Origin of the sequence: Oceanobacillus sp. FSL K6-0251 (genome assembly GCF_038004725.1) — a bacterium.
Lineage (GTDB): Bacteria > Bacillota > Bacilli > Bacillales > Amphibacillaceae > Oceanobacillus > Oceanobacillus oncorhynchi.
The window spans coordinates 2,328,643-2,559,328 of record NZ_JBBORS010000001.1 but is presented as its reverse complement, the minus strand read 5'-3'; the positions used below and the strand labels follow the sequence as shown (position 1 = coordinate 2,559,328).

At 39.2% G+C, this 230,686-nt stretch carries 230 protein-coding genes, 1 other RNA gene, 1 pseudogene and 1 riboswitch (2 of these 233 running past the window's edge); of the genes and pseudogenes, 153 read left to right on the top strand and 79 right to left on the bottom strand.

Translation table 11 applies throughout. The features are described 5' to 3' along the window. The 10 genes from alaS to mtnN form a co-directional block, all read left to right on the top strand. A protein-coding gene (gene alaS / locus MKY45_RS12905) for an alanine--tRNA ligase (RefSeq protein WP_341173000.1) crosses the window boundary here: on the top strand, nucleotides 1-1,742 show its 3' portion. The gene continues 901 nt to the left of window position 1, outside the view; 1,742 of the gene's 2,643 nt are visible here — the last part of the coding sequence; its start codon lies beyond the left edge, outside the window; the stop codon is at nucleotides 1,740-1,742. A 94-nt stretch (nucleotides 1,743-1,836) separates the two neighbouring features. Then, nucleotides 1,837-2,106: an IreB family regulatory phosphoprotein gene (locus MKY45_RS12900; RefSeq protein ID WP_042534321.1), complete on the top strand. Its 270-nt coding sequence runs from the start codon at nucleotides 1,837-1,839 to the stop codon at nucleotides 2,104-2,106. Continuing rightward, on the top strand, nucleotides 2,103-2,528 hold the full coding sequence (ruvX, locus tag MKY45_RS12895; RefSeq protein WP_042534319.1) for a Holliday junction resolvase RuvX: 426 nt from the start codon (nucleotides 2,103-2,105) through the stop codon (nucleotides 2,526-2,528). The genes MKY45_RS12900 and ruvX overlap by 4 nt, the downstream gene beginning before the upstream one ends. Then, complete coding sequence (locus tag MKY45_RS12890) at nucleotides 2,528-2,803, top strand: DUF1292 domain-containing protein (RefSeq protein ID WP_042534317.1); 276 nt, start codon at nucleotides 2,528-2,530, stop codon at nucleotides 2,801-2,803. Before ruvX ends, MKY45_RS12890 begins: the two co-directional genes overlap by 1 nt. A 230-nt stretch (nucleotides 2,804-3,033) precedes the next feature. Further along, complete coding sequence (mltG, locus tag MKY45_RS12885; protein WP_341172999.1) at nucleotides 3,034-4,152, top strand: endolytic transglycosylase MltG; 1,119 nt, start codon at nucleotides 3,034-3,036, stop codon at nucleotides 4,150-4,152. Between the two features lie 232 nt (nucleotides 4,153-4,384). Next, entirely contained in the window at nucleotides 4,385-5,023 is a 639-nt protein-coding gene (locus tag MKY45_RS12880) for an O-methyltransferase (RefSeq protein WP_341172998.1), read from the top strand. Nucleotides 5,024-5,044: 21 nt separating this feature from the next. Further along, nucleotides 5,045-5,683: a uridine kinase gene (udk, locus tag MKY45_RS12875; RefSeq protein ID WP_042534315.1), complete on the top strand. Its 639-nt coding sequence runs from the start codon at nucleotides 5,045-5,047 to the stop codon at nucleotides 5,681-5,683. A 206-nt stretch (nucleotides 5,684-5,889) separates the two neighbouring features. Further along, nucleotides 5,890-6,366: a transcription elongation factor GreA gene (greA, locus tag MKY45_RS12870; protein ID WP_193062258.1), complete on the top strand. Its 477-nt coding sequence runs from the start codon at nucleotides 5,890-5,892 to the stop codon at nucleotides 6,364-6,366. 450 nt (nucleotides 6,367-6,816) lie between these two features. Continuing rightward, nucleotides 6,817-7,533 carry a YrrS family protein gene (locus MKY45_RS12865; RefSeq protein WP_341172997.1) on the top strand — a complete coding sequence of 239 codons (717 nt, stop codon included), beginning with the start codon at nucleotides 6,817-6,819 and terminating at the stop codon, nucleotides 7,531-7,533. A gap of 30 nt (nucleotides 7,534-7,563) precedes the next feature. Continuing rightward, on the top strand, nucleotides 7,564-8,253 hold the full coding sequence (gene mtnN / locus MKY45_RS12860) for a 5'-methylthioadenosine/S-adenosylhomocysteine nucleosidase (RefSeq protein ID WP_341172996.1): 690 nt from the start codon (nucleotides 7,564-7,566) through the stop codon (nucleotides 8,251-8,253). A gap of 109 nt (nucleotides 8,254-8,362) precedes the next feature. Here mtnN and MKY45_RS12855 read toward each other — a convergent pair whose 3' ends face one another. After that, a complete protein-coding gene (locus MKY45_RS12855) occupies nucleotides 8,363-9,256 on the bottom strand; it encodes a LysR family transcriptional regulator (protein WP_042534308.1) in 894 nt (297 codons plus the stop codon). Between the two features lie 167 nt (nucleotides 9,257-9,423). On the opposite strand from MKY45_RS12855, the gene gltB reads away from it, so the two are divergent. From gltB to glnA, 7 genes are all read left to right on the top strand, one after another. Further along, nucleotides 9,424-13,998 (top strand): glutamate synthase large subunit, encoded by a 4,575-nt coding sequence (gene gltB, locus MKY45_RS12850; RefSeq protein ID WP_341172995.1) that lies wholly within the window; start codon nucleotides 9,424-9,426, stop codon nucleotides 13,996-13,998. Further along, nucleotides 13,991-15,487 carry a glutamate synthase subunit beta gene (locus MKY45_RS12845; protein ID WP_212928153.1) on the top strand — a complete coding sequence of 499 codons (1,497 nt, stop codon included), beginning with the start codon at nucleotides 13,991-13,993 and terminating at the stop codon, nucleotides 15,485-15,487. The genes gltB and MKY45_RS12845 overlap by 8 nt, the downstream gene beginning before the upstream one ends. A 191-nt stretch (nucleotides 15,488-15,678) precedes the next feature. Then, nucleotides 15,679-16,590, top strand: coding sequence for a stage V sporulation protein K (spoVK, locus tag MKY45_RS12840; protein ID WP_042534302.1), 912 nt, complete (start codon nucleotides 15,679-15,681; stop codon nucleotides 16,588-16,590). Between the two features lie 49 nt (nucleotides 16,591-16,639). Beyond that, a complete protein-coding gene (gene hflX, locus MKY45_RS12835; protein WP_212928154.1) occupies nucleotides 16,640-17,881 on the top strand; it encodes a GTPase HflX in 1,242 nt (413 codons plus the stop codon). A gap of 3 nt (nucleotides 17,882-17,884) precedes the next feature. Continuing rightward, on the top strand, nucleotides 17,885-19,126 hold the full coding sequence (locus MKY45_RS12830) for a methionine gamma-lyase family protein (protein WP_212928155.1): 1,242 nt from the start codon (nucleotides 17,885-17,887) through the stop codon (nucleotides 19,124-19,126). Nucleotides 19,127-19,242: 116 nt separating this feature from the next. Further along, entirely contained in the window at nucleotides 19,243-19,650 is a 408-nt protein-coding gene (locus MKY45_RS12825) for a MerR family transcriptional regulator (protein WP_042534297.1), read from the top strand. An 86-nt stretch (nucleotides 19,651-19,736) separates the two neighbouring features. Continuing rightward, nucleotides 19,737-21,074, top strand: coding sequence for a type I glutamate--ammonia ligase (glnA, locus tag MKY45_RS12820; RefSeq protein WP_042534295.1), 1,338 nt, complete (start codon nucleotides 19,737-19,739; stop codon nucleotides 21,072-21,074). Between the two features lie 227 nt (nucleotides 21,075-21,301). On the opposite strand, the gene MKY45_RS12815 is transcribed toward glnA, so the two are convergent. The 3 genes from MKY45_RS12815 to MKY45_RS12805 form a co-directional block, all read right to left on the bottom strand. Next, the gene (locus MKY45_RS12815) at nucleotides 21,302-21,796 is read right to left on the bottom strand and encodes a hypothetical protein (RefSeq protein WP_256704740.1); all 495 of its coding nucleotides are present in this window, start codon (nucleotides 21,794-21,796) and stop codon (nucleotides 21,302-21,304) included. Nucleotides 21,797-21,918: 122 nt separating this feature from the next. Continuing rightward, on the bottom strand, nucleotides 21,919-23,316 hold the full coding sequence (locus MKY45_RS12810) for an aspartate kinase (protein WP_256704739.1): 1,398 nt from the start codon (nucleotides 23,314-23,316) through the stop codon (nucleotides 21,919-21,921). 329 nt (nucleotides 23,317-23,645) lie between these two features. Further along, nucleotides 23,646-23,879, bottom strand: coding sequence for a DUF2627 family protein (locus tag MKY45_RS12805; RefSeq protein WP_042534289.1), 234 nt, complete (start codon nucleotides 23,877-23,879; stop codon nucleotides 23,646-23,648). Nucleotides 23,880-24,091: 212 nt separating this feature from the next. Here MKY45_RS12805 and MKY45_RS12800 point away from each other — a divergent pair, with 212 nt between their 5' ends. From MKY45_RS12800 to MKY45_RS12760, 9 genes are all read left to right on the top strand, one after another. Continuing rightward, on the top strand, nucleotides 24,092-26,134 hold the full coding sequence (locus tag MKY45_RS12800; RefSeq protein ID WP_341172994.1) for a sigma 54-interacting transcriptional regulator: 2,043 nt from the start codon (nucleotides 24,092-24,094) through the stop codon (nucleotides 26,132-26,134). A gap of 191 nt (nucleotides 26,135-26,325) precedes the next feature. Continuing rightward, the gene (locus MKY45_RS12795; RefSeq protein ID WP_332093717.1) at nucleotides 26,326-27,423 is read left to right on the top strand and encodes a Glu/Leu/Phe/Val family dehydrogenase; all 1,098 of its coding nucleotides are present in this window, start codon (nucleotides 26,326-26,328) and stop codon (nucleotides 27,421-27,423) included. Nucleotides 27,424-27,484: 61 nt separating this feature from the next. After that, complete coding sequence (gene buk, locus MKY45_RS12790) at nucleotides 27,485-28,579, top strand: butyrate kinase (RefSeq protein ID WP_256704736.1); 1,095 nt, start codon at nucleotides 27,485-27,487, stop codon at nucleotides 28,577-28,579. Beyond that, a complete protein-coding gene (lpdA, locus tag MKY45_RS12785) occupies nucleotides 28,580-30,001 on the top strand; it encodes a dihydrolipoyl dehydrogenase (protein WP_042534281.1) in 1,422 nt (473 codons plus the stop codon). A 58-nt stretch (nucleotides 30,002-30,059) separates the two neighbouring features. Continuing rightward, entirely contained in the window at nucleotides 30,060-31,064 is a 1,005-nt protein-coding gene (locus tag MKY45_RS12780) for a thiamine pyrophosphate-dependent dehydrogenase E1 component subunit alpha (RefSeq protein ID WP_256704734.1), read from the top strand. Nucleotides 31,065-31,066: 2 nt separating this feature from the next. Further along, nucleotides 31,067-32,050 (top strand): alpha-ketoacid dehydrogenase subunit beta, encoded by a 984-nt coding sequence (locus MKY45_RS12775; RefSeq protein WP_341172993.1) that lies wholly within the window; start codon nucleotides 31,067-31,069, stop codon nucleotides 32,048-32,050. A 14-nt stretch (nucleotides 32,051-32,064) separates the two neighbouring features. After that, nucleotides 32,065-33,336: a dihydrolipoamide acetyltransferase family protein gene (locus tag MKY45_RS12770; protein ID WP_042534275.1), complete on the top strand. Its 1,272-nt coding sequence runs from the start codon at nucleotides 32,065-32,067 to the stop codon at nucleotides 33,334-33,336. Between the two features lie 78 nt (nucleotides 33,337-33,414). After that, nucleotides 33,415-33,846: a BrxA/BrxB family bacilliredoxin gene (locus tag MKY45_RS12765; RefSeq protein ID WP_042534274.1), complete on the top strand. Its 432-nt coding sequence runs from the start codon at nucleotides 33,415-33,417 to the stop codon at nucleotides 33,844-33,846. Nucleotides 33,847-33,918: 72 nt separating this feature from the next. Continuing rightward, nucleotides 33,919-34,899, top strand: a complete 981-nt coding sequence (locus MKY45_RS12760; protein ID WP_256704733.1) for an aromatic acid exporter family protein — start codon at nucleotides 33,919-33,921, stop codon at nucleotides 34,897-34,899. 82 nt (nucleotides 34,900-34,981) lie between these two features. Here the strand turns inward: MKY45_RS12760 and MKY45_RS12755 are convergent, their stop codons facing one another. Beyond that, nucleotides 34,982-35,110 (bottom strand): DUF4044 domain-containing protein, encoded by a 129-nt coding sequence (locus MKY45_RS12755; protein ID WP_139089138.1) that lies wholly within the window; start codon nucleotides 35,108-35,110, stop codon nucleotides 34,982-34,984. Between the two features lie 199 nt (nucleotides 35,111-35,309). On the opposite strand from MKY45_RS12755, the gene MKY45_RS12750 reads away from it, so the two are divergent. Together MKY45_RS12750 and MKY45_RS12745 are read left to right on the top strand one after the other, a co-directional pair. Beyond that, nucleotides 35,310-36,431 carry a M20/M25/M40 family metallo-hydrolase gene (locus tag MKY45_RS12750; RefSeq protein WP_256704732.1) on the top strand — a complete coding sequence of 374 codons (1,122 nt, stop codon included), beginning with the start codon at nucleotides 35,310-35,312 and terminating at the stop codon, nucleotides 36,429-36,431. Between the two features lie 97 nt (nucleotides 36,432-36,528). After that, nucleotides 36,529-37,782: a DNA polymerase IV gene (locus tag MKY45_RS12745; protein ID WP_256706319.1), complete on the top strand. Its 1,254-nt coding sequence runs from the start codon at nucleotides 36,529-36,531 to the stop codon at nucleotides 37,780-37,782. A gap of 44 nt (nucleotides 37,783-37,826) precedes the next feature. Here the strand turns inward: MKY45_RS12745 and MKY45_RS12740 are convergent, their stop codons facing one another. The 3 genes from MKY45_RS12740 to MKY45_RS12730 all read right to left on the bottom strand — a co-directional run bounded on the left by MKY45_RS12740 (nucleotide 37,827) and on the right by MKY45_RS12730 (nucleotide 41,028). Then, entirely contained in the window at nucleotides 37,827-39,206 is a 1,380-nt protein-coding gene (locus tag MKY45_RS12740; protein WP_212928222.1) for an aldehyde dehydrogenase, read from the bottom strand. A 60-nt stretch (nucleotides 39,207-39,266) separates the two neighbouring features. Next, nucleotides 39,267-40,184, bottom strand: a complete 918-nt coding sequence (gene rnz, locus MKY45_RS12735; protein WP_193062205.1) for a ribonuclease Z — start codon at nucleotides 40,182-40,184, stop codon at nucleotides 39,267-39,269. 100 nt (nucleotides 40,185-40,284) lie between these two features. Then, a complete protein-coding gene (locus MKY45_RS12730; RefSeq protein ID WP_042534265.1) occupies nucleotides 40,285-41,028 on the bottom strand; it encodes a glycerophosphodiester phosphodiesterase in 744 nt (247 codons plus the stop codon). 186 nt (nucleotides 41,029-41,214) lie between these two features. Between MKY45_RS12730 and MKY45_RS12725 the strand changes: the two genes are divergently transcribed. Beyond that, nucleotides 41,215-42,021 (top strand): SDR family NAD(P)-dependent oxidoreductase, encoded by an 807-nt coding sequence (locus tag MKY45_RS12725; RefSeq protein WP_042534263.1) that lies wholly within the window; start codon nucleotides 41,215-41,217, stop codon nucleotides 42,019-42,021. A 122-nt stretch (nucleotides 42,022-42,143) separates the two neighbouring features. On the opposite strand, the gene MKY45_RS12720 is transcribed toward MKY45_RS12725, so the two are convergent. Continuing rightward, nucleotides 42,144-43,064 carry an aldo/keto reductase gene (locus tag MKY45_RS12720; RefSeq protein WP_042534261.1) on the bottom strand — a complete coding sequence of 307 codons (921 nt, stop codon included), beginning with the start codon at nucleotides 43,062-43,064 and terminating at the stop codon, nucleotides 42,144-42,146. Nucleotides 43,065-43,452: 388 nt separating this feature from the next. On the opposite strand from MKY45_RS12720, the gene MKY45_RS12715 reads away from it, so the two are divergent. From MKY45_RS12715 to fur, 3 genes are all read left to right on the top strand, one after another. Further along, on the top strand, nucleotides 43,453-43,995 hold the full coding sequence (locus MKY45_RS12715) for an NUDIX hydrolase (RefSeq protein WP_042534259.1): 543 nt from the start codon (nucleotides 43,453-43,455) through the stop codon (nucleotides 43,993-43,995). 125 nt (nucleotides 43,996-44,120) lie between these two features. Further along, entirely contained in the window at nucleotides 44,121-44,765 is a 645-nt protein-coding gene (gene spoIIM, locus MKY45_RS12710; RefSeq protein WP_042534257.1) for a stage II sporulation protein M, read from the top strand. 202 nt (nucleotides 44,766-44,967) lie between these two features. Continuing rightward, nucleotides 44,968-45,444, top strand: a complete 477-nt coding sequence (fur, locus tag MKY45_RS12705; protein ID WP_042534256.1) for a ferric iron uptake transcriptional regulator — start codon at nucleotides 44,968-44,970, stop codon at nucleotides 45,442-45,444. 138 nt (nucleotides 45,445-45,582) lie between these two features. Here fur and MKY45_RS12700 read toward each other — a convergent pair whose 3' ends face one another. Further along, nucleotides 45,583-46,443 carry a fructosamine kinase family protein gene (locus MKY45_RS12700; RefSeq protein ID WP_256704730.1) on the bottom strand — a complete coding sequence of 287 codons (861 nt, stop codon included), beginning with the start codon at nucleotides 46,441-46,443 and terminating at the stop codon, nucleotides 45,583-45,585. A 238-nt stretch (nucleotides 46,444-46,681) separates the two neighbouring features. On the opposite strand from MKY45_RS12700, the gene MKY45_RS12695 reads away from it, so the two are divergent. From MKY45_RS12695 to MKY45_RS12680, 4 genes are all read left to right on the top strand, one after another. Next, nucleotides 46,682-46,879, top strand: a complete 198-nt coding sequence (locus MKY45_RS12695; protein WP_042534254.1) for a DUF4227 family protein — start codon at nucleotides 46,682-46,684, stop codon at nucleotides 46,877-46,879. Nucleotides 46,880-46,881: 2 nt separating this feature from the next. Beyond that, the gene (gene xerD, locus MKY45_RS12690) at nucleotides 46,882-47,772 is read left to right on the top strand and encodes a site-specific tyrosine recombinase XerD (protein ID WP_256704729.1); all 891 of its coding nucleotides are present in this window, start codon (nucleotides 46,882-46,884) and stop codon (nucleotides 47,770-47,772) included. A gap of 136 nt (nucleotides 47,773-47,908) precedes the next feature. Further along, complete coding sequence (deoB, locus tag MKY45_RS12685) at nucleotides 47,909-49,087, top strand: phosphopentomutase (RefSeq protein ID WP_256704728.1); 1,179 nt, start codon at nucleotides 47,909-47,911, stop codon at nucleotides 49,085-49,087. A gap of 18 nt (nucleotides 49,088-49,105) precedes the next feature. Continuing rightward, complete coding sequence (locus MKY45_RS12680; protein WP_042534248.1) at nucleotides 49,106-50,398, top strand: pyrimidine-nucleoside phosphorylase; 1,293 nt, start codon at nucleotides 49,106-49,108, stop codon at nucleotides 50,396-50,398. A 67-nt stretch (nucleotides 50,399-50,465) separates the two neighbouring features. Here MKY45_RS12680 and MKY45_RS12675 read toward each other — a convergent pair whose 3' ends face one another. Further along, entirely contained in the window at nucleotides 50,466-51,188 is a 723-nt protein-coding gene (locus MKY45_RS12675; RefSeq protein ID WP_256704727.1) for a 3-ketoacyl-ACP reductase, read from the bottom strand. Between the two features lie 165 nt (nucleotides 51,189-51,353). Here MKY45_RS12675 and MKY45_RS12670 point away from each other — a divergent pair, with 165 nt between their 5' ends. From MKY45_RS12670 to MKY45_RS12625, 10 genes are all read left to right on the top strand, one after another. After that, complete coding sequence (locus MKY45_RS12670) at nucleotides 51,354-52,532, top strand: D-alanyl-D-alanine carboxypeptidase family protein (RefSeq protein WP_042534244.1); 1,179 nt, start codon at nucleotides 51,354-51,356, stop codon at nucleotides 52,530-52,532. Between the two features lie 194 nt (nucleotides 52,533-52,726). Continuing rightward, the gene (gene spoIIAA / locus MKY45_RS12665; protein ID WP_042534242.1) at nucleotides 52,727-53,080 is read left to right on the top strand and encodes an anti-sigma F factor antagonist; all 354 of its coding nucleotides are present in this window, start codon (nucleotides 52,727-52,729) and stop codon (nucleotides 53,078-53,080) included. Continuing rightward, a complete protein-coding gene (gene spoIIAB, locus MKY45_RS12660; RefSeq protein ID WP_042534241.1) occupies nucleotides 53,077-53,517 on the top strand; it encodes an anti-sigma F factor in 441 nt (146 codons plus the stop codon). Before spoIIAA ends, spoIIAB begins: the two co-directional genes overlap by 4 nt. 10 nt (nucleotides 53,518-53,527) lie before the next feature. Further along, a complete protein-coding gene (gene sigF / locus MKY45_RS12655) occupies nucleotides 53,528-54,280 on the top strand; it encodes an RNA polymerase sporulation sigma factor SigF (RefSeq protein ID WP_042534240.1) in 753 nt (250 codons plus the stop codon). A 236-nt stretch (nucleotides 54,281-54,516) separates the two neighbouring features. After that, nucleotides 54,517-55,134, top strand: a complete 618-nt coding sequence (locus MKY45_RS12650; RefSeq protein ID WP_042534238.1) for a stage V sporulation protein AA — start codon at nucleotides 54,517-54,519, stop codon at nucleotides 55,132-55,134. After that, nucleotides 55,112-55,540, top strand: a complete 429-nt coding sequence (locus MKY45_RS12645; RefSeq protein WP_042534236.1) for a stage V sporulation protein AB — start codon at nucleotides 55,112-55,114, stop codon at nucleotides 55,538-55,540. The genes MKY45_RS12650 and MKY45_RS12645 overlap by 23 nt, the downstream gene beginning before the upstream one ends. 121 nt (nucleotides 55,541-55,661) lie before the next feature. Further along, complete coding sequence (locus tag MKY45_RS12640) at nucleotides 55,662-57,134, top strand: spore germination protein (RefSeq protein ID WP_042534234.1); 1,473 nt, start codon at nucleotides 55,662-55,664, stop codon at nucleotides 57,132-57,134. Between the two features lie 219 nt (nucleotides 57,135-57,353). Beyond that, nucleotides 57,354-58,679 carry a diaminopimelate decarboxylase gene (gene lysA / locus MKY45_RS12635; RefSeq protein WP_042534232.1) on the top strand — a complete coding sequence of 442 codons (1,326 nt, stop codon included), beginning with the start codon at nucleotides 57,354-57,356 and terminating at the stop codon, nucleotides 58,677-58,679. 54 nt (nucleotides 58,680-58,733) lie between these two features. Then, nucleotides 58,734-59,165, top strand: a complete 432-nt coding sequence (locus MKY45_RS12630) for a peptidylprolyl isomerase (protein ID WP_042534229.1) — start codon at nucleotides 58,734-58,736, stop codon at nucleotides 59,163-59,165. A gap of 151 nt (nucleotides 59,166-59,316) precedes the next feature. After that, the gene (locus MKY45_RS12625; RefSeq protein WP_042534228.1) at nucleotides 59,317-59,685 is read left to right on the top strand and encodes a GNAT family N-acetyltransferase; all 369 of its coding nucleotides are present in this window, start codon (nucleotides 59,317-59,319) and stop codon (nucleotides 59,683-59,685) included. A 48-nt stretch (nucleotides 59,686-59,733) separates the two neighbouring features. On the opposite strand, the gene MKY45_RS12620 is transcribed toward MKY45_RS12625, so the two are convergent. Next, complete coding sequence (locus tag MKY45_RS12620; RefSeq protein ID WP_040981479.1) at nucleotides 59,734-59,826, bottom strand: YjcZ family sporulation protein; 93 nt, start codon at nucleotides 59,824-59,826, stop codon at nucleotides 59,734-59,736. A gap of 167 nt (nucleotides 59,827-59,993) precedes the next feature. Between MKY45_RS12620 and MKY45_RS12615 the strand changes: the two genes are divergently transcribed. The 58 genes from MKY45_RS12615 (at nucleotide 59,994) to MKY45_RS12330 (ending at nucleotide 113,762) form a co-directional block, all read left to right on the top strand. Continuing rightward, nucleotides 59,994-60,749 carry a segregation/condensation protein A gene (locus MKY45_RS12615; protein ID WP_226894687.1) on the top strand — a complete coding sequence of 252 codons (756 nt, stop codon included), beginning with the start codon at nucleotides 59,994-59,996 and terminating at the stop codon, nucleotides 60,747-60,749. After that, nucleotides 60,740-61,315, top strand: a complete 576-nt coding sequence (gene scpB, locus MKY45_RS12610; RefSeq protein ID WP_193062193.1) for an SMC-Scp complex subunit ScpB — start codon at nucleotides 60,740-60,742, stop codon at nucleotides 61,313-61,315. Before MKY45_RS12615 ends, scpB begins: the two co-directional genes overlap by 10 nt. A gap of 170 nt (nucleotides 61,316-61,485) precedes the next feature. After that, complete coding sequence (locus MKY45_RS12605) at nucleotides 61,486-62,511, top strand: D-alanyl-D-alanine carboxypeptidase family protein (protein WP_212928176.1); 1,026 nt, start codon at nucleotides 61,486-61,488, stop codon at nucleotides 62,509-62,511. Continuing rightward, nucleotides 62,504-63,094 (top strand): nucleoside recognition domain-containing protein, encoded by a 591-nt coding sequence (locus MKY45_RS12600; protein WP_042534221.1) that lies wholly within the window; start codon nucleotides 62,504-62,506, stop codon nucleotides 63,092-63,094. The genes MKY45_RS12605 and MKY45_RS12600 overlap by 8 nt, the downstream gene beginning before the upstream one ends. Continuing rightward, on the top strand, nucleotides 63,094-63,624 hold the full coding sequence (locus tag MKY45_RS12595; RefSeq protein ID WP_042534219.1) for a spore maturation protein: 531 nt from the start codon (nucleotides 63,094-63,096) through the stop codon (nucleotides 63,622-63,624). The genes MKY45_RS12600 and MKY45_RS12595 overlap by 1 nt, the downstream gene beginning before the upstream one ends. A 254-nt stretch (nucleotides 63,625-63,878) precedes the next feature. Continuing rightward, the gene (locus MKY45_RS12590) at nucleotides 63,879-64,613 is read left to right on the top strand and encodes a pseudouridine synthase (RefSeq protein WP_042534217.1); all 735 of its coding nucleotides are present in this window, start codon (nucleotides 63,879-63,881) and stop codon (nucleotides 64,611-64,613) included. Between the two features lie 66 nt (nucleotides 64,614-64,679). Then, nucleotides 64,680-65,258, top strand: coding sequence for a thiol-disulfide oxidoreductase ResA (resA, locus tag MKY45_RS12585; protein WP_042534215.1), 579 nt, complete (start codon nucleotides 64,680-64,682; stop codon nucleotides 65,256-65,258). A gap of 25 nt (nucleotides 65,259-65,283) precedes the next feature. Then, a complete protein-coding gene (resB, locus tag MKY45_RS12580; protein ID WP_341172992.1) occupies nucleotides 65,284-66,927 on the top strand; it encodes a cytochrome c biogenesis protein ResB in 1,644 nt (547 codons plus the stop codon). A 36-nt stretch (nucleotides 66,928-66,963) separates the two neighbouring features. After that, the gene (gene ccsB / locus MKY45_RS12575; protein ID WP_042534211.1) at nucleotides 66,964-68,154 is read left to right on the top strand and encodes a c-type cytochrome biogenesis protein CcsB; all 1,191 of its coding nucleotides are present in this window, start codon (nucleotides 66,964-66,966) and stop codon (nucleotides 68,152-68,154) included. Nucleotides 68,155-68,350: 196 nt separating this feature from the next. Then, nucleotides 68,351-69,067 (top strand): response regulator transcription factor, encoded by a 717-nt coding sequence (locus tag MKY45_RS12570; protein WP_042534207.1) that lies wholly within the window; start codon nucleotides 68,351-68,353, stop codon nucleotides 69,065-69,067. Beyond that, on the top strand, nucleotides 69,067-70,821 hold the full coding sequence (locus MKY45_RS12565; RefSeq protein ID WP_042534205.1) for an ATP-binding protein: 1,755 nt from the start codon (nucleotides 69,067-69,069) through the stop codon (nucleotides 70,819-70,821). Before MKY45_RS12570 ends, MKY45_RS12565 begins: the two co-directional genes overlap by 1 nt. A 205-nt stretch (nucleotides 70,822-71,026) precedes the next feature. After that, nucleotides 71,027-71,464 (top strand): DUF4430 domain-containing protein, encoded by a 438-nt coding sequence (locus MKY45_RS12560; RefSeq protein WP_042534203.1) that lies wholly within the window; start codon nucleotides 71,027-71,029, stop codon nucleotides 71,462-71,464. A gap of 3 nt (nucleotides 71,465-71,467) precedes the next feature. After that, nucleotides 71,468-71,977 (top strand): ECF transporter S component, encoded by a 510-nt coding sequence (locus MKY45_RS12555; RefSeq protein WP_256704723.1) that lies wholly within the window; start codon nucleotides 71,468-71,470, stop codon nucleotides 71,975-71,977. Between the two features lie 505 nt (nucleotides 71,978-72,482). Beyond that, the gene (locus tag MKY45_RS12550; protein WP_042534197.1) at nucleotides 72,483-73,217 is read left to right on the top strand and encodes a YkgJ family cysteine cluster protein; all 735 of its coding nucleotides are present in this window, start codon (nucleotides 72,483-72,485) and stop codon (nucleotides 73,215-73,217) included. Nucleotides 73,218-73,257: 40 nt separating this feature from the next. Beyond that, entirely contained in the window at nucleotides 73,258-74,295 is a 1,038-nt protein-coding gene (locus tag MKY45_RS12545) for a helix-turn-helix domain-containing protein (RefSeq protein ID WP_341172991.1), read from the top strand. 3 nt (nucleotides 74,296-74,298) lie between these two features. Further along, nucleotides 74,299-75,837: a RecQ family ATP-dependent DNA helicase gene (locus MKY45_RS12540; RefSeq protein WP_341172990.1), complete on the top strand. Its 1,539-nt coding sequence runs from the start codon at nucleotides 74,299-74,301 to the stop codon at nucleotides 75,835-75,837. Nucleotide 75,838: 1 nt separating this feature from the next. After that, a complete protein-coding gene (locus MKY45_RS12535; protein WP_341172989.1) occupies nucleotides 75,839-76,405 on the top strand; it encodes a CPBP family intramembrane glutamic endopeptidase in 567 nt (188 codons plus the stop codon). 10 nt (nucleotides 76,406-76,415) lie between these two features. After that, nucleotides 76,416-76,694, top strand: coding sequence for a hypothetical protein (locus MKY45_RS12530; RefSeq protein ID WP_042534193.1), 279 nt, complete (start codon nucleotides 76,416-76,418; stop codon nucleotides 76,692-76,694). Between the two features lie 268 nt (nucleotides 76,695-76,962). Further along, nucleotides 76,963-77,550 (top strand): genetic competence negative regulator, encoded by a 588-nt coding sequence (locus MKY45_RS12525; RefSeq protein WP_042534191.1) that lies wholly within the window; start codon nucleotides 76,963-76,965, stop codon nucleotides 77,548-77,550. A gap of 152 nt (nucleotides 77,551-77,702) precedes the next feature. Beyond that, nucleotides 77,703-78,986 (top strand): Glu/Leu/Phe/Val family dehydrogenase, encoded by a 1,284-nt coding sequence (locus MKY45_RS12520; protein ID WP_042534190.1) that lies wholly within the window; start codon nucleotides 77,703-77,705, stop codon nucleotides 78,984-78,986. Between the two features lie 210 nt (nucleotides 78,987-79,196). After that, complete coding sequence (locus MKY45_RS12515; protein ID WP_042534188.1) at nucleotides 79,197-80,171, top strand: YpdA family putative bacillithiol disulfide reductase; 975 nt, start codon at nucleotides 79,197-79,199, stop codon at nucleotides 80,169-80,171. A gap of 140 nt (nucleotides 80,172-80,311) precedes the next feature. After that, the gene (locus MKY45_RS12510) at nucleotides 80,312-81,277 is read left to right on the top strand and encodes an asparaginase (RefSeq protein WP_193062188.1); all 966 of its coding nucleotides are present in this window, start codon (nucleotides 80,312-80,314) and stop codon (nucleotides 81,275-81,277) included. Nucleotides 81,278-81,311: 34 nt separating this feature from the next. Further along, nucleotides 81,312-81,989: a glutamic-type intramembrane protease PrsW gene (prsW, locus tag MKY45_RS12505; RefSeq protein ID WP_042534185.1), complete on the top strand. Its 678-nt coding sequence runs from the start codon at nucleotides 81,312-81,314 to the stop codon at nucleotides 81,987-81,989. A 426-nt stretch (nucleotides 81,990-82,415) separates the two neighbouring features. Further along, nucleotides 82,416-83,174 (top strand): spore cortex-lytic enzyme, encoded by a 759-nt coding sequence (gene sleB, locus MKY45_RS12500; RefSeq protein WP_042536275.1) that lies wholly within the window; start codon nucleotides 82,416-82,418, stop codon nucleotides 83,172-83,174. Nucleotides 83,175-83,190: 16 nt separating this feature from the next. Continuing rightward, nucleotides 83,191-84,534: a germination protein YpeB gene (gene ypeB / locus MKY45_RS12495; protein ID WP_042534182.1), complete on the top strand. Its 1,344-nt coding sequence runs from the start codon at nucleotides 83,191-83,193 to the stop codon at nucleotides 84,532-84,534. A 256-nt stretch (nucleotides 84,535-84,790) separates the two neighbouring features. Continuing rightward, entirely contained in the window at nucleotides 84,791-85,477 is a 687-nt protein-coding gene (gene cmk, locus MKY45_RS12490) for a (d)CMP kinase (protein WP_042534179.1), read from the top strand. Between the two features lie 144 nt (nucleotides 85,478-85,621). Further along, nucleotides 85,622-86,101: a lysophospholipid acyltransferase family protein gene (locus MKY45_RS12485; protein ID WP_332093816.1), complete on the top strand. Its 480-nt coding sequence runs from the start codon at nucleotides 85,622-85,624 to the stop codon at nucleotides 86,099-86,101. 114 nt (nucleotides 86,102-86,215) lie between these two features. Beyond that, nucleotides 86,216-87,349, top strand: a complete 1,134-nt coding sequence (gene rpsA, locus MKY45_RS12480; protein ID WP_042534177.1) for a 30S ribosomal protein S1 — start codon at nucleotides 86,216-86,218, stop codon at nucleotides 87,347-87,349. A gap of 211 nt (nucleotides 87,350-87,560) precedes the next feature. Beyond that, complete coding sequence (locus MKY45_RS12475; protein WP_042534175.1) at nucleotides 87,561-88,457, top strand: YIEGIA family protein; 897 nt, start codon at nucleotides 87,561-87,563, stop codon at nucleotides 88,455-88,457. Then, nucleotides 88,458-88,643 carry a capping complex subunit for YIEGIA gene (locus MKY45_RS12470; protein WP_042534173.1) on the top strand — a complete coding sequence of 62 codons (186 nt, stop codon included), beginning with the start codon at nucleotides 88,458-88,460 and terminating at the stop codon, nucleotides 88,641-88,643. It abuts the gene before it with no gap. A 177-nt stretch (nucleotides 88,644-88,820) separates the two neighbouring features. Then, the gene (gene der / locus MKY45_RS12465; RefSeq protein WP_341172988.1) at nucleotides 88,821-90,131 is read left to right on the top strand and encodes a ribosome biogenesis GTPase Der; all 1,311 of its coding nucleotides are present in this window, start codon (nucleotides 88,821-88,823) and stop codon (nucleotides 90,129-90,131) included. Nucleotides 90,132-90,145: 14 nt separating this feature from the next. Beyond that, the gene (locus MKY45_RS12460) at nucleotides 90,146-91,186 is read left to right on the top strand and encodes an NAD(P)H-dependent glycerol-3-phosphate dehydrogenase (RefSeq protein WP_042534169.1); all 1,041 of its coding nucleotides are present in this window, start codon (nucleotides 90,146-90,148) and stop codon (nucleotides 91,184-91,186) included. 57 nt (nucleotides 91,187-91,243) lie between these two features. Continuing rightward, nucleotides 91,244-91,504 (top strand): stage VI sporulation protein F, encoded by a 261-nt coding sequence (locus MKY45_RS12455; RefSeq protein ID WP_042534167.1) that lies wholly within the window; start codon nucleotides 91,244-91,246, stop codon nucleotides 91,502-91,504. A gap of 516 nt (nucleotides 91,505-92,020) precedes the next feature. After that, entirely contained in the window at nucleotides 92,021-92,218 is a 198-nt protein-coding gene (locus tag MKY45_RS12450; protein WP_042534163.1) for a DUF2768 family protein, read from the top strand. A 13-nt stretch (nucleotides 92,219-92,231) separates the two neighbouring features. Next, nucleotides 92,232-92,954, top strand: a complete 723-nt coding sequence (locus MKY45_RS12445) for a hypothetical protein (protein ID WP_084612976.1) — start codon at nucleotides 92,232-92,234, stop codon at nucleotides 92,952-92,954. 755 nt (nucleotides 92,955-93,709) lie between these two features. Further along, nucleotides 93,710-95,188 carry a stage IV sporulation protein A gene (spoIVA, locus tag MKY45_RS12440; protein ID WP_042534158.1) on the top strand — a complete coding sequence of 493 codons (1,479 nt, stop codon included), beginning with the start codon at nucleotides 93,710-93,712 and terminating at the stop codon, nucleotides 95,186-95,188. A gap of 344 nt (nucleotides 95,189-95,532) precedes the next feature. Then, on the top strand, nucleotides 95,533-95,805 hold the full coding sequence (locus MKY45_RS12435; RefSeq protein WP_040981409.1) for an HU family DNA-binding protein: 273 nt from the start codon (nucleotides 95,533-95,535) through the stop codon (nucleotides 95,803-95,805). Nucleotides 95,806-95,980: 175 nt separating this feature from the next. Then, nucleotides 95,981-96,202, top strand: a complete 222-nt coding sequence (mtrB, locus tag MKY45_RS12430; RefSeq protein WP_040981406.1) for a trp RNA-binding attenuation protein MtrB — start codon at nucleotides 95,981-95,983, stop codon at nucleotides 96,200-96,202. A gap of 398 nt (nucleotides 96,203-96,600) precedes the next feature. Next, entirely contained in the window at nucleotides 96,601-97,368 is a 768-nt protein-coding gene (locus MKY45_RS12425) for a heptaprenyl diphosphate synthase component 1 (protein ID WP_042534156.1), read from the top strand. Between the two features lie 18 nt (nucleotides 97,369-97,386). Further along, nucleotides 97,387-98,094 carry a demethylmenaquinone methyltransferase gene (menG, locus tag MKY45_RS12420; protein ID WP_212928181.1) on the top strand — a complete coding sequence of 236 codons (708 nt, stop codon included), beginning with the start codon at nucleotides 97,387-97,389 and terminating at the stop codon, nucleotides 98,092-98,094. Nucleotides 98,095-98,133: 39 nt separating this feature from the next. Next, a complete protein-coding gene (gene hepT / locus MKY45_RS12415) occupies nucleotides 98,134-99,105 on the top strand; it encodes a heptaprenyl diphosphate synthase component II (protein WP_341172987.1) in 972 nt (323 codons plus the stop codon). A 96-nt stretch (nucleotides 99,106-99,201) separates the two neighbouring features. Then, entirely contained in the window at nucleotides 99,202-99,648 is a 447-nt protein-coding gene (gene ndk, locus MKY45_RS12410; RefSeq protein WP_042534150.1) for a nucleoside-diphosphate kinase, read from the top strand. 70 nt (nucleotides 99,649-99,718) lie between these two features. Then, nucleotides 99,719-100,492 carry a CheR family methyltransferase gene (locus MKY45_RS12405; RefSeq protein ID WP_042534148.1) on the top strand — a complete coding sequence of 258 codons (774 nt, stop codon included), beginning with the start codon at nucleotides 99,719-99,721 and terminating at the stop codon, nucleotides 100,490-100,492. Nucleotides 100,493-100,680: 188 nt separating this feature from the next. Next, a complete protein-coding gene (aroC, locus tag MKY45_RS12400) occupies nucleotides 100,681-101,850 on the top strand; it encodes a chorismate synthase (protein WP_042534146.1) in 1,170 nt (389 codons plus the stop codon). Beyond that, the gene (gene aroB / locus MKY45_RS12395; RefSeq protein WP_256704717.1) at nucleotides 101,851-102,927 is read left to right on the top strand and encodes a 3-dehydroquinate synthase; all 1,077 of its coding nucleotides are present in this window, start codon (nucleotides 101,851-101,853) and stop codon (nucleotides 102,925-102,927) included. Beyond that, nucleotides 102,924-103,298, top strand: a complete 375-nt coding sequence (aroH, locus tag MKY45_RS12390; RefSeq protein ID WP_042534142.1) for a chorismate mutase — start codon at nucleotides 102,924-102,926, stop codon at nucleotides 103,296-103,298. The genes aroB and aroH overlap by 4 nt, the downstream gene beginning before the upstream one ends. A gap of 3 nt (nucleotides 103,299-103,301) precedes the next feature. Further along, nucleotides 103,302-104,396: a histidinol-phosphate transaminase gene (hisC, locus tag MKY45_RS12385; RefSeq protein ID WP_042534140.1), complete on the top strand. Its 1,095-nt coding sequence runs from the start codon at nucleotides 103,302-103,304 to the stop codon at nucleotides 104,394-104,396. A gap of 13 nt (nucleotides 104,397-104,409) precedes the next feature. Further along, nucleotides 104,410-105,513: a prephenate dehydrogenase gene (locus MKY45_RS12380; protein ID WP_042534138.1), complete on the top strand. Its 1,104-nt coding sequence runs from the start codon at nucleotides 104,410-104,412 to the stop codon at nucleotides 105,511-105,513. 19 nt (nucleotides 105,514-105,532) lie between these two features. Continuing rightward, nucleotides 105,533-106,822: a 3-phosphoshikimate 1-carboxyvinyltransferase gene (aroA, locus tag MKY45_RS12375; protein WP_341172986.1), complete on the top strand. Its 1,290-nt coding sequence runs from the start codon at nucleotides 105,533-105,535 to the stop codon at nucleotides 106,820-106,822. 113 nt (nucleotides 106,823-106,935) lie between these two features. Continuing rightward, nucleotides 106,936-108,195, top strand: a complete 1,260-nt coding sequence (locus MKY45_RS12370; protein WP_042534134.1) for a tetratricopeptide repeat protein — start codon at nucleotides 106,936-106,938, stop codon at nucleotides 108,193-108,195. Nucleotides 108,196-108,237: 42 nt separating this feature from the next. Beyond that, nucleotides 108,238-108,786 (top strand): ReoY family proteolytic degradation factor, encoded by a 549-nt coding sequence (locus MKY45_RS12365; RefSeq protein WP_042534132.1) that lies wholly within the window; start codon nucleotides 108,238-108,240, stop codon nucleotides 108,784-108,786. A gap of 556 nt (nucleotides 108,787-109,342) precedes the next feature. After that, on the top strand, nucleotides 109,343-109,801 hold the full coding sequence (locus MKY45_RS12360; protein WP_042534130.1) for a DUF2487 family protein: 459 nt from the start codon (nucleotides 109,343-109,345) through the stop codon (nucleotides 109,799-109,801). A gap of 149 nt (nucleotides 109,802-109,950) precedes the next feature. Next, nucleotides 109,951-110,463, top strand: a complete 513-nt coding sequence (locus MKY45_RS12355) for a QcrA and Rieske domain-containing protein (protein WP_042534127.1) — start codon at nucleotides 109,951-109,953, stop codon at nucleotides 110,461-110,463. Nucleotides 110,464-110,469: 6 nt separating this feature from the next. Next, complete coding sequence (gene qcrB / locus MKY45_RS12350) at nucleotides 110,470-111,144, top strand: menaquinol-cytochrome c reductase cytochrome b subunit (protein ID WP_040981375.1); 675 nt, start codon at nucleotides 110,470-110,472, stop codon at nucleotides 111,142-111,144. Between the two features lie 15 nt (nucleotides 111,145-111,159). After that, nucleotides 111,160-111,939, top strand: a complete 780-nt coding sequence (locus MKY45_RS12345; RefSeq protein WP_042534122.1) for a menaquinol-cytochrome c reductase cytochrome b/c subunit — start codon at nucleotides 111,160-111,162, stop codon at nucleotides 111,937-111,939. An 88-nt stretch (nucleotides 111,940-112,027) separates the two neighbouring features. Continuing rightward, the gene (locus tag MKY45_RS12340; protein WP_042536273.1) at nucleotides 112,028-112,606 is read left to right on the top strand and encodes a DUF1405 domain-containing protein; all 579 of its coding nucleotides are present in this window, start codon (nucleotides 112,028-112,030) and stop codon (nucleotides 112,604-112,606) included. A gap of 171 nt (nucleotides 112,607-112,777) precedes the next feature. Beyond that, nucleotides 112,778-113,032, top strand: a complete 255-nt coding sequence (locus tag MKY45_RS12335; protein WP_042534119.1) for a sporulation protein YpjB — start codon at nucleotides 112,778-112,780, stop codon at nucleotides 113,030-113,032. A gap of 55 nt (nucleotides 113,033-113,087) precedes the next feature. Beyond that, complete coding sequence (locus MKY45_RS12330) at nucleotides 113,088-113,762, top strand: zinc metallopeptidase (protein WP_042534117.1); 675 nt, start codon at nucleotides 113,088-113,090, stop codon at nucleotides 113,760-113,762. A gap of 549 nt (nucleotides 113,763-114,311) precedes the next feature. Here MKY45_RS12330 and MKY45_RS12325 read toward each other — a convergent pair. Then, nucleotides 114,312-115,178, bottom strand: coding sequence for a YitT family protein (locus MKY45_RS12325; RefSeq protein ID WP_042534115.1), 867 nt, complete (start codon nucleotides 115,176-115,178; stop codon nucleotides 114,312-114,314). Between the two features lie 223 nt (nucleotides 115,179-115,401). On the opposite strand from MKY45_RS12325, the gene MKY45_RS12320 reads away from it, so the two are divergent. From MKY45_RS12320 to nth, 11 genes are all read left to right on the top strand, one after another. Next, nucleotides 115,402-115,755, top strand: coding sequence for a nucleotide pyrophosphohydrolase (locus MKY45_RS12320; protein WP_042534113.1), 354 nt, complete (start codon nucleotides 115,402-115,404; stop codon nucleotides 115,753-115,755). Beyond that, nucleotides 115,745-116,542 carry a 4-hydroxy-tetrahydrodipicolinate reductase gene (dapB, locus tag MKY45_RS12315; RefSeq protein WP_193062176.1) on the top strand — a complete coding sequence of 266 codons (798 nt, stop codon included), beginning with the start codon at nucleotides 115,745-115,747 and terminating at the stop codon, nucleotides 116,540-116,542. Before MKY45_RS12320 ends, dapB begins: the two co-directional genes overlap by 11 nt. A gap of 33 nt (nucleotides 116,543-116,575) precedes the next feature. After that, on the top strand, nucleotides 116,576-116,977 hold the full coding sequence (locus MKY45_RS12310; RefSeq protein ID WP_042534109.1) for a methylglyoxal synthase: 402 nt from the start codon (nucleotides 116,576-116,578) through the stop codon (nucleotides 116,975-116,977). A gap of 15 nt (nucleotides 116,978-116,992) precedes the next feature. After that, nucleotides 116,993-118,129, top strand: a complete 1,137-nt coding sequence (gene bshA, locus MKY45_RS12305; RefSeq protein WP_042534107.1) for an N-acetyl-alpha-D-glucosaminyl L-malate synthase BshA — start codon at nucleotides 116,993-116,995, stop codon at nucleotides 118,127-118,129. A 4-nt stretch (nucleotides 118,130-118,133) separates the two neighbouring features. After that, entirely contained in the window at nucleotides 118,134-119,321 is a 1,188-nt protein-coding gene (locus MKY45_RS12300) for a CCA tRNA nucleotidyltransferase (protein WP_042534106.1), read from the top strand. Further along, nucleotides 119,297-120,277, top strand: coding sequence for a biotin--[acetyl-CoA-carboxylase] ligase (locus tag MKY45_RS12295; RefSeq protein ID WP_193062175.1), 981 nt, complete (start codon nucleotides 119,297-119,299; stop codon nucleotides 120,275-120,277). Before MKY45_RS12300 ends, MKY45_RS12295 begins: the two co-directional genes overlap by 25 nt. A gap of 31 nt (nucleotides 120,278-120,308) precedes the next feature. Next, nucleotides 120,309-123,113 (top strand): ATP-dependent DNA helicase DinG, encoded by a 2,805-nt coding sequence (gene dinG, locus MKY45_RS12290; RefSeq protein WP_341172985.1) that lies wholly within the window; start codon nucleotides 120,309-120,311, stop codon nucleotides 123,111-123,113. Nucleotides 123,114-123,254: 141 nt separating this feature from the next. Then, nucleotides 123,255-123,770 (top strand): hypothetical protein, encoded by a 516-nt coding sequence (locus tag MKY45_RS12285; protein ID WP_042534101.1) that lies wholly within the window; start codon nucleotides 123,255-123,257, stop codon nucleotides 123,768-123,770. A gap of 98 nt (nucleotides 123,771-123,868) precedes the next feature. Beyond that, a complete protein-coding gene (gene asnS, locus MKY45_RS12280; RefSeq protein WP_042534100.1) occupies nucleotides 123,869-125,161 on the top strand; it encodes an asparagine--tRNA ligase in 1,293 nt (430 codons plus the stop codon). Between the two features lie 161 nt (nucleotides 125,162-125,322). Then, nucleotides 125,323-126,015: a DnaD domain-containing protein gene (locus MKY45_RS12275; protein ID WP_193062174.1), complete on the top strand. Its 693-nt coding sequence runs from the start codon at nucleotides 125,323-125,325 to the stop codon at nucleotides 126,013-126,015. A gap of 4 nt (nucleotides 126,016-126,019) precedes the next feature. Continuing rightward, nucleotides 126,020-126,673 (top strand): endonuclease III, encoded by a 654-nt coding sequence (gene nth / locus MKY45_RS12270; RefSeq protein WP_042534096.1) that lies wholly within the window; start codon nucleotides 126,020-126,022, stop codon nucleotides 126,671-126,673. A 62-nt stretch (nucleotides 126,674-126,735) separates the two neighbouring features. On the opposite strand, the gene MKY45_RS12265 is transcribed toward nth, so the two are convergent. Beyond that, entirely contained in the window at nucleotides 126,736-129,693 is a 2,958-nt protein-coding gene (locus MKY45_RS12265) for a transglycosylase domain-containing protein (protein WP_193062173.1), read from the bottom strand. Between the two features lie 17 nt (nucleotides 129,694-129,710). Beyond that, entirely contained in the window at nucleotides 129,711-130,289 is a 579-nt protein-coding gene (gene recU / locus MKY45_RS12260; protein ID WP_042534094.1) for a Holliday junction resolvase RecU, read from the bottom strand. A gap of 715 nt (nucleotides 130,290-131,004) precedes the next feature. On the opposite strand from recU, the gene MKY45_RS12255 reads away from it, so the two are divergent. The 6 genes from MKY45_RS12255 (at nucleotide 131,005) to MKY45_RS12230 (ending at nucleotide 134,349) form a co-directional block, all read left to right on the top strand. Then, entirely contained in the window at nucleotides 131,005-131,220 is a 216-nt protein-coding gene (locus MKY45_RS12255) for a hypothetical protein (RefSeq protein WP_042534092.1), read from the top strand. A 117-nt stretch (nucleotides 131,221-131,337) separates the two neighbouring features. Continuing rightward, on the top strand, nucleotides 131,338-131,700 hold the full coding sequence (locus MKY45_RS12250) for a DUF1798 family protein (protein WP_042534091.1): 363 nt from the start codon (nucleotides 131,338-131,340) through the stop codon (nucleotides 131,698-131,700). A gap of 34 nt (nucleotides 131,701-131,734) precedes the next feature. Continuing rightward, complete coding sequence (locus tag MKY45_RS12245; protein ID WP_042534089.1) at nucleotides 131,735-132,127, top strand: cytidine deaminase; 393 nt, start codon at nucleotides 131,735-131,737, stop codon at nucleotides 132,125-132,127. A 212-nt stretch (nucleotides 132,128-132,339) separates the two neighbouring features. Then, entirely contained in the window at nucleotides 132,340-132,654 is a 315-nt protein-coding gene (gene gpsB / locus MKY45_RS12240; protein WP_042534087.1) for a cell division regulator GpsB, read from the top strand. Nucleotides 132,655-132,711: 57 nt separating this feature from the next. Continuing rightward, an RNA gene (gene rnpB, locus MKY45_RS12235) (RNase P RNA component class B) lies at nucleotides 132,712-133,097 on the top strand. A gap of 121 nt (nucleotides 133,098-133,218) precedes the next feature. Continuing rightward, nucleotides 133,219-134,349 (top strand): THUMP domain-containing class I SAM-dependent RNA methyltransferase, encoded by a 1,131-nt coding sequence (locus MKY45_RS12230; protein WP_042534085.1) that lies wholly within the window; start codon nucleotides 133,219-133,221, stop codon nucleotides 134,347-134,349. Between the two features lie 72 nt (nucleotides 134,350-134,421). On the opposite strand, the gene MKY45_RS12225 is transcribed toward MKY45_RS12230, so the two are convergent. The 5 genes from MKY45_RS12225 to MKY45_RS12205 form a co-directional block, all read right to left on the bottom strand. Further along, the gene (locus MKY45_RS12225; RefSeq protein WP_175297064.1) at nucleotides 134,422-134,571 is read right to left on the bottom strand and encodes a hypothetical protein; all 150 of its coding nucleotides are present in this window, start codon (nucleotides 134,569-134,571) and stop codon (nucleotides 134,422-134,424) included. 18 nt (nucleotides 134,572-134,589) lie between these two features. After that, the gene (locus MKY45_RS12220; protein ID WP_413465434.1) at nucleotides 134,590-136,263 is read right to left on the bottom strand and encodes a b(o/a)3-type cytochrome-c oxidase subunit 1; all 1,674 of its coding nucleotides are present in this window, start codon (nucleotides 136,261-136,263) and stop codon (nucleotides 134,590-134,592) included. Next, nucleotides 136,244-136,777: a cytochrome B5 gene (locus MKY45_RS12215; protein ID WP_193062169.1), complete on the bottom strand. Its 534-nt coding sequence runs from the start codon at nucleotides 136,775-136,777 to the stop codon at nucleotides 136,244-136,246. The genes MKY45_RS12220 and MKY45_RS12215 overlap by 20 nt, the downstream gene beginning before the upstream one ends. Before the next feature lie 18 nt (nucleotides 136,778-136,795). Next, the gene (locus tag MKY45_RS12210; RefSeq protein ID WP_256704709.1) at nucleotides 136,796-136,906 is read right to left on the bottom strand and encodes a cytochrome c oxidase subunit 2A; all 111 of its coding nucleotides are present in this window, start codon (nucleotides 136,904-136,906) and stop codon (nucleotides 136,796-136,798) included. 487 nt (nucleotides 136,907-137,393) lie between these two features. Continuing rightward, the gene (locus tag MKY45_RS12205) at nucleotides 137,394-137,594 is read right to left on the bottom strand and encodes a cold-shock protein (protein WP_042534079.1); all 201 of its coding nucleotides are present in this window, start codon (nucleotides 137,592-137,594) and stop codon (nucleotides 137,394-137,396) included. Nucleotides 137,595-138,033: 439 nt separating this feature from the next. On the opposite strand from MKY45_RS12205, the gene MKY45_RS12200 reads away from it, so the two are divergent. The 12 genes from MKY45_RS12200 (at nucleotide 138,034) to cls (ending at nucleotide 146,845) form a co-directional block, all read left to right on the top strand. Continuing rightward, nucleotides 138,034-138,987, top strand: a complete 954-nt coding sequence (locus tag MKY45_RS12200) for a thymidylate synthase (protein ID WP_193062168.1) — start codon at nucleotides 138,034-138,036, stop codon at nucleotides 138,985-138,987. A 36-nt stretch (nucleotides 138,988-139,023) separates the two neighbouring features. Further along, the gene (locus MKY45_RS12195; RefSeq protein ID WP_193062167.1) at nucleotides 139,024-139,515 is read left to right on the top strand and encodes a dihydrofolate reductase; all 492 of its coding nucleotides are present in this window, start codon (nucleotides 139,024-139,026) and stop codon (nucleotides 139,513-139,515) included. A gap of 86 nt (nucleotides 139,516-139,601) precedes the next feature. Continuing rightward, on the top strand, nucleotides 139,602-139,805 hold the full coding sequence (gene tatA, locus MKY45_RS12190) for a twin-arginine translocase TatA/TatE family subunit (RefSeq protein ID WP_042534073.1): 204 nt from the start codon (nucleotides 139,602-139,604) through the stop codon (nucleotides 139,803-139,805). 35 nt (nucleotides 139,806-139,840) lie between these two features. Beyond that, nucleotides 139,841-140,011, top strand: a complete 171-nt coding sequence (gene tatA, locus MKY45_RS12185) for a twin-arginine translocase TatA/TatE family subunit (protein ID WP_040982187.1) — start codon at nucleotides 139,841-139,843, stop codon at nucleotides 140,009-140,011. Between the two features lie 71 nt (nucleotides 140,012-140,082). Next, nucleotides 140,083-140,838, top strand: a complete 756-nt coding sequence (gene tatC, locus MKY45_RS12180; RefSeq protein WP_042534071.1) for a twin-arginine translocase subunit TatC — start codon at nucleotides 140,083-140,085, stop codon at nucleotides 140,836-140,838. Nucleotides 140,839-140,850: 12 nt separating this feature from the next. Further along, nucleotides 140,851-141,075 carry a YozE family protein gene (locus MKY45_RS12175; RefSeq protein WP_289585151.1) on the top strand — a complete coding sequence of 75 codons (225 nt, stop codon included), beginning with the start codon at nucleotides 140,851-140,853 and terminating at the stop codon, nucleotides 141,073-141,075. Between the two features lie 274 nt (nucleotides 141,076-141,349). Beyond that, nucleotides 141,350-141,862, top strand: coding sequence for a VrrA/YqfQ family protein (gene vrrA / locus MKY45_RS12170; protein WP_052485075.1), 513 nt, complete (start codon nucleotides 141,350-141,352; stop codon nucleotides 141,860-141,862). 122 nt (nucleotides 141,863-141,984) lie between these two features. Further along, on the top strand, nucleotides 141,985-142,944 hold the full coding sequence (gene msrB / locus MKY45_RS12165; RefSeq protein WP_341172984.1) for a peptide-methionine (R)-S-oxide reductase MsrB: 960 nt from the start codon (nucleotides 141,985-141,987) through the stop codon (nucleotides 142,942-142,944). A 42-nt stretch (nucleotides 142,945-142,986) separates the two neighbouring features. Beyond that, complete coding sequence (locus MKY45_RS12160; RefSeq protein WP_042534067.1) at nucleotides 142,987-143,190, top strand: DUF6501 family protein; 204 nt, start codon at nucleotides 142,987-142,989, stop codon at nucleotides 143,188-143,190. Between the two features lie 140 nt (nucleotides 143,191-143,330). Continuing rightward, entirely contained in the window at nucleotides 143,331-143,570 is a 240-nt protein-coding gene (locus tag MKY45_RS12155; protein WP_017796848.1) for a 4Fe-4S dicluster domain-containing protein, read from the top strand. A gap of 137 nt (nucleotides 143,571-143,707) precedes the next feature. Further along, a complete protein-coding gene (locus MKY45_RS12150) occupies nucleotides 143,708-145,225 on the top strand; it encodes an FAD-dependent oxidoreductase (RefSeq protein WP_341172983.1) in 1,518 nt (505 codons plus the stop codon). 162 nt (nucleotides 145,226-145,387) lie between these two features. Further along, complete coding sequence (gene cls / locus MKY45_RS12145; protein ID WP_042536270.1) at nucleotides 145,388-146,845, top strand: cardiolipin synthase; 1,458 nt, start codon at nucleotides 145,388-145,390, stop codon at nucleotides 146,843-146,845. A 43-nt stretch (nucleotides 146,846-146,888) separates the two neighbouring features. Here cls and MKY45_RS12140 read toward each other — a convergent pair whose 3' ends face one another. Then, nucleotides 146,889-147,164 (bottom strand): acylphosphatase, encoded by a 276-nt coding sequence (locus tag MKY45_RS12140; protein ID WP_042534065.1) that lies wholly within the window; start codon nucleotides 147,162-147,164, stop codon nucleotides 146,889-146,891. Between the two features lie 148 nt (nucleotides 147,165-147,312). Between MKY45_RS12140 and MKY45_RS12135 the strand changes: the two genes are divergently transcribed. After that, nucleotides 147,313-147,801, top strand: a complete 489-nt coding sequence (locus tag MKY45_RS12135) for a GNAT family N-acetyltransferase (protein ID WP_042534064.1) — start codon at nucleotides 147,313-147,315, stop codon at nucleotides 147,799-147,801. Between the two features lie 173 nt (nucleotides 147,802-147,974). Here MKY45_RS12135 and MKY45_RS12130 read toward each other — a convergent pair whose 3' ends face one another. The 12 genes from MKY45_RS12130 to MKY45_RS12075 form a co-directional block, all read right to left on the bottom strand. Beyond that, on the bottom strand, nucleotides 147,975-148,352 hold the full coding sequence (locus MKY45_RS12130; protein WP_042534063.1) for a hypothetical protein: 378 nt from the start codon (nucleotides 148,350-148,352) through the stop codon (nucleotides 147,975-147,977). A gap of 4 nt (nucleotides 148,353-148,356) precedes the next feature. Then, on the bottom strand, nucleotides 148,357-149,160 hold the full coding sequence (locus MKY45_RS12125) for an LAGLIDADG family homing endonuclease (RefSeq protein WP_193062162.1): 804 nt from the start codon (nucleotides 149,158-149,160) through the stop codon (nucleotides 148,357-148,359). A 119-nt stretch (nucleotides 149,161-149,279) separates the two neighbouring features. Then, entirely contained in the window at nucleotides 149,280-150,365 is a 1,086-nt protein-coding gene (gene xerS, locus MKY45_RS12120; RefSeq protein WP_042534061.1) for a tyrosine recombinase XerS, read from the bottom strand. Nucleotides 150,366-151,384: 1,019 nt separating this feature from the next. Then, nucleotides 151,385-151,783 (bottom strand): hypothetical protein, encoded by a 399-nt coding sequence (locus tag MKY45_RS12115; RefSeq protein ID WP_341172982.1) that lies wholly within the window; start codon nucleotides 151,781-151,783, stop codon nucleotides 151,385-151,387. A gap of 101 nt (nucleotides 151,784-151,884) precedes the next feature. Further along, nucleotides 151,885-152,472 carry a TetR/AcrR family transcriptional regulator gene (locus tag MKY45_RS12110; RefSeq protein WP_341172981.1) on the bottom strand — a complete coding sequence of 196 codons (588 nt, stop codon included), beginning with the start codon at nucleotides 152,470-152,472 and terminating at the stop codon, nucleotides 151,885-151,887. A gap of 150 nt (nucleotides 152,473-152,622) precedes the next feature. Beyond that, nucleotides 152,623-154,257, bottom strand: coding sequence for a BCCT family transporter (locus tag MKY45_RS12105; RefSeq protein ID WP_341172980.1), 1,635 nt, complete (start codon nucleotides 154,255-154,257; stop codon nucleotides 152,623-152,625). A 385-nt stretch (nucleotides 154,258-154,642) separates the two neighbouring features. Continuing rightward, nucleotides 154,643-154,804 carry a hypothetical protein gene (locus tag MKY45_RS12100; protein WP_175297063.1) on the bottom strand — a complete coding sequence of 54 codons (162 nt, stop codon included), beginning with the start codon at nucleotides 154,802-154,804 and terminating at the stop codon, nucleotides 154,643-154,645. Between the two features lie 174 nt (nucleotides 154,805-154,978). Beyond that, the gene (locus MKY45_RS12095) at nucleotides 154,979-155,185 is read right to left on the bottom strand and encodes a hypothetical protein (protein WP_341172979.1); all 207 of its coding nucleotides are present in this window, start codon (nucleotides 155,183-155,185) and stop codon (nucleotides 154,979-154,981) included. Between the two features lie 277 nt (nucleotides 155,186-155,462). After that, nucleotides 155,463-155,756: a hypothetical protein gene (locus MKY45_RS12090; protein ID WP_212928192.1), complete on the bottom strand. Its 294-nt coding sequence runs from the start codon at nucleotides 155,754-155,756 to the stop codon at nucleotides 155,463-155,465. 33 nt (nucleotides 155,757-155,789) lie between these two features. After that, a complete protein-coding gene (locus MKY45_RS12085; protein ID WP_341172978.1) occupies nucleotides 155,790-157,490 on the bottom strand; it encodes an ABC transporter permease in 1,701 nt (566 codons plus the stop codon). After that, complete coding sequence (locus tag MKY45_RS12080) at nucleotides 157,442-158,125, bottom strand: ABC transporter ATP-binding protein (protein ID WP_289585148.1); 684 nt, start codon at nucleotides 158,123-158,125, stop codon at nucleotides 157,442-157,444. Before MKY45_RS12080 ends, MKY45_RS12085 begins: the two co-directional genes overlap by 49 nt. 123 nt (nucleotides 158,126-158,248) lie before the next feature. Then, a complete protein-coding gene (locus tag MKY45_RS12075; protein WP_289585147.1) occupies nucleotides 158,249-159,007 on the bottom strand; it encodes a sensor histidine kinase in 759 nt (252 codons plus the stop codon). A 91-nt stretch (nucleotides 159,008-159,098) separates the two neighbouring features. Between MKY45_RS12075 and MKY45_RS12070 the strand changes: the two genes are divergently transcribed. Further along, nucleotides 159,099-159,767 carry a DNA alkylation repair protein gene (locus MKY45_RS12070; protein ID WP_289585146.1) on the top strand — a complete coding sequence of 223 codons (669 nt, stop codon included), beginning with the start codon at nucleotides 159,099-159,101 and terminating at the stop codon, nucleotides 159,765-159,767. 252 nt (nucleotides 159,768-160,019) lie between these two features. Here MKY45_RS12070 and MKY45_RS12065 read toward each other — a convergent pair whose 3' ends face one another. After that, nucleotides 160,020-160,574 carry a cysteine hydrolase family protein gene (locus MKY45_RS12065; RefSeq protein WP_193062154.1) on the bottom strand — a complete coding sequence of 185 codons (555 nt, stop codon included), beginning with the start codon at nucleotides 160,572-160,574 and terminating at the stop codon, nucleotides 160,020-160,022. A gap of 162 nt (nucleotides 160,575-160,736) precedes the next feature. Between MKY45_RS12065 and MKY45_RS12060 the strand changes: the two genes are divergently transcribed. Beyond that, on the top strand, nucleotides 160,737-161,174 hold the full coding sequence (locus MKY45_RS12060) for an Lrp/AsnC family transcriptional regulator (protein WP_042534056.1): 438 nt from the start codon (nucleotides 160,737-160,739) through the stop codon (nucleotides 161,172-161,174). A 119-nt stretch (nucleotides 161,175-161,293) separates the two neighbouring features. Here the strand turns inward: MKY45_RS12060 and MKY45_RS12055 are convergent, their stop codons facing one another. The 19 genes and pseudogenes from MKY45_RS12055 to MKY45_RS11965 form a co-directional block, all read right to left on the bottom strand. Beyond that, entirely contained in the window at nucleotides 161,294-162,493 is a 1,200-nt protein-coding gene (locus MKY45_RS12055; protein WP_042534055.1) for an alpha/beta hydrolase, read from the bottom strand. Between the two features lie 772 nt (nucleotides 162,494-163,265). Next, nucleotides 163,266-163,547, bottom strand: a pseudogene (locus MKY45_RS12050) (PTS sugar transporter subunit IIA); the annotation flags it as partial. Nucleotides 163,548-163,904: 357 nt separating this feature from the next. Beyond that, complete coding sequence (locus MKY45_RS12045; protein WP_042534054.1) at nucleotides 163,905-165,260, bottom strand: hypothetical protein; 1,356 nt, start codon at nucleotides 165,258-165,260, stop codon at nucleotides 163,905-163,907. 90 nt (nucleotides 165,261-165,350) lie between these two features. After that, nucleotides 165,351-166,061: a GntR family transcriptional regulator gene (locus MKY45_RS12040; protein WP_256704701.1), complete on the bottom strand. Its 711-nt coding sequence runs from the start codon at nucleotides 166,059-166,061 to the stop codon at nucleotides 165,351-165,353. 73 nt (nucleotides 166,062-166,134) lie between these two features. Further along, nucleotides 166,135-166,875, bottom strand: coding sequence for an SIS domain-containing protein (locus MKY45_RS12035; RefSeq protein WP_042534052.1), 741 nt, complete (start codon nucleotides 166,873-166,875; stop codon nucleotides 166,135-166,137). Nucleotides 166,876-166,908: 33 nt separating this feature from the next. Further along, entirely contained in the window at nucleotides 166,909-168,210 is a 1,302-nt protein-coding gene (locus tag MKY45_RS12030) for a neutral/alkaline non-lysosomal ceramidase N-terminal domain-containing protein (protein ID WP_193062151.1), read from the bottom strand. A gap of 494 nt (nucleotides 168,211-168,704) precedes the next feature. Further along, nucleotides 168,705-169,472: an IS21-like element helper ATPase IstB gene (gene istB / locus MKY45_RS12025; RefSeq protein ID WP_341172977.1), complete on the bottom strand. Its 768-nt coding sequence runs from the start codon at nucleotides 169,470-169,472 to the stop codon at nucleotides 168,705-168,707. After that, on the bottom strand, nucleotides 169,469-171,010 hold the full coding sequence (gene istA / locus MKY45_RS12020) for an IS21 family transposase (protein ID WP_341172802.1): 1,542 nt from the start codon (nucleotides 171,008-171,010) through the stop codon (nucleotides 169,469-169,471). The genes istB and istA overlap by 4 nt, the downstream gene beginning before the upstream one ends. A gap of 891 nt (nucleotides 171,011-171,901) precedes the next feature. Further along, complete coding sequence (locus tag MKY45_RS12015; RefSeq protein ID WP_341172976.1) at nucleotides 171,902-172,933, bottom strand: NAD-dependent formate dehydrogenase; 1,032 nt, start codon at nucleotides 172,931-172,933, stop codon at nucleotides 171,902-171,904. Nucleotides 172,934-173,303: 370 nt separating this feature from the next. After that, nucleotides 173,304-173,666: a DUF2294 domain-containing protein gene (locus tag MKY45_RS12010; RefSeq protein ID WP_042534049.1), complete on the bottom strand. Its 363-nt coding sequence runs from the start codon at nucleotides 173,664-173,666 to the stop codon at nucleotides 173,304-173,306. A gap of 116 nt (nucleotides 173,667-173,782) precedes the next feature. Continuing rightward, nucleotides 173,783-176,398, bottom strand: coding sequence for a DEAD/DEAH box helicase family protein (locus MKY45_RS12005; protein ID WP_341172975.1), 2,616 nt, complete (start codon nucleotides 176,396-176,398; stop codon nucleotides 173,783-173,785). 393 nt (nucleotides 176,399-176,791) lie between these two features. Further along, a complete protein-coding gene (locus tag MKY45_RS12000) occupies nucleotides 176,792-177,274 on the bottom strand; it encodes a LysM peptidoglycan-binding domain-containing protein (protein ID WP_244882401.1) in 483 nt (160 codons plus the stop codon). 745 nt (nucleotides 177,275-178,019) lie between these two features. Beyond that, on the bottom strand, nucleotides 178,020-178,628 hold the full coding sequence (locus MKY45_RS11995) for a uridine kinase family protein (protein ID WP_289585142.1): 609 nt from the start codon (nucleotides 178,626-178,628) through the stop codon (nucleotides 178,020-178,022). Nucleotides 178,629-178,928: 300 nt separating this feature from the next. Continuing rightward, nucleotides 178,929-179,615: a thiaminase II gene (tenA, locus tag MKY45_RS11990; protein ID WP_193062147.1), complete on the bottom strand. Its 687-nt coding sequence runs from the start codon at nucleotides 179,613-179,615 to the stop codon at nucleotides 178,929-178,931. Nucleotides 179,616-179,706: 91 nt separating this feature from the next. After that, nucleotides 179,707-179,809: riboswitch (TPP riboswitch) on the bottom strand. A 150-nt stretch (nucleotides 179,810-179,959) separates the two neighbouring features. Then, complete coding sequence (locus MKY45_RS11985) at nucleotides 179,960-181,000, bottom strand: NAD(P)-dependent alcohol dehydrogenase (protein WP_289585140.1); 1,041 nt, start codon at nucleotides 180,998-181,000, stop codon at nucleotides 179,960-179,962. A gap of 319 nt (nucleotides 181,001-181,319) precedes the next feature. Further along, on the bottom strand, nucleotides 181,320-182,366 hold the full coding sequence (locus MKY45_RS11980) for an NAD(P)/FAD-dependent oxidoreductase (protein ID WP_212928200.1): 1,047 nt from the start codon (nucleotides 182,364-182,366) through the stop codon (nucleotides 181,320-181,322). Nucleotides 182,367-182,870: 504 nt separating this feature from the next. Continuing rightward, on the bottom strand, nucleotides 182,871-183,074 hold the full coding sequence (locus MKY45_RS11975) for a twin-arginine translocase TatA/TatE family subunit (RefSeq protein ID WP_042534043.1): 204 nt from the start codon (nucleotides 183,072-183,074) through the stop codon (nucleotides 182,871-182,873). Between the two features lie 27 nt (nucleotides 183,075-183,101). Continuing rightward, nucleotides 183,102-184,841, bottom strand: a complete 1,740-nt coding sequence (locus MKY45_RS11970; protein WP_341172974.1) for a GMC family oxidoreductase — start codon at nucleotides 184,839-184,841, stop codon at nucleotides 183,102-183,104. A gap of 21 nt (nucleotides 184,842-184,862) precedes the next feature. Beyond that, nucleotides 184,863-185,612 carry a gluconate 2-dehydrogenase subunit 3 family protein gene (locus MKY45_RS11965; protein WP_193062144.1) on the bottom strand — a complete coding sequence of 250 codons (750 nt, stop codon included), beginning with the start codon at nucleotides 185,610-185,612 and terminating at the stop codon, nucleotides 184,863-184,865. A 1,225-nt stretch (nucleotides 185,613-186,837) separates the two neighbouring features. Here MKY45_RS11965 and MKY45_RS11960 point away from each other — a divergent pair. Then, a complete protein-coding gene (locus MKY45_RS11960; RefSeq protein WP_193062143.1) occupies nucleotides 186,838-188,229 on the top strand; it encodes an aminotransferase-like domain-containing protein in 1,392 nt (463 codons plus the stop codon). A 108-nt stretch (nucleotides 188,230-188,337) separates the two neighbouring features. Here the strand turns inward: MKY45_RS11960 and MKY45_RS11955 are convergent, their stop codons facing one another. Then, nucleotides 188,338-189,645, bottom strand: a complete 1,308-nt coding sequence (locus MKY45_RS11955; protein WP_193062142.1) for an MFS transporter — start codon at nucleotides 189,643-189,645, stop codon at nucleotides 188,338-188,340. Between the two features lie 112 nt (nucleotides 189,646-189,757). Further along, nucleotides 189,758-189,895: a hypothetical protein gene (locus MKY45_RS11950; protein WP_341172973.1), complete on the bottom strand. Its 138-nt coding sequence runs from the start codon at nucleotides 189,893-189,895 to the stop codon at nucleotides 189,758-189,760. Between the two features lie 271 nt (nucleotides 189,896-190,166). Between MKY45_RS11950 and ahpC the strand changes: the two genes are divergently transcribed. Both ahpC and ahpF read left to right on the top strand, forming a co-directional pair. After that, nucleotides 190,167-190,730, top strand: coding sequence for an alkyl hydroperoxide reductase subunit C (gene ahpC / locus MKY45_RS11945; RefSeq protein ID WP_042534036.1), 564 nt, complete (start codon nucleotides 190,167-190,169; stop codon nucleotides 190,728-190,730). Between the two features lie 190 nt (nucleotides 190,731-190,920). Next, a complete protein-coding gene (ahpF, locus tag MKY45_RS11940; RefSeq protein WP_332093682.1) occupies nucleotides 190,921-192,450 on the top strand; it encodes an alkyl hydroperoxide reductase subunit F in 1,530 nt (509 codons plus the stop codon). Nucleotides 192,451-192,765: 315 nt separating this feature from the next. On the opposite strand, the gene MKY45_RS11935 is transcribed toward ahpF, so the two are convergent. From MKY45_RS11935 to MKY45_RS11925, 3 genes are all read right to left on the bottom strand, one after another. Beyond that, on the bottom strand, nucleotides 192,766-193,245 hold the full coding sequence (locus MKY45_RS11935) for a PaaI family thioesterase (RefSeq protein WP_193062139.1): 480 nt from the start codon (nucleotides 193,243-193,245) through the stop codon (nucleotides 192,766-192,768). 248 nt (nucleotides 193,246-193,493) lie between these two features. Continuing rightward, entirely contained in the window at nucleotides 193,494-194,783 is a 1,290-nt protein-coding gene (locus MKY45_RS11930) for a hypothetical protein (protein ID WP_341172972.1), read from the bottom strand. Nucleotides 194,784-194,942: 159 nt separating this feature from the next. Beyond that, on the bottom strand, nucleotides 194,943-196,100 hold the full coding sequence (locus MKY45_RS11925) for an MFS transporter (RefSeq protein WP_193062137.1): 1,158 nt from the start codon (nucleotides 196,098-196,100) through the stop codon (nucleotides 194,943-194,945). A gap of 493 nt (nucleotides 196,101-196,593) precedes the next feature. Here MKY45_RS11925 and MKY45_RS11920 point away from each other — a divergent pair, with 493 nt between their 5' ends. Next, the gene (locus MKY45_RS11920) at nucleotides 196,594-196,947 is read left to right on the top strand and encodes a winged helix-turn-helix transcriptional regulator (RefSeq protein ID WP_084612971.1); all 354 of its coding nucleotides are present in this window, start codon (nucleotides 196,594-196,596) and stop codon (nucleotides 196,945-196,947) included. A gap of 285 nt (nucleotides 196,948-197,232) precedes the next feature. Here MKY45_RS11920 and MKY45_RS11915 read toward each other — a convergent pair whose 3' ends face one another. Then, on the bottom strand, nucleotides 197,233-198,663 hold the full coding sequence (locus tag MKY45_RS11915) for an MFS transporter (RefSeq protein WP_341172971.1): 1,431 nt from the start codon (nucleotides 198,661-198,663) through the stop codon (nucleotides 197,233-197,235). A 155-nt stretch (nucleotides 198,664-198,818) separates the two neighbouring features. Here MKY45_RS11915 and MKY45_RS11910 point away from each other — a divergent pair, with 155 nt between their 5' ends. Together MKY45_RS11910 and MKY45_RS11905 are read left to right on the top strand one after the other, a co-directional pair. Continuing rightward, entirely contained in the window at nucleotides 198,819-199,685 is an 867-nt protein-coding gene (locus MKY45_RS11910; protein WP_332093679.1) for a LysR family transcriptional regulator, read from the top strand. 201 nt (nucleotides 199,686-199,886) lie between these two features. After that, the gene (locus MKY45_RS11905; protein ID WP_244882400.1) at nucleotides 199,887-200,216 is read left to right on the top strand and encodes a PH domain-containing protein; all 330 of its coding nucleotides are present in this window, start codon (nucleotides 199,887-199,889) and stop codon (nucleotides 200,214-200,216) included. A 55-nt stretch (nucleotides 200,217-200,271) separates the two neighbouring features. Here the strand turns inward: MKY45_RS11905 and MKY45_RS11900 are convergent, their stop codons facing one another. Further along, on the bottom strand, nucleotides 200,272-201,456 hold the full coding sequence (locus MKY45_RS11900; protein ID WP_341172970.1) for an MFS transporter: 1,185 nt from the start codon (nucleotides 201,454-201,456) through the stop codon (nucleotides 200,272-200,274). Nucleotides 201,457-201,555: 99 nt separating this feature from the next. On the opposite strand from MKY45_RS11900, the gene MKY45_RS11895 reads away from it, so the two are divergent. Next, on the top strand, nucleotides 201,556-202,425 hold the full coding sequence (locus tag MKY45_RS11895) for a LysR family transcriptional regulator (RefSeq protein ID WP_042534018.1): 870 nt from the start codon (nucleotides 201,556-201,558) through the stop codon (nucleotides 202,423-202,425). A 123-nt stretch (nucleotides 202,426-202,548) separates the two neighbouring features. Here the strand turns inward: MKY45_RS11895 and MKY45_RS11890 are convergent, their stop codons facing one another. Further along, nucleotides 202,549-202,965 (bottom strand): Lrp/AsnC family transcriptional regulator, encoded by a 417-nt coding sequence (locus MKY45_RS11890; protein ID WP_175297061.1) that lies wholly within the window; start codon nucleotides 202,963-202,965, stop codon nucleotides 202,549-202,551. A 116-nt stretch (nucleotides 202,966-203,081) separates the two neighbouring features. Here MKY45_RS11890 and MKY45_RS11885 point away from each other — a divergent pair, with 116 nt between their 5' ends. Next, nucleotides 203,082-204,134, top strand: a complete 1,053-nt coding sequence (locus MKY45_RS11885; RefSeq protein ID WP_052485070.1) for an alkene reductase — start codon at nucleotides 203,082-203,084, stop codon at nucleotides 204,132-204,134. Between the two features lie 159 nt (nucleotides 204,135-204,293). On the opposite strand, the gene MKY45_RS11880 is transcribed toward MKY45_RS11885, so the two are convergent. The 5 genes from MKY45_RS11880 to MKY45_RS11860 form a co-directional block, all read right to left on the bottom strand. Next, nucleotides 204,294-205,085 carry a uroporphyrinogen-III synthase gene (locus tag MKY45_RS11880; RefSeq protein ID WP_042534015.1) on the bottom strand — a complete coding sequence of 264 codons (792 nt, stop codon included), beginning with the start codon at nucleotides 205,083-205,085 and terminating at the stop codon, nucleotides 204,294-204,296. Between the two features lie 101 nt (nucleotides 205,086-205,186). Next, nucleotides 205,187-205,591 (bottom strand): hypothetical protein, encoded by a 405-nt coding sequence (locus MKY45_RS11875; protein ID WP_042534013.1) that lies wholly within the window; start codon nucleotides 205,589-205,591, stop codon nucleotides 205,187-205,189. Nucleotides 205,592-205,593: 2 nt separating this feature from the next. Next, complete coding sequence (locus tag MKY45_RS11870; RefSeq protein ID WP_379542574.1) at nucleotides 205,594-206,898, bottom strand: Y-family DNA polymerase; 1,305 nt, start codon at nucleotides 206,896-206,898, stop codon at nucleotides 205,594-205,596. Between the two features lie 268 nt (nucleotides 206,899-207,166). Then, entirely contained in the window at nucleotides 207,167-207,562 is a 396-nt protein-coding gene (locus MKY45_RS11865; protein ID WP_193062133.1) for a nucleoside deaminase, read from the bottom strand. 36 nt (nucleotides 207,563-207,598) lie between these two features. Continuing rightward, complete coding sequence (locus tag MKY45_RS11860) at nucleotides 207,599-208,189, bottom strand: ankyrin repeat domain-containing protein (protein WP_212928226.1); 591 nt, start codon at nucleotides 208,187-208,189, stop codon at nucleotides 207,599-207,601. A gap of 250 nt (nucleotides 208,190-208,439) precedes the next feature. Between MKY45_RS11860 and MKY45_RS11855 the strand changes: the two genes are divergently transcribed. Next, entirely contained in the window at nucleotides 208,440-209,315 is an 876-nt protein-coding gene (locus MKY45_RS11855; protein WP_193062132.1) for a LysR family transcriptional regulator, read from the top strand. Nucleotides 209,316-209,604: 289 nt separating this feature from the next. On the opposite strand, the gene MKY45_RS11850 is transcribed toward MKY45_RS11855, so the two are convergent. Then, entirely contained in the window at nucleotides 209,605-211,155 is a 1,551-nt protein-coding gene (locus MKY45_RS11850; RefSeq protein WP_289585128.1) for a multicopper oxidase family protein, read from the bottom strand. Nucleotides 211,156-211,625: 470 nt separating this feature from the next. Between MKY45_RS11850 and MKY45_RS11845 the strand changes: the two genes are divergently transcribed. Together MKY45_RS11845 and MKY45_RS11840 are read left to right on the top strand one after the other, a co-directional pair. Further along, the gene (locus MKY45_RS11845; protein WP_256706262.1) at nucleotides 211,626-212,402 is read left to right on the top strand and encodes a hypothetical protein; all 777 of its coding nucleotides are present in this window, start codon (nucleotides 211,626-211,628) and stop codon (nucleotides 212,400-212,402) included. After that, on the top strand, nucleotides 212,399-213,271 hold the full coding sequence (locus tag MKY45_RS11840; protein ID WP_341172969.1) for a DUF3307 domain-containing protein: 873 nt from the start codon (nucleotides 212,399-212,401) through the stop codon (nucleotides 213,269-213,271). The genes MKY45_RS11845 and MKY45_RS11840 overlap by 4 nt, the downstream gene beginning before the upstream one ends. Nucleotides 213,272-213,369: 98 nt before the next feature. On the opposite strand, the gene MKY45_RS11835 is transcribed toward MKY45_RS11840, so the two are convergent. Beyond that, nucleotides 213,370-214,308 carry an NADP-dependent oxidoreductase gene (locus MKY45_RS11835; protein WP_193062129.1) on the bottom strand — a complete coding sequence of 313 codons (939 nt, stop codon included), beginning with the start codon at nucleotides 214,306-214,308 and terminating at the stop codon, nucleotides 213,370-213,372. 270 nt (nucleotides 214,309-214,578) lie between these two features. On the opposite strand from MKY45_RS11835, the gene MKY45_RS11830 reads away from it, so the two are divergent. Beyond that, the gene (locus tag MKY45_RS11830; RefSeq protein WP_042534001.1) at nucleotides 214,579-214,959 is read left to right on the top strand and encodes a hypothetical protein; all 381 of its coding nucleotides are present in this window, start codon (nucleotides 214,579-214,581) and stop codon (nucleotides 214,957-214,959) included. Nucleotides 214,960-214,975: 16 nt separating this feature from the next. Then, nucleotides 214,976-215,590 (top strand): PadR family transcriptional regulator, encoded by a 615-nt coding sequence (locus MKY45_RS11825; protein WP_042533999.1) that lies wholly within the window; start codon nucleotides 214,976-214,978, stop codon nucleotides 215,588-215,590. A gap of 195 nt (nucleotides 215,591-215,785) precedes the next feature. On the opposite strand, the gene MKY45_RS11820 is transcribed toward MKY45_RS11825, so the two are convergent. From MKY45_RS11820 to MKY45_RS11795, 6 genes are all read right to left on the bottom strand, one after another. Further along, nucleotides 215,786-217,849: a catalase gene (locus MKY45_RS11820; RefSeq protein ID WP_341172968.1), complete on the bottom strand. Its 2,064-nt coding sequence runs from the start codon at nucleotides 217,847-217,849 to the stop codon at nucleotides 215,786-215,788. A 136-nt stretch (nucleotides 217,850-217,985) separates the two neighbouring features. Then, on the bottom strand, nucleotides 217,986-218,390 hold the full coding sequence (locus MKY45_RS11815) for a GNAT family N-acetyltransferase (protein WP_341173481.1): 405 nt from the start codon (nucleotides 218,388-218,390) through the stop codon (nucleotides 217,986-217,988). A 49-nt stretch (nucleotides 218,391-218,439) separates the two neighbouring features. Then, nucleotides 218,440-218,919: a metal-dependent hydrolase gene (locus tag MKY45_RS11810; RefSeq protein WP_042533996.1), complete on the bottom strand. Its 480-nt coding sequence runs from the start codon at nucleotides 218,917-218,919 to the stop codon at nucleotides 218,440-218,442. A 141-nt stretch (nucleotides 218,920-219,060) separates the two neighbouring features. Beyond that, nucleotides 219,061-219,414, bottom strand: coding sequence for an MmcQ/YjbR family DNA-binding protein (locus tag MKY45_RS11805; RefSeq protein ID WP_244882398.1), 354 nt, complete (start codon nucleotides 219,412-219,414; stop codon nucleotides 219,061-219,063). A 126-nt stretch (nucleotides 219,415-219,540) separates the two neighbouring features. Further along, nucleotides 219,541-220,125 (bottom strand): nitroreductase family protein, encoded by a 585-nt coding sequence (locus MKY45_RS11800; RefSeq protein ID WP_256706258.1) that lies wholly within the window; start codon nucleotides 220,123-220,125, stop codon nucleotides 219,541-219,543. Nucleotides 220,126-220,228: 103 nt separating this feature from the next. Continuing rightward, the gene (locus MKY45_RS11795) at nucleotides 220,229-221,554 is read right to left on the bottom strand and encodes an aminotransferase-like domain-containing protein (RefSeq protein WP_341172967.1); all 1,326 of its coding nucleotides are present in this window, start codon (nucleotides 221,552-221,554) and stop codon (nucleotides 220,229-220,231) included. Nucleotides 221,555-221,704: 150 nt separating this feature from the next. Between MKY45_RS11795 and MKY45_RS11790 the strand changes: the two genes are divergently transcribed. The 4 genes from MKY45_RS11790 to MKY45_RS11775 all read left to right on the top strand — a co-directional run bounded on the left by MKY45_RS11790 (nucleotide 221,705) and on the right by MKY45_RS11775 (nucleotide 224,487). After that, nucleotides 221,705-222,610 (top strand): DMT family transporter, encoded by a 906-nt coding sequence (locus MKY45_RS11790; RefSeq protein ID WP_341172966.1) that lies wholly within the window; start codon nucleotides 221,705-221,707, stop codon nucleotides 222,608-222,610. A gap of 18 nt (nucleotides 222,611-222,628) precedes the next feature. Then, nucleotides 222,629-222,844: a zinc-binding dehydrogenase gene (locus MKY45_RS11785; protein WP_341172965.1), complete on the top strand. Its 216-nt coding sequence runs from the start codon at nucleotides 222,629-222,631 to the stop codon at nucleotides 222,842-222,844. A 22-nt stretch (nucleotides 222,845-222,866) separates the two neighbouring features. Continuing rightward, complete coding sequence (locus MKY45_RS11780; RefSeq protein WP_341172964.1) at nucleotides 222,867-223,106, top strand: hypothetical protein; 240 nt, start codon at nucleotides 222,867-222,869, stop codon at nucleotides 223,104-223,106. 142 nt (nucleotides 223,107-223,248) lie between these two features. Then, a complete protein-coding gene (locus MKY45_RS11775) occupies nucleotides 223,249-224,487 on the top strand; it encodes an aminopeptidase (protein ID WP_341172963.1) in 1,239 nt (412 codons plus the stop codon). Between the two features lie 79 nt (nucleotides 224,488-224,566). Here MKY45_RS11775 and MKY45_RS11770 read toward each other — a convergent pair whose 3' ends face one another. From MKY45_RS11770 to MKY45_RS11750, 5 genes are all read right to left on the bottom strand, one after another. After that, on the bottom strand, nucleotides 224,567-225,688 hold the full coding sequence (locus MKY45_RS11770) for a DUF418 domain-containing protein (protein ID WP_042533987.1): 1,122 nt from the start codon (nucleotides 225,686-225,688) through the stop codon (nucleotides 224,567-224,569). 65 nt (nucleotides 225,689-225,753) lie between these two features. Then, nucleotides 225,754-227,442 carry a gamma-glutamyltransferase gene (locus tag MKY45_RS11765; RefSeq protein WP_256706254.1) on the bottom strand — a complete coding sequence of 563 codons (1,689 nt, stop codon included), beginning with the start codon at nucleotides 227,440-227,442 and terminating at the stop codon, nucleotides 225,754-225,756. Nucleotides 227,443-227,541: 99 nt separating this feature from the next. After that, nucleotides 227,542-228,567 carry a WD40/YVTN/BNR-like repeat-containing protein gene (locus tag MKY45_RS11760; protein ID WP_193062121.1) on the bottom strand — a complete coding sequence of 342 codons (1,026 nt, stop codon included), beginning with the start codon at nucleotides 228,565-228,567 and terminating at the stop codon, nucleotides 227,542-227,544. A gap of 633 nt (nucleotides 228,568-229,200) precedes the next feature. After that, entirely contained in the window at nucleotides 229,201-229,569 is a 369-nt protein-coding gene (locus MKY45_RS11755) for a hypothetical protein (protein ID WP_042533985.1), read from the bottom strand. A gap of 410 nt (nucleotides 229,570-229,979) precedes the next feature. After that, a protein-coding gene (locus MKY45_RS11750; protein WP_341035585.1) for an IS110 family transposase crosses the window boundary here: on the bottom strand, nucleotides 229,980-230,686 show its 3' portion. Its footprint extends 577 nt past the window's final position; 707 of the gene's 1,284 nt are visible here — the last part of the coding sequence; the start codon falls outside the window, past its right edge; it ends in the stop codon at nucleotides 229,980-229,982.

The window sequence follows — 230,686 nt, the reverse complement described above, 5'->3', positions numbered from 1 at the left end:
GTTATGTCCTGCGCCGGCTGCTTCGCCGTGCTATCCGTTTTGCGAAGGACCTTAATATCCATGAAGCCTTTATGTACCGTCTTGTTCCGGTAGTAGCTGAAATTATGAAAGATTTCTATCCGGAGGTTGTAAAGGAAACAGACTACATTCAAAAAATAATTAAAGTGGAGGAGGATCGCTTCCATGAAACGTTAAATGATGGATTAGAAATCTTAACCAAACTTATGGAAGCAGAAAAAGAAAAAGGAAGCACGATATTTCCTGGGGAAGAAGTATTCCGCTTATATGATACGTACGGTTTTCCAAAGGAATTAACAGAAGAATATGTAGAAAAACTTGGTTTTACTGTGAATCAAGAAGGCTTTGAAAATGAAATGAAGCTGCAGCGTGAAAGAGCAAGAAATGCACGGCAAAAAGTGGATTCCATGCAGGTTCAAGACACTGTTTTTTCAACGATAGATGTAGAAAGTGAATTTGTAGGATATTCTTTATTAGAAAAAGAAACGGTCATTCAAGCAATCATTCAGGGCAAAGAAACAACAGAATCTGCAGAAGCAGGACAAGAAGCATATATTCTGCTGAAGGAAACGCCATTTTATGCGGAAAGCGGTGGGCAGGTTGCTGATATTGGTTTCATTCAAACAGATCATGCCTATGCGGTCGTTACGGATGTGCAAAAGTCTCCAAATGGCCAGCATATCCACCGTGTAGAAGTAAAAGAGGGCGTATTACAGGTTGGGGAGCAAGCAGAAGCGGTTGTTGACCGTGCATTTCGGAATGATGTCATTAAAAACCATACGGCGACGCATTTACTTCATCAGGCATTAAAAGATGTACTGGGTTCTCATGTTAATCAGGCAGGTTCATTGAACGGGACCAATCGTCTCCGCTTTGATTTTTCTCATTTCAGCAGTGTAACGGATGAAGAACTGGATGAAATCGAAAAAATAGTAAATCAAAAAATATGGGAATCGATTCCGGTTGTGATTGAAACAAAAGGAATTGAAGAAGCAAAAGCGATGGGGGCAATGGCCTTATTCGGTGAAAAATATGGCGATGTTGTCCGGGTTGTTCAAATCAATGATTACAGTATTGAGTTGTGCGGCGGATGCCATGTGAGCAATACAGCTGAAATAGGCTTGTTTAAAATCGTATCAGAAAGCGGCATAGGTGCAGGTACAAGAAGGATTGAAGCTGTTACAAGCAAAGAAGCTTACAGCTATTTAAATAATAAAATCGAATTGTTGAAGCAGTCAGGTACATTATTAAAAGCTAAAGACGAGCAGATTCCGCAAAAAGTGACTGCTTTACAATCGGAATTAAAAGAAACACAAAAACAGATAGATTCACTGCAGGCTAAACTATCTAATCTCGAAGCATCTTCTATTTTAGATGAAATAAAAGAGGTAAATAATGTAAAAGTTCTGGCTAAACAAGTCGATGTAAAAGATATGAATCAGTTACGTTCGATGGTAGATGAATTAAAACAAAAAATAGAATCAGGTGTAATTCTTCTCGCAGCTGTCAATAATAATAAAGTACAGCTTATTGCAGGAGTGACAAAAGACCTGATGAAACAAAATCTCCATGCCGGAAACTTGGTGAAGCAGGCAGCTGCAATTTGCGGCGGCGGCGGTGGTGGTCGTCCGGATATGGCACAAGCTGGGGGAAAAGACCCATATAAAGTTACAGAAGCATTACAAAGTGCTTTAACTTATGTAACAGACGTGACAAATGCTTAATCCTTGGTTGTATGTTTTCTCGTTAATAAGTATAATGATAGAGATAAACATGTTAAAATAGAAGTAGAAGGTTAATGAAGGACGAGGTGTCATTATGAGTTCAATTGATAAAACAATGAAATTCAACTTTTCCGAAGAACCATTTGACCAGGATATTAAAAAGATTTTAATGACTGTTCATGAATCATTACAGGAAAAAGGATATAATCCGATCAATCAGATTGTCGGATACCTATTGTCAGGTGATCCTGCATACATTCCTAGATATAATGATGCGCGTAATTTGATACGTAAAGTTGAACGGGATGAAGTTATTGAAGAACTTGTAAAGTTTTATCTAGAACAGAATAAGGAGAATTCATGAAAGCGATAGGTTTAGACGTGGGTTCAAAAACAATAGGTGTTGCCGTAAGTGATGCCCTTGGCTGGACAGCGCAAGGGTTAACCACTATTTATTGGGATGAGAATGAATTTGAATCTGCAGATGAAGAACTAAAGGGTCTGATTGAGGAAAATGAAGCATCTCTGATTGTAATCGGACTCCCTAAAAATATGAACGGCACGATTGGTGAAAGAGGCGAGGCGTCCGAGCGCTATGCTGCGTATGTAAAGGAAAAGTATGAATTGCCTGTGGTATTATGGGACGAGCGTTTAACCACGATGGCAGCGGAACGTGTACTGCTGGAAGCGGACATGAGCCGCAAGAAAAGGAAAAAAGTAATTGATAAGATGGCAGCTACAATGATTTTGCAGGGTTATCTAGATTCAAAAGGAGGCATTATGTAATGACATTAGAAGAAAAAGAACGCATTATTATCCCCGACGAAAATGGGGACGAGCATTTGTTTGAAGTGCTATTCACCTTTGATGTGGATGAAACAGAACAATCTTATATTGCTGTCGTGCCTGCTGAACAAGCAGAGGATGAAGAGGTAGAGGTATACGCATTCCGTTACGAAGAACAGGAGAATGAAGATTTTACCCTGTACCCGATTGATTCCGATGAAGAGTGGAGCATGGTAGAGGAAATGTTAAACACATTAGCTGAAGAAGAAGAGTAAAGAGATAAAAGAAAGCTGACATTCACATTTTGTGACATCAGCTTTCTTTTCCCGTGTAATTGCTGCTTTCTATCCCTTTTCATACTTGCTGAAATATATATTTTTTTCAAAATTCCTGTTGAAAATGAATCTTTTTGTTTAAGATGTAGAAGGATGAAATAAAATAACAGGAATATTGGATAATTTTATATGAATTTAGTATAATGAAGCGGATGAAAGGGGGACACAGAGTGTCAAAAGATGACAAGCATAACGGATTCCAAAAGAATCTTATACAAAGAGCAAAAGATGCTTCTAAAGTAAGAAAGATTGTCGCAATTATTATTGTTTGTTTTACGCTCATCTTAATAATCGGCGGAATTTCAGGTTATTTATATATTCATTCTGCACTACAGCCTATTGATGAAGAAAATTCAACTCCTGTAGAAGTGGAAATCCCGATTGGGTCTTCCAGCTCAACGATAGCCGGGATACTTGAAGAAAACGGAATTATCAAGGATGCCCGTGTATTTCGTTTTTATACAAAATTTAATAATGTGAACGAATTTCAAGCTGGAAATTATACATTCAATACAGCCATGAGCATGGATGAAATTATTGAATCGCTGCAGCATGGAAGAATTATTGTCGATGCGGTCCATACTATTACAATCCCTGAAGGATTGACTGTAGACCAAATTGCTGAAATATATAGTGAGCAGCTTTCTTTTTCGGAGGAAGATTTCCTGGAGGTTGCCAATGATCCAGATTTTATTGACGAATTAATGGAGGAATATCCTTCCTTACTGACGGAGGATATTCTGGATGAAGATATTCGTACCCCTTTAGAAGGTTATATGTTTGCTTCCACTTATGAGTTTTATGAAGAAGAACCATCCATTGAATCGATAATAGATCGTATGGTAGAACAAACAAATTCTATCTTCCAGCAATATGAAGGAGAGATTGCAGATCGAGGTTTTACTCCACACGAAGCGATAACCTTTGCATCCGTAGTGGAAAAAGAAACTGCTCATGAAGAGGAGCGCGCACAAATTGCCGGCGTATTCCAGAATCGTTTGGATGAGGATATCCAGCTGCAGACAGATCCAACGGTATTGTATGCAAAAGGAGAACATCAAGCAGTGGTCACCTTTGATGATTTAGAAACCGAGTCACCTTACAATACCTATTTGGTGGATGGACTGCCGGTAGGCCCGATATCGAATTTTGCGGAAAACTCCTTGAAAGCAGTAATCTCACCGGAAGATTCCGATTATCTGTATTTCTTACATGATGAAGATGGTAATATTCATTTTGCTGAAACATTTGATGAACATGTAGAAAACCGGGAAGAGTATATCAATTAAAGTGTGTTCCAAAAGTGCTCACTCTTAAACGGACTAATGGAGAGCTTCTCCATTTTCCGTTTTCTTTTTTAGCCGTCAGGAAAGGGTCGTGTTTTTCTAAGGATTGGTTGCGATTGCTCAACCCGTCATGCCCTCACAGCGGTTGTTAATATTAAAAATAAAGCTGCATTGTCACCCATCGATTTTGGTGAAGAACCAATTATAATGGTTGAATGTAAAAGGAAATGATGAAATGGAAAAAGATATCGAGAGCTACTTGGAAAATCTGCTTCCTGCTTCTTCAGGAGCTGCAGACGTTCTTGAAAAATATGCCGAAATCAATCATGTGCCGATTATCAACCGGAGCAGCATGCATATGATTAATCTTATTTTAAAGATGAAGCAGCCGGAAAAGATTTTAGAAGTAGGCACAGCGATTGGTTATTCCGCATTGCGTATGCTGGAAGGAGCGTCAAAAGCAAATATCGTTACCATTGAAAAAGATGCCAATCGTTATCAGGAAGCAATCACAAATATCAAGGAACAGAAACGTGATAATCAAATCGAAGTTATTTTAGGAGACGCCGCAGAAGTCATGCAGGAATTAGCTGAAAAAAAATTACAGTATGATGTTATTTTTATTGATGCAGCAAAAGGGCAATATCAAGTTTATTTTGATTTAGCAGATAAAATGCTGATGCCCGGAGGTGTATTGATTACCGATAATGTATTATTTCGGGGCATGGTCTTCTCGAATGAAGAGGTGCCTAAAAAATATAAAACACTGGTACGGAAATTAAGATCGTACAATGAGATGCTAGTGAATCATCCGGATTATCATACATCGATTATACCGATGGATGATGGTGTCTCCATTAGCTATAAAAAGTAAGGTGTGTAAGGAGTTAGCAGCATGGAAAAAAATAAACCCGTTGTAATCGGTGTTGCCGGAGGAAGCGGCAGTGGAAAAACCTCCGTTACAAGAGCTATCTATGAGCGTTTTAAGGAAACGTCCATCCTGGTAATTGAGCAGGATGCATATTATAAGGATCAGTCGCATCTTCCTTTTGAGGAAAGATTAAAAACAAATTATGACCATCCCTTGGCATTTGATAACGATTTATTAGTAGAGCATCTTCAACAATTACTTGAATATAAATCAATTGAAAAGCCTATATATGATTATAAGGTGCATAACCGTTCAACAGAAACAATCCATGTTGAGCCCAAAGAAGTCATTATCGTTGAAGGAATTCTGATTTTAGAGGATGCTAACCTCGTTGATTTAATGGATATAAAAGTATTTGTCGATACCGATGCAGATTTGAGAATTATCCGCCGGCTATTAAGAGACATTAAAGATCGCGGGAGAACATTGGATTCAGTCATTGACCAGTACATTCAAGTGGTCCGGCCGGCACATATGCAATTTATTGAACCGTCAAAACGGTATGCAGATTTGATTATCCCAGAGGGCGGAGAAAATCATGTTGCAGTGGATATTATGGCATCTAAAATTGAAAATATCTTAGTAAAGAATTCAAATTTATAATTATTTTTCTTGATATTTTAGGTAATATCTGCCATAGTATTGATTAGTATATTTTGAAGAGTTAGCACATAAGCTATATAGCCAATTTTATTAATTAATTTATATATACTAGGAATAGGCAGCTGTGTTCTTTTGGATAAACCAGGTTTGAGAATAAGCTGCGATTATTACCAGATAGAAAAGAAATTAGAAGGAGTGTTTAGAAGATGGCTGCAGAAAAAAGCTTTTACATGACACAAGAGGGGAAAGACAAGTTAGAGGAAGAACTGCATTATTTAAAAACGGACCGTCGCCAAGAGGTCGTTGAAAGAATAAAAGTAGCTCGTGATTTCGGAGATTTGTCCGAGAACTCGGAGTACGATGCGGCAAAAGATGAGCAAGCGTTTGTGGAACAGCGTATTACCCAGGTAGAAAACATGATTCGCAATGCCGTCATTATTGAAAATGATAATGAAGATCCTAATGTAGTTGGACTTGGAAAATCAGTTACGTTTGTAGAATTGCCTGATGGGGATGAAGAAACGTATACTATCGTCGGCAGTGCAGAAGCTGATCCGTTCGAAGGGAAAATTTCCAATGATTCTCCAATGGCCAAAAGCCTGTTAGGACAAGAAATTGGACAGGAAGTTTCCGTAGCTACACCAGCTGGAGACATTGAAGTCCGTATAACCAATGTTGAATAAAAATTGGAAAGCGTTTGCGTAGGCTTTTATCTTGATGAAGCTACTGAGAAAAAGATATTATCTTTGACCAGTAGAAAAGTTATCCAAACGTATATTTTAGAAGTACGAAAACTTACAGTTAAACATAACTGTAAGTTTTCGTACTTCTATATATTTCTATGCTGTTTGAAAATATAAACCTGCTTGCTGCATTAATGCAGCGATGTTGTGAAACGGGAAACGCAATAGTTTTCTAATTAAAACGTTAAAAACCAAACAATCTGTACGAATAGTATTACATACCCGAAATTTTAAGGATTTAAATAAGGCGTCTATCTTCATCACATTCTCTTAATCCTTTAAGTTTAAACAAGAAATAAACAGCAATTTTGTGCTAAAATAGAATAGACAAAAATCGCTGGATTCGATAGGATAGTATAAAGTAAATAGTGTAGCGAGGGGGAATCTCTGGTGAGTCAGACAAGATCAAACAAATTTGAAAAAAGAAGAAAAAATACAAACGCAATTACCATTCTATCTATTGCTGCAGGAATCGTCTTAGTTATTTTTCTTGCGGTATGGGTGTTTGGCGGCGGAGATGATACAACGGAGGAAGGTACTGAATCGGATGCATCCGAAAATACGTCAGAGGAAGATAATGGGGAGGCCGGCGGAGAAGATGATAATGGCTTCTTAATAACCGATCCGGATTCTAATGAAGATGAAGAAAATAACAATGAATCTGACAATGAGGACGCAAATCGAGAAGAAGACAATGCAGATGAAGACGAGGATGCTGATGAAGATGCAGCCAATGAAGAAGATGAGAATGAGGAAGAAAATGAAGAAGATAATTCCTACGAAGACAGAGAGTCTGCAGAACCTTCCGGTGATGACGTTGCGGAGGCCTATACCGGTGACTGGGATCCGATCGGTACAGAACAGGAAGGCGACCATAATACAGATTTTAGTGATGGATCTGCAGACCGTGTTGAAATTAAGAGAGCAGTCTCTAAAGTTACTGGTTTAAGTGAAGATGGTATGATAGAGCACTGGGTTGGAAATAATGGACCTGACAAAGTAATTGCTACCGTTTCCGATTCAAGCAATTCAGAGAATTATCGTGTATTCCTAGACTGGGTTGACGGTGAAGGCTGGCAGCCGACTCAGGTAGAAGAATTGAATTAAATTGAGGCGGGACAATAATGGAGGATTAGAATGACTATCGGAATTATTGGAGCAATGGATGAAGAAATTGAATTACTGAAACAAAGCATGACTGATGTACGAGAAATTGAAATAGCAAAGACTCATTTTTATCAAGGTTACCTGGAAGGGAAAAAAGTTGTCCTCATGCTATCCGGTATCGGGAAAGTAAATGCAGCTATGTCTGCAACCATCTTACATGAACGGTTTCATCCGGATAAAATTATTAATACCGGGTCTGCTGGAGGTTTTGCTGAAAACCTGGAGGTTGGAGATGTTGTTATTTCCACCGAGGTATTGCATCATGATGTGGATGCGACAGCATTTAATTATGTCTATGGACAAGTTCCGGGGATGCCTGCAGTCTATACAGCCTCGCCGGATTTAATAGATTTGGCAGGTAAGGTAGTATTAGAATCAGGTATTCAGGCAGAAACAGGTATTATTGCAACTGGTGATTCGTTTATGCAGCGTGAGGATCAGACAGCTGTTGTCCGTGAACGTTTTCCTGAAATGCTTGCTTTAGAAATGGAAGCTGCTGCAATTGCGCAGGTGTGTTATCAATATCAAACGCCATTTGTCATTATTCGAGCATTATCAGATATTGCCGGAAAGAAATCATCGGTTTCATTCGATGTATTTTTAGAAAAAGCAGCAAAGAATGCAGCGGATGTGATTATAAAAATGGTTCGTGAATTATAAGTTGTTTAGTTAGAAAAACTCGTATTTGCTAATGAGCGAATACGAGTTTTTTAATGCATAGGTATTTCTTTGTGAAATATCATCCTTGAAGACCTGGACGGATATCATTTTACTCCCCAACATCAAAATAATCCTGAATAAAATTATAAAAAACTCGTTCAGATGGAGCCAGGTTGCGATTTTTTGGAATGATAATACCGACTGCCCGCTTGAGAGGCGGATTATCAATAGCTACCTTGGCGCTATAAGCGGTATTTAAATCATTAAAGGCACTTTCAGGAAGTAACGTAATCCCCATCCCGGCTGCAACTAATCCTTTAATGGCATCTAAGTCCTCTCCTTGGGATTGAATATTCGGTGTAAACCCAGAACGGATACAAGCATCAATAACCAACTGATGAAGCACATACCCCTCAGGAAACAATACAAAATTCTCCGCTTCTAACTCTGCGACAGAAATTTTTTCTTCGTTTGATTTGGCGTGAGAACTGGGAATAAGAGCATAAAAATTTTCCATAAATAGAACCTTGCCAATGATGTCCGGCTGATTATCGGGAACAGGGCCAAGGAATGCTAAATCAATTTCTCTATTCCGGACAGATTCAATTAGAAAATTATAAGACCCCTGTCTTAATTGAAAACGGATATTAGGATAGCTTTTCTTAAATGCGGATAAAACGGTCGGCAAGAGATTACTGGCTAAGCTTGTCGGAAAGCCGATTTTTATTGAACCGCCTTCCGGGTCTAAGTATTCATCGACCTGTTTCTTAGCATAATCCACTCCCCTTAAAGCGGATTTTATATGAGTTAAAAATATTTTTCCAATAGGTGTTAAATGTACATTTCTCCCAGCTCTTTCAAAAAGCTGAACCCCTAATTCACTTTCTAAATTTGAAATTTGCCGGCTGACTGCAGATTGTGCAACATGCAGTTCGAAGGCAGCCTCTGATACATGTTCTCTTTCTGCTACAGCAACAAAATATCTTAATTGGCGCAGTTCCATATTTCCACCTCATATCAAAATTAGATTATTCCTATGTTTATTATATATTGTTTCGATAAATAAAAAAACATAAAATATATTTTACCCACTTTTATTGCAGTGTGAGATGAAAAGAGCATCCCGCTGAATGAAACAGATATTAATGGATACGGAATGGAGGAACAAAGATGATATTTCAAGATTTGCCAAAAGCACAAGGTCTATATCACCCGGATTTTGAACATGATGCTTGCGGCATTGGCTTATATGCACATATTAAAGGGAAGCAGACGCATGACACAGTTACAAAAGGGCTGGATATGCTTTGTAAGCTGGAGCACCGCGGTGGACAGGGAAGTGATCCGATGACGGGCGACGGTTCTGGTTTAATGGTACAGATTCCCGATCAATATTTCAGAAGAGTCTGCCCGGAATTTCAACTGCCGTCTGCAGGAGAATATGCTGTTGGTATGATCTTTCTTTCTCAAGATAAACAAGAGCAAACAGCAGTCATAAACCAAGTAAATCAGCTGATTGCTGGGGAGAGACAGCAGTTGATTGGATGGAGAGATGTGCCTGTAGACGCTGCTTGTATCGGGAAAGGCGCAGTAGAAACGCTCCCGGAAGTTAAGCAGGTATTTATTCGGTCGACTATGGCGGCAGATGAAATGGCTTTTGAAAGAAAGCTGTATGTGATTCGTAAACAAGCAGAGCATTGGGCTGAGGAAAAGAATATTCGCTTCTATGTTCCGAGTCTTTCTGCCAGAACCATTGTATATAAGGGCTTGCTGACTCCGGAGCAGGTGAACGGATTTTATTTAGATTTACAGGAAACGGATTTTGTTTCGGCTTTTTCACTCGTTCATTCCCGATTCAGCACAAACACATTTCCATCCTGGGAACGGGCGCATCCGAACCGCTATTTAATCCATAATGGCGAAATTAATACATTACGGGGAAATGTCAATTGGATGCGGGCGAGAGAAAAACAATTTGTTTCTGATGCATTTGGCGATGATTTAGAAAAGCTGCTTCCCATTATCCGCAGTGACGGCAGTGATTCAGCAACATTAGATAATGCACTGGAATTTTTAACACTTGCAGGAAGAGAGCCTGCTCATGCGGCGATGATGCTGATACCTGAACCATGGGATAAGAATAGCCATATGAATCAGGAAAGACGTGCTTTTTATCAATATCACAGTCTGATGATGGAGCCTTGGGATGGGCCAACATCAATTACCTTTACGAATGGGAAGCAAATCGGAGCAATATTAGATCGAAATGGGCTGCGTCCGGCAAGGTATTATGTGACGAAGGATGATTACATTATCTATTCCTCTGAAGTAGGTGTCGTTGACGTAGAGGAAAGCAATGTTTTATTAAAGGAACGATTAAGTCCGGGAAAAATGCTATTAGTAGATATCGAGAAAGGAAGAATTATTTCCGATGAAGAGATAAAATCTGCTATTACAACAGAATACCCTTATCAAGATTGGGTAAAGGAGCAAACCGCCGTCTTAGCTCCAGAAGTTGATGAAAGTACAGAAATGGATCCGCAATTGTATCATAAACAGAAAGCATTCGGTTATACGATGGAGGATATTGAAAAGTATTTGATTCCGCTTGTGCAGGATGGAAAGGACCCGATCGGTGCAATGGGGAATGATGCTCCGTTAGCTGTTCTATCCGAACGTCCGCAAAGCCTGTTCAATTATTTTAAACAGCTCTTTGCTCAAGTGACAAATCCGCCGATTGATGCTTATCGGGAGCAGTTAGTGACATCCATGCTGACCTGGCTTGGAAGCGAGGGGGATATGCTTCACCCGGAAACTGAAAAGAAAAGACGAATCCGTCTGGATTCACCAATTTTATCGAATGTGCAGATGAAAAAAATTGAAAATAACGAAATAGACGGTTTAAAAGCGGAAGTCATTGAAGCATTATTTACAGATGATTTGGAAGCTGCGCTGAAACAAGTGTTTGAGCAGGCGAAAGCAGCAATCTATAAAGGGAAAAATATATTGGTGTTGCGGGATACAGAAATGAATCAAATGCAGAAAGCGATACCTGCACTGCTTGCAGTCAGCGGACTGCATCAATATTTAATTCGTGAAGGTATCCGTACAAAAGCAAGTATTCTTATCCAGTCAGGGGAAGCGCGTGAGGTGCATCATTTTGCATCCATGCTTGGTTATGGAGTCGATGCGATTTACCCATATCTCGTGTATCAAACCTACCACCAGGCATTTGAAACGGGTAAATTAGCATTAAATCCAAAAGAAGCACAGGCAAAATATATTGCCGTGGCGACAGAAGGCATTATCAAAGTAATGTCTAAAATCGGAATTTCAACTGTACAGAGCTATCGCGGTGCTCAGATTTTTGAGGCGGTCGGCATCAGCAAGCAGGTCATTGAAGATTATTTTACCGGAACGGCTTCGCAAATAGACGGAATTGATTTGGGTGTGATTCAGCTTGAAACAGAGAAACGTCATCAGGAAGGGTACCAGGAAGCATTTGATCAGCTTCTGGATTCAGGAAGTGAGTTTCAATGGCGAAAAACAGGTGAACATCACGCATTTAATCCGTCAACGATTTATAAGCTGCAATGGTCCTGCCGGCGCGGGGACTATAAGCTGTTCAAGCAATTTTCTAAAGAATCAAATGAAGCGCGTATCGGCTTTTTACGAAATCTATTTGACTTTAAAAAGACAAACTCGATTTCTATCGATGAGGTAGAATCTGTGGACACGATTGTAAAACGATTTAAAACAGGAGCGATGTCGTTCGGATCTATTAGTAAAGAGGCACATGAGACATTGGCGATTGCCATGAATCGCCTCGGCGGTAAAAGCAACAGCGGAGAAGGCGGCGAGGATACAGCACGCTTCACCCCGGATGCGAATGGGGATTTACGATCCAGCGCAATTAAGCAGGTAGCATCCGGCCGCTTTGGTGTTACGAGCAACTATTTAGTAAATGCGAAAGAACTGCAAATTAAAGTTGCGCAGGGAGCGAAGCCTGGAGAAGGCGGTCAGCTGCCGGCGGAAAAAGTATATCCATGGGTTGCTGATGTGCGCAGGTCTACACCTGGAGTCGATTTAATTTCTCCGCCTCCGCATCACGATATCTACTCCATTGAAGATTTGGCGCAGTTGATCCATGATTTAAAAAATGCGAATCGCAACGCAAGAGTGAGTGTTAAGCTTGTTGCTAAATCAGGTGTCGGAACGATTGCTGCCGGTGTGGCTAAAGGGAATGCGGACGTTATCTCTGTCGTCGGTTATGATGGAGGAACAGGGGCTTCGCCAAAAACAAGTATTAAGCATACAGGTCTGCCGTGGGAATTGGGTCTGGCGGAAGCGCATCAGACATTAATGCTAAACGGACTGAGAGACCGTGTTATTTTAGAAACGGACGGCAAGCTGTTAACTGGAAAAGACGTGGTAACTGCAGCTTTGCTGGGAGCGGAGGAGTATGGATTTGCTACAGCGCCGCTCGTTGTTGTCGGCTGCGTGATGATGCGTGTCTGTCACAAGGATACCTGCCCAGTCGGTGTCGCTACCCAAAATCCAGAACTTCGTAAAAAGTTTGCCGGAGACCCGGACCATGTTGTGAACTATATGCGGTTTATTGCGGAAGAGGTCAGGGAAATTATGGCAGAGCTTGGCTTCAGGACAATGGATGAGATGATCGGGCGTACAGAATATTTGGAAAGGTCAGCGCGTGCTGAAGCACATTGGAAAGCGAAGCATCTCGATTTATCAACACTTGTTTATCAGGTGGAAGGAACCAAAAGAAACACCACGCAGCAGGATTATAAATTAGATCAATCCTTAGACATAAAAGAAATCCTGCCTGCTGTTCAAGAATCATTAAAAACAGGCGAAGCAATGGAAGCAAGCTTCTCTATAAAAAATACAGATCGTGTGGCAGGCACGATTGTCGGCAGTGAAATAACGGCTAAATATGGAGAAGAAGGCCTGCCGGAGGATACCATCAATCTACATTTTACCGGTTCAGCCGGGCAAAGCTTTGGTGCTTTTATCCCTTCAGGTATGACAATGACAGTAAGTGGGGATGCCAATGACTATGTAGGCAAAGGGCTTTCAGGAGGGAAAGTGATTGTGCGTGCGCCAGAAGATACAACCATTGACGCCAGCCATAATGTTATCGCTGGAAATGTTTCCTTCTATGGTGCGACAAGCGGAGAAGCATATATTCATGGCTATGCAGGCGAGCGTTTTGCAGTCAGAAACAGCGGTGCAAAAATTGTTGTAGAAGGCGTCGGAGATCATGGCTGCGAGTATATGACAGGCGGCAGAGTTGTTATCCTTGGCAATGTCGGTAAAAACTTTGCAGCCGGAATGTCTGGCGGAATTGCTTATGTAAGACCGGATGATATTCCTGCGTTCCGCGCCTTAACAAATGCGGCGCTGATTCAATTTGAAGAAATAACAGATCTGGGGGAACAGGAAGAAGTAAAAGATTTGATTATCAACCATTTAGATTATACCAACAGTGAGAAAGCAGCATTTATCTTAAAGCACTGGAAGGAAGAAGTAAAGAAATTTGTCAAAGTAATCCCGACAGACTATAAATTAATGCTTCAGCAGATTCAATGGTTTAAAGAACAGGGCTTAGGTACAGAGGATGCGCGTTATGAAGCGTTTATGGCAAAGAAAAATAACGAAATGACCGTAAAGTTAGATGAGGAATCCTTGATGAAGGAAGAGAAAGGAGCCAGAGTAAATGGGTAAAGCAACTGGATTTATGGAAATAAAAAGAAAAAAAGCAACGGAGCGTGACCCGCTTGAAAGAATAAAAGATTGGAAAGAATACGCTGGCACCTTCTCTGATGATGCAGCAAGCCAGCAGGGTGCGCGCTGCATGGATTGCAGTATTCCGTTTTGTCATATCGGCATGGAAATCGAGGGGGCAACCTCAGGCTGCCCTGTCTATAATTTGATTCCGGAGTGGAATGACCTTGTTTATAAAGGCAGATGGAGAGAAGCGTTAGACAGGTTAATGAAAACTAATAATTTTCCTGAATTCACTGGGAGAGTTTGTCCTGCCCCATGTGAAGGCTCTTGTACCGTAGCGATTAATGACCCGGCTGTATCGATCAAGAATATTGAGCAGAAAATTATTGATAAAGGCTTTGAAGAAGGCTGGATTGAACCGCGAATTCCAGAAGTGCGTACTGGCAAAAAAATCGCTGTGATTGGTTCGGGGCCGGCTGGATTAGCGGCAGCAGATCAATTAAACCAGGCGGGGCATGAAGTAACTATTTACGAACGTGCAGACCGTGCCGGCGGATTATTGACCTATGGTATTCCAAACATGAAGCTGGATAAGGGAGTCGTTGAACGGCGTATTCAATTGCTACGGCAGGAAGGGATTCATTTTGTATTGAACACCGAGGTAGGAAAGGATATTTCAGCCGAGGATATGAAAGCAAGCTTTGATTCGGTGATTATTTGTACTGGTGCCCAGAAGCATCGTGATCTGCCTTTAGAAGGAAGAGATGGAAAAGGAATCCGTTTTGCGATGGATTACTTGACGCGTTCAACGAAAAAGCTGCTTGATGCAGATATCGAGTTGGAAGAGGAGTTAAATGCAGAAGGAAAAGATGTGATTGTTATCGGCGGCGGAGATACTGGCGCGGATTGCATCGCCACAGCCCTTCGTCAGGGCGCTAAAAGTATTGTCCAATTCGGAAAGCATCCGCAGCTGCCGGTGAAACGGGCTGACTCCAACCAATGGCCGGCTTATCCGCAGGTATTCAGTCTGGAATATGCGCATAAGGAAGCGAAAGAAAAATTCAGGAAGGATATTCGTGAATATTCTATCCAGACACAAAAATTTGTAACAGATGCGCAGGGGAATTTAAAAGAGCTGCATACGATTCAAATGGAGAAAAAACAGGATGAAAATGGTGTCTTCTTTTTTGAGGAAATACCGGGAACTGAAAAAGTGTGGCCGGCACAGCTTGTGTTAATTGCTATCGGTTTTGAAGGTGCTGAGGAAACAGCTGTCAAAGCATTTGAGGTGAAAACGATGCGAAACCGCGTGCTTGCAGCTTATGGAAAGTTTTTAACAACAGAAGAAAATGTATTTACAGCAGGAGATGCCCGCCGCGGTCAGAGCTTAATTGTCTGGGCAATTAATGAAGGGAGAGAAGCGGCTTACCAGGTTGATGAATATTTAATGGGAACCACTTCCTTGCCGACTGTTGCGAATATGTAATAGCAACGTGATAAATAAGCGAGTTGCCTGTCTAAGCATAGATGGGTAGCTCGCTTGTTGTATGAATATACTTTTTTTAATGAAGGTAAAAGCATTATGCTTTGATAAGCCTATGGCGAATCTTTATAGGCATCTGTCACCTCTTTTTAGGTATTTGCGTATATTGTTAGGGAATAAGGGGTGATGGAGAATTGGCACAGGCAGAAGGGTATAAAAATGGCCGTATTAATATTATATTAAGTGAGAATACACCGCAATCCAGCGCGAATCTCCGTGTAAAAAAACAAAAGCATTCGCCGCTTGAAATCGTCGATAAAGAATTTGCGTCGTTTGTCGGATTAAATGACTTAAAAACGTCCATTAAAGAGATTTATGCGAGTATTCTTATCAATGAAAAGAGAAAGGAAGAAGGGTTAAAAAGTTCGAAACAGGTTCTTCATATGCTGTTTAAGGGGAATCCGGGAACGGGAAAGACAACGGTAGCCCGAAAATTAGCAAAGCTTTATCATGATATGAATATCCTTTCGAAAGGACATTTTATAGAGGCAGAGCGTGCCGATTTAGTCGGAGAATATATCGGCCAGACAGCGCAGAAAACAAGAGCGGTTATCCAGAAGGCGATGGGCGGTATTCTGTTTATTGATGAAGCTTATTCTTTATCTCGGGGCGGAGAAAAAGATTTTGGTAAAGAGGCGATTGATCTGCTTGTAAAACATATGGAAGACGGACGGGAAGATATGGTGCTTATCCTTGCTGGTTATCCGCGCGAAATGGATCGTTTTCTTTCGATGAATCCCGGCCTCGAATCCCGATTTCCATTTATTTTAGATTTTGATGATTACTCTGTGGATGAATTATTAAATATAGGAAACCGTATGCTGAGCGAAAGACAGTATCAATTATCAAAACAGGCGGAATGGAAGTTTCGCAATCATTTGGCCAAAAAATTGCGGGAAGATAACTATAATTTTTCGAATGCGAGATATGTGCGGAATGTAATTGAAAAAGCAATCCGGCTGCAAGCGGTCCGGCTGCTTAACTCTGACAAAATGGTATCCAGAGATTTAATTGTTTTAACAGACCAGGATTTGTTGCTAGAATAGAAATAATGGGTATGATAGTATAAGAACTATTTTAAGAAAGAGGTAGGCTATGACAGTAGAAAATGTATTAGTAATTGCGGTTAACCAATCTGAAAGATCTGAACGTCAATTCGAGTCTTCTTTAGATGAGCTTGTTTCTCTATGTAAAACTGCAGGAGGGCAGGTTCAGGACGTTATCACACAAAATCGGGAACGTATCCATCCGGCTACCTATATCGGAGAAGGAAAGCTTCAGGAAGTAGCTCAAATCGTTCGCGCAGAGGGAATTGATTTGGTAGTAGCTAATAATGAGTTATCGGCTGGCCAGGTTCGCAATTTAGCCGATACACTGGATGTTCGTGTCCTTGATCGAAGTCAATTGATATTGGATATTTTTGCGATGCGCGCGCAAACGAAGGAAGGAAAGCTCCAGGTCGAGCTGGCTCAGTTGGAGTATTTGCTTCCCCGTTTGCATGGACAAGGTGCTAATTTATCCAGACTTGGCGGCGGAATCGGGACAAGAGGTCCGGGGGAAACAAAATTGGAGACAGACCGCCGGCATATCGAAAGAAGAATCTATGATATCAAACGCCGCTTACAGCTGGTTGTGAAGCAGCGTGACCAATATCGGAAGCGCAGACGGTCAAATGATGTTTTCCAAATAGCGATTGTCGGTTATACGAATGCAGGGAAATCGACGATATTTAACAGATTGACAAATAGTCATTCATTAGAAGAGGACCAACTATTTGCGACGCTGGATCCGCTCACACGCCGTATTCAATTCCCCAGCGGTTTGAAAAGCTTAATAACAGATACAGTCGGGTTTATCCAGGATCTCCCGACGGCCCTGATTGCTGCATTTAAATCAACACTGGAGGAAGTGACAGAAGCAGATTTTCTTCTGCATGTGGTCGATATCTCAGATCCTGATTTATTACAGCAGCAGGAAACCGTTCGCAAGCTTTTGCAGGAATTAGACGCCGGCCATATCCCGGTACTGACCGTGTATAATAAAAAGGATCAGCTGGAAGCCGATTTCTTTTTGGCAAACCAATTCCCTAATATTCAAATCAGTGCGTTAGAGGAAGAAGACTTACATGCATTATTAATCAAAATGGAAGAAGTATTAAAAGAAGAATGGGATTTATTTGACATTGTGTTAGATTCAAGTGAAGGAGATTTGTTGTACCAGCTTCAATCAGCAGCGTTAGTTGTCAAAAAAGAACTGCTGGAGGAAACGAACCAATTTCATGTGCAGGGCTATGTCAGAAAAAATCATCCATTTCACCGATTTGTAGAGGAGAAGTAAACGATGCAAGCAGAATCACTTATGATAGAAGCAGAAAAAGATTGTTTAGAAGGTCACCAGTATATACAAGAAATTGTAGAGAAAAATCAAAGACGTGTTCTGGAGGCCTTCCGAAATCATCGGATTAGTGACGCACACCTGCAAGGGACGACAGGCTATGGGTACGATGATTTAGGCCGGGAAGGCTTAGAAGCAGTATATGCGCAGGTTTTCGGCGGAGAGGATGCCGTTGTGCGTCCGCAGATTGTTTCGGGCACACATGCTATTACAACAGCTTTATTCGGTATGCTCCGCCCGCAGGATGAGCTTGTTTATATTACGGGGCATCCATATGATACGTTGGAAGAAGTAATCGGGAAGCCCGGCAAAGAAGAAGGATCGCTGGCTGATTTTCAAATCGGTTATCGTGAGGTTGCCTTAAAAGAAACAGGAGAAATTGACTTTGAAGCGATAAAAAGCAGCTGGACAAAGCAGACGAAAGTAATTGCTATCCAGCGTTCAAAAGGTTATGATGCCAGACCTTCCTTCACGATTAGTGAAATAAAAGAAATGGTGGATTTTGTGAAAGCCATTGATCCATCTGTTATCGTATTTGTTGATAATTGCTATGGGGAATTTACAGAAACAAAAGAACCGCTGCATGTCGGTGCCGACTTGATTGCCGGTTCACTCATTAAAAACCCTGGCGGCGGATTAGTCCGGGCAGGAGGATATATTGCAGGCCGTCAAGACCTGATCCATTTGTGTGCAAACCGTCTGACAGCTCCTGGTCTGGGCAAGGAAACAGGAGCTTCTCTTGGTATGCTTCAGGAAATGTATCAGGGTTTCTTCATGGCGCCGCATACTGTAGGGGAAGCCTTAAAGGGCGCCTTGTTCACAGCGCGTTTTCTGGAGCTGGCCGGGTTCCGCACAGCCCCGTCCTATCACGAAAAAAGAACAGACCTGATACAAACAGTTACTTTTCATACAGCGGAGGAAATGATTGCTTTTTGTCAGGCGATTCAAGAGAACTCTCCTATTAATTCTTATGTAACACCTTATCCGAGTGAAATGCCGGGATATGAAGATGAAGTGATTATGGCAGCAGGAACGTTTATACAAGGGGCGAGCATCGAGCTGTCTGCGGACGGGCCTATCCGTGCTCCATATACAGCTTATGTTCAGGGCGGTTTAACCTATACGCATGTGAAAATTGCCATTATCGAAGCGGTAAAAACATTGAAAAATCAAGGTTTTATTTCTTAGTGAAAGGGTAAAAACAAGTATGGAATAATTTATATGTTAAATAACCTAACATTTCATTGACATTAAAACTGACATCCATTATACTGAATATATCATATAAAGAAGGGGGTCATCTTTTGAATGATCAAGATCGTCGTTCAATGCCCTTATTCTCAATAGGAATAGTTATGAAATTAACCGAACTGACTGCGAGACAAATTCGTTACTATGAAGCAAATGATTTAATTGCTCCCGAGCGGACAAAAGGAAATCAGCGTCTATTTTCATTTAACGATGTAGACAGGCTGCTTCAAATCAAGGATCTCTTAGACAAAGGATTAAATATGGCCGGCATCAAGCTTCTGCTGGATGAAGAAAACAAAGAAACTCCGGAAGAAGCACCGAAGAAAGAGAAAAAAACGCCGGCTAATTTAACGGATAAAGAGCTTAGAGGAATCTTGAAAAATGAATTAAACGAAGCGGGAAGGTATGGAAAAGCCAGTATGAGGCAAGGAGAACTGGCACGCTTTTTTATAAAGCATTAACATCAGGTTAAAAGAGTTTTCGCTGCAAAGACAGTGTAGTGGAGGTTTTCTTTTCATACTTAAATGAATTTTTAGGAGGAGAACAAATGGCTAAGAAATTAACCAGAGAAGAAATTATTACACAGATTAAAGAGGAGAATGTACGTTTTATCCGTCTGCAGTTTACAGATATGCTCGGAACCATTAAAAACGTTGAAATCCCTTTAAGCCAGCTTGACAAAGCATTAGATAATAAAATGGCTTTTGACGGGTCCAGCATCGAAGGGTTTGTCCGTATTGAAGAATCAGATATGCTCTTGCATCCTGATTTGGATACATTCATTGTATTCCCTTGGACTTCTGAAAAAGGAAAAGTGGCGCGTTTTATCTGTGATATCTATAATCCGGATGGTACTCCTTTTGCAGGCTGCCCGCGTTATAACCTGAAACGCAACCTGAAAAAAATGGAGGAATTAGGATTTGATGCATTTAATATTGGTGCGGAGCCGGAGTTCTTCTTATTCAAATTGGATGAAAACAGAGAACCTACACTGGAATTGAATGACCATGGCGGTTATTTTGACTTAGCGCCGACAGACCTGGGTGAAAACTGCCGACGCGATATTGTATTAGAGCTGGAAGAAATGGGCTTTGAAATTGAAGCATCTCACCATGAGGTTGCCCCTGGACAGCATGAAATTGATTTTAAATATTCGGATGCAGTGAAGCATGCAGATGATATTCAAACCTTTAAGCTTGTAGTAAAAACCATTGCCAGAAAGCATAATTTACACGCTACATTTATGCCGAAACCATTATTTGGAGTGAATGGATCAGGAATGCATGTAAATATGTCCCTTTTCTCAGGAAAAGAAAATAAATTTTACGATACAAAAGGGGAGTTAGAACTAAGTCAGACAGCTTATCAGTTTATCGCCGGCATTATTGATCATGCGACAAACTTTACAGCGATAACAAATCCTACAGTCAACTCTTATAAGCGTCTTGTACCCGGATACGAAGCGCCTTGTTACGTGGCATGGTCTGCATCTAACCGCAGCCCGCTTGTCCGTATCCCGAGCTCACGCGGTTTAAGTACTCGTGTAGAAGTACGAAGTGTTGACCCGGCTGCTAACCCGTATATGGCATTATCCGTACTATTAGCTTCTGGCTTAGACGGCATTAAGAGAAAGTTAGACGTGCCAGAATCTGTCGACCGCAACATTTATGTTATGAATAAAGCAGAGCGCGAAGAGAATGGTGTGAAAGATTTACCGTCTACTTTAAAAGAAGCAATGGATTTGCTTGAGCAGGATGAAGTGCTTGTTGAATCTTTAGGAGAGCATTTATTTGAACACTTTATTGAAGCAAAAGATATTGAGTGGGATATGTTCCGTACAACTGTGCACCCATGGGAGCGCGAGCAGTATCTGACGAACTATTAATTCAGACGTAAAGAATTACTATCTCTTAAACATTAATAAATAACAGCTGTTTAGGTACTGTGCATAGACTTTTTGTTCTAGGGCAGTACCTTTTTTTGGGTGAAAGGGACAGATTTTGGATGCGTGGAATAATTCGAAAAAATATGATGGAATGGTTTTTTATTGCTCTTGTAAATAAAGAAACGCAAGCAGTTCGTGCTTCAACCTGCTTGCGTTTCTTTATTTGTTTACTTTTGATTCCTGCGATATAAGATAAATCCAGATCCGGTTAAAATAGGCGTAGCTATAGAGAGAGCAAAAATAAAACGATGTGCCGTCTGATCAGAGAAGTGAGAGGAAATGTAAATGGATTCTAAGCCGCCGCCCCGACATTGTATGCGGTCAAAATGAGAGTACTCGTTATCGTTGGTAAAAAGATGAGTTACCTCTGTATCTGAAAAAGCGGCTTCCGTATTTTTAGAATCCAAAGAAACCTCTTTACTATCTTTTTCTGTAGCACAGTGTACTTCATTTACGTCGGTTGTAACCGGGTAGGCCCAAATTTCTGTGGTTTTACGATTGTCTGCCGGCGAGAAGGATTCATTTATTTCTATTCCACTTGCTGATAATTCTCCTGGGAATGCTGCTTTTTGATATACCATCCAAATACCTAACGGACCGGCTATAATACAAAGCATGCAAGATATTGCAAGTAAGGAGGTGATTTTTTTAGCATTTTTCATAACTAAAACACCTTTCTGTCAGTAGATAGCTATTATACGTTTGCATAACGGGATTTGTTTCAAAAAAAAGCATCGCCTAGGAGCGGGGATTCCGTTCCTGGGCGATGCCTTATATTTGCTTATTATTGATGGCCTCTTGCGGCTGCAGAAGGGAAAGTTAAATTGGATTCATCCTCTGTGAAAAATTCTTTGTACAGTGACTGAATCGCTTTTTCCAAATCCACTGCGTGAACACCGAACATCATGGATACTTCCGAAGATCCCTGGTTAATCATATCAATATTGATACCAGCCTTAGCAAAAGATGCGGTAGCTTTAGCGGCAACACCGATTGTATTTACCAGCCCTTCCCCGACCACCATAACAACAGCCAGATCGCGATGAATACTTACGGTATCCACATGCAACTCATTGCGGATTCGGTCGATAACAATCTGTTCCTTTTCAGGTGTGAAAAGATGATCTCTAAAAATAACAGACATATCATCGATTCCAGAAGGTGCGTGCTCAAAGGAAATTCCTTCATCTTCAAAAATATTTAACAGCTTTCGGCCAAACCCGACTTCCCTGTTCATCAGGAATTTACTGACGTATAAGCTGCAGAAGCCGACGTCGCTTGCTATGCCTACTACACATTGATCTGTGGAATCTCTTTCTGCAACAACCATTGTGCCGGGAGCTTCCGGGTTGTTGGTGTTTTTGATACAGACCGGGATTTCTTCTTTAAAAGCCGGGATAAGCGCTTCGTCGTGAAATACAGAAAAGCCGGCATAAGATAATTCCCGCATTTCCTTATATGTTAGAACAGTAATATCTTTAGGATTTTCTACGAAGTTTGGATTTACCGCAAACACTGAATCAACGTCTGTGAAATTTTCGTACAAGCTTGCTTTGGTACCTGCAGCTAAGATAGCTCCAGTAATATCGGAACCGCCCCGGGAGAAGGTAACTAAATCATTATTTTCGGTATAACCAAAGAATCCGGGGACGACAGATACACCTTCGCGTTCTCTGAGTTTATAAATTCTAGAAAAGCTTTCCGGCAATAATTGAGCATTTCCAGGTTCATTACTGACAAAAATTCCAGCCTCTTTTGGATTGACATAGCTTGCATTTAAGCCTAAATGCTTTAAATAAGCACTTACGATTTTAGCAGAACTGTCTTCACCGATGGATTTTAAAGCATCAAGCTGTGCCATAGGTGATATATCAAACTGAAGATACTTTTCAATGGTTTGCTGAATATCTTCTAAAATAGACTGGTCAAGGCCCAAATCCTCTATTATTTCTTGAAATCTAACCATGATGTTTTGTAGCTGCAAATCATGATCTTGATTTTGCTGTTTTGCATAACAAAGCTCGATTAATAAGTCTGTCATTTTTACGTCATCTGAGAAGCGTTTCCCTGGTGCAGATACAACAATCACTTTTCGGGAGGAATCAGACTTAATGATATTCGCTACCTTTTTAATCTGTTTTGCATTTGCTACAGAACTTCCTCCAAATTTTGCTACTTTCATTTACATGATACCCCATTTCAAAATTCCCACTATAAACTAGCTATTTTAGTTACGAAGATTTTTAGTGCGTGGTATTTTTTATTTTTACTAATATAACATATTTTCTGTTAAATTAAAGAGGAAAATGAAAAAAAGAAAGAAAAATAACGAAAATACCATTTTTATTCTCTTTGCTGGACAAATGTTTACCATTTTAGGCCATTTAGAAGGAAAAACAAGTGTTTAGCAGGGATGAATCAAATTCCATTTTTAGTATTACTGCAAGCATGAACAGTGTAGCGGAAATGTAGTTTAAATGAAAAAATCCCGTTTCAATGAAACAGGATAGATCAGCTTGCTGATTCCTTTTCTTGACTGCGCTTCTTCCTGTCTCTGTAGACAATAAAACCGCCAAGGAATAACAAACCGCCGAGAAAAAGAATTAAACCAACAATAAATTGAATGCTTCCAAAAATAAAAAATGGATAAAATGTATCAAAAAGCGTATCCCGCATCAATTTAATACCAAAAGCTGCAATCACCCCTGGAATAAATAGGATGATTAAAGCGAGGTTTCTTTGCATAAAAACTCCTGCTCCTTTATAGATATACTTGTAATCATTCATCAATCTTCTGTCCGTTCAGATGCCTCTTTATTTTTAATCAAACAATTTCTTAAAACTTCATTATAAGTATATCAAAATACGTCGAAAAATAGAAATAGAATTCATTTGCTAAATTATGCATGGTATCGTATGATGAAACTGTGCAAATAAATTCAAGGTGGATGAAAAGTATGAAGCAAATTCTGATAGTCGGCGCTGGTAAAGGTGGTACAGCATTATTCCGCCTGTTTAAAGAAACAAAAAGCATGCAGATTTGTGCAATCGTTGACAAGGAAGCAGACGCTCCTGCTATGAAGCTTGCGGAAGAAATGGATGTTCATACAAGTACAGAGTGGAAAGATTGGATTCACCATGACATTGATATTGTAATTAACGTAACAGGCGAAGAGGAATTATTTGAAAAGATGATTGAGCTGTTTCCAAGAAAGACAATTATCATCCCTGGTTCTGTAGCCAATATTATTTATGAATTAATTCATGAGAAAACTGTTTTAACAGATGAGGTAAAAGTACAGGCGAGCCGTTTGGAATTAATTTTAAACCATATGAATGACGGCATGATTGTTGTCAATAAAATGGAACAGGTTCAGCTGTTGAATCGCCGGGCGGAACAAATTCTCGGCAAAAAAGAAAAAGACTACAAAGGGAAGCATATCAAAGATTTACTCAAAACAAGCCGTTTATCTCACGTGTTAAGGAGTCAAAGAAAAGAGTTAAACCAAAAGACAATTTTAGATAATGGCAAGAAAGTGATTGCTTCACGTATCCCCATTATTAATAAAACAGGAGATTTAGTGGGAGCCTTTGCTGTTTTTAAAGACATTACGGAAGTAGTGCAATTAGCAGAAGAAAATACCGATTTAAATGAAATCAAAACCATGCTGGAAGCCATTATTAAATCTTCGGATGAGGCAATCAGTGTGGTGGATGAGCATGGAAAAGGCTTAATTATTAATCCCGCCTATACGAGAATCACTGGTCTGACCGAAGAGGAAGTAATAGGGAAGCCGGCAACAGTAGATATATCTGAAGGGGACAGTGTGCACATGAAGGTCTTAAAAAACCGGCGTGCTGTTCGCGGTGTACATATGAAGGTCGGACCGTCAAAAAAAGATGTTATCGTTAACGGGGCGCCGGTGATTGTACAAGGAAAGATAAAAGGCAGTGTCGGCGTGCTCCATGACGTCAGTGAATTACAATCTGTGACAAGGGAGTTAAAGCGTGCCAGACAAATCATCCGTAATTTGGAAGCAAGGTATACATTCGATGATATTATTGGTAACTCATCCGAAATGAAGCTTGCTTTAGAACAGGCAAAAGTAGCTGCCAAAGCACCGGCTATTGTTCTTTTGAGAGGGGAAACCGGCACCGGCAAAGAATTATTCGCCCATGCAATACACCATGAAAGTGATCGGAAATTTAATAAATTTATTCGTGTGAACTGTGCTGCATTGTCAGAACCAATGCTGGAAAAAGAGCTGTTTGGTTCGGCAGAGGAGCAGGCAGAACAGTTGAAAAAAAAGGAAGGTCTGTTTGAACAGGCGAACAATGGAAGCATCTTTCTTGATGAAATTGGTGAATTATCTTTATCAATCCAGGAAAAATTAATCCATGTACTCAAGGAGAACAGAGTCACTCCAGTCGGCGCATCCAATTCGGTGCCTGTTGATGTTCGCGTGATTGCCGGAACGAATACAAATCTGGAGAAGGCTGTGATGAATGAGAAATTTCGTGAAGATCTTTATTATCTCATTAATAAACTTCCAATATCCATTCCATCGCTAAAGGAACGGGAGGAGGATATTCCTGAGTTGGTGGAGCATATCATCCATCAGCTGAACGAAGAATATGGAAAAAATGTGCAAAAGATATCGGATGAAGCGTTAAAAAAACTAATGGCATATCATTGGCCGGGGAATGTCAGGGAAATGGCTAATGTTATCAGTCATTCCATGATATTTATCGGCAACATGGAGGAGCAGATTGAAGTATCTCATTTGCCTAAATTGCAAACGAAAGAAATGACAGCAGGACCGGATATGGTACAGACAGATAAACCATTAAAATTACAGGAAGCGTTAGATCGTTTTGAAAAAAAATACTTGCAGGAAGTGTATCTACAATGTAATAAAAACAAGACAAAGACAGCAAAAGCGTTACAAATATCTGTCCGCAATTTGTATTATAAGCTTGAAAAATATCAGCTTGAATAAGGTGTCTGCAACATTTTGCAGGGAGGGCAGGTATATCATGCTGTGGAAAATTTACAGAGGGTTCTCCGTGGTAAATAGGGAATACTGACAAATGTATTACAATAGCATACCATTCAGGAGTTGGATTCATTTGTCATTTTAAATAAGTATGTATGATTAGTGAATCACGATGTATTACAGGAGGGGTTAAGATGGAAATCTTCAGTTACTTAGAAAAATACGATTATGAACAGGTACTTTTCTGTCAGGATAAACAATCAGGGCTAAAGGCTATTATTGCCATTCATGACACGACATTAGGACCAGCATTAGGCGGGACCAGAATGTGGACGTATCGTTCAGAAGCAGAAGCTATCGAAGACGCACTGCGTTTAGCTCGCGGAATGACATATAAAAATGCGGCAGCCGGCTTAGATCTCGGCGGCGGAAAAACAGTAATTATCGGAGATCCCAAAAAGGATAAGAATCCGGAAATGTTCCGTGCATTCGGTCGTTATATCCAAAGCTTGAATGGAAGATACATCACTGCTGAGGATGTAGGAACGAATGAATCAGATATGGATCAAATTGCGCTTGAAACAGAATATGTAACGGGATTGTCCTCCTACAGTGGAACTGCCGGCAATCCTTCCCCTGTTACTGCGTGGGGAATTTATCAGGGGATGAAAGCAACTGCAAAAGAAGCATTCGGATCAGAATCTTTAGAGGGCAAAGTTGTTGCAGTTCAAGGAGTCGGAAACGTGGCTTACAGTCTATGCGAATTATTGCATGAAGAGGGCGCAGAATTAGTTGTTACAGATATTAATAAGGAAGCTGTGAGGCGTGCGGAAAATGATTTTAATGCCAAAGCAGTCGATCCAGATGATATTTATGATGTGGAATGCGATATCTATGCTCCTTGCGCACTTGGAGCAACCATTAATGATCATACGATACCGAGGCTGAAAGCTAAAGTAATTGCAGGTTCGGCTAATAATCAGCTGCAGAGTCATGAACATGGAGATATTCTGCATCAAAAAGGAATTTTATATGCTCCTGATTATGTGATCAATGCAGGCGGGGTAATCAATGTTGCAGATGAACTGGTTGGTTACAATCGCGATCGCGCTTTACATAATGTACAGCGCATCTATAAAAATCTGGAGCAGGTCTTTGCCATTTCTAATCGTGATCAGGTACCGACTTATATTGCGGCTGATCGTCTGGCTGAGGAAAGAATTCAAGCAAAACAACAATCACGCAGTCAATTTCTTACAAATGAGCGAAATATTTTAGATCGCCGACAATAGAAATTTACTGTTGTACTTATCATTTACAGCTTTGGAAGAACGGCATATTGGAGGGTGTTTTGTGAATCAACGTGGTCGTATTTTAGTTATCTACCCCGACTTGTATTTCACCACGATCGGTGTATTTGAAGGAAATCATCTTTTATATCAGCAAAAAATTTCACATAACGAAGATGAACTGCATCGTTTTGAACAGCTGATGGAGCAAGTGCCGTACAGAAAGCAGGCTATATTTGAACAGCTTGATTTGGATGGAATGAATACATCACGTTTTATTAGTGTATGCGGGCGGGGAGGACTATTGCGTCCAATCAGCGGCGGAACGTATAAAGTGAATAACGCGATGCTATATGATTTAAAAACAAATGCTTACGGGGAACATGTATCCAATTTGGGAGCTGTTCTAGCCCATGAAATTGCTGAGAATTTAAATATACAAGCATATATTGTTGACCCGCCGGTAGTAGATGAACTGCAAACCATTGCAAAATATACAGGTATACCGGAAATAGAGAGAGCCAGTATCTTTCATTCGCTAAATCATCGTCATGCCGGCCGGATTGCGGCAAAACAAATTGGTTCAGCCTATCATTCGTTAAAGCTCATTTCCATTCATATTGCAAGAGGGATTACCATTGCATCCCATCATAGCGGCAAAATTATTGATGTAACGAATGGCGTAGACGGAGAGGGTCCGTTTACTATCGATCGATCCGGCAGTATACCGTTAAAAGGATTTCTGACTTATCTATCTGAACAATACACTACAGATGAAGATTTTTTGTGGAATCATGTCCAGCAGGATGGGGGAATCAAAGCATATCTGCATACAGAGGACCCTTCCATCATCCGTTCCCGGCTGACGAAAGGTGATCAGTATACGAAAGAAGTAATTGAGGCACAGGCATACCAGATTGCTAAAGAAATTGGAGCAATGAGCACGGTATTGCATGGAGAAGTAGATGGCATTGTTTTTACTGGAAAAATCAATGAAAATGATTTTGTTATTGATGCGGTTATTCCAAGAGTCAATTGGATTGCCGATGTGATGGTGTTTCCTGGTAAAAATGATTTAGAAGCGATGAATGAGGGCGTATTAGAGGTTTTAAACAATACCCAGAAAGAAAAGATATATGTTGCAGAGGAGGCAAATTAGATGGCAACTGAGTACGATTTAGTCATTTTAGGGGGCGGAACAGGAGGCTATGTTTCTGCTATTCGTGCCACTCAATTAGGCATGAAAGTGGCAATAGTAGAGAAATCTGAGCTGGGAGGGACCTGCTTACACAGAGGCTGCATACCCTCTAAAGCATTACTTCGCAGTGCAGAGGTTTTTCAGCAGACAAAAAAAGCAGATGCATTCGGAGTAGAGGTAAACGAACCAGTCTTAAACTTTTCAAAAGTCCAGCAGAGAAAAAATGAGATTATTGAACAGCTGCATAAAGGTGTCCAGGGTTTAATGAAAAAGGGAAAGATTGATGTCTATCAAGGGTTCGGCCGCATTCTTGGACCAAGTATCTTTTCTCCAATGCCTGGAACTATCTCTGTTGAATATGAAAATGGAAATGAAAATGATATGCTGCTTCCTAAAAATGTTTTAATTGCGACCGGATCGCAGCCGAATACATTACCTGGTCTGGACTTTGACGGTGAGTACCTCATCAGCTCAAATGAAGCTTTAGAAATGAAGGACCTGCCTAAATCAATGCTTATTGTAGGCGGCGGAGTTATTGGCATCGAATGGGCCTCCATGCTAAACGATTTTGGAGTTGATGTAACCGTCTTGGAATTTCAAAAGCAAATCTTGCCGACAGAGGATAAAGATATCGCAAAAGAGATGGAAAAACAGTTGAAAAAAAGAGGCGTCAATATTATAACCGGAGCCAATGTTCAGACGGATACAATAGAAAAAAATAACGGCATCGTGATAGAAGCAGTAATCGGTGATAAAAAAGAAAGATTTGAAGCTGACAGACTGCTTGTATCTGTCGGCAGAAAAGCGAATATCCAAAATATTGGTTTAGAGAATACGGAAATTCAAATTTCTAATCATACGATTGACACAAACGCGTTTTATCAAACAAAAGAATCACATATTTACGCTATTGGCGATGTTATTGGAGGCATGCAGCTGGCTCATGTGGCTTCCCATGAGGGAATTGCTGCTGTGGAGCATATGGCAGGGGAATATACCCAAGAGATAGACTACCAGACGGTATCAAGCTGTATCTATGCCAGTCCGGAAGCTGCAAGTGTCGGCTTGACGGAAACACAGGCCAAAGAAGAAGGATATGACCTTGTCATCGGCAAGTTCCCATTTAAAGCAGTAGGAAAGGCATTGGTTTATGGTGAATCAGATGGTTTTGTCAAAATAATCACAGATAAAAAGACACAGGATTTAATTGGGGTTCATATGATTGGTCCCCATGTGACAGATATGATAACAGAAGCTGGATTAGCAAAAGTGCTCGACGCAACAGCATGGGAAATCAGCCAGACTATTCACCCGCATCCGTCCTTATCAGAAATTATCGGTGAAGCAGCACTGGCAGTCGACGGGTTACAAATTCATGGTTAAACTATCTGGGCAGTCTGCATGATGTCATCATGTGAAATGGCTGAAGGAGGGAAAAATAATGACAGAAACATCTTGGGAAAATGTAAGTGATGAGATGGCTTTAGAAATGTTTGAAATGATGTTATTAGCAAGAAAAATTGACGAAAGAATGTGGTTGTTAAACCGCTCGGGGAAAATACCATTCGTCGTTTCCTGTCAGGGACAGGAAGCAGCACAGGTCGGAGCGGCCTTTGGTCTGGATCGAACGGTCGATTATACCGCTCCGTACTATCGGGATCTGGGTCTTGTATTAGGCTTTGGAATGACAGCAAAAGAATTAATGTTATCTGCCTTTGCCAAAGCTGAGGATCCAAATTCAGGCGGACGTCAAATGCCTGGTCATTTCGGACAGAAGAAAAATCGTATTTTAACCGGTTCTTCTCCAGTAACAACACAGGTTCCTCATGCAGTAGGCGTTGCATTAGCAGCGAAAATGGATAAAAAGGATATTGCGACCTTTGTGACATTAGGAGAGGGCTCTTCTAATCAGGGTGATTTTCATGAAGGATTAAACTTTGCCGGTGTTCATCAGCTGCCGGTGATCACCATGGTGGAAAATAATAAGTATGCTATTTCTGTTCCGTATGATAAGCAGGTAGCCAGCAAAACGGTTTCAGAGAGGGCATCATCTTATGGCATGCCGGGAGTTACTGTGGACGGGAATGATCCGATAGCTGTGTATCAAACTGTAAAAGAAGCGAGAGAACGAGCGGTAAAAGGAGAGGGGCCGACATTGATTGAAGCGGTAACCTATCGTTTTACTGCCCATTCCAGTGATGATGATGACAGTGCTTATCGTGAAATGGATGAAGTAAAAGAAGCTAAAAAGAAGGATTCCATTGTTACGTTTGCTGAAAAGCTAAAAGAAAAGAAAATAATGGATGAAGCCAAAGAAAAAGAAATTCATGATAAAGTCAATAAACTTGTTAATGAAGCAACAGAATATGCAGAAGAAGCCCCATATGCAGCTCCAGAGGATACGTTGAAGTATGTTTATGAGGAATTGGATAAGGGAGGGGAATAATCATGCCTGTGATGTCTTATATACAAGCAATTACAAAAGCTTTAAAGGAAGAAATGCAAAGAGATGAGAATGTCTTTATTCTTGGGGAAGATGTAGGAAAAAAGGGCGGCGTATTTAAAGCAACAGACGGGCTGTACGATATGTTTGGTGAAGAACGTGTATTAGATACCCCATTAGCGGAATCAGCAATTGCCGGTGTTGCTATCGGTGCAGCTATGTATGGGAAACGGCCGATTGCTGAGATGCAGTTTGCAGATTTTATTATGCCTGCGGTCAACCAGATTGTTTCCGAAGCAGCCAAAATACGCTATCGCTCCAATAATGATTGGGATTGTCCGATAACCATCCGTGCTCCATACGGCGGCGGGATACATGGTGCTTTATATCATTCCCAATCAGTAGAAGCATTGTTTTCGAATCAGCCGGGATTAAAAATTGTTATGCCGTCGAATCCATATGATGCGAAAGGATTATTAAAGGCATCAATCCGAGATAATGACCCTGTTCTATTTTTTGAACATAAACGTGCGTATCGTCTGTTAAAGGAAGAGGTTCCGGAAGAGGATTATGTTCTGCCAATCGGTAAAGCAGATGTAAAAAGAGAAGGGGATGATATTACTGTCATCACTTATGGACTTTGTGTTCACTTTGCATTGCAGGCTGCGGAAAGATTAGCAGCAGATGGCATTCATGCGCATATTCTTGATTTACGTACGGTATATCCGTTAGATCAAGAAGCTATAATTGAGGCAGCCAGTAAGACTGGAAAAGTTTTGCTTGTTACAGAGGATAATAAAGAAGGCAGTGTAATGAGTGAAGTGGCTGCAATTATTTCGGAAAACTGCTTATTTGACCTGGATTCACCTATTGAACGCCTGGCAGGTCCGGATGTTCCGGCAATGCCTTATGCACCGTCCATGGAAAAATACTTTATGTTAAATCCGGATAAAGTGGAAAAAGCAATGCGTGACCTTGCAGAATATTAATTGGAGGTAGAAATATGAGTGTGGAAAAAATGACAATGCCTCAGCTTGGTGAGAGTGTAACAGAGGGAACGATTAGTACCTGGCTGGTTTCCGTCGGGGATCAAGTGAATAAATACGACCCGATTGCTGAAGTGATGACGGATAAAGTAAACGCCGAAATCCCATCTTCTTATACAGGTAAAATAACAGAGCTTGCAGCAGAAGAAGGGGAAACGGTAGAAGTTGGTTCCCTAATCTGTTATATAGAGACAGAGCAAGCCGCTTCAGAGGATGCGGAAGCAGCTCCTGAAAAAGAAACAAATACAGTGGAAAAGGACACAGCTGAGCATGCTGAAAATACAGAAAGCTCTATGAAAAAAAGATATTCACCGGCAGTACTACGTTTATCTCAAGAGCACAGCATTGATTTGAACCAAATCGAAGGAACGGGCAGAGGAGGCAGAATTACCAGAAAAGATGTGGAAAAACACATTGGAAGCAGTGCTTCTGCGCAAGAAGAACCAGCCCCTTCACAAGAAAAGAAATCAGATACTGCTGCTGGAAAAGAAACACCTGCTGCGCAAAAAGAAAGTATCCAAAGCGCAGCAGGAGATATTGAAATCCCTGTAAAAGGTGTCCGGAAAGTAATTGCAGAGAATATGGTCCGGTCCACACAGGAAATCCCGCATGCATGGATGCAGGTGGAAGTAGATGTTACAGATTTAGTAAAATACCGGAACAGTGTAAAGGAATCATTTAAGCAGCAGGAAGGCTTTTCGTTAACTCCTTTTGCTTTCTTTGTAAAAGCTGTGGCTCAAGGTTTAAAAGAATTTCCTGAATTAAACAGCATGTGGGCCGGAGATAAAATTATTCAGAAAAAAGATATACATTTATCCATTGCTGTGGCGAAAGACAAAGAATTATTTGTTCCAGTTATTAAGCATGCAGATGAAAAAACGATTAAAGCCATTGCCCGTGATATTACTACCTTAGCATCCAAAGCACGTCAGGGTAAGCTGTCACCGGAGGATATGCAGGGCGGTACCTTTACTGTCAACAATACAGGCTCCTTTGGTTCGGTTTCGTCAATGGGAGTAATCAATTCGCCGCAAGCAGCGATTTTACAAGTCGAATCTATCGTAAAACGGCCTGTCATTATCAATGATATGTTTGCTGCCCGCGATATGGTGAATTTATCTCTTTCTTTAGACCATCGTATTTTAGACGGTCTTGTATGCGGAAGATTTTTATCTAGTGTGAAAGAAATCCTTGAAGGGATGAACGACTCAACTATAACCCTTTATTAAGCCAACACGAATAGATTGAATTTTTAACTGCTAGCTGATAAGCTATAATTATATTTTAAGTAAAAAGGGTGAAGTACAATGGATTTCGATTTATTTATGCAGGATGTTGTTAACGTTGCAAGAACAGATATAACAGAATCAGGTTATGAGGAAGCACGTACAGCAGAGGAAGTAGATGCCGCGCTAACTCGTGAAGGAACTACACTTGTCATGGTGAATTCAACATGCGGCTGTGCCGGCGGTGTAGCCCGTCCAGCAGCAGGGAATGCGATTCATTATGATAAGCGTCCAGATCACTTAGTCACGGTGTTTGCCGGACAGGATAAAGAAGCGACGGAGCAGGCAAGAACTTATTTTGAAGGATATCCGCCATCCTCTCCTTGTTTCGCATTGCTTAAGGACGGAAAAATCCTTGATATGGTAGAGCGGAATGAAATTGAAGGACATAGCGCCATGGAAGTATCTGCGAAGCTTCAAGGCCTGTTTGATCAATATTGCGAAGAAGTATAAGAGATATTAAAAGGCTGTCATCAGGCAGCCTTCTTTGTGTATTCTGAATATATATCAGGAGGTTTATAAAGGGTGAAAATTGGATATCGTACCCTAAAAACTGCTATCGGAACTCCCATTGCAATTTCGTTGGCACAATGGGTTGGTCTTTCAAATTTTATTTCCGCTGGAATATTAACGATTCTCTGTATCCAGCCGTCGAGAAAATCTTCTTTTTTAAGTGCGTGGCAGCGGTTTATTGCATGTACAGCAGCCGTTGTTTTTTCATGTGTTATTTTTGAATTAATAGGCTATCATACAATTTCTATATTTTTACTGCTTCTTTTATTTATTCCAGCAACGGTTAGATTAAAAGCAACTCCAGGAATTGCATCCAGTTCCGTTGTCATGCTGAATTTATATGGCTCTGGAGGTGTAACACTTTCTCTGGTCGGCGAGCAGTTCGTTCTAATTACCATTGGGCTGGGGGTAGGACTTCTGTTGAATATTTATATGCCAAGCTTGGATAATAAATTAAAGAAGCTGCAAGCACAGTTAGAAAAGAATTTCAGCCTTATTCTATATGAATATTCTTTGTATATCCGGGATGAAAACGACGCGTGGCAAGGAAAAGAAATAGCAGCTACAGAGGATATCCTGGCTGAAGCAAAACAGTTAGTTATCCGGGATAGAGATAACCATTTATTACGAAATGAGCATACCTATTATAATTATTTTAGGATGAGAGAAAGACAGTTTGAGCTGTTGAAGAAAATGCTTCCGCTTGTTACGCATCTTCCAAAGACAGATCATATTGCCCTTGAGATTGCAGATTTCTTTGAGCGATTATCTAAAGCTGTCCATCCAGGAAATACAGCAATTACTTTTTTAGAGCAGTTGAAAGAATTAAAGCGGGAATTTCACGCGGAGGAGTTACCGGAAACGAGAGAAGCGTTTGAAACAAGGGCGCACTTATTTCAATTATTACATGAAATAGAAGAGTACTTGATTATAAAAAATAAATTCAAAAAAAGTGACGTAACGCCTTGGAAGAAAAGGAAAAAAGAAGCTTAGCTTTTCCTTTTTACATAAGATTGGAACCATATCAAAAGGCTGTGCCAAAATGAAATAATCATTTTGGCACAGCCTTCTATTTTTAAACAAATGCAGCCAGTCCAGCTGTAATTGCTGAAATAAGCATTAGAGCGACCATGAAATAGATAATCATTTTCGTGCGGCGTTCACGTTTTGAACGCTTTTTTTGCACAGATTGCTTTGCTGCCATGAAATATCCCCCTTTAGAATCCGATATCATCTACCGCTATTTTAACGTGAAATGATTCATCCGACAAGCTAATCGTATGGTTTTTCTTAAAATGTTCTTCCGGATTTTAATTAACGGATGAGAGAAACTTAGATTCCAATTCATTCTACTGTAAAAAAAAGAGAAAATATAGTAGCCTAGAAGGTAGGAGGTTACGCAAATGAGTGTGAATGAAGAAAGATTAGTTAATGAATTTTTAGAACTTGTGCAGGTAGATTCTGAAACAGGTTTCGAAAGAGAGATAGCATCGGTTTTAACCAAAAAAATGGAAGCTCTAGGTGTGCAGGTGGAAGAAGATAATGCAAAAGAGCAGACAGGTCATGGTGCAGGAAATTTAATTTGTACATTGCCTGCAACCAAAGACGGTGCGGATGCTATTTATTTTACTTCCCATATGGATACGGTTGTTCCCGGGAAGGGTATACATCCAATTATTAAAGATGGCGTGATTTCTTCAGAGGGAGAGACAATTCTAGGTTCAGACGATAAAGCAGGTTTAGCTGCCATGTTTGAGCTGATTAAAGTGCTTCAGGAAAACAATATTCCTCACGGCCAGATTCAATTTATTATTACTGTAGGAGAAGAATCTGGTCTGGTAGGCGCTAAAGCGTTAGATTCCTCGAAGTTAGATGCGCGTTATGGATATGCGCTAGACAGTAATGGAAACGTTGGTGATATTGTTGTGGCTGCACCTACGCAGGCGAAAATCCATGCAACCATAACCGGCAAAACAGCACATGCTGGATTGGAGCCGGAAAAAGGTGTTTCTGCCATTACGATTGCCTCTAAAGCTATTTCTAAAATGCCTTTGGGACGTATTGATAAGGAAACAACTGCTAATATCGGACGCTTTGAGGGCGGCAAACAGACAAATATTGTTGTAGATCATGTAGAAATTTTAGCAGAGGCACGTTCCCTGTCTGAAGAGAAGATGGAAAAACAGGTCGAGAAAATGAAAGCAGCTTTTGAAGAGGCTGCTGAAGAGCTTGGCGGTTCCGCTGATGTAAAGATAGCAATCGCTTATCCCGGCTATCATTTTAAAGCGGGAGATCAGGTGGTTGAAGTTGCCAGAGAAGCTGCAAAAGCAATCGGCAGAGAAAGTAAATTAGAACAGAGTGGCGGAGGCAGTGACGCCAATGTGATTGCAGGGTATGGAATCCCTACCGTTAATCTGGCAGTTGGCTACGAGGAGATTCATACGACCAATGAGCGGATTAAAGTGGAAGATCTTGTGAAAGTAACTGAATTTGTTGTGGAAATTGTTAAAATCACAGCAAAATAAGATAAAGCTTCCATTCTTGGAGCGGCTTTTTGTGAAAAAGGAGAATGCATTCCATGATGGAGTGTGTTCTTCTTTTGTTAAGAATAGAGGTGTTATGATGGAACAGTCGGTCAATTCGAAAAGACGAGTTATCTTCCATATAGATATGAACTGCTTTTATGCTTCGGTAGAAATGGCGCATAATCCGGAATTAAAAGGAAAGCCGATTGCAATCGCCGGAAACCCGGAAGAGCGGAAGGGGATTATTGTTACAAGCAGCTATGAAGCCAGAGCAAAAGGCGTGAAAACGACGATGCCCGTGTGGCAGGCAAAAAAATTATGCCCCGATTTATTATTGATGCGGCCTAATTTTGACAGATACCGGGAAGCGTCCCGGGCTATTTTTAAGATGCTTTCAGAAATTACACCGCTCGTCCAGCCGGTTTCGATTGATGAAGGCTACCTGGATATTACTGATACGGAAGGATTCGGAACGCCGGTAGAAATAGCTAATTACCTGCAGCAGCGGATATTAAAAGAGCTGGATATCCCATGCAGTCTTGGTATTGCCCCGAATAAATTTCTGGCAAAAATGGCGTCAGATATGAAAAAACCTTTAGGAATAACTATCCTTCGAAAGCGGGAATTATCTAACGTATTATGGCCACTTCCAATTGAAGAAATGCACGGAATCGGGAAGAAGACTGCTGAAAAACTTCGAAAAGTATCTATTCATACAATCGGTGATTTAGCTGTACATGATGTCTATCAATTAAAGCAGCTATTAGGGGTTAATGGAGAAAGAATGAAGAACCTGGCCAATGGAATAGACTATCGGATTGTGGATCCAGAAGCGGTACATGATTTCAAAAGTATCGGCAGCTCACAGACATTGGCTCATGATTCAACAGATTGGGATGAACTTCACCAGCTGTTAGGCCAGCTTACCGACAATGTAGCAAGAAGAGTGAAACGAAAAAATGCGACAGGAAAAAGTGTTCAATTAATGATTCGTTTTCACAACCATCAAACGATTACGCGCAGTAAAACATTGCAAGGGTATATCGATGAAAAAGAAGATATTCTTTTTGTCGCAAAGGAGCTATTAAAAAAACATTGGAATGAAGAGCCTGTACGGCTATTGGGTGTCTCTTTGCAAAGTGTAGAGGAGAAGAGTCAAGTAGGAGAACAGCTTGATTTGTTTACTTACCGCGATAACGCTAAAAAAGAAAAGCTCTACGAAACCATGGAAGCATTAACGGATAAATACGGAAAAGATATATTTTTATCTTTAAAAAATGAAGAGAAGGACAAACAGCAGCCACGGACAAGCTTTCAAAAAGATTTCCTAGATGATTATAAAAAGCCTTGATTTTATATCTATTGAAATAGAATAAAATCAAGGCTTTTGTTTTTTTAAGATAAGAATTTCTTCAAAATATTTGAAGTAACCGTACCGCCCGAATAACGGAATGGCAAATCAAATTTCGTTGTTTGTTTTAAGATGCTTTTCTGATGTGAAAATGTATCAAAGCTGGCTTTCCCGTGATAGCTTCCCATTCCACTCTGCCCGACTCCGCCAAACGGAAGATACGGGTTTGCTAAATGGAAGAATGTATCATTGATAGAACCGCCGCCAAATGAAACGTATTCCATTACCTGAGACTGCATTCTCGGATTTTCTCCAAAATAGTATAGTGCTAATGGTTTTTCTCTTGATTTAATCAACGAAAGGGCGTCCTCTATATTCTCAAACGATAATACGGGAAGAATCGGTCCAAATATCTCTTCTTGCATAATAGGGTCTTCCCAATCTATTTTATCAAGAATAGTAGGTTCAATGATTAATTCTTCATCATTATATTCTCCGCCATGAACAATATGATCTTCATTTAAAAATGCTTTTAAGCGGTTAAAATGATCCAGATTTATGATTCTTGAATAATTTTCACCCTGGAGTACATTCTTGCCAAATAAAGACTTTATTTGCTTTTTCATTGCTTTTAAAAGCTTGAATTTAACAGATTCTTGTACTAATAAATAATCCGGCGCCACACAGGTCTGACCGGCATTTGTATATTTTCCCCATACAATTCGTTTAGCTGCCAATTGGATGTTTGCATCTTCATCTACAATTGCAGGACTTTTTCCGCCCAGCTCTAACGTTACCGGAGTTAAATGCTCGCTTGCGGCCCGCATCACGATTTTTCCAACTGCACTTCCTCCGGTAAAGAAAATGTGATCAAAACGCTGTTTTAACAGCTCTGTTGTTTCTTCGACAGCACCCTGAACAACAGTGAAATAAGACGGGTCGAAATGCTCTTCTGCGATTCTGGCAAGAAAATCGGATGTATGCGGAGCATGTTCAGACGGCTTCAGAATAACTGAGTTACCTGCTGCAATCGCTCCGATAACAGGTACTAATGATAATTGTAAAGGATAATTCCATGGTGCAATAACGAGCACAACACCGAGCGGTTCTTTTATAATATAGCTTTTCGAGCCTTTATGCGTTAATGGAGAGGCAACTTTTTCAGGCTGCATCCAGTAGCGGAGATTTTTAATGGCTACTTCCAATTCGCTTTGAATAATGCCAATCTCCGTAAGTATTATTTCATGATCAGGTTTATTTAAATCTTTTTTTAATACATCATATATCTCTTCTTCATTATCTTTGAAAATCTTTTTGATTTTTTCTAATTGTTGTTTACGAAACGTATAATCAACGGTATTTCCTTGATCAATATATTTTCGATGATCATCAACAATTTGCTGATAGTTTTCTTGTAAGGTCATCAAATCTGTCTCTCCCTTTCTCACTTCAAGAGGATGTGCAAGCTGTAAACGATGCACAAACTATAATTGAAACACACTAAAATCGCCGGCTATGGATGTATTCAAAAATACTTCTTTTGTCTCTTCCAGAAATGCATCCATATCTGAAAATTGATATCTTGAAGATATGTGTGTCAAGATTAGCTGTTTACATCCTGCATCAAGCGCTATTTTAGCGGCTTGTATATTTGTTGAATGAAAATAGTCCTCTGCAAGTGTCTCTTTATCTGCAGCAAAGGTTGCTTCATGAATTAACAGATCGCTATTTTTTACAAATTCTTTATGCGCCGCCTGATAGGTGGTGTCCCCAAGAATTGAAATAACCCTTCCTTTTTTGGGCGAGCCGATAAAATCAGAACGGTAAATTATCGTGCCATCTTCCAGAGTGACAGAAGGTTTTTCTTTTATTTCGCCGTAAACTGGACCGGGACGTACCCCTTTTTCTTTTAATTTATCTACAAGAAGCTCACCTGGCTTGTCTTTTTCAACAATACGGAAACCAAAGCTTGGTACACCGTGGACAAGTTTTTTTGCATATACTTCGATGGCTTCCGTTTCAAATAACAGTCCTTCTTTTATCTCTATAACAGTAAGAGGATACGTTAAATGCGTATAGCTTAATTTCAAAGCAGCTTGGATAAATTCCTTTGAACCCTCCGGACCATAAATGGTTAATGGTCTGTCTGCGCCTGCCTGAAATGAACGGCTGCTGAGAAATCCCGGTAATCCATAAATATGATCGCCATGCATATGGGAAATAAAGATTTTATTTATTTTTCCCGGTTTAATTTTAGTATGAAGAAGCTGATGCTGCGTGGCTTCTCCGCAATCAAACAACCAGACTTCATTTAATTCTTGCAGCATGCTGAGTGCAACGGCTGTTACATTCCTTTCTTTAGAAGGAAGTCCTGCTCCGGTGCCTAAGAAAGTAATTTCCATGTTTCAATCTCACCTTAATATTATATTATAATTTAAAATTTTACCCAAATATACGACAATCATCAACGCAGAAGGTCAAAAATTAGGAAGCGCTCTTCAATCAAGACAAAAAACTGCGATATAATGCTTTGCGTACAGCAAACGCCCGATTGGGTACATCAGTAAATATGCTATTTACTTTGTAAGAAAAGCATCGGTTTAAAAGCCGGGTTGAATTCACCGTATACACTCTTACCGGAATCCCGTTTTTCATCGCTTCATTTATGAGCTGCTGACGCAGCAGCGTGTGTTTTATATGAACGGCTGTTGCGCCGATAGACAAGGCATATGCTAATAAATCTCTTCTTGATCGCTTGGTTAACCAACCGATATTTGAAATTTCATCAAAACTTGCCAGGCGCGTTATACTGGTATCAGAGAATGTAGAAAAGTATGTCCGGTCCAGCATTTGATATTGTTTAATAAGCTGATATGTAATTTTCTCCAGATTCTTATGTGCAATTTTATTATTTTTTAATTCTAAATGAAGAATCAAAGGTTTATCTTTGATCCAGATTAGAAATTCCTCCAGTGTTACGATCCGTGTTCCTGCAAATTCAGTGTGAAAGGATTTGCCCATGTCTAATTGTTTTAGCTCGTCCAGCGTAAATTGAGTAATCCATCCTTTTACTCCAAAAATACGCTGCAAACCTTCATCATGAAAAAGGACAGGAATATTATCCTTTGTTAATTGGACATCTGTTTCAATGCCATCAGCCTTCATCTCGTAAGCAAGCTCAAAAGCCGGGAAACTGTTCTCAGGGGCATAATTGCTTGCACCCCGGTGTGCGATAATGGACGTCATCGTGTCACCCCCAATCTTATTGTGTTAGATTTTCCCCCGTAAGTCAATGTTTAAACCAGTGTACGGGAGGATTGTTTCGTTGTACAATATATATAAACACAGGATATCCATCTAATAAATGATGTTCACACTTTGAAAGCAAGGTCACACACTTTAAATCATTATATGAAGTAAGGGTCGATAAATATGAGAATAGGAAGAAATCATTTTGTTAAAGATAAAAAAATTATTGTCACCGGTGCATCAAAAGGAATTGGAAGAGGGATTGCTATAGAAATCGCTGCTCATGGCGGCATACCTATTTTAATCGCAAGGTCACAAGAATTGCTGCAAGAATTAGCAGATGAAATAGAAGCAAATAACGGCATTTGCAGGGTTTATCCCATTGACAGATTTTCAAGGGAAGCAATTGAAGAACAGATTAATGATATGTTGGAGACAGAGAAGCGTATTCATGGATTAATCAATAATGCAGGCTTTGGTGTATTTGATTCAATCGAAGAATTAAATATGGATGAGGTAGAGGAAATGTTTCAGGTGAATGTTTTAGCAGGGATGCAATATGCAAAAGCCTTCCTGCCACATTTTCTGCAGTTTAAAGGGAAATCGCATATTATTAATATTGTTTCTCAGGCTGCAAAATTGCCAACACCAAAAGCAGCAGGATATGCTGCGTCTAAACATGCGATGCTGGGCTTTACAAATGTACTCAGACAAGAGACAAGGGGAAGCAGCCTGACGGTCACTTCTGTTAATCTGGGCCCGGTGAAAACAAACTTTTTTGAGATGGCTGATAAGGAGGGCAAATACCAGCAGAATGTAGAAAAGTATATGCTTTCTCCTGAAAAAGTAGCTTCAAAGGTAGTGCATTCTTTATTTTCTAATAGAAGAGAAATCAATATGCCGTGGTGGATGGAAGCTGGCAGTATTCTGTATCGCTTATTTCCAGGGTTAATGGAGAAACTCCTTCAATCTCAATTTGATAAAAAATAATAGAGTAAGTATATCTTATAAAACAGGTCTGCTTTTCCTGAGCATCATCTCTCAGTGAAAGCAGACCTGTTTCTTTGGCAATGCTGTAAAAGGCTTATGAAGTTGCGGAAACTCCGCCTTTTTTAACGATGCTGCTCATACTGTGAAGCTTTGGACAGCTGCTGCAGAATAGGATAAGCTGCATCGGTGATTTCGTTAATTGATTGGTGAACTGCAATATTTTTTTCTAATTGTTCCAGAGAGCTTGCTCCAAAGACGGTTGACGTAATCGCAGGATGATTAGCTGCATAATACATCGCTAATTGCTGCAGAGAACTGTCCGGCAACGCCTGTTCCAATTCATAATAAAGTGATTTTAATTCGCTGTAGGAATAGTCGAGGTAGCCGTCCTCCGCTTTTTTATCGAGAACTTCATCGGCTTTATTGCTTAGTAGCCCCTGTGCCAGCGGACCGCGGGCAACAACACCGATTTTATTTTCTTCTGCAATCGGTAGAATGGCTTCCTCTGGTCTTCTGTCTAAAAGACTGTACTGTGTCATTAAAATATCAATAGAGGAGCGGATGGCGTATTCCCGGACAACATTTGGACGGATGGACGAAATACCATAGGTGCGGATTAGACCATCTTTCTTTAGTTCATCAAAAGCTTCTATGGTTTCATCGATTGGATCCTCCAATGTGCCGCCATGAAGCATGTAGACATCAATATAGTCTGTATTCAGTCTTTGTAAACTATCCCGGACGGCTTTGTGGATATATTTCTTCGAAGGATCCCAGAACCAATCATCTTTACCTTTTTCAAAATGGTTTCCGACCTTTGTAGTCACAACTACATCCGATCTGCGATGCTTTATTGCTTCTCCAACGATTTTTTCATTCTCGCCAAAGTGATAAAGGTCTGCCGTATCTAAGTGATTGATTCCTTTATCTAACGCATAATCAATCATTTTTTTACCTTGCTGTACATTTGTTCCCAGCGACATACAGCCGAGAGTTAAATCAGAAATTTCGATATCGCTTTTGCCAAGCTGCCGTTTCTTCATGCTATTCCTCCTTGTAAATCCGGTATGCATATATTGTAGAGGGTGATAGAAAAGAATACAATTAATACACTTTTTTAACGAATGAAATAAGTCATTTCTATCAAATAGTTTGTGGGGCGGATGGGAATGATAATCAGTGTCTGAAAGTAATGAATGGTTAAGAAATAAAATACCGTTTGTCATAAAAAAAGAAATCGAATCAGAAGAAAAAAGAAATAGACTTGCTACAATAGAGTTCTGCGAATAAAATGAATGGAAAGACACATATAAGGGAATTGCATTCAGCAGGAATTTCACAGGCGATTGTCCATAAAAAAGTACTTGTTCAAACTGCTGGCGGGTCAGCCTGTTAACCTGCACTAAATGACGAAAAGGTGGAGTAGCATATATGCAACGTTTTGAAGAAAAAACAATGACATCCAAAAAAATATTTGAAGGGAACATTATTGATGTACAACTAGATGAGGTACGGCTTCCCAATGGAGAAACAGCTCAAAGAGAGCTTGTCTATCATCCAGGTGCCGTAGCGATTATTCCAATTACACCAGATAATAAAATTGTACTTGTAGAACAATATCGCAAACCATTGGAAAGAACATTAGTAGAAATTCCGGCAGGGAAGCTGGAGCAGAATGAAAATCCATTAACTGCCGCAGTCCGTGAGCTGGAAGAAGAAACAGGGTATACAACAACTAATCTCTCGCAAGTGACCTCTTTTTACACCTCTCCAGGCTTTGCTAATGAACTGGTGTATGTTTACGTCACCAATGATTTAATTAAAATGGAAAATCCGCCGGCGGGCGATGACGATGAATTTGTGGAAATCATGGAAGTAACGTTAGATGAAGCAAAAGACCTCGTGGAAAAAGGGCGTATTCAAGACGCAAAAACGAACTATGCTGTTCTTTATTTACATGCTTTAACGAAATAAGAAAAAAGGTTTTCACCGGACGCGTTCTACCTGCTCTATTAAAAGATAAAAATTAATAGGTATGTTTTAAGAGGGATTCTCATAGTTTGAAGTATAGGAACTATAGTGAAGTCAGGAGGATCTCAATGTATAATACCTCTCAACATTTATTAATCGGGCATATAAAACGGCACACGACCATTTATGTATTTACTGCCATTCTTTTTTTGACAGGCATCGTGTTCGGGGCTATCTTGGTAAATAGTATGGATTTTGTACAAAAACAAAATCTGTTCTTTTACTTGGAACGGTTCTTTACACAGCAAACAAATGAAGGAGAAGTTATTGGACGGCAGGATATATTTATTCAAAGTCTTCTTTATCATATTAAGTATCTTTCTTTTATTATATTATTGGCATTGAGTATGATTGGGCTCCCTATTATTTGGATTATGATATTCATGAAAGGGCTCGTTGTCGGTTTTTCAGTCGGTTTTATGGTCAATCAGCTGGGAGGGCAAGGGCTTCTTTTATCAACGATATCGATTGCTCCTCAAAACCTATTGATTATTCCTATATATATCATTGCAGGAAGTGTGGCTATGATATTTTCAATTGGTTTATGGCAGAAGCTTTTATTAAAGCATCAGTACCAGGAAGTATGGCCGCCTTTTATAAGATTGCTTATCACTTTTGCAATTTTAATTGTATGTACAGCATTAGCAGCATTGATGGAAGCTTATCTGTCAAATACACTTCTGTTAGAATGGATAGAGAGGTACCATGGATAATCCTCCTGCGGGAGAATAAAGTATCTTTATCTTAACTCCTTTACATTTTACATTACTTGCTTATTGCTTGATAAAAGGTATTTGTTTTAATATAATAATTTATGTTATTTTATAATAATTATTATTAACAATTGAGAATACCTTTGACACATGGAAGATAGATGCATATAATAAAAATGTAGAGTGAGGGAGGCGACTATCCATGGAACACCGGATTGAAAAAATAAAAAAACAGCTACATTCGCATAGCTACAAATTAACTCCCCAAAGGGAAGCTACGGTTCGAGTGCTTCTGGAAAGAGAAGACGATCACTTAAGTGCGGAGGATGTGTATCTTCTTGTAAAGGAGAAATCACCAGAAATTGGTCTGGCAACCGTTTATCGTACATTAGAATTATTATCCGAATTGAAAATAGTAGACAAAATTAATTTTGGTGATGGTGTATCCAGATATGATTTGCGTAAAGAAGGCGCAAAGCATTTCCATCATCATTTAGTATGTATTGAATGCGGCTCTGTTGAAGAGATTGAAAATGATTTATTAGGTGAAGTAGAACAAATCGTTGAAAATGACTGGGGCTTTGAGGTGAAGGATCATCGCTTAACCTTTCATGGGATTTGTCGCCAATGTCAAAAAGCAGCTGCAGCAGAAAAAGAAGATGTTCAAAAAGCAACATAAGTAATGAGAGTAAAACCTTTTTCCGGGAGAGAAAGGTTTTATTTTTATTTGGAGCAAAATACATATTGATCAGCAACAGGGATAGCCGGCGGCAGAATGTCATTACATACTGCCGCCGGGCTGAGGCGGTGAAGAAAATCAAATATATCTTTTTAAAATGCGATCTACGCTGCCGCCATAGACCTCGCCAAACATATTTAAATGAACAAGCAAATGGAAAAGCTGGTAAATCGGCTTCACGTCCTGATAATAATCAGCTAGTGGCATTGCTTCCTGATATTGCGAATAAAACGTATTGGAAAACCCACCAAAGAGTTCCGTGAAAGCTAGTTCAAATAAATGGTCCCCGTAAAGTATAGAGGGATCAATCAGATAAGGCTGTCCTGCGCCCCCTATAATCCAATTGCCTCCCCATAAATCACCGTGTAATAAGGAAACCTTAGGCTGACTGGGGAGATAAAGATCTAAATCACGAATCAATGCCTCTAGTTTTAAACGTCTATTTTGGTTCATCCGATTGTACTGCACCGCCAAATCTAACTGGGGCTGAAGCCGATGCTCACGATAATAATCCACCCAATTGGTGTACCACTCATTTGACTGAGTTAATTTTCCAACATAAGTTAACTGATCTAAACCATATGCTGTGGAGCCGCCGACTAAATGCATCGAGGCCAGCTGTTCGCCTAAATGCTGCTCTGCAGCTGCAGTTTCTTCTCCCTCAATCCACTCCATGATCAGCATCATTTCTTCATTTCCGGCGGAATTATCAAAGTAGTATACTTCCGGTACAGCAATTGTCTGTGTCGAACGAATTTTTTCCAGTCCATTTACTTCTATTTGAAAAAAATCACTGGCTGCACTTTGATTCGCTTTTATAAAATATTCCTGCTTTCCGGTTTTTACATAGTAAGCCTGATTAATATCGCCGCCGGAAATGGGCGTCTTTGTTTCGATAGCGGAGTTGTCACCTAATTGTTTTAATTTTTCTTCAAGCACCTGTAAGACCTCCTTTTTGATTAATTTTAGTATGGCAAAAATCTGGACGACACAAAAGTGTAAAAGTGTTTGTAGTTTAACTCTGCTTCCAATCATTGTATAATATTAACAGAAGGAGATGTACCGATTTTGTTCCTGTCCGCATCTTTTTCTTGTATTTTTGAAGAGCTTGTTTGCATATTCTAACTATAAACGTGTTTGGCTGCGATACAGCGTAACAGCACAGGGAGGTTAGAGTATGGAGAAGCATGTTAAGGAAACTGTTAAAATATTTATTTGGTTTATGATAGGTGCTTGCTTTTTTTCGGTTTGTCTGCATTTTATATATAAAGAGTTTCAAGAAATGCATCGTTATGATTTGCCGGAAGGACCAGCGGTTAAGGTGGTGGAGGAGGGGATTCCCTGGTTTCCATTTGATTTTCTGAAAGGGGAATAAATATGTTGAAATATGCATTAGAGGATTTTTTTCATTTTCTGCGGGTAGAGAAGGGATTGTCAGATAATACCATCACTTCCTATCAGAGAGATCTTACTGCTTACGAGAAACATTTGACCCAAATCGGCTATAATGTTTGGAATGAAATCACCCGAAATGATATTATGCGCTTTTTGTATGAGCTAAAAGACAGCGGTAAGTCGACTGCTACGATTTCGAGGCATATTTCTTCTATCAGATCCTTTCACCAATTTTTAATACGGGAGAGAATTGCTGATACAGATCCCAGTCTGCATATTGAAACTCCGAAAAAAGACCGGAAGCTTCCGGATACACTTTCTCAGGAGGAAGTAGATCGATTATTAAGCATAAACACTGCAACACCGCTGTCACTGCGCAATAAGGCAATGCTAGAATTATTATATGCCACGGGCTTGCGTGTATCTGAAATGATAGGCTTAAAACTGGAGGATTTACAATTGACGATGGGCTTTGTCCAATGTATGGGGAAAGGCTCGAAAGAAAGGATTGTTCCACTGGGAGACACAGCCAGAAAGACTCTGGAAGATTATATACAAACGGCGAGAAAAGAGCTTGTGAAGAAAAACAAACAGGAGAGTGCACTTTTTTTAAATCAGCATGGCCGTCCTTTAAGCAGACAGGGATTTTGGAAAATTTTAAAGGGATTGGCTATAAAAGCTGATATTCATAAGACAATCACTCCGCATACTTTAAGGCATTCTTTCGCCACCCATCTATTGGAAAACGGAGCAGATCTAAGAATTGTACAAGAGATGCTTGGACATGCGGATATATCGACAACACAAATTTATACGCATGTAACGAAAGCTAGGCTGAAGGATATCTATCAATCTTATCATCCGAGAGCTTAATTTTATCTTTATTAAATGTAAAAAAGTGTATCAGCAAAAATTTCATTGACCTTTTGTTGTCAGACATCTAACATCTATAATAAATATCATACGGAACCATAGTTTCGGGAATATAGTACATAGGAGGTAGATACAAATGAAATCATTTAAACGTGTATTTTTAATTGTCATGGATTCAGTAGGGGTTGGAGAGGCACCGGACGCCGCGAAGTTTGATGATTTGGGAGCGGATACACTAGGCCATATTGCAGAAGAAATGAATGGGCTGGATATGCCGACGATGGGAAGCCTAGGCCTGAGCAATATTCGTGAAATTAAAGGGATTGCTCCGGCGGACAAGCCTAAAGCACATTATACAAAAATGCAGGAGGCTTCTAATGGAAAAGATACCATGACTGGTCATTGGGAAATTATGGGACTCCGTATTGACCAGCCATTCCGAACGTTCCCGGATGGATTCCCAGATGAGCTTATTCAAGCATTAGAAGAAAAGACTGGAAGAAAAGTAATTGGCAATAAACCGGCATCTGGAACAGAAATATTAGTAGAGCTTGGAAAAGAACATGTCGAAACGGGCAGCTTGATTGTGTACACATCTGCAGATTCTGTTCTGCAGATTGCTGCTCATGAGGATGTGGTTCCAATCGATGAATTGTACCAGATTTGTGAAATTGCCAGAGAGCTCACGCTGGATGAGAAGTATATGGTAGGGCGTGTCATTGCCCGTCCGTTCGTAGGAGAGCCGGGGGCTTTTGAACGTACATCCAACAGACATGACTACGCGTTAAAACCTTTTGGGCGCACAGTGATGAATGAATTAAAAGATGCCGGAATTGACGTTATCGCACTTGGGAAGATATCTGATATTTATGATGGGGAAGGAGTGACAGAGGCAGTCCGTACAAAGGATAACGATGATGGAATGGTGAAATTAAGTGATACGTTGAAAAAGGAATTCACCGGCTTAAGCTTCCTTAACCTGGTTGATTTCGATGCAAAGTATGGCCATCGCAGAGATCCAATGGGATATGGAAAAGCGCTGGAGACCTATGATAAACAGCTGCCGGAAATACTTGATCAGCTGCAGGAAGATGATTTATTGATTATTACAGCTGACCACGGAAATGATCCGATACATCACGGAACGGATCATACCCGCGAATATGTGCCGCTGCTTGTTTACCACATAGGTATTGAAGAAGGGAAAGAGCTTCCGGTCAGGACAACTTTTGCGGATATCGGTGCAACCATTGCAGACAATTTTAATATTACATTACCGGAACATGGTACGAGCTTTTTAGACGATATTAAATAAATAGAGAGGGCGATTAACATGAATACGGTAGAGATAATCAATAAGAAAAAATACGGAGAAGCATTATCTTATGAAGAAATCGAGTATATGATAGATGGATATGTCAATGATACGATACCGGATTATCAAATCGCAAGCTGGTTGATGGCCGTGTATTTTCAAGGTTTAAACAGTGATGAGACCTCTGCACTTACAGACTTCATGGTGAAGTCTGGGGAAACCATTGATTTATCCTTTTTAAATACCACAGTTGTAGACAAACACTCTACTGGCGGCGTAGGGGACAAGGTCAGTTTAGTAGTCGCTCCGATTATCACGTCCTTAGGCATCCCTTTTGCAAAAATGAGCGGACGCGGGCTCGGTCATACCGGCGGAACAGTAGATAAGCTGGAATCGATTAAAGGGTTTCATACAGAGCTTCCGTTAGACAGGTTTAAAGAGCAGGTACAAGAATTAGGTATCGCGCTGGTCGGACAATCAGGGAATTTAGTACCTGCGGATAAAAAGATTTATGCTTTAAGAGATGTGACAGGTACGGTTGACTCTATTCCATTAATTGCAAGCTCCATCATGAGTAAGAAAATAGCCTCCGGAGCAGATGCCATCGTATTAGATATTAAAGTCGGCAATGGCGCTTTTATGAAAACAGAAGAGGAAGCAAGGAAGCTTGCGGAAACAATGGTTGCCATCGGGAAAAAGTTAAATCGGGAAACCGTGGCTGTTTTAACTAATATGGATCAGCCTCTTGGCACAGAAATCGGTAATGGAAATGAAGTGCTGGAGGCAGTAAAATTATTACGTGACCAGGAATATAGTCAGGATTTATATGATGTCTCTGTAGAGATTGCTGCGCAAATGGTCTATCTGGCCGGAAAAGCAACGACGGAAGAACAAGGCAGAAAATTGGTTGAAGAAGTGATTCAAAATGGAGATGCTTATGAGAAGTTTGTTACCTTTATTGAGGCACAAGATGGGGATATGTCCAGTATTCATGAAATCGAAGCAAAGCAATCTATTGATGTGACTGCAGAGAAGGCAGGGTATATTTCTTCTGTCGAAACACAGCAGATGGGAGAGGCTGCTATGCTGCTCGGCGCCGGCAGAAAAACAAAGGATGATCAAATCGATCATCAAGTAGGAATCACCTTTCATGTAAAGCTGGGTGATAAGCTGGAGGCTGGCGATAAGCTTGCAACCATCCATACTAATATAGAAGATAATGCAGCTGTCATTCAGAAAATAAAGGATGCAATTACAATTACAGAAACTCCCGTTCAAGTAAATCCAAGTGTTATTGGTGTTATCCATTAAATAGAGATGAGTGGAAAAAGAGCTTTAGAAATCACTGTATAGTGTCTAAAGCTCTTTTTTTCTTTTTTTAAAATGGATTGGTCGCCCATTGTGCAGATTGCTTAATAAAAATACGCTGATTTAATTTTAATTGAGCTGCGATATATTCGGCGATATCTTCCGGCTGCATAAACTTATCTTCGTTCTTTTCTTCTAATTCATCGCCAAAAGCTAGCTCAGTTGCGACTAAGCTGGGGTTCATGGTAAATACACGGATGTTTTCTCTGCGTACCTCCTGCATCAATGCTTCTGACATGCCCTGAATAGCAAATTTAGATGCGCTGTAGGCAGTTGAGCCTGCGGTTGCTTTTAATCCATTGCTGGAAGAAATGTTGATAATGTCTCCTTTTTGCTTGCTGACAAGATGCGGCAGCACTTCCTTCAGCATATGATATGTTCCAAAAACATTCACTTCAAAAATATGCTTCCATACTTCCTCATCCATATCCTGAAAATTACCGTAATCGCTTATTGCTGCATTATTAATCAAAATATCTGCTTTGCCTAATTGCTGTTCTAGCGTCTGAACCGCAGATTTGACTTGGTCATGCTTCGAAATATCCGCACTGCAGGTGACAACAGAAATACCTTCATTTTCTAATCCCTTTTGGACATTCTCCAGCTTTTCCTGGTTTCTGGCAATTAAACCTAGATGAACGCCTTCTTTTGCTAATTGGCGCGCAGTCGCTTTGCCAATTCCGCTGCTTCCGCCAGTTATATAAGCAATTTTTCCCCTGATATCTTGACTCATTTCCAAAACTCCCTTCTTTATCCCAATTCTCATCCTAGTATAGATGAGAGTTTGCTGAACAACAAAAAAGATGCTCTCTCCTTCATTTGTTAATCAAAAAAATAGTATGAAATAGCGTCAATATGGAAATCCTAACAGTATTATTGTAATTTGGAGGGAAGCAGTATGAAGAGACGAATCTTATGCATGATTGGATTACTTATTGGAACGATATTTTTTAACTATTCAACTGTTTTAGCGAATGAAGAGAACAAAGAAGAAACAAAGTTAGCTGAGGATGCGTTATCCAGTGTTTTAATCGAACAAAACACAGGCACCGTATTGTTTGATAAAGATGCGCATGAACAATTACCGCCAGCCAGTATGACTAAAATAATGACCTTGCTTCTTATTATGGAAGCTTTAGAAAAAGAGGAAATCTCCAAAGAAGACATTGTTGTCGTCAGTGAATATGCTGCTTCAATGGGAGGGTCACAGGTATTTTTGGAGGCAGGGGAAGAAATGTCAGTTGATGATCTGATAAAAGGAATCGCGATTGCTTCCGGAAATGATGCCAGTGTTGCCATGGCAGAGAAGATTGCTGGAACAGAAGAGGAATTTGTCCGGGCGATGAATAAAAAAGCGGAAGAACTTGCGTTAGAGAATACTCATTTTGCGAATACAACCGGGCTGCCGGCAGCCGATCATTATAGCAGCGCCTATGATATGGCAGTAATGACGAGAGAATTATTACACTTTGAAGATATCACAAATTATACATCCATTTACGAAGATTATTTACGACAGGGGGAGGAAAATGAGTTTTGGCTGGTAAATACAAATAAGCTGATTCGTTCATACCCGGGGGCAGATGGCATGAAGACGGGTTATACAAATGAAGCAAAGTATTGTCTTACAGCTACAGCCAAACGCGATGATATGCGGGTTATCGCTGTAGTTATGGGAGCAGAAACGCCTAAAGAACGTAACAAAATGATATCCGGATTAATGGATTATGGATTCCAAAGCTACAAAACAGAACAGCTTTTTGCCAAAGAAGAAACTGTGATGGAGCTCAACAAAATAAAAGCAGACCCGCATCATTTTGATATTGTTACTGAACAGAGTGTGCATACCCTGCAGAAAAAAGGGCAGGAAGAAGCAGCTGTCACAACAGAAGTTTCCATTCAGGATAATTGGGAATTCCCAGTTAAAAAAGGCACCGTGGTTGGAGAGCTCACCGTCAAAGAAAATGATGAGCCTGTATACGCTACCCCGCTTATTGTGAACGAGGATATCAGCGAAGCATCTGTTTTAGAATTAGCAAAACGTACCATGCAAAAAATGGTGAAAGCAGCCGATTAACACGGATTTCCACTTCTTTTGTCGAGTAGCAGGAAATAGTCATTTGTTTAGAGAATACACTAACTAAGGACGTTCCGAAAGTCTGTAAAAAGAGCTTGAGAAAGAAATTTCCTGTTCTCTTTCCCGGACTTTCTGAACATGTATTTTAAGCAAAAACACAACTATTTCACAACAAAGAGGAGGAGCATTTGCACATGGGATTACAAACAACATTTGAAGTAAGAGGCGATGTGCTGATTGTACGTATGGAAGGTGAGCTGGATCATCATGAGGCAGAAGGATTGAGAGATACGTGGAAGGATTGGATTTATATGCATTCCATTAAACATATCATCTTGAATCTAAACGGAGTTAGTTTCATGGACAGTTCTGGGCTGGGGGTTGTTTTAGGACGTTATAAAGAAATTGTTCAATTGGGAGGAGAGATGGTTCTTTGTTCTGTGTCTCCTTCACTGCATCGTCTATTTGATATGTCAGGCTTTTACAAAATTATACGTTTAGAAGAAAATGAAGAACGCGCACTTCAAGGCTTGGGGGTGACATCATGAGAAATGAAATGTCTTTTTCTTTTTCAAGTATCAGTGAAAATGAGGCTTTTGCCAGAGTTGCTGTCGCATCTTTTATCACACAGCTGGACCCGACAATGGAGGAATTAACAGAAATTAAAACCGTTGTTTCGGAAGCAGTGACAAATGCCATCATTCATGGCTATGGAAGCGAACCGCATCATAAGGTATATATTGACTGCGTTCTATACGATGGAGAAATAGAGCTGACCATCCGTGATGAGGGACAAGGTATTTTAAACATTGATGAAGCAAGGGAACCTTTATATACATCAAAGCCAGAAATGGAACGATCCGGCATGGGTTTTACGATTATTGAAAATTTCATGGATACCGTGGAAGTCATTTCTGCTCCTGAAAAAGGGACTTCCGTTTATATGAAAAAGCAATTATCCAAATCAAAAACGGTATATAATTAAGGTCTCTGTCGTGAATATTCATAAAACGGAGGAAAGAGAGCAGCTTTCCAATGAGCAGGTAAAGAAAATGATCCGGTTAAGCCAATCCGGTGATAACGAAGCAAGAGAAGAGCTGATCCGCCGAAATGTCCGGCTTGTCTGGTCTGTTGTGCAGCGATTTGTTAATCGGGGATATGATCCAGATGACTTATTTCAAATTGGGAGCATTGGGCTGATCAAAGCAGTGGATAAATTTGATTTATCCTATAATGTTAAATTTTCTACCTATGCCGTTCCCATGATTATTGGAGAGATACAACGTTTTATTCGTGATGATGGCAGTGTGAAGGTCAGCCGATCTCTGAAGGAGATGGGGAATAAAATCCGCCGCAAACGGGAAGAAATGTCGAAAGATTTAGGTCGTTCTCCATCTGTAAATGAGCTGGCAGAAGCTTTAGAGCTGGAACCAGAAGAAATTGTACATGCACAAGAGGCGGCAAAATCACCCCAATCCATTCATGAAACGGTCTATGAAAGTGATGGAGATTCCATTACTTTATTAGACCAAATCGCGGAGCAGGACTCCAGATGGTTTGAGAAATTATCCATTCAGGAAGCCGTACGATCGCTTACTGAACGGGAAAGGTTAATTATTTACCTACGATATTATAAAGACCAGACACAGACCGAAGTGGCTGAAAGGCTCGGAATTTCTCAGGTACAGGTATCCAGACTGGAGAAAAAGATTTTAGAGGATATGAAAAAAAATATGGATGCAGGCTAAGATGCAGGCTAAGAGGAAAGCTTATTTGTGTGACTCACACAGATAAGCTTTTTTTCGTTCAATTGTATTTATCGCAGTGTAACTAGCTGGGACTAGGACTGCGATTATTCCTCACATCGAAGAACTTTTGTAAGACTCCCGCTGAGTAAAGCCTTGTTTTACATTTAAGGCTTATATTTTGTTCTCTTTTAACAAATACTATTGGTTAAGGAAATGAAGATAAGGGTGAGTTAACCATGGCAGAGCTTGTATATATAAGAATGCGGAAAAAAATAGTCCTAGAAACATGGCAGGAGCTCAAACTAAAAGATATTGCTTATATATCCACACAGTCAAACAAAAAGGAATTATTGGAAGATACGTCGATTTACCGCCTATCCAAAAAAGATAAAAATATCTTGGTAATTGACAGCTTTTTGGTAATTGATCACCTTACAAAGGAATATTCCGATATTGAATTTCAGCTGCTCGGACCGGAACAAACGCTGATACAAATTGAACCGCGTAAAAAAGCAACCCATCCTTTGGTTCTTACATTTGTCTGGCTGCTGCTGTTTGTCGGATCGGCAATGACTATTATGAACTTTCATTATGATGTAAGCATGCAGCCCGTCCAGCAAAAACTGCATTTTCTCCTGACTGGCACCGAAAATGAGTATCCTTTATGGATTCAGATTCCTTATTCATTAGGTCTCGGCGTAGGAACCATTCTTTTTTTTAATCACTGGTTTAAAAAAAGATTTAATGAAGAGCCAAGTCCGCTGGAAGTAGAAATTTTTAATTATCAGCAGGATTTACAGCAGTATATCAATACAATGGAAAATGAATTGAATGATCCAAGAAATTCTTCTTAATATCCTGCAAATTTTTATTGGCTTCAGCAGCGGGGTTGCAGTGGGTGCGGGTTTTGTTGCTTTTATTACGGTATTGGGGATTATTCCGAGACTGATTCAATTAAGCAAGACAGAGAAATACATCAAAGTTTATGGAGCGGCAGTTATTATTGGGTTATTAATTGGGACTTATTTCTCTTTTGCTCCTATTTCCACATCACAATCTGTGTTTGCATTGATGCTATGGGGATTATTTCATGGCATTTTTAACGGAATGCTTGCTGCAGCATTAACAGAAGTATTAAATGTTTTCCCGATTCTCTCACGGAGGATAGGTATGGACGGCTATGTGATTTTATTTATGATGGCCCTGATGCTGGGTAAAGTATTTGGTTCGCTGTTTCAGTGGGTTTATTTTGTCCGGTAAAATACAGCAGGTTTTTTATCCAAAATTATTAATTCTTGATAATTTAAGCTTCCAAACAAGAAGCTGAGACGCAAAACAGTTTTGCTTTTCCAATATAAGCTGACAAACAGAAGGTGATTACATGCAGACAGATAAAGAAAAAAAGAGCCCAATCTCTCCTCATATTGATGATATCTATGCGTATATGAAAAAGAGGGTAGGCTTAGAAAAATCGTATGATTTGGGCTACAGGGAGACAGTCGTCCTGAATCAGCGTATCCAGATGTACTATGTAAATGGTCTTACGGATACCTCCGTTGTACAACAGATTTTAAGAGTAATGGTTGAAATCAATGATAATGAATCAGAAAGTGACAAGATTGGAAAAATCATTGAAAACCGGCTGGTCCATCAGCAGGTAGAACATGTTCAAACAATGGATGAAGCAGTTGATGAAGTACTCAGCGGTCTGATAGCTGTATTTATTGATGGAAAAGAATATGCACAAATTATTGATGTGCGTAATTATCCCGGAAGAACTCCAGAAGAACCGGATACAGAGAAAGTCATTCGTGGATCAAGAGATGGGTATACAGAAAATATTGTAGAAAACACAGCGCTCACCAGAAGACGCTTGCGGGATGAAAGTTTGCGGAATGAAATGATGAAGGTTGGCGAACGTTCGAAAACAGATGTTTGTATCACCTACATTGAAGATATAGCTAATCCGAATTTAGTAAAGCACTTAAAAAATCTGATTGGAAAAATTCAGGTCGATGGTATGTCGATGTCTGATAAATCATTAGAAGAATTTTTACTGGTTAAAAAATGGAATATATATCCGCTGGTTCGATATACAGAGAGACCAGATGTAGCGACAAGTCATTTATTAGAAGGTCATGTCATTATATTTGTCGATACTTCTCCCAGTGCCATTATTATTCCAACAACTTTTTTTCATCACTTGCAGCATGCAGAAGAATATCGGCAAGTGCCGACAATCGGTACATGTATTCGTTTTATTCGCTTTCTTGCTGTGCTGGCTGCATTATTTCTTTTGCCGACCTGGCTTCTGTTTGCGGTTGAACCGTCTTTGCTGCCGGATAAATTAAGTTTTATCGGGCCCAATGATGAAGGGAACATTCCAATAACCGTTCAGATTATTATTGCAACGATAGGGATTGAATTCTTAAGAATGGCAGCGATACACACCCCGACTCCTTTATCCACAGCGATGGGATTAATTGCAGCTGTTTTAATTGGGGAAATAGCGATTGAAGTCGGATTGTTTTCGCCAGAGGTTATTTTATACATTTCAACGGCTGCTATTGGAAATTATGTGACACCAAGTTACGAGTTAAGTGTTGCGAATAAGGTAGTTACAATTATTCTGGTCCTTGCGGTAGGATTATTCGGTTTTCCCGGCTATATGATTGGAATCACCCTTTATATATTTTTTATTGTTCAGATCAGATCGATGAGAACGCCGTATATGTGGCCTCTGCTTCCTTTTAACTTAAATGCAATGAAACAAATTATATTTCGGATGCCGGTTCCGAATAACAAACATCGCCCGAGTATTGTACATCCTCGTAATAACTATCGCCGTCCTTGAAACGATTATTCAAAAAGACAGGGGCATGATCGGTTTCCAGTTACTTGCCGCCTGTAAAATGGAGGGACTGCGAAAAGGAAATACAGCAATCCCTCAACCTTTGTTTATGACAGCTTATTGATTGTTTCATCTCCTTCTGGCTGAAGTATTGTTTTTTGCTTTCATTATTTACTGTCTTGTGATAAAGTATTTAATTATTTAAACAATGGGGGAAAAAGAATGATACTTGATGCACACCCCTTTACCGTCAATACAAAGGGACATTTAGAAATTGGTGGTGTGGACACCATCGAATTAGCAGAAAAATATGGAACACCTTTATATGTCTACGATGTAGAAATGATTCGAAAGCATGCCAGAGCTTTTGTACAAGCATTTCGTGATGCTGGAATTACCGGAAGGGTTGCTTATGCGAGCAAGGCCTTTTCAACTATTGCGATGCTACAGGTTGCCAAACAGGAAGGACTATGTCTAGACGTGATTTCTGAAGGTGAATTATATACAGCACTTCAAGCAGAGTTTCCTGCTGAAAGAATTCATATGCATGGAAATAATAAGAATGAAAAGGAAATCGCGATGGCTGTGGAGCATGACATCGGCTGTATCGTGATTGATAATTTTCATGATATTGCACTGTTGGACCAAGAGCTTATCAAACAGGAGAAAACGATGGATGTGTTATTCCGGGTAACCCCTGGTGTGGAATCAAAGACGCATAAATACATTATGACAGGGAATGAAGACTCTAAATTTGGGTTCGACCTGCAAAATGGACAGGCAGAAGCTGCTCTTAAGAAGGTGTTGGGACATCCGAGAATCCATCTGAAAGGCCTTCACTGTCATATTGGTTCACAAATATTTGAAACAAATGGTTTTCGAGCAGCAACGGCTATCCTTTTTGCTAAGCTGGAAGATTGGAAGCAGAAATACAAATTTGAAGCGGATGTGTTAAATTTAGGTGGAGGATTCGGCATTCGTTATACCGAAGATGACCAGCCGCTTCCGCTGGCGGAATATGTGAAAGATATGATTGACAGCGTGGAAGAAAATTGCGATAAATATAAGATGAAATTTCCAGAGATTTGGATTGAGCCCGGCCGCTCCATTGTAGGCGATGCAGGAATTACGTTATATACAATCGGATCTAACAAAAAAATTCCTGGTGTGAGAGAATATTATTCCATTGATGGCGGGATGACAGATAATATTCGCCCTGCACTATACCAATCAAAATATGATGCGGTGATTGCAAATCGTCCGGAAGCCAGTCCGGAAAAAGAAGTTTCTATTGCAGGGAAGTGCTGTGAATCTGGCGATATGCTGATTTGGGACCTTCCAGTGCCGCGTATTGAAGATAAGGATATCCTGGCTGTATTCTCGACAGGAGCGTATAATTACTCGATGGCAAGCCATTACAATCGTTTGACCAAACCTGCTGTTGTGTTTATTGAAGAAGGGCAGGATCACCTTGTCGTCAAGAGAGAAACATATCAAGATATTGTTAAAAATGATCTGTCTTATGATGGGATAAAGAGCTTTACTTGAACGGAATAAGTGGTAAAATAAAGTATAATTGTTTTTAGAAGGAGATTTGCTGAAATGAAAAAAGGTTATATCGAAATGGAAAATGGAAATAAAATTGAATTTGAATTGTATCCAAATGAAGCGCCGGGAACTGTAGCTAACTTTGAAAAATTAGCGAATGAAAAATTTTATGATGGATTGACTTTTCATCGCGTAATCCCCGGTTTTGTCAGCCAGGGCGGCTGTCCAGTCGGTAATGGTACAGGTTCTGCGGGATATACAATCAAATGTGAAACAGAAGGGAATCCGCATAAACACGAGGAAGGCTCTTTATCTATGGCGCATGCCGGAAAAGATACAGGAAGCTCTCAATTTTTCATTGTTCATGAGCCGCAGCCGCATTTAAATGGCGTTCACACAGTTTTTGGAAAAGTGACCTCCGGTGTTGAGCTAGCAAAAGCAATGTCTAACGGAGATGTAATGAAAGAGATTCGTGTCGAAGGATAACATTATATTTCTCGCTTCATCGTTATCGTTGTTTTTACTTAAATTTTAAAATGGTGCTTTTCATTATATTGGAAATGCGTTATACTTTCAGAGTAAATACTGATTAAAATTTAAAAGGATTACCATACAAGAAATTTAATGAGGGGTAATTATGTTAATTCGCTTTAAAAGAAACTTAGAAAAAATTGCTATGGGCTTATTATCATTTATGCCTGAGGAAAAAGATGTAAAAAAATTGCAAGAAACGATTCGTGAATATGAAGAAAATGAAGATTTGCATTTACATTTGTGGAAAGAAGGCGATGATGTCCTCGGAGCAATCGGCGTACAAATCGTGGATGACAATCAATTGGTTATTAACCACCTTACCGTGAATCCATCTCATCGGGATCATGGAATCGGTTCACGAATGATTGCTGAGATTCATCGTATTTATTCAAATAAATACGAGATTGTGCCCTCTGAAAGTGTAAAAGCCTTTTACGAGAAAGCAAAGGATGATGATAAAAGCCAACCCTGATACGGGTTGGCTTTTCATTCGTTGCAAAGTCTATTTATTTCAAGTATTTTAGTACCAAGCTGCTCCTACAATTACTAATAAAATAAATAGTACAACGATTAAAGCAAATCCACCTGCGTAACCACCAGAATAACCACTCATTTTATTTCCTCCTTTTTAGTTCAATCCATAAATGTTTTGTGCTAACATTTATATTACGTTATAACTTATGTAAGCTGAGCAAATAGTGTATGGGCTTTTGCAATTAAATTATTACTTTTTAAAGTAAATGATGCATTGTTTTGGTCAGCTTGAGAGGAATTACAGCGATGATTCAAGGATATGAAGTTAAATTAGAAAAATTTGAAGGACCATTAGATTTATTGCTTCATTTAATAAATCACTATGAAATCGATATTTATGACATTCCGGTTGCTCAGATTACACAACAGTATATGGATTATATTCATACGATGCAGCATTTGGAATTAAATATTGCCAGCGAATATCTGGTAATGGCTTCTACCTTGCTGGCGATCAAAAGCCAGATGCTTCTTCCCAAGCAGGAATTCGAAGAGGAAGAGATGGATGAAGCATATATGGAGGATCCCCGTGAAGAACTGATGCAGCGTTTAATTGAATATCGAAAATATAAAGAAGCTGCGGAAGCATTAAAAGAAAAAGAGGCGAAAGAGCAGCAGGTCTATACGCGCTCGCCAGTTGTTTTTGATTTTAAAGATGTTCTGCCTGAAAATGTGAATGCAGGGAATGCTTCTGTTTTTGATATGATTGGCGCTTTGAAAAAAATGATGCAGCGAAATCAATGGAAAGAGCCGCAAGATACCGTTATCGAACGAACGGAAATACCGATAGAAAAACGGATGGATGAAGTACTGCAGCAGGTTAAAAGCAGTAAAAATGGCATTACATTCTATGCTTTATTTCCTGTTCCTACGAAATCATATATCGTATCCACTTTTGTAGCTGTTTTGGAATTAATGAAAAAAAGAGAAGTATATGCAATGCAAGAAAATCATTTTGAAGAATTATATGTTTATAGCATGGAGGAGTCATCGTGGAATTAGATTATTTAAAAGGGGTTGCGGAAGGCCTGTTATTTGCCGGCGGTGATGAAGGAATAACCGTGAGCGAGCTGAGCAATGTCCTTGATGTTTCCTTAGATGAGGTTCGTCAAATTGTAGATGAGCTTCAAACAGATTATAAAGAACAGAATCGGGGGCTGATGATTCTCAATGCTAATGGGATGCTCAGCTTAACAACCAAACCGGTTCACAGTGAATATTTTAAGAAATGGGTTATTCAGCCCAAGCCAAGCAGGATGTCTCAGGCTGCGTTAGAAACATTGGCAATCATTGCTTATCAGCAGCCGATCACACGGACAGAAATCGATGAGATACGGGGTGTCCGCAGTGAAAGACCTTTGCAAACCTTAGTATCCCGGATGTTAGTAGAGGAATGTGGAAGAAAAGAAACAGTCGGCCGCCCGACTCTTTTTAGAACAACAAAGGAATTTCTCACCTTTTTTGGTTTGTCTACGCTTGAAGAGTTACCGGAATTAGAAACCTCCTTAGACTCTGAAGCGGATGCATCCGATGTTGATTTATTTTTCGACCAGTTTCCGAACGAGTAAATAACAAGACCTTACAGATAAGTGATTCCCGCTTATCTGTAAGGTTTTTTCGTCCCCAATATACATAATAGCTTGTTCCTCACATATAAATAAACAAGAAGCATGTTATGACTGGCTGGCAGACAAGGAGTTAGAAATAATGCAGTGTTTAATGAGGAGGAGCCAAGCTGATGCGTTTGTTTATATGGATAATTGTCATTATCATTAGTTTTTTATCATTCCCAATTCATGGACATGCTGCGGTAAATGTATCCGCACAGCATGCTATTTTAATTGAACAGTCCTCAGGCAGAGTTTTATTTGAAAAAAATGCAGAGGAACCAGCTTCAATAGCAAGCATTACTAAAATAATGACTGCAATTATTGCTGTGGAGTCTGGAAAAATGAATGAACAGGCGACGGTTTCCAGAAATGCCATTTATACAGAAGGCTCATCAATTTATCTAGAGCAGGGCGAAAAGATGAAGCTGACAGATTTAGTGTATGGACTGATGCTCCGTTCAGGTAATGACGCTGCTGTAGCAATTGCGGAGCATGTTGGCGGAAGTGAAGAAGGATTCGTCTATTTAATGAATGAAAAGGCTAAATGGCTGGGGATGGAGAATACACACTTTGATAATCCACATGGGTTAGATTCTGATACACATTATTCAAGCGCTCATGATATGGCGATTCTCATGCAATATGCAATGGAAAATCCAATTTTTCAAGAGATAAGCGGGGAAACCAGTTATTTATCGGAGAACAGGACGTACCACTGGCAAAATAAAAACAAGCTGCTGACCTATTTTTATGAATATTGTACTGGAGGGAAAACAGGGTACACCAAGCAGACAGGCCGGACGCTTATTACCACTGCGGAGAAGGATGGAATGGAGTTAATTGCAGTAACACTGGATGCTCCAAACGACTGGCAGGATCATATTTCGATGTTTGAATGGGGATTTGACCAGTTTGAAATGAAAGAAATCGATATGAACGGGGAAACGATAACAAATAGGGAGACAACAAAAGATACTGTCCAGGTACCGCTTTATAAAAATAGGCATGATGACTGGGCAAAGGATGTTTATCTCGAACAAAACCGGCCGGCGCTTCAGACAAGTAATGCGCATCACGTGCATCATGAGGAAGATTTGTTGAGTGAGGTAATGCATGTATTTCATTCGATAATAAGGTGGGATGCAAATGATTAATTGGATTTGGATCTGCATGGCTGCCATTGGAATTATTTATGCAATGTTTTCAGGCAATATGGAAGCGGTGAATGAAGCTATTTTTGAAAGTGCCGCACAGGCGGTTACGTTGGCTATAGGATTGATTAGTATCCTGGTATTTTGGCTGGGCATGATGCGCATTGCGGAAGAAGCGGGTATTTTACGGGGACTTGCCAAAATTTTTCGTCCGCTTATTTCGAAAATATTCCCGGAAATACCTAAGGATCATCCGGCGTTGGGCTATATTTTATCTAATTTAACTGCAAATATGTTTGGGCTGGGCAACGCTGCTACCCCTTTAGGAATTAAAGCAATGGAGGAAATGAAAAAACTAAATAAGCATTCAGAAACAGCATCTCGTTCAATGATAACTTTCCTTATTTTAAACACCACCGGACTGACACTAATCCCCACAACGGTTATCGGTATCAGGATGCAATACGAATCTGCTTCTCCTACTGAAATTGTCGGAGTGACGTTATTGGTTACCTGTATTGGTACCATTGCCGGACTGATTATTGATCGGTTTTTTTATTATAAGAGTACGTGGAGGAAATCATGATGGGGTTTATCAGTGTAATTAGTATTTGGATGATTCCTTGTTTTATTTTGTTCATTATGATCGCGGCAAGCATGAAGAGATTACCGGCATATGATTTGTTTGTGGAAGGAGGAAAGGAAGGCGTAAAAACAGCTGTTTCTTTACTCCCTTTTTTAGTAGGAATGATTACTGCTATTTCGATATTGCGCAGCTCCGGGGCGTTAGATGCGTTTGTAGATATATTATCTCCTCTGCTAGCCTTTATTGGTTTTCCAGCAGAAGTTTTACCCCTTGCACTCATCCGCCCAATCTCCGGAACTGCAGCGTTAGGGATGACAACTGAAATCATTGCCACCTACGGGCCGGATTCTTTTATCGGGACAATTGCTTCGGTTATGCAGGGAAGCACGGATACTACCTTATATGTACTTACCATCTATTTCGGTGCAATCGGTATTAAAAAAATTCGTTATGCACTGCAGGCAGGATTATTAGCTGATTTAATTGCTATACTTGCAGCTGTATTTCTTGTTACAATGATGTTTGGGTAAATAATCAGCTGAAGTGGAAATACCTTTTCCCTAAAATTATACTTTCCTAACAGATAAAATAAGGCTATGATGAAGATATGTGAAAAAATATCTTTATCATAGGCTTTCTTATTTTTGTGAAAACAGCAGATTATTAGGTATAACAAGTGAAAATAGTATAATATAAGAAAGCGATACATGGATTGGAGCTCGGATATCAGTTACAGTATGTTATCCATTTTGGGGAAAATAAAAGAAAAAGATAGGAGATTTATATGTCAAAGCATGAAGAAAGATTACAAAAGGTTATTGCTCAAAGCGGAGTGACATCCAGAAGAAAGGCTGAGCAATTGATTCTTGATGGAAAAGTAAAAGTAAATGATCAAATCGTTACAGAGATGGGGGTAAAGGTAACCTCCCAGGATAAAGTAGAGGTAGATGGGGTTCCGCTAGAAAAAGAGGAATTTGTATATTATTTGCTGTATAAGCCTAGAGGGGTCATCTCCAGCGTGAAAGATGATAAAAATAGAAAAGTAGTTACCGATTTTCTTCCGGAAGTCGAAGAACGCATTTTTCCGGTTGGCCGGCTGGACTATGATACATCAGGAATATTACTGTTAACGAATGATGGGGAATTCGCTAATCAGCTGATGCACCCAAGTAAAGAGATTAATAAAGTGTATGTAGCAAAAATCAAAGGTATTCCTCATAAAAAGGAATTGTTAAAATTACGGAAGGGTGTTGTATCTGATGGAGAGAAATTAAAAGCCGTCGATGTTCATATGCTTTCCAATGACAAAGAAAAGAAAACTTCCATTATTGAATTGACGCTGCATGAGGGCAAAAACAGACAGGTGCGAAGAATGCTGGAAGCGATTGACTTTCCAGTAATGAAACTGAAGCGTGAGCAATATAGCTTTTTGACACTGCACGGATTAAATGCCGGTGAATATAGAGCACTCACGCCGAAAGAAGTCAATCAGCTTCGGAATATGTCCACAAAATTGTAAGATAATATTCAAATTTAAACGCTTTAGTCAATGTTATAATGAGTTGGGAAAGGGGGACGGAAAACTATGAGCAGGGAAGAAAGAGATATTCAAAAACAAAAAAAGAAACGAAATCGCTTCATTTTTCGTTCTTCTATATTAGTTGTGTTGGTTGGCGCAGTCATATTTGCACTATTTTCAAATTCAAAGGACGAGGATGAGATATACCGTGCAGGCGACGCTGCTCCTGATTTTCAATTGACTCAAGTAAATGACGCAGTTGATGAAGATGTTACACAGCTCAGCGATTTCGAAGGCAAAGGGGTTATGCTAAACTTTTGGGCAACATGGTGCGGACCGTGTAAAGACGAAATGCCGTATATGCAGGAATTATATCCGAAATACAAGGAAAAAGGCGTTGAAATTGTAGCAGTCAGTCTAGATGGAACCGAATTAGTTATTGATAATTTTATTGAAGATTATGGGTTGACTTTCGCTATTCCGCATGATACAAATTCGGATGTCAGAGACTTGTATCGAATCAGGCCGATGCCGACAACCTTCTTCATTAATCCGGATGGTACGATAAATGAGGTTGTCCAAGGAGCTTTGACATTAGAAAGATTAGAGGGGCATTTAGACGCAATCACACCGGATGCATCATGATAATCCATGAGAATGGGGGCAGACAATGAATAAAATAAAATGTGAATGCGGCCACATGAATCCTGAAGGTACCGTATTATGTGAAGCGTGCGGAAAACCGGTAGAGGGAAATCAGCATATCGACGGAAATGATGATAAAAAACTGTTGAATATGCGATATGATGGCAGTGCCCGCCGTTCACAAACATATCAGAAATCAATCATTGATAAGATTTGGAGTTTTTTCTCTTCTGTAAAAGTAGGGGTATGGCTGATTGTTTTAGCGTTAATTGCCTCGATTATGGGTACGATTTATCCGCAGGAACAATTTATCCCGCAGGATGCTGTATCAAGAGACCCTGCCATTTTTTATGAAGAAACGTATGGTATTTTAGGGTTGATGTATTATCAGTTAGGATTCCATCATATGTACAGTTCTTGGTGGTTTATCACTTTAATCGCGTTAATAGGTATTTCGCTGGTCATAGCCAGCTTAGACCGTTTTGTTCCGCTATACCGGGCATTAAAACATCAGAAGCCTAAAAAACACAAGAAGTTTTTATCCAGACAGCGATTATACAGTGAATCAGCTAATGCAGCTGATGCGGATGTAGACAAGCTGGTAAAGAGTTTAAAGAATTCCAGATATAAAATAACAGAAAAAGATGGCCATATATTAGCTGAGAAAGGCCGGTTTTCAAGATGGGGTCCTTACGTAAATCATATTGGTTTAATTATTGTATTAATTGCAGCTATTTTGCGTACGACACCTATCATGTTCTCTGAAGATTATATGTGGCTTCGTGAAGGGGAGCAGAGAGTTATTCCCGGCACAGATAACCAGTATTACATAGAGAATAAAGACTTTATTGTGGAAACACACAATGGAGAAGGAGAAGACGGTTTTCAAGAGGGATCTGTTGATGATGAAATTGCAACGAATTTCCAGACCGATGTTGTTATTTATGAAGCAACGAATGCGGATATCGTTGGTGCTGAACCGGAGCTGGAGCCAATTCTTGATTACTCAATCCAAATGAATAATCCGGCAAAATTTGATGGATACACCTTATATCAACAAGGTTATCAGTTAAATGAATTTGAAAATATGACTTTTTATATTCATGAAGAAGATGATGAAACGCAAGAATCTCTAGACTCTTTCACGATTGACTTAACTAATCCAGACCGGGTGTATGAATTAGACAGTGGTTTCCAGGTAGAGTTAACGAATTATTATCCAGATTATATTATGACGGAAGAAGGAACACCGGCTTCAGAAACAGACTATCCCAGAAATCCGGCATTTGTAGTGACTGTGTATCCTCCTGATTCAGAAGAAGGAGAGGTCAGCTTTCTTGGAATTGGCATGAATGTAGATGCTACAGGAGAGAACCAATACAAAGTAGCAATTGACGGTGTGGAATTCAGGGATGTCAGCGGTATTACAGTTAGTTCCGATCGGACGCTTCCTTTCTTTTTAATTGGTGCTATGATCTTTATGATTGGGGTTATTCAGGGAATGTACTGGCAGCACCGGCGTATTTGGATTAATAAACAAAAGGACAATACACTGCTTCTCGCAGCTCATACAAACAAAAACTGGTTCGGACTCAAACGTGATATTGAAAAAGCAGTAGAAGGTACGAATGTCACTATGGTGAAAGACCAGCAGGAGTTAGATGAGTAAAAATGAAATGGTTGAGAAAGGATTGGAGGTAAATGAATGGGTATATACAGTGTTAGCAGTACCGCCCTGCTTATTGCTTTTCTTTTATATTTGGTTGCCACCTTCTTTTTTGGAGGAGCAATTCGTCAAAATAAAAACGAGCGTCATCAGAAAACAAAAGCAGGGACTATCGGTTTAGTTATTACAATAATTGGTTTCGCTTCGCAGCTCGTATACTTTATAGCAAGATGGGTGATGACTGGTCATGCGCCGGTGAGTAACCTTTTTGAGTTTACAACCTTTTTAGGGATGTCGATGATTTTAGCATTTATTATTATTTACATCTACTATAAAACAGCGTTTTTAGGGGTATTTGCTTTACCTTTGGCTACGATTATTATTGCATATGCAAGTATGTTCTCGTCAGATGTGGCGCCATTGGTAGCGTCTTTACAAAGTTATTGGCTCCCAATTCATGTTTCGACAGTATCTTTGGCACAGGGCATTTTATTTATCAGCTTTGTTGCCGGATTAATGTATTTAATTCGGCAGATTGACCAAACCAGAGCAACACTGCGTAATACCATGCTGGAACTAGTTATTTATGGTATCTTTTTATTTGTTGGATTTATTGTCATGACAAGCATATTTAATGCTGTTTCGTATCAAGCAACCTTTGAAGTGGAAGGGAACGGACAGCAAACCGTTGCGGAATATCATCTTCCGCCTATTGCAGCCCCTCAGGACAGCACGTTATTATCGGAAAATGTTATGAGTCCGTGGTTTGAAGTGCCTGGCTGGATGCATGGTGATGATGCAGGCAGAAAATTTAATACGGTGATTTGGTCATTCTTTGGAGGAAGTATTATTTATGGAATTGCCTTTTTAATTTCCCGCAAACGAATCGGGAAAAGACTGCAGCCTCTTCTGAAAGGGGTCAAACCGGATATGCTGGATGAAATTATGTATCGTTCAGTGGCAATCGGTTTCCCTGTCTTTACTTTAGGCGGTTTAATATTCGCGGCGATTTGGGCCCAGATTGCCTGGGGAAGGTTCTGGGGCTGGGATCCAAAAGAAGTATGGGCATTAATTACCTGGCTTTTTTATGCAGCATTCCTGCATTTGCGGCTATCCAGAGGCTGGCATGGGGAAAAATCAGGCTGGCTTGCGGTTGTTGGTTTTGCCATTATTATGTTCAATCTGATTGTCGTAAACCTGGTCCTTGCCAGTCTGCACTCTTACGCATAATGTAAGTTGCAGAAGAATGCAGGAAGGGTGTGCGATAGAAAAGAGAATTGTTATCACAGAGCTGGTAGCAATTCTTTTTTCTATGGACATAAATTTAATAGGCGTCATAACAGAGAGGAATGCTCTTAATTCCTTAACTTTTCAAACGGGTTCGTTTATAATGCTAATTAGAGTTGATATGAGGAGTGAAATATAAATGAGTGAAGCACAGAAATTATTAGTGGTAGATGATGAAGAAAGAATTCGACGTTTAATAAAAATGTACTTAGAAAAAGAGGACTTTGAAATAGATGAAGCGGCAGATGGGAAGACTGCCTTGGAAATGGCTCTGCAAAATAATTACAGCGCTATTATTTTAGATATTATGATGCCGGAAATGGATGGCATCCAAGTATGTGAGGAGCTGAAAAAAGAAAAGGATACACCAGTTATTATGCTGACAGCTCGCGGAGAAGAATCGAATCGTGTGCAGGGATTTGAAGTAGGTGCAGATGATTATATTGTGAAGCCGTTCAGCCCGAGAGAAGCAGTATTACGGGTGAAAGCGATTCTGCGCAGAGTTTCTAACTTGAATTATCAGCAATCCGATACGACTGCCAAAAATCTATTAGTGTTTCCACACTTGACTATTGACCATGATGGACACCGGGTTACAGCAGATAATCAGGAAGTCAGCTTAACACCAAAGGAATATGAGCTGCTTTGTTTTCTGGCAAACTCTCCGGATAAAGTATTTAATCGGGAGCAATTATTAAAAGAAGTATGGCAATATGAGTTCTTCGGCGATCTTCGTACAGTCGATACACATGTGAAGCGTCTACGCGAAAAACTAAATTCTGTTTCTTCCGAAGCTGCGAAGATGATTGTGACAGTGTGGGGAATCGGCTATAAATTTGAGGTTGAACAAGACTGATGTTTTGGAAAAGCGTTGTCGGAAAATTATCATTAACGATTTTATTATTAGTATCCTTTGTGTTATGTGTATTGATGTTTTTTTTAATGCAGTTCTTTGAAAATTATCATATACAAGAAGCTGAAAATGATATGTCACAAATGTCTGAGAAAATTTCTTCGTTGGTAGATTCAGATTATGATACGGAATTTATTGAGGATGCAACAGAAATGCTGAGAGATCCTTCCAGCCGTGTTGTCATTTATTATGCTGATGAGGAACAGTGGATTTCGGGCACTGAGGATACGGATTTGGATTTTATTAATGAATCGTGGATAATAAACGATGCAGAAGCACAAAACTTGACCAGCCAGGTGGCATCACAGAGTTCACAAGGATTAGTCGTGGACGAAAATGAGGTTATTTCGGTAGGCTCTCCTCTAGAGGACGGCGGGGCAGTATTTGTATTTAAATCATTGGATATGATTAACGAAACAAGAGATCAGACAACCAAGCTGATTTTATTGAGCGGCGGAATTGCTATTCTCTTAACAACTTTTTTTGCCGTATTCTTATCATCCCGGGTTACAGCACCATTAATTAAAATGCGGGAGGCAGCTTATAATTTGACCCGCGGGGAGTTCAACACGAAAGTACCTGTGCTGACACGGGACGAGATCGGTGATCTAGCGATTGAATTTAACCGGATGGGAAGCCAGCTTAATTATCATATTCAAGCTTTGAGGCAGGAGAAAGAGCAATTATCAAGTATTGTAAGCTCCATGGCCGATGGTGTCTTTACATTGAACAGAGATGGTGAAATTGTTGTCATCAACCCGCCTGCGGAAGCGTATTTAGATAATTGGAATTATGAGCATAAACAGGGAGAACATAAAGAGAGACAGCTTCCGACAAAACTCAAGGATGCGCTTAATGAAGTGATAGCTGAAGAAAGAGCGGTTTTAAAGGAGTCTGTTCTACAAGGAAGGAACTATGTGATGCTCGTCACTCCTTTATATGATGAATCTCATGTCCGCGGCTGTGTTGCTGTTATCCGTGATATGACAGAAGAGCGCCGCCTTGATAAATTGCGCAAGGACTTTATCGCAAATGTGTCACATGAATTACGTACGCCTATTTCCATGCTTCAAGGGTATAGTGAAGCCATCGTTGATGATATTGCCGAAACAAAAGAAGACAAGAATGAGCTGGCTAAAATTATTTATGAGGAATCGCTCCGGATGGGCAGACTAGTTAATGAATTACTTGATTTAGCACGGATGGAAGCAGGGCAAATCCAGCTCCATGTTGATTCTGTTGCTGTTCAGGCCTTTGTAGAGCGTATTGTTCATAAATTTCAAGGTATCGCCCAGGATAACGAAGTGGAGCTCACCTTAACGTTAGATATGCATGAACAAATCGGGGAGATGGACGCGGATCGTATCGAACAAGTATTGACCAATTTAATTGATAATGCCATTCGTCATTCGGAAAAAGGCGGAAAGGTAGAAGTACATGCGCTTAGTAATTCCGATTTCCTTCATGTGGAGGTAGAAGACAACGGCAGCGGCATTCCAGAGGAGGATCTGCCATTTGTTTTTGAACGTTTTTATAAAGCGGATAAATCAAGAGTAAAGAAAGAGAAACAGGGAACTGGCCTGGGACTTTCTATTGCCAAAAATATTATTGAAGCCCATCAAGGGAAAATTCAAGTGAGAAGCAGACTGGATATTGGCACAACTTTTAGTTTTGAAATACCTATGAAACATTCCTAAAAAAGGAAAGATATGATAATATAACGGTATATTTAAATATCTATTGAGAGACGGGAAGGTCGCCTCAGTTGGCATGCCTTCTCTTTCTCCAGCTCTATATATTAAAATAAAGAAACGGCAGCGGACAGGGTACTGATATAGGTTCACAGCCGGTCAGACTTTCTTTACGAATAAGATGGAGCTGGCTATAGGGGGGAGATAAGAAATGAATAAGTGGCTGAAGTTTTTAAGTATTATGCTGTTATCCTTCGTTTTTCTTGCGGCATGTGGTAATGATGAGGGAGCTGAAGAAAATGAAAGCTCTAATACTTCGGTAAGCACCAATGAGTCAAGCGGAGAAGCTCAGGAACTTGCCGAAGATGAAGTACGTATAACGATAACGATTGATGAAGGAAACGAGAATGTATCAGAAGAGGTCGTACAAGTAGAAGAAGGAGATATTCTTTTGGATGTGATGAAGGATACTTTCTATGTAGAGGAAGACAGCGGCTTTATTACTTCTATTGAACGTGTATCAGATGATGCAGATGAAGGAAAATATTGGATGTATTTTGTAGATGGTGAAGCTGCAGAAGTCGGCGCTGGAGAATATGAATTGAATGGCGGCGAAGAAATTATCTTTGATTTACAATCGATGGAATAAGAAATGAACACATACAAGCTGACATTACTTGCACTCCTTGCAACACTGGCTGTTGTAGGCAGATATGCGTTTCAATTTATCCCTAATGTTCAGCCTGTTACCGCAATTATTATTTTAACAGGTATTTTCCTTGGACCAATGTCAGCTGTTATATTAGGAATATTAGTAGTATTTCTTTCTAATATGCTGCTTGGAATGGGAATCTGGACTGTCTGGCAAATTATTTCATGGTGTGTCATTGGCATAATCGCAGGTATCATGGGAATCACTTGGAAAAGAGTACCATTTATTTTTATAATTATTTTTTCTGTGGTCAGCGGTTATTTTTACGGATTTATTATTTCTTTAACCACGTATCATGTAACAGGATATTTTTGGCCATATTATTTGGCAGGACTTCCTTTTGACACAGCACATGCAATTGGTAATGCAGTGTTTATCACTCTTTTATATCCATTGCTTCATGCATTATTTCAAAGATATGCCAAAAATAGATTTCGAATAAAGGATTAACCGGTAAACGATCGAAAAACTGCTAAACGGCAGCCTTTTCGGTCGTTTTATTGTTTATTTCTTTTCCTGTACCAGACAGATAGAACAATAATAAAGAAAATACATGTCGCTAAGCTGGCTATTGCGAAGAAAATGGAAGTTTGAAGTAAATTAGTGAAGGAGTAGAAAAAGCCCATTGCTATTAAAGCAATGAAAACATACGCTTTTTTCTTATCCTTTCCAGACACGCATTTTATCGAAGTGCAGCTGACTGCAAGGCTCCAATATCAAGAAAGAATGTAAGTGAAACTATCTGGCTGGGGAAAACATGGAAAGCGTATTGTTTTCGCCAACGGTGGCATTAATCTGACAAACTTAGTTAAAGTAGTCTCATTCAGCAGAGGTGAAAATCCGCTTGAAAGAAATATCATTTATCATCCTGCATATATAAACATCCATCCATTCGTGATATACTTTTCTATGAAATCAAATGAATTTTTATGATATAAAAACAGGAGTCAAACAAATGTCTATATTTTTAACCTATGAAGAAATTCTGCTCAAATGCGAGGAGATAAATGCAAAATATGAAATAAACCAGGAACGATTTGATGAAATCGTCGATGGCATCCTGGTTAAAGAAGATGTGTCAGCGGATGATAAAATTGCTCAAGCATTCGCTCAGCTGCTTCAGGCGGTAAGTGAAGAAATCAGTGATATGGAATCGACAGCTGATCTTATGCCAACATGTCAGATGGGCTGTGCTTTTTGCTGCTACTTTCCAATTATTACAAATAAGATGGAAGCTATGCTGATCAAAGATGCTATTTCTAAAATGCCTGCAGATCGAAAGCATTTTATTGAAAATCATCTTAGCGATTATTATCAAGTTTATGAAGAAAAAGTAGAGCAGCTAAGTGGCATCGATATCATTTCTGATCCAGATGCAAAATACAAATACAAAAAAGAGCAGCTCCCATGCCCATTTTTGAACTTGAAAACGAATGCTTGTATGGTCTATGAAGTACGCCCGCTGCCGTGCCGAACCTATGTGAATTATACGAATCCCAAAGTCTGTGCGGATAATATCATGCCTAAGGAAACCATCAGTTATGAATTTCTGTATCAGGAATATATGGGTGCAATGAATGAATTATTACAATACCTTTATGAAAATGACAGGATAGAGAAAATGGATTATCCTGGAGATTTGTATCAAGAGGGTTTATTAATCAATTGGATGAAAGAGTCTGTATTATAACTTTTTAAGAGAATGCTTTTGTATGAATGGTGGTGTCAGGATGCTTTTTCAAGGGATTCTTATTGAATGTTTCCAAAAAATAAATCAAGATCGTACAACCTCCAGTGTTTACAATCTTTTAATCGGGAAAAAAGCCATTCAGACTATACAGGATGCCAGATTTTATCATATTGCTGACTACTACGGCATTTATCCTGATTTAACGAAAACAGACTATTATCAACAGCTGCAACAATTACTGGAGAGGAATTATTTGCTGGCGGATGACGAGCAGAGGCTGCAAATAACAAAAAAAGGACAGGAGTGGCTTACAGCCAATAAAACAACGATTGCTGGATTTTATGGTTCGACTTACAAAAACATGATTGAGTCCTTCAAGCAGCGGTTTCTGCTTTTCATTCAGACCTTTACAAACATTGCTAAGAACGAATATCGATTCATTCCTATTACAGATAATCACGAAATCGAACAATTTGTAAAAGGCTTTTATAAACAATATAAGCATCGTTCCATGGTATTGCTTCAGCAGCTGTATAAGGAATTAGAACATGCCTTATCGATGGTGTCTGATTTAGAAGCCTCGATGTTTGTTGACCGTCTGACGAGTTTTTCTTCCTATGGAAGCAGTTTGCAGCAGCTTTCCCAGGATTATCAGCAGTCTATTCCAGATTGTTATTTAACCTTGCAGAAGGTGTTTTATCATTTATTATACGTACAGGAGTATGGCGAAGAATATTCAATGCTTAAGCTTTTCGCTAAAGACTTGGGTACTGCGGATACACCTTTAAGCCAAACAGCACAATTTACACGCCGGTTATTGAAAAAACAGCATACTTTTGAGGAAATCATTCAAATTCGCCGGTTAAAAGCAAATACGATACAGGATCATTTTGTGGAGATTGCCATGCATGAAGAAGCGTTTCCTTTTTTTGATTACTTAGATTCAACGATTTACGAAGAAATTAAAGAAGTTGTACATAAAAAGCAAACCTATCGTTTAAAAGAAATTAAAAATAATGTTCATCCGGATATCAGCTACTTCCAAATTCGCTTGGCACTGGTCTTATATAATAAATAGGGGGTGAGAATCATTCACTTAGAAGAAGCATTACATCAACATTTTAATTATGATTTCTTTCGTCAGGGACAGAAAGAAATCATTTCTGATGTCCTGCGTGGAGAGGATGTCCTCGGCGTATTGCCCACCGGCTCTGGTAAATCTATCTGCTATCAGCTGCCTGCAAAGCTGTTAGATGGCATCACCCTTGTTGTATCACCGCTTATTTCTTTAATGGTCGACCAAGTAAAGGAATTAAAAGCGGCTTCCTTTAAAGAAGTAATTGCTTTAAACAGTTTTTTACCTTTTCAAGAACAGCAGAGAATATTAAAAAATTTAGATGCTTACCGGCTTATCTATGTTTCGCCGGAGTGGCTGCAAAAAAGTGCACATTTAAATTATTTGAAACAGCTGCCTGTTAAATTGTTTGTCGTCGATGAAGCGCATTGTATCTCACAATGGGGACACGAGTTTCGGCCAGATTATCAGCGGCTGCATGAAGCAATAGCAGCATTAAATCATCCGCGGGTATTAGCGCTGAGTGCTACAGCAACTCCAGACGTGCAAAGAGACATTATCCAGAGCCTGCATAAACCAGATATGAAAAAGCATATCTATCCAATGGATCGGAAAAATATTGCTTTTTGTGTAGAGGAAGCAGAAAATGATCAAGAAAAATTAGAGCGCATTACAGAAATTATTGCATCGTATGCTGTTCCCACATTAATCTATTTTACAAGCAGACAGGCTGCAGAGGAGGTTGCTTTGTCTCTGGCCGCCAAGCATCCGGAACGAAATATTGCCTATTATCACGGAGGAATGGAAGCAGCAGAGCGCCTGCGGGTCCAACCGCAATTTATGAGCAATCATATTGATATCATCTGCTGTACAAGCGCATTTGGAATGGGAATTAATAAACCGGATATACGGCTGGTCATCCACTACCATCTTCCACTTCAGATAGAGTCATATATTCAAGAGGTAGGCAGAGCTGGGAGAGATGGAAAATCCAGTGTCGGTATGATTCTTTATCAGAAAGGTGATTTTCGTCTGTCGGCGAACATGGTGAAAAATGAACTGCCGGCGATAGAGAATATAGACCATCTGGTTTCGACGATTGTTGCCCTTCAGCGTCAGCATATGGATTTACCGTCTCCAGAACAGCTGCATATGCTTTTGGATATCAACGAAGGAGCAGCACGTTTTATTCAAAGACAGCTCCAAAAGCATGGGCTCCTTCGCGATAATGAATGGTTGATAGATGAAGAGAAGTGGAAGCAAGTTAGAGTTAGTGTCATGAACTATCTGGAGAAAAGACAATTATATAAAAACAAGAAGCTCAATGAATTGTATCAATGGATCCAGACAAAGAATTGTTTGCGGAAAACACTTTACCATCCTTTTCAAAATGGATTTGAGAAGCCGTCTGATCAATGCTGCAGCAATTGCGGATTTGATTGGAGTAAGTGGATGCCTTCATCGTCTTTCAAAACTGCAGAAGCCTCTTATCCTGTGAACTGGCGTAAAAAACTTCAGCGAATTTTACATTTGGAAGAGGTATAAGATGAAACAATATGACCTGTTAAAGCAAATGCCCGTCAAAGAGCGAAGGATTCAATTATTTTTTTCACAAGGTTTATTATTCCTGATAGGGATAATTATGAGTTTTTTCCTTTTTGATTCCTTTTTCGATTGGATGCACCTTTTCAAATGGGATACAAAAGAAATTTTCATCTTTGGTTTTTTATCTGCTGTTATAATTGTTTTAATTGAAATTGCTATCGTGTATACAATGCCAAAAAAGTGGTGGGATGATGGCGGAATCAATGAACTTATATTTAAAAATCAGCCGATTGGTTTTATTTTTATATTCACGCTGACGGTGGCCATTTGCGAGGAACTTCTATTTAGAGGTGTTGTCCAGACAACTTTTGGGTATGTATTTGCAAGTATTCTTTTTGCTGCTGTTCACATACGATATATTAAGAAGCCTGTTCTATTTTCCGCTGTATTAGCCTTAAGTTTTTATATCGGCTGGGTTTATGAACATACAGCTAATTTAATTGTACCTATTGTCATGCATTTTTTTATTGACTTTCTACTTGGTTTAGTTATACGGTTAAACAAATGAGGTGATGGCATTGAGTTCCAAACAAAATGATCAGGCAGAAGCATTAAGACAAGCTATTCAAGATATAACAGAACATAAACCGGAAGAAACCAGACAAGCAGGCTCAGATGAGGAAGAACAATTGGAACAGGCATCTGTTGAAATAGATATATTGAATCTTCCTCCAAGAAATGAAGTACATAAAGGCAACCATAAAATGCGCTGGAAACTGAATCTTCCATTACTGCGTTTTATTTTCATGGTTGTGGTTCTTCTGGCACTTGCCGGTGTCTTTCTTTGGTTTACTTAAATTAAGACAAGCATCATATCATTCAATAATCACATAAAATGTTATAATAAATGTACAAGCATAGGAAGAATATATATAATGAAACTTCATTCACCAGAAGTTTTTGCTTATCTCTGTGATAAACAGGTTTATATAATAAATAAACGCTATGCTCATTTATAACCCATTTTCAAAACGATACAAGCAGGTTATGTTCATCATTTGAAAATAGTGCATATATTAATATAAATACTTGTTGCAAAAGTGAAGAAGATAAGGGGGATGCAGTATGCGGATCGAACGAATTTCAACAGACCAGTTTAAAATTTTTCTCACGTTCGATGATCTAATAGAAAGAGGATTTACCCGTGAGGACTTGTGGCATGATGCATCTAATGTTCGTACGCTGTTTAGTGATATGATGTACGAAGCAAGCAGTGAACTGGGAATGGAGTTTGAAGGAATGTTACTTGTACAGGTGCATCTCATGCAAGCTCAGGGAATGCATATTTTTGTTACCCATCAATACGACGATGCCGATATTGAAATAGATGATGAATATATTGAAATGAAAGTGACACTTGATGAAAGCAAAGAGCTTATATTTTCATTTGATGACTTTGAAGATGTAATTGCTGTGGCCGGTTATTTACCGAATATGCATATCAAAGAATCGAATGTGTATTTTATGGAGAACCGTTATTTTATGATGCTGGATCCTTATGTGCAAACAGCCCGGCATAAGGAAAATATTATAGGACTGATGTCAGAATTTGCTCATCCAAGTATCTTAACTTCCCATCGTTTACAGGAATACGGCAAGATTATTTTTGAAAGCGACGCAATAGCTAAAATCAATCATTATTTTGCTTCCTAAAAGGATGGACAAATGGGGAAGCAGAAAGCCCCTTGTTTGATTAAAAACTTCTCATCCAGCCGGTCACCTCTTTCATTGCATATTTTGTATGAAAGTGTATACTAAACCATGAGTGAGTAAAACATTGATATAATGGTAGGGGGTAAATATTAATGGCAGGCGATAAAGCAGGAGATGCTTCCCAAGCTAAAAAACAAGAAAATACGGATGTGTTAAATTCAACGTTATCTATTGTGGAAACCGCATTAAATAAACTTGGTTACCCTGAAGAAGTTTTTGATTTATTAAAAGAACCTTTGCGTATGCTTACTGTTCGTATTCCAGTCCGTATGGACGATGGTAAGGTGAAAGTCTTTACCGGTTATAGAGCCCAGCATAATGATGCGATTGGTCCGACAAAAGGCGGCATTCGTTTCCATCCGGATGTTACGGAAACAGAAGTGAAAGCACTTTCGATATGGATGAGTTTAAAAGCCGGGATTGTAGATTTGCCTTATGGCGGAGCAAAAGGCGGTATCATTTGTGACCCGAGGGAAATGTCTTTTAGAGAACTGGAAGCTTTAAGCCGCGGGTATGTTCGGGCGGTAAGTCAGATTGTCGGTCCGACAAAAGATATTCCGGCTCCAGATGTATTTACAAATTCACAAATCATGGCATGGATGATGGATGAATATAGTAAAATCGATAAATTGAATAATCCTGGTTTTATTACCGGAAAACCAATTGTTCTCGGCGGGTCTCACGGCAGAGAATCGGCAACAGCTAAAGGGGTAACGATTGCTTTAAATGAAGCGGCGAAAAAGAAAGGCATCGATATCAAGGGAGCCCGGGTCGTTATTCAGGGATTTGGGAACGCAGGAAGCTTTCTATCAAAATTTCTGCATGATGCCGGAGCAAAAGTTGTCGCAATCTCAGATGCTTATGGGGCATTACATGACCCGAATGGTTTAGATATTGATTATCTGCTGGATCGCCGTGACAGTTTTGGAACCGTAACTAAACTATTTGATAAAACGATTACAAACAAAGAATTATTTGAGCTGGACTGTGATATTATTGTTCCGGCAGCGGTACAAAACCAAATTACAAGAGATAATGCACATAATATTAAAGCCTCAATTATTGTAGAAGCAGCCAATGGCCCGACGACAATGGAAGCAACGAAGATCCTTACCGACAGGGATGTCCTTATCGTTCCGGATGTTCTGGCATCAGCCGGGGGAGTTACAGTATCCTACTTTGAATGGGTACAGAATAACCAGGGCTTTTACTGGACAGAGGAAGAAATCGACAGACGATTACATGAAATCATGATTAATTCTTTTAACAATATATATCATATGGCAAAAACAAGAAAAATTGATATGCGGCTGGCAGCTTATATGATAGGTGTAAGGAAAATGGCTGAAGCTTCCCGTTTTAGAGGCTGGGTTTAATTCATAAGGAAATAAATAAAAAACTCTTCCATGATAAGAGTTTTTTATTTGTGTAGAAGAAAAGCTTTTGTATTGCGATGCAGTCTGCTTCGTTGTACGATAGTAAATGAAAAATTTTTACGTGATAATATAGAATAAATCAGCGATTGGTTCTCTGATTAATAGCGGATGAATCGTTTTTCTAAGTGATGGATGAAGGAAGGATAAGAAATGCTAGACGAAAAAATTATTATTATTGGAGCTGGACCATGCGGAATGGCGTGTGCTTTAGAGCTTCAGCAAAAAGGCGAAAACCCTTTATTAATTGAAAAAGGAAATGTTGTTCAGACAATCAGCAACTTCCCGACTCACCAAACGTTTTTTAGCTCAAGTGACCGTTTAGAAATTGGCGGTGTCCCATTTATCTCTGAAAATAAAAAGCCGGTGCGCAATCAGGCAATGGTCTATTATCGGGAAGTTGCCGAACGAAATGAACTGCGTATAAATGCGTTTGAAACATTAGTGTCTATTGAAAAAGATGAAGAGCATTTTTGCTTAAAAACTGTTAAAAATAATGGAAGTGAGAATGAATATCGTGCGGAAAAAGTAATTATGGCTACTGGATATTATAACCAGCCTAACTACTTAGATGTCCCAGGAGAATCATTGCCTAAAGTAACCCATTATTTTAAAGAGGCACATGAATTTTTTAATCAAAAAGTTGCTGTTATCGGCGGTAAAAACTCTTCTGTAGATGCAACGCTGGAACTGCATAAAGCCGGGGCAGATGTCACCGTCATTTATCGTGGAGATATCTATTCGGAAAGTATTAAGCCATGGATTTTGCCAGAGTTTGAATCACTTGCCAGAAATGGGAAAGTGGATATGGTTTTCGGCGCATCTGTAACAGAAATAACCGATACGCATTTAACTTATGAAAAAGAGGGGCAGGAAGTAACGATCGAGAATGACTTTGTCTTTGCTATGACAGGCTATCGTCCGGATTATAGCTTGTTAAAGCAAGCTGGTGTGGAGATTAATCTGGAGAATGGCAAGCCTGTTCATGATGAGAACACGATGGAAACAAATGTGAAAAATTTATATATTGCCGGCGTAGTAGCTGCAGGATATGATAATAACAAAGTATTTATTGAAAATGGACGTTTCCATGGAGAGCAAATTGCTGCATCTATCTGCTCCAGATAATGACATGCTTTGGAACAGATAAAGCGGGAGGCCTGTTCTTCCTCTCGCTGCCGCATGCAGCTTGAACTTTATTTCAGTAAAAATTATTGTGATATACTAATAGATGATGCAGATAACTAACCAATAAAGAAGGTAATAACATGAAAAAAGTGTTGATGATTGCAACAGGAGGCACCATTGCAAGTGATAAAAACGAGGAGAGCGGTAAACTGGCTTCTGGTGTATTAACTGGAGAAGATATTATTGAAAAATGTGATGTTCCCTCCGATATTCAGGTGAAGGTGGATTCTTTCTTTCAAAAAGCTAGTATGCATTTAAACTTTTCTGATTTAATAAAAATCAAAGAAAAGTTAGACGAGTACTTAAATGAAGAAGCTTTCGACGGGATTGTAATCACACAGGGAACAGATACACTGGAAGAAGCTTCTTATTTTATGCACCTTATTTCAAACTACCATATTCCAATTGTATACACCGGATCGCAGCGTTCACCTAAAGAGGTGGGGACAGATTCCTTTATAAATATTAAAAATGCAATTTTGGCAGCCTGCAGTGAAGATTTAAAGGATGTCGGTGTGACGGTTGTATTCAATGAGCGTATTTTCCATTCCCGTTATGTCCGAAAAGAGCATGCTTCGAATATCCAAGGTTTTAATGCTTTTGGCTACGGCTATTTAGGAATTATTGATAACAACACGGTTCGAGTATTCCAAAAGCCGACGTACCGGGAGCATTTAGAGTTAAAAAAAGAGCTCCCGACGGTAGATATTATTAAAGTATATATGGAAACTGACGGAAAATATATCCAAGCAGCGATAGACAATGAAGTAGATGGACTGGTTCTGGAAGGTGTCGGCAGAGGACAAGTATCTCAGGCTATGATGCCTGCGATTAAAGAATGTATCCGAAAAGGGATAAAAGTAGTAATTACGACCTCTGCTGTGGAAGGAGAAGTTTATCCTACCTATGATTATGAAGGAAGTACCTATGATCTTATGGAGAATGGAGTACTTTTGGGAAGAGATTATGATAGTAAAAAAGCAAGAATTAAACTTCTTGTGGGAATGGCAAGTAACGCGGAACTGGAACATTTATTTGATATATAATTGTTTACCGACTAAAGAAGAGGAGTAAGAATCAATGATAGCTGCTCTATCTGCTGGTATAGCCCCTGCTGTAGCTTTTATGACGTTTATTTATTTGCGTGACCGTATCACAGAGCCGCTTTGGCTGATAGTACGTATGTTTATCGCCGGCGCATTGATTGTGTTGCCGATTATGTTTATTCAGTATGGTATTCATGCGGAGCTGGACAATATCCCGATTGTTGCAGAAGCTTTTCTATTTAGTGCGTTTCTGGAAGAGTTCTTCAAATGGTTTATGTTCATGTTCTTAATTTATCAGCATGATGAATTTGATAACCATTACGATGGAATTGTGTATGCCAGTGCAATCAGTTTAGGATTTGCTTCCTTGGAAAATGTATTTTATTTATTATCAAATGGAGTTGAATTTGCATGGATGCGTGCACTGTATCCTGTTTCTTCACACGCTCTGTTTGGAATTATTATGGGATATTATTTAGGAAAAGCAAAAATGAAACCAAAAAACAAACACAAATACTTGACGATTGCCTTTGTACTTCCATTTCTGCTGCATGGAATATATAACTACATATTACTCGGATTAAATCAATTTATTATTATCCTGTCGATATTTTTAGCTGGTGTATGGTTTTTTGCGATTTATCGTTTAAAGCATGCCAGAATGTATGATATCCGTTTCCTCCCAGACAAAATGTATAAAAGTAATAGATAAGAAGCTGACGAAATAGTTGTTCGTCAGCTTTTTTTGTGGCAAAAAGACGATTAAAACCGGCATGAAACAGGACAGAAAATGTATCCGCGAGAAAGCAATTAATTCGATTTTCATTGTTTATGAATAAAAAGAGGAATTGCACAAAAAATAGACGTAGATAAAACGAAACTTCATTCAGCTTAAGATTATCTGCTGGATGTTAGTTGAGTGGTTCAGGGAGTTAGCGCCTGTTATCTCCAACCTCAATAAATATATTTTCACTCTCTATTTCGAGGCAGGAGTTTTACGGGCGGTTCTCCGTGAGAAAATTTCTCATTTGCCAATCTTTTGCCGGCTATCCCTTTAAATATTAGAAGCAGCTGGTATGAAAAGAAAGGTTTATAGGAAGAAAATGGAGGCATCAATATGAAAAGACATCGCAAGCCTATGATTTTTAGCTTTACCCTTTTTATATTTCTATCTGCATTTATTTTTGCAAAACCAGAACAGACAAGTGCATTTAGTGATCAAGTGATTCAACAAGGAGCAGTTGGAGATGACGTTATTGAATTACAAGCCAGATTAAAACATATCGGTTTTTATAATGGCAAAATAGACGGTGTTTTTGGCTGGGGAACTTACTGGGCTTTAAGAAATTTTCAATATGAATTTGGAATGGAAATCGATGGGCTGGCCGGGCAGGCAGCAAAGGATAAGCTGACGCAGGCGACAGAATTCGATAAAGAGAAGGTGAAGCAAGAAATGTATGGGACTGGCTCTGCTCCATCCGGAGGGAATAATGGAGGAGAAGAAAGTACCCCTACCAGCTCGGTAAATGTCCCGCAAGGATATTCTAATAATGATATCCAGCTAATGGCAAACGCAGTATATGGAGAAGCAAGGGGAGAGCCTTATGAAGGCCAAGTGGCAGTTGCAGCAGTTATCCTCAATCGGGTAAACAGTGAGCTGTTTCCTGATACAGTATCCGGAGTTATCTTTGAACCGAGAGCATTTACAGCAGTGGCGGATGGGCAGATATGGCTGGAGCCGAATGATCAGGCCCGAGAAGCAGTGCTGGATGCGATTAATGGCTGGGACCCCTCTGGTAATGCACTCTATTATTTCAATCCAGATACCGCAACTTCAGGATGGATTTGGACCAGACCACAGATTAAGACAATTGGAAAACATATATTCTGCAGTTAGAAAGGTGTGAAATGAAATGTATCGTTGGATTACCATTACATTGTTAACCGTAGCCCTTATTTCTGTTTCCATTTGGGGCTACCAGACAAATAAACAAAAAAATGATTTATACGTTCAAGCAGAAAATGAATATCAGAGATCCTTCCATGAACTCACCTACAATATGGATGTGTTAAACGACCAGATTGGGACCTCACTGGCAATGAATTCGCCAGATAAATTATCACCGCAGTTTGTCGATATTTGGCGAATCAGTTCCAATGCACATGCCAATACCGGGCACTTGCCAATGGGATTGTTGCCAATTCATAAAACAGAGCAATTTCTCTCAGAGTTAGGAGATTTCACTTATCAGACGGCTGTTCGTGACTTGGATAACGACCCATTAACAGAGGAAGAAACAGCGCAGCTGGAAGAATTCTATCAACAATCTGGAGAAATACGGGATGAACTCAGAGAAGCGCAGCATCACTCCTTAAGTGATGGTTCGAAATGGATGGACGTAGAACAAGCATTATTAAATACAAATGACGAAAAAGATAATGATATGGTCAATAGCTTCCAAGCGGTAGAAGAAACTTTTGATACCACTACGGAGGAAACGCCTGAAAACAGTACAACCAGTACAGAAACGGAAGAACATTCTTATAAAAATATAGCAGGTCACGATCTTTCAGAAGAAGAAGCCATGAAGGAAGCCGAAAAGCTTTTTGGCAAAGAAGACGGAACCGATTGGACGGTTACAAAATCTGGGGACGGGGCATTAACGCCAATGTATAGTGTCTCCTATGATGAAAATGGGGAAAGAGGCTACGCAGATTTAACTGTGCAGGGCGGCCATCCGCTTAACTTATTAGTTTCAAGAGAAATAGGCGGCAAGCAATTAAGCTTGAATGAAGGGTTTGAAATAGCAAAGGATTACCTTTCAGAGCTGGGATTTGATGAAATGGAGCTTTTCCAGAGCAGTGAATATGATCAAGTCGGTATATATTCTTTTGTCTATGAAGATGATGGAGTTCGAGTTTTTTCGGATGCTGTCGAGGTGAAGGTAGCTTTAGATAATGGAGATATTACCGGTCTGACGGCAAATAATTACTTTAAAAATCATACAGAACGGGATATACCAGAACCGGCTATTTCAGAAGAAGAAGCACGTGATGCAGTAAATCAGGGTGTGAAAATTCAAGAAAACCATCTAGCGATTATTGATGATAATCAGGGTGAAGAGATTCTCACCTATGAATTTTTAGGAACCAGAGATGACGCGACGTATCGCATATTTATTAATGCTGAAACAGGGGAAGAAGAAAAAATTGAGAAAATGACAGATGCGGAAATTAATTACAATTCTGTAATATAAGTAAAAACATTCTTAATAGTAACCGCCTTCGAGAATTTATTTTATACATTTTCGAAGGCAATTTTCTTTGTTATTCTTACAAATAAGAAGTCTTATGGAGCGTCTGACTTTAGAATCCTGAAAGCAGAGATATAGAAATGTTCAAGAAAAATTGCAGGTGTTCTCGACTGTTTAATAAATTGGGAATATGTTATGATAGAGTAGTGTAGAACTCGCTTGGCAATTGTCAGGCTTTTTAATGGCAGGAGTGAAGAGAATGGAGCTTATTTCAATTGCAATTGACGGTCCGGCAGCAGCTGGAAAGAGTACGGTTGCTAAACAGATTGCAAAAAAGCTGGGTATTATTTATGTGGATACTGGAGCGATGTATAGGGCGCTTACTTATCAGACCCTGCAAGAGAATATTGATCTGGAAGATGAAAAAGCGGTCATGGAAATTTTAAATAAGATTGATATCAGGCTTGCACAGGATAAAGAAGGACAGCGTGTATTTATCAATGAGAAGGATGTCACGGAGGCAGTACGCTATCCGGATGTTACAGCGTCCGTTTCGGTTATTGCGAAGCATCCATTGGTTCGAAAAAAAATGGTGGCTGCTCAGCAAGAGCTTGCACAGGATAATAGTGTTGTCATGGACGGACGCGATATAGGATCGCATGTTTTGCCGGATGCGGATGTGAAAATATTTCTTATCGCTTCTGTAACAGAACGAGCCAAGCGCCGCTTCGAGGAAAACAGGCAAAAAGGCATCCCCGCTGATTTACATACACTGGAAAAAGAAATAGAAAAGCGGGATGAACTCGACTCTACCCGCGAGGCATCCCCGCTGGTCAAAGCGGAAGATGCGGTTGAATTGGATACTACTTCCTTATCCATTGATGATGTGACAAATAAAATTCTCGAGATATGCCAGCCATTTATTGAAAAACTTGGCATTCGCTAACGTGTTGTTTTTCTGGAATACCTTGGACTCTGAAGTGTAAGCTTGTTAACGAATACCTTCGTTGTTAATTGTATGTAACAAGGGAAATAACCTTCCCCTGTTCCATGCAAAAGTTTAAAAACAGGAGGCGGGCCTCCATGCTTTATTATTTGTTCCAATCATACTTCTAACCTTGACCCGCCTGTGGTAGGAATGACAGCATCTAGAACAATCCATTTTATGGCAAAGGAAGAGCTTTTCAGCGGAAAAATCTTAGGTGGCATCTTAAAAAGGGTCCACGCTTTTCCGGTCAAACGGGGTCTGGCTGACCGGAATGCTTTAAGAGGCGGCCTGAAAATTTTAGAAGAGGGAGGAACGCTCGTCTTGTTTCCGGAGGGGACAAGAAGTAAGGATGGCAAACCGGGAAACGCATTGCCTGGAGTCGGCTTTTTTGCACTCCGATCACAAGCGGAAGTCGTTCCCTGTGTCATTATGAATGATTATAAATTATTTCGTCGGACGAAGGTTGTTTATGGAAAACCAATGGATGCAGAAGCTTTTCGAAAAAATAAATCTTCTGCAAAAGAAATGTCAGAGGGAATTATGGAAGAAATCAGAAATTTATACGAAATTCATAAAAATTAATTGACTTTACTTGACAAATAAAACTAATTATTAGAAGTTATAGGTAGAACATATGAATAATCTTTTTCTATTCGAATGTGTGAATAGGCGAACTGTAACTAGGAGGCTAAGGATATGAGTGAAGAAAATAAAGACCTTCAAGCATTAGAGGTTGGTGCTACAGTGACGGGAACAGTTGTAAAATTAGAAGAAAAACAAGTTCTTGTTGATATCGGATATAAAACAGAAGGTATTTTACCGATAAGCGAACTTTCCACGCTCCATGTAGAGTCTACAACTGATGTGTTAGCTGAAGGGGAAGAAGTCACTTTAAAAGTAAAGAAAATCGATGATGATGAAGTTGTATTATCAAAAAAAGCTGTAGATGCAGAACAATCCTGGGAAGAGCTTGAAAGAAAATATGAACAGGGTGAGACTTTTGAGACAACAGTGAAGGAAGTTGTTAAAGGCGGACTTGTTGTGGATGTAGGAGTACGCGGCTTTATTCCGGCCTCTTTAGTTGAAACCTATTACGTGGAAGATTTCAGTGATTATTTAGATCGTACGTTAAAGGTGAAAATTACGGATATGGACCGGACCCAAAACCGGGTTATCTTATCCCATCGTGCGATTGTAGAGGAAGAAGAAAAAGACAGAAAAGAAAAAGTTCTGCAATCATTAAACCCTGGTGATGTAATTGAGGGTGTCGTACAACGTATTACCAATTTTGGTGTATTTGTTGATTTAGGAGGAGTTGATGGGCTTGTCCATATCTCCCAATTAGCGCATGAGCATGTTGAAAAAGCTTCAGATGTTGTTTCTGAAGGAGATAAAATCAAAGTAGAAGTTATTTCTGTCGATTTAGACAGTGAACGTATCTCTTTATCTCATAAAAATACGCTCCCTGGACCTTGGGCAGAAGTAAGTGAAAAAATTAAACCTGGTTCCACTGCAGAAGGTGTTGTCAAGAGACTGGTCAGCTTTGGAGCATTTGTTGAACTATTGCCTGGCGTTGAAGGCCTTGTTCATATTTCTCAAATTGCCAACCGTCATATCGGCACACCACAGGAAGTCCTTGAAATTGGACAGCCTGTTACAGTGAAGGTATTAGATGTGAATGAAGAAGAACAGCGCATTTCTTTAAGCATCAAAGAATTGGAGCAGGAACAAGAAGAAAAAGAATACAAGCAATATGAAAAATCCGATGATCAGCCCGGCTTTCAGCTTGGTGATGTGATTGGAAATAAATTGGATAAATACAAAAAATAATAACAATGATTATTAGAAAAAGAAGATTGTCTCGAAGTATCAAGGGACAATCTTCTTTTTTTATGCAGTAAAAGACGTTTATGCTTTTTTGTTGCCCAAAAACTGTGCCTATCGATGAACAGTTTTTTTCAGGCAATAAGACCGGGTGAATTTATAAATAATCCGTTTAAAAAATAGCCATACTAACACATAAGAAAAAGAGGTGGTTTGTATGGAAATTGAATATTACGCACAAGCAATTTTATTTGGAGTGGTTGCAGGGACACTGGCCAGATTAATCACATTACGTAGTGATTATAGGCAGTATCCTACCTATCTGCATGGCCGGATTATTCACTTATCATTAGGATTTATAGCTGCGTCACTTGGTGCATTGGCTATTCCTGCTTTATTGGAAATGGAATTTACTGCTGTAACCTTCTTAACGGTAGCCGCAACTCAATTTAGAGATGTCCGGAATATGGAGCGAAATACGTTAACAGAATTGGATCAATTCGAACTGGTCTCCAGAGGCAGCACGTACATTGAAGGAATTGCTATTTCTTTTGAAGGAAGAAATTATCTTGTTATGTTTGCAGCCTTTTTAACAACGTTTGCTTATATAAATTGGGGGTGGTTTCCTTCCACCGTTGTTGGTGTATTAACCATCGTTGCAGCGCTTAGCTTTATGAGCGGGTCTTCGTTAAGAGACATTGTCGAAATCGAAGAATCAGATATCTCCTTTGACGGGGCCGGCTTGTATGTTGATAATATTTATATTATGAATATCGGGATAGAAGAAAGACAGGAAGAGATTTTAAAATATGGAATGGGGTTTATCCTCACACCAAAAAATATAAATGTTATCACTACGATCAGCAACCTGGGTCAGCGGCAGGCCATATTACATGATGTTTCTGCTACTTTAGGAATTTATAAAGATTCGGGAACCCCTGCTTTAGCCCCTTTGATAAAACGTGATCTTGATGACGGTAGGCTGGGTGTTTTTATTTTACCGCTTGTCCGGGATGCAGATCTGGCTAAAAAAGTAATCGGCTCGGTTCCTGTATTAGAAAATGCGATTAAAATGCCTTCAGAAGCTACATTTTTAAAAGGGGGTAAAAAGTAAATGATTGTCGAAAAAGCGATTTTAGCTGTCATCACTACTAAAGAAGAGCAAGTTGGAGGAGGAGCTCCTATCTTTATCTGTGCCTCGAATGAGGAGCTTCAGTTATTTTCAACCAATCTGGAAGCGATTATGGACGGCATTGCACATCGTTTGAGTGATGAGGTCTATATTATTGTAAAACACTAAAAGTAAGAGGCTGCCTTAAATAAAATCATTTTGAACAAGCGTTAATATATTTCGTTGTGGAACTTTCCTACTTTTGCTAGAATAAAGACAGAGATGCAGTGAGATTGTGTATTACTGGGTCGTATAACCTGCTGATATTTTAGAAGGAATTTTGAAAAAAGAGAGGATGTTCCTTACGTGAGGAAATCTGTAGTAGCAATTGTTGGTAGACCAAATGTTGGTAAATCAACGATATTTAATCGATTAGTTGGAGAAAGAATTTCTATCGTGGAAGATACACCTGGTGTAACCCGCGATCGTATTTATTCGGAAGCAGAATGGTTAAATCAAACATTTAACATAATAGATACTGGCGGTATTGAAATGGTCGATGAGCCATTATTAAATCAAATGAGACAGCAGGCTGAAATTGCCATTGATGAAGCAGATGTTATTATTTTTATGCTTAACGGCAGAGAAGGTATTACTGCGGCCGATGAAGAGGTTGCAAAGCTTTTATTCAAATCCAATAAGCCGGTTGTTTTAGCCGTGAATAAGATGGACAACCCCGAAATGCGTGAAATGGTGTATGAGTTTTATGCCTTGGGATTTGGACAGCCGTTTCCTATTTCCGGAACACATGGTCTCGGGCTGGGAGATATGCTGGATGAAGTAGTGGCTCACTTTCCGGGAAATGAGGAAACAGAAAAAGAGGACGATACGATTTACTTTAGTTTAATCGGCCGACCAAATGTAGGAAAGTCCTCCCTGGTAAATGCTTTATTAAATGAAAATCGCGTGATTGTAAGTGAAATAGAAGGCACAACCAGAGATGCTATCGATACGAAATTACGTAAAGATGACCAAGATTTTGTGATTATTGATACAGCTGGAATGCGTAAACGCGGTAAGGTTTATGAAAGCACAGAGAAATACAGCGTTTTAAGGGCGCTGCGGGCGATTGAACGCTCAGACGTGGTCTTGGTATTAATTGACGCAGAAACGGGCATCAGAGAGCAGGATAAGAAGATTGCGGGTTATGCACACGAGGCAGGCCGGGCAATTGTTATCGTTGTAAACAAGTGGGATACGGTGGACAGTGACGAAAAAGCAATGAAGGATTTTGAAACAAAAATCCGGGCGCATTTTCAGTATTTAGATTATGCACCAATTGTATTTTTGTCTGCAAAAACAAAAAAACGGCTTCATACGCTGATTCCAATGGTTCAATTAGCAAGCGAAAATCATTCGAAGCGTGTTCAGACAAATGTTCTCAATGACGTGATTATGGATGCCATTGCAATGAATCCGACGCCAACATTGAAGGGGAGAAGGCTGAAAGTGTTATATGCGACACAGGTAGCTGTGAAACCGCCTAGCTTTGTCGTGTTTGTGAATGACCCGGAACTCATGCATTTTTCTTATGAACGATTTTTAGAGAATAAAATTAGAGATGCTTTTGATTTTGCAGGAACTCCGATAAAAATATTTGCACGGCGGAGACAGTAAAGGGGAGAGATACGATGCGTAAGGTTGCAGTACTTGGAGCAGGCAGCTGGGGAACAGCACTTGCAATAGTTTTAGCTGATAATGGGCATGAGGTGCGATTGTGGGCACATCGACAGGAGCATGTAGACGAAATCAACCAAACTCGCCGGAATAACAAATACCTGGACGTTGATATTCCCGACGCTATAACTGCATTTCATGACATGAAGGAAGCTGTAAAAGATGCAGATGCAGTTGTTATCGTTGTTCCGACAAAAGCAATTCGTGAGGTTTGTCAGCAGTTAAAAGATGATATTCATTCAAGCACACAGATTATCCATGCGACAAAAGGGATTGAGCCCGGTTCGTTGAAACGTGTATCTGAAATGATTTCGGAGGAGATTCCTGATTTCCCTTATGAGAACATTGTGGTGTTATCCGGACCGAGTCATGCAGAAGAGGTGGCATTGCGTCATCCGACGACAGTATCTGTATCAGCAGTCAATCTGGACAGGGCCCGTCAAGCGCAAGATTTATTCAACAGTGAAAATTTACGTGTTTATACAAGCGATGATATTTTGGGGATCGAAGTCGGAGGAGCTCTCAAAAATATTATTGCATTAGGAGCCGGTATTTCAGATGGTCTCGGCTATGGAGATAATGCAAAAGCAGCTTTGATTACACGCGGTTTAGCCGAAATTGCCCGCCTTGGTACATCCTTGGGAGCTAATCCATTAAGCTTCCTTGGTCTGTCAGGTGTAGGAGATTTGATTGTTACCTGTACAAGTGTCCACAGCAGAAACTGGAGAGCTGGAAACCTGTTAGGTAAGGGGATGAATCTCGACCAGGTTTTAGAAGAAATGGGCATGGTGGTAGAAGGTGTCCGGACAGTGCAGGCAGCACACCAATTTGCGGAAGAGCAGGGTGTTGAGATGCCGATTACCCAAGGAATCTTCCAAGTGCTTTTTGAGGATAAAAAACCAAAGGACGTTGTAGACGAATTAATGAGCCGGAATAAGCGTCAGGAAATGGATGATATAAGCAATCTTTTAAAAGAACGTTATTCGGATAAGTAACACATAACTTTCCTTCTTGCATATACTGTGACGAATGAACTGCAAGGAGGAAATCATGTGAATAATTTTCAAAAAGGTATGTTTGATAAGATACAAAAGAACACAAACATTCGTCCTGAGGAAGTCTATAAAGTAGCTGATTCGGTAAAGCATGCAAATTTTTCGGATGAAAAAACCGTTCGAAATCTTGTGAAACAGCTTTCACAGATGGCAGGTAAACCCCTTTCAAAAGAAAAAGAAGACAAAATTGTACAATCCATTGTCAAAAATAAAATGCCTGGGGATGTCAATTCGTTAAATAATTTATTTAAGAAATAGGTTTTTATCACAGTATAACTGGCTGTGCAATTCCCGTGTCACGAAAATGAGAGAACTCGAAAATTCTATGCGGGAATAGTGGCAGCCAGTAGCGGCCTGATACATCGGGTCTGCAGGATGTATGCTACAAAGGCGCCCAAGATAACATTTTACGATGGGGCGAGTAACCGCGGTCCCAGCCTTTGTTCTTTATTCAGCGGGGATAAAAAAATCTCCGCTGAATAAAGTTTCACTTTATAGGCAGTTGAGTATACAGATTTTCAAAATACTGCATAAGATAAATCGCACCAGCATTCAAGGAATAGAGTTGCTGAGGATATTATTTAGTCAACCTGTGGTGAAGATACCCCCTTTGCCGCAGGTTTTTATATGAAGAAAAGACAATTTCAACTGAATGCGAAAGAAAGCGTTTAAAATGTTCAATGTTTCGTCAGTTATCTTAGAGTACATCGCCCAGAAGTTATGTTATAATAGCATCTGGTAAAATGTATTTTGATTGAAATAGAGGTGAACGCTTTGTCAGTATCCATGTTAATGATGTATATATCCTTTGTCGGGATGTTTTTATTAATCTTAGCTACAGGCTTGATTGTCTGGAGCAGAACAAAGCTGCGAGGCTGGTTTGGCAGTATTATTACATTTTTAGCTTATATAAGTCTCGTCAGCGGTGCTTTGATTATTTTATATGTTACATTTAGTGGACCAACAAGATAGGAAAAGGAGTTTCATGATGAAATATACATATTTATTGACGATACCCTTTATGTTCTTGCTTTTAAGCGGCTGTATGTATCCTCAAAGCGAGCGGTCGGAAAATCAGATTCCGAATGAAGAACAGTTAGCTGTTGTCCAGCAGGCAGTTGAAACCTATAGAGAAGAGGAAGATGGTTTAGTGCCGATTCAGACGAAAGACAGCGACACACATATCTTTGAAAAGTATTTGATTGATTTTAAGCAGATGCTGGAGAAAGGTTATTTGTCTGAACTGCCTGGAAACTCTTTTGAAGAGGGCGGCGTCTATCAGTATACGATTATTGACCCGGAAGACGATTTGCAAGTCCGCCTTATTGATTTACAAACCACGGAGCAATTGCGAAGCGTCAATGTACGATTAGACGTTTACAGGCAAGAGCACACATATCCAGCTTACGGACAGCAGATCACAGATCAAATATATACGGTGGATTATGAAAAGCTCGGATTAAGTGAACCGCCGACTGCGAAAAGTCCTTATTCGCAGGCTGATTTGCCGATTGTGATGGATTTAGACGGCAAATTATATATTGATTATTCTTATGATTTGAATCAGGCGCTGGAAGAGGATAATCATGGCTATGAAGAGGGCGATGATATCCGTTATCTTTTAGTGGATAATTATCCGTTTGTTCCAGCATATTCCCTGCCTTATACCGTAGAAGATGGACAAGCCGTATTTATGGAAGAAGACTAAATAGAAAAGCCATGCAGTTTCAATAATTGAACTGTATGGCTTTTTTTGAAGAATAAGAATGTTTATAAAAATAGCCGCTCCGGAAAAACACTACGCTTTCCATGGGCTTGCGCTCAGCTTCCTCGAAAAAAAGAAGTTCACTTTTTTTCTGCGGTGTCTTCACACTGGGACTGGGACTGCGATTACTCGTCCCATCGAAGAGCTTTTGCGATTACTTGCCCCACCGAAGACCATTGCGCTTTCCCATAGGAGTCTCCGTGTTTTTCCACCGCTAGAATCAGCTTCATTTCTTTGAAAGAAAGCAAATAAAACATATTTCTTCAAAGATGGGAGCGGAGGGAAGTCGACTCCTGCGGGAAAAGCAACAGGTGAAGACCCCGCAGGAAGCGGTTTTCTTCCGAGGAGGCTGAACGTTGCCCGCGAAAAGCGACTTCCCGCAGCGGACATCGCTTCGGCGAGGACACCGGTGATTTAAAGACCAACCAATATTCTTGGTTTTCTTTGTCGTCTTCAAACAAAACAGAATAAATAGATTCATGCTGCATATACATGAGATATAAAGTTTGTTTATAAACACCTGTGTTTTATTTGTAGCTTGCTTAGAGGACCTTTTAAAGTCAAATATGACGTCTGATGGACGTGTGATAAAAATGTGTAAAACTTAGTCATAATCTAATAGGACAACGTCATAGACTGTTAGTGTCCAACTATTACGGGTGATGTATATCAAAGTACGGAGATCGGGAGGGGATCTTTTGGAAAAAACAGATATTTTTAAGGATATATCGAAACGTACAAATGGCGACATATATCTTGGAATCGTCGGAGCAGTCCGTACGGGAAAGTCCACCTTTATTAAGAAATTCATGGAGTTGGTTGTACTTCCTAATATTGAAAGTGAAAGTGAAAGAGCAAGAGCACATGATGAATTACCGCAGAGCGCAGCAGGAAAAACCATTATGACAACAGAACCAAAGTTTGTTCCGAATCAGGCTGTTCAAGTAAATGTGGAAGATGGATTAGATGTAAATGTCCGTCTTGTTGATTGTGTTGGATACGCTGTAGAAGGGGCGAAAGGGTTTGAGGACGAAAATGGCCCGCGTATGATTCATACACCGTGGTACGAGGACCCTATCCCGTTTCATGATGCAGCAGAAATAGGAACCCGTAAAGTAATTCAGGAGCATTCTACCATTGGCGTTGTCGTGACAACAGACGGTACTATCGGTGAAATAGATAGAGAAGACTATATTGAAGCTGAGACAAGAGTGATTGAAGAGTTAAAAGAGGTTGGCAAGCCATTTATTATGGTAATCAATTCTACAGAACCGCACAGTCAAAAAACAACTTTGCTTCGGGAAGAGCTGACGGAGCAGCATGATATTCCGGTATTAGCGATGAGCGTAGAAACAATGACAGAACATGATGTCTATAGTGTACTGCGTGAAGCATTATTCGAATTTCCGGTACTTGAGGTAAATGTAAACCTGCCTAGCTGGGTAATGGTTTTAAAAGAAGATCACTGGCTTCGTCAAAATTATCAGGAGGCCATTCAAGATACCGTAAAGGATATAAAACGCTTGCGTGATGTCGACCATATCGTTGGCCATTTCAGAGATTATGAACATATTGAAGGTGCCAATTTAGCAGGGATGGAGATGGGCGAGGGTATTGCCGAAATCGACTTGCATGCCCCTGATCAGTTATATGACCATGTTCTGAAGGAGATTGTCGGGGAGGAGATTCGAGGTAAAGACCATTTATTAGAGCTAATGCAGGATTTTGCCTATGCGAAAAGAGAGTATGATCAAGTTTCAGGTGCTCTGCAAATGGTAAAACAAACCGGCTATGGTATTGCTGCTCCCAGTTTAGAGGATATGCAGCTGGATGAACCGGAAATCATCCGTCAGGGCTCCAGGTTCGGTGTCCGTCTGAAAGCTGTTGCCCCGTCTATTCATATGATTCGGGTCGAAGTAGAATCTGAATTCTCTCCTATTATCGGAACCGAAAAACAAAGTGAAGAGCTGGTCCGTTATCTGATGCAGGATTTTGAAGAAGATCCGCTGTCTATCTGGGAATCAGATATTTTTGGCAGATCGCTCAGTTCAATTGTCAGAGAAGGTATTCAAGCTAAAATCTCGTTAATGCCGGAGAATGCAAGATATAAATTAAAAGATACCCTAGAGAGAATTATTAACGAAGGGTCAGGCGGTTTAATCGCTATTATTTTATAAAAAAACACTTCTCGATAAGCAGCTAAATTGATAGCTGTTTATTTTTTTTATAATTTTTTTGTCAGAACGGCTAAAAAATCTGCAAAACACCGTATAGATTTATGGAAAGGTGACAATGCTTGTTGCATAAGAGTTTAGCCTGTTTCTCTTAAGAAAAAGGAATTTTTATGTAAAATCTCAATAAATTCTAGAGAAATCGATAGTTTTTGTTGAATTTTATTCCAAACTCGTTTATTATAAGCCTTGTCATCACATATTAGGGTGACTTTGATGAAACAGACCATGGGATAGGCAGACTAACTAGCCTATTTGTCTAAAGAACATCCTGGGAGGAGGTGAATGTCATGAATAAAACAGATTTAGTAAATGCTGTGGCTGAGAAGAGCGATCTTTCAAAAAAGGATGCAACAAAAGCTGTGGATGCAGTATTTGATGCAGTCATGGATTCACTGAAGAATGGTGAAAAAGTACAACTAATCGGTTTTGGTAACTTTGAAGTTCGTGAACGTTCTGCACGTAAAGGACGCAATCCACAAACAGGAGAAGAAATCGAAATTCCTGCAAGCAAAGTTCCTGCTTTCAAACCAGGTAAAGCTCTTAAGGATAGTGTAAAATAATATTTTACATATCCGGACAGGAGTGTACAAAAGGGAGGGATACGTTGATAAACGTGTCCCTTTCCTTATTTCTGCATGAGAAAAGCATCAAGGGGCTGAACAGCCTATTAAAGCAAAGATGTTATTTAAATAGATTTATTTTACATAAAGAATTCCATTTAAGGAGGAGTAATGTATGAATGATCAGAACGCAAAAGCAGATTATTTCGTTATTAAAGCATTAGAAGACGGTGTTCATGTTATTGGCCTGACGCGTGGAAGCAATACAAAATTCCATCATTCTGAAAAACTGGACCAAGGCGAAATTATGATTGCTCAATTCACAGAACATACTTCTGCTATTAAAGTTCGCGGTAAAGCACTTATTCAAACAAGTCATGGCGAAATAGAAAATTAATATAATAACATCCCCTTATTAGTATTTTACGAAGTGATCCATAGCCTCGCTCAAAAACAACTCCACCTGAAGAAAGTTAGGAAACAGCTGGAAGGTTATTTGTTTTCCAGTCCATGTGAGATAAAGACTTGTTCATTTCTGTGAGCAGCGGCGATGTTTCGATGCCGAAAAATATTCTGGATATTGTTTCTCTGACAGAAGCAGTTGAGATAGGGGTTTTTTATTTTTTTGCACGATAGGACAGGATAAGAAAGGCTGTGGATTCGCTGAAAAACAAGCGAATGCGAGGTTTTCTAAGACCAAGCCTATAATAGAATAAGTTCTTTCGTTTTTATAACATTTAAAATGTGCTATAATAGCTAGAGCAAAGAAAGGCTGAAAGGGTCCGGGTGATAGTGTTGACTACATTTATTACAACAGATAGAGGTTATAGAAAAATACTGGAAAATAAATTATATGATTCTTACATTCATAAGCATATACGTTATCCAGTGATCGATGAAGAAAAGTGGAATTTATTGCTATTTCTTGTTGAACAACATAAATCATTAACTCCTTTGCAGCGTGAAAAGTATATTATTTCAACCATGCTTGTTCAAATCGCCCTGGATACACATGATTTTGTTCCGGTCAAACAACATGCTGATACAGAAAATGAAATGATTGAGAAGCAGCTTCAGGTCCTCTCAGGAGATTACTATAGCGGACTGTATTATTTATTGCTTGCAGAAGCGGGGGAAATTCAGTTTATCCAGATACTCGCGAATGCGATTCGTGAAATAAATGAACTAAAAGTTACTTTATACTATGAAGAACAATTACCGCTTGAAACCTGGTTAAATATCAAAATGAAATTAAATGCATCCGTGCTGGTACATGTTGCTAAATATCTGCATGATCCTGAATTAGAATCGATTATTCAAAACTGGCTGATGTATCGCCGTTTAGATACAGAAGAAGCAGATAACGGATATACTTTACTGCGCAAAGAGTGGGAAGCACGTAATAATAAAGCAACTTCGATTCCGCTGATTGACGGGAAATTGATTCGGGATTTTGAAAAAGCTGTTTACCGTGATGTTTCGGAATTATCCAGCTCTAGTTTATTTATGGAGCAATTTATTTATTCCCGGGAAACGAAAGAAATAAGAACGTCAAGACTTTAAAAGGAAGTGTAATGAATTATGGGTTTTTCATCCAAGGAAGAACGTGTCCATCACGTCTTTGAGAAAATATATGAAAACTACGATTCCATGAACTCGGTAATTTCGTTTAAACAGCATACGCTATGGCGTAAAGATGTTATGAAACGAATGCACGTATCGCCGGGAGACAGTGCATTGGACGTATGCTGCGGTACAGGAGACTGGGCTATTTCCTTAGCGAAAGCTGTCGGAGCTGAAGGAAAGGTCATAGGGCTTGATTTCAGTGAGAACATGCTGTCTATTGCCAGAGAAAAAGGAAAGCAGGAACAGCTGGATGAGATTGAATGGATGCATGGCAATGCGATGGAGCTTCCTTTTGATGACAATCAGTTTGATTACGTAACAATTGGCTTTGGCTTACGAAATGTTCCTGACTATATGGCGGTTTTAAAAGAAATGTACCGGGTGGTTAAACCGGGAGGAATGGTGGTTTGTCTGGAAACCTCTCAGCCTACACTGATTGGCTATAGGCAGTTATATTATTTTTATTTCCGTTTTATTATGCCGCTTTTTGGAAAAGTATTTGCGAAAAGCTATCAAGAATATTCCTGGCTGCAGGAATCCGCAAAGGATTTTCCAGGGAAGGACAAATTGAAGCAAATGTTCTTTGATGCAGGCTTCAAGCATGTCGATGTCAAAATGTATGCCGGTGGCGGTGCTGCGATGCATATGGGGCATAAATCTTAAAATAAAGAATGAATTTACTAGTAAAATAAGGTGACGTACATGAGACTACCAAAGATTTATGGATTTTTAACAAAAGATATGGACACTATTGAAAAAACATTACAGAAGAGCATTCAGGCTGAACATCCCGTACTTCGAGACGCTTCTACAGCATTATTGAAAGCAGGAGGGAAACGCATTCGTCCTGTTTTTGTTTTGCTTTCATGTCAAATAGGGGATTATGACTTTGAAAAAATACAAAAAGTTGCTGTAACGCTAGAGCTTATTCATATGGCAACGCTTGTTCATGATGACGTGATTGATGAAGCTGAGCTGCGTCGCGGGAAACCGACAACTGCTTCTCAATATGGAAACCGGATTGCAATGTACACAGGCGATTTCATTCTTGCAAGAGCTCTGGAAGAAATAACAAAAATAGATGATCTGAGAATACATACTTTATTATCTAAAACACTTGTTGAAGTATCCATTGGGGAAATTGAACAAATTCAATTTAAATACCAATGGAATCAAAATTTTCGGGACTATCTGCGCCGGATAAAACGGAAAACGGCATTACTGATAGCGTGCAGCTGCAAACTGGGTGCGCTCGTCGGCGGGTTAAGTGAACAGGATGCAAATAAAATGTATCGTTACGGCTATAATGTCGGCATGTCTTATCAAATTATTGACGATATCCTAGATTTTACATCTACTGCAAAAGAACTTGGGAAACCGGCAGGAAATGATTTATTACAGGGTAATATCACGCTCCCTGTTCTATATGCAATGGAGGATCAGGAATTAAGAAATCAATTGGTGACATTGATCAACAGCAATCAGGACATTGATGAAATAACAATGCAGAAGCTGATTGCCTGCTTAAAAAATACAGATGCTATTCAAAGAAGTTATGCAGTCAGCGACCTTTATCTGCAAAAAGCGTTGAAATCTTTAGATGGCCTGAAATCGTCCAGGGCAAAGAAAAGTTTACAAGATATTGCTACTTTTATTGGAAAAAGGCGTTCCTGATTAAATAAAGATATTGTTATTTGTCTGATAATTTGTTACTATTTTAGAGGCTACATTTTTCATTTATTATAATTACATAGGGGCAGGGTGATTTTAATGGAAAGAACTTTTTTAATGGTAAAACCAGATGGTGTGCAGCGTAACTTAATTGGAGATATTGTTGCACGATTTGAACAAAAGGGGTTTAAATTAGCCGGAGCTAAATTAATGACAATATCTACAGATTTAGCTGAAACACATTATGGCGAGCATAAGGAGCGCCCATTCTTTGGGGAACTGGTTGATTTCATTACTTCCGGACCAGTTTTTGCCATGGTATGGGAAGGCGAAAATGTCGTTGCTTCTGCTCGTACCATGATGGGGAAAACGAATCCATCAGAAGCACTCCCGGGAACAATCCGGGGCGACTACGGCATTAATGTTGGCAAGAATATCATTCATGGTTCGGACTCTTTAGAAAGCGCTTCAAGAGAGATTGACCTCTTTTTTGACGAGAAGGAATTGAATTCTTATAACAAACAACAGGATGCGTGGATTTATTAAACTGAAAGCGTTGTCGAAACCTCCGTTAAATATACGGGGGTTTTTGCGTACAAGCAGAGGAGGTTAACGAATGAAAGATGATTATGATTTAATGAAGCAGAAGGTGCATCAATCACTTAAACTGAATTTGAGCTTATATAAAGAAGCGCAGATGAAACGAAGAATCACGACTTTAAGAGATAAACATGGTTTTAGAAGCTACATAGATTATTTTTCAGCCTGTCAAAAGGATACCAAGTTATTGGAAGAATTCACAGAGAAATTAACTATAAACGTATCGGAATTTTACCGGAATCCAAATCGATGGGATGTTCTGCAAAAAAAGATTATTCCAGAATTAACAAAAAATAAAAGAAAAATTACGATTTGGAGCGCTGCCTGTTCTACTGGGGAAGAGCCATATAGTCTCGCAATGATGCTGGAAGAATACTTTCCGGGTTTACGTTACCAGATTCGTGCTACAGATTTTGATCAGGCTGTTTTAAGCGCAGCAAAACAAGGAAACTATCAAGAGCGTTCTTTAAAAGAACTCCCGGCTGCTCTGAAGAAAAAGTATTTTACATCACAGGGGACCATTTTTCAAGTTGATCCGTCTTTAAGAAAGCATATTCGTTTTGAACGCCATAATCTATTAGAAGATACTTACCCTAGAGATGTAGATCTTATCGTCTGTCGAAATGTATTGATTTATTTTACCGATGAAGCAAAAAATAATATATTCCATCATTTTAATAAAGCATTAACGAAAGGAGGCTGCTTATTCGTCGGCAGTACAGAACAGATATTTAATGCAGAACAGTTTGGTTTTTATTTAGAAGACAGCTTTTTTTATCGGAAACAATAATTTATACTACCCGAAACGGGCTTTTATATGGTATAGTAATTAGAAAACTTTCAACTATTTAAATGGGTAAAGTATATTCGATATTATCTAAAAAATATGACATGTTCATATTGCAAAATGTATGGATAATAACAACGTTTATACGTATCTTATTTTAATAGCTTTATAAAGATAAAGGAGAATGTGTAGTGCGCTACTTAACAGCTGGAGAATCACATGGAAAACAATTAACGACAATTATCGAGGGCCTGCCTTCACAGATGGAATTAAAGGCAGAAGATATTAATGAGAGCCTGCGCAGAAGACAAGGCGGGCATGGCAGAGGCAAGAGAATGCAAATTGAAAAAGATACGGTAGATATTACAAGCGGAGTACGTCACGGATATACATTGGGATCTCCTGTGTCACTGGTGATACATAATGATGATTTTAAGCATTGGACAGATATTATGGGAGCAGATCCGCTGGAGGACGGAGCCAAACTGCGCAGAGTCGTAACAAAACCTCGTCCGGGACATGCAGATTTAAATGGCGGTCTGAAATATGGGCATCGTGATATGCGTAATGTATTAGAACGCTCTTCTGCAAGAGAAACGGGCGCTCGAGTTGCTGCAGGTGCAGTGGCAAAATCACTTTTAGAGCAATTGGGTATCTATGTTACTGGATATGTGAAAGAAATCGCAGGGATTCGGGCAGAAGAAAAAAATGATTTAACAGCGAAAGAACGCGCTGAAATTTCTGGGGATTCTCCTGTAATGGTATTAGATTCTAATGTGGAACAGCCAATGATGGATGCAATAGATGAAGCGAAAAAAGTTGGCGACTCTATCGGCGGTATCTGTGAGGTTTATGTAGAGGGCCTGCCTGCCGGAATCGGTTCTTATGTGCATTATGATCGAAAGCTGGATAGCAAAATTGCAGCGAGTGTTGTCAGCATTAATGCTTTTAAAGGTGTGGAATTTGGAATCGGTTTTGAAGCAGCCCGCTTAAACGGCAGCGAAGTACATGATGAAATCGCATGGAATGAAGAAGATGGATATCATCGGACAACGAATCGTCTTGGCGGTTTGGAAGGCGGAATGAGTACAGGGATGCCAATCATTGTTCGCGGGGTAATGAAGCCTATACCTACATTGATGAAGCGCCCATTACAAAGTGTGGATATTGAATCCAAAGAACCATTTAAAGCAACAGTGGAAAGGTCCGATGCTTGTGCAGTACCGGCAGCTTCTGTGGTGATGGAGCATGTTGTCGCGTTTGAAATTGCAAAAGCCGTCACAGAACAATTTTCAAGTGACCGATTCCCGCAATTAAAACAGGCAATTGATCAGTACAGAGAAGAAATCAGGTGCTTCTAAATGAAACAATTAACAATCCAGTCCAGCCAGCGTAGCTATCCTATTGTGATGGAAGCTGGATTACGGTTTCACGTAAAGAAGTGGTTAAAGAAGGAATACAGCTCTATTTTGGTGATAACAGACGATAAAATAGCTGATAAATATTTACAGGATGTTGTAAGCAGCCTGGAGGGACAACACGTTTATTCTTACATTGTTCCAGCCGGGGAAGCTTCTAAAAACATGGATCAATATTACAAATTGCAGACAAAGGCAATCGAGAGCGGTTTAGATCGTAAATCGCTCATCATTGCTTTGGGCGGCGGTGTTATAGGTGATTTAGGCGGATTTGTTGCTGCAACCTTTATGCGTGGAATCGATTATATTCAAATGCCGACGACTATTTTAGCACATGACAGCAGTGTGGGCGGCAAAGTAGCTATCAATCATGAATCCGGTAAAAATCTGATTGGCTGTTTCTATCCTCCGGCAGCTGTTTTATATGACACAGAAACACTGGCATCTTTACCATACCGTGAAATTCGGAGTGGCTATGCTGAAATTTTAAAAGAAGGATTTATTTCTGATATTCATCTGACAGAAGAATTATTGTCGCTGTCTTTACAGCAGGTTACCACTGCGCAGCTGGAAAATCATTTAGAGGCTGGTATAAAAGTAAAAGCAGCTATCGTAGAAGATGATGAAAGAGAATCTGGTGTCCGGAAATATTTAAACCTCGGTCATACATTGGGACATGCGTTAGAAGCTAGATTGGGGTATGGAACGGTAACTCATGGAGAGGCCGTTGCGAATGGAATGCTATTTGCGCTTCATGTAAGCGAGGATATGTCAGGGGAAGAGCTCCCTTTTCATGAACTGCACCATTGGATGAAAATAAATGAATATCCTGTTATCGACATAGAAGAAAAGCGTATCGCCGAGCTCGTCAAAAGCATGAAGGCAGATAAAAAGTCCGTTTCCGGACATATTCAGATGGTATTACTGAACCAAGTGGGCGAGCCGACTGTCGCAAACTTAGATGATTCCTCTGTGGAGGCTTATATCAGAACATATATAGAGAGGATGAACAAGCTATGACAAGAGGCGTGCGCGGTGCTACAACCGTAGAAAATAACGAAGCAAATGAAATTATTGAACATACCAGGGCACTGGTTCAGGAAATGGCAGAGAAAAATAATATTCAGGCAGAGGACGTTTCCCATGCTTTTATTTCAGTGACAAAGGACGTGAACGCAGCATTCCCTGCGAAAGCCTTACGTGACATTGAGGGATGGAAATATGTCCCAGTTATGTGTATGCAGGAAATCGATGTCCCCGGCAGCCTGCCCAAATGTATTCGAATTATGATGATTGTCAATACCGATAAACAGCAAAAAGAGGTTGAGCATACATTTCAAAGAGAGGCTGTAAAGCTGCGTCCGGATCTTTTAGAAAGAAAGGATAGTTAAGTAATGAGAAGCAAAGAAGTATTAAAACAGCTTAGTCCATATAAACAAGGAAAGCAGACAAAGGATATTCAAGAAGAATTCGGTCTTGATTATATCGTTAAATTGGCTTCTAATGAGAATCCTTATGGATTTTCAGATAAAGTGAAGGAAGTCTTCCAGATAAATGAGCCTGTATTTAATATCTATCCGGACGGCTATACATCTGAACTCCGCTATCTGATCAGCGAAAAATTAAATGTAAGACCGGAATCGCTTATTTTCGGAAGCGGTTCGGAGGAAATTATTCAGATGCTTTGCCGTTCTTATCTTACTGTAGGGGATCAGGTTATTATGGCAACACCGACATTCCCGCAATATAAGCATTATGCTTTAATCGAAGGTGCAGAAATCATAGAGCATCCTGTAAATGAGGATGGAAGTCATCCGCTTGATAAGATGCTTGACTCGGTTCAGGATAATACAAAAATTATCTGGATTTGTACACCGAACAATCCAACAGGCACTGCGCTTTCCAAAGAAGAGCTGGAGGACTTTTTAAATAAATGCCCTTCAGATGTACTTATTGCTTTAGATGAGGCATATGTTGAATTTTTGCAGCCTGAGAAGGATTTAAATGCTCTGAAACTGTTGGATAAATATCCAAACCTGATTGTTTTACGTACATTTTCAAAAGCTTATGGACTGGCAGGACTGCGTATTGGCTATGGAATCGCCGATCCATTGATTGTGGAAACCTTAGATAAGGTCCGTGGTCCGTTTAATACAACGTCTGCAGCACAGCAGGCTGCTGTTATTGCCTTTTCAGACCAGGATTTTATTCAGCATACGTATCAGAAAAATAAAAAAGTATTAAAGCAATTTCAATCCTTTTTAACTTCCATCGGCTGGGATTATTATGAATCAGAAGCGAATTTCTTACTTGTGAAAACACCGGAAAGCGGAATGGATGCTTTTGATTATTTAATCAAGCATGGTTTTATTGTCCGACCTGGAGAATTATTAGGTATTCCAAATACCATTCGTGTTACGATTGGAAAAGAAGAGGATATGAAGGTATTGGAGAACGTACTAAGAGATTATCAAGAACAATTAAATTAGGTAAGGTGAATGTATGAAAAAGCAGCAGGTATTGATAGCTGGACTCGGCCTCATAGGCGGGTCCATTGCTAAAGCGATTAGAAAAGAGTCCGAACATTACATAATCGGTTTTGATGTAAACGAAAATACACTCCATTTTGCTTCGAATCATGGTATCATTGATGAAGCTTTTACCACTTTTGAAGAAGCTGCATTAAAGGCGGATATTATTATTATTTCTGCACCTATTTCAGAGACGATTCAGCTTGTTTCCAGACTGGATGACATTCCTTTCGAAAAAGATGTGATTGTCTCTGATACAGCGTCTGTAAAAGGTTCTGTACTTATTGCTGCAAATGGTTTAAGCAATAAAGCCATCCGTTTTATCGGCGGGCATCCAATGGCGGGATCCCATAAGAAAGGGATTGAAGCGGCGAAGGAACATTTATTTGAGAATGCCATTTATGTTTTATCCCCTCTTGATAATGCAACTGAGGAGAATGTAGATACATTAAGAGACGTTTTATCTGCAACCAAAAGCAACTTTGTTGTATTGCAATCTGATGAACATGACGAAATGACAGGAGTTATTTCTCACTTTCCGCATCTTATAGCATCATCACTTGTCCATCAGGCGAGAAAATGGGAGAAAAAACACTCCTACCTTCCGAAGCTTGCAGCAGGCGGATTTCGGGATATTACCCGGATTGCCTCCAGTAACCCGGTGATGTGGCAGGATATTTTTTATCACAATCAATCGAAAATGTCTGCCATGCTGGATGATTGGATTGTTGAAATGGAGCAGCTGAAAAAGCTGATTGAAGATAATGAAAAAGAAGAGGTTATTACGTATTTAGACAGCGCCAAAAATTACCGTGATGGATTAAATGAAGGCGGACGCGGTGCAATTCCGGCGTTCTACGATGTTATCGTTGATATTGCAGACCAGCCGGGTGCCATAGCTGAAGTGGCGCTTATTCTGGCAAATGCATCATTAAGTATTAAAAACATTGAAATCCTTGAAGTACGGGAAGGAATTACTGGTGCACTGCGCTTGAGCTTTTACACAAAAGAAGCGCAAGAAGCCGGTCAGAAGATATTAAAACAACGTGGATTTGAAACGATGATCCAATCTTAACGGCAAGGAGGAGAACGTATTGTCGCATTTTCAATTTGAATACACCTCACCAAGATTAGAAGGTGAAGTTATCGTTCCTGGAGATAAGTCGATATCACATCGTTCTATTATTTTCGGGAGTATTTCACATGGAATTACAAAAATATCAAATTTCCTTGACGGAGAGGATTGTCACAGAACGATTGATGCTTTTCGGGAGATGGGAGTACAGATTGAAAAAGAAGGAAGCTCCGTACTCGTTCATGGGAATGGGTTAGAAGGATTAAAAAAGCCTGCTGGAGCATTCGATTTTGGTAATTCAGGGACCACGACCAGATTAATGCTGGGTCTATTATCTGGACTGCCATTTGAAACGAAGATTTTTGGGGATGCTTCTCTTACAAAGCGTCCGATGGATCGTGTGGTTACGCCATTAAGAGAAATGGGTGCTGCAATTCATGGGCAGGAAGATGGAAAATATCTCCCGATTACCGTTCATGGAGGCGCCTTAAAAGGAATTACCTACCGCCTTCCGGTGAAAAGCGCTCAAGTAAAATCAGCTGTTTTATTGGCAGGCTTGGTTGCAGAAGGAAAAACTGTCGTACAAGAAGACACTGAAACAAGAAACCATACAGAAGTTATGCTTCAAGCCTTTGGTGCTGATTTAAAGCAGAAGGAAGAAGGAATTGTCGTTACAAACAAAGGGAAGCTGACAGCTTGTGACGTGGAAGTCCCCGGCGACATTTCCTCAGCTGCTTTCTTTTTAGCTGCCGGAGCAATTGTGCCCGGAAGTACAGTTACGTTAAAGAACGTCGGTTTAAATGCGTCCCGGACGGGCATTTTAGATGTAGTCAAGCAAATGGGGGCAGCTATTACTGTTTCTAATGAGCGCACTACAGGCGGTGAAAAAATTGGTGATTTAACCATTAAATATACTGCCTTAAAAGGGACGACAGTAGAAGGGGAAGTCATCCCCCGCCTGATTGATGAAATTCCAATACTTGCCTTGCTGGCAACACAGGCAGAAGGAAAAACGGTAATCAAGGACGCCGAAGAACTGAAGGTAAAAGAAACAGACCGCATTGAAGCTGTGTGTCAAAATTTAACAACACTGGGAGCAAATATCACACCGACCGAGGACGGAATGATTATTGAAGGACCAACCCGTCTAACAGGCGGCACCATTTCCTCCTATATGGATCACCGGATTGCCATGATGGGTGTTATCGCAGCGCTCGTATCAGAAAGCCCGGTAAAAATGGATGAAAAAGACAGTATCAATATATCGTATCCGACATTTTTTGATGACCTGGAAGCAATTTTGCAATAACATTTTCGTATATTTAAATTCTGGCTACAGTTCTAGTTATTTGAACTGTAGCTATCTTTTTTGTATGATAAATTGGAAGCAAAAGAAACACAAAAAGAGAGGGGTTCTTTTAAATGAACACCATTCAACAAGCAATCGAACTGGCTGAAAAAAATGAAACAGAAAAGGCGTTAGCATTATTAAGTGATTACCAAAAAAACGCAGATGATGATTCTCTGTTTCAAATAGCTGAACTATACCTGCAGTGGGGATTTCTAATTGAATCTAGAACCATCCTCGAACAATTGATTGAAAAATATCCTGAAGAAACGTCGCTGAAGCTTACCTTATCTGATATTTTTATTGAATCCGAAGAAGATGAGCTGGCGATTACGATATTAAATGAAATTCCGGAAGAAGATGAAGGATATGTTCAGGCGTTGATCCAGCTTGCGGATTTATATCAGGCTCAGGGATTATTTGAAGTTTCGGAGCAAAAGCTGTTGGAAGCAAAACATATCGACCCTCAAGAGAGCGTTATTGACTTTGCGCTCGGAGAATTATTCTTTTCTATCGGCGAATACCTAAAGGCTATCAACTACTATGAGCGCGTCTATGCGAAAGCAAAAGAAATAGGGAATGTTGCTATAGAAGACCGGCTTGGAGAAGCATATGCTGCTGCTGGTGAATATGAGAAAGCACTTGAATTTTACAAAGAAGAGGAAGACCCGGAACCGGATAATTTATTTAAATATGGAATCACCGCCCATCAGGCTGATCGTAATGACATCGCTATAAAAGCTTGGGAGCATGTGTTGGAAATCGATCAAGACTATTATGCGGCGTATACCCAGCTTGCCAATGTATATAAGGAACAAGGGACGCTGGAAGAAGCTTATAAAGTTGCGGAACAAGGTTTGGAAAGAGACTCCTATCAAAAAGAACTCTATTTCCTGGCTGGAGATATTGCTCACCAATTAGGGAGAAATGCGGAAAGTGAAGAGTATGTCAGGCAGGCTATCGCTTTAGAGCCGGATTATAAGGAAGCTGTCTTATTTTTGATTGAACTGCTTAAAGCAAGAGAAGCATTTGATGAGATTGTTGAATTAATCCAAAGTATTAAAAACTCTGGTGCAGAGGATGCACTCTATGATTGGGAACTGGCCAAAGCTTATGTTGAAATAGAATCGTTTGGTGATGCATTAAATAGCTACCAGGAAGCATATACTAGTTTACAGCATGACAGCGACTTTTTAAAAGAGTATGGCTATTTCCTGACCGAGGAAGGAAGACTGCAAGAAGCCATTCCAGTCCTGAAAGCATATCTCGGCCAGCAGCCTATTGATGAAGATGTGCGTGAGCATGTGGAACGCTTGGAACAAGATTTATTGTAGGTGACATGTCTAGCTTTTAGAGAGGAGAGAGGGGAGAGCGGAATGCTATCATCTGTAACTGCAAAAGATAAGAAGGACTTCATCCAGTGGTTTTTAAACCATTACCGCTTAAAAAAACGGGAAAGTGTATGGATACTTAATTACTTAGTAAACCATATGGATATTTTAGAACATGTGCATTTTGTTAGAGATGTAAAGTATTGTCCTAGAGGCGTAATGATTTCCAGTCGCTGTTCAGAGAAAATACCATTTCGATTTTACAAAAATCATCTGGTAACAACGGACGCAGAGAAAACTTTTCATGACATCCGGTTAAACAAACAGGAAGCGTTATTTATCCAATTAAATTTTCATCAGGCAAACCAAAGCGCTTATTATGCTGCTGTATTAGAAGAAAACCCATTCTTGCCGGATGATTACTATTTAACAAAAGATGACAAACAGACCACATCTGAATTATTGGATCAGCTCCTGATTAATCAAAAACAGGAACGTTTGCGGGAAGCGATTGATGAGGCTTTAGATTCGGGAAATCATACGAAATTTTTAGAGCTGACAAAAGAGTTAGAGAAACTGCTGAATAAATCATAAAGATTAAGCTTAAAAACGTATAAATCAAATGATAATGTTTAAAAGCAACCTATATTTTTATGGGTTGTTTTTTTCGTAACTCAAGTTTCATACATTAAAAAGTAACTTCATTTCCATAGAAACAGGAGTTACGGCGGTCCGTTTTGCTTTCCGACGTCCTGGGACTGCGATTACTCGTCCCATCGAAAACATTTGTATGTCGGAAAGCGGAGTGGTTGGTTGCAGGAGCTATGGACCATCACCAATTCCAAAAAGGCCGGATATTTAATCAAAAAGTAAGCATGTAATGGAGAACATATTCATCCGGGAATAGCAAGATATATATGCTTATTCTTAGGTGTGAAAATTGAATTTGTAACAAATAGATTAAATATTATTCATCATGGATAGAATAAGAAAGATTGGCAAATAAGCCTGGAATCGCGAAAAAGAGATCGTGTTTGTCATGGCCTGGGCCAGTCTGTCTATCAGTTGTATTTGCTGACAATTTATCCTTTCCTATATGTGTGAAAAATTGTTACAATATAGGCAAGTATTTTGGAAGGGAGGATTGTTTATGAAATGGACAAGGGTTGATTTGCAGAAATATGAACAAGCGAAGGAGTATATTGATACAGTGATTGTACCGTTAGCACCTTTTCAAATTGGTGCTTTAGATGCTACTGCTAAAAATGCAGATCAGTATGAGATTTTAACGCTTTTTGCCAGAGAGCTGGAGAAAGAATTAATGGGCAGAATTATGCTTACTCCGACTTATACATACATCAACTCGGCAGAGAGGTCCGAAGAGGCAGAGCGATTAAATCAGTGGACAGCTCATTTTAACGAACAGCCTTTTAAACAGGTGCTCTATATCAGCTTTGATCCGTCTTGGCGAAAAATAGCCAATGATTTAGAAGGAGAATTTATTTGGCTTCCAACTATTCCTTTAAAAGATGCCGAACCAGCTGCAATAAAAGACATGATAAGAGACCAGACTATGCAAACAGCAGAATTAGTCAAGTCCTTTTGGTAGAGTAAAACAAAATTATCAAAACATTTACAGTTAACCTAGGATATATATTGACCGAACCAATAGTTTACGCTATCATTATTAGTGTCCTAGTAATCTGATTTTATCTTAAAAATGTCCGTGACTATTTGAACACAGAGGGGGGGAAAACCATGAGTGATGAAAAACGCGATATATCCCGCAGACAATTTTTAAATTATACGCTTACAGGCGTAGGGGGCTTTATGGCTGCCGGTTTGCTGATATCACCTGTTCGGATGGCAATCGATCCTGTATTGAAGTCCGGTGAAGGCGGAGATTTTGCAAATGTTGGACTAGAAGTTTCTGAAATCACTTCTGATCCACAGCGTGTCGATTGGACTGTCGATCAGGTAGATGGCTGGTATGAATCAGAAGTAAATCAAACAGCCTGGGTATATCGAAATGATGATGACGAAATTGTTGCCTTTTCCCCAGTTTGTAAACATTTAGGTTGTTTTGTTTCTTGGGAAGGAAATGACGACTATCCAGAGGAGTACTTCTGTCCTTGCCACAATGGTCGTTATTACAAGAATGGGGTGAATGTTCCTGGAACACCGCCATTGCAACCGCTTGATGTTTATGAACAGGAAGAAAGGGATGGCATGCTGTTCCTAGGTAATATTAGACCACATGAGGAGGCGTAATAAACAATGTTACAGAAGATTTATGATTGGATCGATGATCGCATTGATATTACGCCAATATGGCGAGATATTGCCGATCACGAGGTTCCAGAGCACGTTAATCCAGCGCATCACTTTTCCGCATTTGTATACTGTTTTGGCGGATTAACATTCTTTGTAGTAGTAATCCAAATTCTTTCCGGTATGTTTTTAACAATGTATTATGTGCCGGATATTGAAAACGCATGGCAATCTGTTTACTACCTGCAGACAGAAGTAGCACATGCTCAAATTGTCCGCGGTATGCATCACTGGGGCGCTAGTGTCGTTGTCGTAATGCTATTATTACATACTTTACGGGTATTTTTCCAAGGGGCATATAAAAAACCTCGTGAGCTTAACTGGATGGTAGGAGTTCTTATCTTCTTTGTTATTCTGGGACTAGGCTTTACAGGCTACCTGCTTCCTTGGGACAACAAAGCGTACTTTGCGACTCAAGTGGGACTAGAAATCGCGGAACAAGTACCATTTATTGGAGAAGCTCTTAAAACGCTTCTAGCTGGGGATGCTACTATTGTTGGTGCACAAACCCTGACACGTTTCTTTGCAATCCATGTCTTCTTTTTACCGGGAGCATTGTTTGCATTATTAGCAATTCACTTTATCTTAATCCGTAGACAAGGTATTTCCGGACCACTATAAAAAGGAGGGCAACCAATGCATAAGGGTAAAGGTATGAAATTCGTTGGTGATTCTCGGATCACAGCGGAAAGAACATCAAAAGTACCAAAAGATTATTCCGAGTATCCTGGTAGAACAGAAGCTTTTTGGCCCAACTTTTTATTAAAAGAATGGTTGGCCGGAGCAGTTTTCCTTGTAGGGTTTTTATGCTTGGTGTTGGCACACCCATCTCCGCTTGAAGGAATGGCTGATCCGACAGATGCAGCATATATCCCGCTGCCAGACTGGTATTTCTTATTCTTGTATGAATTATTAAAGTATCAATTTGCAAGTGGTAATTGGATTATTCTTGGAATTCTTGTTATTCCGGGAATTGGGTTTGGAGCGCTATTCCTTGCTCCATTCTTGGACAACGGTCCTGGGCGCCGTCCGCGTCACCGTCCAATTGCTGTTGGGATGATGCTTTTAGGACTAGCGTCCGTTATTTGGTTAACGTATACTTCTGCAGCACCAGTTGACTGGGAAGAGCGTGCCGAGCAAAACAAACCAATTCCTCCAGGCGAATCTATTGTTGATGAGAGTCACCCTGGATTTGCAGCGTATGAAACAAGCTGTCTAAGCTGTCATGGCGGAGAATTGGAAGGTGGAGCAGGTCCTGCGTTAGTCGGAGGAAATGAGCACACCAAAGAAGAAATTATGGATATTGCTGTCAATGGTATTGGTTCCATGCCTGCCGATCAGTTCCAAGGAACGGATGAAGAACTGGAACAATTAGCAGATTTTATCATTGAAACCAATGAAGCAGCAGCAGAATAAAGAATAGTCAGAAGCACCTTTGTCCACAATAAGGCAAAGGTGCTTTCTCTATTGATGATAATGACAGAAGGGAGAAATTGAATTGAAAATGCTGTCATACATATTATTAGATAAAAAATTTTTGATCCTGCTTTTCATGATAAATTTCCTGGGGACCATCTATGGTTATTACTGGTATGGATCACAATTAGAAATAACTCCGCCGATATTTATTCCGTTTGTCCCGGACAGTCCGACAGCCAGTCTGTTCTTTACGATTTTCCTGTTGTTTTTTATTTTTGGGAAAAACATACCCTACATCGAGGCATTAGCAATTGTTTCTTTATTTAAATACGGCGTCTGGGCCGTCGTTATGAATTTATTAACCGTGGCAACTGGTGGAAATATTGGCGAAGCAGGCTACATGCTGATTGCATCCCATTTAGGAATGGCTATTCAAGGATTGCTTTATGCACCGTATTACAAAATAAAGCTGCGGCATTTAACACTTGCCGGGATTGTTGTGTTACATAATGATATTATTGATTATGTCTTTGGCCAAATGCCTATTTATTCCGATTTAACAGAGTATATGAATGAAATTGGTTATTTTACATTTTGGTTAAGCGTGGTGTCTGTTCTGCTTGCTTATTACCTGACGGTTCACAAGAAACAACGGCATATATAAGAAGCTTCCTGAAGTTAGAGCCCTCAGAATTTCGGGCAAGATATAGCTATTTCCAAAGTATTTATGTTACTATTTCATCTATTCTTACTAATCAGAAAAACCTGACCGTCATACCAAGTCGCCTCTCATCATAAACTTAGAATATACATCAAAAGATCAGAGGTGATCTCTATGGCAGAGAAACTGCTTCGTGTGATGACAATCGGATTCATAGGGATGTTTTACCATGCAAACGATGTTCATGCTGCCTCTATTCCATCAGGAAACATTTACTATAACAGCTTAGCGCCGTCTCCGTTTATTTTAGGTGTCATAATTGTAGGCGGTTGCATTATTGTTACATTATCTTATGTAAGTTGGAAAAAATACAAAGGGGAAAATGCAGGGAATAAGCCGGTCCGCAAAAACGACAAATCAGTTGACTAAAATAGAGATACTGACTAAAATTGACCTTATGATACAGTAATGGGGGTATTAAGAAATGGTCGCTTATTTGATTTATTTTGTCTTATTAATGATTGTACCGATGCTTGCATCAGGAAAAGTAAAAAGCACGTATACAAAGTACTCTAAAAAACCAACATCTTCCGGAATGACGGGCGCAGACGTTGCCAGGAAAATTTTAGATGATAATGGTTTGCATGATGTACAGATTGGAATGGTTAAAGGGGAATTAACAGATCATTATGATCCACGTAAAAAGCAAGTAAACCTTTCTGAAAATAATTACAACGGCAGATCGATGGCTTCTTCTGCTATCGCAGCACATGAAGTAGGCCACGCGATCCAGGATCAGGAAGAGTATGCATTTTTACGCTTTCGAAGTGCTTTAGTTCCAGTAGCAAACTTCGGCTCTAATATTTCTATGTTCTTAATCATTGCGGGTATGCTTATGCAAGCAAGTAATATGCTGCTTCTTGGAATTATCTTCTTCGCAGCTGCAGTGCTTTTCCAATTAGTGACACTGCCAGTTGAGTTTGATGCTTCAAATCGGGCGATGACCCAGATGGTTTCAGCGGGTATTATCCGTAACAATGAAGAACGGGAAACAAAAAAAGTATTAAATGCCGCCGCAATGACCTATGTTGCTGCAGCATTGGTTGCCGTTGCTGAGCTTATCCGCTTTATTCTTATCTTTGCGGCAAATAGAGACTGATATGTAAAAAAAGATGATCCGAAAGGGGTCATCTTTTTTTAGCTAAGGAATAAATATAAATAAAACCAAAAAAATCACTAGTTCTTTAAAATATTGGTATTCTTGCCGGGCAGATGTCCGCTCCGGGAAGCCGCTTTTCGCTGGCAACGTTCAGCCTTCTCGAAAGAAGCCCACTTTCTGCGGGGGCTTCACCTGCTGCTTTTCCCGCAGGAGTCGACAACATCCGCTCCCATCTATGTGGAATTACATTTTTATTTGCTTTTTTACAAAGAAATAACACAAATTCTAGCGATGGTTTTGATGGGGCAAGTAATCGCAATCCCAGTGTGAAGACCCCGCAGAAAAAAGCGAACTCCTTTTTTCTACCCACAGGGCATAAGTGTGACTTTACTTCTGTCTATGCCTATAGGCTTGCCAATCAGCAGGTCTTCTTTGAAGGAGATGAGCTCGGGGCCCACGGAAAACGTAGTGTATTTCTTATTAGCCAATCATTCAGCTATGTAAGAGAAAGGAGCTAAGGATAATTTCCTAAGCTCCTTTTTATCTTGCCTAATCATTTAACGGCTTTTTATTCTCATCCAATGTGAAACCTTCTCCCATCACCTCATGCACGGTTGTCATCGAAACAAAGGCAGAAGGGTCTGTCTGATTAATGATGTTTTTCATCCGGACAATTTCATTTCGTGCGACTACACAGTAGAGCACATTCCTTTTCTCTTTGGAAAAGCTCCCCTGACCATTTAAAATTGTCACGCCCCGTTCCATTTTTTCCATAATCTGTTCTGCGATTTCTTCACTTTGATTTGAGATGATAAATGCTCCTTTTGCAGCGTATGCGCCTTCCTGAATAAAATCAATCACCCGCGCGCCAACAAATACAGCCAGCAGAGTGTACATTCCTTCAGACAGCTCAAGGAATGTCAGAATAGAAGTGATAATCACAAGAAAGTCAAAGACAAACATCGCTTTTCCGATACTCCAAGAAGTGAATTTGTTAATGATGCGAGCGATAATATCCACTCCGCCGGTTGTCCCGCCAAAGCGGAAAATAATTCCTAATCCAATACCGATAAACACACCTGCAAATAAAGCGACAAGTGTCATATCATCCTCTAATCCAATTTGAATCTGATAGATTTGAAAAATCCAGAGAAAAAGAGACACGGATAAAGTTCCAACCATGGTATAGACAAACGCATTCCTGCCTAGTATTTTCCATCCAATAAAAAATACCGGAATATTAAGGACAATATTCGAGATTGCCGGGTCGATATCCCATAAGAAGAAAAGCAGCAGGGTGATACCTGTAAAACCGCCTTCTCCTAGATTGTGCTGCATATTAAAATGGACAAGTCCAAAGGAAAAGATGGCTGCTCCTATTAAAATAAATACAATATTTTTTACTCGAACCTTCAACTTATTATGCCTCCTTATGTTCACGTTTCAACCGTAAAGCTGACGGTGTGCCTATGTATGCAATTCCTAGTATTTACAGCTTGTTTATAGCCAATATCTATTATAGCCAATATAAAATCAAGTAACAATCCGCATACTGTACCAATTAGTTGTCAAAATCCTTGCTTTTAGCTAACATGAAAGAAGAGAAAAAAAGTATATTGATTTTAAAGAGGTGTCAGAAATGGAGAATACCAGCCATACATTAAAAGATGTCCAAAAACGTGTGGATCAATACATATCTCAATTTAAGGAAGGATATTTCTCTCCGCTTGCTTTGATGGCAAGATTATCTGAGGAGACAGGAGAATTAGCAAGAGAAATTAATCATTACCATGGTGAGAAGCCAAAGAAAGCAGAAGAGAAAGAAAATACAGTGGAGGAAGAAGTCGGCGATATGCTTTTTGTATTGGCCTGTTTAGCTAACTCGCTGGATTTTGATTTGTCGGATTCCTTCGAGAAATCGATGCAAAAATTTGAAACAAGAGATAAAAATCGCTGGACAAGAAAAGAGGAGGAAAATAATCATGGCAATTAAAATAATCGTAGCAGGTCCGAGAGGAAGAATGGGAAAAGAAGCAGTCCATATGATTTATGACACAGCTGATTTTGAATTGACCGCTTGTTTAGACCATAAAAATGACGGAAAGAAATTAAGTGATTTAGAAGGCTTTTCAGGTGATTTTAATGCCCCAATCTACACAGACATCGAAAAATGCTTTTCTGAGCAGCAGGCTGATGTATTTGTTGATTTAACGATACCTGAAGTCGGTTATAAACATACAAAAGCAGCTTTGAATCATGGCATTCGTCCAGTGGTAGGAACTACAGGATATACAAATGAGCAGTTAGAAGAGTTAAAACAGCTGACAAAAGAAAAACAAACCGGGTGTATTATTGCGCCTAATTTTGCTATCGGAGCTGTGTTAATGATGAAATTTGCAAAAATGGCAGCTGCCTATTTTCCGGATGTGGAAATCATTGAAAAGCATCATGATCAAAAATTGGACGCGCCATCCGGTACGGCGAAGAAAACCGCGGAGCTTATTCAGGAATCCAGAAAATCGAAAAAGCAAGGTCATGCCGATGAAGAAGAAACCATTAAAGGTGTCCGCGGGGGAGATTTTGATGGCATGCGTATTCACAGTATGCGTCTCCCTGGTCTGGTAGCTCATCAGGAAGTGGTGTTTGGCGGCGCCGGACAAACGTTAACCATCCAGCATGATTCGATGAACAGAGCCTCCTTTATGGACGGCATCAAAGAATGTGTCCACCAGGTCATGGATTTGGACGAGCTTATTTATGGTTTAGAAAATATTTTATAAGAAATAACAGATATAAATAAAGGGGGAGCCGTCATGAATGTTGCATTAATTGCGCACGATAAGAAAAAAGAAGATATGGTCGAGTTTACAACTGCTTATACACATGTACTAAAGAATCATCACTTATTTGCTACAGGAACAACAGGGACCCGGATTATGGAGTCAACAGGTCTTTCGGTCCATCGTTTTAAATCTGGTCCGCTTGGCGGCGATCAGCAGATAGGCAGTATGATTGCAGAGAATAAAATGGACATGGTTATTTTCTTTCGGGATCCGTTGACTGCCCAGCCGCATGAGCCTGATATCAGCGCGTTAATGCGGTTATGTGATGTGTATCAAATTCCTTTAGCGACCAATATTGCCGGCGGGGAAATTTTCATGCACGGGCTGAATCGGGGCGATTTTCAGTGGAGAGAAATCGTGAAGGAAGATTAAGAAAGAAGGGGAATTGTGAAGAAAATAGGAATTACATGCTATCCAACCATTGGCGGTTCAGGAGTAATCGCTACAGAATTAGGTAAGAAATTAGCGGAAAAGGGTCATGAAATACATTTTATCACCTCCAGTATGCCCTTTCGTTTAGAAAAAGTGTATGTGAATGTGTATTATCATCAGGTAGAGATGAGTCATTACCCTGTATTTCAATATCCGCCTTATGATTTAGCTTTAGCTGCCAAGATGGCAGAGGTGATCGACCGCGAAAAATTGGATATTCTTCATGTTCATTATGCGATGCCGCATGCTATTTGCGGTATTTTAGCAAGAGATATGGCGAAGCACCCTGTAAAAATTGTCACTACCTTACATGGAACAGATATTACTATACTGGGCATAGATAACACGTTAAAGCCTATTATCCGTCATGGTATCGAACAATCCGATGCAGTTACCGTTGTTTCAGAAAGCTTGCGTAAACAAACTGTAGACATGCTGGATATCCAGAAAGAAATGGATGTAATTTATAACTTTATTAATGAAAATGAATACTACCCCCAAAAAGGGGCGGAGCTGCGCAGCCAATTTCAGATAAATGCTTCTGACAAAATTATGATTCATATCTCGAACTTTCGGAAGGTAAAACGGGTCCAAGATATCATAGATACCTTTAAAATAGTTAATGAAAGCATTCCTTCCAAATTATTATTAATTGGTGACGGCCCGGAATATTCAGATATGGTTCAGCATGTTAATGAATTAGGGCTGAAAACAGAAGTACATTTTCTGGGGAAACAAAATAATGTCAGTGATATACTGGCAATGGCAGATGTAATGCTGCTTATGTCTGAAAAAGAGAGCTTCGGGCTAGTATTATTAGAAGCGATGGCTTGCGGCGTGGCTGGGATTGGAACCAATGTCGGCGGTATTCCTGAAGTATTGACCCATGATAAAACAGGGTATATTGTAGAGCTTGGAGATATCGAACAGGCTGCATCATACGCTATTGAGCTTTTATCAGATCCGGAGAAGCAACACCAATTTTCAGAAGCAGCTATCGAGCATGTGCGGAATCATTTTGCATCCGCAAAGATTGTTAACCAATATGAAGCTTTATACGACAAGGTTTTAGAAGAAGGGAAAAGAGGCTAGAAGCATGCTACCATCTATTTTCCATAAGGCAGCAAACATAATTTCCATCATAGAAGAGCATCATTACGAAGCATACTTCGTCGGCGGCTGTGTACGCGATTATATTATCGGCCGTCCTATTCATGATGTAGATATTGCATCATCAGCTTTCCCTTCGGAAATACAAGCAATTTTCCCGAAGGTCATCCCGGTGGGAATCGAGCATGGTACTGTGATTGTCCGGTATGAACAGGAATCTTTTGAAGTAACTACTTACCGGACAGAAGGGACCTATACAGATCACCGCCGGCCGGATGAAGTTCATTTTGTCCGCGATATAAAAGAAGACTTAAAACGCAGAGATTTTACCATGAATGCCATTGCCATGGATGCCAATGGCAAGGTATTAGACCCTTTTGGAGGAAGAGAGGACATTGCCGGCAGACGAATCCAGACGGTAGGTGATGCAGCAGACCGGTTCAAAGAGGATGCTTTGCGCATTATCCGTGCGCTGCGTTTTTCCAGCCAACTAGGGTTTTCCATTGAAGTTAATACAAAAGAAGCTATGAAAAGCTGCAGAGCATTAATAGATAAATTAGCAGTGGAACGGTTAACCGTTGAATTAGAAAAATTATGTGCTGGTGCTTATTTTAGCAAAGCAGTGGAGTATATTTTTGAATTAGAGCTCTATCACCACCTGCCTATTTTTAAAGACACTCCGCTGCTGTTAAAGGAAATAGAACCTGTTGCTTCGCTTGCTCCTGTTTTTGCCTTTGTCGAGCTAAATAGTGAGTCTATCACAGCAGCAGACTGTACCAAGGCCTATAAATGTTCCAATCAATTAAAGCAGCAAGCAAACACGCTTGTAGATGCATATCATCGCTATAAAGAGAATGGAATAGATGCCTGGTTTGTCTATCAGCTGCCAAGGAAACAGTGGGACTTTTTCATATACTTAGTAAAACAGACAGATAAGAAAATCATCGATATAGAAGTATTTTATTCTATCCGGAAGAAGCTTCCTATTTTATCTAAAAAAGAGCTTTGCGTGAATGGATATGATTTAATGAAATGGTTTCCTGAACGTCCAAAAGGTAAATGGATAAAGCAGCAATTAGATGCAATAGAATATCAAATTGTTACCTCCAAGCTGGCAAATGAAAAATCGAAAATAAAGGACTGGATACAATGGAATCTACCCGTTCAAGATTAATCAAACTATTATCCGAAAATAAAATGAGCTACATCTCTGGCCAAGCGCTCTCTGAACAATTAGGCATTTCCCGGAATGCAATCTGGAAGCATATGAAGGATTTGGAAAGTGATGGCTATCATATTGATGCGAAAAGAAGTCAGGGCTACCGGATTGTTTCGTTTCCGGATAAAGTCAGCAGTAATACGATCCGCTGGGGTTTGGAAACAAAATGGATGGGGCATCATATTATTCATAAAGAGGCAACACCGTCGACTCAAATCATTGGACACGAAGCAGCACGGGACAATGCTCCGGATGGCACGATCATCATTGCAGAGGAACAGACAGCAGGCAGAGGAAGAATGAAAAAGAATTGGTTTTCGGATAAAGAAGGTTTATGGGCGACCCTCCTGCTCAGACCGCCTATTCCACCAAATAAAGCTTCCGAACTGACGCTGTTAACAGCAGTTGCTTTAAGAAAAGCACTCCATCAGCTGACCGGATTACCCATCGGTATCAAATGGCCGAATGATTTATTGATCGGAGATAAAAAACTCTGCGGTATTTTAACAGAAATGCAGGGAGAGCAAGACCGAATCAATTATGTTTTAATTGGTATCGGCTTAAATGTGAATCAGGATGAAGCGAGCTGGGATGCTTCCATTCGGGATATTGCAACCTCCTTAAAAAGAGAGTCCGGGAACAGCTGGGATAAGATTAAAATCGTTCAGACAATATTAAAGCATTTTGAAAATACATATGAGATGTATTTAAACTATGGTTTTAAAGCTATTAAATCGGAATGGGAAGAACATGCCTTTAAAATAGATGAAAATATTAAAATCAAAACATTTCATGAAGAGTGGACCGGCCGATTTTTAGGGATTACTGACGAAGGAGCCCTGATTGTGGAATCAGCGGAAGGCAGTCCTGTAACGCTCTATTCTGCTGAAATCACATGGTTTGACCGCTAGAAAAAATAAAAATTAGATTGGAGGTGATCTGTTGCGATATGTTGTGATTGACCTGGAAACGACCGGAAATTCTCCGTCAAAGTCGGGAAAAATAATTGAGATAGGCATGGTTGCGATTGAAAATGATGAAATTAAAGAAACAAAGACGACCTTATTAAATCCGAATCAGCCTATCCCTCCATTTATTTCTCATCTGACAGGGATTCATGATGGAGAAGTAAAGGACGCCCCGTTATTTAGCGATGAAGCGGAAGAAATCACCCGGATTTTAAAGGACAGTTATATTGTTGCACATAATGCCGCCTTTGATGTCGGCTTTCTCAATATGGAATTAACGTCGAACGGTTATCCCGAATTAAAAAATCAGGTTCTGGACACAGTGGAGCTGTCGAGAATATTATTCCCGAGTATATCCAGTTATAAATTGAGTCATCTGGCTGCGCATTTCGAGCTGCATCATGACGATCCGCACCGTGCTTTATCAGATGCGTATGTAACGGCAAAGCTATTTATGAAGTTAAAAGAGAAATTAGATCATCTCCCATATGAAACGTTATTTAAACTAAAAAATCTCGAAGAAAAACTGCAATCCGACTTAGCGGCTATCCTGGATAACCGCCTGGAAGAAATAGCATTCCGAGAGCATCCGGATAAGCAAATAAAGCATTATCAGGGTCTTGCTTTTCGTATGTCTGAAAAAGAGATGAAATCTGATGCGCAGATAGACATATCGTTCGGAGAATACTTAGATGCCGTTTATGAAGAGCAGGGATCGCTTTCGAGAGCCTTTTCTTCCTATGAGCCAAGGAAAGGGCAGCGGCAAATGTCAGAGACGATTTATGATGCCTTTTCTGCAAAAAAACATGCGTTTATCGAAGCGGGCACCGGCACAGGAAAATCTTTAGCTTATTTATTGCCAGCTGTTTACCAGGCTGTTAACCAACGTGAACGCCTCGTCATCAGCACGTATACAACTCAATTGCAGAGCCAGCTGCTGGAAGAAGAAATTCCTTTATTAAGGAAAATTATCACAAGCCCTTTTAAAGTGGCTTTAATGAAAGGAAAAAATCATTACTTAAATTTAGAGAAGTTTCTTTATGAGCTTGATTACGGTCCAAAGGATAATTATGATTTTGTCCTGACAAAAGCGATATTACTTGTATGGATCACGGAGACAGAAACAGGGGATATTGATGAGATTCAACTGCCAGCAGGGGGCTATATTTTCTTTCAGAAGGTTTCTGTTGATGTAGAGAAAACAATGAACCCAAAATCGCCCTGGTTTCACCATTCCTATTATCAGCTGGCCAGACGAAGGGCACAAAAAGCTGATGTTGTCATTACGAATCACGCCTTGCTTTGTACGGATATGTTTAATGACTATGCTTTTTTACCAAGCTATCAAAAGGCCATTATCGATGAGGCGCATCATTTTGAAGAAACAGCATCCCATCATTACGGGCTAAAATTGGATTACATACAAATGCAATTTACATGTAATTATTTAGGGACAGCTGATGAGGATAAACAATTCAGTTCCGTTCTGAAAGCTTCTGATATAGGACAAAGAGAAGCATTAGCTCATAAATGGAATACAGCTATCAGAGAAGCGAAGTATGATATTGACGAACTTTTTCATCTGATTGAGCGCTTTGTCAGGTCACAGCAGAAGAACGATAAAGCAACCAGTGATTTGGGAAGAGTCCAATATCGTATCAAGCCGGAAACCTATCAGCAGGATTCCTGGCAGCTTGCTCAGGATATGGCGGCACGATTGCGTATGCATTTTCAGAGGCTGTTGGAAGTTTTATCTCAATTAATGGATGCATATTCCGTGGACAATGGAGATGAAAAACAATTTCTGGAAGATATCGGTCAAATGCAGGATGCGTTAGTAAAATATATAGAAGATTTAAAAGTGATGTTCCAGGAACAAAATGAGGTAGCATTGATTAAATGGGCTGAAGTAGATTTAAAAGGAAAGCATCATAGTGTATTCCTTTACAGTGAGCCGGCGGATATCGCGCCGATACTGGCTGAAGAATTTTTCTCCCAAAAAGAGAGTATCATCTTCACCAGTGCGACATTAACAATGGGAAGCTCCTTTACATTTATAAAAGAAAGATTAGGTGTAGCTGAGCAAGATTTATTAACAGAGCAAATTGCTTCCCCGTTTCAGTATGATAAACAGGTGCAATTGTTGATTCCAACTGATTTTCCAGATATTAAATATGGAAACATTGATGATTTTGTTTATGCTGTATGTGAAGCAATCTTGTCGCTGGCAGAGATTACTTCAGGCAGAATGCTTGTCTTGTTTACCTCCTATGACATGCTGAAAAAGGCAAATGATTTGTTAAAGGAAATGATGACAGAGCAGCAATACGTCATTATTGCCCAGGGAGTGACAAGCGGAAGCCGAAGCAGGTTAAAGAAAAATTTTCAATCCTATAATCAGGCAATCCTGCTTGGAACAAGCTCTTTCTGGGAGGGCGTAGATATACCAGGAGAGGATTTATCGGCGCTTGTAATGGCAAGGCTGCCTTTTCAGCCGCCAAACCATCCTGTTTTTGAAGCGAAGTCGCATCAGATGAAAGAAGAAGGAAAAAATCCGTTTATGAACCTGTCCTTGCCACAGGCAGTTATTAAATTTAAACAAGGTTTTGGGCGGTTAATCCGTTCCTCAGAAGACAGAGGAATTGTATTTATTTGCGATGGACGGATTAAAACAGCTAAATACGGGAAATACTTTTTGGAATCCATCCCCTCCGTACCTGTTCATTATGAAGCAACACGGCATTTGATAAGTAATGCCGAAGAATGGTTTCATCAATAAATAAGAACAGCTGCTCATCAGCGGGAATATTTCCTCCCCGCTGATGCAAAGTTATTTTTTAACGGTATTTGTTTACAGAAACCGCACATCTAGGTATAGTAAATGATGAAAGATAATCTTAGAAGAAACGGATGGAATGACATGAGGGAATCAAAAAATAGATGGGTATTATGGACATTGATTATAATCACAGTCCTCTTGCTTATCGGAATAGGCTACAGCATTTATTTATATCAAATAATCAACGATAGCCGGACAGCAGGATTTGATAACACGAAAAATCAAATAGAATCGCAGACCTCTTATCAAAATGTTCATTCGATACAGGGCTACTATGGGGAAAATAATTACCACGTATTTTATGCGAGTAATGAAGACAATGAGGAGCGTCTTGTTTTTCTCCCGTTAGAAGGGGAGGAACGTGAATTAATTGCGATTGATACGGAGGATATGATGAGTGAAGAGGCTATCATAGATGCCTGGTCATCCAGCTGTGATACATGCCGCTTTGCAGATATCAGCCCTGCCTATGAAGATGGTCAGGCTCTGTGGGAAATTACGTATCATGATAAAGATAATCGGTTTGTCATGGATTATTATTCGATTGATGGACAGAGTCTGGAAGAAAGATACACGTACGATAAAATGTTCCCATAAGCGGATGAAGCTGCCGGAAAACAGTAAAAGAATCATCTTTTTTAGCAGAAAGACACAACAAATAAGAAACGTTTAATAACAAGTTGGAGGATTTTAAGATGAAGATAACAATTCAAGAAGCACCGAAACACGTAAACGAGGAGGTAACCATTGGCGGCTGGCTGGCAAATAAACGATCAAGCGGCAAAATTGCTTTCTTACAGCTTCGTGATGGTACCGGATTTATGCAAGGTGTGGTTGTGAAAAGTGATGTTTCGGAGGAAGTATTCTCAGATGCTAAAAATCTGACGCAAGAGACATCTTTATATGTTACCGGAAAGATTGTAGAAGATACGCGCTCTGATTTCGGCTATGAAATGCAGGTAAGTCATCTGGAGGTTATTCATGAAGCAACAGATTACCCGATTACGCCAAAAAATCATGGCACGGAATTCCTGATGGATCATCGTCATTTATGGCTTCGTTCTAAAAAGCAGCACGCCGTTATGAAGATTCGCAACGAGATTATCCGGGCTACCTATGAATTCTTTAATACGAACGGTTTTGTAAAGGTGGACCCGCCTATTTTAACCGGTTCCTCTGCTGAAGGTACAACCGAGCTTTTCCATACGAAATATTTCGATGAAGAAGCCTATTTATCTCAAAGCGGACAGCTTTATATGGAAGCAGCGGCAATGGCATTAGGGAAAGTATTTTCATTTGGGCCGACGTTCCGCGCAGAAAAGTCAAAAACAAGAAGGCATTTGATTGAATTTTGGATGATTGAACCAGAAATGGCATTTATGGACCACGAAGACAGCTTGCAGGTACAGGAAAACTATGTCAGCTTCATTGTACAGTCTGTGTTAGCGAACTGTAATTTAGAACTGAAAATATTAGAAAGAGATACATCTAAACTCGAGAAAATCACAGCTCCATTCCCGCGTATCAGCTATGATGATGCAGTAGAATTCTTAAAGGAAAAAGGCTTCGATGACATCGAATGGGGAGAAGATTTCGGTGCGCCGCATGAAACAGCAATTGCCGAAAGCTATGATAAGCCTGTTTTCATTACAAATTACCCGAAAGACATCAAGGCTTTCTATATGAAGCCGGACCCGGAACGTTCCGATGTTGTGCTATGTGCTGACTTGATTGCTCCGGAAGGCTATGGAGAGATTATCGGCGGATCACAACGTATTGATGACCTGGAATTAATGGAGCGCCGTTATGAAGAGCATGGACTTACTGGACCAGCGTATGCATGGTACTTGGAACTTCGCAAATATGGCAGTGTTCCGCACAGCGGATTCGGCTTAGGCCTGGAAAGAACGGTAGCCTGGTTATCCGGAGTAGAACATGTTCGCGAAACGATTCCATTCCCAAGACTGCTGAATCGTTTATACCCTTAAAAAAGCTTTAAGTGTCATATCAGAGGCGTTGGAACCTCTGTTTTACAAATACGCAATCCCTGGATTACGTTATGATTATCCATAAATCCCTTGCTCGTAAGCGAGGGGTTTTTCCTATCTTCATTATGAAAAAATGCTATACTGTTATCTGAGGTGCTAGAATGAATAAAAAAATAAATTACCAAGAAATTATCCAAGATCAAATGACTGTATCAAAAAAATTGCTGACAACTTATTACGAATTAGGTCTAAATGAAACAGAACTTATTTTACTCATACAGATTACCCGTTTTGCTGATGAAGGAAACCATTTTCCAACCCCTTTTGAATTGGCCCAATCAGGGAGTTTTTCAGAAGAAGAGGCGGCCCGTATGCTGCGAAAATTAGTACAGAAAGGGTTTCTGTCTATTGAAAAAAATGATTCTGAGCAGACGCCTATCAGTGAATCATATTCTCTAGAACCATTAATGGAAAAATTATATGAGGAAGATATCGCTGTAGTTAATCGTGATGAAGAAAACATAGGGAATATCTTTATTTTATTTGAACAGGAATTTGGAAGACCTTTGTCGCCATTTGAAATAGAAACTATTAACAGCTGGCTGGATGAGGACGGAATAGAACCATCATTAATAAAAGCAGGGCTGCGTGAATCGGTACTTATGAGCAAATTAAATTTCAAATACATTGACCGTATTTTAAGAGAATGGAAGAAAAAAGGGATCCACACAGTACAGGACGCCAGAAAAGCAAGTCAGCAATTTCATCAGGGCAAATCAGATAATAATCATCAAACCAATACACGTCCTAAAAGAGATACATCCTTTTATTATAATTGGCTGGAAGGAGATTGAGTTTATGCTGAATAATACACAAATTAGAGAATGTTTAGATGCCATGGCAGAAATGTTTCCAGATGCAGAGGGGGAGCTTGTGCATTCTAATCCCTTTGAGTTAGTTATTGCTGTTTTGCTTTCTGCACAATGTACAGATAAATTGGTTAACAAGGTAACAGCAGATTTGTTCCAAAAATATAAAACACCGGAGGATTATCTTGCGGTGCCATTAGAAGAAGTGGAAAATGATATACGTTCTATTGGTTTATACCGGTCCAAGGCAAAAAATATCCAAAAGCTTTGCCGGACATTAATTGATAATTATAATGGGGAAGTCCCGAAAACGAAAGACGAATTGGTTAAACTTGCCGGTGTCGGCAGAAAAACAGCAAATGTCGTTGCTTCTGTTGCTTTTAATGAACCGTCAATTGCCGTGGATACCCATGTGGAACGGGTATCCAAGCGCTTAGGTATCTGCAGATGGAAGGACAGTGTTGTAGAAGTAGAAAACACACTGATGCGCAAGGTCCCAAGAGATGAATGGAGTGTCACACATCATCGGATGATTTTCTTTGGGCGCTATCATTGTAAAGCCAGGAATCCCAATTGTCCCGAGTGTCCATTATTGTATCTCTGCAGAGAGGGAAAAAAGCGGATGAAGAAAATAGAGGTATGAGCTCCTTAGAAAAAACAATAAAAAATAATCCCGGCCCATCAAAAAGGACCGGGATTATTTTTTTATTCCTCTGTGTTTTCTTCATCATTGCCATTGTTGTTGTCTGATTCGTTCTGAGGCGCAGGGTCATCCGTGCTTTCCTCATCGGAATTGCTTTCTTCCTGCGGCGCTTCCTGATTATCTGAATCCCCGTTGCTGTCACCATTATCGGAGGAATCATTATTTTCTTCTTCATTCCCATTATTTGAATCATTATCATCTGTGTTCGTATCTTCGGATGAATCCGATTCAGAGTCAGAGCCCGAATCGGAATCGGATTCGGAGCCAGAATCAGATTCCGATTCTTCCTCGTTCTCATCTTCTGGAGGCTCTTCCTCTTCCGTTTCTTCTTCGTCTTCTTCCTCTTCTGCTTCAGGCACAGTCACGCTTGTAGATGAAGAAGGGCCGCGGAGATCGCTGTTTTCTTCACTTATTGGCGTGACGGAAATATTGTAGTCGCCTGGGGTAACTCCGCTTACGTTGATACTATTTGAGCCTACATTTTCAGTATCTCCATTTACGCTTACTTCAAAGTTAGCGGATGGGCCATCATAGCCCCATGAAACATTAATGGTTTCATTTCCGTCATATTCAGCGGAAAGACCGCTCACTCCTGGTATTTCTTCGTCTTCTTCCTCTTCTTCGTCATCCTCGCCGCCAGGTACTTGAACAGTTGTTGTAGCTGGATCACTGCTTAATGAGCCTCTTTCGGCTATAACCTGTATCGTATACTCTGCGCCTTCTTCCACATCCGAAATTTCCATAGATGTGTCACTGGTAGAAGAGAGGGACTGCATACTGCCGCCATCAATGCTGGCACTTACGTCGAAATTAACATCTTCTTCCGAATCAGTATCATAATCCCAAGAGACTTCAATGGAATTATTGTCTTCATTATAGCTTCCAGACAGCCCGCTTACGGCGTCCAGCTCTTCATAGCGTTCAGACACTTGACTTGGTTCATGTCCCTTAACAAATAACTCAGTCACTTTGCTATCACTTGGTGTACTGTCACTTGCCAAGGCAGCCGGATTGGTTCCTTTTTCGATGGCTAACTCAACGACGGAGTCAGGACGGGTAAAGTCAGGCGTATCGATTCCTTCTGATAAATGACTCATTGTCTGTCTGAATATTTGCTGAGACAGGGTAGTATCCTGAAGCGGTACACGGCCGCCGCCTTCTGAATCATAACCGCCAGTCCACGCTGCGATTGTATAGTTTGTTGTATAGCCGACAAACCAGGCGTCCCGGCTTCCTTCTTGGCCATCCATTGTCGTTGTTCCGGTCTTACCGGCAACGTCCAGTCCAGGCACTGCTGCATTTGTACCAGTACCAGAGCTGACCACAGATTTAAGCATATCGGTTACCATATAAGCTGTATAATCTTCCATCACTTGTTCAGACTCCGGTGTTAAATCAATTTCCCGGCCATCTGAGAATTCTACTTTGGTTACAGCGTACGGCTCTGTGTAATTACCTTCATTCCCAAATGCGCTATATGCTCCTGCCATTTGCATCGGGGTAACTTCTGTTTCTGTCCCGCCAATTGCTTCACGGAGATCAAGGTAATCTGAATCAAATTCAAAGCCCAGATTTTCAGCAAATTCCTTAGAATTTTCAGGACCGACTTCTTCCATCAGTTTTACTGCTGGGACATTTAACGATTGCTGCAGTGCATATCTCGCAGTTACCCAGCCGTTATAGGTTCTAGTGGCATTCCTTATTGGATTCGAACCTTCAATTTCATAAGGGCCTTCATCATCTAACTGATGGTACGTTGACATTTGATTATATTCAATCGCCGGTCCATAAGACATAATCGGTTTTGCAGTGGAACCAGCCTGTGTTGTACCTCTTGTAGCATAATTAAAACCGCCTTCGTTATTCAGACTGCCGCCGATTGCTTGGATAGCACCGGATTGTGTATCTAATACAACCATGGCTCCCTGTGTATTATCAGGGTAACTGATTGACGATTCTTCCTCATCAAGCAGGCTTTCAACATATGGCTGTGCATCGGGATCAAGCGTTGTATATACTTTCAACCCATCCGCATCAAGCTCTACATCGTCTAGTTTTTCGTCGATTTCTTGACGAACCTGATCAATAAATGCATCGTATGGTGTCGGATCAGGACGATCTTCTGTTAATAGAGAAGTAACATCGACACTTCTTGCCTCATCTGCCTCTGCTTCTGTAATCTTGCCATGGCGCACCATTAAATTTAATACGGTGTTCATTCGTTCTTCCGTCAATTCCGGATTTTCAAATGGGTTATAGGCTGTCGGCCGCTGCGGCAAACCAGCTAAAATAGCAGCTTCCGGCAAAGTAAGATCATTTAAATCCTCTTTTCCAAAATAGGTTTCTGCTGCCTGAGCAACACCATAGGAATGACTGCCGTAAAAAATACTGTTTAAGTACATTTCCATGATTTCTTCTTTGCTATATTGTCTTTCCAGCTTCATTGCCATCCACATTTCCTGGACTTTAATGCTTATTTTCTTTTCATTACTTAAAAATGCACGTTCTACTACCTGCTGTGTAATGGTACTTGCACCTTGAGAGCCAAATCCGCCGGTAAAGTTCCCGCGAATCGCTCCGCCGATACGTCTGACATCGATTCCGTTATGGTCAAAAAAGCGGACATCCTCTGTAGCTGTGACAGCATCGATAAGTAAATCCGGCAGTTCTTCAAATCTTACTTCCTGCCTTTTTTCATCTGAACTTAAATTGGCAAATTGATCGCCATTTTTATCGTAAAGGGTTGAAGCAAAAGGAACGGTTAACTGCTCTTCATCAATATCCGGTGCGGTTGCAATCCAATAGGCACCGACAGCAGTGCCGCTTAAGAATAAAATCAATAATAATAACAAAGTAATTTTAATGATTTTTTTCCAAATCGGCTGTTTCTTTTTCTTCTTTGTTTTCTTTCCTTGCTGCTTTCTTCTAGCAGCTCTTGTTTGGCTCGTTTGATCTGCCATTTTTTATACCTCCATATCTATAGGTAGAGCTTATCAACAACAGATAAAAAATCAACTTTTTTCTGGTAATGAAAGGGGACAGGGTGTCCCAATTGTTTTACATGATTATAAGAAATTGATTTCTTACCACCATCAAATTGCTCCTCCCAGCAAACAAATAAATCTTTTGCATCGAATAGATAAGTTTCTTCATAAGCTCTAAACCGTAAAATAATAAAGCTGATTCCACCGTGCTTTATTACTTGCTGCATGTGATGAACTTGATGTTCATGGATATTGGCAAGCGGAAAGGATGTTTTATTTTTCGTTTCCTTTGCCTCAAAATCAATATACTTTCCTTTATAAATGCCGTTGTAATCAGTAGTTGATGCTTGTTTAAAGTATGCTTCGGTAATTACTGCAGCACTCCGTCTTGGGTAATGGACATTTACAATTTGCACGGGTGTCGGTTTTTTATGAATAACTGCCTGTCCTTGTATTCGATAAAAATCAGTGGTTTCATTTATTTCTTCTTCAAGCGTCATTCCTCTCCTGCTAAAACTTGTTTGCTTTGGTTTTATGGTTAGTGGTTTCCGCTGACCATTTGGATAATTCATTTTGCCAAGCCTCCTAACACTCTATCCTAAATGAAAAACAGCAATATTGAAACATTACTGTTTCGGGCAGGATACATATAAAACCAGTACACCATATATTATAATATAAATTCAAGAAGGAAACGAATTATAGCGTGCGAAATCTGAAAAGATATGGACAAAATATGGAGAAATCAAATCATGTACTTTCCTTTGCCTCAGCCTTACATAGTCTACGCAAAAATGCATCTATTCATAAGGGTTGAAGCTTAAAAAATAACCTAATTATATTTCGCGGGCAGGGTGCACCCGCAAAATAAAATTAGGTTATTTGCTGAAAATACTTTTTAACTTAAGTGGAAGGACGGTCAGGACCTGCTATTTTTTTATCTCTTGTTTTCTCATTGTTATTCTTTTTGTTATTTGCATTCGTTTTTTGCTGTCCTTTTGACGGTTTCATGAATATTAACCTCCTTTTTCCTTGTAAATAGCTGCTTTCGTTTATTTACTGTATTCCTCTTGAAGGAAGAGTTGATGAAACCTCCAGCAGCATAAGGCTTCAATATATAGCTTGTCTAATTTTGTGCAAATCATTACAGTTTTGCACTAGTTTTGTTTTGATTATTCTAGTTTTGTCGAATGGGAAGGAGGTTTCCCTTCTCACGTGGAATAAGTAGCGCATCCACTTTTAGAAACGAACGATTTTATTTTTAAATATATAGGAGGAGAATAAAATATGTTACTTTCAAAATCTGCCCTTCCCGAAGAAAATAAAGGATACAGCAAAAAGGATATGGAAGCACAAATAGAACAAATTCAGGAACAGCTTGCATTAATTCATTTTAAGTTAAAAGCAAAAGTAGATAGTGAAGTATGGGTGCAATTTCAAACAAAAACAAATAGTTTAAAACAAACCGAACTGGAATTTCAAAGACTAAAACAGCTATTATAATCATTTACAGGTGATTTTATGTGTTGTTCATGACTTTTCTATCTATTATATGATAAAATTTATTTAACGATTTTATATAAAAGCATGCAGTTTGAAATTGAAGGATGACTATTTAAAATGAAACTCAGCGAACAAACAGAGAAGTTAAATCACCATTTAGAAACACTTCGGGAGAGGTTTGAGAAAAGCGAAGCTCCCAGTGACCGAAAAGACCGTTCATTTTTTAATATGGTAAAAGCAGAAACAGCTCCTATCTATGATTTATTAGAAAGCTGGGAGAGAGATGCTTCAGCCGCAGTAAAAGAAAGAAAAGCGTCCGTTCACCCAAATCAAGTTCAATCAACAAGGGAGAATATGGAATTATTGTTAATGCATAGTTATTATTTGGATGTCAGAAGAAAAAGATATATGGAATTATATACATCCATTCGATATGTTTTTGATTTACTGCTGGATACCTTGGAAGAAGAAGATAAATAAAGAGAGATGCGAAAGCGTCAGGAGGAACATTCACATGAAAGAAAAATTACTCGAAGAAGCAATTCAAATCAGAGCTAGAGCGTATGTACCCTATTCCGAATTTCCGGTAGGTGCCGCACTGTTAACAAGCTCAGGGAAAATCTATACGGGATGCAATATCGAAAATGCTGCCTATCCATCTACCTGCTGTGCAGAACGGGTTGCTATTTTTAAAGCTATTTCGGACGGAGAGACAGAATTTACAGAGATGGCTGTTGCAGCAGATACAAAACGTCCAGTGCCTCCATGCGGGACGTGCAGGCAGGTGATGAGTGAATTTTTTGCTCCTGATATGACCATCCACTTAACTAATTTAAACAAAGATGTACAGACGCTAACTACAGATCAATTATTACCTTTTTCATTCCAAAAGGAAGATATGGATTAAAAAGCCTTTGCGTTTATCAGAAAGCGTCAAACCGGCAATGATAAATTTTTTTTAAATGGAAATATTGGAGAGATTTATAAATTTTAGAAGGAGACTGATATTCAGTTTCCTTTTTTATGTTATAATAGCTTTAATAAATATAGAATAATGTTAAAATAAAAACACATGATGAAAAATGATAAGTAATAGTATATTTCAGAGGTGATTTGGTAATGAGTATTGATCGCGTTCAACTTAATGGAAAGAAAATTTTAGAAAAAGATTTTAAAACAGGAATCAGAGGGTATTCTCAGGAAGAAGTAGATGAATTTTTAGATATCATTATTCAGGATTATGATAATTTCAAACAGGAAATTGATCGTCTAAACGAAGAAATCGAAAAATTGAAAAGCAATCGTCCAGCAGCAGAAACACCTAGAGCACGTTCTACACAGCAAAGCTCACAGGTTAATTATGACGTGTTAAAACGCTTATCCAATCTTGAAAAAGCTGTATTTGGAAAAAGATACGCTGATTCAGAAGAATAACTGAAGAGATGATTGATTTTTTTAAAGAACTTTGCTAAACTGTTTTAGGCTGCTTAAATGTCTATGTAATCGCTATGTCCATTTTTGGATGTAGAGGAAAGTCCATGCTCACACAGGCTGCGATGCCTGTAGTGTTCGCGCTTGATGAAATCATAAGTCAAGGTAGTTTTTAATAAACTAACGGCAGACGAGCTGTACTAAGTCACTTTTTGTGATATGTCAGCTCTCTTGAAAGTGCCACAGTGACGTAGCTGGTTTGGAAACATACCAGGTGGAACGAGGTAAACCCCGCGAGTGAGCAACCCAAATAATGGTAGGGGCATCCTTTAGTAGGGAATGGAACCGAACAAGGGACAGCAACAGCTGTAGATAGATGATTACAACCGGCGTACAAGGCTTGACCACCGTTTGCAGTACAATGGAACAGAACATGGCTTACCGGACATTTAAAGGTCGTGCTGATGAACAAACAGATTCTATTTCCAATTAAATGAAATAGAATCTTTTTTTCTTTTAATGATAAACCTACTAATAATGACTAATGACCGAGAGGAATATTTAAAAATGAAACAAGTAACTTTAATTGCTACAGCAGCGATGGGACTTGAATCAATTGTTGCAAAAGAAGTAAGAGATCTTGGATATGAAGCCACAGTAGAAAACGGAAAAGTTATCTTTGATGCGCCAATTTCCGCTATCCCAAGATGTAATTTATGGTTAAGAACCGCTGACCGCGTAAAAATTCTTGTCGGCAAATTTCAGGCCAAGACATTTGATGAATTATTTGAACAGACTAAGGCGCTTCCCTGGGAAAGTTATATTGATGAAACAGGGCAGATACCTGTATCAGGCAAATCTGTCAAATCGACGCTATACAGTGTGCCAGATTGTCAAGCCATTGTGAAAAAAGCAATTGTAGAACGAATGAAATTAAAATATGGACTCATAAATAAGCTGGAGGAATCCGGAGCGCTCTACAAAACAGAAATTGCTCTATTAAAGGATGAAGCAACACTGACGATTGATACTTCCGGGACAGGCTTACACAAGCGAGGATACCGTGTCGGGCAAGGGGAAGCTCCTTTAAAAGAGACACTTGCAGCAGCGCTTGTTCAATTAACCAACTGGAAGCCTGACCAGCCCTTAATCGACCCATTCTGCGGCTCTGGAACGATTTTAATCGAGGCTGCACTCATCGGCCAAAACATTGCACCCGGATTTAATCGTGAATTTGCTTCAGAGGAATGGAGTTTTGTAAAACAGAAGCATTGGGATGCGGCTTTTGGAGAAGCAGAAGAGGTAGCGAACTATGACCAGCCTTTATTTATCACTGGTTCGGATATCAGCCATCAGCTGATTGAAACAGCACAGGCAAATGCGCTGGAAGCAGGGCTTGGTGATTTGATTGAGTGGAAGCAGATGCAGGTCAGCGATCTTACAATCAAGCAAAAGGACGGGTATTTAATCACGAACCCGCCATACGGAGAACGTTTAAGCGATAGGGAAGAAGTAGAGAAAATGTATCAGGATCTGGGGACTATCATGCGTCATCATCCATCCTGGAGCGCATACATTATTACGGCGTATGAGCAATTTGAAAAAGTATTTGGTAAACCAGCTACAAAGAAACGTAAGCTGTTTAATGGTTTTATCCAGACGAATTATTATCAATATTTCGGGCAGAAAGAGGATTAGAACCCCTCGTAATCATGCATTAAAGACGGCAGCAGGTAATCATGGAAAACGATTACCTGCTGCCGTCTTTTATTATTTTTCAAATGAATTCTTTTTGTCTTGTTCAGACACGTGCTTTTCTGCAATCCATTTAAAAAATTCTTTTTCAATTTCCGTTAACTCACGGTCCAGCTTATGCTTAAAATCAGTTTCGAGATGTTTATATATTTTTCTGTTCATCATTTATTGAATTTCTTCCCCTTATAAAATACCGTCAAATGGAGGAGATCCTGGCGGTGCATTTTGAATAATATCTATCATCGGAATCGTATATGCAAATAATATCAAAGCAATTGTGATTCCAATCCACAGCTTCCAATTTTCCATCCATTGCGGTGTAGGCTGTGCATCCTCTTCTTCTTCCGCAATAGGGTATTCTTCTTCCCCTTTAGGAGCAAATGCGATTAAATCCACAAAAATGTATACCATCAGTACAATACCGATAAATAAGAGGGTGCCTCCAACAGCCTGTGCAGTCTGATAACCAACCCATTCTGCCGCTTGCTCGGTACCGCCGTATTCGGAGAAGGAGGATCTTCTTGGTCCTCCTAAAAGTCCTTGAATATGCATTGCCCCAGACATAATCAGCATCCCGACAGCCCAAATAATGGTTTGATAAATTCCCAGCTTATGAATCTTTGGCGTCAGCTTTCTGCCTGTTAAATGCGGTATTAACCAGTATGCAATCCCAAAGAAAGTGAGGAGTACTGTCGTCGCAATCGTTAAATGAAAGTGTCCTGTTACCCAAATCGTATTATGAACAAGCGTATTCAATTGGTGAGATGCGTTAATAATACCGCCTGCTCCGCCAGGTATAAACGCAAGCATTCCGACAAACGGAGCTACAAAACGGACGTCCTTCCAAGGCAATTTTTTAAACCAGTCAAACAGTCCGGTTGCACCCTGTTTTCTGCCTGTAGTTTCAAACATAGCAAACATTGAAAATGCAGTCATTAAACTTGGTACAATAACCATAAAGGTAAGAACTACCTGAATAAACTTCCATGTTGGATCAATTCCAGGCTCTGTAAGCTGATGGTGAAAACCAACAGGAATGGAGAAAAATAAGAATAAAACAAAGGAAAGCCTTGCTAACGAATCACTGAATATTTTTCCGCCAATAATCTTTGGTATAATCGCGTACCATGCCATATATGCAGGCAATAACCAGAAATAAACCAGCGGATGGCCAAAATACCAGAATAATGTCCGGCTTAACAGAACATTAATCGTCTCTGCATACCCTAATGACCATGGGATAAATTGGACCAGCACTGCGACTGTCACACCAATGGAACAAATAACCCACATAATCATATTAATCGTAACCATAAATGCTAACAGCGGTGTTTTCTGACCTGGATGCGCTTTTTTCCAAACATAGACCTGATGCCAATTTACAAAAGCCGCAATCCAAGAGCCAACGACCACAAGCGCAAGCCCGATATAAAAGATAGGGTGTGCTTTTAATGGCGCATAGAAGGTATATAGAACATTTGCTTCTCCCAGTAAAATGGCTGTTCCTGTTAAAGCTGTTCCTATCGTCATCGTCCAAAAAGACAGCCAGCCCAGCTTCCGTTGTTTATCGGACATTCCGACGGTTTTACCTAATAAGGAATATTGAAAGCCGATAATGAAGAAGGTAGTCAGTACTAATGCCAGGATAACGCCGTGTAAAGTAAGAATTTGATAATAGCCGATACCAAGCGGAAGTTCAAAATCGCCTGAACGCACCAATACTTGTAATAACCCCATTAATCCTCCAATAAATAAGGAAATAAATGCAACATACATAAAGGAAAGATATAATTTCGCTTCCGGTTTTGTAATCGGTAAGGGTGTTACATTAATTTCTTCATTCGGCTGCTGTTTCATTGCCAGACTCATCGTCGACCACCTCCACTGTCGCAAACATCATATGGTGTCCTACACCACAATATTCATTACATACTAATGTAAATTCTCCCGTTTGATTAAGCTCTACTTCCAAGCTGCTGATATATCCGGGCTCCACCATCATATTGACGTTGGTGCCGGCGATATTTAATCCATGGATAACATCGGTTGTAACTGCCTGAAATAAAACGGTTGATCCTTTAGGTATTTCAATGTGAGATACCGCGTTACCTTCCCCGTCATCACCTAAATCGTAATTGAAGGTACTCGCAACAATATTAACAATATATCTATCATCATCTACTTGTGTCAGTCCGAGGTTTTCTCTCTCGAAGGCCTCGTTTGCTTCTACATTCTCAGGGTCAATGGTCGCACCGTGACTTTGCGGATGTGTACCTAAATAGAATGCCCCGAATCCAAGTATCAGCAGAAATAATACAAGTGCTCCGCCGCCGAAGATAAGCCATATCTTCTCGTATTTGTGTAAGTGCATCTTCTTTCTCCTCCTTCTTTATTGCGATAAAAATAATAAAAATACTGCAAACCAGCTGATAAGAATAACAACCCCTATAGTGATAACGGAAAAAAATGTACCCTTTAAATTAGGTTCAGGTTTTTTCATGTGATTCACCCCTTTTGTAACTTCTTGCCTATATGACTATCATATCGAAAATAAGTCTTGTGTACGTTATCAAATCGCACTTTTCACAATTCGTTCACTTATTCACAAATAAGGTGATTTGACTATTTTACAAACTTTTTGGTTAGAAAAGTTTATGTCTTTTTGGTGAACAAATAAAGAAAATCATTGACAAAATGTAATAGTACGGATTCAAAAAGTATGGTCCATTTTATAGGGTTTTTGCCTATCTCCTTATGAGGGAAGCATTGCATCATGCATGATATAAAAAGGGGACGGAGGGTTGGACTGGTTTGTTTAAAGCAATGAGATTTTCTATGTTTCCTGCAAAAGCAGGCAAGGCAATTCGATTATTCACTTCGATGGCATCCGCAGCAAAGGTGAGACCTTACCTGAAGGAATCATTCTTGATTACCAATAAAAAAAGCAGAACCCCTCTCAAGGATCCTGCTTGCATCTATAATAGTTTTTATTTTTTCTCAACGTTTGCCGCTTGTGGACCGCGTTCGCCTTCCACTACATCGAAGACAACTTCTTGTCCTTCTTCTAATGTTTTAAAGCCTTCTTCTTGAATAGCAGAATAATGTACGAAAATATCATTCCCTTCCTCTAATTGAATAAACCCGTAACCTTTTTCTGCATTAAACCATTTTACTACTCCGTTTTCCATGTTAAATTTCCTCCTAAATACTTCCACGTAAAACGCGTGTGATTACAAAGCAGAAGAACGAAATATGAAAAAGGCAGCCTCCGATAGAAGAACGGGATCATAATCATCCACTTCTGTCTATCGAAGCTGCCTTTACTTTCTAATGATTCCGTGCTATCTTCTTTGCTTGTACCCATATTAGCTTAAATTTTTTTCGTAGTCAAGAAAACCTTACCATTTTCTATAATAATCAAAAGGTTTTGAATATATATGATTTATTTTCTTTTCTCTAAATGGATTAATTTAAAGTTGAGAAACATATAGGCCATGAATTTCTGTTATAATAGGGTTGTTTAAAAACCTGAGGATAGATAAAGGGAAATGAAATAATATAGTCAATATAAGCTCTTGCTAAAATATTTTAAGTTCAGGAGACATATTATATAGAGGAGGATTATAAATGCAGGGAGAACAAGGCTACTTAGATTTATGCCGTAAAATATTAGCTACGGGAGAGAATCGTGATGATCGGACAAACACAGGTACTTATTCCGTTTTTGGCCATCAAATCCGATTTGATTTACAGAAGGGGTTCCCGTTGTTAACTACAAAAAAAGTTCCGTTCCGATTGGTTGCTACTGAATTATTATGGTTTATCAAAGGAGATACAAACATCCGTTATTTACTGGAACATAATAATAATATCTGGAACGAATGGGCTTTTGAGAAATGGATTAAAAGCGCGGAGTATACAGGCCCGGATATGACAAACTTTGGGATACGCAGCCAAGAGGACGCTGTCTTTAAAAAAGAATATGACCAGCAAATGGAGCTGTTCAAAGAGAAAATACTCCAGGATGATACCTTCGCTCAGACGTATGGCGATTTGGGTTCTGTCTATGGGAAACAGTGGAGAGATTGGAAAACATCTAAAGGAGAATCCATCGATCAATTAAAAGAAACCATTGAAGCAATTAAAAACAACCCAAACTCCAGACGCCACATTGTATCTGCTTGGAACCCGGAGGATATTCCGACGATGGCCCTGCCTCCATGTCATACGCTGTTTCAGTTTTATGTAGCGGATGGAAAATTATCCTGTCAGCTCTATCAGCGCAGTGCAGATGTGTTTATCGGTGTTCCGTTCAATATTGCCAGCTATGCACTGTTAACGCATTTAATTGCACATGAATGCGGGTTAGAAGCGGGCGAGTTTGTTCATACCTTTGGAGACGCACATATCTATTCCAATCATATAGAACAGGTCAACCAGCAGTTAGAAAGAGATATCCGGGAGATGCCGGCATTAAAGATAAATGCCTCTGGAAAATCGATTTTTGATATTGAAATAACGGATTTGGAAATCGAAAATTATCACCCGCACCCAGCCATTAAAGCGCCAATCGCCGTTTAAATAATGAAGCATACACAACTGAATGGAGGCTAACGCATGATTTCATTACTATTTGCCGCTAGCAGGAATAATGTGATCGGCTATCAAAATGGGATGCCCTGGCATTTGCCGCAGGACTTAAAATTTTTTAAAGAGAAGACAACAGGAAATACGATTATTATGGGAAGAAAAACATTAGAATCGATGAACGGGCCTCTTCCGAAGCGGCGTAATGTTGTGCTGACCAGAAATAAAGATTTTGCACTCGACGGGGTAGAAATTATTCATGACTTATCTGATGTAGAGCGCTGGAACGAAGCACACCCAGAGAAAGAATATTTCATCATCGGCGGCGGAGAGATTTATGAACAGGCATTGCCTATCGCTGACCGCATGTATATTACACGGATTGACGAAGAATTCCCCGGCGATACATTTGCGCCGGATTTTGATGAAGCGGCGTGGGAGCTGACGGAAAAGGAAAAAGGCATAAAAAATGAGAAAAATCCGTATGACTATTATTTTCTGCAGTACGACCGCAAAAATTAACTTGTCTAACGATTTCTAAACATGCTATGATGGAAAGAGATTATGTTCTATTAGAGGACACAATATGAATAAAGAGGGTGTCAATGATGGGTATTGCAAGTATAGGCGTTCCAGGACTTATATTAATCGTGATATTAGCCCTTATTATCTTTGGACCTAATAAGCTTCCACAAATAGGGAAGGCTGCCGGACAAACGCTGAAGGAATTTAAAAGTTCTACACGTGATTTAACGCAGGATATCACAGATGAGACAAAAGAGGTTAAGTCGATTGTGAAAGAAGAAAAATGAGTTTAGTCTCATATACGGAGTGAAGGATAATGAACATATTTTCAAATATCGGATTTCCCGGTTTAATTTTAATCATTATTGCTGCTTTAATTGTCTTTGGTCCAAATAAACTTCCTGAAATCGGAAGAGCGCTTGGAACAACATTAAAAGAGTTTAAAAATGCAAGTCAGGATATTTTAAATGACAATCCTAAAAAGAAACAATAATCAAATGCAGAGGTGTAGGGATTATTCCTTGCATCTCTTTTGTGTCATCAGTTAAAAAGGTGGGGTGAACTATGTCTGAACCAGAAGAGCAGATACCTGGAGAAAAAGAAATGAACGTTGGAGGACATTTGACAGAACTCCGAAATCGTTTAATTGTTACAGCGATTATATTCTTATTGTTTTTTATTGTCGGTTTTATTAATGTGAAAAGCATTTATCAGTTTTTTGTAGATGATATTGATATGCAGCTGACAGTCATCAGCCCAGCTGAGATTATTTGGATCTATTTTTCCATCGCAGGATTACTTGCCTTTGCCGCAACGATACCTGTTATCGTATATCAGCTTTGGGCATTTGTCAGTCCCGCTTTAACCGCAAAAGAAAAGCGAGTATCCTTAGGGTACATACCGGGATCATTAATTTTATTTGTACTGGGGCTTGTCTTTGGTTATGTGGTATTTATTAAATTGATTTTTCCATTTTTATTATCTTTGAATGATGATATGTTTAATATTATGTTTACCGTGGATCGCTATTTTGGATTTTTATTAAAAATAACACTGCCATTCGCCTTTTTATTTGAGCTTCCGGTGGTAACCATGTTCCTGACAAGCCTGGGGATATTAACTCCGGCATTTATGGTGAAAAACCGTAAATATGCTTATTTTATTTTAATTGTTGTCGGGGTATTGATAACACCGCCTGATTTTTTTCTGCAGATTGTTGTAGCAATACCGTTAATCGTTATTTATGAACTGAGTATCCAATTATGTAAGATGGTATATCGAAAGAAACAAGCACAACATGAAGCCTTTATGAATGAATAGGGGAGGGGAACTATGCGTCAATCTTTTTATCAATTCTTATTAACACATCGCGGGAAATTGGAGCAGGATGATTATTCTCAACTAGCAGATTGGGCATTCTACGATCATCATTTCCCGAAATACGCTGAAACGTATGATGAAATCAGCGAATACCTTGAATGGAATAGTCCATTTCCTGGTGCATTGGCAGCGTTTGATGCACTTTGGTCGGAATATGAATGGAAACACAGCAGCTGAAACAGGCTGCTTTTTTCATGGAGAAATCATATTAGTTCATCGCAAAAGCTTAAAGTAAGAAGTTAAACAAACGTTTGATTAACGACTTTTTGACGAATATCGGATGATTTCGACATTCTTTTGGCTTCCCAGCTGTTTAATTGGTGATTCCTGCGGTTTCCCGGGAAATGATTGCATGAATACGGGGGAATGTCTACACAGTTATATGGCTTCCGCATATTCTATAGCAGAACACAAAAAAGAGTAAATATGGATGGATAAGGGGTGGATAGTGATGGTTTTTCCACGCAGAAATCAAATGCCTCGTTCGCCGCAGCCCCCTTTTCGTAATGGACGCCATGATTTGAGGGGAATCCCGAGAGAAATAAGAAACACAAACGGAGCTGTAAATACAAAAGGCGAATCAAGAGGATTAGCAAGTTTATTGTCCGGGTCGGGAGGCGGAGGTGTCACGCAAAGCCTGGCTCAATCAGGAGGCGTTTCTACGCTTTCTAAAACGTTGGGAGGGGTACAGCAGGTTCTGGGTGTTGTACAATCAACAGCACCCTTAGTGCAAGAGTATGGACCGATGATTAAGAATCTCCCTTCGATGTACAGGATGATGAAGGCTTTTAAAACATTCAGCAAGGAAGACAGTGAGGAAATATCAGAGGAAGAGCGTATTCCTCCAGAACGTCCAAATCAAACAGCAGAAATCAATAAGCAGCCGGAGCAGATGGCAAAAATCAAAGAAGAACCTGTACAAAATAGAGAAAAGGGTGTTTCTACACCGAGATTATATGTTTAAGTCAAGCAGAAGGCTGAAATTATGATTAAAATAAGCCTTCTGCTTGATTTTTTTTTATAAAAAAGGAAAAATAGGGGGAGAGTATAGAAAAGAAGGAAAATAGCGATTGGAGGAAAAAAAGTATGTCACAACAAAAAGAACTCGCCACTTTTGCAGGAGGATGTTTTTGGTGTATGGTAGAGCCGTTTGATGAACGTCCCGGGGTAATCAGCATTCGTTCCGGATATACTGGCGGTCACGTAGAAAATCCAACCTATGAGCAGGTTTGCTCCAATACAACAGGACATGTTGAAGCGGTTCAAATAGAATATGACCCAAGCATTATGCCATATGAAGAGCTTGTAGAAACATTTTGGCAGCAAATTGACCCGACTGACGCAGACGGCCAATTTAATGATCGTGGTGAATCCTATCAAACAGCTATTTTCTATCACGATGAAGAACAGAAAGAAATAGCGGAGCATTCCAAAGAATTGCTGCAGCAAAGCGGAAAATTTAAAAAAGATATTGTTACGCCGATTCTTCCGGCTAAACCATTTTATGAAGCGGAGGAAGAGCATCAGGATTATTATAAGAAACGCTCTTTTCATTATAGAATGTATAAAAAAGGATCTGGACGAGAAGGATTTATCAAAGAGAATTGGCAAAATAAGCCTTCTGCAGAAGAATTACAAGAAAAGTTGACACCGCTGCAATACCATGTCACGCAGGAAAATGGGACAGAGCGTCCGTTTGACAATGAATATTGGGATAATAAAGAAGAAGGTATTTACGTCGATATTATTTCCGGCAATGTTCTTTTTTCATCAAAAGATCAATACGATGCCGGCTGTGGCTGGCCAAGCTTCACCAAGCCAGTTGACCCGCAGCAGGTTACAGATGTGACGGATACTTCTCATGGTATGATCCGTACCGAAGTACGCAGTAAACAATCTGATTCGCATTTGGGACATGTTTTTGAAGATGGACCAAAAGAAGCAGGAGGATTACGCTATTGTATGAACTCTGCTGCAATGCGTTTTATTCCAAAGGACAAAATGGAAAAAGAAGGGTATGGAAACTTTTTATATCTATTCAAATAGATTATAATATTATTATGTAAACAAGAGAAGGGGAACAAAAGAATGATTCATAAAGACTGGGAGAACAGCGAAACTATTAAACAAATCACATGTGTACATGCTAATGCCAAGAAATTTATCGTTGACCGTAAGCTTACACCGGGGAAGGTGTATGATGTAAAAAATGAAACAGAAGAGTTTTACTTTATTATTGACAATAGCGATCGGATAGCAGGATTCAGAAAAGATTACTTTGAAGAAAAATAAAGCAAAAAATAGCATGAGATAAGCCTTCTGCTTTGGAGTAAGTCTTATCTCATGCTTACATAAAGCGTTTCTTTTTATTTTAAAATGCGTTATAATGATTTAATATGTCAATAATATTGGTAAAGAGGAGGAGAATCTCGTTGGCTTTCATTATTACTTCACCATGTAAAACAGAAAAAGCGGGGGAATGTGTAGAAGTTTGCCCTGTTGATTGTATAGAAGAAGGCGAAGATATGTTCTATATCGATCCGGATATTTGCATCGATTGCGGTGCATGTGAGGCAGTTTGTCCAGTAGAAGCAATCTATATGGAGGATGAAGTGCCGGAAGAGGAGAATGAATATATTTCATTGAACCGGTTATTTTTTGAAAATCGTTAATTATACAAAGGCTGCTTCCTATTATAGAAGCAGTCTTTTTCTATATCCTCATATTTATTCTTTTCTATTTCTGTTGAGTAATGATTACGTGAACAGGAGATACTAAAGAAAATATGTAAATGTGAGGTGCATTAAATATGGATATAAAATCAATTTGGCAGGCAGACACCGCATTCCAAGACTTTCCCAAGCTCGATGAATCAAAGAAAACAGAAGTTTGCGTCGTCGGGGCCGGATTAACAGGAATCACTGCTGCATATCTGCTCTCGAAAAAAGGCATAAAAGTTATCCTGATAGAAGCTGACCGTGTGCTGAGTGGTGTGACTGGACATACTTCAGCAAAAATCACTGCCCAGCATGGTATCATTTATTCAGAACTGATTGAAACCATGGGCGAGAAAAAAGCAAAACAATATTATCAGGCCATGCAAGAAACCATGCATTTTATAAAAAATGAAATCAAGGAAAACCAGATTGATTGTAATTATGAAGAACAGGATGCGTTTCTATATACAAATGATAACGCTTATTTAGCGCAATTAGACAAGGAAGCAGAAGCATATAAGACCTTAGATATTCCAGGAGAGCTTACCTCAGAGATGCCGCTGGAGATTCCTTTTAAAAAAGCGTTAAAAATGACTGGACAAGCCCAATTTCATCCTTTAAAGTATTTACAATTTATGCTAGAGGAAGCTGTAAAAAACGGCACAGAGGTTTACGAGCAAACTGTTGCAATGAAGCTGGAATATAATAGACAGCATACGGTCTTAACAAAGGATAAGCACCGTGTTGCATGTGATTATCTGATAGCAGCTACTCAATTTCCGTATATTGATCATCAAGGTCTCTATTTTGCCAAAATGTATGCAGAGCAATCTTATATTGTATCAGGAAAATACACAGGTAAATACCCGGGCGGAATGTATATTAATGTAGAAAATCCAACCCGTTCTATCCGGACAGCTACGTTAAATAATAAAGATACCTATCTTCTTATTGGCGGCGAAAACCACCGCTCAGGAGAAAGCACGGAGGAGAAATTATGCTATGACAATTTAAAGGCGTTTGCTAAAGAGCAATTTGAGATAACGGACATTTCTTATCAGTGGTCTGCACAGGACTTTACCACGCTGGATAAAATGCCATACATTGGCCCTATAACTGACGATGATCCTTCTATCTTCATTGCTACAGGCTATCGAAAATGGGGGATGACCAATGGCACATTAGCTGCAAATATTATAGCAGATAGTATTGCTGAAAAGGATGAAAATCCATACAATGAATTATTTTCTCCGGCACGTTTCGCTTCAAAGCCGATGCTAAAGAATCTATTCAAATTTAATATGGAGGTTGCCGCAGAGCTTTTAAAAGGTAAGCTGGATTTTATTCCGCCAGGGACAATAGATGATTTAGAAATAAATGAAGCCGTCATCACAAGGGTAAAAGGCTCTCGCGCTGGTGTTTATAAGGATATGGAGGAAAAACTGCATGTTTTGGATACGACTTGTACGCATCTAGGCTGTGAGGTCAATTGGAATGGTGCTGATAAAACATGGGATTGCCCTTGCCACGGTTCTCGTTATCATTATGACGGCGAGGTGTTGGCAGGACCTGCGAAAGAACCCTTAAGAAAATTGTCTCTGGATGAGTAATACAGAAAAGGAACACTCTTTTTTCAAATAAAAGTGTTCCTTTTTTTATGCAGCAATCATTGACTTAACTTTTAATCCCATTTAGTGTAATATGGATGAATCTAATAAATTTGGATAAAAAAATAGTTCAAATTTAGAAAAAAGCAGGTGATTATATTGGAAATGGAAATAGGTAATATTATTACGATGATTGGTTCTATCGTCATTTTTATTAATTTATTACTGGCACTAGGTGTGCTATTTTTTGAAAAAAGAGATGTCGGCTATACCTGGGCATGGCTGCTTATATTATTTTTCTTGCCCATTGTTGGATTTTTAATTTATATCTTTTTAGGCCGCAGTCTAAAACAGAATAACTTTTATGGCTTAACAGCAGAAGAACAAAAACTGCTTAAAGAAGAAGTAGACACACAACTAAAACTGATAGAGGAAGAAAAACGGGATGATATCCCATGGTTAAATCAGTACAATGACATTGTCACCATGAATTTACGCTCTTCTCACGGCAGATTATCAGAGGACAATGAAATTTTCATATTTAAGGATGGCCATAAAAAGTTTGATGCTCTGCTGAATGACATCAAGGAAGCGAAACAAGAAGTCAATGTGCAATATTATATAATTCAGCCCGATCAACTTGGGAAAAGATTAAGAGACGCATTAATTACTAAAGCAAAAGAAGGCGTAAAGGTCCGCGTTTTATACGATGAAGTAGGATCAAAAAAGTTGCCATCCCGATTCTTTGATGACTTAAAAAAGGCGGGAGGAGAAGTGCGTGTGTTCTTCCCATCCTTCTTAAAGCTGATTAACTTCCGAATCAATAATCGAAATCACAGAAAAATGGTCATTATTGATGGTGAATTCTCCTATATTGGCGGCTTCAACGTCGGCGATGAGTACCTTGGAGAGGATAAAAAATTCGGTTACTGGCGCGATACGCATTTGAAAATATACGGAAATGCTGTCAACGACATACAGGTCCGATTTATTATGGACTGGCACCAGGCTGGAAAGGATAAGCTTCATGATGATTATAAGAAGTTTTGCTTCCATTTAGAGAAGCACCATGGAACAAGCCCGGTGCAAGTTGTTTCCAGCGGTCCAAACTCTGAGACGGAGCATTTAAAGAATATGTATATTAAGATGATTCTCTCTGCAAAAGAGAGTGTCTGTATTCAAACGCCGTATTTTATACCGGATACGAGTTTCATGGATGCTTGTAAAATGGCGCTTTTATCAGGAGTAGACTTACGAATCATGATTCCTTGCAAGCCGGATCATCCGTTCGTGTATTGGGCTACATGGGCATATGCAGGAGATCTATTAGAATATGGAGCGAAAATATTGCTTTATGAGAATGGCTTTCTGCACGCAAAAACCATTGTAGTGGATAAGAAAATGGCTTCTGTCGGAACAATGAATATCGATTCCCGAAGCTTCCGGTTGAATTTTGAAGTAAATGCGATTACGTATGATGAAGCCGTTTCTAATGAATTGCATAATATATTTGAAGAAGATTGTAAGTTAAGCTCAGAGTTAACACTTGAACGCTACCATAAACGATCCTTATGGATTAAATTTAAAGAAGATATTTCCCGTTTGCTTTCACCAATTCTATAAAATAGAACGGGCACAGCTTTATCACGCTGTGCCCGTTCTATTTTTAATATTTAACGTTAAAAGAGGTATACTCCGGATCTCCGGAAAGCTTATTGACATCCATCTCATTTACTTTTGCAAATCGAGAGGGGCCTTTTTTAATTTCTTCAAGAAAACGGTCTACATTATTATCTTCTCCATATGCTTCAAAGGCTACTGCACCGTCATCTTCATTTTTTACCCAGCCGACAATATCATGATTCATCGCAGCATGTTGGGTAAAGTACCGAAACCCGACTCCTTGCACACGTCCTTGAACTCTAGCAGATACATACTTCATAGAAAATCACCTCTTAATAGATATGATAGCATAATTTATTTATCAATTTACAGTAAAGTGATATAATTACATACATAAATATTCTGAAAATTATAAAATGAAAAGAATAATTAATCAAAGTATCTGAGCAAGGAGGGAGGGGACGTATATGGAATGGATGATTAGAAATATTAATATGGAAGAGATAGACCAATTTGCATCGATTTTAAAAGAAGCCGCCGAATGGTTAAAGAGAACAAATAAGGAAATGTGGTATACTAGCGAACTTACCAAAGAAGCATTATTAGAAAAGTATGCACTGAATGAACTGTTTATTGGGTTTTTAAATGGGGAATCTGCTGGAACAATAATTGTTCAGGAACAGGATCACATATTTTGGCCGCATGAAAATAAAAATGACGCTTTATATTTGCATAAAATCGCTATACGCAGAAAGTATGCTAAAGAAGGCGTTTCTGTTAACCTGATAGATTGGGCTAAGCAGCAAGCCAAAATGCAACTGAAAAAATATATAAGATTGGATTGTGCAGCTGACAGACCTAATTTATGTTATTTTTATGAGTGTCAGGGATTTCAGCAAGTCGGCCAAAAGACGGTTGGTGAATTTTTTGTAGCTCTTTATGAATATCAGGTTTGAGATTAATAAATCATTTTGATTTAGCCGTATGAATGAACAATGGAATATAAAATCAAAAGTGTTAAAAATTTAATTTTGTCTCACTATCTAAAGTATACTTGGTTGTGAGATGGATTGTTTTATTAGTTCTCATAATAAATATTATGTAGGGGGCGTTATAGGAAATAAAAAAATTAAAGCTTTTCAATTCGATATTTATAGCTTCTCTTCTTCACAGAGTTAAAATCAATAAAATGAACACTATATTCTAGCACATCATTGGCGCTTAATTTATGTGCTTTTGCAAAATCCTTTATTTCAAGTAATAACTCTTTATCATAGGTTGTTTTATATTGAATACGATCTTTAGGGCGAGATTTTTTATCAAACTGAATAACTCCTTGCTTTAAAACCGCTTGTAAGCCTGATTCTAATAAATAATTTGGGTGTGTATCATATTGAATGGCCAATGTATTTAATTGATCAATAATCGATTTGCTAACATTTGTTCTAAATTTCACTCTCGATGTATCTGTTGTCTGAATCAGCTTTCCATCAATTAATTTCCACATTATATTACTCCTTTATTATTTGATTATGTGCTTTTGAATGAAGCCTTAAGTAATTTTCTTTATAGGATTCATAATGCTCTATTTCGTCATTGTATATAATATCTGCCAGTCTGGGAAGATACAATTTACCTTTTACCCAAACCCGAAAAACTGGATTACCAGATTGAGTAATTTCTTCAGTTATTTCACTACGCAGCTTCCATGTTTGAAAAACGAGTAGAAGTCCTTCGGCAAAGCTAAAACTGGCTGTAGTAATATTCATCACATAACCTTTCTTTTGAACCCAGCCATCACCATCTACAACTCCTCTAATAAAAGAGGGGAGGAACTCATCTGGCACCTCAGGAAATTGTACAGATAATGACTTATTAGGCAGTACTCCCAACTTCGCTAAATCATTCTTAATTTCTTTTGAATTAATAACCAATGTTGCTGTTGTTCTTGTTTTATATTTTTTCGATAAAATATAATCTGCACCCATATATCTCGCCACTTGACGAAGTATTGTTTGATTTTTTTGAGTTAAGGAAACACTAGAGATTCTCTGATTGATACAACCATCAGTTATAAACAACCCCAAAACCCACGCCATTTCATGTGACCACGTTTTAAAGAAATTTTCATTAACTTTATGCTTTCGCGGCTGCCCTGAAGATTGCTCTCTGTTCATTTTAACTCCATGTTTATAGATTACATTGCGAATAGCCCGATCAGAGATACCGACTCGTGCAACCATTTCTTTATAAGGCATACCGCTTTTATACATTCTAATAATAGCTTCGTCCGTGACCCCTGGGTTTCTAGGCATTTTTTTATCTCCTTTTGTTTGGTTTCTCTAATTATACAAACAAACGTTCGTATAATCAAGTGGAAACCTAGGAGAATTTAAAAATTTATCGTATAGTGAATTGGATAATACGCTAGTAATCACTCATCACCTTTAGGCATATCCATTTTATCTACAGCATTTTTCAAATCATCATTGTTAATATGCGTATAAATCATCGTCGTTTGTATCGATGAGTGGCCGAGTTGGCGCCTTAACTTCGGTACATCATTAATTTCATTGTGATACCTCGTAGCAAAAGAATGTCTTAGTTTGTGAACGGATAAGGATGGTTTTCCGAAAGCATTCGCGTATTTTTCGATTAACTTTTCAATAGAACGCGCAGTTAGTCGTCTTGGTGTGCCTTTTGGTCCCATTGCAGCAGCGATAAATAAAGCTTTGTTTGTTTTCTCAACATGATAGCGTTTTGCTCTGATTTGTAAATATTCATCTAAATCATCCATCGCTTGCTTGCTGAAATAAACATATTGTTCTTTGTTTCCTTTACGAATAACACGTGCAGTAAATTTGCTGTGATCAATATCATCTAAATCCAGGTTCACAACCTCTGAAAGTCGTAATCCAGAGCCTAAAATAAGCGAGACAACCGCTGTATCACGTTCACGATTTAGGCGGTGAAAATTTGCAAGCTTTTTGTTGTCTTTATAAAGCTCACCATAATCATGGGCAACAAATTGGCGAAATCGTTCATATTCATCACCAATTAAGATTTTTCCTTCCATTTTATTTGCAGTTGTTTCCATACTTTCTTTGATGTCGTTGAATTCAAGCTTTGCCATCACATTACGTTTTAAATATGGCTGTAAATCACGTGTTTCAGCAATGTTTTGCAGGTAGTTGAAAAGCGATTTTAAAGCAGATAACTTGCGATTTATTGTGAGTTCCTTGTTATGTAATTGGTATTTAAGAAAGGTCAAAAATCGTTCAGCTTCCTGAACAGTTAGTGATTCAAGCGACTCAAGGGGCAGATCTTTCAATTCACCAGAATAAAAATTTTCGGTCACGAGCCAATTGAAAAAAATTTTATAATCGTGTGCGTAATTGAGTAATGAAGCTGCTGATAATTTTCTTTCTTTATGATTGATAAATTCCTCGACATACCAAGGAAGTTCCTTAAGAAGCGTTTGAAGTTTATTGTAAAGTTGCTGTTTTGAATGATTTGCCATTAGATCACCTCATAGATAAATTTTACAGGACTGTAATCAGAATTGCAATTATTACGTCAAATTTATATTTTACGTAATAATCTATTTGGATGATATTTTATATACACCAATAAATAAATCTTCTTTCTCTGCCTGCCCTCTACATAAAAGCTTGTTTTGGTCCGTCTGTTCCCTATTTGTTCATGTTGAATAATTCGCTTAATCTCTGGTTTTTATTTTAAACCATTTTCATACGTCCTGTTCCTTATATAAGGAACAGGACGTATGAAAATGGTTCATTGTTTGAACCTTATATCTCCTTCAGAAACTCCTTTAAAAGTACATCCTACTTTTTGTGTTCATGGAGGTTTTAAAAACCCGGTTGTTCTATCATCTTCCACAGTAGGTAAGATACAGTTAATGCTTATTTTACAATATACACATAATTTTTTGTTTCATTTTCATTCGCTTGTCCAAGAAATTATTGAGTTATTTTTATTTTTACAATTATTTCGCTGTAGATCGTGGTCTCATCGCGTGGAACACTTCTTTCTCAAGTAAGAATATAAGTTTGCAAACAATTATTTCTAGATATTTTCATAAAGGATACATACTCTAAGGTATCCAATAAATTAGTTGCTTTTATTGTTAACATAAAGCAGTCACAATCTGGCTAATTAAAATTGATTTTTGGCGGTTACTCTTATCAAATATATTTTATTGAGATGTAGCATTTATAGCAGATGCTTTACCATAATATTGCATGAAAGGGATAGCTATAGGCTTGCATTGGCTATTCCTACTTATAGAATTACTAATGACATGAATTGAGTATGTTTGAATCTTTGATATTTCCCTCTCTGTATTCATATTCGTAGTGCTATCTATTTCCTATAACAAGTATATTCGCCTTATTCCGATTTTTCTACAGACATGATAATAGTAAACCCGATTCGGCTCTTGCTTTATTTCTGCCAGCCTATTCCAATAACCTTATTTTAACTTCTATTTCATAAAGCAATAGCATGTTCATTCCATACCTATTGCTTCATCCACATCGGTTCTAGCATATTTCCATCAATATCTGATACCTCTAAGCCATACATTTGTTCTTCCGGCATCCCCATGTCTACATGATAAGCATCACCGCCATTTGTTTTCGCTAATTGACCGAATTCTTTGACTGCTTCAGCACTTTCTAAGCTAAAGCAGATTAAGGCAGCATTTTCTTTTTGAGTATCGGCAATCTTTTTACCTTGGAGAAACTGTTGATAAAAAGCGTGTTCTAAAAGCATAATATAAAAGTTGTCGTCCCATACCATACAGCTTGCGTGGGTATCAGAGAAGTCATCGTTCTTCGTAAATCCTAGTTTTTCGTAAAAATCAGTGGCATTAGCAACGTTCTTGACTGGAAAGTTAACAAAAATCATTGTACTCATGAAAACGCCTCCTTTTCATCAGTTTACTATAAATGGATTATAAAAACTTCTTCTCGATTGCTCAAAATTTTTTCTCTACGTGACATAAATGTAAAAAAACGCTATCTGCCGGGAATTAACGTATTAATATTTTTTCGCCTGCCCGATGAACTCGAAACCAGCATTCGAGCCATCGCAATAGAATATTTCATTGCTTCTTCAGAACCGATTAATGTAGCCATCGATGTGGTGCCTTCCAACAGCAAAGTGAACTGTATTGCTAATTCTTTCCAGTTATCGACACTTTGCATTTTCGCCAGTTCCTCAAAATAGTGCAGCAGTTTTTCTTTATGTCCACGTGCAATACTCTCAATGTTATTATCAGTTCCCGCATAATCCTCAATTGCTCTCATAAACATATCACCTTTATAAGAGTATTCTTTAAGCCATTTATTATGAGCCTCTACTGCAGCCATGAATGGATTATCGGTGTTTGAATCGATAAAAGAATCTAAATAAGACCAATAGCGTGCCTCTCTTTTTTTAAGCACTTCTTCAACTAGATGGGCTTTAGAGTCAAAATGATTGTATAAAGTCATCGTTGCGACGTTGGCTTCTGTTATTATTTGCTTTAAACCTACACCCCGGAAACCATATTTATAAAATAAAGTTTCTGCTGTTTCTAATAAGTTCTCTTTTTTAACAGACATGGCTTTCATTCCTATCTAGAATTGTCATTCCATATCATAACATGTACATTTTATTTCTTCAATTTATTTTCAATTATATGAAAACCGTTATTTAATGACTAAAAAGTTCATAAATAACAGTTTTCACAAGCAAATAAATGTTTTTTTATCTTATTGATCCTTGCTGTTTTCTTCCTCTGGCATTTCATCCGGAAGGCTTTCAAGAAACTCTTCACGCTTCTCCTGTATTTCTTTCTTAGCTTCTTCTAAATACTCCGGCTGATGTTCATAATGCTTTCTCTCCATCGTAAGAATATCGTATTCATTAGCCAGTGATTTAACAACAGATATTGCAAGCAGCATGACGACAAATGTGAATGGGAATGCTGCAATTAACATTGCCATTTCCAATGCTTCAAGACCGCCGGAAAATAGTAATACAAGTGCTGTAGCAGAAAGAATCGCTCCCCAGATAATTTTAATCCGGGTAGCAGGATTAATTGTACCGCCTGTAGTCATCATAGCCAGCACAAAGGTGCCGCCGTCAGCAGATGTTACAAAAAACGATGCAATTAAGAGTATGGTAATCCCGAGTACAACCGGTGCAAATGGATAGTTTTCCAAGAAGGCGAATAAAGCCACTTCATCACCTTGAGCGACAACCAGATCATATAATCCACCGTTTAACGCCTCATCCAATTCAATACCGGCAACTCCAAGAATAGAGAACCAGATTAAACTGAATACAAAAGGAACCGACACGACACCAATGATAAACTCACGGATAGTCCGACCCCGGGAAACTCTGGCAATAAAACTTCCTACAAATGCAGACCAGCCAATCCACCATGCCCAATAAAACAATGTCCAATCATCAAGAAATCCGCGGTCACCGGTAAAAGCATTCATATCAAAAGTCATCGTAGGAAGATTTTGGAAATAATTTCCTGCTGTTGACATAAACGATTCGAACATTTGTAATGTGGAGCCTGTCACTAAGATAAACAACATTAGCGCAATAGCAATAATAATATTACTAATACTTAAGTAACGTATACCCTTGTTTACACCAGTTGCTGCAGACATGATAAAAGCAACTGTAATAACCAATACCACGATAGTTTGAGTAATGATGTTATTTTCAATACCTTCAAAACTGTAGCTTAATCCTGCTGTAATTTGTGTGGCACCGAGTCCAAGAGATGTAGCAATACCGAAAATTGTACCGAAAACAGCGAGAACATCAACGGCCGTACCCAATCCCCCTTTTGTACGTTCTCCAAGAATAGGAGATAGCGCTGAACTCATAAGTAACGGTGCCTGGTGTCTAAATTTAAAGTATGCAAGTGCCAGACCGACAACAGCATATACTGACCAAGGATGGATACCCCAGTGGAACATAGAATATTGGAGAGCTTCTGCAGCTGCTTCCCCCGAATTGGGTTCAGCATTTGGCGGTGCATAATAATCAGTTAGTGGCTCAGTAACACCGAAAAAAACAAGTCCGACTCCCATACCTGCAGTAAATAGAAATGAAAACCATGTAAAATAACTATACTGTGGTTTTTCGTCCGGCTTACCTAACTTCACTCTCCCTAATGGACTGAAAACCATGTATATAGCGAATAGAACAAAAGCTGTCATTGATAACATATAGAACCACCCGAAGTATGTGGATATAAATCCGTCCACTGTACCGAGTACTGATTCTACATTTTCCGGTAATATAGCCCCCCATAATATAAAGATTGCCGCAATTGATACAGCAATCCAAAATACTCGTGTGACATTTAACTTCGATTTCAAAATAAAACCTCCTGTAATTTTCTAATGAAGATCGCAGTAAAATTTACAAAGCAATGTACAATTCCACTTCATACCATATTATTTTATATAGAACGACCCTTCTAAAACCATGTAATATACTAACATGACTATATAAGTACTTCAACACCCTAGGGTTAAAAACTTTAAATATTATCTAACTCATTATTCATTTTTCTTCATATTTCAGTTTCATAAGACGTATTTATTCTAATTGATTAACTAATGCAGCCATATCAGTTATATAATAAAATTTATCCACCCAAAAATGGTTCCAATCATTTCATTAAAAACAATGACCAGAACCATTTTTAAATTGATTGTGAATTGTGACTGGTGTTAAATCCCAGCCTCAGTTATTTTCGTTTTATCTGCTCTTATTATTAAAATGGTGAATTCCCCGATTGTTTTCTAATTGATCCTCAACTACTCCGCTTTGATAACTTTCATTCAATTGATTTTGCACAGCTTGAACGCCTTTGTTATCTTCAAATAGCTGGTTTTTCTTATTTTTATTCTTTTTGCTCATTACTGCCACCTCCTTATCTTTTAGTATGTACAAAACGTTGTAATAGCATGGCGATAATTACTTCCAAATAGTGGTTGTAGAACGACCTGTTTAAATATCCAACTCTTATCTCATCCGATGAAGCTATAGCTGCCATACTGCTAAATTTGATTTACCAATCCTTTTATTCAATATTTACCCGAATATCTGCTTCCAGTTCATCCCCTTCCAAACTGAGATATTCCCAGCCGCCTTGTAAACTGATGGTTTCTGTATGTTCTCCCTGGCCTTCAAATAATAATTTCTGCTCTGAATCAGCGGTATTCCAAAATACTTCTGCTTCTCCGCTTTCGATGTTTGCGTTATAGGTAATCTGAACCTTCTTTCCTTCACTTCCATCAAGCGATGCACCGCCAAATAAATTTTCTGTGCCTGAGAATTGTTGATATACCGCTTCATACGTTCCTGTATAATCATCTTCTCCAAATGCTCTTTCTCCTTCTAATGATTTATCTTTTGTTAAGGAGGGTTCACCAAAAAACCGGTAAGTTTATCGCCTGCTTTTCGTATACTTTCACTAAAAAAAGTTTTCATCATCATTTGATCCGGAGGAACTGCACCCAACAAGTATAATAAAAGTAGTAGTAAAAGCGACTAAAATTAATAATTGTTTTTTCATCTATACTGCTCCTTTCTCCCTACGTTTTTTCATATTCCAACGGCAAATAAAATAAATCACCAACAAAACCAGCGCAGGAATATTTTGAGCAATGAACATATAAGCTTTCATACTGAATGTCATATCGGAAAAGAAATCTGATTTTAAAAACATATATATGGAATACCCGAAGGATACGATCGGGAATAAAAGCCCCATAAATCGATTCTTTCTAGTCGATAAATAAAACTGGATTCCTAAAATCAAAACTCCTCCAACAAAGATAAGCAGCAGCTCCATTAGACTTAAATGCATAACCTGTCCCCTCTTTCATACATATAACATAACTTATTGAACAATTTTGTAATAAACGCGTGCCGTTATTCGGTAGATGACCACATAAACAATCAGGAAAACCAGAAAAGCGATCAGCACACTGATTGGGAATAAGTTCACCTGATTAATCATGATCAGAATCATTAATTTCCTCATGAGGAGGAAAATCGCTAAAATATGGATTCCTGTTACGACGACAGGGAGAAAAAAGACGGTTAAAATCTGAGATTTAATGGCTTTTTTAATTTCCGATTGATTCAACCCGATTTTTTGCAGGATAGAAAAACGCTCTTTATCGTCATAAGCCTCAGAAGTTTGTTTATAATAAATAATCAGTACCGTCATTAATAATAGTAAGACAGCTAAATTCAAAACAATGAACAAAACGCCACTTCGGAGGGCCTGTAAGTCACTTGCTGCTTCTGATCGTGTGTCTACAACGACAATATCCATATCTTCCTTTTTCATATTTGAGCGCAGCTGTTCTCCAAATGCTATTTCCTGATCGTCATTTACTCCTTGTTCCAAGCTGATTTGTGTAGAAACGTTTGTGCTTGCAGCATAGTCACCCAATATTTCTTTTTGCTGGTGCTCTATTTGTCGAAGGGTTTCTATATCATCAACAATCATGTAATAGGTGTCACTAATTAAACTTGTCGTTTCATTGTCTATAGAAAATTCTTTCATATCTTCCATGACAGTGGCGGGAAATTGAAAATCCATCAGTGAAAGCGTTCCATTTGTATATTCATCCCCTGTTCCATGTACATATACTTCATTTTCATCAAGCGACAGGTTATCTCCAGTTAACTGATTATAGCTTTCCTGATCGGTCATATATAAATTGATCGGACTCTCATTCGCTAACATGGAATAGGCATCTTTTGTAACTTCGAAGCCATCGCCCGCAGCAAGTGTTACAAAATTTAGATAGGTATAAGAAGATGAACCGGTAACGGTATTGTTGGTTTCAGAAGCTGTTTGATCAATCAGCTCACTTAATTTTGCTTTGATTTCTTCCTCTGTTTCATCTGTCTCCTCTGGTAATCTTACCTCTGAAATCACATTACCTGAATAGGTTGCATCATCACTCTCAGATACGATATATAAGGAAACCGCAATCGAAAGTAAAAGAATCACACCGACAGATAAAATGGTAATGTTCCCAAGACCTACTGCATTCTTTTTCATCCGGTAAAGCATGCCGGAAACAGGGATAAAATGGTTGGTCTGATAGTAATAGTTTTTATTATTTTTTAAAATTTTGAGTACAGCAATACTTCCGGTGGTAAATAAGAGATACGTACCGGCAATAATCAATACTGCTGCAAGAAAAGCATAAGGCATACCACTAATGGGAGATTGCAGGGTTAACACAATATAATAACCCCACCCAGTTAATAAAACACCAAGAATCGAAAAGAAGATTTTGGTTTTTGGCTCTTTTTCACCGACATTTCCGCTTTTTAAAAGCTCTATCGGGTTGGCTAATCGAATTTGAGAGATGTTCCCCAATAAAATCAATAGAAAAATGATGCTAAAGAAGCTTAGTGTCCATATCACCGCTTCGGAAGAAAACTCAGACCCAAGAGCTACATCCGCACCCATCATTTGGCGAATCAATAATACACAAACTTTATTAAGGATGGTGCCTGCAACAAATCCTACGACCATGCTGAATACAGCAATATATAAGGTTTCGTAAGCAAGCATTTCGCGTGACTTGCTGCCTTAATACTATGCGTTACCATCAAAATCGTTTGTCCCTCTTTATTAATTTGTCCGAAATGCTCCAGCAATTCATCTGTAGATTTGGAATCCAGGGCGCCCGTCGGCTCATCTGCCAATATTAATTCCAGATCAGCAATCAATGCTCTGGCAACTGCCGCTCTTTGCTTTTGACCGCCTGATACTTCATACGGGAATTTAGTCAAGATATGCTCGATGCCAAGTTTCTTTGCTATCGGCATTAGTTTGTGCTCCATTTCCTTATGCTTTTTTCCGGATAAAACAAGTGGAACAAAGATATTATCCTGTATCGAGAACATATCTAAAAGGTTGAAATCCTGAAATACAAATCCGAGGTTATTACGCCGGAATTCAGAAATTTCTTTTTCAGGTATTTGCACAATATTTTTCCGGTTCAGCAATACATTACCGCGTGTTGGCTTATCCAATGCCGCCAGAATATTTAATAACGTCGTCTTACCGGAGCCGGATTCCCCCATAATAGCTATATAATCTCCTGCGTCCACGCTGAAAGAGACATCAGAAAGTGCTTCTACTTGATTTCCTCCAAACCTCGTTGTATAGACCTTTCTTAAATGTTGAACTTGTAAAAGTGTCATGGTACATCTCCTTTCTTCCAACAACTTTCTTGTTGATAGGTAAAGAATAGCAAAAAAGAGAAATGTCAATCTACAGTTCTATCTGACATTTCTCCTTTGTTTCTAACATTTTTGTTAGATTGGCTATTCTGTTGTCATTTGTTTATCATCAAACACGATAGAAACCTTCGTTCCCTTTTTAGGCTCCGATTCAATTTTTATTTGATGCCCCAATTTCGTCAGGATTTGCTTGGAAAGGTAAAGCCCAATTCCACTGGCGCTCTTATGCTCGCGTCCTGTAAACCCTGTGAAATTTCTTTCAGCTACACGAGGGATATCTTCTGGGCGAATACCGATGCCTGTATCCTCTATCACGACAGCATTTTCTTCCAAGTAAATAGAGATGGCTCCTTCCTTTGTATATTTCAACGCATTGGATACAATTTGTTCGAGCACAAAGCTCAGCCATTTTGAATCGGTAACGATGCGTTGATCTATCCCGTCATAATGAACAGATAGTCTTTTCCGAATAAAGACAGAAGCATATTTTTTGAGGCTTTCACGAATCATGGCATCCAAGTCCACTTTTTGAAAATGATAATCCGTCGAAGTGCTTCCTAAACGTACATACTGTAATATCAATTCGACGTATTGATCGATTTTGAATAACTGTTCCCTCATTTCTTCCGTCACTTCCCTATCCTCATCTTGAAGAATTAAATGAAGGGCAGAAATCGGTATTTTTATCTGATGGACCCACATGGTGAAATAATCTAAAATCTCCTGCTCTTTTTCCGCTTTTGTATTTTCCAGCTGAGAATGTGCTGCACTCAATTTTTTCAGTAAATCCTGATAGTCACTTTCTATTAAATTACCCGGCAGCGATAATTGCTGTATCTCCATATGCGTTTGCTTTTGTTGAAAGGTGGGGAGAAATGTATAATCAAATTCATAAATAAATTCACGAAAATATACAATCAGGGAGATGTATAAAATGGATGAAAAAATAACTGCAGAAATAAAAAGTTCTTCAAAAGCAGAAGACATTCTAGCTCAAATTAATAGTAAAACGAAGCTGGGAGACTTACGAAAAATCGCAAAGGAGATAAAAAAAGATCATGAACTAGCTCTGGAGCTTTGGTCGACCGAAGCATTTTTACCCAGACTATTAGCCATCTTAATTATGGATAAAAAGCTTCTTTCAGAAGATGTGCTTAATAAGCTTGATGAGGATATGCAAATTCACACGTTTGATGAACGAAATAACTTAATGGACTGGTTAATGGCTAATCAGCTTACCAAGGACAAAAAGAGAATTGCATTGATGCAGTCATGGGAAAATAGCCCCCGCGCTCTCCAAAGGCGAGCTTTCTGGTATTATCAAGCGCGCTTGAGATGGACCGGACAAGCACCGCCTGATAATACTGCAGAGCTGCTAGCTGCATTAGAAGCTAATATTATGCAGGAAGAACCGGAAGTTCAATGGGCTATGAATTTCACAGCAGGCTGGATAGGTATTTATGATGAAAAGAATCGTACCCGCTGTATGAAACTTGGCGAGAAAACGGGCCTTTACAAGGATGAAATAGTAGCAAAAGGATGTACTCCCAGCTATTTGCCGGAGTTTATTACGATTGAAATTAACAAACGACATCATATTTAATCACCTTTAATTTACTACTTTCGCGTTACAATTCTAATCCGTCTAAAAATAGTGGACTAGAATAATAAAAGGAGCGCTTCTTTTATAAAAGAACTAGCACCTCTTTTACTATCGATAAGCAATATTGGATCCAATATTGCTTATCGATAGTTTTGCGTTTGAGAGTAAATATTATATTAATTTTAGATTAACAGCTTTTCAAAACAACTCTTCTTCATATTGTCTTTTTCACACCTGCAATATATAGTGTCTTCACAGCACTGATTCAATAAACTGCTGTGCAGTCAACACACTAGCAAATTCATCATGAATCGTTGCCAGCGACAAATGATGGATGGTATCTGCATCTATGAATTTACCATGATGATCTTTCATTCCAAACGCAGCAGTGGCATCTGAAAGCAGATACGTTTTATACCCTAAATTCCCGCTCATTCTTGTCGTGGTAGATACGCAATGCGGTGTGGTTAAACCAGCAATTGCAATGGTATCAATATGACATGCTTGCAAATATTCATCTAAATGCGTTCCAATAAAAGCACTGTTCACTCTTTTTGTTATTACTTTTTCTTGTTCCAAAGGAGCGACCATTTGTTTAATAGGAAATCCCTTTCCTTTATAATAAAATACAGACTCCGGATTATCTGAAATGTGCTGAATATGAATAATCTCCCATTGATGTTCCCGACATTGTTCTAGTACCTTCTCCATATTTTCTTCTGCATCAAGGTTATTCCGCTCTCCCCACTTTTTGTCATCAAACGCCTTTTGAACATCTATTATGATTAATGCTTTATTTCCTTCCATAACGTCACCCCTTCATTTTTTATGCCTTCCCCCTTCTATTATCTTATTTTATATAACAATAAAAAGCTTTTACATAGTCTTAAAAAGGAAATTAGAGTATTTATCTTTTCATAATTAGGAATTTAAGTTATTCTGTTTTATAAAAAAAGGTTGAGGTATTATATGGACCAAATCGATAGAGAAATTTTGAGGATATTACAGGAGAATGCGAAAATCTCCATGAAGGAGTTAGCAAAAGCCGTTCACTTAACCTCCCCGTCCGTCATAGAAAGAGTACGAAGATTAGAAGAGCAGCAAATTATCGAAGGTTATCATGCGCATGTCTCCTTAAAAAAGCTGCATCGTCCCATTATTGCACTTGTCATGTTTAAATCTACTGATTGTAAAGCGTTATCGAACTTTTGTAATAATCATCCGGATGTGCTTGAGTGTTATCGAGTTGCCGGAGAAGTGAGCTATATTGCCAAATTGGCCACACATTCAGTAGAAAGCTTAGAACAATTTATTGATGAAACGATGCAATATGGAACACCATCAACAAATATTGTGCTGTCTTCCTATGAAAAGAAAGTAATTGATGCGTTTGATATGGAAGAATAAAAAATGAGTGGATTGTATAATCCCTCTCATTTTTGTCATTCATTTCCAAATCTCTTCCAAAGACATTATAATCAATATACCTTTAAATTGATAAGAGCTTCCCTCTGACGCAATAAATACTAGTTGTATTCACTTAAAAATTCTTCTATTTTTTGTCTGGTTGTTTGATTAGCTGTACTTTCCCAGTTAGTGTCATAACTATGATCAGAAAACGGAAAATAATAAGCTTGGTTGTCTATATTATTTTCTTCGAGTTTTTCATGCAGTATCTCTATTTGCTCTTCAGGTATTACTTTATCTTTTAGACCGACAAATGAAATCGTGGGTGCAGAAGTTTCATTTACATACTGGATAGGAGACATTTGAAGATAACGATGTTTGATTTCTTCTGTTTTTGGCTGGCCATCCATGAGCTGTTCAAGCAGTGGCTGAATAAATTCTTTACTATTAGTATCATCATAGAGCTGTAATAAATCCGATGGCCCATATAGATTAATAATAGAATTTATTTCCACGGTGGAATCGGAATCCGTTTCTCTGGGAGCAAGGCTGTTTTCCTTTAAATCCGTATACCCTGTTAACAATGCTAAATGGCCCCCGGCAGAAGATCCTATTAAATTAATTCTGTTTATATCTAAATGATATTCATCCGCACGTTCAACAATCCAGTTTACCACATCATGTGTATCTGAAATTTGTTTTTGCCACATGTCGGGTCCATTTTGACTGTATTCCACATTAAATACAACATATCCTTTCGAATTAAACCATTTACTCCATGAGGAAACCTCATTTTTATCCCCGCTGCTCCATCCTCCGCCATGAATATTTACGATAACAGGACGATTTTCATCATTCACTTTTGTATCCCATACATCCAGTAATAAATCTCCATCTTCCGCAGTTTTATAAACAACATCTTCTTCTAAATCGGAATACGTATCTGTTCCAGAAAAAGAGAATGTATAGTTATCCATCAATGCAGTTTCTGCGTCAATACGATCTGCATAATATTGGTTTTGAATCCCAGATAGGAGCGCGATTCCTAAAAAAGAAATACAGTTGACCGCCCAAATCATTTTTAAAAATAATGCAGATTTTTTCCAAATAAGAAGGAGTAAAATAATGAAAGCTGCTACACCTAAAATGAATAATGCTACAGGGAATGTGAGCAGGTAAAATGAAATTTGGCCTGAATAGGAACCATATCCACTAGCAAAAAATGTGCGCCAAAGCAAAACACACACGCCAGTTAGCACGAGTAAACTAGCAATAATACCAATTTTGTTGAAAATAGATTTAAATTTTGTAAATGTCATTTCTTTTCTCTCTTTCGTTAGTATGTCTGAATAGCGGTACCCTGAAAAGAGATTTTTGAAACTAAAACCTGTTTGTCAGACTACTTTAAATGCGCTAATGTTCACTAGATTTATAACTTTACTTAATTGTTCGCCGTTATTATTTTTATCTATAACATTTTACTCTTATTATTTTTATTTACCACTGAACCATTATTTGGAGTGCACTGGAAGAAAGATTGATATCTCATCTTCTGTAGACATAATAAGTATTTGTTACCATTTCCCCCTTTTTTCTGGTAAGATTCTCTTCCTCTTTGCATTCATATGGCAGGAGAGCATGTTTTACAGATAAAACAAAAAAGATCAAAAACGCTTCATGTTATTTAATCTGGATAAAGAAAGCATTATGTAGTTAGATTGGGGTGTAGAAATTCTAGAATAATATATTTTTACACTCCCTTTTTTAAACGAACGTACCTCATACTAAATCATAGAGGGGTTTATCCCTCCTCTTAAAATAACTAACAAAGTCTTTGTTTATTTAAACTTGTGAGATCTATATTCTCCAATTGTTTTAATTGGTTAATTTTAATGGCTAGCATTTCTTCTGTTTTCTTTAATTCTTCCTGATGCTTCTGAAGTTTTTTTGATGCGCTTTTAAAATATCAATTCGTTCACTTAATACTTCTCTATCCCCTTTTAAAAAGCTCATCATTTCTTTTAAATCAGCGATGGAAACATTCGCATTACGTAAGCAGGAAATCACTTCTATCCAAGATAAATCTTCGTCATTCAACCCAGCAACGATAGCCCATGTATCTTCATGCCCCTCCATCAAGCTGCTTGCCTGATTAAAGGGGGTTCTACCCCAAAGATCGACTAAGAATAATACTTCATCCTGATTGTCGAAAGAAGCAATGGCCTCTTCCATTTTTGCTCTTACGTCATCCGGACCTTCACTCGGCATCAACGTAACAGCCTTGACATTCTCTTGCTCTCCAAAGATCATCGCTCCAGACTGCAAGATACCTGTCGCAAATTCACCATGGCTGGCAATGATAATTCCTACCATCTTTTTAACCTCCTTTTTATGTTTGTTAAGGATTAAACTTGTATGAGCCGATTCTAAATAATGATTTTTCAATATTTGAAGCGCTTTCATAAAAAGAAAAAGAGAAAGGAGAGAAGAGTAGTTTAATGAAGTTAAGGATACGAAGTGCCCTTATTCTTCATTCACTACCATTCACTCCTCCCTAATTGAGTTAGTAATATCAAAAATATTAAATGATTATTCTACTAGCTTTCAATGAGTCATCTTTTAATAGTAGCAAACAAAGGTGCTAGAAAATCTAAATAACCGGTAATAAGCTAATTAAACGTTTCAATTATTAATTACTTCTTTATTCTATACTTTATATTTAATTCTCTCCTACCAGCCGTATTTTTTATATCCCCATTCTTTTTCAATATGCTCTTCTTTTTTTATAACGAGTGTTTCGTGAGGTATATCTTTTTCCACATTTAAACCAGGATATAGTGCGCATTCACTTCCTACTTTTACACCTGGGAAGAATATATTATTAATACCTGTCCTAGTATAGTCACCAATAAAAATCGCATTAGAATAGGTATCTGAATAAGTTCTTCCATTTATTTTGTGTATTTGAGGAGTGTCATTAAATCTTACGATTCCACATACACAGGCTGCAGCAATATCTACATATTGGCCAATCACACCATACATTTCACTATAATGAATAGCAGAAATACCTTTCATTGTAACACCCTCAACTTCCGCATTATGTCCTATCCTATTCTCACAACCAATTACAGTATTTGGTTCAAGTTTTGCATAATCTTTAACATACGAGTTATTTCCTATTAAAACAGGGCCATTTATAATAGCACCAGTATCAACATTTACATTATCCCCAATAATGACATTGCCATTAATGGTTACATTCTTACCTATAATTGAATTATTACCTATCTGAATATTACCGTTTATAGTTGATTCTTTAGAAACAGATGAATTGTCCCCAATAGAATATCCGTTTATTTCCTTAGTAAATGAATTAAGATAGTATGCATTCACATTTAATATATCCCATGGAAATTGTAAACTATGCACTTTATCCTGAGCAAATACCGGTTGAATCTTGTTTCCCTCTTTTAAATAATCATTCAATCCATTTTCAATAAATAACTGGTTAGGAATCATAGCCCCTGTCACACGTTGACTGAATCCGTAATTAGCGTACGAAATTGTTTCTAATGCATGCTTATCTAACTTAAATACTCCTGCAACTTCAGAATTAACATAGTGTTCTCGAGCATGGGCTAAAAATTGATTTACTTGATTATTCTCTACAAAAGCCCCAATCATATCAATACTTTTTTGTTTTTTTTCTATTAGTAGAACACTGGTATCTTCTTCTGATTCCTTAAGATATGTCAAATCGTCTAGACTTATAAGACAATTCCCCTTTTGAATAATAACTCCTTCCTTAAATTGTTCTAAATTGTTTCGTAAAAAAACATCTAAATTTAGGGTTGGATCAATACAATTTATTTCCCGATACTTTCGTAATAAATTTCTAGTTTGGTCTGGTTTATAACTAAGAAATACATAGATATCCGATTCCAATATACCGACTTTTAATAATCTATCTATTTGCCAAAAAATCATTTCTTTATTCAATATTGGAAGGCTATTAATTTGATAATGTTTATCAAAAGGAAACATTTTTGGCTCTATTTCACCACATAATATAAAAGCTTTCATTGTTTTCCTCCTCATCTTATCTTGGAGTTTTATTAATCTAAATAAAACTCCAAGATAAGAGTGTCTAGAGAATGTTAACCTCTGTCGGGTTTATTTATATATAGTATGCATCAAATAGTAATTTTTTGTTTGATACAGTGCAAACCCTAAATTAAAAGGCTTTCCATTCTTCATACAAGCAATAATTTTTGTATCAATTAACGGTGCTCCTTCTTCAACATCCAAAAATTCAGCAATTTTTGAATCAGCTAAGGTAGCACTAATTCGTTGATCTATAAATTCATAGGATACTCCTTGCTCATTTAAATACTCATAAATAGAGTTTTCGCAAATTTCCACATTTAAATCTTTAACAATTGATGCATCAAAATATTCTATCTCATAAATAACTGCCACTTTATCAGCATATCTAATTCGTTCAACTAACCAAAGTTCTTCTCCAGCAGCGATTTTCATATCTTCAGCTTGTACAGCATTCGCTTTTACTTTTTCCAATTTAAGTAATTTTGTAGAAGGTTCCATTCCTCTATTTTTCACTTCTGAAGTAAATCCAATTCCAGCTTTGAATCCAAAAAATTTTGGTATGGGGTTAACAAAAGTTCCTATTCCCTTTTTTTTGGATAGTATTTTTTCATTAACAAGTTCTTCAATTCCTCGTCTAACTGTTATTCTTGACACTGAAAGGTTATTAGATAATTCTAATTCTGATTCAATAATTTGATGTGGTTGATAAATACCCGCCTTAATTTGACTTAGTATATAATTTTTAACAATCTCATATTTAGGTGCGTTATTAGTCATAATAAATATCCTCTCTAACTATTATAATCTGTTGTTATTATACCATAAGAAAGAATATTAATCACTTTGTAAATTATTTCCAATAACCGTAGTATTGGTTAAAGAGTCTATCATTGTATTCATCAGCACCATCTAAATTTGAACTCTTAAATACAGGTATTTCTAACTCTGCTTCTTTTAGGCGTGAAATTACACCAATAATAACCGATTGCGCAATTCCAATTCCTGTAAAATCAGATGTAGGCCCTAAATCTGCTTCTACTCCTTCTATTCGATAAGCTGCATCTCCTTTTGGAGCATGATTATCAATAGTGACATCAGCAATTTCATAGATATTTTTCCCTGACTCATGCCGGGAAGAAACTGATTGGGTATGCTCCATAGACGTCAAAGCAATCACATTTGCTCCCAGCTTTTTAGCTTCAATACACATTTCAACTGGTATATTATTTCTTCCTGAATTAGAAACGACCATAATTGAATCCCCGGCTTCAACTTTATAAAGAGATAACATATTCTTGGCATATCCATCTAATCGTTCCATATAAGTGCTTTTATTTGGCATTTGATGCAACATTACTTCAGGTGGGAGAATACCTTTCACATAAGCTAGTCCTCCTGCCCTAATATAAATTTCCTCTGCTACCATATGGGAGTGACCTGATCCAAAAATATAAAAACGACCGCCATCTTTACAACTATCAAAAATTAACTCTGTAGCCTTATCAATTGATTTTTCTTCATTTTGCACAACTTGCTCCCATGTATTGCTCAAATAATTCAAAAACTTTTTAACTTCTGTTTTAGTAGTCATTTGATCTCCACCTTTTATTATTATGAATTCATATTAACACAACATGTTATAACAAGTAAAGGATTTAATATGTTCTTCGATTTTATTAATTAATTTCTCCGCCTCGCCTACTTTAAAGAAACTACTTTGAGCCTCGTACATATCAGTTTTATATAAATCCTTTTCTGCAAAGTAAAATAAATAATCATTTGTAAGACTAAAAATTAAAGCTTGATATTTGCTTCTCAATTTCTCTGTTAAGTTAGAAGTTATTTCTCCGGGTATAAAGACAATTAATTGACTATCTAATAGGCCTATCCAAAAAGGAACTTTAATTGAAGAAATATCATTTAAGGTGTCTTTCATTTTAATAGTGGCACGCTTTCCTTCAATTTCTACTTCAATTAATCTGCTTTCTTCTACACTATTTTCCTCTTTTAACTTCCATTTTAATTCCTCTATAGAAATTTGTTCCTCTCTCTTAGAAATATTACTTACATCTTTAGTTTTTAATCTTATTGATTTTTCGACAAAAGAAATTCGTTCTAATGTTTCTTTTTCTTTTAAGTACTCTTTCTCTCTTATAAACTGGCCATATAGTGAATTACTAAAAAATCTAGATTGGCTGAAACTTTGTTTTTCTCTTGTAAACCGTGTACTAATATTTGCACTGCTTCCATTGATAAAACTTACTAAATCAAAAGACTCGTTCATTTTTTCATAAAAACCAGATAGAAAATCTGCTGAAATTAAATAATTACTAGAAGACAAAACAGTAGGGTGACATGAATAATTAACTATAGCTGTTTTGCTTGTATCAGTAATAATTTCAAATACGGTCATTATTTGATCTATCTTTTTCGAAGGTTGATGTCTATTCGTAGCAACTTTATGAATATTCGTTTTACTGATACTGTAATTAAAAGTTTTCATTTTATATTTACTCAATACTATTGATTCAGTTATTAATAAAATAAGATGCTCTTCCATGTAGCTATCATAGTCTCCAAAAATCCCTGTTAAACCACTCTTTATTTTTTTATTTGTATTAATCATTCCACTGGGGCCCGAATGGGTATGTGTTGCAAAAAGAAACAAGTCGAATTTATGAGAATCAGTTAAGACATTTTCTTTAATTATTTTTTTAACTTTATAGCGTAATGTACTGTCAATACCTATCACATCAAGTGATATGAAAAATAAGTAATGATGATTGGATTCATCAAAAAATGTATGAGTTTTAACAAATAATGGATCGTGTTCTCCTTTACACTCTCTAACAGGATAATAACCGCTTAACCCCTTAACTTTAATATAATTAATTTTCTTTTCTGAAAAACCATATCGAATTACCATTAATATTCCTCCTTAATAACCGAACATCACCTATTATAATATGTTATAAATACATGATATTCAATGGTTAAATAATTACAAATAATTTACATATAGTTCCAATTACGAACATAAAGCAGACATCTTAGTGATATTTGATACTAATTTTCAATAGTATATGCATTAAATATATACTAGTCTTGCGATCTTTTTTTGCCGCCAAATACAGTGTATTTCACCTGTTTAATGCATTTATAGGCTTATAAGCATAACATGATAAATTATAAGAGATTTTATGTTGTATATCGACAAATACTGAAATTATGTGATGAGGGAGGTAGTTAGTAAATATCGCAGCGCTGACTCGCCATTCACTTTAAAAGCTACAAAACGTGGATCGATAGCTTTACAAAAAAGCGCCAATAAAATGAGGTCTCTTATCTCATTTTATTAGCGCTGCTCCTGGGTATACGACCTTATGTGAGCGTCAAGTAGAAATGAACACTTTTTGCTAATTAAATTTGGACACTTTCTTCCATAAAAATGGAAGAACGGTGTTTCATTCGATAACTATCATCATCATGAAAATGAATAACTTCAGCTCGATGTAAAATTCTATCTAGGATAGCCGTTGTAATCCCTGGATCACCTAGTAATTCTCCCCATTCATTTGGTCCTTTATTAGAAGTTAATATAATTGAAGCCTTATCATAAAGGTCATTAATAAGATGGAAAAATAAATTCGCTTCACGTGTATCCATTGCCATAAACATTAAATCATCAATAATCACTAAATGAGAGGAACGAATTCGTTTCATTCTCGTTTGTGACTTTCTAGTAACTTCTTCTGTTTTTAATGTTTGAATCAGTTGCCCCATGGAAATAAAAGAGACTTTATATCCTTTTTGTATGGCTTCTATGCCCAGCCCTGTAGCTAAATGTGTTTTACCTACACCTGGCAGTCCTAAAACGATTAAATTATAGAGTTGATCTAGCCAGGTAAACTCCTTTAATTGATTTACTTGTCTTTTGCTGAGTGATTGCTGCTCATAATGAAAGTCCTCCAACGTCTTATAGGAAGGGAATGCAGCCCATTTTAATCGTTTTTCGATTAATTTTTCATCCCTACGTTTTAATTCATATCCAGTCAATTGTTTCAAAAGTACTTGATATGTCCAATCTTCTGACTCTGCTTGTTGAATCAGAGATGGCAAATAATTTGCCGTCTCTGTGAGTCTCAACGATCGAAACTGTTGTTGTATTTCTTCTATTGAATGACTCATACCGTTGCTCCTTTCAATAACTCTATATAAGAATCCAATTCTCTTGTTTTTGGCTTGATTTGAAGCAGCGTATCATCCATACCATGCAATGTTTTGATAGCTTCTATTTGCGGAGGCCTTTGATGAGAATCCGTTTGTCTTTGGATAAACTCTACGACATCTCTAAACTCTGTTGCACTATATATTTTGCGTGCGACACATTCTTCTAAAGCTTGGTTCCTTCGTTCTCTTGTTACTGTTTTAGATACCTTTAAAATAAGAGATAATTGATCTCGTATATAACGAGGATATCTTTGGTGAATTTCCTGAAGGAAATCAGAAGCCATTTCCTTATCATCAAAGTACGTCGATACCGTTTCTATATAGGCAGCTATTCCTTTAGAACGGTCTCTGGTATGTTGAGAATCTTGAATCAATTTCCCTTTCTCTATACTTAATGTGTGTTTGGCAATGATTGCTCCATTCGATTCTTCACGTATTATTAATTCGTTTTGATCGCTTATTTCAATAAAAACTTCTTTATCTTTTTTATATGTACCAAGTGGTACCGAATACCGATTCGATTGATAGATAATAGTATTGTCCTTACGAACATTTCTTGTTATACTATTATCGATATTTGAAATTGAAATTTTTTTGTTGACTGGTCTTAAGTGTTGTTTTTCTAGGGCAAACACTTCGACTGGTCTTTTTTTTGTTGTATTATGCACTTTTCCGTTTCCCGTTCGAATCAGCCATGCTAAACAGGATTCATTCCATTTATCTATATGGTGAAATACGCGGTTCTTCGCAAAATTCTTCTTCACAAATCCTACGACATTTTCAATCTTCCCTTTACTTTCTGGATCAGCTTTTCTACATACAAAGAGCTTTAATTTTCTTTCTTCCCTGTATGCTTGAAATTCACTGGTAAGGATGAGATCACCTTCATTTTCACTTACTACGATAAGGGAATCTTGATCATAAGCTAACTCATATGGAATTCCTCCAAAATACTGAAAAGCATCTTCGTGAGCTTGAATCATATCTTTTGTTGTAAAAGGACGGGAGAGCCACGCAACGTATTTATAACGAGAGTGCGAAAGCACGAAACTAATAAAATATAATTTCTTTTCCTTTCCCTGGGATGTTTTCTGTATCGTCTGACCAAAATCTACTTGGGCTTGCTGCCCCATTGGTGGATCTGGAATAGCTTGATAGACACGCTTCATTTCTGTCTTTGGAATATGATATTTTTCCCGGAGTGCTTTGACATAACTACGAACGGTACTTTCTCCAACACATAGAGTTGGAAACCTTTCTTTTAACCAATCATGAACTTGAGCACTAGAAAGATCTGGATGTTCTGTTAGCCAAGTATGAATAAGTAATTCGTAGGCATCTAATTTCTTCTTTCTTGTCTGTGTGGAAGCTACCCACTCCGCCATTTCCTGAGGGGACTTTTCAAGGTATTTATATACTGTTGTTCTTGATATACCTAGTTTTCTAGCTATTCTCCGTATTTTAAATCCTTCTTGTTTTAGTTGATAGATTTCCATATACACTTTCCATGTTTCCACCTTTCTTACTCCTCCCATTTCTGTATCGTACAAACATGTATTATACAGTAAATGAAAGATTGCAATAATTAGTTGGTACCTGACGGAACGGCGAGCATGTAACAGGCTGCCGCCCCTACGGGGCAACAGCCTGTTACATGCCTATCCCCCAAGAAAAGTGTTCATTCTTATCAAGCAATAATGGTCTACTTTAGTTTAGCAGTTACACCTTATCCCTGTCAGACGAACTATGACTACAATTTCTCTAAAGATATAGTAGTCGATATAGGAATAAAGCGCATAATCTTCATAAAACATATATTCCATTTTCAACTGTTAAATCCATTTGATAAATGAAACCGAATCTATGGACTAGGAGCCAAATTCGAATATAATCAACGAGCCTCTAGATTAAACTTTTCTAAAATAGCAAATAAGGCAGCTTGTTGTAGTGACGTTGGCACTTCTATATTTTATTTGTTTTAAAGGCGATTGTATTCTTTGTAATAAACGGTCTATATATGCTGCGAGTATTCAACTATAAAACGAAAAAAGTTCAACTTAAATTAAGAGAGATTCTTTTGTGTTAGTAAACTATATTAAATGCTTCAAATATAATTTACTAATCTGTATAACATGGTTCACTTTTATATTTTTATATCATATAAAAAGAATCACTTTTCTGTTTTTGCCGAGGTTTATAGCTACCTAAAAAATAGCAGGCAAAATCACTGATAAGCAACTTTGCCTGCTATTTTTTCTAATTTTTTAGAAATATATTTTGCTGTTATTAATCTAAATTAGTTAGAGATTTCTTTTAAATTATCTCTGTAAAACTGTAGAGTTTAGCTTCTTTCCTAAAATGAGAGACATACATTTACGCTAATGCGCTTATTTATTTTTGTTTGTCTGATAACTTTGGTGGGAAACTTTATTTTTGTCTACAATAATATATTCATCTCTTATTGGTGTATTCTCCATTAAATTCGTTAACATCTCGATAACGCCTTTTTGAATTCTTTCCTGCGCCTCTACGGTCATACCAGAATAGTGTACTGTTAATCCTGTTTGTTTAAGAGAACGCCATGGATGATCTACTGGAGCTGGTTGTGGATACCAAACATCGCCGCCATATCTGATACGACCATCATTGACCGCGTGAACAATTGCATTTTTATCTACAATTGCACCGCGAGCACAGTTAACAAGTACAGCATTTTCTTTCATTTGACTTATTATTTCCTGGTCGAATTTATTCTCAGTATCTGCAGTTAAAGGTGATTGAATAATCACTACGTCAGAGCTTTTAATTAGTTCATCGAACGTAACATATTCGACTCCGATTCTTTCTTCTGCATCTTTCTTTCTAAACGGATCATTATATTGCAATTCTACATTAAAAGCTTTTAATCGTTCTGCTGTTAATTGACCAATTCGGCCAAAGCCAAAAATGCCGACTTTTTTATTTAATAGCTCATTGGCACCAGAACCTACTCTTGGCAGATCCCATTCACCTTCTTCCGCTTGCCTGTGCCCCTCTTCATAATTTCTTAAGAGCAGCAATGTTTCCATTACATTTTGCTCCGCAACACTTTCGTTATTACTGCCAGTTACCTCGGCTACCGTAATCCCTTTTTCTGCTGCTGCTTCTATATCGACATGGTCAGAACCAATTCCTGCAGTAATTGCCAGTTTAAGATTTTTTGCTTTTTCGACACGTTCTTTTGTAATATACGCCGGTAAAAAAGGAGATGATATAACAACATCCATATCTTCAATATGTTGATCGATTTCTTTATCATCAGTTATCAATACTAACTCATCTTCTGTGCCGTTCAGAAAATCTCTTAAGCCTAAAGATGCCTCTTTAGTTAGAAGTTGTGAAGAACCTGTTGACGCTGGAAATAATGCAACGATTTTCATTATAATCCTGCTCCTTTTCATTATAAATTTTCTTACTTCTCTCTTCAGGGTCTTTTTATTTACTTTAGCTCTCCATATAACACCCCCTTTATATAGAAAAAACCACCATCTTATAAAAATCGAAAGCGATTTTACAAGATAGTGGTTAGTAATTAGCACATAAGGTACCATAGACCAATCCGCCATTTATTTCTATATTAAATTCAAGTTATTTAACAACAATAAGCAATTTTGTTCTCAAGCATTAATCGGATACAAACCGAAACAATTTATTTATTTGATAACATAGCTGGATATCAATATCATGACCGTAGTTAGTAATCAGCACCTATGTACCATTGGCTAAGCTACCTAAAATAGTGTAATAGCTTTACAGTCTATCTATTGGTTTGTCAAATATAAATATTGAAATAGCTTCATCATCTTCCACATTAATATCCGCAAATAGTTTTAAAAATTTTGCACCAACTAATTCTTCTAAATCTGAAGGCCGTACTTTTTCATACAGTTGCTTCACCATTTGTGTCCTGGCTTGCCAGATCATTGTATGCCCTTCCTCGGTTTGAGCGATAAACTTTTCTACAGGACTAAGGCTCCCATTCATATAAGCAATAGCCCAGGTACCATGAAATGAGACTTTTATTTTCTCGGGGCCTTTTCCGATATGCTGTTTACGATAGGACCGAACTAGATTGGCAAACTGCTGTTCGACTTTATGAATAGTTGTGGACATGTATAAATCCTCTTTCATAAATAGTATTAATCTAATCTCAAAAATAATTATACCACTTTTTTTACATTAATCAAATTAAGCCGAAACACTAGATTAAAAATTATCTTTAGCCCCCGCTACTTCCATACGGATATTTGCTCCGATTTAGATACAAACTGCGCAGACATGGCTTTTGCTCTCGCTTGAAGCAATACTTGCCTTCCCTCCGGAGTTCTCGTATATACCAGTTCCGCTTTACCTAAGTGCTTTTCCCAACAAGCCAGGAAAAGTTCTGCCATTTCCTTATTTTGTGCCAGTATCGCAGGAACAGCATGGTAATCGATACGGTTCCACCATAATGTCCGCTGTTTTCGGACAACTATATATCTGGGACTCTCAAGTGGATCCAGTACCTCGCGCAATGCCTCCACATATATTTTTTGTTCATAGATGGGGGCATTCTCTAACCAGCAAGTAATGACGCCATTTTCTTCTTCTGTCTGAATGAGGGAAACAGTTGGCTTTGTCTCTATCCAACTTGACTCAAATAAGGCCTGATATACGATAGTTCCAACTTCACTCATGCTTTTCTCGACACTAATATTACGAAATAAGATTTTAAGTAATCTCCAAATGAATGGGGAAGCAATGATAAGAGAAATAGCTATAATAATAACAACCACCCATAAAAAAGCACGAAAATTATCTTCCAGAATGCGGAAATTCGTTATTTCACCAAGTACATTATCTACAAAGAAAAAAATGATAGAAAGTATCGCGAGAATCAAAGCCTTGATGGTATTCGTAAATAAAAATGGACGCGGCAACTGCTGTTTTTGGGTAGACACCTCTTCCTTTAATGTCCCATCTATTTCAACTGCCGACTTCCAGCGCTGGAAAAGCTGCCCTCTCTCCCTCGCCAAATCACACATCTGCCGGTTGGACTGTTCCTTATCGATGCTGTAAAAGGGAGGTTCGGCCAATGATAGTCGACCAATCCCTGTTTGAATCACATTCTTCTGATGCCCTAGACCAATCAAGGCCTTAAAACGTCTTTTCAATGCAAGATAATCCTCCCCGCCTTCTGAATTGGTAGCATCCAAGCAAACAAGATGCCATATATTGGCTGTTTTTTGCGGATTGTTTTTCTCTACACGAATGGCTCTTCCTCGCATCTGATTGGACAGCATAAAAGAACCAACATAAGAAGCAAGGACTAATGAATTAATAAACGGTGCATCCCAGCCTTCTCCAAGTAATGCAGCTGTACCAATTAATACAGTGATTTCGCCACGTTCAAATAATTTTGTCATCATTTGCACCATTCGATGCCGTGCACTGGTATTGATAGTGATTTCTACATAAGATGCATCATAGGACAGTTCCGCTGCTGTTATAGCAACATCCCATTGTTCGGCTAAATCTTCACAGGCTGCCAATACCTTTTTGGGAATAATAACAATCGATCCAGTTAAAACCCCAAGCAAGACATCCAATTCCCTGCGGCGCAATTGTTCAAAAACAGGTATAGCTCCCAAACGCCGGAGATCCTGCTCATCTTCTGCTTTCTTAGGCAAATCTTCTCGTCTAATATAATCTGTAAGAATAACCTGGCGCAGCTCTGTTCCTAATTCCTGTGCCTCAAAGGCTGTCACTTGCTGGATGCTGTTTAATTTCGACGGGCTCTGCACCAGTAAACGGTTGATTCGATCATTCGCTGTTAAGACCACCCTGCGCTTTTCAACAGCTCCGAGGCGTTGAAGATAAGACTGTATTTCTTTTTGTACCGGCTCCTCTTGATCCATATGCTTATCTTTATATAGAAGATGAGTCAGCATGAGTTCCAGCCATTCCAAACTCCACTCCGGAATTTGTTTTTTCTTCAAGCCCATTATCGGAAGCGGCTTTGTCCAGGCAGTACTTTCCACTTCCTTTAAGAAAATAAGCATACTGGACAAATAAGCCGGCTCCGACAGAATTTCTTCTGCATATGTATCCGGATCGGTGATCCATGGATGTGCTTCTATTTTATTAATAAGTGCTGTGTTGTGACGTATGGATTGTTGAAATGCTATGACCTGACTTCGAAATTGGTTGATCTCCTCCTGCTCCTCATGGAGGGGGTCGGATATCCAGACATAATCTTGAAACGGAGCGAGCTCTGCTTCTCGTACCAGCTCTGCTATGCTTATTTCAGCATCAATCTCGCCGCACAGCTCCAAATAGCGGTTCCATTCCTGGATGGATACATCATATGGCGGAGTAGCTGTCAAAGCAACAATAGCTGGGTTAGTAAGATTTTTTCTAAAAGAAACAGCAGAACGCCACCATGCAGTGCGTAAATGATGTGCCTCGTCCAGTACCAATGTCTTTACATAAGAAGCAAGCTTTTCCTGTACTTCTTCCTCCTGACCAGTCATCCATTGATGAAACCCTTGATAGGTTGCAACTGTAACCAAAGCCTTTTCCTTTAAATCTGTTGTCATCCATTCCGGCTGATTACCGCTCTGATCAAATAATTCTACAAAACGGGCCACCCATTGGTCGCGGATGGCGATAGTCGGTGCCAGTATTAATGCAGGCTGATTAAAACGCAGCATCATCTCCAATCCGATAACTGTTTTTCCTGAACCTGGAGGAGCTACTAAATGTAAATGACGTTTATTCAGATAGGTGTCCATATCATCTATGATAGCTTGTTGATAAGATCTCCATGAATATTTAAACTGTATTCGCTCAGGGAAGCTCTCCATATCTGTCTCCTCATTTCCTTGCTCTCTATTCTATATTATCATCATGATCAGTGAAAGGAGATACGCTTATAATTGGCATTTCCATCGTTTATCCCTCTGTCACATCTTTTTATTCACATTATACGATTCAAGTGGAGAATCTGTCTATTGCTGCAATATTGAGTAATCATTTACTATTCTTTGTTCGTATCTATTTTGGTATTTTTGCTTATTTAATGACTAGTTATACGAATGTTAATACGTGTTTTCATAGCTTAATATAATAACTTATAACATATTCTTATATACGAAAAAGCAACCAGCCTACAGAAGATTCATAGGTGGTTGCTTTCTTTGCGTTAAATCGCGATAAGGTTTTTAACATAAAGTAAATCTGTCATCTAGTCCCTATACTTAATAGGTCCACACTTTAGCTTGAAGTTCTTGTACTCCAAATTCCAATGCATCGTCTAAGTCTTCCTTATAAATATCCAGATGGCCATTTGTAATAGCACTACCCCTGTCTTCGCACACGTAAGTTTCATCCTGCTCCGGGATATGTATTTTCGTGCCAAAAGGAAGCGATTGCGGACATGCAATGGTCCTTCCTTCTTCTACTTCCTCACCAGATGCTGTGATACCATAGGCTGGATCACCAGGTTCTTTACCAGTAGATTCTGGACCAGCTGTATAAGCTGTCACTGTAAAAGAGGCTCCGTTTTGATCTGGTATTGTTACTGTTTGCCCAGCTTCAATATATGCAGCATCCGATATGGATGGATTTGCTGCAATAAGCGCATTGACATCTACTTGATAGTTTTGTGCGATACGATAGACATTATCTCCCGGTTGCACTTCATGCTGCTGCTCAGCTGCTGCCGCCCCAGTAAAGAGCACGAATCCAGCCAAAGCAAGAAAAATTGAAAAAATATACTTGATAATAACACCTTCCTCTCCAATATGATAGTAACTATCTACCCCACTTCTTAGCTTATAAACTCAAATTCTATCTATTTAATCTAATTGTAATAAAAATGAAAAAATAGAAATATATTTTATTCTATTGATTATTTTCCATAGATGAGCATGCTGGTGAAGTTCTTGCGTAAAAACATCCAATCAATGAATTACTTTTTCGCATAACGAAGTGATAAAAACGATAAATAATTCACAACTCTCGAATTATTTATCGCAGGCTAATAACAGTATCATACGCTTTTAGTGCGTAATTTATAGTTGTATGGTAATCTGTTAAATTATTCTTCCCTCCGTCTTATCTTCCTCTTTTAATTTTAAAATAATGAAGGCAATGATTTTATCCCATTTTCCTTCTTGTCCAATTATATTCTATGTATAAGCGTACTAAGTAATCTGTCGTTGGAAAAAGAAATTGCGTGTTTATTATGTAAGCCTATGGCACCTTCCAAAAAACAGCCTGTAAAAAAGAGAAGGAATCTCTATCAAGTCTCTAATATGTTGGATGGGGGGTAACACAATGAGTCATCTGATTTATTCACAGAACAATTTGATAGAGAAACCTTATTCCTTATTGATAATGATAATCATTATCACTTTAATTGTCAATACATAATTACAATATTATTTAATTTAGGGAATGGAATCATTCCATTTAAGAGGTGCCTTACCCGTTCACGACGATTAAATCAAATGATGCCGGCGGGCACAAAACGGAGAAATAGTAGTCCTCTGCAGGATCCCATTGCTTATGCCAAGCCTCATCCGCATGCCCCTCTCTTACATTATGCCGATAACGGCGAACCTCTGGTAATACATCCACTAGAATCTTCAAATCAACAACATCAGAAAATTCGGGCAGCGAGCTATAAATTCCATCAAGAATAATGACCTTTGAGGGCTCTTTCGTTATGGAGGATGAGGCCAGACCGCTTTCAGCTGAAAAAGAAAAAGGATGATATTGAACGCTTTCCCCCGCTATAAGCGGTAACAATGCTTCTTTATGCAGACGTTGCCAGTCAATACATCTGGGACATTTCCATTCCGATGTAGAAGTATTCCATTTCTCGTCTGTAATCGTCGCGTCGAAAAACGCATCACACTGAATAACAGTTGCTCCTACGTGTGAAGCAACCTCAGCAGCCAGCGTAGATTTTCCTGCACCGCTCCCCCCGTCCAAAGCCACCACTAAGGGGCTGATTCGTCCTTTCAGGTATCCATTTATAGCGGATACGATTTGCTCGGAAGCTTTTCTTGTTACTTGAGTGTTTTTCACGATTATCCCTTCTCCGTGTCAGACACAAGATTAAATTCACTATCTACAAGTATTCATTTCTTTGGAATAAATGCTTATTAAACTAAATTTCCGGCTTTCGGCTTGTTTGCTTCTTGCCATTACGAAAATTGTATCACAAGTAAATTAGCTGCATCGTGTTTTTAACAAAATTGCGTAGTTGGTATAATAAATACTTTTCCCTTCCAGTCCAAAAAAAGAACCCTCAGATAAATGAGAGTTCTTTAACATGGAACGAATAAACCGAACCCATTAAGAAATTGGAAGCCGTTCTGTTTCTTCTTAACGACTGTTCACTTTTTTACTTTCTGAAAGCCAGCCTTCAAGATTGTAGGACATTTCCCAGAAATGGAGTTCGTATTCTTTTGCGATAATAAATTGTTCTTTTACCTTCTCTTTTTCCTTATCATTCATATCTTCAACTAAAGTGTTTAGTAAATTAATCATTTCGGTAGTTGAATCTTGAAACCAGTCACTCGCATACATTTTAATCCAGTTACGATAAATTTCCGGCTCTGGAGTGGCATTTTCATTCACTTTTCCGATGTCCGCATATAACCAATAGCATGGCAGTATGGCAGCCACAGTATGTGCTAGATTTCCAGACAGGCTTGCTCGATACAAATGCGAAGTATAGGCATACGCAGTTGGCGCTGGTTTGAAGTTATCTAAATCTGCTTGTGTAATATTTAAAATCTCAGCGTGCTCATTATGCACGGTCAGTTCAGCCTCTGCTGTAAAGCGCGCTTTATCAGCTAAAAGAGCAGTCAGCTTAAAATCTTCGGCCTGGGATGCTGCAATCGCGTGGATCTTACCGTAATGTTTTAAATAGTAAATATCTTGTAAAATATAATACTTAAATGTTTCTAGCGGCAAATCTCCTTTCACGATTCCTTGCACAAATGGGTGATGTAAACTTTGCTCCCAGCTTTCCTTCGTTGCAGCACGTAATTCATCCGTAAATTTCATAAAAAAAATCCTCCTTTAATCTTTTTTCTAAAGACTCGTAGAAGGAAGCATCTGCATACAAAAACATACACACGAAAAAATAGCGCATGGTTGTCTGCTTATTCTACTTCCCTCCGCTGGCCTTAACCAGATCAGGTTCTAAGGGTGCTAAATATACATTTATCTCAGCCGTTACGGCGCCCCTAGCAGAAAATTGAAATGTATTCGATTGTCTATTATGGTAGCAGAACAAATTGTTAAGTCAAGTCTTTTTTGTTTATAAGAAAATCAGCAAAGAAATAATCAAATCTATTAAAAAAATAGGTTTCCAAGAAGCTTAAAAAACTAGTGTGTTTCACTCGTTATCATGGATAAATCATTATCTTAATGCTAGTATCCTTCTGATTTACGGCGGTTTCTACAGCCTCTTTGATATTATCTAAACGATACTTATGGGTAATTACATCCTCGAGACCAAGGTCCTGACTGCCAATTGCCTGTATTGCTGTCGGATAACTGTTTGCATAGCGAAAAACACCGTGAATGTCGTATTCTGAATCGACGATATGGGTAATATCTACAGGTATTTCTGAGGATGCAGGTAATCCAACTAATACAATCCTTCCTCCGCGTTTCGTAATCGTCAGTGCATCCTGAACCGCCCGGCCATTACCTGAAGTTTCAACGGCGATATCCAAACCACTGCCAGCTGTTGCCTTTTCTATCTCCTCATGAATATTATCTTGTGTTGGATCAAATACCTTTGTCGCGCCAAATTTCTTCGCTAATTCTCTGCGATATGGTACCACATCCGAGCAATAGATTTCGTTCACTCCGAATATTTTCGCTGCCTTGATCGCTAACAGCCCAATAGGTCCTAAACCGGTTATCAGCATTTTATCATTGGGATGAACTTTTCCGCGCTGCATCGCATGAATGCCAACAGAAAGCGGTTCAATTAAAGCCCCTTCTTCATAGCTCATTTGATCCGGTATTTTAAAGGCGAAATCACTGCGAATCGTGACATATTCAGACCAAGCTCCGTCAACTGGCGGAGTTGCCATAAATTGTACTTCCGGGCAGAGATTGTATCGGCCTGATTTACAATATTCACAAGTTCCGCATACCACACCCGGCTCGACAGCTACACGGTCGCCTGCCGCAAGATTCTCAACCTGACTGCCAGCTTTAACAATATCTCCTGCTAATTCATGCCCTAAAATGAGTTGTTCTTCTACGACATAACGCCCGATTTTTCCGTGTTCGTAGTAGTGCACATCAGAGCCGCATACACCGATACACTGCACTTTGATTAATACTTCATTTTCCTTTGGTTCTGGTATATTTATTTCCTTAACCTCAATATCCAATGGCTTATTCAGAACTGCTGCCTTCATCTTTTTCATTCCGCTACACCTCTTTGATATGTATTGTTTTGCCAAGCGTATAAATACGTCATCCTATACTATTTTGGAAAAATAGAGAGCTATAATTTTTTAAGAACATATTCTTCATTGTAACATGCGTGTTGATATACGATAAATAAACGTGCGATCTTTCTCTTTTTATAGAATACAATGTGCTATAAGCTCTTCCTCTATTTTCTTAGAACAGCTTCTCAATGTAAGGCATTCCATTTCCTCCAAAATTAAAACACTATCTTTGTTCGAGATAGTGTCAATAAGAAGATGGCATGTATCATTTAAATTCATATTTTCTGCCTTATTATTTCGTATACAAGTGAGAAAGCAGCTTTCTGTTTTTTTCATGAAATTTTGAGTTGTGAGAAGAGACATAAATCTCATTATAGGCATCCGGCTTCATATACAGCTTTGCTTGATTCACTGTATTCGCTGCATCATTGTACGCGCCGGCAATTAAGTGCACCTTTCCATCGAATGAAAGAATATCACCGGCAGCATATAAACCAGCTATGTTCGTTTCAGCTTTTCCGGATCCTTTTACGAAAAAGTCCTGTTCAAGTTCTACTTTCAACGGACTTTCTTTAATAAATTTCAGCTCTCTGTCAAATCCATGATTAATGATTAAATCGTCCACTTCAAAACGAACTTTTTCCCCGGTTTTTTGGTTTTTCGTCAAGATTTCTTTGACATGATGACCTTCTTCGTCTGCAAGCAATTTTTCTATTTTTGTATTTTTATAGATATGGACAGAGGAGGCTTCCAGATGAGCGATATGCGCTTCCATTGCTTTGAATTCCTCCCCTCGATAAACCAATGATACCTGTTCCGCAATGGGCTCTAATTCGGTAGCCCAGTCAATGGCCGTATCTCCTCCGCCGGAAACAATCACTTTCTTATCTTTAAACCTGTCAAGGCTCTGTACTGTGTAATGAAGATTGCTTACCTCGAAACGGTCCGCTCCCTCTATATCCAATTTAATTGGTTCCAGAATACCTCCGCCAGTTGCCAAAATAACCGTTCGGCTAACGTATTTATGTCCTGTATTGGTTGTCACCACAAAACAATCTTCCATATTCTTTTCAAGTTTTTCCACTTTTTCATTTAAAATAACTTCCGGGTTAAATGTACGTGCCTGCGCTTCCATTTGCTCTATCAATTGAGCGCCGGTAATCGGTGTTAGTCCTCCTATATCCCAAATCATTTTTTCAGGATAGATATGAACCTTCCCTCCGAGGTTTGGTTTAAATTCGATAATGCGGGCAGATAGATCGCGCATCCCGCAATAAAAGGCCGCATACAATCCAGCCGGGCCACCGCCTATAATGGTTACATCTTTGCATTCTGTCATCGTCTAACAACCTTCCATAAGTTAAATTTTCTGTATTCTTTTTCTAATATTCGTGAGGATTCACACCAGATCGATAAAAAACACACGCTAAAATATTGGATAATATCTAGAATGATGCGCAAATTGGGAGATGAAAAATGTCTTCAATTACTTCAATTCGCGAACGCCTTAGTTGGACCTGGGACTGCGTTTACTCGTCCCATCAAAACCGCTAGATAAAGAAATCCTACTATTTAATGATAATGATAATCATTATCATTATAAATGTCAATGTGTCTTTTTTTATTTCTATCTTTTCGTTCCTGATTAAGCTACTTAAAAAAACCGGTAAAAGTCATCTCATACACAGCAAAAAAGTCTTGTACCTAAAGGATTCTGCCGGTGCAGCTCTCTTTTTTAGTACAAGACTTCAAATTTCTTTCTATGAAAACAGCTATACTAATAAACCTCAAACTCATATTCATCGGATACGCTTATTGCATTGCAGAATATTAACATAAGATTTCAACCTTCTCTGTTGACTTTCGGTATTTCCTTTGTTTCACTCGCTTCTTCATCACTTATGATGCCTTCTGCTGATTTTTTAAATGAAGTCAGTGTTTTCCCTAAGGCAGAACCAATTTCAGGCAGTTTTTGGGGACCAAAAATGATCAAAGCCAGAATAATAATCAGAATCAAGCCTGGGATACCGATATTGGAAAGCCCCATCCTGTTCCCTCCTCTTTTATTCTATCATTAAACATGCTGGCTGTTTTTACTCACTTGGACCAATTGGCCTCCCTCATCGAGAAATTTAATAATCCCTTCCGCAGCCCGATATGCCAGTGCCCCTACCGTGCCAGTCGGGTTGTAGCCGCCATTATGGGCGAAAGCAGAAGCACCGACAACAAATAGATTATCGACCTCCCACATTTGTGAATAGTTATTTACTGCAGAGGTTTCTGGGTCAGCACCCATAATGACACCGCCCGTATTATGGGTTGTCTGGTATGGGACGATATCATAATGTTCGCTGATTTCTCTGACGTCCACGTGATCGGCACCCATTTCTTTTAGAATCTCTCCGGCTTTTTCCGAAAGATAGCGATGTAAGTTCCGGTCCTGCTCTGTAAAATCGTACGTTAACTTCAATAAAGGATTACCATATGCATCTTTATAGTTTTCATCCAAGCTTAAATAATTGTTGCGATGCGGCATGGAAGCTCCTTGTGCACCAACAGAAAGAGATCGATTAAAATAATGCAGTGACTGCTCTTTAAAATCCTTACCCCATGATGGCGTGCCCTTAGGAACTGGATTGCTTTCAATTGGCCGGCGTCCTGTTTGTGTAATTGATATGGAACCGCCATGAATGAAATCTAAAGCTTTATGATCGAAATTATCTCCATTGTAATCATCTACGGTAGCCCCAAGCGAGCCTGCTCCCATAAAAGTGTTAAACTTCTCGTTTTCAAAGAAGCCCGTTGCGCCACCCCCGATTTGATAGCAATAATTCTTCCCGATGACGCCTTTTCCAGTTTCCGGATTATAAGGCTTGCCAATTTCTGATTGAAGCAGTAAACGCGTATTGTTTAATACATAGCTTGTCAAAATGACCACATCTGCAGGTTGTTCAAACTCCTCTCCCGTTTGCACATCGACATAACGGACACCGGTTGCCTTCCCATTATTATGAAGTACCTCGACCACGTTGGAGTCAGGCCGCAATTCAAAGTTTCCTGTTTTTTTTGCAGTAGGGAGAACGGTGATATTCGGGCTTGACTTTGCTCCGTACTCACAACCAAATCTCTCACAGAAACCGCAATACTGACAAGCATTGATTGTTTCCCCATCCGGATTTTCATATGCCTCCGATAAATTTGCGGACGCCATCTGGATAGGATGAAGATTTAAATTCTTAGCAGCTTTTTTAAAGCGATCCAAGATGGGAGTGCTTTTCATTGGGCCTGTCGGATAATCGTTCTTCCGAGGAGCTCCCATTGGATTCTCTTCTCCGCTGATGCCAGTAGTTTGTTCAAATTTATAAAAATAAGGCTCTAGCTCATCATAAGTGATGCCCCAGTCCTGTAATGTATAATCGTCGCTCAGCTTGTCCTTTCCATATTTTTTATCTGTTTCCGATTTGATTTCCAAGTCATATGGCAAAAAACGCCACGTATGTCCATTCCAATGATCTCCAGCACCGCCGACACCTTCTCCCAGAAGAAATGAACCTAATTGTCTCATGGGCAGTGCATGTTCATCCCGTTTATTCCGAAATGTGATGGTTTCTTTCGAGGTATCCTGCATCAGCCCATAACGGACAGCGTAACGGTATTCATCATGAACCATATGAAAATCTTCTGTTCCTCTGTCACCGCCTCGTTCCAGACCAACGACTTTATATCCTTCCTTTGTCAACTCTGCGGCAATAATACCGCCTGTCCAGCCAACCCCAACAGTGACAACATCTACCTTGTCCAATTTCTTTGCCATATCAACAGCCTCCTCATCGTATTACAAATGATCGTTTAATGCTTTTGGTTCCATCTCTATAAAGCTTTCATCCTCAATTTTATCGGTATAACTCATTTGACTGCCTGGATATTCCTTCATTTTCCAACCGCGCATTTTATCATTCCCGCCATATAAAGGATCAGCATAAGCACCTGCGAGTGTTGATGCACGCAGCATTTTGAAAAACTCAGAGGACGCAACCCCTTTTAATTTTACTTCGTCATTTTCAAATTTCTGCAATATTTTATCCTGCTGTTCTCCTTCCAAATCTATAAAAGACTCCTTATAATCATTTTGGCTTTCCTGCTCTAATGCACGAATTCCCTGCATAAAGATTTCATGACGTTTTAATGCAGACTGATAGCCTTGAAAAGGGGTTCCCTTACGAAAGGGACCTTGCATATATTCTTTATCATTATTTCCATATGCTCCTGCTAACTGATGATCAATAAAATAGGGAACTCCAAGAGCTAACGCGCCAGGTCCATTATCATCTTCTGGAAATATACGCTCCGTCGCTGCACCAAGCGTATTAAAATCAGCATGTCTTGTGAAATACATTAATGCCTGGTTGAAATTCTCCTCTTCTTTTACAGTAGGTGCAGCTGGCTGTTTCGTTCCGCTCCCACCAAAGCTTGCTCCAAACACAGATCCTATCAAACCGCCGCCGATAAGACCTCCTGCTACATACCCGGAATTCTTTACAAATTTTCTGCGTGACATCTTAGAACCTTTTGACTCTTCAGCCATTTTACTCCCGCCTTTCTAAAACAATTAAAATGTTACAACTAGAATGTAAAAAAACTCATTTTGAGTGAGTTATCAGGATGGGAAAGGAATGATTCTGCTTTGGATACGTTCTAAAACTTCCTGCTTTGCGTACCCTTTCTTTATTTCAAGTTTATTTTTCTATGTTCTCTCTATACGTTTTGATACTTTCACTAGTTTTTAGTTCGTTATTACATCTATATGTTTTCTCTGATGGTCATATACCTTGTAAGTCAAAAAATACGAAGATTGGTTTGTTGTTATTTCTAATATTCTATGGCAATCAGGTCATCTCTAAACAGTCAATTCAATTAAATATATAGATAACTTCTTTTACTCCATTTGGTTTCTTAAAAGGAACAATGTTTAATTAAAGTGCCTGCTTCTCAAAAAAGAAACTTTGGATTTACGATGATTTTAGTAACCAAATGAATACAGACTTATCGTTTGAACTACGCAATATAGATTTATTTTCCGGAAAATACTTCAGCTGCGATGAAGCGCTGATAAAGCGATTTATAGAAGGTGTTCGTATAAAATGAAAACATTAGTATTCGTTTTTCACCCCAATTTGGCTAAATCTCGTGGAAACCAGTATTTAATTGAAGAATAAAGAAGCAGCCTAACGTTACTTTCCACGATGTTTATAGAGCTTATTCCAAGGAATAAATCGATGTTCAAGAGGAACAAAAGCTGGTAGAAAATCATGATCGTATTATTTTTCAATTTCCTTTCTATTGATACAGCGTCCCTCCATTGGAAGCAGCTGTTAACTTTGTCGGTGCACATTATTTACCGCCATTTGCGCTGAATGGTGTCGGTCATCAAGGAGGAACAACTTGCTGAAATCACAAAAGAGTATGTAGATTATGCGTTGAACCCGGAGCTGCTTACCCCCTGCTATAAAAAGACACAGCGGAGCAGCCGTTTGCTTGATAATGACAAACAAACTAAAAACCAAACCTTATTTTATTGGAAGGTTTGGTTTTTAGTTTGTCAGGATCGGCAATTTGCTCTGCAATTGCAATTGCTTCCTAAGGCATTAACTCATCATGAGGTTTAGTAAATTCAAAAAAAGAATTGCAGATGGGAAGAATATGCTTATACAATATAAAGCAAGGATGTTATTCAGTATTTTAAGAAATCATTGAAATTGTAAGAAACTGTCGAAATAAACAGCGTAAAATTGTATAAGAGGGGGAAGAACATGTCTATTAATTCTTTTGAAAACTATCCGATGTCTTGGAAACCGTTGCTCAATAAAAACAAAAAGCCAGTTTATCAAACTCTCGCCCAGCAATTGGAGGACGATATACTAAATGGAAATTTATTGCCAGGAACAAAGCTTCCTCCTCAGCGAGAGTTGGCTGATTATTTAGATTTAAATTTAAGTACCATTTCAAAAGCTTTTAAAATGTGCGGGTTAAAAGGCTTGTTAAGTTCATCTGTCGGCAGCGGAACTTTTGTAGCTTACGATGCGCTATCCAATGCCTATTTACTAGAGGATACAAAGCCAAAGCATTTAATCGAAATGGGCGCTACATTGCCTGATAATGATTCTTATAAACTACTTCAGCTCCAATTAAAAAGCATGGCACAGGAAACAGACTATGAAAAATGGTTTGGTTATGGCCGTGCCGGAGACAGTCTTTGGCAAAAAGACGCTGCCGTAAAATTTATCAAAAGAGGCGGCTATGAAACGACTGTTGACCATATCTTATTTGCAAATGGAGGACAAAATGCCATTACGGCTATATTAGCCAGCCTCTATAAATCCGGCGACCGTATTGGCGCTGATTCCCATACTTATCCTGGATTAAAAACGGTTGCCGCAATGTTTGGTATACACATCATACCGATCAAAGCAGAGAATCATATCATGAGCCCCTCTGCTTTTGAAGATGCCTGTAAAAACGAGCATATCAAAGGGATATATGTAGTTCCCGACTACCACAATCCAACAGCTTGCTGTATGCCTGTCGAAAATCGAAAAGAAATCGCAGCAATTGCTAAAAAGTATAACCAGATTATTATAGAAGACGCGACATATAACCTTCATCATAAAAAAGCATATCCGGCAATTGCCGCTTTTGCGCCTGAACAGACCATTTATGTTGCCAGTTTATCAAAGTCCATAGCACCAGGGCTGCGATTAGCTTATGTGGCGGCGCCGAAACAATATAAGGAGCTCATTTCAAAAGCACTGTATAATTTAAATATATCCGTCTCTCCCTTATTAGCAGAACTGGCAGCACGGACCATTGTATCCAACCAGTTTGAAGATTTAATTGAAGGACATCTTCATGAAGCGATTCGCAGGAATGAAGTTTTTGACCGTTATTTGGCTGATTGCACATGCTTGGGGGCTGATATAGGCATCTTCCGCTGGGTGCTGCTGCCAGGCAAAATAACAGGTGCGCAATTTGAATTGCTTGCCGCACAGCAAGGTGTACAGGTCTACGCAGCAGAACGCTTTGTAGTTGGTAACAGTTCTCCAGAAAGAGCTGTAAGAGTTGCCGTTTGTGCCCCGGAAACAACTGAAGAGCTCGAGCATGGCCTGATTATTCTTAAACGATTACTAGACAGCATCCTTTCATAGGATTGAAAGCATCTAAAATGCCTGAACTTTTGAGATGAAAGGATTCAGGCATTTAGATAAATATATGTGTTATTTCATTCTTATATCAAAAGATGTATACGCATCACTCTATGAAGCTCTTTTCTGTTTATTAATATCTGCCCAAATAATGATAGGTATAAGCAGTAATGAAAGAATCGCACCACCAATGGAAAGGAATGCATAACTGGAATTTGCTACAATCATTCCAGATATTCCGCCCCCTAACGCTCCGGACAAAGCAATCCAGACATCTACGGTTCCCTGCGTCTTCGCCCGGCTGTCTAATGAAGTAGAGTCTACCAGGATTGCGGTTCCACTAATCAAACCAAAATTCCAACCAAGACCAAGTAACACGAGCGCTGTAATAAGTACTGTCATCGAATCCGCAGGTCCCAACGCAGCTAAAACACCAGAAGCAAGCAGCGTAACCGCAGAAGCAACAGCCATCGCAGCCCGGCCGACTTTATCGACTAAGCTCCCGGTTATTAAAGAAGGAAAATACATTGCGCCAACATGAAAACCAATCACTAGGCCGACAGCCTGCAAGTCATGCCCATGATGCCCCATATGTATCGGCGTCATAGTCATAATGGCAATCATAACAAACTGCGTTAAAACCATTACTGCAGCTCCTGCCCAAATACCTTTCCTGTTTTTGGGTAGCCCACCCATGTTTTTTTCTGTCTTTGAATGGCTGTTGCTTTTCTCGGAATTAGAGATGGCTTTCGCTACAAGCAGCGGATCAGGACGCAGATAAAATAAAAGTACCAATCCTGCTAGTATATAAGCTGCTGCTGCTAATATAAATGGGCCTGCCAAAGCAGGTACTCCCAGAAATATCGCAACATCTCCCATAAATTCCACCAGATTCGGTCCGGCAACAGCGCCTAATGTAGTAGAAACCATGGCCATACTTACAGCTTTAGCCCGTTGCGTTGAACCTGCCAAGTCTGTTCCTGCATAACGCGCTTGCAGATTGGTGGCTGTTCCTGCCCCGTAGATAAACAGCGCAATAAATAAAAGGACAATGCTGTTCATTAATGCAGCCATAACGACACCAATGGCCCCAATCCCTCCAGTTAAAAAACCTGCTGAAAGTCCAAAACGACGTCCGTAGCGTTGAGAAAGCCGTCCTACAAGTAACGCTGTCCCTGCAGATCCTAAGGTAAATAATGCTGTAGGAATCCCTGTTATGCTATCTGTTCCCAGCATATCCTGTGCGAGGAGCGCCCCTACGGTAATTCCCGCTGCAAGACCTGCGCCTCCAAATATTTGAGACATAATGACAACCATTAATGTTTTCTTATACAGTTGTTTTTGTTTTTCTGGAGAGTCAATATATGCTTGCAGCCAAGCTGAACTATCTCCAAGTTTTATTTCATTATCTTCCGCCATTTTATCCCGCCTTCATACTAATACAGTTCTTTTTTAGTAACAATCATAATATTTAGATAGCTTATCACGAATGAAAAAACCATACAACACAATAATTGTATGGCAAACAATATTATAAAATCATTGTATGGCGGCCAAATAGATGAAGCATTTCTATTCTATGACGCCCTTCTATGATTTCTTTTGAAACGCCGCCCCTGCTTTTATCTGTTTCTGGAATTGTTCTTTGCAGTTCTGTGAAGAAAAACACAAATTGCCCCTTTTTCATTTGCCGAATCCGTTCGCAAATGTTATACTCTATTCTCAATTAGTTATTCAATTTTAGAATAAAAGAACAATATAAGACAGCTTATTTCGTTCACAATTTGTTAATAATTCAAGTGAAATAATGCACTTTTTCACTTGGGTTCCTTGACAAATTATCTCTAATTTAGAATAATTATTATTAGATTATAATTATTGTTTTTATTGATAAAAATCAATAATTATAAGATTACTATTTTGCAAGGAGGACATACATTATGTCACTAATAGGTAAAGAAGTACAACCATTTCAAGCAACTGCATTTCATCAAGGTGAATTTGTAGATGTATCCGAAGAAAATTTCAAAGGTCAATGGAGCGTTGTTTGTTTCTATCCAGCAGACTTCTCTTTTGTTTGCCCGACCGAATTAGAGGACTTACAAAATCAATATGCTGAATTAAAAAATCTTGGTACAGAGGTTTATTCTGTTTCTACAGATACACATTTTGTGCATAAAGCATGGCATGAAGCATCAGATGCTATCAACAAAATTGAATATACGATGATTGGTGACCCTTCTCAGCAAATTTCCCGTAACTTTGAAGTATTAAGAGAAGATGCAGGACTGGCTGATCGCGGTACATTTATTATTGATCCAGACGGCGTTATCCAAGCTGTAGAAATTAACGCTGATGGTATTGGCCGTGACGCCAGCACATTAATCAATAAAATCAAAGCGGCACAATATGTACGTGAAAATCCAGATGAAGTTTGCCCTGCTAAATGGGAAGAAGATGGAGAAACATTAAAACCAAGCCTAGATTTAGTTGGAAAAATCTAAGAAAGCACGGTTAGCCGGTTAACGGCTGTAATTTAAATTTAAACGGGGTTCGGCGTTACGTGCGTCGAACTTCCTTTGTGTTATACAGCCTATCGATACAGATTTCTCCATCAGGGGAAATTCCGAGACAGCTATGAACAAAGAGATTCATTTTAGTTTTTCCGATTTTAATAGAGAAAAGAGGTTTACTATGCTCGATCAAGAAATCAAATCACAACTTAAAGAATATTTGCAGCTATTGGAAAATGACATTGTACTCAAAGTAAGCTTTGGCGCTGACGATGTTTCCAAAGAAGCAGAGGAACTGGTCAATGAAATTGCCGGAATGTCTGATAAAATCACAATCGAACAAGGTGAATTCCCGCGCACTCCGACCTTTAGCGTAAATCGTCCTGGAGAAGATTCAGGCATTGCTTTTGCCGGTGTTCCACTTGGGCATGAATTCACCTCTCTTGTTCTTGCATTATTGCAAGTGAGCGGCCGTCCGCCGAAAGCAGATGTGAAACTCCTGGAACAAATCAAGCAATTGCAGGGACCGCTCCATTTTGAATCGTATGTCAGCCTTTCCTGCCATAATTGTCCTGACGTAGTCCAGGCCTTGAATTTAATGAGCGTGGTTCACCCTGCAATTACGCATACCATGATTGAAGGATCTGCATTTAAAGAAGAAGCAGACGATAATGGCGTGATGGCCGTCCCATCTGTCTTCTTAAATGGAGAATCCTTTGTTAACGGACGCCAAACTCTAAAAAGCATCCTTGAAAAATTAGGCACTACGACTGTGGATGTATCCGGCCTGAACGATAAAGAAGCATTTGATGTGCTTGTTGTCGGCGGCGGTCCTGCTGGCGCCAGCGCAGCTATCTATGCAGCACGAAAAGGAATTCGTACCGGTGTCGTAGCGGAACGCTTTGGCGGACAGGTTCAAGATACCATGGGCATCGAGAACTTCATCACTACCAAATATACAGAAGGTCCGAAATTGGCAGCAAGCCTGGAAGAGCATGTTCGCGATTATGAAGTTGATATCATGGACTCGATGCGTGCTAAATCACTGGAGAAAAAAGACTTATTTGAATTAGAACTGGAAAATGGTGCAACACTGAAAAGTAAAACAGTTGTGCTTTCCACCGGTGCACGCTGGAGAAATATTGGCGTCCCCGGGGAAGCAGAATTCAAAAATAAAGGGGTTGCTTATTGCCCGCACTGTGACGGCCCAATTTTTGAAGGAAAAGATGTAGCGGTTATCGGCGGCGGTAATTCCGGGATTGAAGCAGCCATTGATTTAGCCGGAATCGTTAAGCATGTCACAGTTCTTGAATTCCTTCCCGAACTGAAAGCAGATAAGGTTTTACAAGAGCGTGTATATAGCTTGCCAAACGTAACAGTTATCACAAATGCTCGTACTTCTGAAATCTATGGTGATCAAAAAGTGCAAGGGCTTCGCTATGTTGACCGTGAAACGGAAGAAGAACACAGCATCGAACTTGCTGGTGTCTTTGTACAAATTGGCCTTGTGCCAAATACGGAATGGCTGGAAGACACGGTGGAACGCAGCAAATTTGGAGAAATCATTGTAGATAAACGCGGTTCTACCAATATTCCCGGCCTATTCGCTGCAGGAGACTGCACAGACAGCGCATATAAACAAATCATTATTTCAATGGGATCTGGAGCCACTGCGGCTTTAGGTGCATTTGATCACTTAATTCGTAATTAAGGCGGAAAGACTAGCGGGAAAATCCTGCTAGTCTTTTTATCTATGAATCAATTTAACTTTTATTTGGCGCAAACATAGGCAACGTTGCCGATAGAATCTGGATTTTCCAACTGATCTATCATCGATGTAGCCAAGTCGGCCCCAGTTATACGTCCCTTCCCTTTTGGTACAGGCTTATCGAGGCTTATTCGATAAGTCCCTTTTGCTAAAAAAATACCAACTCACTCCTAAAAAGTGTAACTTGGTATTTGGGATTTTGATAACTTCCTTTATGTTAACTTAACACACTATACTGCATGATATTCAAAAAAATTTCTATTTTAAAAACGTACTCGGCATAACGACAAGAACGACCTCTCCACGTGCGCAGAGAGTATCATCTGCAAAGATTTCTGTATGGACCTTCCATCTTTTCGGATGAATTTCCTCCACTGTTCCAATGGCCTTTAGCGGCGTATCCTGTGGAGTTGGCTGCAGGAATTCCACATGGAGGCCTGCAGTGACAAATCTGGGCGGTACCGAACCATCACCAATTTCATTTCCGTTTTTGCGGTGTAAAGCAAGTGCAGCCGAACCTGACCCATGACAGTCCATTAACGAAGCTATCAACCCGCCGTAAACAAAACCCGGGATTCCCATGTACTTTGAATCAGGCGTAAAAATGGTAATTGTCTTATCTCCTTGCCATCCAGTCCGCAGGTGGTGACCATCTTTATTTAGTCGGCCGCATCCATAGCACCAGGAAAAATCATCGGGATAAATATCTTGTATTGCTTTTTCTATCTTTTCTTCCACACTGTCCCCTCCTTCGACTTTATAAATCTCAATAAATCAGATGGAATATAAGCTGGTAATCTGTCATGTTGTACTATCAATATATACAAGTTCTTCCTGATGTGCAATAATATTCTGATAAATAAATAGAAAGAACCTATTTTGAAAAATAATCAAAACAAGTTCTTTCTATATGAATAACCATCAAGCTATTCTGTTCGTTAAAGCTCCTTTTCTTTGACTTCCCCGGTTTCTTTATCTACCAGATATCAGCCTATGGTGTTTGTCATCTGCGCTTCCCCTTCTTCTCCTGAAAACACAAATGCTTGAACAGTATAGTAGCCTTCTTCGTCCTCGTCATCTTGTACCATGGCTTTTACATCTTCCCGGTTAGTGTCGCTATGCTCATCTACATAGTCAAACACGTTTTTTGTCGCATCCTCTTCCGTTATTCCGTTTTCCTCCTGTTCATTTGCGTTTGAAGTATCTTCGGATTGGTTATCATCCTCTTCTGCTGTGCCATTATTGTCACCTGCTTCATTCAATAAAGGGTAGGTGGAAATAACTTGATCCGTTTCATTTACCAGCTGGAGCTCCTCGACCTGAAAATCGAGCGCAGTTAGTTGAAGAACCTGCTCAAAATCTTCACGTTCTTGTTGAGTCGGTTCTGCCTCCTCATTGATATGATATGTCACCATCGCTTGATTCCCATCTACCTCTGCTTCTTCGATTTCCAGACCTTCGTAGATTCCGGAGTGATAAGACCCGTTGTCGTTCGTTGTGGTTGCCATCGCTTCAATTGTCTGGCCGAAATCAAATAGTTCGCCATCCTCCGCAGATATTTCTTCTCCCGCTACAGCCCCGCTGATATACGTGTGCTCCCCTCGCTCTGTTTCTTCTGGAGACATAACATAGTATCCGCGATTCGGCTCTTGTTCGATTTCAACGGGATCCTGCCAATGATTTTCCGCAAAAGTCAGTCCTCTTTCCCCATCCTGATTAAAAAGGTTAAATTCATCCAAACCATACCGAAAGCCAATCTCATTCAGCGCTTCCCAAAACATCGCCGACTCCGTGGATGCCATACTTAAATCATCCTCTTCATTATAGTACAAGTTCACTGCTGTTCCGTCGACCTCAAAATTGGTCGTAGCAGAGAACAGATCACGTTGTGAAGGATCACTTTCCATTAATGATTGATGTATCCGCTCTTCACGTGTCATCTCATCCGCTGTCCGCGTGAAGTAAAGCAATAAATCCGTGCCATCCAGCCACTCGGCGTGAATCAGGTAGTCACCGGAGACTTGTTCTTCTGTATAGTCCTGCTCTTCTGCTTCGTTATCGGAATGGTTGTTTTCCTCCTCGTTTTCCACCGGGTTCTTATCAGATGCAGCATCCTCCTCTGGATTGTTTGAATCTGTCTCATCTCCATCTTCTTCTGAATCTGCCTCATTATTTGACGGTGTTTCCTCTGCAGAATCTGTTTCATTTGTATTATTGCATGCCGCCAATACGAAACTAAATAAAAACAGTCCTAAAACAACGCCTATTTTTTTCAAAATAATCCCTCCAAAATAATGGCTTCGTTAGTTAAAACTATTCCCGGGATTTAAAAAATAAAACGATGTTTGCTTTCTGAGGTTGGATGAGACATATAAATGTAAGCAGAGTTCAACAATTTGTTTTAGAAGAATTTCACAAATGCGTTTAGTTCCTCGCTAAGCATTTACAGTAAATTTATCCCTTCGAATAAACGGAAGCAATGTAGTCAATCCAATAATCCCCAGGATAACGCCAACCCATAAAGGAGAAGTGACTCCAAACCCGGCATCAATCGTTAATCCGCCAACAGATGAACCAATCATGAGTCCAAGATTAATCATAGAGTTATTTACTGTGGCTACCAGCGTTCCTGTATTTGAAACACTTAAAACCCTTTTTGCCATCGCCGGATTTAAAGACACTCCGGTTAAACCGATGATAATAACTGCGGCAACAGCGATGACAGGAATTTCCGCAAAGGATCCAAACAGAATCAGTGCAGCTGTCAGAATAACTAGCCCAACTGTCATGACAGGCATCATATGCAAGTCTGCTAATCTGCCGACAATAATATTACCAATAACCGTTGCTGCACCATAGACTCCTAGAATAAAAGGAACAACACCAGCGCTAAATCCTGTGACTTCAGTCAGGATTGGCGTAAAATAGCTGAATGCTGCAAAAGTAGCGCCGATAATAAATACATTCGTCGTATAGGCAGCCCATAACCGACCGTTTTTAAAGGAACTGATTTCTTTTTTGATACGGATACTTTTCTTTTCCTTTGATTCGAAGGCTGGAATCAGGAACTGTACGAATATGGCTGCGATAAATACTAAGACAACAACCGCCCAGAAGCTGGCACGCCAGCCTAAATACAAATTAAACACCATCGCAAATGGGACTCCGGCAGCAGTTGCAATCATTAATCCGCCTAATACAATGGAAGCCGCCCTCGCTCGTAGCTGATCAGGGACGAGTTGATAGGCAAGCGACATAGCTGTTCCAAACGTTGCGGAAGAAGCTATCCCTTGTACGACACGCGCCGCCATCATCACTTCATAATTGGGAGAAACGGCAGCAATGGTCTGTCCAATCAGAAAGACAAGTGTTAAAGCCATTAATCCTTTTTTTAACGGAACCTTTAGTAAAGCAATGGTTAGAATCGGTCCGCCTGCAATCATCCCTACTGCATACGCTGAAATTAGATAACCGATGGCTGCAATCGATACGTTAAATTCTTCTGATAGAGATGGCATAATTCCAGCCACCATAAATTCTGATGTTGTTTGCGAAAATATAAGAAAACCTAATATAAAAACTGCAAAAGGCAATTGTATCCACTCCAAATTTATATTCTATTTTACGGAACAGTACAGAGTAAGCGTTATATTATGATGTTCCATAAAAATTCATATATATCGTCCAAATCTTGTGTTTAGCTTCTTCCGTATCCTTTGTTCGTCTTCTGCATCAGCATATATAAAGAAAAGCTTTTCCTCTCCCACTTTCCACAAGCAGTAAATGCCATTTAATTCTTTCACGTGCATGTCATGGATTTATCCCCCTTTGGTTACTAGCTATTAACACCTTTTATTATGGTGAGCAAAATATCACTTGAAAAGTAGGCATATTTTTCATACTCAGTATGGTAAAAGGTACAAATAAAGCCCTGTCCGGGTTACAGCTTTATAATTTTTATCCATATCTACAAAGCCAGAATGCTGTAAGGCAAATTGATTACTTTTCTTTATTTTCTCTGGTATGGTTAACATACTTCGTATGAAATAGTGACTGAAAGCTTTTACTATAAGGAGGAAAGTTCTTTTGGACGATTTATCAAAATACGGAATTGTAACTGCGCTTCAAGCAATTGGCGGTAAATGGAAACCGCATATCTTATTCATCCTTTTAGAAAAGGGCACAAAACGCTTCGGAGAATTACGACACCTCATGCCTGAAATAACGCAGGGGGTACTTACACAGCAGCTTCGGGAGTTAGAAAAAGACGGACTGGTTCATCGTGTTGTCTACCAGGAAATTCCGCCAAGAGTAGAATATTCTTTATCAGCACATGGAAAATCATTGGAGCCTATTTTAAGAGAGATGTGTGCGTGGGGTTTTACGCATGAGGAATTTATGGAGAAAAATAAAAATGCTTTAGAGGTCTGCAATAAATAATTGAAATGCTGGTTTGGAGAGTGAATTTTAAAATATAAAAACAGACCACTTGTTATCTTTTAATAAATGATACAAGTGATCTGTTTTTCTTCTTACTCCAGTTTTCAAACGTTAAGCATAAAATATACCATGGTTATCCTTTACTTAAATTAAAACTAAATGTTAATCAAGCAGATAAATGATAGCCGTCAATTCCAAATAGCAATAAAGAAGTACATATTAAAGAATAGTGCTTTTTAACAAAATCCTCCCCATTTATCTGTTTTATAGTATTAAAACAATAAATCAGCTTCCTTCCACCCGCTCTTTTGCCATTTCCCAAAGCAGAATTGCGGAAACTAATGAAGCAATAAGATTATAAAACATCGCATTGACGAAAGCAGAAGCATATAGACCGCTGTTTCCCCCGTCAGCATCAGCAACAATACTCCCAAAAAATATGCTTACTGCTGCCAGGCCGACAGCTGCGCCAACCTGCTGTAAAGTAGAAATAATTCCTGAGGCCATGCCTGCTTTGCTTTCTTCTACAAACCCTAATACCAGGTTTAAGAGCGGTGTCATGACTAATCCTTGGCCAATCCCTACAAAAACAAGTGCTGTAATTAAATGAACAGCTACCAAATCGCCTCCTGCAGTCCATACTTGCCAGATTAATACAGCAAAGGAAAAGGTATAAAAGACAGCGCCCCAAAAGATCGTCATCGTTCCAAAACGCTCTACCAGGCGGGGCGCTGCTATCGAAGCAGCAGTAAATCCGATACTGCAGGGCACAAAAAGAATCCCGGCGGAAAGCGGACTTAAACCCAGCCCTGTTTGTACTAATAACGCATAGCATAAGAAAAACACGGACGAAGTAGAATATATCAGCAAGACGAGACTGCCGCCCATGGCAAACCGGGATTGGCGTAAGAGCATGGTGTCTACCAGCGGCTGCCTTTTAGCAAGGCGCCGTCTTTCCTGATGCCGCCAAAAACCAAATAGTATCCATGCTGCCGCCGCAAGGGATAAGAAACTCCATATCGTCCAGCCATGATTCTGTGATTCAATAAGCGGGACAAGAAATAAAATCAGTCCAAGACTGACAATAACTACTCCGCCCCAATCCAGCAGTGGACGCTCCGGAGCATGCGATTCCGGGATGAATCGTGCCGTTAGAATGGAGAAAATGCCGATGGGAATATTGATTAAGAAGATCATCCGCCAGCCGAGTCCTCCAAAATCGACTTCTACAATAAAACCGCCAAGCACTTGACCCGCAATAGCAGCAAGGCCTAATACCATCCCAAGCAAACTGAAAGCAATTCCTCTTTCTCTGCCTGAAAAATTGACCCGGATGGAAGAGTAGATTTGCGGCTGCATCATCGCGGCGGTCAGGCCTTGAAGTATTCTAGCAATAATCAGCATATCTGGATTAATTGCCAGCCCGCATAATGCAGATGTAATAGTAAAGCCAAACATCCCCACGATAAACAGACGCTTGCGCCCAAAACGGTCCCCGAGCCTGCCTCCAGTAATCAAAAGCACGCCAAAACCAAGTTCATAACCAGCAACGATAAAAGCGATTTGTGAAAAGCTTGCCCCCAGATCTCCTTGTATACTCGGAATTGCCACATTCACTATAAAAAGATCAAGAATGGTCATAAAACCGGCTAACAAAAGAATAAATAACCCTAATAATGTAGCCGGCTGTGATAATGTTGGATATCTTTCTTTCAATCTAAAGCCCTCTCTTTCATTTTTAAGTTTTTCTGCTCTCTCCCTTTCCAACAGAACATGATTTGATTATACTAATACATAAAAGTTTAATAAAACGAATCTTTTTAAATGAATAGTTTAATAATATTAAACTATTCATCAAGGAGGACAAATAGATGGAATTACGTCATTTAATCACGTTTAAAACAATCGTGGAAAAAGGCGGATTTAAACGTGCAGCGGAATATCTGGATTATTCACAGTCATCGGTGACGGTACACGTGAAGGAGCTGGAGAAGGAATTAAAAAAACCTTTATTCGACCGTATTGGCAGAAAAGTATTTCTGACAAACTACGGAACCCAATTTCACCCATATGCTGTTAAAATCGTTGATTTATACAATGAAGCAGCGGAAACCATGAATATGAATGATGCGCCAAAGGGCAGTCTTGTTATCGGAGTTACAGAAATCTTCTCACAATACAGGATTCCGTCCATTCTGATGGAGTACAAAAAAAGATACCCCGATGTGTCGTTATCTTTACGTTCTCTTGAAAATAAGGAGATTTCTGCCGCGCTTAAGAACGGACAAATTGATATGGCCTTTGTTTTGGAAAGAAATGACTGGTTTGATAAAGAGCTGACGATTGAAAAAATAAAGGATGAATCGATTGTTCTGGTACGGCCTGTCTGCCCAGAAGATAGTGAAAATACGATTCTCTCCACCGAAGAAAGCTGCAGTTATAAAAGCATGCTGGAAGCATATATACAGGAAGAACAAATCGAGGCAAAAAATACATTAAACTTTTCCAGTTTGGAAGCAATTAAGCAATGCGTGCTTTCCGGACTCGGTTTTTCCATCTTGCCCTATTTCGCGGTAGAAAAGGAACTTGCTTCCGAACAAATTCTAGGTGAATTTATTTCATTAAACCATACAGGAAATGCGACGTTTATTGTGAACCATAAAAACAAACAGCTCTCCCCTGCTATGCAAGCAATGATTTCATTGATGAAAGAGCAGAGTCTGCATTGGGGTGAATGAAATAAAGAGAAAAACCCCTTATAATGGCTGGATAGAAACAGTAAGAAAATATATTTGGAAAGCAACTGCAAGAAAGGTGAGAACGCGCCATGATTTTCCGTTCAAAAATAGATGGTTTTTTCGTAACGTTTATGTCCATTGTGGTTTTTATTAATAGGTGCCGTAACGCTCTTACCTCCACTCATTGATAAAGAGGCATCCATGGGCATCGTCATAATAATGACTGCTATCTTTATTATTTTAGCAGGAGCCTTGTTATGGATGTCTTTTTCGATCAAGTATATTTTCTATGATAATTATCTGTTAGTGAAAGGCGGACCATTCAAGAGTAAAATCGCTTATCAAAGCATAAGGAAAATTTCGTCGACAAAAGATATCTTTACTGGTTATCGCATTCTATCTGCCAGGAATGGACTTGAATTATTTTACGATTCAGCCATCCTTGGCAGTGTAAAGATTTCACCAAAGAATAGAAGAGAATTTATCACGGAATTAAAAAAACGATCTCCTCATGTAATTATTCAGGAATAAACCTTTATTCAAGGAAAAGAACCCCAACTTGTCAGAGAATGTGGGGTTCTTTTATCTATTCATTCATTTCATAATTACCTTGCCCGTTTTTGTTTAAGTAGAAAGAACACCGGATGAAAATAAACGCGATAATTACAAATAATCCGGCAATCCAGCTTAAATGGACGATATTTATATACTGAATAATAAGACCGCCCAGCGCAGAACCTAACATCATTCCCACATTCATTAATGCAGTATTAAAACTCAGTACGGTTTCAGATGTTTGCGGCTTTAAAGATACTAAATAAAATTGCTTTGCCGGCGTGGTTGTCCATGTTGCTATTCCCCAAACTGCCAACGTGATAAATACGCCTGTCATGGTATATTGTGTCAATGCCAAAACAAATAACGCAATAATGTGGATACATAAGCTAAGCGATATGGTTCGATCAGGCCCCCATTTATCTACCGCGTATCCTCCAAAACGGGAGCCGATAAAAGCAAAAGCTCCTAAAACAAATAAAGCGATACTTGTCATCTCTATGGAAAAGCCAGCTGTATTACTTAACAATGGAGCAATATAGGCAAAGACCATGGTATACCCTAAAATCCAAAAAATGGTCGTCAATAACCCTGTAAGCACCCGTTTATCTTTGATAATCAGCAATTGCTGTTTAAACGGCAGCGGCTGGTTTCCTTCAATAGCCGGCAATAATTTATACAGTCCTGCTAATAACAATACCGTACCAAGTGCAATAATCAGGAAAATATACCGCCAATCTACATATCCTGCTAAAAATGTTCCTAAGGGTACCCCAAGTACTAAGGAGATAGTAAAACCCGTAAGCACTGTTGCCATGGCGCTTCCCTTTTTTTCAGGTGCTGCAATTTGAGCAGCATAATTGGTAGCTACTACAATAAATAATCCTCCGCTCATTGCCTGGATAACTCTGGACAGCATAAGAACGATAAAATGATAGCTGAAAAACGCAACCAGATTTCCTAGAATAACCATAACGATGGCGTATAAAAGGACCTTTTTACGGTCAAATTTGGAGGTTAAGATAACCAATACCAAAGCGCCAACAGCATAAGATAAGGAATAAATCGTAATCAATTGTCCGGCAGTTGAAATAGAAATATCCAAATCAAAAGAAATCAGTTCCAATATTCCTGAAACTACAAACTCCCCTGTTCCTGTTACAAAAGCTCCTAAGGCCAAAAGAATAATTGTAAATTGGTTTATATTGTTTTTCATTTTGTATCCTCTCCCTTATTTAAACATTGAATTTATTGTAAATCCCGTGTTAACATAAGTAAAATTGATATTTTTAATAAGGGAGATGAGTAATTACTCATGAGCATTGTTCGTTTTGAAATTATTGCGACCGTATTTGAATTGGGAAGCTTTACCGCTGCCGCTGAAAAATTAAATATGACACAATCGGCAGTAAGTCATGCAGTTGCCGGTTTGGAATCTGAATGGGATGTTTCTTTATTCATTCGTGACCGCAGAAAAGGAATCACCCTGACGGAAGTAGGACAAAAAGTGCTCCCTCATATCCGGGAAGTATTGAAGAGAATGGAAAGTATTCACCAAGAAATCGCTCTGGCAACTAACTTAGAGACTGGTATCATTCGCATCGGTACATTTGCAAGTGCTTCTTCTTGCTTATTGCCAAAGCTGCTTGCCAAATTCCAGAAAAAACATCCGAAAATAGAATTTAAATTTTACGAAGGCACCTACGAAGAAATTACAGAGTGGTTGAGCTCTGGAGTGATTGATATTGGATTTGTTGTAAAAGGAGAAGCTAATCCAAATTTCGATTTTGTCCCTCTTATCAAAGATGATATGGTGGTTGCCTATCACCCGGCACATCGATTTCAATCCGAGGATACAGTGGATATGGCTGAATTAGCGAAAGAATCTTTTATTATGCCCACAGGGATGTATCAATCCCATGTAGAAGCATTGTTTGAAGAAGCACAAATAAAACCTTCTATTCGTTTTGAAGTGCATGACTGTACAACGATTGCGAATATGGTGCAGGAAGGCCTGGGGGTCACGGTTGGTCCTGAGCTGTTTTTAAAGACGCAGCAAAACATAAAGGTCAGTAATTTAACGATTCGAAACAGCCGTGAAGTAGCACTTGCCTGCCAATCTATTGCGGAAGCCTCACCGGCTGTAAAGGAATTTCTTCATATTGCAAAAGGGGTTTCTTACTGAGCTGAATAAAAACATGAGGGGTGACAAAATTAACCTGTAAATGAGGAAGCAGACATTACTTAAAATATTAAAAACCTGATGATTTTATTTGAAATCGCCAGGTTTTTTGATGCGTTTCTATTTTTAGTCATTACTAACAGGATGATTTCCCAGAACAGATAGTATATTTGAAAAAGCAAAATGTGTGGTATCCTTAGAGATTTGCTCCAGCTCCTCCATTTCTTCACAAACCACTTCTGCCATGTAATTATACTCTCCGCCAATTCTCCATAAATCTATTATATTACTATTCTCCTTACAGTAATTCATTAACTTTTCACAGCTTTTGGTCTTAAATAAAACGAAGCCATGGATTCCTTTATTGAGCTCTTTATTATTTACCTCAACCGTATAACGCTTTATTACATAATCTTCTAACCTTTCTATCCTTGTTTTCACAGCAGGAGATGACATATTTATTTGCTTGCCGATTTCTGTATAGGTAAGTCTGGCATTTCTTTTTAATAAATCTAATATTTGATGATCGATATGATCCAACATCCTTTTCACCAGCTTTCCAATTACTTTAAAATTTAAAGTTTTCCATAGCATATACTTTAATCATTCCATTGTAAACAATTCAGTATCGAATTAAAATTTGATATGAGGTGATAAATATGACGTGTTCTATCTTCTCCAAGTATAAAATCGGGAACTTAACATTAGATAATAGAATTGTAATGGCGCCAATGACAAGAGGATTTGCTGATAACGAAACAGGTGAAGTGAATTACTTGATTGCAGACTACTATGGAAAACGGGCAAGGTACGGGGCAGGATTAATCATTACGGAAGGTGTCGCCATCAACAAACTGGCCAAAGGAACCTATGGGATACCAGGGATATATACGCATCGTCAAATCTTAAGCTGGAAAAAAGTCACGCGGGAAGTTCATCAATATAAAACAAAAATCTTTGCTCAGCTCTGGCATGTTGGCAGAGTAAGTCATCAGGAAATTCTAAAAGGGAATGCTCCTGTTGCGCCCTCTCCTATCGGTGCCAACGGACATGTGCATCGTTTGAGGAAACCTTTCCAAGCTCCCAGAGCTTTAAATAATATGGAAATTTATCAAATAATAGCTGATTACAAGGATGCAGCAAAAAATGCGATGGAAGCCGGATTTGACGGAGTTGAGATACATGCTGCGCATGGTTACCTGATCGATCAATTTATCAATGAGAAAACAAATGACCGTCAGGATGAGTTTGGAGGTTCCTTACAAAATAGACTGCGATTTTTAGATTTAATTATTAAAGAAGTAAAGAAGGTTGTTCCTAAAAATAGAATCAGCATTCGAATTTCTGAAAAAAAAGATGATGATAAGGATTATGTATGGGAGCATCCAGAAGAAATGGTATGCGCTATAACAGGGATTCTTTCCAAGCATCAACTAAAAATTGTCCATCCATCGGCAGAAAACTACGGTGATATGCTTCAACATAATCAAAAATCGCTTCATGAATTATTCAGGCAATACTGGGATAAAACGCTTATTGCTGTTGGAAATATAGCACCTGAAAAAGGGGCGTCCATTATTGGAGGTAATCAGGCAGACTTGGTAGCATTCGGACAATTATTTATAGCTAATCCAGATCTGGTCGTTCGTCTGAAAGCGAATCAGGAGATTTTTCCGTATCAGACAAAAAATCTGCATACATGTTTAATTTAAGCAGTATATCAAGTAGGATAAGCACTCCTTTATCTCGTTTCTAGTTAAAAGGAGTGCTTTAAAATAACAGTACTTAAAGAAGCGCAAAAGCCTGTTTAAAACGAATGGTTTTCGAAATAGAATGCCATCAAAATATTCGAAGCTTTTTCACTATATATTCTATGAGAACTGTTTATTTAGTTCTACAACCATCGCTCCCATTTTAGGTTTCTTCGGCTGAAATACTTTCTCAATGCCATTCTTCTCTAATTCAGCCGCAGTCACCTTTCCTATCGCTGCTGCTAAAATTCCTTGATTAAAGGCTTCCGCCAATTTCTCCTTATCCTCCTTCATAAATAAATTTCGCACCTGTGTTTTACTGGTAAAAACAACAACATCTACATTTTGAGAGGTAATGGTTTCTTTTAGTATCGATAAAATCTGCTGGTCTGGTTCTTTATAAGAATAGGGTTTAGATAAATAAACAGCATACCCAAGCTGTTCCAGACTTCTTTTTAAATACACGTCATCCTCATTATATGTCTGCAAATAAATTTGTTTTTCTTCGCCCTGTTTGACCGGAGGTAAAGATGCAAGCAAATTTTCCATTGTTCCATCTGCAGAAAGAATGGTTGGTATCAGGTGATGCTGTTTCATCCACTTTGTCGTTTTACTGCCGCGAATGGCAAGGGTTGAGCTTTTTAGTTTATCTATGAAGCTGGTATGGATATGGAGTTTCTTTGCGGATTGCTCTAACGTTTCTGCTCCTATCCCAGTAGTTAGTATGACAAAGTCAAATCTGTTTTCTACAAGCTTTTTTACATCCTGCTGACAAATCGAATCATTCAGCTGATACTCTCCTTGAATCGGTAATTGAATTGTGTTTCCGCCATGTTTACTGATTAGTGTATCAATTGCTTTTGCCTGACGAGATGCAGCAACAGCAACTTGTTTCCCTTTAAGTCCGTCCATATATTTCTCCTTTTCCTATAGCTTTAGTATTCATTCTTTTATTTATTATATTACAAATATTCCAGTGGTTCAGCAAATGATTTCAAAAAATAACTTCTTAATCATTTTCTTTTATCATACCAGTCAAGTGTGTTCATAAACTCCACATTTCTTATTTCCTCTATGGAACAATTCGTTCCCCGTCCATCTTTTAAAAATAGATGAATCTGACCTTCTCCATATCCAGATACTTTACATTCCAAGTCTTTATAATAATTCCCGTTTCGCATCACATTCGCTTGAATCAAAACAGGAGAATTCGTTGCAAAAGCTTGGTTCAATACTTTTGCGATGGCTTCCTCAGTCATCTCCTCTTTTGCTTTCACTTCGATTAGCTGATCATTCATTTCTTCTTTTTTGAGCGCTTCTGAATGGTCGCTTAACATCATGCCTAACCATTTCATAATTCCTCTGTCCTTATACCCGAACTGTTCAGGCGTAACTCGTGTAATCGATATTTTTTCCATGTTCACTCTTCCTTTCCAGAACGATGACCGCCTAGCAATTTCGCACGGTATCTCGCCATTCCGTTTTTAAGCAGACTAGAAGCATGCAGCAGGGAAGTATAACCATGTTTTCTTCTTACAAAATCAATCGTCTTATCCAGCTCTTCGTTTTCCATTGTTTCTTCTGCCGATTCAAATAAATTCAGTTGCAATGATTGCTTTATTTGAAGTTTTCCAAAAGTAACATTAATCACTCGTACGGGCATATTGTCTTTATAATGTTTATGAAAGATAAACAGCATGTGCGCTTTTAATTTTCTGGATGAATCCGTTGCTTCAATCTTTATCTGATGGCTAAACCCGCCTAGTACTGTATCTCTCGAATATCCAATGGTCAGCTTGACAACACCTGTCATGAGCCGGTGCTTCCTTAACCTTGCCACATTCTCATCTGTCATTTCCCGAATAACCGTTTCAATATCGTGTTTAACCGAATAATCTCTGTTTAGTATCTGATTTCTGCTGAAGGAGGTACTTTCCGGTGTGTACGTGTCCGATAACACGGTTCGATCTATTCCATGTGCATGAAAATAGAGCTGTTGACCAATCACACCGAACTTTTCTTTTAATTTGCCAATATCATATTGAGCCAAATCATACATATTTCGAATCCCTATCCGATTTAGATTGGCTTCCGTTTTTTGTCCTATCCCCCAAAAATCAATTAAGGCTTCTATCTTCCATAATTTATATGGAACGTCTTCATAACGCCATTCCCCAATAAAGCCTCGTTGTTCGTCATGCTTTGCCTGATGGTCGAGTGCCAATTTTGCTAAAAGCGGATTATCCCCTATTCCCACAGTTAACACTAATCCCAACTCTCTCCATACATCACGTTGGATTTTCCTCGCTATGTCATGCGTACTGCCAAAAAGTTTATGTGATTTCGTTACGTCGAGGAACGATTCGTCAATAGAATAAACAAGTAAATCCTCTTTCGCTACATAACGCTTAAAAATACGTAATATCTCCATATTCTTTTGTAAATACACTGCCATACGAGGCTCCACGATATCTATATTTGCTTTCTGCGGGATTTCATAAATCCTTGTTCCTGTTTTCACGCCATACTCTTTTTTTACTAAAGGAGAAGCGGCTAACACCAAACCGCCTTGATTATCCGGCTTGGATACAACTGCAATCCGGGATTTTAAAGGATGCTGCTTACGTTCGGCAGCTTCTACGCTTGCGAAAAAAGATTTGACATCTATACATATAATGTCCCGCCGAGGCTCCTTCGAATAATCCATCATGATAATGTTTTTCATCATACTCTCTCCTAATACGAATGGGTGTTTGTATACTCATTATACGAACGTATATTCCTATGGTCAACATAAATCCGTTTAAATAGTCGTGTTAATATATGGAAAGCTGAGATGAATAAAAAAACCCTTCGCGAAATGTTATCGCAAAGGGCCTTCCGTAGTGAATTATCCTGTTATTCCATTTCGATTTTGCGGTCATCTTTGTTCCAGTTAAGGCTAATATCATCTTTTTTACACCTGGAGATTCTGCTTCAGCTGAATTATTTAGTCATTCTTTTAAATGAATCATGTGAATATCCCTTTCATCATGTGATAAGGAAAGCTGATTGTATATATAGTCTTGATCAGGGTTGCTGGGGTTAGAAAAATACACGGTATCTACTTGCGTATAATAAATCGTACTTAAACACATTGGACATGGCTCTGTACTGGCGTATATCTCACACCCTTTAAGATTCGTTGTATTTAACGTTTGACAGGCTTCACGAACAGCTTGAATTTCCGCATGCGTAGTCGGATCGTTCGTTGCTGTTACTTCATTCACACCAGACCCAATTACTTTTCCATCTTTGACAACCACTGCTCCAAATGGGGCTCCCTGATGCTTTTGTTCATTTTCATTCGCTAATTTGACTGCTTGTTTCATCCATTCTTTGTTCGACATGTTGGTCCTCTCCTTTATGATGTTTCGTTTTACCAATTATGCTTGAGATTCTTTCAAAATACGTTCAATTTCTTTAAAATCAAGGCGCTCTGCATGTTCTAAAGGAGTAATGCCATCTTTATCACCAATATGGATGTCAGCACCATGGTCTATTAATAGCTTTACTATCTTCTGATGATTTTCCCCGCCGTTTCCTAAAATAATCGCTTCCAATAATGCAGTCCATTGTAAATTGTTTATATGGTTTACATCTGTGTCAGAGTTCATTAAAAGCTCCTCTACCACATCAACATGCCCGCGCTCTGAAGCGGGAATAAGCGCCGTTCCGCCGAACCGGTTTGTTAATGATGTATCTGCTCCTGCTCCAACAGCAAGCTTCACGATTTTAAGGAATCCTTCAGCTCCAGCATATAGAAGCACATTATCCTGGTTGCTATTGCGGATATTTATATCTGCTCCTTGTTCGATAAGCGCCTTGACAGTATCTGTATGATATTTTTGCGTCGCAGCCATTACTGCGGTTACACCGTGTTCATCTGTTGCATCAATATCTGCTCCAGCTTCTATTAATTTTAAAACCGTTTCTGTATTTCCTTCTTCTGCTGCTGAAATTAACTTTTGTTCCAAATTGGTTTCCTCCTTCTTTTCTTTCTGTGTTGAAAAACCTTCCCCTGTTTTGGCAGCTGCCCTGCGATAAAAATATTTCAGCTTTATCATAACCTTTACCCCTATATAAATATGTTATCATGGAGGTAGCTATATGAAAAATATTAATTTAATTATATTTACTTATTTTTTTAATATATAAAATGAAACTTCATTATAGGTAGAGCTTTGCAGACGGTTCTCTGCGATTAAAGTAGAAAGGATGTTTACGATGGATATTAGGCAGCTGCGCTATTTTATTGCTATTGTAGAAGAAAGGAAAATTTCTGCCGCCGCTAAAAGACTTCATATGTCCCAACCACCCTTAAGTCAACAATTAAAAGCTATGGAAGAAGAACTCGGTGCCACATTAGTCGAAAGAAGCGGTAAATTTTTAGAAATGACAGAAGCAGGGAAAGCTCTGTATACAAATGCGCTGCAAATAACTCAATGGATGGAAGAAACCGAAACAGAGGTAAAAGAGGTTGGCAAAGGGGTAAATGGGAAACTCACTATTGGTGTTAACACATTTTCCGTTAGCGAATTGCCACATATACTTGAACAATTTCAAAAGGAATTCCCAAAAATCACATATAAAATCCAACAAAATGAATCCTCCCATCTTTGCCAATTAGTCAGGGACAGAATTGTGGAACTGGCAATTATCCGAATGCCGTTAGATTTGGACGATTTTTCTGTTCTCCATCTCTATAACGATCCTTTTTATTTCATTACGTCTGAGGAGCAGACATCATTTGATAAAGAAGTATCACTTGCTGAAATCCAGCATTATCCTCTCCTGTTTCCAAGCACAGAGGGATTAGGTGTGCACTATTTGATTTTAGAGGCATTTTCTCGATTTAAACTGCACCCTAATAAGATAGGGGAGTGCTCTGACATTAGCCTTTTAATGGATTTAGTTGCGTCTGGATTCGCCGCATCTATTGTTCCGGAAACTCTGCTGAAACGATATCGCGGGTACCCTGTAGATGCTTATCGGATATCAAGTGCGATGGAGTTAAATGGACCAGTCGGGTTGATATGGCTCAAAGATCATAGCTTGTCTAAATCTGCTCAAAATTTTATAGAGTTGCTCCAAAAAGGATAAGTTCCTCTCTTTCACAGTATTTTATATGGGTTTGGTTCATACTTTTCTGTTTGATTTTGTTTAATTGTCTTTTATCCCCTACGGAATATATCCAAGCTCTATACACAGCTTTATTTTAAATTTTGTATATAGTTCATAAAAACACCTGCTAAAAGCCGTTAATTTTATATACGCTTTTAGCAGGTGTTTTTAGTTTTTATACTGGAGGCTATCTATCTCATTCATGCTTTTTTCTATTTCATGGTCTGCTTCTGCTATCCCTCAACTCAAACCCTTTTCGTCTATATAATTAAAATTTAGTATTATTTTTGTCATCATCTGCCACCATATAAGGCCGCATCATATCATAATCCTCATGCTCTAAAATATGACAGTGCCACACAAACTCTCCGCTATATGGAGCGAATTTAGCGATGACTCTGGTAATGGTTGCAGCAGGAACCTCAATGGTATCTTTCCAGCCGCGGTGATTTGCTGCGGGGGCCTCAGGCGGTCCGGTAAATATGATTTTGCCATCTTGATTATATTGCTCCAGATCGAAAGGCTGATGCTCCAGCACCTGAAATTGGACAAGATGAATGTGAATTGGATGAGAGAAGTTGGTTGTGTTTGTAAAAGCCCAAATCTCTGTTGTCCCTAGCTGCGGATTTTCCGTGATTGGATCATGCCAGTGCTTGTTGTTGAGAAGTAATAAAGGACGATCAAATTCATCAGCAGATCCAACTAATTTTAAATAACGAATACCAGAAATATCATTTTGCTTTAATGAAGGAATAACAGATAAAGTTTGTGGCAAATGGCTTCTATCTTTATTTTTCAATGACTTTGTAACACGGAACTGCATGATATCTCCAGTGTCATCGTTTGGATCAGCGTCTGGTCCTAAGTCATTTTTTAATAGAATGGACTGACCAGCTGCTTTTGAAAAATCAATAATGACATCGATTCGTTCTGCCGGCTGAAAACCGATTTTTTCGATTTCAACGGGATGCCTGAGCAGCCCGCCGTCCGAACCGATTTGTTGAAAGTTTATATTAGAATCAAGCTGTAACTGGTAGGACCTTGTATTGGAAGCATTTAAAATCCGGAACCGATATTTTCTTGGTTCCACCTCTAAGAACGGCCATGCCTTTCCATTAACGATTATTGTATCTCCATTGTATGCAGGCAGAATAGACGGATTTGGCAGGTTTTTTGCTGCATCATCAGGCTGTGATGGGTAAAATAAGGAACCATCTGCGTTCAAGCTTCGGTCTGTAATCATAAGCGGAATTTCATAGTCCCCAGCAGGCAGGTTCAATGATTTCTCGTGCTCATCCCGAAGAATATACATCCCTGCCAGCCCTGCATATACATTCAGCCGCGTAATTCCCATAGCGTGATCATGATACCAAAGCAGGCTTCCGCGCTGATGATTCGGATACGTAAATGTTTCTCTTGAAAAAACAGGTCCGGTTTCTTGGAAGTTATTTGTGTACCATGCTTCCGGATGTCCATCGCTGTCAGCTTTTGTTTCGATACCATGTAAATGTACCACCGTGCGTACGATGGGGAGCTGTTCAAGGCCATGAATCGATACATCAACTGGAAGCAGATGCTTATTCGGCAATTGGTTAAGCCATGCCACGTGAACCGGTTCATCCCGATTTGCCTCAATCATCGGGCCGGGGAACTGACCGTTATACCCCCATAAAGTGGTTGCTGGTAAATCACGATGCAGCTTACGCTTGAATTGCTTCATCGTGATTTCATAGTGAACCCCGTCCCCTGTTTTTTTATCAGGCTTTAGAGGCTGTAGATTAGGAAGCGGATCCACAAATTTTTCTAGCTTACGGCGCATTCGTATTCACCCCATTTCTTTATAATGCGTGTTCAAAAAGTACGATAAATAGGACCAAGAAATTCAAGGCGATGAGATTTTTACGAACGGAGCGTATGTTTTGAATACGTGAGTATTGGAAAAATCCTGTCAACGCAGAAATTCGCTGTGGCATTTTTATTGGACTTTTTAAACATCCTTTCGTAATAGTAAATGTGACTAGAAGCAAAAAAGTGCAAAACTGATGTACACGTATACTAAAGTAATTAGGGTGATACAAAAGGCGTCATTTATGAAAAAATGACTTGGATAAGCTTTACATGATTTGTTTATTGTTTGGTGTGTCATGGTATGCTTTTTTATATTTCAAATTATATTAGACTAAATCATCTAACTTCCACAAAGTTTGACTATTTCATCTAACTTTTGATATATTCGATGATATAATCAAACTATTCTCTGAGATGAATAAGGAAGGAGCTGTTTTATTCATGTCAACGGAAGTTTCCATCTTCATTATGGATATAAGTAATTCGTCAAAAGAAAATATCGGGAAGGCATTAAGTGATTACCTGGGACAATTAAAAGAAAGTATTTCTCTATGGACCAAAAATACAGCTGGAACACAAATCAGTCACCGCGCCGGAGATGAATTGGTACTTGTGAGCAACGGCTATGCAACAGCATATACTCTTGCTTTTTATATCAGCCGCATCTGGAAATTTACTGATCATCCGCCTTATTTTGGCCTGTCATTCGGAACGATTAAAGAGGATGTAAGGGATATAAATATAGAGACATGGATTCATCCATTGATGAAACAAGCAAGGAACGCTAATAATCATCTGAAAAAACAGCCAGATAGATTGCTGTTTCGTTTTGCGTTGCCTGCTTCATCAAATGAACAAGACTTCACGGTTTTTAGCAAGCAGTTCGAAATCTTGATTAATACGAATTTAATGCTGAAGCAGGGACAAATCAACGAACAAACTGACATACAATCTCTCGTCTGTTCGTTATATCTCATACTCGGTCAACAAAAAAAGGTAAGCGAACACCTTAAAAGAACAACAGCTACCATATCCCACCATATGAAACAGGGCAAAACGCAAATCATCTTGCATGCTTTTGATAATATTGTAAAGGTGCTGGATTCATTAGGTGCACAAGATAACCATCGTCTAACAGATAAGCTGCAAACAAATATTAACCATCATATCATCACACATCTATCTGATTATTTCCCTGAGGAAAGGAGATTATCATGACAATATTATTGCTTGTTCTCGCACATTTGATTGCTGATTTTTGGCTGCAATCTGACCAGATGGTGAAACATAAAATCAAGCATTTAAAAAAACACATCCTTCACCACCTGCTGACAACAGGTATTGTACTTGCGGTAATATGGGGCTGTCAATATGAGTTTCAGCATGTCATTTCCTATTTTATTTCACCTTTAGCTTTTATTATAATCACACACCTTTTGATTGATTTATTAAAAATAAAATTTGTAGATTCCCTTCCCAAAAGCCCGACGGATAATATGAAGAAACTCGGATATTTTCTAGCAGATCAGGTCTTACACGTTATGATGATACTCCTGACCTGTTTCCTATTCTTTCATATGACAATTGCAGAGATGACAGCAAGTCTTTTAAACCTGAATGGGTCAAGCAGTTTAACTCTGCTCAACACAGCATTATTTTTTGTCATCATTTATATTTTGGCGACAAGTGTCAGCGGGCATATTGTAAAATTTATCATTGGTTCATTACCATCCGAATTTGCTAATTTTGAAGGTGAACTGACGTTGAAAAACCAAATAGCTGCCGGAAAGGAAAAAATCCAACCGAGCACAGACAATCGTTTTACAGAGGAATATCATTATTTCACTTACTCTCCCCCGCTTCGTTCGCGCGGCAAGCTTATCGGCTATCTGGAAAGATTGCTGGTGATACTATTAACAGCAGCAGGCGCATATCAGTCGATTGCATTTATCATTGCCGCCAAGTCGATTGCCCGATTTAAGCAGTTAAACGACCGGAACTGGGCAGAATATTTCTTGTTGGGTACGCTGTCTTCTATTTTTCTAGGGTTGGTGCTTGGACTTGTTGTACAAGGAGTTCTTATGTAAGCGATAAGGACTTTCACTAGATTGCCCCCTTTCCTCCAGCAAAAAAATCAGGCTGCTGAATATTGCTCAGCAGCCTGATTTTTGGTGAATCACCGTACTTACTTAATTTGAATCACAATCTTTCCTTTCGCATGATGGGTTTCGCTCAATCGATGCGCTTCCTTCAATCCGTTCTCGATAAGCGGGAAAGTATGTCCAATATACGGTTTTAATTTCCCATCCTCCATCAGCTTCCCTAATTCAGACAGTTCTCCTCCATCTGGCTCAAGCCATAAGAATCCTGCCTTGACTCCTTTTTGTTTGGCTAACTTTTCATCTGGCTGTCCTGCAATGGAAACGAGCCGTCCGCCTTCCTTTAATACATGGAAGCTTTTATTCAGGATTTCACCGCCCAGCGTATCCACGACAATATCATAATCTTGAAGAACATCTTCAAAGTCTTCCTCTTTATAATTAATGAATTGATCGACACCTAATTCTTTTAAAAACGTCTCATTTTTACCGCTGGCAGTCGAAGCTACATAGGCATCGAAGCTTTTAGCAATCTGAATGGCCATGCTGCCAACACCGCCGGAACCGGCATGAATCAACACTCTATCGCCTTTTTTTATTTCAGAGAAGTTCACAAGACATTGCCAGGCAGTAAGACCTGCAAGCGGAACTGCTGCCGCTTCTTCAAAGCTGATATTTTTTGGTTTCATCGCCAGCAGTTTTTCATCAACCGCTGTATAGGCAGCATACGTGCCATTTGGTGTAAGGGCCGGTCGAGCAAATATCTCGTCACCCACTTGAAAAGAGGTTACATTTTTACCGACTTGTTTGATGACACCTGCCGCGTCCCATCCTAAAATAATTGGAAATTCAAAAGGCACCCCTTCTTGCAGGTAACCTTCACGCAGCTTCCAGTCAATCGGATTAATGGACGTAGCGTGCATTTCTACTAATACCTGGTTATCTTTTATTTCTGGTACGGGAATATCGTCTTTTTCCTTTAGCTGATTTGCATCGCCGTATTGTTCGATAATAATTGCTTTCATAATCAAAACCTCCAGCGCATATTTTTCTGTTGCATTTTTAATAGTATCAAACGAATTTCTTTTTAACAATTAACAGCAATTCACTTGATAATCCCATACTTGAGGAAGATTGGAAATTATTATATTATCTATTCTCTCTTGATTTTTTACTCCAGTTAATTCATTTCATTATTATTTAAAAAATGCTGACAATGGTTATAATTAATGTTACTATTAGTAATATTACTAATAGTAACGTCAGCTTTAAAAGCTGACCAAGGAGGAACTGTGATGCTTTCTTTTTCATTCCTAGGTGCGTTTATTTTTGGGTTCATTGCACTTTTTACGCTGCTGGTAACTTTAGGGTTGCCATTAGGTGAATTTACTTTAGGAGGTAAATTCAGGATCTTACCTATAAAAATGCGAATAATAAGCGGAATCTCGCTGGTCATCCAAATGATTGCAATTATAACGATACTTGACGTTGGCGGGATAATTATAATAGATTTCCCTTTTTCTATCGAAAGAGGATTATGTATTTTCTTTGGATTTTATTTATTATTGAATACAGGGATGAACATCATATCTTCCAGCAAAAAGGAAAAGTATGTTATGACCCCTTTGTCTTTCTTGTCATCTATGTGTTTTTTTATTACAGCATTTTTTAACTAAAGGAGAATGGATTACGATGGATACTATTATTTTAGGCTTTCTGATGATTCGAGGTTCAACGATTTATGAGTTAAGGCAATCTATCAAACAAACCTTATCTAATGTCAGCAGCGACAGCACAGGCAGTATTCAAGCAGGAATCAAAAAATTATTGAAAAAGGAATGGATTACTTTTGAAGTACACATAGAGGGGAGTGTAAACAAAAAAACATATTATATTACAGAAGCTGGAGTAAAACATTTTAGAGAAAATATATCAACACCTATGTTATACAAGGAAAAAAATATGGAATTAAGTAAATTTTTCTTTCAAGGGTTCGCAGATCATTCAGAGCACGAAGCGTTTATCAACAGCTATCTGGAAGAATTAGAAAAAGAATTACATCGCTTGGAAGCTATTAACATAACGATTGATCAGAGAAATAATTTCAGCCGTGACTATATAAATAATTTAAAAGAAGCTGGCGGTGCAACAGAATTTATGACGGAAGAGGGAGTAAAATCAATTGCCTATTTCCAATATGCAACGCTGGATTTAGGTATAGAGAAAATTAAATTTGAAATCGACTGGTTTAGGAATTTTCAATCAAAATTAAAGGCAGAAAGGATGGAGAATGACAAGGGACAATAAAGCGGAACATTATTCCATTGCATGGCGATAATTATTATTCAATAAAAAGCTTCCCTTCCCCGCTTTTCTTAAGAAATGCAGAATAATTTCTTTTCAGAAAGAAACGTTCATAAACCTTACACAGAATGAAATCCCAAATAAAAAAAACATCAAATTACTCACTTTATCGTAATTTGATGTTTTTCTTATTTTACCTTACATATTATAAAGGAAACTCGGACGCTCCCAAAAACGCTGCTTCGCCATCGCATCAATAAACTTCTGTCCGAATTGCGAATCGATATCCATCACGACTCCAGGCTGTCCTTCAATACCCATTTCCTTCAATAAATGAGCACTCTCTTCTCTAGCACCTATCGGCTTGAAATGATTGTACATATTCATAATAAAGGTACGGGCTTGATGATGAAAATAGTCATTGACTCCGGTACCGCCAACAAGATATGCACCCTCATAGCTTAACGGAGATCCTGTCAGAAAGTTTTGGTCTACATCAAAAGTCATTCCCTCGCTGCTCTTTACTTCACCGAGCTTATTGCTGACAATAACGGGATGCATCCCGGCCTTCTTCCATTGCTTGAGCAAAGCATCCACTTCCTTACCCGGAAAACCTTCTGCCAGAAAAACAGCTACTTTCAGTGTATTCGCCACAAAATTGGTATTCATCAAGCTTACAGCCGGCGATGATTTCGTAGCAGTTGACTCTTCTACGTCTGGTACAGTAACACCAACATTTGACGCAACAGCCTCTGCAAGCTCTTTGCTGACCCTTGCCAAGCGGTCCACCATCTGCTGACGCACAGGTACATGAAGACATCTTCCCAGCTCAAAGCTATACGCTCCAATAATATGCTCCCGCTCTACAGGTGTCATGCTGTTCCAGAAAATCCTTGCCTGCGTATAGTGATCTTTAAAAGAATCCGCTGTTTTACGCTGCTTCAACCCTTCTACGGTGGAAGGATACGTAACAAAGCCTCCCTTGTCTGGCGGAACTTCTGATGGTGTATTATCCGCTAATATGTTTTTATGATAAGATACTTTTCCTCGGTCAATCACATGACGCGAGTTTCCATCCCGCTGATTGTTAAAAACCGGACAAACCGGCTTGTTGATAGGAAGCTGTTGATAATTTGCGCCTATTCGCACCTGCTGTGTATCTGTATACGAAAATAATCGCCCTTGCAGCAGCGGATCATTGGAGTAATCCATTCCCCGAACAATATTCCCTGGGTGAAACGCACTTTGTTCTGTTTCCGAAAAAGCATTATCGACCGTTTTGTTTAACGTTATTTTTCCTATTTTTTGAAGCGGGACTTCCTCCTCCGGCCAAAACTTTGTCGGGTCTAAAATATCGAAATCAAACATAAACTCCTGATCTTCACTGATAATCTGTACAGCAAGTTCATATTCCGGATAATTGCCCATTTTGATATTTGTCCAAAGGTCTCTTCGATGAAAATCGGCATCCTCGCCAAGTTTTTGTGCTTCGTCCCAAATCAATGGATGAACACCCAGGACAGGCTTGACATGAAATTTGATAAAATGAGCAACTCCCTCTTTGTTTACAAAACGATACGTATGAACGCCAAAGCCTTCCATGGTACGAAAATTCTTTGGAATAGCCCGGTCAGACATAATCCACATCGCCATATGAGTCGTCTCCGGATTACTTCCCATAAAGTCCCAAAATGTATCGTGTGCCGTCTGCCCTTGAGGATATTCATTATCAGGCTCCGGTTTGACAGAGTGAATCAAATCAGGGAATTTAATCGCATCTTGGATGAAGAAAATGGGGAAATTGATGGCCACAATATCAAAGTTTCCATCATCTGTGTAGAATTTAATAGAAAAACCTCGTACATCGCGAACGGTTTCATTACAGCCCCGTGAACCGATTACTTGTGAAAAACGTACAAATAACGGTGTTTTTTTGGAAGGATCCTGTAAGAAATCTGCCATAGTCACTTCACTCATAGATTGATACAGTTCAAATTCTCCATAAGCACCTGTTCCTCGAGCGTGCACGACCCGTTCCGGTACTCTCTCTCGATCAAAATGCGCTATCTTTTCTCTGGCAAGAAAGTCTTCAATCAGAGTCGGGCCGCGGTCTCCGGCAGTCAGTGAATTTTCATCATCCACGATCTTTTTCCCTTCATTAGAAATCATCTCTTGATTACGGGTATCCCGAATAGATGGTTCTAATTGCTGTTCCTTATGGTAATAGAATTTATTTTTAGCAAAAAAATGAAAAGTATTCATTGAAGGTTTCTTTCTGTGTATGACTGGAACAACTTTAATACACCATGCACCATAATTAGTCGGGAAGACGTCCGAGCTTCCACAATGAAAGAAGCCGTCTGTGCAGCACAGACGGCTTCTTTCATTTATTGGAGGACTACAGAAATTTCTCCATGATAACGTAGGCCTCCCCATTTTTCATAAAACTTCTATCTGTTTCCTGGAGACCAAACTTCCGATAAAAATGGCTCTTATTCTTTCTGGCATTACACCAAATTCTTTTCACATCATGTTTTTTCGCTTCCTCAAATACGGACTCTAACAATCTGCTTCCATACCCTTTTCCCTGTTCTGATATCAGCGTCGCAAATTTTCTAAATTGAGCTTCCTCTTTGTCTATAAACAGCGTAACAATGGAAATCAGTATATTATCTTTAAAAAGTCCCAAATGAATACCCGAAGCATCATCCTTTAACTTTATGTAGTTGAAATCCTCATTCGGCAACATGACTTCATGCCTAAGCTCCCATGCTTGTTCTTTCTGTATTTTTGAAATTTGAATTTCCATGATAACCTCCTTGCCTGCTGTGAAGCTGGTCAAAAACACATGCTTAGAAAAATGCCAGTATACTGTTGGCGTAAAATAGCGTAACTACTGTCAACGCCAGTAAAACAACCCCTTCCGCTTTTCCGCCAGTTGTTGCAGCGAATGGAAAACGAATCGTAATCTTTGCAGGGTACAGCAGCTTGATTCCCTGCTTTGTCGCAGCATCTAGTATAAAATGCGTAACCATACCAGCTAAAATCCCCATGGTGATCGACGGATTACTGATGAACTTAGATAAAATAAACGCCACCAGCGCTAAGAATAATAAACTATGTGTAAAGGTTCGATGACCAAAGAGGGTATTAACTACTTTCGAAACCGCTGGAAACCTCCGTCCGATTTTGCTGCCGCTATGGCAAATATCCGGAAGCAAGCCCCCTGCTGCGCCTGCTGCAATGAACCATTCGGGCTGATATGCATCTGTGATGGCGACGATGGCTGTCGTCGCTGTGATTCCAGCCATAATATGTGTTTTTCCTGTCATGCTCTTTTTTCTCCTTCATTTGTAAATTGCGTTATCTTATCATAACACTATCCTAAGAAAAAGAACATACGTTTCTTTCAATTAATTTCCTTTTATTCAAAAATGCAGCAAACATTATTGTCTGCTGCAGTCATGATTTGTCTACATGGTTAAATGATAACTGGCATCTAAAAGTTCAAATATTTCCTCTTCTGAAATAGAACCGTCCAGCAGAATGCTGATCCAATGTTCTTTGTTCATATGGTAAGCTGGCAGTATTCCATTTTCTTTTCTTAAAATCGATGCCAATTCCGGGTCGCATTTGACATTTAAAACGGCTGCAGTCCCTTCTCCTTCTATATTTAATTTCTCTTTGTTCACATCCATCAGCAACCCAAACCATTTGCTGTTTTCCTTATGCCGAAGCACAGCGTAATTAGAAAATTTAGCCCAAGGATAATCTGGCTCTGTATCGTATTTTCTTTTTGCATAATGTATAACTGCATCTCTGCTCACTAAAATCACCTTCATCTGATAAATTAAACGGGTAAATTGCTTTTCTTCATTTTATCAGCAGATACAGGTTTGTTAAATAGGATGCTGCACACAGAAGCTTAAAAATACCATGATATCCTGCTACCTCTAATATATACGAACAATTTTTCCCAAAGTCAGACGGTGGTGACTATGCCCCTCGTCAGCTCCATATCCTGCTGCAACCACAGAAAGAATATTCCCCTCTATCTCCAATAATGCTTTTACCTTTTCCAGATCAAAACCCAGCATCGGAACGCTGGATATACCGTAAGCGGTGAGCGCTAACAGCAAATACCCAAGCGCAATATACCCTTGCGATTGCAGCACCTCAGGAGCCATATCCAGCGTTTCTAAAAGAGCTTCCTTGTCACTTTTCTTCTTTTCCAAATTCATTTCCGGATGAAGGACATCATCTGCTTTCTCCCGCACATCCATCAGATTACTGTATAGCACGATGACACAGGAGGCAGTATCTAATTGCTTTTGATAAGCGGAATATTGGTAGAGCTTTTGAATCATGGTTTTGTCTTTCACAATAACAAATCGCCAAGGCTGTGCATTGAATCCGCTCGGAGCCAAACGGACATGATCGATAATATTAGCTACCAGATTCGTATCTACCTCCTGCTCTGTAAAGCTTCGGACGCTTTTTCGCTCTTGCATCCATTTTAAAATATATTCTGATTCCATTGAAAATCACTCCTATCTTATTTGTTACGTTTCATTATGATAGAAGTGACCTCCCTTTGTTTAAAAATATGTAAAGCCTGTATCGATACAGACGCCTCTTGCTTTAGAGATATTTGCTGCTTTCTATTGCTTCATGGATTAATTGAACACCTTCATGGATTCTTCCTTCTTGAATACTCGTTATATTCAACTTTAAGAATTTATGTTTCTGCTTATAATCAGCTATATAATTTGTTTTATAGTCATCGACTAAAACATGACGTTTCGCTAATGCTTCATGAAGTTTCTGTATATTTATCTGTTTTGGCAGCTTGATTACGGTATGCATTTGATGATTGTCATTAAATGCATACCCGGATAAAAAGGTATTTAATGCATGCCGCAGTATCTCTGCTTTCTGCTGATGTTTGGAGACGATTTTGTCTTTATGGTGTGCATATAGACCGCTCTCCATAAATGTCTGCATAATAACCTGGCTCAAAGAATTGGTATGGATATCAATAATTTCTTTAAAACTCCGAAAGGGCTCGATTAATTTCTCTGGCACGACAGTAATACCTAACCGCTGCCCTGGAAACATGATTTTAGAAAAACTTTTTAAGTAAATAACACGTTGATCATTATCCATTTCGTAGAGTGTTTTATAACTGTTGTCCCCTTCAAAATCTCCCAGGTAATCATCTTCAATCATATAAAAATCATATTTCTCTGCTAATTCCAACAGCAGCTTTTTTTCCTGTTCATTCATGGTTGTACCAAGCGGATTATGCAGGCGCGGCATTAAATAAACATAGCTTGGACGCTTGATTTTAATCGTTTTCTCTAATTCCTGCAAATCTATTTTATCCAGCCCTCGGCAGCATGTGACATAATCTAACTGAAGGCGTTCTATAAGATTGATGACCTGATGATAGGTGGGCTGTTCAATTAGAATGGATTCCTTTCTGGTCAGCATGATTAAAGCAAGAATATGCAAAGCCTGCTGTGTACCGCTTGTAATCATAATCTGCTCTTTTTTTGTGAATATCTGGTCCTCCATCAACAGCTTCTGAAATAAGGTTTTCAACTCCTCATTGCCGGTCGTTGCACCATACGTAAATAATTCTGTTTTTTCATTTTGGATAGCAGCTTCCAAGCATTGCGAATAGCTGTCCAATGGAAAGTCCGTCCAGGAAGTGGAAGCAGTTGAAAAATCATATACCCCGTTAAAAGCAGCAGCTTTTTCTTTTCTGGAAATAATATAATAACCGACATTAGGCTTGGCATATATTCTATTGTTCTCAACTAGATATTTAAGCGCCTGCGTTACCGTCACTTGACTTACTCCAAAGGCTTCCATTAATTTACGTACCGTCGGCAGTCTATCTATATATATTCCTTCCTCTATACGTTTTAAGATTTTATCAGCTACGAATTGATATTTCTTCATAAGCAGCCCCCTTCTCCTCTACAAACAGATTACCATGAATCTATTTCAATTGTATTTTCCTTTATCTTGTTTGTATCGATACACCTAAAAAAAGAATTGCTTCCGTTTAGACATTCTTTCTATACTCTGGAATAGAAGGAGGAGGAAGTCATGAAAAAAAATAATGCATTACTGGCAGCAGTCACTTTTTCCATTATTATTGGATTGTCCTTTATGTTTGTGAAAATTTCTTTGACGTATGAAGGGCAATTACTTATATTGGCGCAGCGATTTACATTTGCTTTTTTGGGATTGCTTTTATTTCTTGTCATAAAACCAATCCATTTACGGTTGAATCGGAAGGAAATCATGATTGTGATTATTATTTCCTTGTTCTACCCGATTATATTTTTCAGCAGTCAAATACTTGGTCTTGATCAAACAACGGTTACGGAAGCAGGAATCATTCAGGCGATTGCCCCGGCCATAACTGTTCTCTTAGCAAGTGTATTTTTGAAGGAACAGGTCCGAATAGTACAAGGATTAGGAATCGTTTTTAGCATTGCCGGAGTCGTTTTCCTGCAGCTGATGAACAGCTCGGGAGGCTATGATTTTCATCTGCTTGGCAACCTGCTGATTATCGTATCTATTCTTGCAACAGCGATTTGGCAGGTAATGTCCAGAAGTGCAACAAAATCTATCGCACCAATTCAAATTACGATATATATCATGTTCATTGGTTTTCTGTTCTTTAATGTCATCTACTTCATAAACGGCGGTTCTGCCGGCGAGTATATCGATTCCCTGACAGAAATTCCATATTTATTATCAATTTTATTTTTGGGTGTCCTGTCTACATTTGGAACGTCTTTATTGTCTATTTATGCTGTGTCCAAATTGCCGGTTATTCAAGTAAGTGTGTTTAATAATGTGGCTACGTTAATTACCATCCTGTCTGGAGTACTGATTTTAAACGAGCCTTTTCATTATTACCATATTATCGGCGCAACGGTGATTATTTTTGGCGTTATTTTGGTTAATGCAAAAAAGAAATCAAGACATTCTAAGGTAAGTTAATCAATAAAATCAGTTTTTATGAATAAATGCTATTTTTCTTTATATCATCTAGTTTGTATCGGAGCAAAGGTGAGCGTCATTTCAAGAGATGAAGAGAAGCTGCGTAAAGCTGGAGATCTCGGAGCGGATTATCTTTTAAAAACAGATAGGGATTGGACAGCTAAAATGAAAGATGAAAAATTCGATATCATATTAGATAGTATTGGGCCGGCACTCTTCCCGAAAATACATTGATGTCTTAAAGCCAGATGGAAATTTGGTTAATTTTGGAGCGAGCTCCGGAGACAGTATTGACCTTTCTTTACCCTCCCTCTTTTACCCGCAATTTAATATCTTAGGAACTTCTATGGAAAGTAAGAAAGAATTCGAACAGTATAACGCATCACAACATAAAACCGGTGCTGATAGCGTTTATCCGCTTATTGAAATCGAACATGCATTGGAGAGAATGAAATCCGGGAATCAATTTGGCAATATAGGCTTGGAAATGGAATAAAAAAGCCGAGTTTTTCATTTTTACGTTATCGTTATGAAGAAAAATCGTTTGAGGTGAATCAATGCCTAGCTCCTCTTTTGTGATTCATAAATGATTGTGCTACGATAAAATCGTATATCAACTTCACAAGGAGGCTCTATGTATGGCTTTGGAAAATTTTGATGAATACCTGCAAAAATATGCTGAATTAATCGTTTCTACCGGTGTCTACGTTCAAGAAGGACATTCTGTCGTTCTAACGATTGATGTTGAACAGGCTCCATTAGCACGTAAAATCACAAAAGCTGCTTATGAAAAAGGCGCAAAACGTGTTATTGTCAAATGGGGAGACGATAAAATCTCAAGACTTGGGTTTGAGCATCAATCAACCGAAACCCTAACAGATATTCCAGATTATCGCATTGAAGAAATGAACTATATTATTGAACAAGGTGCCAGCCGTATCAATGTTGTTTCCAATGATCCGGATGCCTTAAAAGGATTAGATGGTGAAAAAATCGCTGCAACGCAAAAAGCGTCTGGTGAAGCATTTCAGCCATTATCGCAAGCAACACAGTCGAATAAAATCTCATGGGTCGTGGCAGCTGCAGCCGGTCCGGAATGGGCAGCGAAAGTCTTTCCGGATTTAGATTCAGCGGAAGAACAAACGGATGCATTATGGGATGCTATTTTCAAAGCGATTCACTTGTATGATGACGATGCGATCCGCACATGGGAGGATAAAGATAAGACCCTGGAAACGAAAGCGGAATCATTGAATAAGGAACAATTTACAGCATTGCATTACACTGCGCCGGGTACAGATTTAACGGTCGGCCTGCCGAAAAACCACCGCTGGGAAGGTGCTGGAAGCTTTAACTCCCGCGGAGAACGCTTTATAGCCAATATGCCGACAGAAGAAGTATTTACAGCCCCAGATGCCAACCGGGTCGATGGCGTTGTCGTATCAACCAAGCCATTAAGTTATGCCGGTTCTGTCATCGAAGGGATGGAATTTCATTTTGAAAATGGGAAAGTAACCAAAGTGACTGCTGAAAAAGGCGAAGAGGTTATTCAAAAATTAGTCCTGCAAGACGAAGGTGCTTCCCGCTTAGGAGAAGTTGCTTTAGTTCCGGACGCGTCCCCTATTTCTCAATCCGGATTGACTTTTTTCAATACGTTATTTGATGAGAATGCTTCAAATCACTTAGCGCTGGGTTCTGCATACGCGTTCAACTTAGAAGGCGGAACGGAGATGTCAGAAGAAGAATTAAAAGAAGCTGGTCTGAATCGTTCAGCAACACATGTTGACTTCATGATTGGTTCGGATCAAATGGATATTGATGGCATTAAAGAAGACGGCAGCCGTGTTCCGGTCTTCCGAAAAGGTGCTTGGGCTTAATTTGCTCATTAGTAATAGTCAGTAAAAAAATCCAACTGCAAGCTAGTTGGATTTTTTTACATTGGTATATAAAATGTACCTATTCTGCTTTTCTTTTGATAGAAACCATTTTCCCATAAGTCCCTATCCTCCAAAGCCATTCAAACGGTCCATAGGAGAACTCTTTCAACCAGAGATGACTGAAAATCATTTGTGCCGCGAATAAAATGACTCCAACCCCAAGAGCGAACGCATAGCTTGGTTCCTCCCAAATCCCTAAATTGATAAAAACCGTTCGTCCGCTCGATTGAAACAAACTTACAAAAACCAGAGATTGCATGATGTAATTCGTAAACGCCATCTTACCGACCGATGTGAACGGGACAAGCAACTTCGACATGCTCCCCTTGCTAGTTCCTAAAAGGACAATGAATAAAATCATGCCGATTGTCACCAAAAAGGGGTAGAAGCTTTCCAATGGATGTAATGCAATTCTATCATAAAGGCTTGCTTTCCCTGCTAACCCAATCACAAGAAAAAGTACTGACAATAAGCTCATGGTTTTTCTTCGCTTTTCGATTATTGTAAGCAGCCCCTTCCGATACGCATACATACCAAACAGGAAAAAGCTGATGTGTGCGACCATGGAAGAAAATTCAATAATAAGATATTCTGTTCCTGTCGGCGGCTCTTTTGAGTCAGGCAACAGACCTTTCAAACCGGCTTCCAGAGACAAATGATAGGATGAGAAATAACTGATTACATCCGCTCCAATGGTATAGCCGATCCAGAAAAGGAAAGCAGTAATAACCAATCCGGCTGCTGACCAATTCATAAACAGCAGAAGGAAAAATCCCGCCATCCCATACATGAGCAGAATATCTCCCGACCAAATTGCAAAACCGTGCACAGCACCAACGAGGGCAAGCAAAAATAATCGTCTGAATAATACTGGATAAGGGTTGATTTGCTTCGTTTTTAGGCGATTATAAAGTAACATAAGGCTCAGGCCAAACATGAATGCAAACAGCGGCCGGGTACTGTCTGTTAATATAATCTCCTCTAAGCTTCTTAGTACTTCATTAACCGGAGACAAATTTTCCGTATCGACGGAAGACAGCCCCGGGACGTTGGCTAAAAAGATTCCAAGTAAAGCAACGCCCCGCATTTGGTCTAATATAGCAATTCGTTGATGTTGATTTTTTTGCTTCATTGATGTCATAGAATCCTCTTTAACTCCTTACATTAAAATGCCCAAGTACATTTTTTAGAATACTAGATTCTTGCCTAATCCCGTGGTTCTACACGCCAATCAGCCTCTCGCCGGGGATCAGCCGCACCAGAGATGTCATCATTCTCCCGATCGATCATCAAAGCCTGAACAGACCCGAAATACAGCGGAGTCGGAGCTTCACGAATCTCGTTATACCCAATATTAAGCAATCCTTCCCTTACATCTGCTTCCGGAGCGGATTCCATCACAAGCGCATTATCCGTCAGGTGGAAACGATCCGCTTCAACAACAGCTTCCAGGTCTGAGTCTTCTTGAACCCAGTCAGCAATCACCTGCGTAAGCATAATTGGAATACGTTCGCCTCCCGGACTGCCAATCCCTAAAACAGGTCCCTCCTCATCTGCCACAATCATTGGAGAGGACCAGGTAACGGAACGCCGTCCAGGCTCAGGTTCATTTTGCTCCGTTTGACCAATATCAAATCGAGACATTTGATTATTCAAAAAGAAACCTTCTGTGTAGACACCGGAGCCAAAGAAATTGGTCAGTGTATTCGTCATGGAAACAACAGTGCCGTTGTCATCAATCACTGTAATATGTGTCGTATTAGGGTCCGAGTCGTCATAACTCCGCTCTTCGTCCTCAGGAAGCAAGCTGTCACCGGAGATTTCTTCTGCTAAAGCAGCATTCTGTTCACGGTCAACGAAAGAATCAACCGGAACATCCACAAACGAAAGGTCACCGAAATCCGTATAAATAAATGCTTGAGCGATTCGCCACGACATCGCAATGTCATGCACAAATGGCGTGCTATTCCGTTCTTCTTCTAATGTTCCCCGCTCTTCAAGGATTTGCAGCATTTGAATGACGCTGGCACCAGGAAGCGGCGGCGGAGCACCAGTCACCTCGTATCCAGCAAACTCTCCGGTCACGGGGGCATGCCGTCCGACACGAAAGTCAGCAAGTGAGTCTCCGTCCATACCTTGAATCGCTGCTAACGCTTCTCCAGTATCCCCTTCATAAAAGGAAGCTCCTTCACTATCACGGATATCACGCAATGCTTCGGCCAATGCCGGCTGTTCTAAAGTGGCTCCTGCCTCAATCGCTGGCCCATCCGGATAGAAATGCTCCAGCTGCTCAACCGGCAGACGGTCCTGAGCAGATTGAAGCTGCTGTGCTAACGTTTCAGATACCTCCGAACTTTCTGCCAAATCAATCGCCGGGTCAATTACTGTCTCCCAGTCAGCAGTCCCATAGTCATCATGTAATTCCTTTGTCCCGGCTACAAATCCAGGCACACCAATATCTGATGAAGGAACGCCTCCTTCAGGGACAACTTCACGATAATCATATGCCTCAGGGTCTTGACCCTGCTCTTGAACGAGTGTTACTCCGCCGCCGCCAATTCCTGATGCAAAGGGCTCTACAACAGAAATGGCATACGCCGCTGCAACGGCCGCATCCACGGCATTACCTCCATTTTCCAAAACAGTCATTCCAGCTTCTACAGCATCTGGATGCCCTGCGCTGACACCATAAACCTCTGGCACATCTGTTTCAGGTTCTGGCTCTTCTTCATTTTCTGGCGGAATCAGTCTCTCGCTTTCATCTTCTGATGGATTCGGCTCAGGCTGCTGGTCCGTCTCTTCCTCTGAGACACATCCGCTAAGCAACAGCAATACCGTTGCGGTAAAAGTAAAAATTAAACTGCTCTGGCGCTGGTTACGCCTTTTCACCTGCATGAATGCAACTCCTTCCATGATGTCATTGCGCTTTTTTTGTTAAATATCATTTATCTAACATTCCCGTATTCGTATAAAGACCATGGACACGATGGTCTTTTAATCCTCGGAAACGACCATCGCGAATCCATGAATTCTTTCTCCCGTTAAATCATCCGGCCAATCCAGCGGTGCTTTTTCCCAGCTTTGTCCTGCATCAAAAGAAAGATAGAAGCCGAGATTATTCACAGCGTAAAAAATACCTGACTGGAATGGATGAGAAGTTAACGCAAAAACAGAGGAGCATTCTGCATCCGGCAAGCCTTTGTATACAGGCGACCAAGAACCGCCATCTTCACGCCGTACTAAAATCGTTCTTGCACGGGATGGATCGTATGCTTCATAAGGACTCCTGGACGCAGCAGCCACCATTGTATCTGCATCCCCTGAATCTACGGCAATATCAACCAAATAGTTATAAGGCTCCAAACCCTCATTGAACGTCTGCCAGGTGTTTCCGCTATCAAAGCTTTCAGCATACCCGCCGCCCGCAGCTTCGTATATCCGTCCTGGAGCTTGCGGGTGTGTTGTTAAAGCATGACAATCATGTTGGGAATTCGGTTTTCGATCTTCCCAACTGCCCCCTTTATCTTCACTTTTCATCACGCCGCCAAGTTCAATGCCGACAAATATGCGGTTTTTCTCATGAATATCCGGTTCAATCCAACGTACGTGATGCGTGTACGGCCGAGGCGGGAAACTCCAGGAAGATTTTGAAGGTAAATCCAGTAAAGCCGGGCAATCAACCCAGGTTTCTCCTCCGTCTTCTGAACGAAAAAGCCCGCTCGGTTCGGTGCCTGCCCAAACGACATGACATCCATTTTTAACCTCTGTTGAACTGACCGCAACACTCATCACCCTGTTATGTGATATTCCTGATCCAGCGGGTACCCATGTCTTGCCGCTGTCATTACTTATCCATAACCCTTCGTTAAAGGTCCCTCCATACAGCCGTCCTTTCCGGCTGGGATCTGCAGCAAGGCATATAAATGAAACCGGTGCCGGTCTTTCCTCCATTATCCATTCCTGTGCCTCTTTCTTCATTTCATAAACAGAACGTCCAGCTGAAAAATATAAAACTTCCATGCGGTTCACCACCTTGATTTATTTGAAATCTTTTAAGACAATCCAGATACCTATTTAATAGAAATATTCGGGAAACGATTCAATCTATCGGGTATATTTGTAAAAAAACTCCCTTTTCTACAATAAGAAAAGCTAAGAGGATATCGAGACTTAATAAAAAATCTTTTATAGTTTGCTTTATTCACCATAAATCAAACTTGTAAACGTCCGAACCTGACTTTTTATCACGGAGAAACGCCCGTAAAACTTCCGCCTTCAAATAGAGCGTGGAAAATGAATTTATTTTAGCGGGGGATAACGGCGCTGACTCCCACTGCATAATATTTCGTCTTATGATTCCATTTTTTCAAAGTGAAATACGCTGTGCTGTACAATCGGCATTCACTTGGTTACATATCAACATACTTTTCGAGTCATGCAAGTTATCGCTAGAGTATCATAAGTCATTCTACAGTCAAAAAGATTTTGTTAAAAATTTTTAAACGATCATTTTTTAATAAAAGTAAGATGGGTCTTATCCCATACAGAAAAGGCCTTACCATGGATAAGACCCTTTCCCGAGACAATGTCGTATGTTATTTCTTGAACTGCGGATGCTGGGTTATACAGAAAGTCTCCTACCTCTACGCTAAATCAATATTCTTTAAAAAAGCTTTCTGGCAATGTGCTAAAAATGCTCCAAAGACTGATAACTGCACCGATTAATGACACAATACTGATACCCACAGCCTGGAAGCTGAATACACCGGTCGGTACAAGGATGATAAACCCCAAGAAAAAAATAGATTGATAAATCGCTGAGATAACCCTCCAAAATTTATGGTTGAAAAAAGATAATAACACAGGAGGAATGAACAAAATAATCATTATGATAATACTTGCTTGGATAACTTGCGGATCATTTAACGACAGTGTATTGACATCCCGTTGAAAATAAGCAGTGACAAACAACGTTACGATGGATACAATCAGCATGAAAACTAATAAAACGAATCTTTTCAAACAGCATCCTCCCTCTATATACTTAAAATATCTCCGAAATGCTCTTGTTTTCTTAGAATTTCTTAAACATCCAATTTGGGGTTGGATAGTGGGGGTGGAGCGTTTGTCAGAATACAGAATATTCTAATGCACTCCTAGCCATCCTAACGACCAAACAGGTAGTATTTGGTAAAAAATGGTGTAACCATGCTTGGTAACTCCACACTTCTTATGGTCGCTCACCCTCCCATGTATCACGGGATTGGTATCCATACATTCCCTCGTCCTGCGTATCCACAAGGTGGAGGTCGGAATAAGCTCCTATGCTGGGTCTAGCCCGAATGGAAAAAATAAGCTCCGACTCCGCATTATTGGTGTTTGTGTATTCTAAGTTCCCAAGGTCATTTGTTGCTATTTCTTTCTTCTACAGCTTAAGCTGCCTGTAAAGTTTCTATCTGAGGTAAACCTTTCAATAACTTGCTTCCATCAAATTCACACTGTTTTTGACCAATGACAAACAAGGCACGTAATAATTTCCCACACAACGCAATCAATGATTGTTGTTTCTTTAATGGATTTTCCGGGCGGGTCGTGTAATACCTATGCAAGGTTTGAAACGTCGGATTATTCGCTACGAGCGGTCGTATCGCTAAATAAATCGCCTTTCGCAGTTTCTTCCGTCCGCGTTTCGTTATTTTCGTTTCCCCTTTGAATTTCCCGGAACTGTGCTCCCGCAACGATAAGCCGGCCAGATTCACGAGTTGTTGCGGATGATGATAATTTGATATATCTCCTACTTCCGCGAAAAAGGTAGCTACGGTTGTTACTCCCAGTCCTTTGATAGCCAGCATTTCTTTTGCTCCTGGTATCTCTCCTAAGAGCGCCTCTATTTCCAAATCCAGCTCTTTCAATTGTTCTGCATACAGCTCATATTGGTCTAATAAGCTGTGTAGCTCTTGTCTGGCAAAGCGTAAGCCGATTTCTATGCCAACACTCTTCTTCGCTTTGTCTACCAGTTTGGTTGCTCGTTTGATACCAACACCACGTTTAACGACCGTTTGCCATTCCTCCAGTACGTCTTCTGGCGTTTTATCACGAATATCAGATGGAAATGGAAATGCCCGTAACGTATATAATG

Bases quoted from the DNA above. Each gene is read 5' to 3' on its own strand.
- MKY45_RS12005 (WP_341172975.1), bottom strand. From the start codon at position 176,398: ATGGAGAGCTTCCCTGAGCGAATACAGTTTAAATATTCATGGAGATCT.
- MKY45_RS12620 (WP_040981479.1), bottom strand. From the start codon at position 59,826: ATGAGTGGTTATTCTGGTGGTTACGCAGGTGGATTTGCTTTAATCGTT.
- MKY45_RS12830 (WP_212928155.1), top strand. From the start codon at position 17,885: ATGCAAGCAGAATCACTTATGATAGAAGCAGAAAAAGATTGTTTAGAA.
- MKY45_RS11980 (WP_212928200.1), bottom strand. From the start codon at position 182,366: ATGACAGAATGCAAAGATGTAACCATTATAGGCGGTGGCCCGGCTGGA.
- MKY45_RS12800 (WP_341172994.1), top strand. From the start codon at position 24,092: ATGAAGCAAATTCTGATAGTCGGCGCTGGTAAAGGTGGTACAGCATTA.
- udk (WP_042534315.1), top strand. From the start codon at position 5,045: ATGGAAAAAAATAAACCCGTTGTAATCGGTGTTGCCGGAGGAAGCGGC.
- MKY45_RS12215 (WP_193062169.1), bottom strand. From the start codon at position 136,777: ATGCACTTACACAAATACGAGAAGATATGGCTTATCTTCGGCGGCGGA.
- MKY45_RS11765 (WP_256706254.1), bottom strand. From the start codon at position 227,442: ATGCAGGTGAAAAGGCGTAACCAGCGCCAGAGCAGTTTAATTTTTACT.
- MKY45_RS12630 (WP_042534229.1), top strand. From the start codon at position 58,734: ATGAAAAAAGGTTATATCGAAATGGAAAATGGAAATAAAATTGAATTT.
- resA (WP_042534215.1), top strand. From the start codon at position 64,680: ATGAGCAGGGAAGAAAGAGATATTCAAAAACAAAAAAAGAAACGAAAT.
- MKY45_RS11810 (WP_042533996.1), bottom strand. From the start codon at position 218,919: ATGACAGGAAAAACACATATTATGGCTGGAATCACAGCGACGACAGCC.
- MKY45_RS12750 (WP_256704732.1), top strand. From the start codon at position 35,310: ATGAGTGTGAATGAAGAAAGATTAGTTAATGAATTTTTAGAACTTGTG.
- MKY45_RS11835 (WP_193062129.1), bottom strand. From the start codon at position 214,308: ATGAAAGCAATTATTATCGAACAATACGGCGATGCAAATCAGCTAAAG.
- MKY45_RS11880 (WP_042534015.1), bottom strand. From the start codon at position 205,085: ATGGACGGACTTAAAGGGAAACAAGTTGCTGTTGCTGCATCTCGTCAG.
- MKY45_RS12815 (WP_256704740.1), bottom strand. From the start codon at position 21,796: ATGAAAAATGCTAAAAAAATCACCTCCTTACTTGCAATATCTTGCATG.
- MKY45_RS12715 (WP_042534259.1), top strand. From the start codon at position 43,453: ATGCAACGTTTTGAAGAAAAAACAATGACATCCAAAAAAATATTTGAA.
- MKY45_RS12275 (WP_193062174.1), top strand. From the start codon at position 125,323: ATGAATAAAAAAATAAATTACCAAGAAATTATCCAAGATCAAATGACT.
- MKY45_RS11885 (WP_052485070.1), top strand. From the start codon at position 203,082: ATGACGTGTTCTATCTTCTCCAAGTATAAAATCGGGAACTTAACATTA.
- MKY45_RS12090 (WP_212928192.1), bottom strand. From the start codon at position 155,756: ATGCATTTAAGTCTAATGGAGCTGCTGCTTATCTTTGTTGGAGGAGTT.
- MKY45_RS12795 (WP_332093717.1), top strand. From the start codon at position 26,326: ATGGAAATCTTCAGTTACTTAGAAAAATACGATTATGAACAGGTACTT.
- hisC (WP_042534140.1), top strand. From the start codon at position 103,302: ATGAGAAGCAAAGAAGTATTAAAACAGCTTAGTCCATATAAACAAGGA.
- qcrB (WP_040981375.1), top strand. From the start codon at position 110,470: ATGTTACAGAAGATTTATGATTGGATCGATGATCGCATTGATATTACG.
- MKY45_RS12360 (WP_042534130.1), top strand. From the start codon at position 109,343: ATGAAATGGACAAGGGTTGATTTGCAGAAATATGAACAAGCGAAGGAG.
- MKY45_RS12445 (WP_084612976.1), top strand. From the start codon at position 92,232: ATGATGAAATATACATATTTATTGACGATACCCTTTATGTTCTTGCTT.
- glnA (WP_042534295.1), top strand. From the start codon at position 19,737: ATGGCTAAGAAATTAACCAGAGAAGAAATTATTACACAGATTAAAGAG.
- MKY45_RS12225 (WP_175297064.1), bottom strand. From the start codon at position 134,571: ATGATGAACAGAAAAATATATAAACATCTCGAAACTGATTTTAAGCAT.
- MKY45_RS11770 (WP_042533987.1), bottom strand. From the start codon at position 225,688: ATGACATCAATGAAGCAAAAAAATCAACATCAACGAATTGCTATATTA.
- MKY45_RS12805 (WP_042534289.1), bottom strand. From the start codon at position 23,879: ATGCAAAGAAACCTCGCTTTAATCATCCTATTTATTCCAGGGGTGATT.
- ahpC (WP_042534036.1), top strand. From the start codon at position 190,167: ATGTCACTAATAGGTAAAGAAGTACAACCATTTCAAGCAACTGCATTT.
- MKY45_RS12015 (WP_341172976.1), bottom strand. From the start codon at position 172,933: ATGAAAATCGTTGCATTATTTCCAGCGTCAACAGGTTCTTCACAACTT.
- MKY45_RS12515 (WP_042534188.1), top strand. From the start codon at position 79,197: ATGCTAGACGAAAAAATTATTATTATTGGAGCTGGACCATGCGGAATG.
- cmk (WP_042534179.1), top strand. From the start codon at position 84,791: ATGGAGCTTATTTCAATTGCAATTGACGGTCCGGCAGCAGCTGGAAAG.
- MKY45_RS12055 (WP_042534055.1), bottom strand. From the start codon at position 162,493: ATGACATTTACAAAATTTAAATCTATTTTCAACAAAATTGGTATTATT.
- mtrB (WP_040981406.1), top strand. From the start codon at position 95,981: ATGAATGATCAGAACGCAAAAGCAGATTATTTCGTTATTAAAGCATTA.
- lysA (WP_042534232.1), top strand. From the start codon at position 57,354: ATGATACTTGATGCACACCCCTTTACCGTCAATACAAAGGGACATTTA.
- MKY45_RS12880 (WP_341172998.1), top strand. From the start codon at position 4,385: ATGGAAAAAGATATCGAGAGCTACTTGGAAAATCTGCTTCCTGCTTCT.
- istA (WP_341172802.1), bottom strand. From the start codon at position 171,010: ATGGAAATCTATCAACTAAAACAAGAAGGATTTAAAATACGGAGAATA.
- MKY45_RS11855 (WP_193062132.1), top strand. From the start codon at position 208,440: ATGGATATTAGGCAGCTGCGCTATTTTATTGCTATTGTAGAAGAAAGG.
- fur (WP_042534256.1), top strand. From the start codon at position 44,968: ATGGAACACCGGATTGAAAAAATAAAAAAACAGCTACATTCGCATAGC.
- MKY45_RS12125 (WP_193062162.1), bottom strand. From the start codon at position 149,160: ATGCCTAGAAACCCAGGGGTCACGGACGAAGCTATTATTAGAATGTAT.
- MKY45_RS11965 (WP_193062144.1), bottom strand. From the start codon at position 185,612: ATGGCTGAAGAGTCAAAAGGTTCTAAGATGTCACGCAGAAAATTTGTA.
- MKY45_RS11900 (WP_341172970.1), bottom strand. From the start codon at position 201,456: ATGAAAAACAATATAAACCAATTTACAATTATTCTTTTGGCCTTAGGA.
- MKY45_RS12370 (WP_042534134.1), top strand. From the start codon at position 106,936: ATGAACACCATTCAACAAGCAATCGAACTGGCTGAAAAAAATGAAACA.
- MKY45_RS12255 (WP_042534092.1), top strand. From the start codon at position 131,005: ATGTTACTTTCAAAATCTGCCCTTCCCGAAGAAAATAAAGGATACAGC.
- MKY45_RS11895 (WP_042534018.1), top strand. From the start codon at position 201,556: ATGAGCATTGTTCGTTTTGAAATTATTGCGACCGTATTTGAATTGGGA.
- MKY45_RS12510 (WP_193062188.1), top strand. From the start codon at position 80,312: ATGAAAAAAGTGTTGATGATTGCAACAGGAGGCACCATTGCAAGTGAT.
- MKY45_RS12625 (WP_042534228.1), top strand. From the start codon at position 59,317: ATGTTAATTCGCTTTAAAAGAAACTTAGAAAAAATTGCTATGGGCTTA.
- MKY45_RS11985 (WP_289585140.1), bottom strand. From the start codon at position 181,000: ATGAAAAAGATGAAGGCAGCAGTTCTGAATAAGCCATTGGATATTGAG.
- MKY45_RS12285 (WP_042534101.1), top strand. From the start codon at position 123,255: ATGAGGGAATCAAAAAATAGATGGGTATTATGGACATTGATTATAATC.
- mtnN (WP_341172996.1), top strand. From the start codon at position 7,564: ATGACTATCGGAATTATTGGAGCAATGGATGAAGAAATTGAATTACTG.
- MKY45_RS12740 (WP_212928222.1), bottom strand. From the start codon at position 39,206: ATGACCTTACAAGAAAACTATCAGCAAATTGTTGATGATCATCGAAAA.
- hepT (WP_341172987.1), top strand. From the start codon at position 98,134: ATGAGACTACCAAAGATTTATGGATTTTTAACAAAAGATATGGACACT.
- MKY45_RS12200 (WP_193062168.1), top strand. From the start codon at position 138,034: ATGCAGGGAGAACAAGGCTACTTAGATTTATGCCGTAAAATATTAGCT.
- MKY45_RS12115 (WP_341172982.1), bottom strand. From the start codon at position 151,783: ATGAGTACAATGATTTTTGTTAACTTTCCAGTCAAGAACGTTGCTAAT.
- ruvX (WP_042534319.1), top strand. From the start codon at position 2,103: ATGAAAGCGATAGGTTTAGACGTGGGTTCAAAAACAATAGGTGTTGCC.
- MKY45_RS12150 (WP_341172983.1), top strand. From the start codon at position 143,708: ATGGATATAAAATCAATTTGGCAGGCAGACACCGCATTCCAAGACTTT.
- MKY45_RS12435 (WP_040981409.1), top strand. From the start codon at position 95,533: ATGAATAAAACAGATTTAGTAAATGCTGTGGCTGAGAAGAGCGATCTT.
- MKY45_RS11955 (WP_193062142.1), bottom strand. From the start codon at position 189,645: ATGGCGGAAGATAATGAAATAAAACTTGGAGATAGTTCAGCTTGGCTG.
- MKY45_RS12335 (WP_042534119.1), top strand. From the start codon at position 112,778: ATGGCAGAGAAACTGCTTCGTGTGATGACAATCGGATTCATAGGGATG.
- resB (WP_341172992.1), top strand. From the start codon at position 65,284: ATGAATAAAATAAAATGTGAATGCGGCCACATGAATCCTGAAGGTACC.
- aroB (WP_256704717.1), top strand. From the start codon at position 101,851: ATGAAACAATTAACAATCCAGTCCAGCCAGCGTAGCTATCCTATTGTG.
- MKY45_RS12550 (WP_042534197.1), top strand. From the start codon at position 72,483: ATGTCTATATTTTTAACCTATGAAGAAATTCTGCTCAAATGCGAGGAG.
- MKY45_RS12295 (WP_193062175.1), top strand. From the start codon at position 119,297: ATGGAATCTACCCGTTCAAGATTAATCAAACTATTATCCGAAAATAAA.
- MKY45_RS11820 (WP_341172968.1), bottom strand. From the start codon at position 217,849: ATGAATACTTTTCATTTTTTTGCTAAAAATAAATTCTATTACCATAAG.
- MKY45_RS11800 (WP_256706258.1), bottom strand. From the start codon at position 220,125: ATGGAATCAGAATATATTTTAAAATGGATGCAAGAGCGAAAAAGCGTC.
- MKY45_RS12605 (WP_212928176.1), top strand. From the start codon at position 61,486: ATGCGTTTGTTTATATGGATAATTGTCATTATCATTAGTTTTTTATCA.
- MKY45_RS12330 (WP_042534117.1), top strand. From the start codon at position 113,088: ATGGTCGCTTATTTGATTTATTTTGTCTTATTAATGATTGTACCGATG.
- spoIIM (WP_042534257.1), top strand. From the start codon at position 44,121: ATGTATAATACCTCTCAACATTTATTAATCGGGCATATAAAACGGCAC.
- MKY45_RS12030 (WP_193062151.1), bottom strand. From the start codon at position 168,210: ATGGTAATTCGATATGGTTTTTCAGAAAAGAAAATTAATTATATTAAA.
- ndk (WP_042534150.1), top strand. From the start codon at position 99,202: ATGGAAAGAACTTTTTTAATGGTAAAACCAGATGGTGTGCAGCGTAAC.
- rpsA (WP_042534177.1), top strand. From the start codon at position 86,216: ATGAGTGAAGAAAATAAAGACCTTCAAGCATTAGAGGTTGGTGCTACA.
- MKY45_RS11870 (WP_379542574.1), bottom strand. From the start codon at position 206,898: ATGAAAAACATTATCATGATGGATTATTCGAAGGAGCCTCGGCGGGAC.
- ccsB (WP_042534211.1), top strand. From the start codon at position 66,964: ATGGGTATATACAGTGTTAGCAGTACCGCCCTGCTTATTGCTTTTCTT.
- MKY45_RS12310 (WP_042534109.1), top strand. From the start codon at position 116,576: ATGAATGTTGCATTAATTGCGCACGATAAGAAAAAAGAAGATATGGTC.
- MKY45_RS12770 (WP_042534275.1), top strand. From the start codon at position 32,065: ATGAGTGTGGAAAAAATGACAATGCCTCAGCTTGGTGAGAGTGTAACA.
- MKY45_RS11865 (WP_193062133.1), bottom strand. From the start codon at position 207,562: ATGTCGAACAAAGAATGGATGAAACAAGCAGTCAAATTAGCGAATGAA.
- MKY45_RS11975 (WP_042534043.1), bottom strand. From the start codon at position 183,074: ATGGGGCTTTCCAATATCGGTATCCCAGGCTTGATTCTGATTATTATT.
- MKY45_RS12645 (WP_042534236.1), top strand. From the start codon at position 55,112: ATGATCCAAGAAATTCTTCTTAATATCCTGCAAATTTTTATTGGCTTC.
- sleB (WP_042536275.1), top strand. From the start codon at position 82,416: ATGATTTTTAGCTTTACCCTTTTTATATTTCTATCTGCATTTATTTTT.
- MKY45_RS12130 (WP_042534063.1), bottom strand. From the start codon at position 148,352: ATGTGGAAATTAATTGATGGAAAGCTGATTCAGACAACAGATACATCG.
- MKY45_RS12245 (WP_042534089.1), top strand. From the start codon at position 131,735: ATGAAAGAAAAATTACTCGAAGAAGCAATTCAAATCAGAGCTAGAGCG.
- nth (WP_042534096.1), top strand. From the start codon at position 126,020: ATGCTGAATAATACACAAATTAGAGAATGTTTAGATGCCATGGCAGAA.
- MKY45_RS12675 (WP_256704727.1), bottom strand. From the start codon at position 51,188: ATGAGTCAAGATATCAGGGGAAAAATTGCTTATATAACTGGCGGAAGC.
- MKY45_RS12720 (WP_042534261.1), bottom strand. From the start codon at position 43,064: ATGAAGAAACGGCAGCTTGGCAAAAGCGATATCGAAATTTCTGATTTA.
- msrB (WP_341172984.1), top strand. From the start codon at position 141,985: ATGTCACAACAAAAAGAACTCGCCACTTTTGCAGGAGGATGTTTTTGG.
- tatA (WP_042534073.1), top strand. From the start codon at position 139,602: ATGGGTATTGCAAGTATAGGCGTTCCAGGACTTATATTAATCGTGATA.
- MKY45_RS11795 (WP_341172967.1), bottom strand. From the start codon at position 221,554: ATGAAGAAATATCAATTCGTAGCTGATAAAATCTTAAAACGTATAGAG.
- MKY45_RS12640 (WP_042534234.1), top strand. From the start codon at position 55,662: ATGCAGACAGATAAAGAAAAAAAGAGCCCAATCTCTCCTCATATTGAT.
- ahpF (WP_332093682.1), top strand. From the start codon at position 190,921: ATGCTCGATCAAGAAATCAAATCACAACTTAAAGAATATTTGCAGCTA.
- MKY45_RS12590 (WP_042534217.1), top strand. From the start codon at position 63,879: ATGTCAAAGCATGAAGAAAGATTACAAAAGGTTATTGCTCAAAGCGGA.
- xerS (WP_042534061.1), bottom strand. From the start codon at position 150,365: ATGGCAAATCATTCAAAACAGCAACTTTACAATAAACTTCAAACGCTT.
- MKY45_RS12525 (WP_042534191.1), top strand. From the start codon at position 76,963: ATGCGGATCGAACGAATTTCAACAGACCAGTTTAAAATTTTTCTCACG.
- MKY45_RS12595 (WP_042534219.1), top strand. From the start codon at position 63,094: ATGGGGTTTATCAGTGTAATTAGTATTTGGATGATTCCTTGTTTTATT.
- MKY45_RS12565 (WP_042534205.1), top strand. From the start codon at position 69,067: ATGTTTTGGAAAAGCGTTGTCGGAAAATTATCATTAACGATTTTATTA.
- MKY45_RS11775 (WP_341172963.1), top strand. From the start codon at position 223,249: ATGGCTTTGGAAAATTTTGATGAATACCTGCAAAAATATGCTGAATTA.
- MKY45_RS12775 (WP_341172993.1), top strand. From the start codon at position 31,067: ATGCCTGTGATGTCTTATATACAAGCAATTACAAAAGCTTTAAAGGAA.
- MKY45_RS12355 (WP_042534127.1), top strand. From the start codon at position 109,951: ATGAGTGATGAAAAACGCGATATATCCCGCAGACAATTTTTAAATTAT.
- recU (WP_042534094.1), bottom strand. From the start codon at position 130,289: ATGAATTATCCAAATGGTCAGCGGAAACCACTAACCATAAAACCAAAG.
- MKY45_RS11850 (WP_289585128.1), bottom strand. From the start codon at position 211,155: ATGCGCCGTAAGCTAGAAAAATTTGTGGATCCGCTTCCTAATCTACAG.
- MKY45_RS12160 (WP_042534067.1), top strand. From the start codon at position 142,987: ATGATTCATAAAGACTGGGAGAACAGCGAAACTATTAAACAAATCACA.
- greA (WP_193062258.1), top strand. From the start codon at position 5,890: ATGGCTGCAGAAAAAAGCTTTTACATGACACAAGAGGGGAAAGACAAG.
- vrrA (WP_052485075.1), top strand. From the start codon at position 141,350: ATGGTTTTTCCACGCAGAAATCAAATGCCTCGTTCGCCGCAGCCCCCT.
- prsW (WP_042534185.1), top strand. From the start codon at position 81,312: ATGATAGCTGCTCTATCTGCTGGTATAGCCCCTGCTGTAGCTTTTATG.
- MKY45_RS11910 (WP_332093679.1), top strand. From the start codon at position 198,819: ATGGAATTACGTCATTTAATCACGTTTAAAACAATCGTGGAAAAAGGC.
- MKY45_RS11875 (WP_042534013.1), bottom strand. From the start codon at position 205,591: ATGGAAAAAATATCGATTACACGAGTTACGCCTGAACAGTTCGGGTAT.
- spoIIAA (WP_042534242.1), top strand. From the start codon at position 52,727: ATGGGATTACAAACAACATTTGAAGTAAGAGGCGATGTGCTGATTGTA.
- MKY45_RS12210 (WP_256704709.1), bottom strand. From the start codon at position 136,906: ATGAAAAAACCTGAACCTAATTTAAAGGGTACATTTTTTTCCGTTATC.
- MKY45_RS11760 (WP_193062121.1), bottom strand. From the start codon at position 228,567: ATGGAAGTTTTATATTTTTCAGCTGGACGTTCTGTTTATGAAATGAAG.
- MKY45_RS12320 (WP_042534113.1), top strand. From the start codon at position 115,402: ATGGAGAATACCAGCCATACATTAAAAGATGTCCAAAAACGTGTGGAT.
- MKY45_RS12470 (WP_042534173.1), top strand. From the start codon at position 88,458: ATGATTGTCGAAAAAGCGATTTTAGCTGTCATCACTACTAAAGAAGAG.
- MKY45_RS12405 (WP_042534148.1), top strand. From the start codon at position 99,719: ATGAAAGATGATTATGATTTAATGAAGCAGAAGGTGCATCAATCACTT.
- MKY45_RS12545 (WP_341172991.1), top strand. From the start codon at position 73,258: ATGCTTTTTCAAGGGATTCTTATTGAATGTTTCCAAAAAATAAATCAA.
- MKY45_RS12745 (WP_256706319.1), top strand. From the start codon at position 36,529: ATGGAACAGTCGGTCAATTCGAAAAGACGAGTTATCTTCCATATAGAT.
- MKY45_RS12075 (WP_289585147.1), bottom strand. From the start codon at position 159,007: ATGGAGATACAGCAATTATCGCTGCCGGGTAATTTAATAGAAAGTGAC.
- MKY45_RS12035 (WP_042534052.1), bottom strand. From the start codon at position 166,875: ATGACTACTAAAACAGAAGTTAAAAAGTTTTTGAATTATTTGAGCAAT.
- MKY45_RS12060 (WP_042534056.1), top strand. From the start codon at position 160,737: ATGGACCAAATCGATAGAGAAATTTTGAGGATATTACAGGAGAATGCG.
- MKY45_RS12040 (WP_256704701.1), bottom strand. From the start codon at position 166,061: ATGACTAATAACGCACCTAAATATGAGATTGTTAAAAATTATATACTA.
- MKY45_RS12135 (WP_042534064.1), top strand. From the start codon at position 147,313: ATGGAATGGATGATTAGAAATATTAATATGGAAGAGATAGACCAATTT.
- MKY45_RS11840 (WP_341172969.1), top strand. From the start codon at position 212,399: ATGACAATATTATTGCTTGTTCTCGCACATTTGATTGCTGATTTTTGG.
- MKY45_RS12615 (WP_226894687.1), top strand. From the start codon at position 59,994: ATGATTCAAGGATATGAAGTTAAATTAGAAAAATTTGAAGGACCATTA.
- MKY45_RS12555 (WP_256704723.1), top strand. From the start codon at position 71,468: ATGAACACATACAAGCTGACATTACTTGCACTCCTTGCAACACTGGCT.
- MKY45_RS12460 (WP_042534169.1), top strand. From the start codon at position 90,146: ATGCGTAAGGTTGCAGTACTTGGAGCAGGCAGCTGGGGAACAGCACTT.
- MKY45_RS12600 (WP_042534221.1), top strand. From the start codon at position 62,504: ATGATTAATTGGATTTGGATCTGCATGGCTGCCATTGGAATTATTTAT.
- MKY45_RS12755 (WP_139089138.1), bottom strand. From the start codon at position 35,110: ATGGCAGCAAAGCAATCTGTGCAAAAAAAGCGTTCAAAACGTGAACGC.
- MKY45_RS12065 (WP_193062154.1), bottom strand. From the start codon at position 160,574: ATGGAAGGAAATAAAGCATTAATCATAATAGATGTTCAAAAGGCGTTT.
- MKY45_RS12100 (WP_175297063.1), bottom strand. From the start codon at position 154,804: ATGAGCAAAAAGAATAAAAATAAGAAAAACCAGCTATTTGAAGATAAC.
- MKY45_RS12175 (WP_289585151.1), top strand. From the start codon at position 140,851: ATGCGTCAATCTTTTTATCAATTCTTATTAACACATCGCGGGAAATTG.
- asnS (WP_042534100.1), top strand. From the start codon at position 123,869: ATGAAGATAACAATTCAAGAAGCACCGAAACACGTAAACGAGGAGGTA.
- MKY45_RS12300 (WP_042534106.1), top strand. From the start codon at position 118,134: ATGCTACCATCTATTTTCCATAAGGCAGCAAACATAATTTCCATCATA.
- MKY45_RS12560 (WP_042534203.1), top strand. From the start codon at position 71,027: ATGAATAAGTGGCTGAAGTTTTTAAGTATTATGCTGTTATCCTTCGTT.
- rnz (WP_193062205.1), bottom strand. From the start codon at position 40,184: ATGGAAATTACTTTCTTAGGCACCGGAGCAGGACTTCCTTCTAAAGAA.
- xerD (WP_256704729.1), top strand. From the start codon at position 46,882: ATGTTGAAATATGCATTAGAGGATTTTTTTCATTTTCTGCGGGTAGAG.
- MKY45_RS12365 (WP_042534132.1), top strand. From the start codon at position 108,238: ATGCTATCATCTGTAACTGCAAAAGATAAGAAGGACTTCATCCAGTGG.
- MKY45_RS11960 (WP_193062143.1), top strand. From the start codon at position 186,838: ATGTCTATTAATTCTTTTGAAAACTATCCGATGTCTTGGAAACCGTTG.
- MKY45_RS11970 (WP_341172974.1), bottom strand. From the start codon at position 184,841: ATGGCAAAGAAATTGGACAAGGTAGATGTTGTCACTGTTGGGGTTGGC.
- MKY45_RS12345 (WP_042534122.1), top strand. From the start codon at position 111,160: ATGCATAAGGGTAAAGGTATGAAATTCGTTGGTGATTCTCGGATCACA.
- MKY45_RS12670 (WP_042534244.1), top strand. From the start codon at position 51,354: ATGAAGAGACGAATCTTATGCATGATTGGATTACTTATTGGAACGATA.
- menG (WP_212928181.1), top strand. From the start codon at position 97,387: ATGGGTTTTTCATCCAAGGAAGAACGTGTCCATCACGTCTTTGAGAAA.
- MKY45_RS11825 (WP_042533999.1), top strand. From the start codon at position 214,976: ATGGATACTATTATTTTAGGCTTTCTGATGATTCGAGGTTCAACGATT.
- MKY45_RS12535 (WP_341172989.1), top strand. From the start codon at position 75,839: ATGAAACAATATGACCTGTTAAAGCAAATGCCCGTCAAAGAGCGAAGG.
- MKY45_RS12140 (WP_042534065.1), bottom strand. From the start codon at position 147,164: ATGAAGTATGTATCTGCTAGAGTTCAAGGACGTGTGCAAGGAGTCGGG.
- MKY45_RS12010 (WP_042534049.1), bottom strand. From the start codon at position 173,666: ATGTCCACAACTATTCATAAAGTCGAACAGCAGTTTGCCAATCTAGTT.
- MKY45_RS12045 (WP_042534054.1), bottom strand. From the start codon at position 165,260: ATGAAAGCTTTTATATTATGTGGTGAAATAGAGCCAAAAATGTTTCCT.
- MKY45_RS12265 (WP_193062173.1), bottom strand. From the start codon at position 129,693: ATGGCAGATCAAACGAGCCAAACAAGAGCTGCTAGAAGAAAGCAGCAA.
- MKY45_RS12380 (WP_042534138.1), top strand. From the start codon at position 104,410: ATGAAAAAGCAGCAGGTATTGATAGCTGGACTCGGCCTCATAGGCGGG.
- ypeB (WP_042534182.1), top strand. From the start codon at position 83,191: ATGTATCGTTGGATTACCATTACATTGTTAACCGTAGCCCTTATTTCT.
- MKY45_RS12730 (WP_042534265.1), bottom strand. From the start codon at position 41,028: ATGACGTCCATTATCGCACACCGGGGTGCAAGCAATTATGCCCCTGAG.
- MKY45_RS12070 (WP_289585146.1), top strand. From the start codon at position 159,099: ATGGATGAAAAAATAACTGCAGAAATAAAAAGTTCTTCAAAAGCAGAA.
- MKY45_RS12340 (WP_042536273.1), top strand. From the start codon at position 112,028: ATGCTGTCATACATATTATTAGATAAAAAATTTTTGATCCTGCTTTTC.
- MKY45_RS12855 (WP_042534308.1), bottom strand. From the start codon at position 9,256: ATGGAACTGCGCCAATTAAGATATTTTGTTGCTGTAGCAGAAAGAGAA.
- MKY45_RS12475 (WP_042534175.1), top strand. From the start codon at position 87,561: ATGGAAATTGAATATTACGCACAAGCAATTTTATTTGGAGTGGTTGCA.
- MKY45_RS12520 (WP_042534190.1), top strand. From the start codon at position 77,703: ATGGCAGGCGATAAAGCAGGAGATGCTTCCCAAGCTAAAAAACAAGAA.
- MKY45_RS12680 (WP_042534248.1), top strand. From the start codon at position 49,106: ATGAATACGGTAGAGATAATCAATAAGAAAAAATACGGAGAAGCATTA.
- tenA (WP_193062147.1), bottom strand. From the start codon at position 179,615: ATGAAATTTACGGATGAATTACGTGCTGCAACGAAGGAAAGCTGGGAG.
- MKY45_RS12725 (WP_042534263.1), top strand. From the start codon at position 41,215: ATGAGAATAGGAAGAAATCATTTTGTTAAAGATAAAAAAATTATTGTC.
- MKY45_RS11890 (WP_175297061.1), bottom strand. From the start codon at position 202,965: ATGTTGGATCATATCGATCATCAAATATTAGATTTATTAAAAAGAAAT.
- MKY45_RS12205 (WP_042534079.1), bottom strand. From the start codon at position 137,594: ATGGAAAACGGAGTAGTAAAATGGTTTAATGCAGAAAAAGGTTACGGG.
- MKY45_RS11790 (WP_341172966.1), top strand. From the start codon at position 221,705: ATGAAAAAAAATAATGCATTACTGGCAGCAGTCACTTTTTCCATTATT.
- MKY45_RS12250 (WP_042534091.1), top strand. From the start codon at position 131,338: ATGAAACTCAGCGAACAAACAGAGAAGTTAAATCACCATTTAGAAACA.
- MKY45_RS11785 (WP_341172965.1), top strand. From the start codon at position 222,629: ATGAATAAATGCTATTTTTCTTTATATCATCTAGTTTGTATCGGAGCA.
- MKY45_RS11830 (WP_042534001.1), top strand. From the start codon at position 214,579: ATGCTTTCTTTTTCATTCCTAGGTGCGTTTATTTTTGGGTTCATTGCA.
- gpsB (WP_042534087.1), top strand. From the start codon at position 132,340: ATGAGTATTGATCGCGTTCAACTTAATGGAAAGAAAATTTTAGAAAAA.
- MKY45_RS12220 (WP_413465434.1), bottom strand. From the start codon at position 136,263: ATGAAACAGCAGCCGAATGAAGAAATTAATGTAACACCCTTACCGATT.
- MKY45_RS12765 (WP_042534274.1), top strand. From the start codon at position 33,415: ATGGATTTCGATTTATTTATGCAGGATGTTGTTAACGTTGCAAGAACA.
- MKY45_RS12080 (WP_289585148.1), bottom strand. From the start codon at position 158,125: ATGACACTTTTACAAGTTCAACATTTAAGAAAGGTCTATACAACGAGG.
- aroH (WP_042534142.1), top strand. From the start codon at position 102,924: ATGACAAGAGGCGTGCGCGGTGCTACAACCGTAGAAAATAACGAAGCA.
- MKY45_RS12085 (WP_341172978.1), bottom strand. From the start codon at position 157,490: ATGCTTGCTTACGAAACCTTATATATTGCTGTATTCAGCATGGTCGTA.
- MKY45_RS12810 (WP_256704739.1), bottom strand. From the start codon at position 23,316: ATGAAAGTAGCAAAATTTGGAGGAAGTTCTGTAGCAAATGCAAAACAG.
- MKY45_RS12890 (WP_042534317.1), top strand. From the start codon at position 2,528: ATGACATTAGAAGAAAAAGAACGCATTATTATCCCCGACGAAAATGGG.
- MKY45_RS12110 (WP_341172981.1), bottom strand. From the start codon at position 152,472: ATGTCTGTTAAAAAAGAGAACTTATTAGAAACAGCAGAAACTTTATTT.
- istB (WP_341172977.1), bottom strand. From the start codon at position 169,472: ATGAGTCATTCAATAGAAGAAATACAACAACAGTTTCGATCGTTGAGA.
- gltB (WP_341172995.1), top strand. From the start codon at position 9,424: ATGATATTTCAAGATTTGCCAAAAGCACAAGGTCTATATCACCCGGAT.
- cls (WP_042536270.1), top strand. From the start codon at position 145,388: ATGGAAATAGGTAATATTATTACGATGATTGGTTCTATCGTCATTTTT.
- tatC (WP_042534071.1), top strand. From the start codon at position 140,083: ATGTCTGAACCAGAAGAGCAGATACCTGGAGAAAAAGAAATGAACGTT.
- dapB (WP_193062176.1), top strand. From the start codon at position 115,745: ATGGCAATTAAAATAATCGTAGCAGGTCCGAGAGGAAGAATGGGAAAA.
- MKY45_RS11845 (WP_256706262.1), top strand. From the start codon at position 211,626: ATGTCAACGGAAGTTTCCATCTTCATTATGGATATAAGTAATTCGTCA.
- MKY45_RS12845 (WP_212928153.1), top strand. From the start codon at position 13,991: ATGGGTAAAGCAACTGGATTTATGGAAATAAAAAGAAAAAAAGCAACG.
- lpdA (WP_042534281.1), top strand. From the start codon at position 28,580: ATGGCAACTGAGTACGATTTAGTCATTTTAGGGGGCGGAACAGGAGGC.
- MKY45_RS12900 (WP_042534321.1), top strand. From the start codon at position 1,837: ATGAGTTCAATTGATAAAACAATGAAATTCAACTTTTCCGAAGAACCA.
- spoIIAB (WP_042534241.1), top strand. From the start codon at position 53,077: ATGAGAAATGAAATGTCTTTTTCTTTTTCAAGTATCAGTGAAAATGAG.
- hflX (WP_212928154.1), top strand. From the start codon at position 16,640: ATGACAGTAGAAAATGTATTAGTAATTGCGGTTAACCAATCTGAAAGA.
- MKY45_RS11905 (WP_244882400.1), top strand. From the start codon at position 199,887: ATGGGCATCGTCATAATAATGACTGCTATCTTTATTATTTTAGCAGGA.
- MKY45_RS12570 (WP_042534207.1), top strand. From the start codon at position 68,351: ATGAGTGAAGCACAGAAATTATTAGTGGTAGATGATGAAGAAAGAATT.
- MKY45_RS12695 (WP_042534254.1), top strand. From the start codon at position 46,682: ATGGAGAAGCATGTTAAGGAAACTGTTAAAATATTTATTTGGTTTATG.
- MKY45_RS12650 (WP_042534238.1), top strand. From the start codon at position 54,517: ATGGCAGAGCTTGTATATATAAGAATGCGGAAAAAAATAGTCCTAGAA.
- MKY45_RS12230 (WP_042534085.1), top strand. From the start codon at position 133,219: ATGAAACAAGTAACTTTAATTGCTACAGCAGCGATGGGACTTGAATCA.
- MKY45_RS12195 (WP_193062167.1), top strand. From the start codon at position 139,024: ATGATTTCATTACTATTTGCCGCTAGCAGGAATAATGTGATCGGCTAT.
- MKY45_RS12780 (WP_256704734.1), top strand. From the start codon at position 30,060: ATGACAGAAACATCTTGGGAAAATGTAAGTGATGAGATGGCTTTAGAA.
- deoB (WP_256704728.1), top strand. From the start codon at position 47,909: ATGAAATCATTTAAACGTGTATTTTTAATTGTCATGGATTCAGTAGGG.